This is a genomic window from Kitasatospora sp. NPDC056731, assembly GCF_040687675.1.
Taxonomy (GTDB): domain Bacteria; phylum Actinomycetota; class Actinomycetes; order Streptomycetales; family Streptomycetaceae; genus Kitasatospora.
Genome location: NZ_JBFBNR010000001.1, coordinates 227,693 through 453,321, shown reverse-complemented (window position 1 = coordinate 453,321; position 225,629 = coordinate 227,693). Strand labels below are relative to the sequence as shown.

Genomic DNA, 225,629 nt, shown 5'->3' with positions numbered 1-225,629 from the left:
GTCGGCGCTGAGGTCGGCGACGACGAGGGTCTGCCACTCGGCCGGACGGTGGCTCAGCTCGGCGGCGACGGCCTGCCAGGGCAGGCCGTCCTGCTTGGAGTCGCGCAGGGTGAGCTGGAGCTGTCCGCCGCGCTTGTCGGCGACCACGTGACCGCCCAAGTGGACGAGCAGCGGTCCCGGATGGCGGGACGCGGCACGCAGGTGGGCGAGGACGGTGTGCGGGTCGCTGGCGCCGGGGAGGTGGACGGCGTCCACCGCGTCCGCGGCGAGCAGCACCTGCGGTGAGACGGCCGCGAGCATCGCGGACAGCACCGACGCCTGGGCGGGACCGCCCCGCCCCCAGGTGCGGCGCCCGGAGTTGCCGTAACCGCCCTCGACGACCAGGATCCGTCCGCGCGGCGCCGCCCCCAGTCCGCCCGCACCGGGGGCGCTCACGCCCGGGGCCGGGAAGGGCGGCGGCGTGGCCGTGGACGGCGGCGCGCCCACGGCGGGCATGCCGGTGACGGTCCATCCGGTGGGCGCGGTCGGCGGTGGGCCCGGCACCGCGGCCGGAGCCGTCGGAGCGGACGGCGGGGCTGCCGGAGCGGACGGCGGGAGCGGGGGCACGGACGGCGGCTCGTAGAGCGCGGCGGGCCCGGGCGGGTGCTCCTCGGCCGGGGTGCGCGGCGGCGGTACGGCGTCCCAGGGGCCCGAGTCCGCTGCCGGTTCGGGGCCTCCGGGGACAGCTGTCGTCTCCGCCATCTTCTGGTCACCGCCCACCCCACCGCTTCGCGGCGTCTGATGCCCTTGCTGGGTGGCGCCTGCCACCACTCCCGTCGCGCCACCCTACGAGATCCCGGCACACCCGATCCAGGCCGGGTCTCCGATCGGCGTGCCACGCGGCCCGCTATCGTGCCGTCATGGCAGGCCCCGGTACACCTCTCCTGTTCCTCGACGTCGACGGACCGCTCATCCCCTTCGGCGCGCCGCCCCCGGGCGGCTACCCCGTCTTCCGCGGCGCCTGCGCCGCCGCACCCGGTCCGGGCGTCAATCCCCTGCTGGCCCGCGTCGATCCGGCACTCGGCGGGCGCCTGCTGAGCCTGCCGTGCGAACTGGTGTGGGCGACAACGTGGATGTCCGATGCGAACGACCGCCTCTCCCCCTGGCTCGGACTGCCGCAACTGCCCGTCGTGGACTGGCCGGTGGCGGACGGCGACGAACCGGCCGGCCTACACGGGAAGACCCGCGCGCTGGTCGCCCGGGCTGCCGGCCGTCCGTTCGTCTGGGTGGACGACGAGATCACCGCCACCGACCGCCGCTGGATCGCGGCCCACTCGCCCGCCCCCGCGCTCCTGCACCGCGTCGACCACCAACGCGGCCTCACCGCAACCGACTTCGCCGTCCTGGACGCCTGGTTGCGCACACACCGACACGACACGCCCTAGACTCCCCGACCATCTGGACTCCCCGACCATGGACTTCGCCGCCGGACCGCCCCTGCGCCGCCGTCTGGGACGTCCACACCTCCACCGAGCGCACCGTCGACGGCCTGTGCGTCTGCCCGACCTGACCGGCCCGGCCCGGCATGCCGCTGCCCGGTCACCCCGAGGGGCGGCCGGGCAGCGGCCTGCTGTAGGGTCCACGATTCCGTGAGCAATCTCGGCGTTGTGACCTGCGGGTATCTGCCCGGTGAGCACTCGCCGACGGTCGCCGTGTCGAGCGATCATGAGCAATCCGAGAGCAGGCCCTCGGGCAGCACCAATCCGTCGGCCTACGGGTGGTCGTGTGGGGGATACCGGTCCGGCTGGGCAACAGCGGCGAAACGGTCAAAGTCGCCGCCGTACATCCAGTGCGTATCGAGACCAGGCGTGTACAACCTCCCGGCCGGGCCTGGCTTCACGTACCCCTCTCCCCGCAGCAGTTGGAGGGCCTTTCGGATGACCGCACCCTTGGCTTCGAAGCGGACCGAAAGCTCACGCACCGTCGGGAGCGCCTCGCTGGCGCCGATCCGGCCATCGAGGATCTCACCACGCAGTGTCTCCGCGATCCGGCGGGCTGCCGAGGGCTCTTTGATGGCGGCACGCTCGGCCATTCGTCAACTCCCGCTCGAAGACCTGTGGGTGACCGCCGCCAGCCTGACACGAACCCACCGCATCGGATGAATCCATTCGAACAGCTCGGCCCCCTGATCATGATCACCCGGATTTGCTCGGACAGTGCTCATGATCGGCCTACAGTGCTCACGGATTCGCGGATTCTACAGGCATGCAGGGGACGTCAGGAACCGGCCAGCAGGTCGCGGAGCAGGGCGACGGTGTCGGCGTCGAGGTCACGGCCGGTGCGGCGGCTGAGCGCGTCGAGACGGTTGACGGCGCGCAGGAGTTGGTCGCGGGCGCCGGCCGAGGCGTAGGCGTAGAAGAGGTCCCGGTGCAGGAGTTCGACGTCCGGGGCGACGGCGAGGCCGCGGAAGACGGCGGCCTCGGCGCTGCGGTGGTCACCGTACTGCAGCCGGCGGGCGGCCAGTTCGTGGGCGGTGTCGACGATCGCCGCGATCATGTCCTGGCGCTCGGCCTCGGCCCAGCCGTAGGAGGCGGGCGGGGCCTCGGCGAACGGGGCGCCGCGCACCAGGGCCAGGGCGTGGGCGAGGGCGGCGTCGGCGGTGGCGCTGGTGCTGCGCATGCCGCGCCGGTAGAGGCTGCGGAACTCGTCCCAGTCGCAGGTGACGACCGGGGTGAAGGAGTAGCCGTCGGTGGTGTCGGTGGGCAGGAAGGCGCGGCCCTCGGGCGAGGTGCCGAACCAGGCTGCCAGGTCGGCGAGTTTGCCGGGGAGCGGGCTCTTGGCGTCGGCCGCGGTGGGGTGCGGGTCGAGGTGGGCGGCGCCGGGGTGGAGGTCGTGGTCGAGGGCGTGGTGGTCGGCGCCGGGCCGCAGCGAGAGGTAGACGGCGAGTTCGGTGAGCCGGGACAGCGCGCCGGGTTCGACGGTACCGAGGGCTCCGGCGACGTCGACCGGGCCGAGCAGGCGGATCCGGGGGGCGTTGCGGGCGGCGTGCGCCTCCGGGGAGCGCAGGATGGCGAGCAGGTCGTCGCTGTCGCTGCGCCCGGGGGTGGTCTGGGCGACCGGGGCGACGGCGGCGGGGCCGGGCTCGGCTCCGGGTTCGACTCCGGACTCGGTGTGGGAATCAGCGTGGGAATCGGCTTCGGCCGGGGCCTCGGCTTCGGTGCCGGGCAGGAGGTCGGGCGAGGGCTCCGGCCGGGACGGGACGCGCGGGTCGACGCCGGAGGGCGCGGGCGCGGGCTGGTGGACCGGGGCCGGCTCGACGGGCGACTGCGGCACGACCGGCTGGACGGACTGGACGGCAGGCACGGACGGCACGGGCTGGACGGCGAGGACGGCCGCGGGGGCTTGCTGCGGCGCCTCCGCCGCGTCCCCCGCCACCGCGTCCGGGCGGCGCAGGTCCCGGGTGGCCTCGTCCGCTGCCTCGTCCGTGGCCTCGTCAACGACCTGCCCGACCACGAGCTCTTCGTCGGTCCCGATCCCGCTCCCGATCCCGGTACCGACTCCGGTACCGACTCCGGTACCGACTCCGCTCCCGGTCTCGGTCTCGGTCTCGGCGGAGGCGGCCTGCCGCCCCTGCCCGTTGACCGCGTACCGCCCCGGCCCGGCCGGAGGGGCCGGTACCGGCGTCGCCGGGTCGGTGCCCGCGAACGGGCTGGCGCCGGTGCCGATGACCCGGGCGAGCAGCCGGGGCCCGGCGGCCGTGTCCGTACCGCCCTGCGCGCCGGTCGCGGCGGCGCCGACGGCGGCCAGCACGGGTACGGCGGCGGGCAGTTCGGCCGTGTCGGTGTCGTCGTCGTCGTCGTCCGCGTCGGGGTCGAGGCCGGGACCGTCCAGGGTCCAGGCGGGGGCCGGGTGCTGGGTGAGGTCGTCGGCGGCGCGGAGCAGTTCGGCGACCTGGTCGTACTGCTGGTCGCTGAGCCGCTGGAGTTCGACGGTGAGGTGCAGGCCGGGGATGGCCGCCTGGCCGGTGGCCGGGAGGGTCCAGCGGGCGACGGGGCCGGTGCCGCGTTCGGGGGCGCGGGTGATGACGGCGACGCAGGTGCGCGGCCGGGCGTCGAGCAGGCGGCCGAGTTCGGCGGGGACCTCGCCGCCGGGCTGCTGGGCGCAGAGCACGATCTCGGGGGTCCAGGACTCGTCGGCCTGGCCCCGGCTGCGGGCGTCGCGCGGGCTGGCGGCCTCGGCGGCGACCAGGGTGGCGCGGGCCTTGGCGGTGCGCGGGCCGAGGGCGGCGAGCGCGGCCTCCAGGGTGGGGTGGCGGTGGATGCGTTCGGCGGCCGGGCCGCTGATCGGCACCTCCTCGGCGAGGTCGACCAGGTGCAGGTGGAGCCGGTCGGCGAGCGGGCTGTGCGCGAGTTCGACGGCGAGGGTGCGCAGGATGTCGCGGGCGTCGTCGGGGTGGCCGGAGAGGTGGAGCAGCCGGACGGCCTCCAGGTCGGCGAGGACGACCGAGCCGTCGGGCGAGGTGCCGAGGGTGACCAGGGCGGGGTAGGGCGCGGCGGTCTTGCGGGCCTGGGCGGCGCTGAGCAGGTCGCCGGAGTCGAGGCTGCACCACCAGACGTTGGCGGCGTGCGCGGCGCGGAACGGCGCGATCGGGGTGGCCGGGCCGGAGAGGTGCAGTTCGATGGTGTGGCCGGGGGTGATCCGGGCGGCGACGATGGCGGGCAGGCGCTTGCCGCCGCGCACGGTGTTGCGGGCCATGGTGCGCAGGGCGCGGTCGAGCAGGTCGAGGCCGGCGTCGTCCTGACGGGCCCTGAGCTCGTTCTCGAAGGCGGCGGCCTCGGCGTCGGGCATGGTGATGCGGTGCCGGGGGCGGCGGGCGCGCAGTTGGGTGCCGCGCTTGTGGGCGACGGTGCCGACCATGACGGCGGCGAGCAGGACACCGACGGTGGAGGCGGTGAGGGCGATGGAGTAGTCGTCACCGGCGGCCGGTTCGGCGTGCGCGGCGGGGGCGGGCGCGTGGGTGGGTGCGTGAGTGGGCGCCGGGGTGACGGGCTGGGACGCGGCCGGAGTCGGCGCGGCCTGGGTCGGCGCGGGGGCGGGGGTGGCGGACGCCTGATCAGCCGGCGGCTGGCCGGTCGACGGCGCCGGAGCAGGCGCGGGCGCGGGTTCGGACGAAGGAGCAGGCGAAGGAGCAGGCGCGGGAGCGGCCGCCCCCGGCACCGTGAGCACCATCCCGGGCACCAGCACGTCCGGATCGGTCAGCCGTTCCCCGTCCGGCGCTTGGGCCCCCTTGTTCGCCTCGAAGAGCTTCGGCCACGCCTCGGCGTCCCCCAACTCCCGTTGGGCGATGACGGACAGGCTGTCCCCGCCCTGGACGGTCACCGTCGCGTGCCCGCCCGCACCCGGCTCCGTCCCGGCCTGCGGCACCTGGGCCGACCCGGCACCGGAAGCAGGGACGGGCGCAGGCTCGGACGAAGGAGCAGGCGTAGCAGCAGGCGCAGGCGCCGACCCGTCCGCCTTCGCGTCCCCCGGCATCAGCAGCGCCCACCCCGGCTGGATCGGCCGGTCGGCGTCGAAGCGGGTACCGGAATCGTCCATCACCCGGCCGTCGTTGAGCTTGGCGATCTCCACCCACCGTTCACCGGAGCTCAGTTGGCGTTCGGCGATGGACCACAGGCTGTCGGCGGGCCGGCTGTCCCGCACGGTGTACGTGGGGTTCTGCTCGGCGGCGGGCGCCAGGGCGGGCGCGGCCTGGGCGGCGGGCAGGGCGGCGCGCTGCACGCCGGCCGCCAACTGCGCCGGGGCGGTGGCGGTGTGAGCCGGGGTGGCGGCGAAGGCCGAGCCGGCGACCGGCATCAGCGCGAACACCGAGCCGACCAGACCGGCCGCCATCCGCTGGCTCCAGCCGAAGGCGGGGATGCGGCGGGCGATCCGGCCGCGCAGCTGCGCGGGGATCTCCAGCAGGACGGAGAACGCGAAGCAGGCCCAGGCGAGCCAGCCGACCACGACCAGCAGCCAGAGGAACAGCCGTCCGTCGTCCGGGCCGGTGAGCGCCTGGCCGACGCCGTCCGGCGCGACGTCGCCCATCGCGGCGACCGCACGGGTGCCGTAGAGCAGCAGCGCGGGGACGCCGAGCAGCAGGGCGAGCAGGGTGACCAGCGCGGCGAGCGCGGCGATCAGGGCTGCGCCGCGGCCGCGCCCGCGCGGTGGGCGGGGCGCCGGGGCGGCGGGGCGGCCGGCGGCCCGGTGTCCGGTGTGGGCCCGGCCGTTGGCGCTCCGGGCCTGGTCCTTGGCGCCCGGGCTCCGGCCCTTGGCGGTTCGAGCCCGGCCCGGGGCGGTTCGGGCCTGGTCCTTGGCACGTGGCGCGGCCATCAGTCGGTCTCCGCTTTCTCGACTCCGTGGACGAGGGTCGCACTGCCCTTGCCCGTTACCTTCCGCTCCCCGAGCGCGCCCAGCAGGACGGGCCGGTAGTCGGCCCGCACGGTGACGGTGACGACCTTGCCGTCGCCGGAGAACTCGACCTCGCCCGCCTGGAGGCCGTACAGGGCCAGGTAGGTGTCGGCGGCCTGCCGGACGTAGTCCTGCTGGATTTTGAAGCCCTTCCCCTGGAGGACGGCGGCCTGGTCGAGCTGCTGTCCGCCGACCCGCGCGGCCTCCTGGGCGTAGGCGTCGGTGCGTTCGGCGACCCGCAACCGGCCGCCGGCGTCGATCACCAGGGCGATGACGAGCACGACGTAGGCCGCGCAGATCGCCACGAAGAGGGCGACCGCGCCCCGGTCGGAGCGGCGCCGACGCCGCGCCCTGACAGGCACTCCCATCCCCCCTGCCCCTCCCGCCCCTCGTCCGCCCCACCGGCCCCCACCGGGCGCCGGCCGGTCCCGTCGCGTCATCCCCCGTGCGCTCTCCGCTTGCGTCTCCCCCGCGCGGGCCGTCCCCAATCCCCCGTCGTGGCCCGTGTCCCGCCGGGTGCCGCCCCGGGCCGTCATGTGCCCCGGTAGCGGTCCACCACGGAGGTGAACTCGCCGACGAGGTGCTTCGTCACGGGTACGCCGGACGGTCCGCCGAGCAGGTCCGCCAGTTCGACGTCGCACACCACGGTGACCTTGACGGTCGTGACGGCGCCGCCGGGCAGGTCCAGTCGGCCGGGCACGACCTGGACGTCCCCGTTGCGGCAGGAGACGCCCTGCTGGCGCAGCGTTGCGAGGGCCGAGTCCCGGCCCGGCTGCGTCATCCCGTCGACGCTGCGCTGCAGCGAGGCGGTGCGGGCGCCGGCCCGGGCGGCGGCCTCGACCGTACCGGCCGTGGTCTGCACCCGCCCGGCGGCGATGGCCACCAGGACCAGTCCGACCACCGGGGGCACGACGATCGCCGCCTCGATGGCGACGGCGCCGCCGTCGCTCCGCCGGACCGGCCACCACCGGGGCCGGCGCGCGGAACGGCGGTCGACGCGGGGCGCGGAACGGCGCTCGGAACCACGCTCGGCGCGCGGCGCCGGCCACCCGTCGGCCCGGGTCCGCCGTCTCACGGCGCCACCGCCACCGGCGGGACGAAGTGCTCGCGCGGCGCCTCGGCGAATTGCGTGAGGGCGGGCGCCGACAGCCCGGGTATCAGCAGCGGCGGGCGCACCGCCACCGTGACCCGGACCACTTCGGGCGTGCTGCCGTCGGTCGTCACCGTGTACGAGTGCACGCCCTGCCGGTCGAGGAAGTCCCTGGCCTGTCGGCGCGCCGCCTCGTTCTTCACCTCGTCCGTCGCGTTGCCCTGGATCCGGCCGGCGTCCACGCCCTCGCGGGCGGCGGTGAGCGCGAGCTGGCGGTCGTACCACAGCAGCGCGGCCTGGACGACGAGCATCAGGAGCACCAGGACGACCGGGAAGACGATGGCGAGGCTCACGCTCATCGACCCCCGGTCGCCGCGGCGGCGAGGTCGGTACGTCACTTGGTGGCGCCTCCCGCGGCCGCGCCCGCACCCGGCATGTTCGGGTCCTGCTGCACCTTCTGCACGACCTTGTCCTTCAGCAGGTACAGCGCGGTCGCGACGGCGCCCGCGACGAAGACCAACGCGATGATGGCGAGGGCGAGTTCGATGCTGATCGCGCCGCGGTCGCCGCGCGCGCGGGCGGCCCGCAGCCGGCCGAGCCGCAGGGTGAACAGCAGCAGGGCGAACTGCACGGGCAGCAGGACGGGCCGGATCAGCCGGCCTGCCAGGTGGACGAGTCGGACGGTCATTCGGGTCTCCCGGGGGTGGAGTGCGGTGTGGTGCCAGATGCCCTGTGAGGAGGGTCAGTTGAGCATCTGGTGGAGTGCGGGGAAGACGATCAGAACGGTCATCAGCAGAGTGAGGGCGGCTCCGGGTGCGACCATCCGCTCGCTGTCGGCGTTGGCGCGGGCGAGGTCCTCGGCGAGCAGTTCGCCGCGCAGGCCCTTGGCGCGCGCCCGCAGGGTGTCGTACACGGCGGCGCCGTCGGTGCCGGACAGCCGCATGATGTCCGCCACGTCCTGCAGCGGGCTGAGCCCCAACTCCTCGGCCAGCGCGTCGAGTCCGGCCCAGGGCGGGAGCCGGTCGGTGGCGGCGCGGTCGAGGGCGTCGCGGATGCGCCGGAACACGGTGCCGCGCCCGACCGCGGCGGCGCGGCGCAGCGCCTCGGCGGGCCCGCAGTCGGCGGCCCGTTCCAGGGCGACGAGTTCGAGGTAGGCGGCGATGCCGTGCAGGTACTCGCTGCGCGCCTCCTTGGCCTCGCCGCGCACGATGCCGTCGGGGACGAACCAGAGCAGGCCGGCCAGCAGCGGCCCGGCCAGCAGCGGCAGGGCGAAGGGCAGGCCGATGTCCATCAGCGCGGCCATCGCGCCCAGGTAGGCGGGCAGCAGCAGGCCGATCGCGGCGAACAGCAGCTTGTGCACCATGAACCGGGCCGGGGCGCGGCCGATCAGGGCGAGTTCGCGGTGCGGCAGGGACACTCCGCGCAGGCCGATCGAGCGCTCGCCGATCCGGTCGTACCAGCGCGGCCGCTCGTCCGGGTCCGCGGCCCGTTCGGCGGGGGTGCGGTGCAGCCGGTCCAGGGCCTGGCGCAGGTCGGGCGGCGCGGGCCGCAGTTCGGCGATCAGCAGGGCGACGCCGCCGGCGGCGACGGCCCCGGCCAGCACGGACCAGGGGGAGATCACCGGACCTCCCCGAGCTGCTGGAGCGTCTCGTCCTCGCGCACCGGGGCGCGGCGCCCGGCCTTGCCGCGCCGGTCGGGCGCCAGCAGCCGGGGCACCGGCGGGTGCGAGGCGAGGGCGCGCATCCAGGCGATGATCGCGACGAACAGGGCGGCGACGACGGCGAGCACGATCTGGCCGAGCAGCGTGCCGTACGGCCGGGTGTACTCGGTGTTGAAGGAGCCGACCGTGACGACCAGCACGATGATGCCGACCAGCCAGCGGATGGTGGTGCGGTGCTTGGCCCGGTCGGCCTCGATGGCGCGGCGCTGGCGGACCTCCTCGCGCACCGAGTCGGCCATGTCGGCCAGTGCCCGGGCCAGGCCGGGGCCACTGTCACCGGAGCGCAGCACGAGCGCGGCGAGCACCTTGTCGGCGGTGGCGTCGGCGACGCTGTCGGCGAAGGCCTGGAGCGCCTCCTCGGGCCGCCAGCGGGCCTGGAGCCGGGCGGCCAGTTCGCCGATCTCCTCCTCCAGGGCGGCGGGGGCGGTGCGGCGGCTGGTGACGATGGCCTGGTTGAGGCCGACGCCGAGCAGCAGCACGTCGGCGATGCGCTGGGTCCACTCGGACAGCGCCTCCAGGCGTTCGATCCGGCGGGTGTCCGGGCGGGTGGTGTCGAACAGCCAGGGCAGGCCGAACACGGCCAGCGGCACCAGCAGGGCGGCCAGCGGGATGCCGGTGAACAGCCAGGCGAGCGGGGCGCCGGCGAGCGCGAGCGGCAGCTGGATCCGGCGCAACCGGGCGACCCGGGCCGAGGCGGCGCCGGGGGCGCCGTACCAGAAGACGTGGGCGCGGCCGGCCAGCGGGTTGCTCCGCTCCGGGGTCTCGTCCTCGTCCGCCGGGTCGCTGCCGCGGGCCCAGGCCACCAGGGCGACCAGACCGCCCGCGACGGCCAGCCCGCACAGGGCGAACAGCAGCATCATCGCGCGCCACCGCCGATCCGCAGTTGCAGCGGGGTGGCCCAGCCGCCGTAGCGGGAGCCGAGCAGGGCGGCGTCGAAGCCGGCCCGGCGCAGGTCGTCCAGGCACTGCGGCGGGGTGTGCGGGACGGCCCGCGGCTCGCCGAGGTCCGCCCGGGGGCCGAACACGGTGTTCAGCGCGGGCCGGCCGCTCTCGCCGAGGCCGGCGACCTCCAGGACGTGGGAGACGAAGCGGTGCCGGCGGCCGCCGACGGCGGTCTCGTCGACCATGGCGACGTGCACGATGAGGTCCAGGGCGTTGGCGGTGAGCCGGTAGGCGAGCGAGTCGGTCATGTGCGAGCCGTACTCCAGGCAGAGTTCGGCGATGCGGTCGACGACCATGTGCGGGCCGCGGGCGTGCAGGGTGCACATCGAGCCGCCCTCGCCGTTGGTCATGACCCGTAGCATCGGGACGACCTCGCCGGATCGGACCTCGCCGACGATGATCCGGGACAGCGTCATCCGCAGCGCCGCCGGGATGAGGTCGCCGATCGTCAACTCGCCTGCCAGGCGGCCCTCGACGCGTTCGCCGTTGCCCTCGCGGGCCTCCATCGGGACGACCTGGCGCAGGTGGCCGAGGGTGTGCAGCCACAGCTCGAACTCCGACTCCAGGGTGCCGATCCGCTCGTCCGGCGGGATCTCGGCGGCCATCGCGCGCAGCAGACTGGTCTTGCCGACGCCCTGGGTGCCGGTGATCATCACGTTCTTCCGGGCCCGGATCGCGGCGGCCAGGAACGCGGCCAAGGTGCTGTCCAGGGTGCCGAGTTCGACCATCTCGGGCAGCGTCGCCGAGGCCACCCGGTGGCGCCGGATCGCCACGTACGGGCGGGGTGTCACCTCGGTGAGCGCCTGGAGGCGCATGCCGCCCTCCAGGCGCAGCGCGAGGGTCGGGCTGGCGGTGGACAGGCTGCGCTCGCCGCCGCCGTGCTGGCGGGCCAGGTCCTGGAGCAGTTCGACGAGTTCGGCGTCGCTCTCGGCCACCGGCGGTACCTGGCGCAGGGGTTGGTGCACCCGGGAGACCCAGACGTCGTCGCAGCCGTTGATCAGGATGTTCTCGATCTCCGGGTCGTCCAGGTAGGGCTGGAGCCGCCCGGCCCGGAACAGCAGGTCGAAGACGGCCTCGGCGAGCGCGCGGTCCTGCTCCCTGGTGGGCGGGATGCCGTGGGTCTGCGCGTAGGCGTCGGACCAGCGGGCGACCGCCTCCTCGATCAGCGCGCGGCCGCGTTGGCGGCGGGTGGCGCGGTCCGGTTCGGCGCCCGAGGTGGCGGTCAACCGGGTGATCTGCTGGTGCAGTTCGGCCGCGACCTGGCGCTTCAGCTCGCGGGCCACCTGCGGGTCGACGGCCGGCCGGGTGGCGGCGCCGCGCAGGTCGAGCGAGGGCAGCTGGGAGGGCACGGCGGTGGGCGTGGCCGCGCCGCCCGGCTGGACGTACGGCGGCGGCGCGGGCTGCGGGGCGACGGGGCCCGGCCGGTAGGCCTGGGGCGGGGCGGCCGCCGACGCCTCGGCCGCCGCCGGGTGCGGGGCCTGCGTCTGATTCTGTGTCGGGGCCTGGGCCTGGGCCGGGGTGGCCCAGGGCAGCGCGGCCGGGTCGGCCGCGGGGTGCTGGTGCAGGGGGCTACCGCGCACGGAGCACCTCCCCGGGGTTGTACGGCTGCGGACCGTTCAGGTGTGCCTGATCGGGTGTCACGGCGGGCTGCTGGAGCGGGTAGCGGCCGTCGTCCTCGGGCTCCGGGCGGACGTACGCGCCCTGCTGGTCGTACGGGCCCCCGCCCTGCTGGTCGTACGGGCCGAACCCGGCCTGCTGGTCGTACGGGCCGAACCCGGCCTGCTGGTCGTACGCGACGTAGCCGCCCTGCGGCCCGTACGGCGACTGCGGCTGAGACTGCTGCGGCTGCTGGACGTGCCCCGGGAACGGGGCCGGAGCGGCCGGTTGGGGGGCCAGCCCGGCCAGCGGCGCCACCGGGCCGGTGGTGATCACCGGCCCGACCGGCTGCGGCGGGGAGTACGAGGGCTGCTCCCCCTCCACCGGCCGGTACGCCGCCGGCGCGGCCGCCTGCGGGGTCGGCACCGGGGGCTGGGCGTGCACCGCGGTCGGGGGCGGGGGCTGGGGCTGGGTCCGGGCCGCGGCGGTGAGCTGGGCCGGGACGGGCGCGGCGGTCGGCGCGAGCCGCTGGCGACGGCGGCGGACCAGCAACTGCACCTCGTCCGCCGCCGAACGCGCCGTCCGCATCAGCTCCGAGCGGATGAACCGCCGGTCGGTGATGTCACCGCCGTCGGAGAGCACCCGGGCGGTGCGGGTGGCGTGCGGCAGCAGCCCCAGCACCGGCAGGCCGAACTCGCGCGACACCTCCGGCCCCGAGTACGGCCCCTCGGCGACCAGCAGCAGTCCGAGCGCGTCCACCCCGGTGCCGGCCGTGGCGAGGTCCTCGGCGAGCGCGGACAGCCGGGGCCGGGCCGAGCTCAGGCCGCGCAGCGTGGTGCGGACGGTCACCGCGACCACGTCCGCCCGGCGGGCCAGCACGGCGCTCACGCCGGTGGCGCCGGAGCGGCCGAGGTCCACGATGACGTCGTAGCCCTGCGGTTCGAGGCCGTGCAGCAGGTCGACGAGCGGCTCCCAGGTGTAGGCGAGGCCCGGGGCCTGGGTGGGGTCGGTCAGCCCGGGCAGCAGCAGCCGCTCGGCGGTGCCCTCGGGCGAGAGGTCGATCAGCTGCTCCCAGATGGTCGCGGCGAGCAGTCCGCGCCGGTCGGCGACGGCCAGGTTGCGCAGCCCGTACACCGCGTCGACCCGGCCCTCCAGGGCGCCCGCGAGCACCGCGCCGCCGTCCGGGTCGGCCTCCACCAGCAGGACCCGCCGTCCGGGTTCCAGCGGCCAGGCCAGCAGCAGGGCCAGGGCAGCCGTGGTCGCGCCGGGCGCGCCCGGGCCGCCGACCACCGCGATCACCGCCATCAGGCGCCACCCGCCCCGGTCGGGGGCACGGGGGCCGTGGCCGCGCCGGAGGCGGTTCCGGTCGCCGGGGCCGTCGGCGCGGCGCTGCCGCCGGTGCCCGCACCGGCGGTCCCGGTCGCGCCGCCCGCCGCGGCGGCGCGCGGGGCCAGCAGGACCTGGATCCGGCCGCCGGCCACCCACTGCGCCAGCCGGGGGCCGTCCGCCGCGCCGACGGCCACGTCGATCACCTGGCTGCCGTCGGTGTCCACCCGGCCGACCGTGATGACCGTCGCGGGCATCGAGTCGGCCTTGGTGTTGTCCGGGGTGTAGACCACGACGATCTGCAGCCCCGGCTGGAGCCGGGTGGCAGGCAGCTGGCTGTGCTTGGCCGAGACGCCGACCACGATCTGGCCGGGCTGCACCGCCAGGGTCTGCGCGACGTCGCCCCTGGTGAGCATCGCGCCGCGCTTGAGGTCGGTGGCGGCCCGCATGCCGACCGCCTTGTCCCGTTCGGTGGCGGCCAGCGGCCGCAGCGCCGGATCACCGGCGATCCGGGCCACCACCAGGTCGTCGTCGGTGATCACCTGCCCCCACGGGATGTCCCGGGCCAGCGCCAGCACGGCGACCCGCTGGCCGGTGCTGTTGTAGAGCACCGCACCGCCCAGGCCACCGGCGGCGATCAGCGCGACGGCCATCGCCAGCACCGCCGGGCGCCGCCGCCGGGCCCGCAGCGTCCGGCCGGGGACGTGCGGGGCGGCGCGCCCCTTGCCCTTGCCCGCACCGCTGCCCGGGGCCTCGCCCGGCCCCTGCCCCTGGTCCGGGACAGCCACGGACACTGCGGCCCCTGCGGGTGTGCCGGATCCCGGCGTCGCGAACGTACGGTTCTCCACCGGGTTCCGCCCTTCCCTCGTGCTCGTTCCGGATCGTCGGTACTGGGTTCTCGGTGCTCGGGTCGTCATCGCTCGGGCCGCCGGTGCCCGGGCTTCGGTGCCGTGGTCGCGTGCGGCCGGGTCGCCGGCGCCCCGCAGCCGGGCCGCGGGGCATCGGACGTCCGCCGCCGCCGGGTCAGTTGAGGACCTGCACCTCGGCGACCTTGAGCGTGAAGTTCGAGGACTGCGGCATCTTGACGTCGAAGGTCTTCGCGTTCGGCCCCGTGACCACGACCTCGCCCACCCAGTTCGCCGTCACCGTGCCGTCGAAGACGCCGCTCTTCCTGGTGCCCGAGCCCACGGCGAACTCGTAGCCGCAGTCCGGGGACTTGGCGGCGCCGTACTTGGGGTCGTACGGCGTCCCGGCCTTGTCGCAGGTCACGGAGACACCAGTGTCGAAGGTCCAGGTCACGCCCCTCAGCACCGGTGTGACGGTGACCGAGGCGCCCGGGACGGACAGCGTCTTGGGCGCGGGCGCCGCCACGCCGTCCAGCCAGAGCCAGACCGGCGCCTTCACCACCGCCGTGCCCTTGGGCGCGACACCCGCCGTCGGCTTCGGGAAGCGCATCTCGTGGGCGAAGCCGAAGCCGACGTCCACCAGGTTCAGCGCCGGCGGCCCGGCCGGCGAGGTGGCCTCGAAGACGATCTCGGCGCCGTCCTGGCCGCCGCCCGTCTGCGGGCAGACCTTCGAGTAGAGCGCGCCCTCGGACGGCTTGTGGCCCTGCCATGCCGGGTCACCCTCGGGGGGCGGGTTGTCCAGTGGGCGGAAGTAGCACCCGACGCCGCTGTTGAACCAGCCGCGCTCCGGGTCGTGGCAGGGCCACTGCTGGTCGTGGTAGCTGCACAGCAGCGGCCCGCCGCTCGTACCGCCCCCGCCGCCACCGCCGGGCTGCGACGGTCCGGGTTTCGGTTTCGTGCCACCGGTGTTGACCCCGGAGCAGATCACATCCGGGTAACACTGTTCGGCACCTCCGCCCGGCGGTTCGTCCGCCGCCGCCGACACCGCCGAGGCCAACAGCAACCCGGCGGACAACGGCGCGAGGATCGCGAATCGCCGGGCCGGTTTACGCGTGTTCAGCATGCCCGGTCCACCTCCCGCTTGAAGTCGTAGATCAGCCAACGTGCTTGGAACCAGCGCAGGGACGCGGTCGCGACGTAGCGGTTCAGTCGGTCGCCCGGATCCTTTGCCACCTGGGTGACGGCGTCGACGCGGTGCCATCCCGACACGTCGACGCAGTCCTCGATCACGGCGGTCTGCGGATCGGCTTTCAGGTCAATGGCCTTGACCACCGCCGAATTGCGCGGCGTCCCGGTCATCACCAGTTTGGCGTCGCGAAGTTGGCGGAGACTGACCAGGGTGTCGGTAAGAGCCCGCCCGGAAGAGTACGTCTCCAGAGCGAATCCGTCCGAATCCGACCGCCCGAATGCCTCGGTCTGGGCCTGCCACCAGTCCTGATACGTCTTCAGGGCCAGCCGCCCCATGGCACCTTCCGGCCCGTCCGTCGGCGCGATCGAGGTGTTTACCGAACCACCCGAAGGAGGTACCGGATCCACTCCCGCGACACTGGGCGCAGCCGTTCCGAGCCGATCGACGGAACCACCGGCACCGCCGCTCGCACAGGCTCCGAGGAGCAACACCAGAACCACCCCACCGACCCCAACCGCCCCAGGGCGCAACACATTTCCGCGCTGCCGCATCGCCCCACCTCGTCGCGACCGACCGATTCATGATCCGTGGCCGCCGGAAGAATTCCGTCGTCCCGCAGGTGTTTCCGCTGGGGATCGATTCTTCGCCAACCCACCCCATCACGGCAACACCTCAGGCCACCTGACCTTACGCGGAAGGCGGTTCCGTCGGGGCACTTTCCCGCCACAGAACGGCCAACAGTTCTTCGGAAAGCGACAATCCGGCCAATGCGCCCCGAACCGCGGCCCGATTGCGCATCAACAGGCGCCCGCCCTGCGGCGGAACGAGCAGGCGCGCGCCCGGCGCACCCGAACCACCCGGCGCTTCGCCCCCGTCGAGCAGCGCGGCGACGGACGGCTGGAGATCCAGCGGGGCGACGGCCGCCGGGGCGCCCGGGACGCCCTGCCGCAGCACGGTGGTCAGGGCATGGCTGAACGAACCCTCACCACCCGGCAGTACGGCGTCCCGGCCGCGTCTGCCCGGGGTGTACCGGCCGACCCGGCCCCACAGCGGGACACGCGGGTAGGCCAGCAGTTCGCCCGCGCCGTCCTCGCCGCCGCCTCGCTCCAACGCCGCCCAGGTGTCCCGGTCGGCCACCGCGTCGACCAGCAGCAGGGCCTCCTCGTGGTCACCGTGCACCATCGCGCTGACCACCCAGTCCCAGGCCAGGCCGCGCCGGTAGGCGTTGTCGGCGGTGCTGCCGCCGGTCACCAGGGCGAGCCGCCGCCCGCGCGGATCGACCGCCAACTGGCCTACCAGGCAGACCACCAGCCACCGGCCCGGGTGCTGGGCGGCCTCCCGGACGGCGGTGAGCATCGCGTTGGCGTCCGCGTCCGGCGCCACCTCGGTGACCCGGCAGCCGGCCGCGCCGACGTCGAAGCACATCCCGGGCAGCACCCGCGCGAGCAGCCGGGCGCCGTCCGGCGCCAGCGCCGAGCCCCCGAAGCCCCGATCGGGCCCGCCGTTCGCCCCGATCACCACCAGGTCGACCCCGCCCGCCATCCGCACGCCCCCTCCCATGCCGGCCCCGGCGCACCCGGGGCCGCCCGCCACGCCCGCCGCTGCCGTGGTGCGCAGGGGCGCGTACCGTACCGCCGCCGGGCAGGCTACCGCCCCGGGCGGCCGCCGACGGGGCTCCCGGCCCGTCCGCTCAGGGACCATGGGCCCTATCGGCGCGCGCGCCGACCGGAGGACGATCGGACGCATGGAGCGTGAGGACCGTGTGGAGACCCTGAGCGAGGCCGAATGCCTGCGGCTGCTCAGCACCGTGCCCGTCGGGCGCGTGGTGTACACCGAGCACGCGCTGCCGGCCGTGCTACCGGTCTCCTTCGAGGTCCTGGACGGGCGGTTGGTGCTCGCCGTGCGCCGGGGAAGTGCCACCGCGCGCGGGCTTGACGGCACGGTGGTGGCCTTCCAGGCAGACCTGCTGGACCCGGTCACCCGGACGGGCTGGAGCGTGCTGGTCCACGGCCGGGCGGACGTGGTGCGCGAGCCCGAGCAGGTGCGGCGGGTGCTGCGGTCCGGCCTGCGGCCGTGGGTGGGGGACCCGGAGCCGCTGTTCGTCGCGCTGGTGCCGGAACTGGTCAGCGGCCGACGACTGTTCCCGACCGGGCAGGACGCGCTGGGGCGCGGGGCGCTGCGGTCCTGAAACACCCACAGGGCCGCCGCGCCCTCGGGTTCCCACGCTCCCACGTTCCCGGGTTCCCGCGTTCCCGGGTTCCTGTGTTCCCGGTTCCGCACCGCTGACAGATACCGGCGGGTACGCATACGCTTCCGGCGTCCTGACCCCTCCCCCAGGAGCGCACCGTGACGAGCTTCGCCTCCCTCGCCGATCTGACCGCCGCCGTCGGCACCGAACTGGGCACCAGCGAGTGGCACACCATCGGGCAGCGGCAGATCGACCTGTTCGCCGAGGCGACCGGCGACCACCAGTGGATCCACGTGGACCCGGAGCGGGCCAAGGAGAGCCAGTTCGGCTCGACCATCGCGCACGGCTACCTGACCCAGTCGATGATCCCGGTGCTGGCGAAGGAGTGCTACGGCGTCGAGGGTGTGCGCATGGCGCTGAACTACGGCTCGGAGAAGGTGCGCTTCCCGGCACCGGTGCCGGTGGGCACCGCGATCCGGGCCACCGCCGAACTGGTCTCGGCCACCGAGGTGCCGGGCGGGGTCCAGGCGGTGGTGCGGTTCACGATTACCAGCGCGGAGAGCGCCAAGCCGCACTGCGTCGCGGAGACGATCACCCGCTTCTACGCGTAGCGGCACCGGGCGGTGGCCCCGGGCGCGCGGCCGGGGCGGGGTACGCCGATTGGCCCGCGCGGGGCCGCTCACCAGGTCCGGACGGCCCATGACGAGTAATCTCCGACGAGATGGTTGTCGTATCGCAGCGGCCCCACCAGTCGCCCGGATACCCGCCCCGGCATGCCCGGTAGCCGTGACCGTCCTTGGAGGAGCCTTGCCCCGCCCCGCCCCCTGGTTCTCCCGCCTCGCCGGTCTGTCCTCACAGCTCATCACCCCGCCGACCACCAGCCCGACCACCAGCCCGGCCCTCGGCCCCACAGCGAACCGCACCGGCTCAGGCCTGGCCCGACTGCCCCGCGCGGCCTGGCACCTGGTCCGGGCCGAGGCCTTCGGCGCCGAACCCCGGGGCGAACGGCTGGCCCGGATCCACCGCTCCCCGCAGTTCGCCGACGGCGCCTTCCGCAACCCGCTGCCCACCCGCCGTCTGGTCTACGAGCGCAGCCCGCTGGAGATCACCCGCGCCCAGCTGACCGGGGACAAGACCCGCCGGGCACCGACCGCCGCCGTACCCGTGCACCGGCTGCTCCCGGTCGACCTCGCCCTGGCGCCGGACTCCGGACTGCGGCTCACCTGGCTCGGCCACGCCACCGTGCTCGCCGAGATCGGCGGGCGGCGGGTCCTGATCGACCCGGTGTGGGGCGAGCGCTGCTCGCCGTTCGCCTGGACGGGGCCCAAACGGCTGCACCCGATGCCGCTGCCGCTGTCCGAACTCGGGCCGGTGGACGTGGTGGTGATCTCCCACGACCACTACGACCACCTCGACATGGCCACCATCCGCGCGCTGATCGGGACGGACGCGGTGTTCGCCGTCCCGCTCGGCGTCGGCGCGCACCTGGAGCGCTGGGGAGTACCGACCCGGCGGATCACCGAACTCGACTGGTGGGAGTCGGCCGAGGTCGCCGGGCTCACCCTCACCGCCACCCCGGCCCGGCACTACTGCAGCCGCGGCCCGCGCACCAGCGCGCTGTTCCTCTGGGCGTCCTGGGTGGTGGCCGGCGGCGGGCACCGGATCTTCCACAGCGGGGACACCGGCTACTTCCCGGGCTTCGCCGAGATCGGCCGCCGGCTCGGGCCGTTCGACGCGACGCTGATGCAGGTCGGCGCGTACAGCGACTTCTGGCCCGAGGTGCACATGACGCCCGAGGAGGGCGTCCGGGCCCACCTGGACCTCGGCGGCGATCTGCTGCTGCCGATCCACTGGTGCACCTTCAACCTGGCGACGCACCCCTGGGAGGAGCCCGCCGAACGGGTGGTCGCGGCTGCCCAGGCGCTCGGCGCCCGGCTGGCGGTGCCCCGGCCCGGCAAGCCCTTCGAACCGGTCGACCCGCCCGCGCTGCGGCTGTGGTGGCGCGCGGTCGCGGCCACGCCTCGCGGCATCGAGCCGTTGGTCCGGGACCGCAGCGCGGTGCCGGTCCGGGAGCGGGTGACGGATTTCAGCGAACAGATTTCAAAATCTGTTCGCTGAAATCTGTTATCTGTTATCTGTCTGCTGTTATCTGTTTGCTGTTACCTGTTCGCCCACTTGTCAGCAGCCACCTGTTCGCTGTCACCTGCGGGACGGGGCAGGCGGACGGAAGTCCCGCCCGCCCCCTGGGCCCAGGACCAACCGCGGCGTCACCCCGCCAGGACGTCCCGCAGTGCGCGGGCCTCCTTGACCAGCCGGCTCGATCCGCCCTGCTCCGCCGCCGCCGTCACCTCGGCCACCGGCCCCCGGGCGCCGGTGCGCCGGGCGCAGTCCGCCGCGAGGGCGAGCAGGTCGCCGAGGCCCCGGGCGGGCGTGCCCTCGCCGCCCAGCAGGGCCGGCAGCGCAGGCCCGAGCACCGACCAGACCGTGCCGTAGGCGCCCGTCCCGGCGGCCAGGGTGAGCGCCGCCGCGAGCCGGTTGGGCTTCACCGCGCCGCAGTCGACCAGCGCGGCGAGTTCGCGGCCGAGCTGCGCGCCGTCCAGGTCGCCGCGGGCGGCGAGCACCAGCAGGGCGTCGACGGCCGCCGTCCGGTCCTCGGTGTGCCGGGCGCCCAGGCCGTAGGCCAGCGCCAGGTGCAGGGCGAGCCCGGCCGGGCCGCCGGCCTCGGCGAGAGCCGGCAGCAGCCGGCCCGCGCCGCGCTCGTCCCGGTCGGCGCCGGCGGCGAAGTGGTCGAGCCATCGGGCCGCCAGTTCCTCCCGGTGCCAGGGGAGCATCGCGGCCCAGTGCGCCGTGGGCCGCCACGTCCAGTCGCCCACCTTGCGGGCCCGGGCCACGCTCGGCTCGGTGCCCTCCAGCAGCGCCCGGAACTCGGGGGCGAGCCGCTCGCCGTCCGGGCCCTTCGGGCCGGCTCCGATACCGGGCTGGGCGACGGCCACCCGCCGGACGTCCTCCCACCAGCGGTCCGCGTACTGGTGGCCGTGCTTCGAGCCCCGGCCGGGGGCGAACAGCACCCGCTCGGACGGCTGGTCGGGCAGGCCGCCGGTGCGCAGCCACTGGGCGGCCCACCGCCCGGACGGCGAGGTGAGCGCCTCGGCGGCGCGCAGCACCCCGTCGTCCGCGCGGGGGCCGACCCTCAGCAGGGCCGCGCACAGGTCGGCCCGGCCGGGGGTGATGCCCGCCGTCTGGTACCCGGCGAGGCGTTCGACCAGCGTGCCGGGGTCGATCGCGCCGGTGGTGTCGGTCGGGATGGCCAGCAGGTAGGGCGGCCGGTTCGCGGTCACCTGCCAGGCGGCCTCCTCCAGCCGGGCGGCGAGGGCGGTGCCCTGCGCGGTGTTGTTCTGGCCGCGCAGCGGGGAGCGCTTCTTCTTGCCACCGAGGAAGTCCCAGGCCCGGTGCGGCGGCGTCTCGCCCGCCACCGCGGCCACGACGTAGAGGACGTCCCGGGGCGAGCAGTCGCGCCAGCGGTCGACGCCGCTCCACGGGTGGACCCGCCGCACCGGCTCCAGCGCCTCGGCGAGCGCCGCCCGGTCCTGGTGGGCCTGGCGGACCAGACCGTCCAGCACACGCTCGAAGACCGCCGGCTCCGGCTCGTCGGCGGCGAGCAGGGCGGACAGCTCCTGCGCGAGTTCGGCCGCCGAGGCGATCGGCGGGCCGAGCGGGAGGGGCTGGGGGGCGGGCGGGAGGAGTTCGTTCCACCCGGTGTCCGGGTCGTCGTCGCCGTCGCCACCGACCGGCGCGCCGAACAGTTCGCCGGCGCGCTGGTGGTGGGCGGGGTTCAGCACCTCGGCGGCGAGCCGCAGTTCGGGCAGGACGGCCTCCCCGGCCGCGCGCAGGTGCCGGGCCACCACGTTCAGCGCCCGCTCCTGGACGGCCTGGTCCGGGTGCCCGAACGCCTCGGCGGCCGCGAGCACCACCGGCCCGGACCGCCCGGGCTCGCGCCGGGCCGCCCGCTCCAGCCAGCCGAGTTGGGCGCGGACGAGCTTCTTCTCGGCCCGGAACAGCACCACCGCGGAGGACTCGACCAGCACCTCGGGTTCGACCAGCCCGGCCTCGTCCAGCCCGGCGAGCACCTCCTGGGCGTGCCCGGCGACCACCGACAGCCCGTCCAGCAGCGGCAGCACGTCCCGTACCCGGGCGGCGTACTCCTGCGGGGTCGGGGCGAGGGCCCGCAGCACGTCGAGGAAGAAGCGCTGGTCGGCCGGCTTGCCGCCGCGCAGCAGCCGGGCCAGGCAGCGGTCGATCAGGTCGGCCCGGTCCAGGTCGCCGGCGGCGGCGAGTTCGGCGATCGCCTCCGTAAAGGCATCCCCGGGGCGGGGACTGAACCGCAAGGACACCGCGCCACCGATGTCGGCGAGTTCGAACACCCGGGGCAGCAGCAGCGGGGTGAACGCGTCGGCCCGCAGCAGCTCGACCAGGGTGGGCCGTGCGCCGCTGCCCCGGCGCTGGCGTTCCATCCACTCGCGGACGAAGGGCTCGCTCTGCGGCACCGCGCAGCCGGTGCGGCGCACCACGGCCTCGATCACCGGGTACAGCGCCCAGCCCCAGCTCGGCGCCGGCCGGGCGGCGAGCCGGGTGGCCACCTCGATCTGCCACTCCACCGGCTGCGCCGCGACGAGTTGGCCCACCGCCGGGTGGCGGGCCCAGCCGAGCGAGGTGAAGTCGCGGGCGCCGAGCCAGGTGGCGGCCCCGGCCGGGCCGGCGTGGCAGCCGGCGCCGGCCAGCAGCAGGGCGCCCTTGGTGGCGAGCGCCTCCTTCGACCACTCGTCGCGCAGTTCCTTGCGCAGCGCCTTCAACGCGAGCAGGCAGTCCCGGCGCTGCGTCTGGTCCAGCGCGGCGACCAGCGCCGGTATCTGCGGCATCCGCCCGCCCCGGACGGCGGCGAGCAGGTCCTCGACCGCCGCCTCGCCCCGCACCGCCTCCGGCATCGGCGCCACCGCCGTCGCGCCCCGCACCGCTTCCGACCCCCCTGCCACCGCGCTCATGCCTGGACCCCCTTCTCCGCCGTCGGAACCGTCGGCACCGCCGGAACCGTCAGAACCTGTTCCCCGGCCGCCCGCCGGGCCGCCTCCCGCACCATCGCGACCGCCAGCGCGTGCTTGCACGGACCGCGCCCGCCACGGTACTTGGCCCACCAGAGGCAGGTGCAGCCGAGGCGCCCCGCCTCGTCCGTACGCACCCGCTGGATGTGGTCGTCCACCGTGACGACGGCCGTCGTGCCGCCCGGCTCCAGCCGCACCGCGCCCGCCGCGACCAGGGCCTGGGCGGCACGCAGCCGCGGGTTGGCGGCCTCGGCCCGCCCGGCGTCGTACGGGAGCTGGCGGTGGAAGTAGGCGGCCTCGGCGGTGTCGTAGCCGATCTGCCCGGCGGTGCCGAGCCGGGTGAGCGCGGCGCGGACCCGCTCGTGGCTGAGCCCGGACTGCTCGGCGAGGTCGGCGACCTCGATCCGCGGCTCCCAGGCGAGCAGCACCGCGACGAGGTCGGCGTCCTGCTCGGCGGTGCCGGTGGCGAGCGCGCCGAGCACCCCGCCCTCGCCGGAGAAGCCCCGGGAGGCGTCGGGCGAGAGGGTCAGGGTGAGCCGCATGCCGGGCAGGACCACCTCCCAGGCCGAGGCGGCCGGGCCGGCGGCGGCGACCGGGCCGTACACCCGCAGGGCGAGCGCGTGCCGCAGCACCCGCTGGAGCGCCACCAGCCGGTCGGGCCCGGGCAGGCAGACGGCGCCGGGCACCGGCCGGGTGGTGGGCCGCAGCGTCCGCCCGGCCGGGACGACCCAGGCGGTGCTGGAGCGGCCGCCGCGCGGCAGCGAGCGCAGGAAGCGGACCGCCTCGGCGGCGGGCAGTTCGGCGCGCAGGTCGAAGCCGGCGGCGACGACCTGGGTCTCGGCGAAGCCGCGCAGCCAGCGCTGCGGCAGCGGCACCTTCTTCTCGACCAGCGGCCCGTCGAAGCTGGTGACCTCCAGCGCGTCCGGCCCGACCGCGAGGTGCAGCGGGTCGCTCGGGCCGATCCTGGTCAGGGCCTCCCGCAGCGGGTTGTTGACGTCCACGTTGGTGGTGCCGTGGCCGATCTCGTCGCCGTCGAGGCCGGCCTGGAGCACGTCGAGCCGGGCGTAGACGCCGCAGCAGCCGGAGAACGACTCGAAGCGCAGCCGGTCCCCGTTGGCGGTGACCACCGGGTCGAGCGAGGAACGCAGCTGCGGCTGGTAGTACCGCGCGGCGGCGACGTCCGCGACGGCGAGCAGCGCGGCGGCGGCCGGCGCCGGGTCGGCCAGGAAGCCCGCGAAGAAGCGCGGGTTGGCCGTTTCCCCGAGCGGGGTGGCGCCGCCGGAGGTGGCCAGGTCGAGGTGCCGGCCGTCGGCGCCGTCGAGGACGGCGGACGGGCGCAGATAGGCGTACGCGTGTGCGGATTGCGTCATGCCGAACACGCTAGGTGAGGGCACTGACAATCCGTCGGGCCGCGACCGCACTGGAACAGGTTCTACCGGACGCCGGAGCCCGGGGGCGTTACCCAGGTCACACCGCGGCGCGGCGGGATTCTGCCACTATGGGCCCGTGACCGACCTGACAGAACAGGAAATCCGGGCCGACCGCCCGGCCGGCTCGTTCGCCGGACTGCTGGAGCTGGAACGACTGGACGAGAACACGTTCCGGGGCCACTGCCACGCCGGGGCGCCGATGCGCGCCTTCGGCGGGCAGGTCGCCGCGCAGGCCCTCACCGCCGCCGGCCGCACCTGCGAGGGCCCGCGCGCGGTGCACTCGCTGCACGGCTACTTCCTGCTGCCCGGCGACCCGTCCCAGCCGATCCGCTACGAGGTCGAACGGGTCCGCGAGGGCGTCTCCTACACCACCCGCCGGGTGACGGCGGTGCAGAACCAGAACGCGATCTTCACCCTCTCCGCCTCCTTCAAGCGCCCCGAGACCGCCACCGACCGCCACCGCACGATGCCGCCGCTGCCCGAGCCGGAGACCCTGCCGGACGCCTTCTCGCTCTGGGATCCGGCCCTGCGCGCGGCGATCACCGGCACCGGCGGCTTCCGCGACCTCGAACTGCGCTTCGTCCCGCCGGACGCGCCGGGCGTGCCGGCGTCCGTGCCGGGGATGCCGCAGCAGTTCGTCTGGCTGCGCATCGCCTCCCCGCTGCCCGAGGGCGACCCGCTCCTGCACGTCTGCGCGCTCACCTACCTGTCCGACCTCACGCTGGCCTCCACCGCCGGCCTGCACGAGCAGCCGAACTTCTTCCAGCGCACCGAGCCGCCCCGGCTGCTGATCGCCTCGCTCGACCACGCGATGTGGTTCCACCGCCCGTTCCGGGCCGACGAGTGGCTGCTGTTCGCCCAGCGCAGCCCGTCCTCCTCGGACGGCCGGGGGCTGTCGCTCGGCGAGTTCTACGACCGGGACGGGCGGCTGGTCGCCTCCGCCGTGCAGGAGTCGCTGATCCGCCGGCTGCGCTGATCCGCCGACTGCGCCGACCCGGGACAGAACGGGACGGCGCGGGACGGGCCCGGCGACGGTGACCGCACGGCGAACGCAAGGGGGCCGGTCGGCGTCATACTCCTGAGCGGCCCCGGCCCGTATCATGGTGCGGGTGACCAAGGTTGACCTGTCACCACGGCCGGTGGAGGCGATGTCTCCGCGTCAGCTCGAACGCCGCGGAAGCCTGATCGCGGCCGCGCTCGCCCTGGTGAACGAGATCGGCGTCGAACGGCTGCAGATGAAACAGGTCTGCGAGCGGTCCGGAGTCGCCCTGGGGACGGCGTACCGCTACTTCTCCTCCAAGGACCATCTCCTGGCGGCGGCGATCGCCGAGTGGCACCGCCTGCTGCTGGCCGACCTGGTGGCGGAACTGCGCGGTCCGCGCGCCGGGCTGGGGGCCACCGACCGGGCGGTCCGCTTCGTCCGCGGCGGGATGCGGGCCTACCAGCGCCAGCCCGAGCTGGCCCGGCTGCGCGTGTCCGTCGCCGCCTCCACCGATCCGTTCGCCAGCGAGACCCTGCAGGGCATGGCCCGGGCCGACAGCACCGCCCTCCAGGCGGTGACGACCGAGGTGCCGGCCGCCGCCAGCGACCTGGTGCGGCACATCGTCGCCCACGCCTGGCAGGGCGAGCTGACCGCCTGGGTGACCGGCCGCACCACCCTCGGCGACGCCCGGCGGCGACTGGAGGACGTGGTGCGGCTGGTGCTGAACCCGTACGAGACGCCGTACCCGGCGCCGTACGAGGTCCCGTCCGGCACCCACCGGCCCTGAACCCGTCCGACGCGGCAGCCGGCCCAACTCCCCGGCGCCGGACGGCTTCCGCCCGTGGTTCCGGCTCGCCGCGCACGCCCCGGCCCATGAGCACCCGGCCTGACGGGACGTAAGTCCCCACCCGCCGCCTCCCCGGCGCGCCCTCCCGCCCCTCGCGGCACGAACTGGACATAGTGCGACATGCAGCTTTAATCCGCCGATGTCGCCGAAGCCCACGTCCGCCCCCGAGGTAGGAGAGTCCACCCGATGAGCAGCCAGCCACCGCAGCCCGACCAACGCGCGGAGGAGCCCGACGAACCCGCCGCGACCCTGCCCGCCGACCGGGCGGTGTTCGGGATCAGCGCCGCCCTGGTGCTGGCCGTGGTCGCCTGGGGCGTGTTCGCCGAGGACTCGCTCGGCCGGACCTCCAGCAGCGCGCTCGGCTGGGTCCTGCACAACTTCGGCTGGCTGTTCGTGGTGGCCGCCGACGTCTTCCTCGTCCTCACCGTGCTGCTCGCCTTCAGCCGCTTCGGTCGCATCCGGCTCGGCCGCGACGACGACGAACCCGAGTTCTCCACCCTCGCCTGGGTCGCCATGATGTTCAGCGCCGGCATGGGCATCGGCCTGATGTTCTACGGCGTCGGCGAGCCGCTCCAACTGTTCGCCACCCCGCAACCCGGCTCCGGCCTGGAACCGCAGAGCGCGGCCGCGGCCCAGCAGGCCCTGGAGTTCTCGCTGTTCCACTGGACCCTGCACCCGTGGGCGATCTACGCCGTCGGCGGCCTCGCCCTCGCCTACACCACCTTCCGCAAGGGCCGCGGCAACCGCATCTCCGCCGCCTTCGTCCCGCTCATCGGCCAGCGCGGCGCCGACGGCTGGCCCGGGCGCGCGATCGACCTGCTGGCCGTCTTCGCCACCGTCTTCGGCTCCGCCACCAGCCTGGGCCTCGGCGCGCTCCAGGTCGCCGACGGCCTCGGCTACATCACCTCCGTGCGCAACACCCAGAACGCCCAGCTGATCATCATCGGCTCGCTGACCGCCGCCTTCGTGCTCTCCGCCTTCTCCGGCGTCCACAAGGGCGTCAAGTGGCTCTCCACCGCGAACGTCGTCCTGGCCTCGCTGATCATGCTCTTCGTCTTCGTGTTCGGCCCGACGGTGTTCACGCTGGACGCGATCCCCTCCACCGTCGGCGGCTACCTCTCCGACCTGCTCGGCATGTCCACCCAGACCGGGGCCTTCACCGACGAGAGCTGGCTCGGCTCCTGGACGATCTTCTACTGGGCCTGGTGGCTCTCCTGGGCCCCCTTCGTCGGCACCTTCATCGCCCGCATCTCCCGCGGCCGCACCATCCGGCAGTTCCTGATCGGCGTCCTGCTGGTCCCCAGCGGGGCCACCGTGATCTGGTTCTGCGTGATGGGCGGCACCGCGATCCGGCTGGTCTCCACCGGCGCGGCCGACCTGGTCGCGACCATCCCGAAGGGCGCGGAGGCCTCGCTGTTCGAGATGCTGCGCGCGCTGCCGCTCGGCTCCGCCACCAGCGTCGTCGCCGTGCTGCTGGTGATGACCTTCTTCATCACCAGCGCCGACTCCGCCTCCCTCGTCCTCGGCTCGCTCTCCAGCCGCGGCTCGCTGCACCCGCGCACCTGGCTCGTGGTCGTCTGGGGCGTGCTGATGGGCGGGGTCGCCGCCGCCCTGCTGCTGGCCGGCGGGCTCACCGCGCTGCAGAACGCGACGATCCTGGTCGCGCTGCCCTTCGTGGTCGTGATGCTGCTGCTCTGCGTGTCCCTGGTGAAGGAGCTCCGCGAGGACCCGGCGGCCGGCCCGTCCCGCCTGCACCCCGTGCACGGCCTGCGCGACGCCGTCCGGGTCGCCGTCGGCGAGGCCCTCGCCGAACGCACACCACGCCGCTGACCAGCGCGTACGCCCCACCCGCGCAGGTGGGCCGTACGCGGCCAACCGACGCCCAACCCCCGCCCGGACTTCACCCGCGCGTACCGACCGTTCACACCACCCTGGGACCCTCCCTGTCATGAACGCCAGCCCTCAGGCGCCCTACCAGGAACCGCGCTTCCCGCTCCCCCGGCGCCACCGCCGACTCCTCGCCGCCACCGCCGTCCTCGCCTCCATCGCCCTCGGCACCTTCGGCGTCGGCGCCACCGTCGAGACCGTCCAGCACGACACCATCGCCGCCACCACGGCCACCGCGAGAAAGTGACCCGCGAGAAAGCGACCGGCGAGAAAGAGACCGACAGACCGTCCGAGCCACCCCCTCAGCACCGCCGTCCGCCCCCGGACGCGGTGCTTCCGCCTTTCCGGCGACGGCGGGCCAGGGCGGCGGGCCAGGGCGGCGGAGCGGGGCGGCGGAGCGGGGCGGCGGACCGGCCTCAGGCGCGCCGCTGCTCCCGGGCCCCGGCCGGCGCGGGGCGGGAGTGGCGGCCGGTGCCGGGGACGGGGTGGAGGTCCGGGGCGGGGGCGTAGCGGGCGGCGGGCGGGCGCAGGAGCCAGCCCGGGGGGCGGCTGCCGCGGGGGGTGGGGGTGATCAGGCCGAGGTTGTGGAGCAGGTCGAGGGCGTCGCGGCGCAGCGCGGTGCGGTCGGCGAGGTAGTCGCGGCGCCAGCGGGCCGGAAGGCCGTACTCGTCGGCGATGTCGCCGAGGACGCCGTCTATCAGCGCGTCGGGGATCGGGACGTCGCCGCCGGTGGTGGTCTCGCCGGGCAGCGGGCGGACTTCCTCGACCAGGCGTTCGAGCAGCAGCAGGGCGGCCTGCGGCAGGGGGCCGGCGCCGGGGAAGACGAGGTCGGTGAGCTCGTCGGCCGGGTCGAGCAGGGCGACGCCCTCGGTCCGCAGCTCGGTCTCCAGGCCGAGGAAGTCGGCGAGCGCGGCCGGGCCGCTCAGCCGGTGCTCGTGCAGCCAGGCGCGCCGGTCCTCGGGGAGGTCGGCGTCGAGGACGGCGGGGGTCTCGGCGAGCAGGCGGCGCACGGCGGTGGCGGGTTCGGCGTCCGCGGCGCGGCGGATCAGGTCGGCGGCGTCGTCGGCGAGGGCGGGCGGGCCGGCCGGGACGGCACGGGCGAGCTCGCGGTCGACGGTCAGTACGGCGGCCCGGGCGGCCGGGTCTGCCGGGTCGGCCCCGTCGGCCGGCAGGTCGCCGAGGACCTGCCAGTCGGCGAGCGCGGCGAGGGCCATCGCGCGGTCGGCCGGGCCGGCGGCGAGGCCCGGCGCCGCGGCGCGCATGGCGTCGAGCAGCCGCCCGTACGGCAGTTGCTCGGGGGCGTCGACCAACAGGGCGAGGGCGAGGGCGAGTTGGGCGTAACCGGCGGGGGTGAACGGGGCGCCGGTCGCGGGGTGTTCGAGGCGGCGGGCGGCGCCGGGGCCGAGGCCGGCCTTGCAGAGCCGGGCGTGCCAGGGGCCGACGACGAGCCGGTAGCCGAGCAGGGCGTCGAAGCGTTCGACGAGCCAGTCGCGGTGACGGCGGATCAGCGGGAAGCCGTCGGCGTGCGGGCCGGAGGCGGTGACCAGCGGGTGGGCGAGCAGCAGCCGGGCGGCGATCCGGCGCTCGGCGGCGGGCAGGTCGACGGCGGGCAGGTCGACGGCGGGCAGGGCCGGGGCCGAGACGTCCGCGGTGGGAAGGGCCGGGGCGGGGGCCGGTATCGGAAGGTCCTGGCCGGAGCGATCCTGCGCGCCCGGCACCGGGCGGGTGCGCTCGGGCTTGCGGTGCCTGCCGGGCCTGCCCGGCTTGGCGCCTGACCGGACGACGGGCAGCGCGGAGGCGTCCCGCCGGGCACGGCGCAGACCGCCGACGGGGCGGGGCTCCCGGGAGCGTGGGGTGGCGGTGGCGTGCGCGGTGGGGCCGTGCCACCAGCTGACGTCGGCGTCGGGCGCCGCTTCGGCGGGGGCGCCGAGATGGCGGGCCGGGTAGAGGCCGAAGGAGGCGGCGCACAGGTCGTCGGCGGTGCCGGGGGTGGCGGCGGCGAACCAGTGGGCGAGCCGGAGCAGACCCGGGTCGGACGAGAGCGCGGAAGCGGCGCCCGGCTCGGGGGCGGGCCTGGTCGGCGCGGCGTCAGCACGGGGGCCGGACACGGCTTCGGGCGCCGCCCCAGCTGCGGGTTCGCGTACGGCGAGGAGGGCGTCGGTGGCCCTCCGCCCCGTCCCGCCCGTGCGCCCGTCCGGCCTGCCGGTGGCCACCCGGGTGGCGCCGACCGCGTACTCCTGCTGCTCCATGTCGGGGACCAGACTAGACGGTGGCCGGGTCACCCGGTGGCAGCAACCGGCCGCGCGCCGAAGTGACCCCCGGCCCTCCGCTACGCCACCCACCGGCCCGCACCCGGCGCCGCGCCGTCACCCGCCTCGCACCGCCCGGGTTACGCACCGGTAACCCGCTCTTCCGCCGCACCGACGGGTCGCCTAGGGTTCGTCCCACTCCCCCACCGCCCGACCCCGGAGGTCAGCAGCCGCATGAGCATCCGTACGACCACCCGTGCCGTCCTCGGCGGCCGCCTGCGCTCGGCCGCCGGCCTGCTCGGCGGCTTCGCGGCCGCCTCGGCGACCCACCTGGGCGCGATCGCCTCCGGCGCGTCCGTGCTGCAGAACGCCACCAAGCCGGCCCTGATGCCGCTGCTGGCCGCGCACAGCGTCGCCGCGGCCGCCGGCGCCGGGCGGCGGGCACCGAAGCCGCTGGCCCCGGCGCTGCTGCTGAGCGCGGGCGGGGACGTGCTGCTCCAGCTGAAGAACGACACCGCGTTCCTGGCCGGGATGGGCTCGTTCGCGGCGGCGCACATCTGCTACGTGACGATGTTCGTCCGGCGCGGGGCGCTGACCGACCGTCGGCGGGCCCTGGTGGTGGCGGCCGCGTACGCAACCGCCTGGGTGGCCATGGTCGGGCAGCTCTGGCCGGACCTCGGGGACCTGCGGATCCCGGTGGCCGGCTACAGCCTGCTGCTCGCCTCCACGGCCGTCACCTCGGCCGGGCTGGGCTGGCGGACCGGGCTGGGCGGGGCGCTGTTCCTGCTGTCCGACACGCTGATCGCCACCCAGCTGGCGAAGTGGCGGGAGCTGCCGGGACATCAGTTCTGGATCATGGCGACGTACGTCCTGGCCCAGTACCTGCTGGCCAGCGGCACCCTCCGGCACGAGCACGAGCACGAGCACGAACTCGGGCACGAGCACGAACTCGGGCACGAGCACAAGCACGGGCACGGGCACGAGCACAAGCACGGGCACGGGCCTCAGCAGCAGCGCAAGCCCGCGCCGCAGGCCGGCTGACACGCCTGTGCGCCGCCGGCCCGGTCAGGGTCCGACGGCGCGCGGGAAAGACAAAAAGGCGCGGTGCCCATCAGGCACCGCGCCGCCGCAGCAGCCAGAAGCCTCCGACGCCGCCCGCCACCAGGGCCAGGCCCCCGGCCAGCTCCGCCGGATCGGCCGCGACCGAACCGCCGAGGCCGGTGTTGACGGCACCGTGCGGGGCGACCTGCTGGCCGCCGGCGCCGGACTGGCCGAGCGAACCCGCCCACTCGCCGGCCGCCTTGCCCCAGTCGCCGAGGCCTTTCTCGGGACCCTTCTCAGGGCCCTTCTCGGGGCCCTTCTCAGGGCCCTTGTCGGAGCCCTTGTCGGAGCCCTTGTCGGAGCCGGCGACCGGGACGCCGGCGACCGCGACCTTGGTGGAGAACGCCCCGCCGTCCGGGCAGGTGCCGTCGATCCTGCTGTCCCCGGAGTGCTGGCCGGCCAGCCGGGCCGAGCCGCTGTGCTTGCCGTCGGAGCCCAGGGTGAGAGTGGCCGGACCGCCCTCGAACGCGGCGGAGTGGGCGGTGATGGTCTTGGCGTCGGGCTTGTCCGACTTCTCACAGGAGACCGTGAGCTTCACGGTCTGGCCCGGTGCGGCCTGGGGCGGGCTGACCGAGGCCGAGCCGTCCCTGGCGGATGCGAGGGGGGCCGTCAGGCCGGTCAGCACCGTCGCGCCGATCAGGGCGGCGGCGGCCGTACGCATGGGGCGCATGCCGGAACCTCCGGGATTCTCGGGCGCAGCCGGGGGGACTCCGATGTCCACGTGGTCGAACAACTGCACCCGGTTATGCCCGACAGTAGGCAGCCCGCCCGGACCCGGCCACCGGTCGGGACCGTTCGGGTTACCGCCCCTCACCCAGGGTGATTCACAGGTCGAGGTCCACCACGACCGGCGCGTGATCCGAGGTGCCCTTGCCCTTGCGGGCCTCGCGGTCCACATAGCTGTCGGTGACGGCGTCCACGAAGGGCTTGTTGGCGTAGGTGAGGTCGATCCGCATACCCCGGTTCTTGGGGAAGGCCAGCTGGCGGTAGTCCCAGTAGGTGTAGGGGCGGTCGTACTTGAGCGGGCGCGGCACCACGTCGTGCAGGCCCACCTCGCCGAGGGCCTCCAGCGCCGCCCGCTCGGCGGGGGTGACGTGGGTGAGGCCCTCGAAGGCGGCGACGTCGTAGACGTCCTCGTCGGCGGGAGCGATGTTGAAGTCCCCGAGGACGGCGAACGGGCGGGGCCCGGCGGCGTCCTCGGTGGCGGCCGTGCGCAGCGCCTGCAGCCACTCCAGCTTGTAGCGGTAGTGGGCGTGGTCGACCTCGCGGCCGTTGGGCACGTAGACCGACCAGACCCGGACCGGGCCGCAGGTGGCGGCGACGGCGCGCGGCTCGACATCGGGCAGCAGGGCGCCGTCGGCGAGGTAGCCGGGCTGGCCGGGCAGGTCGCGCACGACGTCGTCCAGGCCGAGCCGGGACACGATCGCAACGCCGTTCCACCGGCCGGTGCCGTGGGCCGCCGTCTCGTACCCGAGGGCACGCACCTCCTCGTACGGGAAGGCGTCGGCCGCGCACTTGAGCTCCTGGAGGCAGAGCACGTCGGGCTTGGCGCTCTCCAGCCACTCCAGGAGCTTGGGCAGCCGCGCGGCGACGGAGTTGATGTTCCAGGTGGCGATGCGGACGGTCACGGCGGGCGGCCTTCCCGGTGGTTCGGTACGGACGGGCGGTTCGGTACGGACGGGTGGTCCGGTCAAGACGAGGGGTGGGCACCCCCCCCGAGGGGACGCCCACCCCGAACATACCGCCCGGCACCGACAGCGCGGCCCGGCCGGCCTGCGGCCCGGTCAGCCCGTGGGCCGGACCACCGCCGCGGAGCCGCCCCCGCGCCGGACCGGTTCGGCCGCGGCCACCCACCGCCCGTCCGGCAGCCGTTCGACGCCGGTCGCGGCGCCGATCTCGGCGACGGACGTGAAGCTGTGCCCGAGCGCCTCCAGGGCGGCCCGTTCGGGCAGCGCCAGGAAGCCGGGCTCGGCCTGGGTGGCGACGGTGTTGCGCTGGCTGGCGCGCGGTGCGGCGATGGCCTGTTCCAGGCTCAGGCCCCGGTCGAGCCGCCCGAGCAGCACCTGGAGGGTGGTGGTGATGATGGTCGCGCCGCCGGGGCTGCCGGTGGCCAGCAGCGGTTCGCCGTCGCGCAGCACGATGGTCGGGGAGACCGAGGAGCGCGGCCGCTTGCCCGGCCCGGGCAGGTTGGGGTCGGGGACGCCCGGGGTGAGCGGGGTGAAGTCGAAGTCGGTGAGCTCGTTGTTGAGCAGGAAGCCGCGGCCGGGGACGGTGATGCCGCTGCCGCCGGTCTGCTCGATGGTGAGGGTGTAGGAGACGACGTTGCCCCAGCGGTCGGCCACGCTGAGGTGGGTGGTGTTGGGGCCCTCGTAGGGCTCGGCGACGGCGGGGCCGGCCTCGGCGCAGTCGGCGGGGTGGCGCGGGTCACCGGGGGCGAGCGGGCTGGTGAGGGCGCGGTCGGGGCTGATCAGGCAGGCCCGGGAGGCGGCGTAGCGCGCGGAGAGCAGTTCCTTGGTGGGGACGTCGCCGAAGGCCGGGTCGCCGACCCAGCGGTTGCGGTCGGCGAAGGCGATCCGGGAGGCGTCCAGGAAGTGGTGGTAGTACTGCGTGTCGCTGTACGCGCCGAGGTCGCCGTCCTCCAGGATGCCGAGCGCCTCGCCGACGGTGGTGCCGCCGGAGCTGGAGGGGGCGATGGAGTAGACGTCGTAGTCCCGGTACGGGACGTGGGTGGGCGCCTGGCGGCGGACCTGGTAGGCGGCGAGGTCGGCGGTGTCGATCTTGCCGGGGCGGGCCTTGCGGCCGGAGGCCGGGTCGACCGGCGGGTGCTGGACGGTGTCGGCCACGTCCTTGCCGAGGTCGCCCTGGTAGAAGGCCTTGACGCCGTCCTCGGCGAGCAGCCGGTAGGTGGCGGCGAGGTCGGGGTTGCGCAGGACGGTGCCGACCTCGGGGGGCTTGCCGCCGGGCAGGTAGAGCTTGGCGGTGTCCGGGAAGTCCTTGAACCGGTCGTAGTTGTCGGCGGTCTGGCCGTGGAAGGTCTGGTCGACGACGAAGCCGTTGTCGGCGATCCGCTCGGCGGGCTTGAGGGCGTCGGCGAGCGTGCGGGTGCCCCACTGGCGCAGGGCGGTGTCCCAGGTGGCGGCGGTGCCGGGGACGCCGACGGACAGGCCGCTGGTGACGGCGTCGGCGAAGGCCAGCGGCTTGCCGTCCTCCAGGAACAGCCCGCTGTCGGCGGTGCGGCCGGCCACCTCGCGGCCGTCGATGGTGTGCACCCGGCCGGTGGCGTGGTCGTAGTAGACGAAGTACCCGCCGCCGCCGATGCCGGAGGAGTAGGGCTCGGTGACGCCGAGGGCGGCGGCGGTCGCGACCGCCGCGTCGACCGCGTTGCCGCCCTTGCGCAGCACCTCGATGCCGGCCGCGGTGGCGTCGGCGTCGACGCTGGCCACAGCTCCGCCCCGGCCCACCGCCTCGGGGGCCTTCGGCGGCGGGGCCGCCCCCGCCGCCCCGGCCGGCCCGGCGCAGGACCAGACCAGGGCGGTGGCGAGCAGCAGCGGCGGTGCGATCCGGGCCAGAGCCCTCATCCGAGTCCTCCTGAGTCGACGTCAACTCCGTTGTCTCACAGGAGGTATGGTCCCGACAATCACACCGCACCGCTACCAACCGGTAGTTGACGCGGCCGACGCGATCGGGGAGAGGACGGTCAGACGCCGCTGCGCTCGACCCGGCGCCGCTTGATGGTGCGGAACCGGCGGGCGACCTGCCGGGCGAGGTCGGCGGCGCCGACCAGGCCGGCCTCGTTGCCGAGTGCGGCGTGCACGATGCTGGCCTCGGGCCGGAAGCCGCGCCCGGTGAGGGTGCGGCGGAAGGTGTCCCGGGCCGGGCCGAGCAGCAGGTCGCCGGCCTCGGAGACGCCGCCGCCGATGACGAAGCGGCCCGGGTCGAGCGCGGCGGCCAGGTTGGCGATGCCGACGCCGAGCCAGGTGCCGACCTCGTAGAGCAGTTCGGTGGCGGTCGGGTCGCCGGCCCGGGCGGCCTCGGTGACCAGCGGTCCGGTGATGCCCTCGACGGTGCCGCCGGCCCGGGCGAGCAGCGGCTGCACCACCGGGGACTCCTCGGCGACGAGTTCGCGGGCGTCGCGCACCAGCGCGTTGCCGGAGGAGTACTGCTCCCAGCAGCCGCGGTTGCCGCACGGGCAGCGGTGGCCGCCGGGCAGCACCTGCATGTGGCCGAACTCGCCCGCCAGGCCGTACTTGCCGCGGTCGACGTAGCCGTCGCGGACGACGGCGCCGCCGATGCCGGTGCCCAGGGTGAGCATCACCATGTGGTCCTCGCCGCGCCCGGCGCCGAAGCGCCATTCGGCCCAGGCGGCGGCGTTGGCGTCGTTCTCGACGATCACCGGGAAGCGCAGCCGCTCGCTGAGCGCCTGCTGGAGCGGCTCGCCCCGCCAGTTCAGGTGCGGGGCGAACAGCACCGTGGAGCGGTCGGCGTCGACCCAGCCGGCCGCGCCGATGCCGACGGCGTGGACGTCGTGCCGGTCGGCGAGCTCCAGCACCAGGTCGACGATGACGTTCTCGACGACCTTGGCGCTCTTGCTCTTGTCGGGGGTGTCGGTGCGCAGCTTCTCCAGCACCGTGCCCTCGCCGTCGACCACTCCGGCGACCACCTTGGTGCCGCCGATGTCGACGCCGATGGTGGGCAGTCGCAGTATCCCGGCGGGCAGGGCGCGGCGGCGGCGCTCGGCGCGGGGGCCGAGGCCGAGCAGGGTGGGCAGGACGGCCGGCCGGGTGCTGCCTTGGGGGCTGGTCACGGCTACGGACGCTCCTCACGGGGCTCGGGGTCAGGACGGGGCTCGGGGTCGGTACGGGGCCGGGGTTCGGTGCGGGGCTCGGGTTCGGTGCGGGCCTGGGGCTCGGTGGGCCGGGCCAGCTCGTGCGAGAGTTCGGCGAGGTCGGAGCCGCCGGCCATCTCGGTGGTGAGCTGTTCGAGGCCGATCTCGGTGCGCGGGTGGCTGCCGGCCATCCGGCCCCGCTTGAGCAGGGTGAAGTGGTCGCCGACCAGGTACGCGTGGTGCGGGTTGTGGGTGATCAGGACGACCCCGAGCCCGGCGTCGCGGGCGGCGGTGACGTACTTGAGCACCACTCCGGACTGCTTGACGCCGAGCGCCGCGGTCGGCTCGTCCAGGATGAGCACCTTGGCGCCGAAGTGCACGGCCCGGGCGATCGCGACGCACTGGCGCTGGCCGCCGGAGAGGGTGCCGATCGGGCGGTCCACGTCGTGCAGGTCGATGCCCATCCGGGCGAGCGCCTCGCGGGTGGTGGCGCGCATCGCCTCGGCGTCCAGGCGCAGGCCGCCCCAGCGGCGGTGGCCCTGCTCGGAGCCGAGGAAGAAGTTGCGCCAGACCGGCATCAGCGGGACGACGGCGAGATCCTGGTAGACGGTGGCGATGCCGCGGTCCAGGGCCTGGCGCGGGGAGTCGAGCCGGACCTCCTCGCCGCCGACGGTGTAGGTGCCCTCGTCGTGCCGGTGCAGCCCGGAGATGATCTTGATCAGGGTGGACTTGCCGGCGCCGTTGTCGCCGAGCACGCAGCTGATCTCGCCGGCGTGCAGGGTGAGCGAGACGTCCTGGAGGGCGCGGACGGTGCCGTAGCTCTTGCCGACGCCCTCCAGGGCGAGCAGTTCGGTCCTCATCGGGGCCCCCGTTCGGCCTGGCGCTTGACGTACGCGTTCAGCAGGGCGGCGAGCAGCAGCATCGCGCCGAGGAAGAACTTGAACCAGTCCGGGTTCCACTGGGCGTAGATGATCCCCTTGCTGGCCATGCCGAAGATCAGCGCGCCGAGCGCGGAGCCGACCACCGAGCCGTAGCCGCCGGTGATCAGGCAGCCGCCGATGACGGCCGCGACGATGTAGATCAGCTCGTTGCCGACGCCCTCGCCGGACTGCACGGTGTCGAAGGAGAACAGCAGGTGCTGGCCGAGCACCCAGGCGCCGAAGCCGACGCCGAGGTAGAGCAGGGTCTTGGTGCGGGCGACCGGCACACCGACCGCGCGGGCGGCGTCCGCGTCGCCGCCGACGGCGAAGATCCAGTTGCCGAAGCGGGTGCGCAGCAGCACCCAGCTGCCGACCGCGAGCAGGCCGAGCCACCACCAGACGGTGGCCTTGATCGTCAGTCCGCCGACGGTGACCTCGGAGGCGAACAGCCAGCGGCAGGCGGCGAAGCCCTCCATGTCGGAGATCGGCTTGGTGGAGACGGTGCCGGAGACCAGCTTGGTGACGCCGAGGTTGGCACCGGTCAGCATCAGGAAGGTGCCGAGGGTGACGATGAAGCTGGGCAGCCGGGTGCGGCCGAGCATCCAGCCGTTGAAGGCGCCGACGGCCAGGGTGACGGCGAGCGAGACCAGCACGCCGACCCAGGTCACCGCGGTGAACTGGTAGGAGACCATCGAGGAGGTCAGCGCGGCGGTGGTGACCAGCACGCCCGCCGACAGGTCGAACTCGCCGCCGATCATCAGCAGCGAGACCGGGACGGCCATGATCCCGATGGTGGACGCCGCGTAGAGCACGGTGCCCAGCGAGGAGACCCGCAGGAAGGGTTCGGCGGCCACCGCGAAGACGGTGAACACCGCGACGGCGGCGATCAGCGAGCCGAGCTCGGGGCGGGCGAGCAGGCGGCGCAGCGCGGCCGGGCGGTCCTGGGCGAGGACGTCGGTGGTGCTCACCTGGTCCCCCTCGCGACGTACTCGGCGAGCGCGTCGGCGTCGTCCTTGGTCAGGATCTGCGGGCCGGTCGCGACGGGCTTGCCGCCGCCGAGCATGTCCAGGTTGGACTTGTACAGCCAGAGCAGGTCGACGCCCTCGTAGCCCTGGAGGTAGGGCTGCTGGTCGACGGCGAAGCCGACGGAGCCGGACTTGAGGCCGGCCACCACCTGCGGTCCCAGGTCGAAGGTGTCGAGCTCGACGGCGCGGTGGACGTCCTGGACGGCCTGGAGGCCGGTGGCGGCCATCGGGCCGGAGAGGGTGAGCACGGTGTCGATGGCCGGGTCGGCCTGGAGCTTGGCGGAGATCGCGGCGCGGGCGTCGGGCATGTTGACGCCGTCCACGTACAGCACCTGGAAGGCGCCGCCGGCCTTGGACTGGGCGCCGGAGCAGCGCTGTTCCTGGCCGATGTTGCCCTGCTCGTGGATGACGCAGAGCACGTTCTTGCGGCCGCGGCCGGCCAGCTCGGTGCCGGCCGCCTGGCCGGCGGTGGACTCGTCCTGGCCGATGTGGGTGAGCGCGCCGAACTTGGCGGAGTACTCCTGGCCGGAGTTGACGGTGATCACGGGGATGCCGGCGGCCTTGGCCTTGCCGAGGACGTCGGCCATGGCGTCGCCCTTGGCGAGGGTGACCAGCAGGCCGTCGACCTTCTGGTCGATGGCGGCCTGGACGAGCTGGACCTGGTTCTGGGTCTGCGCGTCGTTGGAGTACAGGAAGGTGATGTTGTCCTTGGCGGCGGCCTGCTCGGCACCCTTGCGCACGCTGTCCCAGAAGGCGTCGCCGGCCCCGGCGTGGGTCACCATGGCGACCTTCCAGCGCGGGGTGGTGACGGCGCTGCCGCCGGCGGCCGACGCCTTGGCGCGGGCCTCCTCGGCGCGGCGGCCTCCGGTACTGCTGCAACCGGCCGCTGTGACCGCGAGTGCCAGGAGGGCGCAGACGGGCCAGAAGCGGCGGGACGGGCGAAAGCGGGTTGTGCTCATCCCCCTAGTCTCTCTGGCCGGGCGGCACGTGGATGACACCGCCTCGCCCGGCGGCGCCCGCGACGCGGGAGGTAAGGTGCCCCGGGGGACCTTCCTGGAAGTTCGCTGGACATCTCGTCCGGACGACGGCCGTCCGGGTGGCAGACTTAGCGCCGACCCGAAACAGGAACATCACAGGAAACGTGATGTTCCTCTCAGGTTCCGCACAGATTCGGATGGCAACCGATCATCGGTTCAGCGCCGTCCAATGCCATTGGAGTGCGTTCGGGCGAGTGGGGCTCGGGCGGCCAGCAACCCGGATACGAGAACTTGATGCAACTGACAGGTACGCCATTCTTCATCCTCACCGTCATCCTGGTGCCGGTGTCCATCGCGGTGGCGCTCCTGTACTGGGGCAAGGTCCGCGGGCCGAACCCGGTGCGGATCCTGTCCAGGCTCGTCATGATCATGTTCTGCCAGATCACGGCCGTGCTGATGGTCTTCGTGATGGTCAACAACGCCAACCTGATCTACGGCAACTGGGACGACCTGCTCGGCACCGGCGACCACGTCCGGGCCGTGCCGCAGGTGGCGCCGGCCGACCAGGGCGGCGCCGCGGGCAAGGACGGCGCCGGCCAGGGCGCTGGCGACGCGGCCAAGCAGCCGCCGAAGGCGCTCCAGAAGTTCGCCGGCGTGGGCGACCCGGCGGTGCCCGGCGACGTCCAGAAGACCGAGCTCAAGGGCCAGGTGTCCGGGGTCGACGGCGAGGTCCTGGTCTGGCTGCCGCCGCAGTACAACGACCCGGCGTTCAAGGACAAGAAGTTCCCGGTGGTCGAGCTGATCCCGGGCTACCCGGGCTCCTCCTCCACCTGGTACGGCACCCTCAAGGTCTCCGAGCAGCTCAAGCCGCTGATGCAGCAGGGCAAGGTCTCCCCGTTCATCCTGGTCTCGCCGCGCACCCTGCTCCTCGGCAACCACCAGGACGCCGGCTGCACCGACATCCCCGGCAAGATCAACGCCGACGCCTGGCTCACCCGGGACGTCCCGCAGATGATCATGGACAACTTCCGCGCCGACCCGTCCCCGGACCGCTGGGGCATCGCCGGCTACTCGGCCGGCGCCCACTGCGCGGCCAAGCTGTCCCTGGCGCACCCCAACCGGTACCGGGCCGCGATCTCGATGTCCGGCTACAACGACCCGGCGTCCGAGAGCGACTCCCTGGTCGGCAAGGACCCGAAGCTGCGCGAGGCCAACAACCCGGTCAACATCCTCAAGAGCGCCCAGCAGCCGCCGAAGGTCAGCCTCTACATCAGCGGCAAGAAGGGCGACGGCCTGGAGGACGGCCAGGCGATCGCGGCGGCGGCCAAGGAGCCGACCAAGGTGCAGGTCCAGGAGAGCACCGGCCCGCACGCCACCGAGCTGTGGAAGACCATGGTGCCGAGCGTCTTCGAGTGGATGACCTCGGTCATCCCGCCGCAGTAGTCCCACGCAGTAACGATCATGCAGGAGGGCCCGCCGCGAGTGCTCGCGGCGGGCCCTCCTGCATGAGGCACGGCTCTCAGGCCCGGCCGTCAGGACCAGCCCCCGGGCCCAGCCGTCCCGACCCGTCAGGCCAGTTCGAGCGCCAGGTAGAAGTCCACCCGGTCCTCCAGCCGGGAGAGGTCACGGCCGGTCAGCTCCTCGATCCGGCCGATCCGGTAGCGCAGGGTGTTGACGTGGACGTGCAGCTGCGCGGCGCAGCGCGTCCAGGAGCCGTCCGAGCGCAGGAACGCCTCCAGGGTGCGGACCAGGTCCGCCTGGTGCTCGATGTCGTACGCGATCACCTTGTCCAGCAGCCGGCTGCGGAAGGCGCGGCGGACCTCGTCCGGGACGGCCGCCAGCAGCAGCACGTGCGAGGCCAGCTCCTCGGGGCCCGCCACGCAGACCCGGCCGACCCGGGCGGCGGCGATCCGGCGGGCGTGCCGGGCCTCCTCCAGGGCGCCGCGCAGGCCGCCGGCCTCGGAGGCGGGGGCGGAGACGCCGAGGGTGATCCGGCCCTCCGAGCCGAGGCCCGCCTCCAGCGGGGCGAGCAGGTCGCGCAGGGTCTCGGCGGGCACCGGGCCGTCCAGGACGGGCAGCACCACGACGGCGCCGGCGCCGGCCCCGGCGACCAGCGCGCGGTCGGTGGTGCCGCCCAGCGCCTCCTCCAGGACGGCGCGCACCACGCCCTCGGGCAGGCCGGTGCCCTCGGCACTGAGCACCAGCCAGGAGCCGTCCTGGGCCTGGGATTTGGGCTCGATGCTCTCGTAGCGGGCGGCCATCGCCGTGGAGGCGTACAGGGTGCGGCTGATCTCGGCCGGGTCGGCGTCGCGCTGGAGCAGGGCCAGCACCTCGTCGGCGAGGCGGCGGCGCAGCCGGCGGCCCTCGTCGCGGCGGTGGCGCTCGGCGGCGACCAGCCGGGCCAGGTTCTCGGCGAGCTGCTGGCGCTTGGTGGTCCACTCGGTGACGTCGCCGGCCACCGCGAGCACCCAGTCGGCGAGCGGCGCCTGGTGGTCGGCCGAGGCCGGGGCGGGCAGCAGCGAGTAGGAGCCGCCGGCCAGGCGGGCCCGGTGCGGGGGGCGGCGGCGCTGGCGCTGGGCGCCGAGGTGGGCGCGGACCAGCTGGTCGCGGTCCTCGGCCGGGAGGCGGTCGGCGGGGCCGGCGATCACCGCACCGGTGGGGGTGAGCACCCAGCAGTCGAGGTCGAGGTCGCCGCCGAGCAGGTCCAGCACCGCGTCCAGCCCGCCGCCGCCGGCCGCCGAGACCAGCAGGCGGTGCCGGTCGACGAGGGCGGCGAGGTCGGCGGCGCGGTCGGCGGAGACCTGGCGGCCGATGAACTCGGTGACGGTGCCGAAGGCGATGTCGTCGGGGACGGCCAGCAGCGGCATCCGGTGCCGCCGGCAGGCCTCCACCAGGTCCTCGGGCACCGGGCCGACCTCGGCCTCGCCGGCCGCCAGGGCGACCGCGCCGCCGGCCACGATGGTCCGCACGAACCGCTCGGAGTCGGCCGGGGCGGTGCGCCACAGCATGCCGGTGAGCACCAGCTCGCCACCGTGCAGGTAGCGGCCGGGGTCGTGCAGGTCCGTGGTCATGACGCCGCTGACCTGCCGGTCCAGCTCTTCCTCGGCCGCGAGCAGGCGCAGTCGCGGGGCGCCGGGGGCGAGCAGGTCACGGACACGCATCCGCGGACTCCTAACGGGGCTGAGGGTGGGATGGGGCTGAGGGGGTGGGCCGAACGGGGGAGGCCCGAGCGTTCGGTCGGGGGTCACAGTGTGCCCGAACATCCGTACTTGTCGTCACGTCCGGGCGGGCGACCGGATCACGGGCCCGTCGCTTGCGAATCACGGCCGGATTACGGTCGTAGGTAGCACCTGGTGAACACCCGGGCTGCGCATTCCTCTCCTTAGAGGAACGTACAGGATGCCGGGCGGGAGCACAGCCGGGGCTTCATGCCATCGGTGACTGCCAGTGGGCCCCGTCCCGGCGGTTCACTGGGCGACACGCCGCCGGACGCAGCCCGGTGACCGGGGCCCGACGCGGAGGCGACGAAGCGGTTGGTTGAGAGGTCCGAACACCGAGTTCCGGGCACTGTGCCCACCCGTCCGGCAGGCGACGACTTGAGGAGACACCCGCATGGAGTTCCTTCGGCCCGCTACCTGGGACGAGGCACTCGCGGCGAAGGCCGAGTACCCGACCGCACTGCCCATCGCGGGCGGTACGGACGTCATGGTCGAGCTGAACTTCGACGTGCACCGGCCATCCGCGATTCTCGATCTGAACCGCATCACCGAGCTCACCCAGTGGTCGAACGACGGCGGCGTCGTCAGGCTCGGCGCCTCCGTCCCCTACTCCCGGATCATCGACGAGCTGTCCGGGCCGCTGCCCGGGCTGGCGCTGGCGGCCCACACCGTCGGCTCGCCGCAGATCCGCAACCGCGGCGGCGTCGGCGGCAACCTCGGCGCGGCCTCCCCGGCCGGCGACTCCCACCCGGCGCTGCTGGCGGCCGGCCGGGACGTCCTGGTCGAGGCCGCCTCCGTGCGCGGCACCCGGCTGATCCCGATCGACGACTTCTACGTCGGCGTGAAGCGCAACAGCCTGGAGGCCGACGAGCTGATCCGGGCCGTGCACATCCCGGTGGCGGACGGCCCGCAGCAGTTCTCGAAGATCGGCACCCGCAACGCCATGGTGATCGCGGTCTGCGCCTTCGGTTTCGCCCTCCACCCGAAGAACGGCACCGTCGGCACCGGCATCGGCTCGGCCGCCCCCACGCCGCGCCGCGCCGTCGAGGCCGAGGAGTACCTGGGGGGCGTGCTCGCCGAGCGCGGCCTCTGGGAGTCCGGCGACCTGCTGGGCGCCGAGGTGGTCCAGCGCTTCGGCGAGCTGGTCAAGGCCGCCGCCTCGCCGATCGACGACGTCCGGGGCACCGCCGACTACCGCCGGCACGCGCTGGCCGTGATGGCCCGCCGCACCCTCACCTGGACCTGGAACGACTACAGCAAGCAGATCAGGAGCGCGGCATGAGGGTGACTTTCACCGCCAACGGCAAGCCGGTCGAGGCGGACGACGTCTGGGAGGGCGAGAGCCTCCTGTACGTGCTGCGCGAGCGGGTCGGCCTGCCGGGCTCCAAGAACGCCTGCGAGCAGGGCGAGTGCGGCTCCTGCACGGTCTACCTGGACGGCGTGCCGGTCTGCAGCTGCCTGGTCGCGGCCGGCCAGGTGCAGGACCGCGAGGTGCGCACGGTCGAGGGCCTGACCGACGAGAACGGCGAACTCGGCCTCGTCCAGCAGGCGTTCATCGATGCCGGCGCCGTCCAGTGCGGCTTCTGCACCCCCGGCCTGCTGGTGCAGACCGACGCGCTGCTGGAGCGGGACGCCCAGCCGAGCGACAACGACATCCGCGAGGCGCTGTCGGGCAACCTCTGCCGCTGCACCGGCTACGAGAAGATCATGGACGCGGTGCGGCTGGCGTCCGCCCGCACGTGCGCCGGAAAGGCCGTGTCGCAATGACCACCCGCACCATCCAGGGGCAGAAGAACCTCCAGGACATCCGGCAGGCCAGCAAGGACGGCATCGGCGGCTCGCCGCTGCGCCCGGACGGCCACCTCAAGGTCAAGGGCGAGTTCGCGTACTCCTCCGACATGTGGCACGAGGACATGCTCTGGGGCACGGCGCTGCGCTCGCCGCACCCGCGCGCCACCATCCTGTCGGTGGACATCTCCGAGGCGCTCAAGGTGCCCGGCGTCTACGCCGTCCTCACCCACCAGGACATCCCCGGCGCGAAGTACTACGGCCTGGAGATCCAGGACCAGCCGGCCCTGGCCATCGACAAGGTCCGCTACCACGGCGAGGCGATCGCCCTGGTCGCGGCCGACCACCCGGAGACCGCCCGCCGCGCGGTGAAGAAGATCAAGGTCGAGTACGAGGTGCTCACCCCGATCGTCACCGAGGAGCAGTGCCTCGACCCCGCCACCCACGGCTACGTGCACGAGCCGCACGAGTACAAGTCGCACGGGTACGGCAACATCTGCCACGAGCAGCGGCTGGTCTCCGGCCTCGGCGTCACCGACGAGGTCCGCGCGCTCGCGGACGTCGTCGTCAGCGGCGACTACGAGGTCGGCATGCAGGACCAGGCCTTCCTCGGCCCCGAGTCCGGCCTCGCGGTGCCCGCCGAGGACGGCGGCATCGACCTCTACATCGCCACCCAGTGGCTGCACGTCGACCGCCAGCAGATGGCCCCGGTGCTCGACCTGCCCGAGGAGAAGGTCCGGCTCACCCTGGCCGGCGTCGGCGGCGCCTTCGGCGGCCGCGAGGACCTGTCGATGCAGATCCACGCCTGCCTGCTGGCCCAGCACACCGGCAAGCCCGTCAAGATCGTCTACGCCCGCGACGAGTCCTTCTTCGGCCACGTGCACCGCCACCCCGCCAGGATGCACTACGAGCACGGCGCCACCCGCGACGGCAAGCTGGTCTTCGCCGACTGCCGGATCGTGCTGGACGGCGGCGCGTACGCCTCCGCCTCGCCCGCCGTGGTCGGCAACGCGGCCTCGCTCGGGCACGGCCCGTACGTGATCCCGAACGTGCGAATGCACGCCATCGCGCTCTACAGCAACAACCCGTCCTGCGGCGCCATGCGCGGCTTCGGCGCCGTCCAGGCCGCGTTCGGCTACGAGTCGCAGATGGACAAGCTGGCCGTCGAACTCGGCATGGACCCGGTCGAGTTGAGGCAGCTCAACGCCATGTCGGAGGGCGACCGCATGCCCACCGGCCAGCAGATCGACTCGCCCGCCCCGGTCGCCGAACTGCTGCGGCGCGCCAAGGAGATGCCGCTGCCGCCGCCGCTGGACACCGAGCACCCGGACGTGCGCCAGCTCCCCGGGGCGCTGTCCAACACCTCGCACGGCGAGGGCATCGTGCGCGGCGTCGGCTACTCGGTCGGCATCAAGAACGTCGGCTTCTCCGAAGGCTTCGACGACTACTCCACCGCCCGGGTGCGCCTGGAGGTGATCGGCGGCGAGCCCGTCGCCATGGTGCACACCGCGATGGCGGAGGTCGGCCAGGGCGGCGTCACCGTGCACGCCCAGATCGCCCGCACCGAACTGGGCGTCGAACTGGTCACCATCCACCCGGCCAACACCGAGGTCGGATCGGCCGGATCGACCTCCGCCTCACGCCAGACGTACATGACCGGCGGCGCCGTGAAGCTCGCCGCCGAGGCGGTCAGGCGGGCCCTGATCGAGAAGGGCCGCCGCCGCTACGGCTGGACCCACGGCGACATCACGCTGATCGCCGGGAAGGTCGTCTCGGAGAGCGCCGGCGTGCTGGTCCCCATGGTCGACCTGCTCGGCGAGGAGGCCATCGACCTCACCCGCGAACACCACCACCGCCCGACCGTCCCCTTCGACAAGGAGACCGGGCAGGGCTTCGGCCACGTCCAGTACACCTTCTGCGCCAACCGCGCGGTGGTCGACGTGGACGTCGAACTGGGCCTGGTCAAGGTCGTCGAGCTCACCGCCGTCCAGGACGTCGGCAAGGCGCTCAACCCGCTCTCCGTCGTCGGCCAGATCCAGGGCGGCTGCACCCAGGCGCTCGGCCTCGCCGTGATGGAGGAGATCATCGTGCGGGACGGGAAGGTGCGCAACGCCTCCTTCACCGACTACCTGATCCCCACCATCCTCGACACCCCGCCGATCCCGGTGGAGATCCTCGAACTGCCCGACCCGCACGCCCCGTACGGGCTGCGCGGCGTCGGCGAGGCCCCGACCGTGTCGGCGACGCCGTCGATCGTGGCAGCCATCCGCAACGCCACCGGCCTGGCCCTCAACCGGATCCCGGTCCGGCCCGAGCACCTGACCACGGAGGCCCCCGGAGCCTGACGCCCCCGGAGCCCGCAAGCTCCCCCGGGCTCCGGGCCCCGGGGAGCACGGCCGGGGTGCAGGAGAACCTCCCCGGGGCGGCGACCGTCTTCCCCGCCGCCCCGGGGCCGCTCCACCGCGCCACCCCCACTCGCGTGCACCACCCACCGGCACGCGAGCGCACCATCCCGCTGCCTCTCCCACGCCGGGGTTCTGCAGCGGTGCGCACCACCCACGCACCGCAGGCACCGCCACAGTGCGCCCAGTGAGTCGAGCAGTCCCCCTGCGCCAACCTCGTTGACTGGCAGTCAGGTCGGCTCGCCCACCCCAACCCCCTTTGACACTTGGGAGTGGACATGACCCAGATCCCCACGGAACACAGCCCTACGGAAGAAAGACCCGCCGAGGACGACACCGCCCCGCCCGCCCCGGCCACCGCCCCCGCTCCGAAGAACGCACTGGACGCGTACTTCAAGATCACGGCCCGGGGATCGACCTTCGGCAACGAGATCCGCGGCGGCCTCACCACCTTCATGGCGATGGCCTACATCGTGCTGCTCAACCCGATCATCCTGAGCGGCGCCGACGTCAACGGCCTCAAGCTGGACCACGCGCAGCTCACCACCGCGACCGCGCTCGCCGCCGCCGTCACCACGATCCTGATGGGCGTGGTCGGCAACGTCCCCCTGGCGGTCGCCGCCGGGCTCTCGGTCTCCGGCGTGATATCCGCGCTGGTGGTGCCGCACACCACCTGGCCCCAGGCCATGGGCCTGTGCGTGATCTACGGCCTGCTGATCGTCCTGCTGGTCGTGTCCGGGCTCCGCGAGAAGATCATGAACGGCATCCCGCTGCCGCTCAAGCACGCCATCACCATCGGCATCGGCCTCTTCGTCTCGCTGATCGGCCTGGTCAAGGCCGGCTTCGTACACACCGGCGGCCCCACGCCGCTCGCGCTCGGCCCCTTCGGCGAACTCGCCGGCTGGCCCGTCCTGGTCTTCTGCCTCACCGTGCTGACGATCTTCGTCCTGCTGGCCCGCAACGTCCGCGGCGCGATCCTGATCGGCATCGCCGGCGGCACCGTGGCGGCCTTCGTCATCAACGCGGTCGCCGACCTCCCCGCGAAGACCTGGGTCAGCTCCGCCCCGGTGTGGCCGGGCAGCCCGGTCTCCGCGCCCGACTTCGGCCTCTTCGGCCACGTCGACCTCTTCGGTGCCTTCGGCAGCCACGGCCTGGGCGCCATCAGCGCCTCGGTCGCCGTCTTCACCCTGGTGCTGGCCGGCTTCTTCGACGCGATGGCCACCATCATCGGCGTCGGCACCGAGGCCGGGCTGGCCGACAAGCAGGGCCGGATGCCCGGCCTCTCCAAGGCCCTGTTCATCGACGGGGCCGGCGGCGCCATCGGAGGCCTGTCCGGCGCCTCCGGCCAGACCGTGTTCGTCGAGTCCGCCACCGGTGTCGGCGACGGCGCCCGCACCGGCCTCGCCTCGACCGTCACCGGCGGCGTGTTCGCGCTGATGCTGTTCTTCTCGCCGCTCGCCGCGATCGTCCCGACCGAAGTGGCCTCCGCCGCCCTCGTCGTGATCGGCTCGATGATGATGAGCCAGGCCCGGCACATCGACTGGTCCGACCGCGAGGTCGCCATCCCGGCCTTCCTCACCTGCACCCTGATGCCGTTCACCTACAGCATCACCGCCGGTGTCGCCGCGGGCGTCATCTCGTACACGGTCATCAAGGCGGGCACCGGCAAGTGGCGCGAGCCCGGCCCGCTGATGTGGATCCTCACCGGGGTCTTCGTGGTCTACTTCGCGCTCACCCCGATCAAGTCCTGGCTGGGCGTGCACTAGGGGCTCTCTTTCGGATCACGTCGGATCAGCGCGCGGCGTCGGAGTGCGTGCATCGCAAGGCGGAGGAGGGAGTCCATGCGGAGCATCGGCGACCGACGACAACGCGGCGAGGTGCGTGCTCCGGCGTCGTGCGCCCGGCGTGATCCGAAAGAGAGCCCCTAGACCCTTCCGGCCGGAGAGGACCTGGCCGCACCGCCGCCGTGCGGGAATCGTTTCCCGTACGGCGGCACCTCCCGTCTACCCTCGCTTGTGTAAGGAGCTCCCCGACATGCAGGACATCGCCGAGCAGTTGCAGGCCTGGCACGCGGCCGGGCGCTCCTTCGCCGTGGCCACCGTCGTCGGCGTCTCCGGCAGCGCGCCCCGCGACCCAGGGGCGGCCCTGGCCGTCGACGCGGCCGGCGAGGCGATCGGCAGCGTCTCCGGGGGCTGCGTCGAGGGCGCCGTCTACGAGCTGTGCCAGGCCGCCATCGAGTCCGGCGAACCCGTGCTGGAGCGCTTCGGCTACAGCGACGAGGACGCCTTCGCCGTCGGCCTGACCTGCGGCGGCGTCCTCGACGTGTTCGTCCAGCCGATCCGGCCCGGGGCCGACGACGGACTCGACGCCGGCATCGCCTACATCGCCTCCGGCACCCCGGTCGCGCTCGCCCGGGTGATCGCCGGGCCCGGCGGACTCGTCGGCGCCACCGTCGCCGTCACCGCCGACACCCACCACGGCGCCCTCTCCCCCGCCCTCCCCCCCACCCCCTCGACGGCCCCGCCGTCGCCCGCCGCCGCCCCTGCGGCGACGCGCCCCGCACGACACCTCCTGACCGCGCTGGAACAGGCGGTCGTCACCGAGGCCCGGGCCATGCTCGACGCCGGACGCACCGGCCGGATCGTGCTCGGCCTCGACGGACGCCCCTGCGACGACCGCGACCAGGGCACCGTCACCTGCTTCGTCGAGTCCTACGTGCCCGCACCGCGGATGCTCGTCTTCGGCGCCATCGACTTCGCCGCCGCCGTCGTCCGGATCGGCCGCTTCCTCGACTACCGCGTCACCGTCTGCGACGCCCGGCCCGTCTTCGCCACGAAGCAGCGCTTCCCCGAGGCCGACGAGGTCGTCGTCGACTGGCCGCACCGCTACCTCGACTCCCAGCTCGACCGGATCGACGGGCGCACCGTGCTCTGCGTGCTCACCCACGACGCCAAGTTCGACATCCCGCTGCTGGAACGCGCCCTGCGCCTGCCGGTCGGCTACGTCGGCGCGATGGGCTCGCGCCGCACCCACCGCGACCGCGAGGCGCGGCTGCGCGAGGTCGGGCTCACCGAGGCCGAGATCGGCCGACTGCGCTCCCCCATCGGCCTCGACCTCGGCGCCCGCACCCCCGAGGAGACGGCCGTGTCCGTCGCCGCCGAGATCATCGCCCACCGGCGCGGCGGCAGCTGCCTTCCGCTCAACGCCGGGGACGGTCCGATCCACCACGAGGCACCGGCCACCCCCGAGGAGCCCCGGGCGGCGCAACAGACGCAACAGACGCAACGGACGCGACGGACGCACGCCGCCTGAGGCCGGCGGTCAGTCGCTCAGCGCCAGCTTCACGCCGAAGCCCACCACCACCGCGCCCGTCACCCGGTCCATCAGCCTCCGGGTAGCCGGGCGGCGCAGCCAGCCGCGCAGCGCCCGGGCGAAGCCGACCAGGACGGTCGACCACAGCACGCCCTCCACCACGTGGACGCAGGTGAGCGCCACCCCGGCGGCGAAGTGCGGGGCCCCGGCGGGGATGAACTGCGGCAGCACGGCCACGTAGAATACCCCGACCTTCGGGTTCAGCAGATTGGTCAGCGTGCCGCGCCGCCAGCCGTACCCGAAGCCGCCCTCGGCCGGCTCCTCCTCGGCCGCCGCCTCCCCGCCCCGGCTGCGCAGCATGCCGACGCCCATCCACACCAGGTACGCGGCCCCACCCCAGCGCAGCACCTCGTACGCCACCTGCGAGGCGGTCAGCAGCGCCGTCACCCCGGCCGACGTCAGCGTCCCCCAGACCAGCGTCCCGGTCTGGATCCCCAGCACCACCCCCCACGCCTGACGCCGCCGCCCGAGCGCGGACGTGCGCAGCACCAGCGCGGTGTCGAGCCCGGGTGTGAGCGTGAGCAGCCCCACGACGAGGGCGAAGGACCACAGAGCCGTTGTCATCTCCATGGGCCTCGATGCTCTCACAGGCCCGATGGGGCCCTCGGGTCAACCTCCCGGAGTGAAGCGGGCCTGCGATATACGGGAGCAAGTGTTGCCGATACCGCAGGCCCGCAGGGGCCGCTCAGGTGACGTTGAGGCGGGCTGCCAGGCGCAGGAGGCCGGGGCTGAGGCGGGAGAGGAAGCGGGCGGCCTTGGCCTCGGGGGTGACGGGGACGACCGGCTTGCCGGTGCGGACGGCGGTGAGGATGGCGGTGGCGACCTTCTCCGGGGGGAAGCCGCGGCGGGCGTAGAGCCTGGCGGCGCGGGCCTGCTTGGCGGCCTGCTGGTCGGCGGTGGTCGCGGAGAAGGTGGAGGTGCGGGTGATGTTGGTGTTGACGATGCCCGGGCAGATGGTGGAGACGCCGATGCCGTGCCCGGCGAGTTCGGCGCGCAGGCAGTCCGAGAGCATGAACACCGCGGCCTTGCTGGTCGCGTACGCGGTGAGCGCCTTGGACGGCAGGTAGGCGGCGGCCGAGGAGACGTTGACCAGGTGACCGCCGCGGCCGCGGTCGGCCATCAGCGTGCCGAAGGCGCGACAGCCGTGGATGACGCCCCAGAGGTTGACGTCCAGGACGCGCTGCCACTCCTTCTCGGTGGTCTGCAGGAACGTCCCGGAGTGGCCGATGCCGGCGTTGTTGACCACCACGTCGGGCACCCCGTGCTCCTCCGCGACCGTCTGGGCGAAGGCGTCCACCGCCGCGCCGTCGGCGACGTCCACCCGGTAGGCGTGTGCCTGCGGGCCGAGCAGCGAGGCGAGTTCGGCGGTGCGCTCGGCGGCGGCGAGGTCGAGGTCGCAGACCACGACGCGGGCGCCGTCCTCGGCGAAGGCGAGCGCGGTGGCCCGGCCGATGCCGCTGCCGCCGCCGGTGACGACGACCAGCCGGCCGTCGCCCTGCTCCCGGCCCGGCTCGGCGGCCCCGGTCTCGATGCGGGCGGTGAACTCGCGGACCATCTCGGCCACGGTGGCTCCCTTCTCCAGCAGCGCCGACCAGTGGCCGGCGTGCAGCGTCCGTCGGGTCAGCTCGGGCACCCAGCGTTCCAGCCCCTCGGAGAGGAACGGGGCGACGTAGCGGTCCCGGGTGAGGGTGATCAGCTGGACCGGCACCTGCGTCGGCCGCTCGCGCGGACTGCGCAGCGTGGGGCGGAAGTTGGCCCGGTACAGCTCGATGCCGCGGACGGCGTCGCGGCGCAGGCCGGGCTGCGGGTGGTCGGGCCGCGGGGTGACCTGCTCCAGGTCGCGCAGCACCCGCGGCCAGGCCCGGGCCAGGCCCAGGCGCCACACGCCGGGGGCGAGGAAGGGCAGGTGGAAGGCCGTGATGTACCAGGAGTGCAGGCCCTGGTGGAGGAGTTGGCGCAGGTGGCGCGGGGTGGGCCGGCGCATCCGGTGGCGCAGCCAGTAGCCCATGTGGTCCAGGCAGGGGCCGGACATGGTGGTGTACGAGGCGATCCGCCGCTCGGAGCCGGGCTCGGTGACGGCCTCCCAGGACTGCAGCGAGCCCCAGTCGTGGGCGACCACGTGCACCGGGCGGTCGGGGCTGACGGCGTCGGCGACCGCGAACAGGTCGGCGGCCAGGTGCTCCAGCCGGTAGCCGTCCCGAGTGGCGGGCACTCCGGACTCGCCGGCGCCGCGCACGTCGTAGCGGACCACGTGGTGGTCGCGGGCGAGGTCGGCGGCGACGTCGTCCCAGACCGCGTGGGTGTCCGGGTAGCCGTGCACCAGGAGGACGGTGGGGGCGGCCGGGTCGCCCTGTTCGAAGACGGCGAGCGGGAGGCCGTCGGAGCGCACGGTGCGGCGGCGCACGGGCGGGGCGTCCGGCGCCTTCGGGGCGTCTGCGGCCTTCGGGGCGTCTGCGGCGGGGGTGGTCATCGGGCGGCCTCCAGGGCAACGTCGTGGGCGGCGCCCGCCGTCCAGCGGCGGACGTGCGGCAGGTCGTCGTCGAGCCAGTGGGCGTCGTCCTCGGTGACCACCAGCAGTTCCTCGAACTTGATGCCCACGCCGCGGAAGCCGATGTGCAGCTCGACCGCCCACAGGCCCGGGGTGGGCGCGTGCCGGGACGACCGGCCGTCCGCCCAGAGCGGTGAACGGCCTTGCAGGCGCTCGGAGATCAGCTCGCGCCCGAGGGTCTGCAGGGTGCGCACGCCGAAGCCGAAGACGTTGACCCCGGCCGGGCCGCGCACGGTGGTGCGGGTGACCTGATGGCCGATCACCCGGCCCGGGTAGACCTGGTGGCGGTTGTCGTAGCCGTGCGCGGCGATCTGCGCGTCCACGGCCGCGTACACCTCGTTGAGCGGACGGCGGGCGCGCACCTCGGCGAGGATCAGCTCGCGGTACACCTGAAGGTCGGCGGCCAGGCGGTCCCAGACCCGGTTCTCACCGACCTTGCCGCCGTAGCCGATGTCGGCGGTGTAGCCGTCGACGATGGGCGCGCAGTCCAGGACGTACGGCATGCCCTCCTCCAGGCGGCGGTTGCCGGCGAAGAACTGGAGCGGGGTGTGGAAGTGCCGGAAGGCCGTGCGGTCGCCGAACCAGGCGAACGGGACGTGGAAGAAGTCCTGCACCCCGGCGGCGACCAGGCGGCGGCGCAGTTCGGCGGTGGCCTGGCGCTCGGTGACGCCCGGTTCGATCCAGGCGGCGACCTGTTCGGCGCAGTCGTAGGCGAGTTGCTGGGTCTCGCGGAAGCGGGCGAGGTCGCGCTCGTCGTAGGGGAAGGTCGGGGGGTTCGCCATCGGGGCTCCTTCTACAGGTCGAGCACGCTACAGGTCGAGCACCAGGGTCTCGCCCTCGGCGGCCCGGGAGACGCAGGGCAGCACGGCGCCGGCGGCACGCTGCTCGGGGGTGAGCCTGCGGTCCCGGTGCTCGGGCGTACCGGCCAGCAGGCGGACCTCGCAGGTGCCGCAGAAGCCCTGGTGGCAGGAGTACGGGAGGTCGGGGCGGGCTTCGCGCAGCACGTCCAGGGCGGAGCGGTCGGCGGGGACGTCCAGCACTGGGCCGTCGACGCCCAGGCGCAGGGCGAAGGGCTCGCCGCCGATGATCGGGGCGGCGCCGAAGCGCTCGAAGTGCAGGGCGGTGGACGGGGATTCGTCCAGGGCGCGCTGCACGGCGGTGAGCATCGGGGCCGGGCCGCAGCAGTAGACGGCGGCGCCGCGCGGGGCGTGGGCGAGCAGGTCGGCGCCGGTCGGCACGCCGTGCTCGTCGTCGGCGCGCAGCACCACCCGGCGCGGGTCGAGGGCGCGCAGCTCGTCCGCGTACGGGAGGGTGTCGGCGCTGCGGCCGACGTGCACCAGGCGCCAGTCCAGGCCGTGCCGCTGCGCCTCGCGGGCCATCGGGAGCAGCGGGGTGATGCCGATGCCGCCGGCGAGCAGCAGGACGGCGGGCTCGGCGCAGAAGGCGAAGCCGTTGCGCGGGCGGCGGGCGGTGAGGCGGCTGCCGGGGTGCAGGGTGTCGTGGATCTCGACGGAGCCGCCGCCGCCCTCGGGCAGTCGCCGTATGGCGATCCGGTAGGCGGCGCGGTCGGCGGGGTCTCCGCAGAGCGAGTAGTGGCGTTCGCGGCCGGAGGGCAGGGCGAGGCGCAGGTGGGCGCCGGGCTGCCAGCCGGGGAGCGGGCCGCCGGAGGGGTCGGTGAGCCGCAATTCGACGACGTCGGAGGCGAGTTGGCGGCGGGCGGCGACGACCAGCTGGAGCGGCGGGGTGGGGCGGCTGAGCGGGCGGCGGGGGTTGCGGCGCAGCAGGGGGCTGCCGAGGGCTGGGGTGTAGCGGTCGCCGAAGGCGGTGAGCCGGCGCATGAACGCGTCGGCGCGGGGGCGGCCGTAGAGGTCGGGGGGCGGGTTGAGCAGGTCCATCCGGCGGTCCTTGGCGTCTGGGAGGGGGCGCGGGCGACGGGCGACAGGTTTCAGAGTTCAGATTTCAGATAACAGATAACGTTTTCTGTTATCTGTTATCTGAAATCTGTCGTCTGAACTCTGTCAGTGGCCCCCTGCCGCCGCGCGGGCGGCCGGGGAGGCGGCGAGGTAGCCGAGGGCCTGACTGGAGGAGCCCTCCTGGGTGGGGTGGTAGCCGGGCCGCAGGTAGCGCAGGCCGGAGCGGATCGACCGGAGCGGGTCGGGCAGCAGGCCGCGCTTGGCGATCTTGCCGGCCTCGCGCCAGGTGGGCTTGAGCCGTCCGCCGAGGGTGGGGTCGGCGGCGAGCAGGAAGCGGGCGCCGCGCACCCAGAGGTGGACGAGCAGCGGCCCGGAGACCGCCATGCCGCGGACCCGGCGCAGGTAGCCGGGGTCGAGGTGGACCATCAGGTCGAAGGCGACACTGCGGTGTTCGACCTCCTCGGCGCCGTGCCAGCGCAGCAGGTCGAGCATCGTCGGGTCGGCCTTGGCGCGGTCCAGGCCAGGGGAGTTGAGCGCCCAGTTGCCGAGGAAGGCGGTGAAGTGCTCGATCGCCGCCACGAAGGCGACCCGCTCGATGAGGTTCTCGCGTCGCCGCGCGGGGCTGAGCCCGGGCTTGTCGCCGAGGACGCGCTGGAACAGCCAGGCGATCTGCCGGACGTACGGACGCGGGTCGAGCCCCTGGCCGAGCAGGTGGTCGAGGACCTCCTGGTGCGCCTCGGCGTGGATGGCCTCCTGGCCGATGAACCCGAGGACCTCCTCGCGCAGTTGCTCGTCGTGGATGAGCGGCAGCGCCTCCTTGAAGACCTTGACGAACCAGCGCTCGCCCTCGGGCAGCAGCAGGTGCAGCACGTTGATGACGTGGGTGGCCATCGGCTCGTCGGGGATCCAGTGCAGCGGCAGCCGGTCCCAGTCGAAGCGGACGTCCCGGGGTTCGAGGACGAGGCTGTCGTGGACGCGCGCGGCGGGGACGGCAAGGGCGGGTACGGGGGTGGAGCGGGGCACGGCAGGCCCTCCTGACCTCGGGGCGGCGGCTCGACTCAGGGAAACGTACTCGCGGGTAGCGGCCGGGACAAGGGGTTCGGCGACTCTTATCGACATCGAGTCTAATAAGTGACGCACTCCGGGGCCGTCACCGGAAACGCTTGCGAACGGACGCACCCGTGAACGAACACGCCTGCGAACCAGCGCGCCTGTGAACCAGCGCGCCTGTGAACCAACACGCCCGCGGACAAACGCGCGAGCCCCGCCGGATCACTCGGATCCGGCGGGGCCCACGGGAGCGACCGGCCGTCAGACCGCCATCGCCAGCATCAGCGGCGCCGCCCGGGCCGCCAGCAGTTCGGCGGCGGCCTTCAGCTTGTGCACGTTGTCCACCGGCATCGACGTGGCCAGGCAGCCGACCGTGCTGCCCGCCGTGATCGGGACGGCCGCGCACACCGTGCCGAGCGCGTACTCCTGGATGTCCAGCACCGGCACGGTGGCCGGCTGCCGCTCCAGCCGGTGCATCAGCTGGTCGGCGTCGGTGACGGTCCGGGAGGTGAGCCGGGCCACCGGGTGGCGGGAGAGGTGGTCCCAGCGGGCGTCCGCGTCGAGCTGGCCGAGCAGGCACTTGCCGATCGCGCTGGCGTGCGCGGTGGCCCGGAAGTCCACCCACTCCTGCACGGCCGGCGCGTACTCGGCCGCGGACACCGCCTCCACCGACAACTCGCCGTCGTGGTAGCGGGTGAAGTACACGGCCGCACCCAACTCGTCCCGCAGCTCGGCGAGTTTGCGGTTCAGCCGGGCCTTCACCAGCTGCTCCCGGTTGTGCTGGCCGAGCAGGGCGAAGGTGCCGCCGAGCACCCAACCGCCGTCCTGGCACTGGAGGTAGCCCTCGATCTCCAGAATCTCCGCGAGCTGCCGGACGGTCGGCAGGCCGAGCGAGGTCTCCCGCGCGAGGGCGACCAGGGTGGCACCGTCAGGGTGCCGGTCGACGGCCTCCAGCAGTCTGAGGGCGTGCTGCAGGGAGGTGAACGGGCCGGCGAGGCCCTGGTCCAGCGCGGCGTGGCGACCCGGGGCTGGTGTCGACATGTCGTCCCCTTCCGATGTCCCCCCACGGAGCGACCGCGGGCGCCCTCCAGCCTATCGACCCGGCGGGCCCGGCGACTGCCGTCCGTGAATATCCGTGAACATTCCGTGGAGCACCCACCGATCGCCTGGAGGAACGGTAGTGGCGGACAGCACGACGGACCCCTCCCCCACTGCCCGGGGAGAGGAGCCCGTCCCGCGGCCGCCGGGTTGCGGGGCCCCGGCGGCCGGTGGGGGCGGGTCAGTCGGTCAGCGGGGCGTCACGCGTGGCGCGCCACGGCAGGGTGGCCCAGCCCTCGTTGCGCGAGGCGCGCCATAGCGGGGCGGCTCAGCCCTCGTCGCCCGCCCGCAGCTTGGCGACGGCCGCCTCCAGGCGGGCGCCGTACTCCTCGTCCGCGGCGTGGAAGTGGGCGAGGTTCTTCTCGACCACGTCGTCGCGGCTCACCTGGGCGAGGAAGCCCGCGATGTTGTCGATCAGCCGGGTCCTCTCGCCCGCGGACATCAGCCGGTACAGTTCGCCGGCCTGGAAGAAGTCGTCGTCCTTGGTGTGGGCCGGCGTGGTGTAGGTGCCCGTGTAGCCGTCCAGCCGGACCGGCGCGGCGAGCGCGGTGTCGGTCTGGGCGGGGCCGTCGTACGAGTTGGGCTCGTAGTTCTTGCCGCGGCCGGACTTGTTGACGGCGTGGAGGCCGTCGCGGCCGTAGTTGTCCGCCTCGGTGGCGCGCGGGGCGTTCACCGGCAGCTGGGTGTGGTTGACGCCGAGGCGGTAGCGCTGGGCGTCGGCGTAGGCGAACAGGCGGCCCTGGAGCATCTTGTCCGGGGAGGGGCCGATGCCGGGCACGAAGTTGTTCGGCGAGAACGCGGACTGCTCGACGTCGGCGAAGACGTTCTCCGGGTTCCTGTTGAGCACCAGGCGGCCGACCTTGACCAGCGGGTAGTCGGCGTGCGGCCACACCTTGGTGAGGTCGAACGGGTTGAAGCGGTAGTCCGCGGCCTCGGCCACCGGCATCAGCTGGACGTAGAGGGTCCAGGACGGGAACACCCCGCGCTCGATGGCCTGGTGCAGGTCGCGCTGGTGCGAGTCGGCGTCGGCGCCGAGCACCTCGGCGGACTGGTCGCCGTCCAGCGAGCGGATGCCCTGGTTGGTCTTGAAGTGGTACTTGACCCAGTAGGCGTCGCCCTCGGCGCTGACCCACTGGTAGGTGTGCGAGCCGTAGCCGTTCATGTGGCGGTAGGAGGCCGGGATGCCGCGGTCGCCGAACAGCCAGGTGATCTGGTGGGTCGAGGCGGGCGAGTGGGCCCAGAAGTCCCAGACGTTGTCCGCCTCCTGCACACCGGTGTACGGGTCGCGCTTCTGCGAGTGGATGAAGTCGGGGAACTTGAGCGGGTCCTTGATGAAGAACACCGGGGTGTTGTTGCCGACCAGGTCGTAATTGCCCTGCGCGGTGTAGAACTTCAGCGCGAAGCCGCGCGGGTCGCGCACCGCGTCGCTGGAGCCCAGGTTGCCGGCCACGGTGGAGAACCGCAGGAAGACCTCGGTGCGCTTGCCGACCTCGGCGAGGAAGTCCGCGCGGGTGTACTGCGACACCTCGTCGGTGACCTCGAAGTAGCCGTACGCACCGGAGCCGCGGGCGTGCACGACGCGCTCCGGGATGCGCTCGCGGTTGAAGCGGGCCAGCTTCTCCAGCAGCTGCTGGTCCTGGATCAGCAGCGGGCCGTACTCGCCGGCCGAGGCCGAGTTCTGGTTGTCGGCGACCGGGGCGCCGGACTCCGTGGTCAGGATCTTGGACATGGAGGGGTCCTTCAGGTGTCGATAAAAGCGGTGCGTGGAGAGTGATGTGACGTGACGTCAGTTCTCGGCGCGCGCAGGGCTCCGCCTGATCGCCGAACGGGCGCCGGATCGCCGAACGGGCGTCAGGCGCCCAGCAGGCGCCACACCGCCGAGCGGCGGCGGGAGGAGTGCTCGCCGTCGGGTCCGTCGGCGGGCCGGAGCGCGGCGACGGCGCCGGCGGCCGCGGCCTGGTCCGCCAGCGGGCGGGCGGCGGTCAGCGCGGCGGCCTCGTCGGCGGTCAGGCCGGCCTCGGTGAGGGCCGCGGCGGCCTCGGCCGCCGGGACGGCGTTGAACCAGCGCAGCGCGAGGGCCGCGCGGCCGGCCTCGGTGAGGCGGCCGGTGAGCCGGAGGCGGGCGAGGCCGCCGTCCGGGTGGACGTTGATGCGCACGTGGGTCACCGGGCGGCCGGCGTCGAGCCGGAAGCGGTGCCGGGTGTCGGGCTGCAGGCGGGTGCGGGGCAGGATCTCGAACCATTCGCCGTCGGCCGGGTCCGCCCCGGTCGAGGCGTCGAAGCCGACGAGGTCGGCCCAGCCGGGGGCATTGGCGACGAAGTGGGTGGTGTCCACCTCGGCGGCCAGGGCCTCACCGCCCCCGGCCAGGGCGATCTGCACCCAGTCGTTGGCCTTGTCGCGCCGACGCCGGGTCTCCCAGCCCTCGCCCATGACGGAGGCGCGACCGGGAGCGTTCAGGTTGTGCGGGGAGGAGAAGTAGCGGTCGGACGCCGCCTCGGCCACGCCGCCGTACTCCTGGGCGGCCAGGTCGAAGGTGAGGCCGTCCAGTTCGCGCGGGTCGGGCAGCACCTCGCCGTGGACGCGCAGCCGGGCGACGCCGCCGTCCGGGAAGATGTTGAGGCGGATGTGGGTATAGCGGTTGGCGTCCTCGACGGCGAACTCGTGGGCGGTGTCGCCCTGGAGCGGGGTGCGCGGCACCAGCGTGGTCCACTCGGCGTCCGCGACTTCCTCGGGCGAGGGGTGGCCGGGCACGGAGGCGGCCTCGACGGAGGCGCTCTCCGGGTAGTTGCCGGTGAAGTGGGCGGTGTCCACGACCAGGCCGCGGACCACACCGCCGGCGCCGAGCCGGACGATCGCCCAGTCGTGGTCCTGGTCGGTGGGGTGGGGCTGGTCGGCGGAGACGCCGCGGCGGCGCTTGGACTCCCAGCCGTCCATGATCTGGCCCTTGTGGCCGAAGGTGTGCGGGCGGAACTCGGCGGGCTTGGCGACCAGGAGGTTCTCGGCGTCGGCGAAGGTGTCCTCGTTGGTGGCGACGACGCCCGCGCCGAGCAGCCGCGAGGCCAGGTTGACCAGCTCGGTGAAGGGAGCGCTCGGGGTGTCGGCAGTGGTCACGAAGTCTCCTCAGGACGGGCGATCGGACGGGGTGGTGGGGGCGGCGGCGGGCCGGGTGAGCGGGCGGCCGAAGGGCTCGGCCGAGACGTCCACCGCGCGGCCGCGCAGCCAGGTGGTGCGGACCGCGCCGGTCAGCGTCCGGCCCGCGTACGGGGTCACGGGGTTGCGGTGGTGCAACTCGCGGGGGTGGACGGCGAATTCGCCGTCGGGGTCGAAGGCGACCAGGTCGGCGTCGCAGCCCGCCGCGATGGCGCCCTTGACCCCGGTGAGGCCGGCGAGTTCGGCCGGGCCGGCGGACATCCAGCGGACCACGTCGGCGAGGCCGTGGCCGCGGCGGCGGGCCTCGGTCCAGATCGCCGGCAGGCCCAGTTGCAGGGAGGCGATACCGCCCCAGGCGGCCGCGAAGTCACCGCTGCCGCCGTACTCGGGCAGCAGCTTGAGGTCGGGGGTGGAGGGCGAGTGGTCGGAGACGACGGCGATGAACTCGCCGTCCGCCAGGGCCTGCCAGAGCAGGTCGCGGTTGGTCTCGTCGCGGATCGGCGGGCAGCACTTGAAGGCGGTGTCGCCGTCCGGCACCTGCTCGGCCGCCAGGGTCAGGTAGTGCGGGCAGGTCTCGGCGGTGACCTGGACGCCGTCCTCGCGGGCCTGGCGCAGCAGCGGCAGCACGGCGGCGGAGGAGACGTGCAGGATGTGGACGCGGGCGCCGGTGCGCCGGGCGGTGTCGAGCAGGACGGCGACGGCGGCGGTCTCCGCGTCGGCGGGGCGGGAGGCGAGGAAGTCGCGGTAGTGGACGCCGGGTTGCTGCGGGGCGGCGGCCAGCACGGCCGGGTCCTCGGCGTGGATGATCGCCAGCGCCCCGAGCCGGGCCTGCTCGGCCAGCGCGGCCTCCAGGTCCGCGGCCTCGACGTGCGGGAACTCGTCGACGCCGGAGGGGGCGAGGAAGCTCTTGAAGCCGAACACGCCGGCCTCGTGCAGCGGCGCGAGGTCCGGGACGTTGCCGGGGACGGCGCCGCCCCAGAAACCGAGGTCGACCCAGGCCTGGCCGTCCGCGGCCTTCCGCTTGGCGGCCAGGCCGTCCAGCGTGGTGGTGGGCGGGACGGAGTTGAGCGGCATGTCGATGATCGTGGTGACGCCGCCGGCCGCGGCGGCCCGGGTGGCGGTGGCGAAGCCCTCCCACTCGGTGCGGCCGGGCTCGTTGACGTGCACGTGGGTGTCGACCAGGCCGGGCAGCAGGGCGGTGTCGCCGAGGTCGGCGAGGCCGCCGTCGCCGTCGGGTCGGTCGCCCGCGAGGAGCGAGCCGTACGCGGCGACCTGCTCGATCTTCCCGTCCCGGATCAGCACGTCGGCGGGGCGCTCACCGTCGGGCAGGACCACCCGTCGGGAGCGGATCACCGCTGGCTGGCTGAAAGGCATGGGAGACCTCCGAAACCTGGAAGTTGGGGGTGGGCGCCGGGCAGGAACCGGGCGGGAACCGGAAGGGGAAGCGAAGGATTGCCGGGAGCCTAGGCCCGCCTTCAACAAAACGTCAATGGAGGAACGTACGAGGGAAACGCACGGGGGATCCGCACGCCGCATCGGCATGAGGGACCCGCCCGACCGATCGGCATGCGGGACCGGGACCGGGTACGGCGGATCGGCATGCGGGACCGGGTACGGCGGATCGGCCCGGGGGGTCAGCCGGACAGCAGCTCGCCCGCCAGCCGCTCCCCCGCGACCTCGGCCAGCTCACCGGCCTTGGTCATGCTGTCCCCCGGCCGCTCGGCGAGGTCGGTGAGGGCGATCGCGGCGGTGAACCCGGCGGCCCGCCACTCGGGCTCGGACAGCTCCAGCCGCCCCGCCACGGCAGCTACCCGAACCCCCGCCCGGGCGGCCGCCGCGGCAACGCCGGCGGGGGCCTTGCCGTGGAGCGTCTGCGCGTCCAGACAGCCCTCGCCGGTCACGACGAGGCGTGCCCCACGCACGGCCTCGTCGAAACCCAGCAGTTCGAGCAGCAGCTCGATACCGGGTCGCATGGTGGCGCCGAGCAGCGCGAGGGCGGCGAAGCCCACCCCGCCGGCGGCCCCGGCGCCGGGGGCGTCGCGCACGTCCCGTCCGGTGGCCAGGGCGACCTGGTCGGCGAAGCGGGTCAGGCCCTCCTCCAGGATCACCAGGTCGTCGCCGTCGGCGCCCTTCTGCGGGCCGTAGACGGCGGTGGCGCCGCGCGGGCCGAGCAGCGGGTTGTCCACGTCGCAGGCCACGACGATCTCGACGCCGGCCAGCACGTCGGCCAGCGGGCCGGGCTCGATCCGGTCGAGCCTGCGCAACGCGGCTCCGCCGGGGGGCAGTTCGGCGCCATCGGCGTCGAGCAGGCGGGCCCCGAGGGCCTGGACCATGCCCGCGCCGCCGTCGGTGCAGGCGCTGCCGCCGAGGCCGAGCACGATCCGCTTGGCGCCGAGCGCCACGGCCCGGCCGATCAGCTGGCCGACGCCGTAGGAGCCGGCCGCGAGCGGGGCGGTGCGGCCGCCGGGGAGCCGGGCGAGACCGGAGGACTGCGCCAGCTCGACCACGGCGGTGTCCTCCCGCACGGCCAGCGCGGCGTCCACCGGCAGGCCGGTCGGGCCGGCCACCTTGGCCGGGACGCGGGTGAATCCGGCCGCGAGCGCGGCGGCCAGGGTGCCCTCGCCGCCGTCGGCGACGGGCAGTTCGCGCACCTCGACGCCGGGCGCGGCGCGCCGGACGCCGGCGGCGATCCGGGCGGCGACCTCGGCGCCCTCCAGGGTGCCCTTGAACTTGTCGGGAGCTACGACCACATGGCCCTGGTGGGGGGTGACGGGCATGGTGCGGTCCTCACTTCCGTACGGGGTCTGGCGATGTTTCGACAGCCTGTGCCAAGCATGGGCCCGGGTGCACCTGGGGTGCGACCCCCCGTCAGGAGAAACGTCCCCGCTCGGGAGATACGCCCCCGGTCAGGAGATACGCCTCCCGCCGGGAGGGTGCGACTCCCGTCGGGAGGTGCGACCCCCTCCCCGCCGTTCCCCTCGTCCCGCTTCCGACGTACGAGAGGCTCCCCTCGGCGGGGAGGGGGCCAGGCGAGGCGTACCGGCACGACCGAAGTGCCCCCGACAGGGGAGGTACGCATCACCGGCTGGATCGACCGGCGGGCGGGCGGATGAGCCCCGGTCCCGGCCGCCGGTCGGGTCTGGCCTCCTGGTGGCGCGGGCACGACCGGATGAGGTACACGCCACCAGGAGGAGTTCACGGGGGCCCGAGGAGCCCCGGGGCCTACTTGACCTCGCGGCCCGAGAGGCGCTCGACGCCGCGCAGCAGCGCCGAGTGGTCGAGCGAGCCGTCGCCGTTGGCGCGGGCGGAGGCGACCAGCTGGGCCACCACGGCGCCGACCGGCAGCGCGGCGCCCACGGCGCGGGCGGCGTCGGTGACGATGCCCATGTCCTTGTGGTGCAGGTCGATCCGGAAGCCGGGGGCGAACTCGCGGCCGACCATGTTCGCCTTCTTGCGGTTCAGCACGGTCGAACCGGCCAGGCCGCCGCCGAGCACGTCCAGCGCGGCGGGCAGGTCGACGCCGGCGTTCTCCAGGAACACCACGGCCTCGGCGAGCACCTGGATGTTGACGGCGACGATCAGCTGGTTGGCGGCCTTGACGGTCTGGCCGGCGCCGGACGGCCCGACGTGGATGACCGTGGTGCCCAGGACGTCGAACAACGGCTTGGCCTCGGCGAAGTCCTCGGCGGCACCGCCGACCATGATCGACAGCACCGCCTCGACGGCACCGGCCTCGCCACCGGAGACCGGGGCGTCCAGGGTGCGCACGCCCTTCTCCTTGGCGGCCGCCTCGACCTTCTGGGAGGTCTGCGGGGTGATCGAGGACATGTCGATCACGAGGGTGCCGGGCCTGGCGTTCTCCAGCACGCCGCCCTCGCCCAGGACGGCCTGCTCGACGTGCGGGTCCGCCGGAACCATGGTGATGACGACCTCGGCGTCCTTCACCGCGTCCGCGATGCTGGTGGCGCCGTGGCCGCCGGCCGCGACCAGGGCGTCGATCTGCGGCTGGGTGAGGTTGTAGCCGGTGACGTGGTGGCCGGCCTTGACCAGGTTGGCGGCCATCGGGCTGCCCATGATGCCGAGGCCGATGAAGGCGATCTTGCGGCTCATCGCGTCGTTCCTTACGTCGTTCGTGGGGTGGGGAGGGTGGTGGGCCGGGCTTGCTCGGCGGCGTATGGCCCGCCTACGCAGCGGTGCCGTGCCCGCTCACGCGGCGGCGGTGCTCGCCTACTCGGCGGCTGCTCGGCAACTACTCGGCGGCTACTTGCGGCTACTCGGCGGCGCGGTGCTCGCGCGGCAGCCACCCGAAGCTGTCGGCGCTGACGCCGGTGGAGGGCCGGTACTCCAGGCCGATCGGGCCGGTGTAGCCGGCGGCGGTGAGCCGGGCGAAGAGGTCCTCGAAGTCCAGCCCGCCGGTGCCGGGCTCGTTGCGGCCCGGGTTGTCGGCGATCTGCACGTGGCCGAACCGGTCGGCGTAGGCGTCGATGACGGCCGGCAGGTCCTCGCCGTTCCTGGCCAGGTGGTACAGGTCGCAGAGGAACTTCGCGTTGCCCAGGCCGGTGGCGGCGTTGACCTTGTCGACCACCTCGACCGCGGCGGCCGCGGAGACCAGCGGGTAGTCCGGGGACTCCGCCGTGTTGAGGGCCTCGATCAGCAGGATCGCACCGATCTCGTGCGCGGCCCCGGCGGCGAGCACCAGGTTCTCCAGCGCGAGGGCGTCCTGCTCGGCGGCCTCGACGCCTTCGATCCGGTTGCCGTACAGCGCGTTGAGCGCCTTGGCGCCGAGCGAGGCGGCAAGCCCCGCGGCGACCAGGACGTTGGCCCGGAAGCGGTCCTTCTCGGAGGGCACCGAGACGGTACCGCGGGCCCCGAGGGTGAGGTCGTCCAGGAAGTTGAGGCCGGTGAGCCGCACGCCCGCGTCGCCGAAGGCCTTGCGGAGGGTGTCCAGCTCGGCTTCGGACGGGGTGGGCTCGGCGCCGAAGGGCCACCACAGCTCGGCGGCGGTGAAACCGGCGGCGGCGGCCGCGGCGGGACGCTCCAGCAGCGGCAGTTCGCCGAACAGGATCGACAGGTTGACCGTGAAGCTGTGCCGGGAAGCGGCCGTCACGTCACTCACCTCTCACTCTCTTCCGAGATCCGCAACTTCCACGATCCGGAAGAGGGATTCTGCTTGGTGGAAGCATCTCCGGCTCGGCGAGCAGGTGTCAAGACCGCCGCAACATTTTGTTGAAGAAGCCCGGACGCGAACCCGAAGACCCCCTTCCGCCGGTACCGCGGCCGTCGGATCGACCGGCCCCTGCCCGCCCGCACCGGCGCTCGCTACAGTGAGCACGTGCGATTGATGGTGGAGTTCACGACAGAACCGTTCGAACTGGACACGTTCCCCGAGCACGCCGCGGCGGCCCGCCAGGTCGTCGACGAGGCCGGCCTGGCCGTCTCGGTCGGCCCCTTCGGGACCGGCGCCGAGGGCGAGGCCGACCAGGTGCTCGCCGCGGTGACCAAGCTGCTCCGGGAAACCCTGACCGCGGGCGCGACCCGGATCTCGGTCCAGGTCAGTGTGCTCGGCGAGGAGGGCGGTACGCCGTGACCGAGCACGTGGAGCACCCGCTCGCCCTGGCGATCAAGCCGCTGCTCGACGCCGTCGGCGCGACGCCCGTCCGACTGGACGAGGCGAAGTCCGAGGACGTCGTCCTGGAGTGGGAGGGCGCCCCGGCGATCGCCGTCCGGCTGCCGCACCTGAGCAGTGCCCTGGACCGGCTGCTGGCCGAGATGGCCCGCCAGTTCGACGGCCGCCCGCTGGCCGAGCTGGACCGCGGGGAGAAGCAGCGGGTCGTCGCCCTCCTGGAGGAACGCGGCGCCTTCACCGTCCGCCACGGGGTCGAGACGGTCGCCTCGGCACTCGGCGTCAGCCGGTTCACGGTGTACAACTACCTCAACCGCCAGGACGGCTCGAAGCCCTCCTGACCCCGGTCGATTCCCCGGCCGATCCCCCGGTCGATTCCTCCAGCACTTCCGCCAGGACTTCCTCCTGACGGAAACCTTCCGAACGGACGGACCCCGCCGGCGCGGCCAGTCTGAACCAGCCCCCGGCGGGGCGCACTTGGCGAATCGCACACGAATCGCGCCGGCAACGGCGGCCGGTTCAAAACGTAACCACCAACCGTTCAACAAAGTGTTGACGGCCGGGTGGGGTGGATCTAGCTTGTGCGGGTGGCACCACTCTTCAGGAGGTCCACCCGTGACCAACCACCCCCACACCCTTGACGCCCTGGCCGCGGCCGACGCCGCGGACCTGGAAGCCGTTCTGCTGGAGGTCTGCTCCAGCCCCCACTGGGCCGCCGACGTCGCGCGGGCCAGGCCCTGGCCCGACCGGGAGTCCCTGCTCGCCGCCAACGCGGCGGCCATGGCCGGACTGACGGTCGCCGACCTGCACGACGCGATGGCCGGCCACGCCCGGATCGGCAAGCCCAAGACCGACGACGCCACCTCGCAGCGGGAGCAGGCCGGCATCCAGGGCGCGGACCGAGCCCTCCTCGACGAACTGCACGAGGCCAACGCCGCCTACGAGGCCAAGTTCGGCCACGTGTTCCTGATCTGCGCGACCGGCCGCACCGCGGCCACCATGCTCGCCGCCCTGCGCGAGCGCCACCCCAACGACGCCGCCACCGAGGCGGAGATCGTCCGAGGCGAACTGCGCAAGATCAACGACATTCGGCTCAATCACCTGCTCGACGCATCCTGACGGGCCCCGGCGAACCCTGACAGATCCTGACGGATCGTTAGAATTTGCTGACGAACGATCACCTCTGCCATCAGTAAGGTCACTTCACCCATGACTGGCATCTCCACCCACGTGCTCGACACCAGCCTCGGCCGCCCGGCCGAGGGCGTCCCGGTCGAGCTCGCACTGCACACCGAGGGTGGCTGGCAGGTGCTCGGCACCTCCGCCACGGACTCCGACGGCCGGGCCAAGGACCTGCCGGCCGTGGAGGCGGGCTCGGTCGTCCGGCTGCTCTTCGACACCCGCGCCTACCACGCGCTCAAGTCCGCGGAGCCGCCGTTCTTCCCCGAGGTCTCGATCGTCTTCACGGTCGCGCCCGCGCAGCACCACTACCACGTGCCGCTGCTGCTCAACCCGTTCGGATACTCGGTCTACCGCGGAAGCTAGTAGACCGACCTGGAAGCTCTAGGAGCCACGTCATGGCCCACGTGCTCGGTCAGAACCAGTACGGCAAGGCGGAGAACCGCATCGTGCGGGTCTACCGCGACTCCACCCGGCACGAGATCAAGGACCTGAACGTCTCGGTCTCCCTCCGGGGCGAGTTCGAGGACGTCCACCTCACCGGGTCGAACGCCAACTGCCTCCCCACCGACACCACCAAGAACACCGTGTACGCCTTCGCCAAGGAGCACGGGATCGAGTCGGCCGAGGCCTTCGGCATCATCCTGGCCCGCCACTTCGTCGACGACACCGAGCGCGGCGTCGTGCACAGCGCCCGGATCCGGATCGAGGAGTACGCCTGGGACCGGATCAAGACGCCGGACAACTCGGCCCGCTTCATCGGCTCGGAGGAGGTCGGCCACTCGTTCGTCCGCAACGGCCAGGAGACCCGCACCACCGAGATCGTCTACGACGGCGAGACCGTCCAGGTCGTCTCCGGCCTCAAGGACCTCATCGTCATGAACTCCACCAACTCGGAGTTCTGGGGCTACATCAAGGACAAGTACACCACCCTGCAAGAGGCGTACGACCGCATCCTCGCCACCCAGGTCACTGCTCGCTGGAAGTACGGCTACGACGGCCGGGACGGCGAGGCCCAGCCCAACTGGAACCGCTCCTACACCCACGTGCGGCGGCACCTGCTGGAGGCCTTCGCCGAGACCTACTCCTACTCGCTGCAGCAGACCCTGCACTCGATGGGCACCCGGGTCCTCAACAACCGCGCCGAGGTCGACGAAGTCCGCCTGGAGCTGCCCAACAAGCACCACTTCCTCGTCGACCTGGAGCCCTTCGGCCTCAAGAACGACAACGAGGTCTACTACGCCGCCGACCGGATGTACGGCCTCATCGAGGGCACCGTGCACCGCGAGGGCGTCGTCCCGGTCATCCCCGTCGCCTGACCGCCCCACCCCCATGGACACCGCCCGGAATCGCCGCACCCGCCGGCCCCCGAACGCCGGCCGCGTCCGGGCGGGCCGCAGTACCCGCACCACCAGCCCCACCAGCGCCACCCGTTCCACCAGTTTCTCCACCCCCACCCACCGGAGTTCGTGTCTGCCTCGCGGCGGCCGGCCCGGGGCACTGGAGAAGCACCCCGAGGGACTCCTGCACCGCCGTCCCGCCCTCGGGGCAGCTCCAGCGCCGCGGGCGCGCCGGGAGTCACGGGCACAAGAGGGGCTCGACATGGCACCCAGCGACACCAGCAGTAAAGACGGCGGTTCCACCCCGGAAAGAACCCCTGGCCCGGACGGCACGTCGGCACACCTCCCCGGTGAGCCGTCCGGGCCCGGGACCCACCCCGTGGACGAGTTGCTGCCCCCGGTGAAGCTCTTCTCCACCGGACTCCAGCACGTCGCCGCGATGTACGCGGGAGTCGTCGCACCCCCGCTCATCGTCGGCGCCGGCGTCGGGCTCTCCCCCGCCGAACTCGCCCTGCTCATATCGGCCAGCCTGTTCACCGCCGGACTGGCCACCCTGCTCCAGACCCTCGGCATCTGGAAGATCGGCGCGCGACTGCCGTTCGTCAACGGCGTCTCCTTCGCGGGAGTCGCGCCCATGATCGCCATAGCCAAGGGCTCCATCGAGAGAACGGGGGGCCCGAAGGACGCCCTCCCGGTGATCTTCGGAGCGGTGATCGTCGCGGGGATCCTGTGCTTCCTCGCGGCACCGTACTTCTGCAAGCTCATCCGGTTCTTCCCCCCGGTCGTCCAGGGCACCGTGATCACCCTCATCGGGGTGTCCCTGCTTCCGGTGGCGGTCAACTGGGCACGCGGCGGCTCGCCGGGCGCCCCCGGATACGGCTCCATGCGGGCCGTCGGGCTCGCCGCGATCACCCTCGTCGCGGTGGTGCTCTGCAACCGGCTGCTGCGCGGCTTCTGGCAGCAGCTCTCGTTGCTCATCGGCCTGGCGCTCGGCACCCTGATCGCCTTCCCGCTGGGCCTGGCCGACTTCGGCGCGGTCAAGGACGCGAAGGTCTTCGCGCTCCCCTCCCCGTTCCACTTCGGCGCGCCCGTCTTCGACGCCGCCGCGATCGTCTCGATGTGCATCGTCATGGTGGTCGCCATGACCGAGTCCACCGCCGACATGCTCGCCCTGGGCAAGATCGTCGAGCGCGAGGCCGACGAACCCACGCTCGCCGCCGGCCTGCGGGCCGACGGACTGGCCACCGCGCTCAGCCCCGTCTTCAACGGCTTCGCCGCCAGCGCCTTCGCCCAGAACATCGGGCTGGTGGCACTGACCAAGATCCGCAGCCGCTTCGTGGTCGCGGCCGGCGGCGGCATCCTGATCCTGCTCGGGCTCTTCCCGGTGCTCGGATCGCTCGTCTCCCTGGTACCGCAGCCCGTCCTGGGCGGCGCCGGGATCGTGCTCTTCGGCACCGTCGCGGCGAGTGGCATCCGCACCCTCGCGGAGGCCGGGATGGAATCCAGCTCGAACACCATCCTGGTGTCCGTGTCACTCGGCGTCGGCATCATCCCCATCGCGGTCCCGACCTTCTACGACTCCTTCCCGGAGGCCGTCCGGACCCTGACGCACTCCGGAATCTCGGCCGGCTGCGTGATGGCCGTCCTGCTCAACCTGCTCTTCCACCACGTCGGAGCCGCCCGCCGGACCAGAACCGGCCAGGCCTCCGGCGCGACGGTGCCGACGGCGACACCGTCCTGACCGACCCGGGAGGGGTACACGCCGCGCGGCGCACGCCCCTCCCGGCCCTCCCCCATAGGAGTGACACCATGGCAGTCCAGCCCCCACCCGCCGACCAGCGGATCGTCATCGAGAACGTCGCGATCGCCACCGTCGACGCCCACGACACCGAGTACGCCCGCGGCCACGTGGTCATCCTCGGCAACACGATCGAGTCGGTCGGCGACGGACCCGCCCCGCAGTGGCTGGACAACGTGGTGCGCCGGATCAACGGCGAGGGCCACCTGATCACCCCCGGCCTGGTCAACACCCACCACCACTTCTACCAGTGGATCACCCGCGGCCTCGCCCAGGACGACATCCTCTTCGACTGGCTCGTCGCCCTCTACCCGACCTGGGCCCGGATCGACGAGAAGCTCGTCCACGCCGCCAGCCAGGGCTCCGCCGCCGCCCTCCTCAAGTCCGGCTGCACCACCGCCTCCGACCACCACTACGTCTTCCCCAAGGACGGCGGCGACGTCCTCGGCGCCTCCATCGAGGCCGTCCAGGAGCTCGGCCTGCGGTTCACCGCGCTGCGCGGCTCCATGGACCGCAGCAAGAAGGACGGCGGCCTCCCGCCGGACCACGCGGTCGAGGAGCTCGACGACATCCTCACCGCCTCCGAGGCCGCCGTGGACACCTACCACGACTCCTCCTTCGGCTCGATGCTGCACATTGCCATCGCGCCCTGCTCGCCGTTCTCGGTCTCCACCGACCTGCTCCGTCAGTCCGCCGAACTCGCCCGCCGCAAGGGCGTCCGGCTGCACACCCACGGCTCGGAGACCGCCGAGGAGGAACAGTTCTGCAAGGAACTGTTCGGCATGGGCCCGACCGACTACTTCGAGTCCGTCGGCTGGCTCGGCGAGGACGTCTGGATGGCGCACTGCGTCCACATGAACGACTCCGACATCGCCAAGTTCGCCGAGACCGGCACCGGCGTGGCCCACTGCCCCTCCTCCAACGCCCGACTGGCCGCCGGGATCGCCCGCGTCCCCGACATGCTCAGGGCCGGCGTCCCGGTCGGCCTCGGTGTCGACGGCACCGCCTCCAACGAGTCCGGCGAACTCGGCACCGAGCTGCGCAACGCCCTGCTGATCAACCGTCTGCACGGCTCCCCGACCGCCCTCACCGGCCGCCAGGCACTGCGGCTGGGCACCATGGGCGGCGCCCGGGTGCTCGGCCGCCAGGACGAGATCGGCTCGGTCGAGGTCGGCAAGCTCGCCGACCTGGCGCTATGGAAGATCGACGGCGTCCTGCACTCCTCCATCGCCGACCCGGTCGCCGCCCTCACCTTCGGCGCCCTGCCGCCGCTGGCCGTGCTGTTCGTCAACGGCAACGCCGTCGTCGAGAAGGGCCAGCTGACCACCGTCAACGAGGACCGGATCGCCCGCGCCTGCGCCCGCGCCGCCAAGGAGCTCGCCGCCCGGCCGCTCTGACGCCCCGCCGCTGCTCCTCCACCCCTGAACTCCGGGCCGCCCAGGGACGGTGCGTGACCCGGACTCCGCGACCCGGCCTTCCCGGCCGGCGCGCGGACCGCAGCCCCGGACCCACGGCGAGGGTCCGGGGCTGCGGCGTGCCCGGGGGTGGGTGACAAGTGACGGATAACAGCGAACAGATAACAGATGACGAAAGTTGTCATCTGTTATCTGTTCGCTGAAATCTGTTCGCCGTGATTCGCTTGCTGTGATCCGTCCGCTGTGGTGCGTCCGCTGCTACGCGCCCGGTCTCAGGCGGTGCGCCCGAGCGAGCCGAGGTAGGCGCGCCAGCCGCCGTGGTGGGTGATCTCGCGGTGCACCCCCCGCTCCACCTCACCCCGGGCGAGCAGCATCGACAGGCAGGCGGAGCCGTCGTCGAGCTCGATGACGCCGAGCTCCAACTCCCGCGGCTCGCCGGGGAGGACGACGTCGCGCAGGTGCTCCAGGGTGATCTCGTAGAGCTCGCCCTCGATGGCCGTGTCGACCGCCGGATCGGCGAGCAGGCCCGGACAGACGTCGTCGATCGAGAAGAAGCGGTAGCCGGGGGCCGTCCGGGCCGGGCCGATCAGCGAGTCGGCGACCTTGGCGTGGAACGGTCCGCCGACCATGGCCTGGCCGTTGAAGAAGATGCGGGGCACGGTTGAACTCCTTACCGGGTACCGGGAAAAGGCCGTTCCGCACGGCGACGAGAGGCCAGCTGGAATCGTCGCCGTACGGAACGGAGCAATGGGCCGGCGGGACTGCTACAGCCTGGCAGGCGGCAGCGGCGGCGCCGGCGGATAGATTGGGGCTCAGCCCAGCAGGGGAAGCGCGGGGAGGGTCAGGAAGTCCGCGAACTCCTCGGCCAGGGCGACCTGTTCGAAGAGCTGGGCGGCCTCTCGCCAGCGGCCGCCGGCGTAGGCATCCGCACCCAGCTCGGCCAGGAGTTCGGCCAACTCCGCGGCGACCAGGGCGCGGACGAGGTCCGCGGTGGCCTTCTCGCCGGTGTCGGACAGGACGACGCCGTTGTGGATCCACTGCCAGATCTGCGAGCGGGAGATCTCGGCGGTGGCGGCGTCCTCCATCATGTTGAAAATGCCGACCGCGCCGAGGCCGCGCAGCCAGGCCTCGATGTAGCGGATGCCGACCTGGACGGCGTTGTGCAGCCCCGCGCGGGTGCAGGTGCCGCCGGCGCCGGCGATGTCGAGCAGCTGGGTCGCGGTGACCGGCTCGGAGGGCCCGGGGTCGTCCTTCTGGTGGGGGCGCTCGCCGAGCACCGCGTCGAAGGAGGCACGGGCGACCGGCACCAGGTCCGGGTGGGCGACCCAGGAGCCGTCGAAGCCGTTGCCGGCCTCGCGGTCCTTGTCCGCCTTGACCTTCTCCAGGGCGGCGGCGTTGACCTCCGGGTCCCTGCGGCTGGGGATGAACGCGGCCATGCCGCCGATCGCGTGGGCACCGCGCTTGTGGCAGGTCTGCACCAGCAGGCGGGTGTAGGCGGCCATGAACGGCGAGGCCATGGTGACGCTGTTGCGGTCCGGCAGGATGTACTGCTCGCCGGCGTCGCGGAAGTTCTTGACGATCGAGAACAGGTAGTCCCAGCGCCCGGCGTTGAGGCCGGCCGCGTGGTCGCGCAGCTCGTACAGGATCTCGTCCATCTCGAACGCGGCGGTGATGGTCTCGATCAGCACGGTGGCGCGGACGGTGCCGTACGGGATGCCGAGCGCGGCCTGGGCGTGGGTGAACACGTCGTTCCAGAGCCGGGCTTCGAGGTGGCTCTCGGTCTTCGGCAGGTAGAAGTACGGGCCGGAGTTGGGGTCCTCGGCGCCCTTGGCGAGCAGCCGGGCGGCGTTGTGGAAGAAGTACAGGCCGAAGTCGAGGAAGGCTCCGGCGACCGGGGTGCCGTCGACGAGCAGGTGGTTCTCGTCCAGGTGCCAGCCGCGCGGGCGGACCACGACGGTGGCGAGTTCGGCGGCGGGCTTGAGGGCGTACGCCTTTCCGGCGGGGGTGGTGAAGTCGATCCGGCCCTCGAAGGCGTCGATCAGGTTGATCTGGCCGCTGACCACGTTCTCCCAGGTCGGGGAGGTGGCGTCCTCGAAGTCGGCGAGCCAGATCCGCGCGCCGGAGTTGAGGGCGTTGATGACCATCTTGCGGTCGGTGGGGCCGGTGATCTCGACCCGGCGGTCCTGGAGGGCGCGGGGCGCCTCGGCGACCTTCCAGTCGCCGGCCCGGACGTCGGCGGTGTCGGGGAGGAAGTCCAGCGTGCCGGCCCTGGCGATCTCCGCCCGGCGGGCCTTCCGCCCGGCCAGGAGCTCCTGTCGGCGCCCTTCGAAAGCGCGATGGAGGCCGACGACGAAGGCGACCGCCTCCGGAGTGAGCACCTCCTCCGCCCGGTGAACGCGCGGACCGGCGACAGTGACGACCGGAGCAGCGGGGGAGGCGCCGACGGGTCCCTGTTCTGTAGCCATGGGCAGGACACTCCTAAGCGGTTGAGCCTGGCGGAGGGAGCTCCGGTGGGAACTTCCTTGATCGGAACCCGCCTGTCGGCGAGTTCGATTCTGTAAGGTGGAGACTAGTTTCCGCGATACAGAATTTCAACGGTTTGTTGATGTGATCGCCGGGACTCTACTCCTCCCCGACAGCGAAGGGAACGCCGGTGGTTTCGACCCCCGACACAGCACCGACGACCAGCACGGACCGCGCGACCGGCGGTGTGCAGTCCGTCGAGCGCGCCTTCCAACTCCTGGAGGCGCTGGCCGACTCCGGCGGCGTGGCCACCCTCAGCGAGCTCTCCGCCAGCTCCGGCCTGCCGATGCCGACCATCCACCGCCTGGTTCGTACCCTCGTCCAGCAGGGCTATGTACGCCAGGACACCGCGCGTCGCTACACCCTCGGCCCGCGGCTGATCCGCCTCGGCGAGACGGCCGGCCGGCTGCTCGGCAGCTGGGCCCGCCCCTACCTGGCCGAACTCATGGAGGCCACCGGCGAGACCGCCAACCTGGCGGTGCTGGAGGGCGGCGAGGTGGTGTACGTCGGGCAGGTGCAGTCGCGGCGCTCGATGCGGATGTTCACCGAGGTCGGCCGACGGGTGCAACCGCACTGCACGGGCGTCGGCAAGGCGCTGCTCGCCCAGCTCCCCGAGGACGAGGCGCGCGCCATCCTGGGCCCCAACCCGCTGCCCGCGCACACCGAGTACACCGTCACCGATCCGCAGGAACTGCTGCACCAGCTCGCCGAGGCGCGCGAGCGCGGCTACGTGGTCGACGACCAGGAGCAGGAGATCGGCGTCCGCTGCATCGCGCTCGCCGTACCGGGCGCACCGACGCCCACCGCCCTGTCGGTGTCCGGCCCGGAGGCCCGCATCCGGGCCCTGGAGGAGCAGACCGGCGCGTCCTCGCTGGTGCCGGTGATGCACCACATCGCGACCCGGCTGGGGCAGGTCCTCGCCCCCTGACCTGCCGTCAGCACCCGTTTCACGCATGGGAAGTCGGTCCCGCCGACTTCCCATGCGCACGTTCCCTCGTTCGAGCGGACGCCGAGCGGGTTGCACCGGGCCCCGGCGCAGGCTCCGCCACCCTGGTGCGGACGCGGCCCGCAACGGCGCGGGCGGCCGGAGCACAGGAACAAGGTGGACGACGATGACGTACAGGCGTTCGGCAGCGCGGGGCGGGTCCAACCAGGGCGGGCCCGGGCAGGCCGAGTCCGGGCAGGCCAGCAGGCTCTGCGGATTCCGCGCGGCCTCGCTGGTCGCGGCCGTGGCGGCCGGCTGTTCGGTGGCGACGCTGGCCGCCGGCCCGTCCTGGGCGCTGCGGCGGCCCGAGCCCCGGCCGGCGGTGGATACGGCAGCCCCCGCGGCGTCCCGCTCCGATCTGGAGGTGGTCCGGCTCGACCCGGACGCCGCCCCGCCCGGCGGCACCACCACCATCCACGCCTTCATCGCCAACCGCGGCCCGGACACCACCGCCGCACCGTTCACCGTGCTGGTGACACTGCCACCCGGGGTCACCCCCGAGGGCCCGTACTTCCCCGAGGACTGCGAGGTGCGGCTCAACGGCCGGCAGGTGCGCTGCGTCTTCCCGGCCGGACTGCCCCCGCTGCGCAGCGCGACCGCGCTGGTGCCGGTGCGACTGTCCCCGGACCTGCCGATCGGCAAGCTCACCGGCGGCTCGGTCGCGGTGCGCGACGTGGACGACCCGGACAAGGGGAACAACCGGCAGCCGTTCGACATCACGGTGGTCGAGACGGCTCCCGGTTCCTGACCCGAAAGACCCGACGGCCCTACCGGTACACGCGGACGTAGTCGGCGGCGAAGGTGATCGGGGCGGTGCCCTGCGGCGCCGGGTGGCATTTCCCCGCACCGACCGACAGGTTGAGGATCAGGTACGCCGACCAGTTGGCGCCGACGCCCTTGCCGTCCGAGAACACCTTGGCGCTCGCGTCGGTGTAGTACCTGGGGTTGCCGGGGCTGACGTGGTTGGTCGGCTCCAGCAGGTTCGGGTTGTCGGGGTGGTATTCGAAGGAGTCGACCTCCCCGTTGTCCACGGCCCACGGGCCCACGGGCCCACGGGTCAAGCGAGCCAGTTGTCGACCTGGCTCTCGGCCTCCGGTGCCCAGGCGAGTTCCAGGTGGTTGAGGCCGGTGAGCAGCCGGGTGCCGCCGATCGTCGCGATGCCGGTGGTGTCCAGCGCGCTCGCGGTGAACACGATGCCGTCGCTGGGCCCCCGGTTCTCGTTGAGCACGCCCGGGATGTCGGCGGACCCGCCCGCGAGCAGGTAGGTACGCACCGACGCCGGGACGCCCGCCTGTTGCAGCGGCGCGATCAGCGAACCGGCGTCGATCGCCGCCTGGATGCCCTGGCCGGAGGTGTAGAAGCCCTGGCCGCCGTAGTAGGTGGTCCACCAGTCCTGGGCGGTGCCGTCCACCCCGTACCGGCCGTCCCAGCGGGCGAGCAGCTGGCGCTGGCCCGGGTAGCAGTCGTAGCCGCCGGTGGGCAGCACGCCGAGGCAGGGCTGCGCGGTGTACGTGCCGTAGCAGGTCATGTACAGGTGCGGGGACGGCGCGTTGGCGGTGCCGCCGCAGGCCGGCCAGCTCGCGAGGTCGAACGACCAGCCGTGCGCGTACACGTAGTCGAGCCCGCCGTTCGGGCCGCCGAGGGTGATCAGGCGGCGCACGTCGCCCGCGTAGGCCCGCCCCCAGGACGGGCGCACCGAGGACACGTACGCCCGGGCGGCGACCTCGCCCTTGCTCCACGCCACCACGTCCACCTGGGGGACGCCGAGGCGGGCCCGGATCAGCGCGACGGCGTCGCCGACGGCCTGCGCCTGGAGCAGGTTGTCGCCCTGCTTGTGGGCGAAACCGATGGCGAACACCCGGTGGCCGGTGCCGGCGAGGTACTGGGCGAGGCCGGTGGACGGGCAGGCCGAGGCGCCGCAGGTGCCGCTCTCCCCCGGGTTCGCCCAGGCGCGGTCGGCGTTGTCGTTGGCGCCGTGGACCAGCAGCACGGGAGTCGGGCGGCTGCCGGTGTCCCAGCCCGTCGCCGAGTACAGCAGGAAGCGGCTGGAGGAGGGCTGGCCGGTGCCGCCGAAGTACGTCCGGCGGGCGCCGTCCTGGTCGCCACGGCCGTCGGCCGGGTACTGCTCGGCGCGGAAGCCGGGGGTGGTGTCGAGGTAGCGCTCGACCTTGGCCCAGCCGTTGCCGGGGGCGGGGAAGGCGGCTTCGAGGGTGAGCGGGGCGGTGGCCGCCTGGACGGCGGTCTGGGCACTGGCGGTCCGGGCGGGGGCGGCCTGGGCGGCGTCGGCCTCGGCGGGGGTGGGGGTGCCGAGGAGCAGCGCGGCGAGGGTGAGCAGGAGGGCGGACAGCGCGGCAGGGGTGCGTCTGATGCCGGCGGGGGTGTGCCGCACGGGAGTGGGGGTGCGTCTCATAGGGGTGGACGGTAGGACCGGCCGTCGGCGGGCGCCCAGGTGCCGGTCGCACACCCCGCAGGCCTGCGCGGTGGCAGCCGGTGCCGTGGCGCACCGCCCACGGGTGCGCCCACCCGGCTCACCGGGTCGGATAAATTGGAGCTCCGACATCTTCCGCAGTGCACAAGACCGCCGTGCACGGCCTCACAGGAACGAGGTACCGCCCCACCATGACCGCGCCCCTGCCCGCCTTCGCCGGCCGCACCTACCTCTTCCGGGCCGACAACGGAGCGGCCTTCCGCAACACCTACTCGGCCGACGGCAGGCGGCTGCGCTGGGAGGGCCTCGGCGAGTCGGCGGGCCAGTGGGAGGACGTACGGCTGCACGTCGCCGAGGTGGCGCCGGAGATCTACTTCATCAGCTGGACCGAGGAGAGCGGGATCACCGTCAGCCACGTGATGGACCTCGGCCGGCTGACGGTGCGCGCCTTCTGGACGTACGAGGGCGAGGGCGGCCGCGTCGGCGAGCTGCACACCGGGACGCTGGAGCGGGTGGCCTGAGCCTCGCCGCTCCTGCGCCCCTCGCTGTCCGTCGGCTCGCTCAAGCCGTCTGAGCAGACCGCCTGCTCAGGCGGTCCGCTCAGGCGGTCTGGTTCGGGACCTTGAGGTGCTGGGACAGCCACTCCAGCGAGGACGGCAGCAGCGCGCTCCAGGTCTCGAAGTTGTGGCCGCCGTTCTCCAGCATGCTGTAGGAGACCTTCATCGGGGACTGCGCGGCGTCGACGAAGGCCTCGGTGTCGTGCCGGTAGTCGCCGTCGCCCTTCTTGGTGCCGGCCAGCAGCACGGACACCTTGGGCTGCGGCAGGTTCTTCAACCGCCACATCAGGTTGGCCTCGTCACGACGCTGCTTGCTGCCGCCGAACAGGTCGCCCGTGGTCGGGTCGTCGGCGGCGTCGTAGTAGGCGGAGAGCGCGACGGCGGTCGGAAAGACGTCCGGGTGGCGCATGGCCAGCTTGAGGGCGCAGTAGCCGCCGGTCGAGTTGCCCATGAAGGCCCAGGCCTGCGGGTCGGAGGAGACCCGGAAGCTCGCCTGGATCGCTGAGGGGACGTCCTTGGTGAAGTACGTGTCGGACTGCGCGCCGCCCGGGATGTCCTCGCACTCGGTGTCCTGCGGCAGGGCCGGCGAGGGGCGCATCAGCACCATGACGGTCGGCTGCATCTTGCCGTCCTGGAGCAACTTGAGCGCTGCGCCAGGGTAGTTGAACCGGGTGATCAGGTTCTCGGCGATCCCGGGGAAGCCGGTGCTGACGATCACCGCCGGGAACTGCCGCTGTGCGTACTCCGGTTGGAAGTACTGCGGCGGCAGGAAGACGTACCCCTCGGTGGACAGCCGGCTGGCCGAGCCGTCGATCCGCACCTTGCGGATCTCGCCGGACTGGCTGGGCTCGCGACCCATCGCGCCGCCGCCCTTGACGGAGGCGTGGCCGATCGTCTCCACGAGCAGCCGGCCGGACGCGTCCGCCTTGTTGTGGATCACCACCGGGCCGGTGTCACCGGTGCCCAGCAGGTCGCCCCAACTGCTGTAGAAGGCGAAGTAGTTGTTCGCCACCAGGCCGAGCGCGGCCAGCACCGCGAGCTGGGTGGCGAGCAGTGCGCCGATCCGGCCGAGCACCGCCTGCCAGGTCTGCTTGGCGAGTCTTGGCCACAGCCAGACCGTGCCGGCCGTCATCACGACGGCGATCAATACGGCCAGCGCCAACACCTTGTGGCTCGTCAGACCCATGTCCTACTTGCTCCCACGCCTCGAACTCCCCGCCCCCTCCGTCCAGGACATCCGAGGTGGTCACCCCGGTTCCCCCGCCGGGGTGCGCGATCACCCACCCTAACGGGGCCGGGGAGGAGGAACGGGTGACAGATGACAGCCGACAGATAACAGATAACAGATAACGAAATCTGTCAGCTGTTATCTGTTATCTGTTATCTGTTATCTGTTCGCGGCCTGACGGGCTCAACCCTCCCGCCCGTAGAGCCGCAGCCCCGCCGTGAGTTCGCGCATGCAGCGCGCGCCGAGCTCCTGCGGGGAGCCCGGGCCGACCGTGGGGGCGTCCGAGGCGGCCCACTCCTCCAGCGCGACCCGGATCGCGGCCGTCGCCGCAGCGGCGGCCAGTCGGATCTCCAGCGGGTCGGTGTCGCCCGGACAGCGGGCCGCGAGGACCGTCCGCAGCCGCTCCTCGGAGTCGGCGTGGACGCGCTGCCACGTGCCGTCGAGGCGCGGGTCGCGCAGCAGGCTTCGAGTCCACTCCATCGCCTCGGCCGCCTCGCCGTCGGGCGGGGTCAGCGAGGCGACCGCCGAGCGCTCCAGCGCCTCGCGCAGCGGCAGATCGGCCGGGGCCTCGGCGAGCTGGTCGACCCAGCGGCGCCCGCCGGCCGCCAGCAGTGGCGCGACGGCGTCCTCCTTGACGGAGAAGTACCGGTAGAAGGTGCGCAGCGAGATGCCCGCCGCGAGGGCGATCTCCTCGGCGGTGGTCGCCTCGGCCCCGCGCTCGGCGAAGAGCGCGGCGGCGGTGCGGGCGATGTCCAGCCGGGTGGCGTCGCGGCGGCGCTGGTTCAGGGTGGGGCGTCCGGTCACAGGGTCAGCGTACGCGGGCCGGTGCCACTGTGGCGTGGTGCGCCGAAGTGACACTCAGAAGACTTATTGGCACGTCATGCCATAAAGGCGTACCGTGCCTCTTGAGGTCGAGAGGCCACGAACGAACGGAGTACCACCATGGAGCGCTTCAGCGGACGAAACGTCCTGATCACCGGCGGCGGCTCTGGCATCGGCCAGGCGACCGTGCACCGGATCCTCGCCGAGGGAGGGAGGGTCGTCGCCGTCGACGTCGACGAGGACGGCCTGAAGAGGACCCTGGACCGCGCGACCGTCGACGGCACCGCGGACCGCCTGGCCATCCAGGTCCTGGACATCTCGGACGAGGCGGCCGTCGTCACCGGCGTCGCGGCGGCGATCACGGACCTCGGCGGGCTGGACGCCCTGGTCAACGCGGCCGGCATCCTCCGCTCCTCGCACACCCACGAGACCAGCCTGGAGTTCTGGAACAAGCTCCTCGCGGTCAACCTGACCGGCACCTTCCTGATGACCCGCGAGGCGCTCCCCGCGCTGCTCGCGGGGGGCAGGGGCGTGGTAGTCAACTTCAGCTCCACCTCGGCGAGCTTCGCCCACCCCTACATGGCCGCGTACGCCGCGACCAAGGGCGGCATCCAGTCCTTCACCCACGCCATCGCCTCCGAGTACGCGAAGCAGGGCCTGCGTGCGGTCTGCGTCGCGCCGGGCAGCATCGACAGCGGCATGACCCACAACCCGGGACTGCCCGCCGACGCCGACTTCAGCCTGCTCGCCAAGCTCGCCCCGGCCCTCGGCCAGGGCTTCGCGGGTCCGGAGACGGTGGCCGGGGTGATCGCGATGCTGGCCTCCGACGACGGCGCGTTCGTCACCGGCACCGAGCTGCGCATCGACGGCGGCACCCACATGTGAGCCACCGGACGGCAGCACGACGGCGGGCCCCCGACCACTCCCCCCGGTGACACGGGCCCGCCGTCGCGTCGCGGACGGCGGGGCCGGGCTCATGACGAGCGCCGAGCTCGTGAAGGCCGCTCGGGTCAGCCGAGGCCGCCGTTGCGGGCCGCGGCGAGGACGGCGGCGACCCCGTCGGCCCGCACCTGGCCGGGCTCGCCGCACCCGAGCGTCCGGCCGCCCGGCTCGCCCTGCTCACCGCCCTCGCGCCGTACCGGCTCACGGAGGCCGACGTGGCCGCCTGGCGCGCCGTTCGGCCTGCGGCCGGCGACGGGGAGCTGACGCGGCTGCTCGCCTTCGGTGCGTTCGCGGCCGTCGAGCGGGTGGCGGGGTGGATCGGCGGGTGTCCGGCCCGCCCGGCCCGCCCGGCCCGCCCGGCCCGTCCGGCCGTCAGCTGCAACTGTCAGCGCAGCGGCTTCGCCATCACGAGCTCCCGGGTGGCCCCGCCGGCGAGCGGCCCGCCGGGCTCGGCGGGCGCGGTGAAGCCGTGCCGGCGGTAGAGCGTGATCGCGGGTTCGTTGCCGGGGAGCACCGCGAGGCGCAGCGTGCTGCCACCGGATGCGCGGGCCCAGCGCTCGACCTCCTCCAGCAGGCGGTCGGCGACGCCCCTGCCGCGCGCCTTCGGTCCGACCCACACCGAGCGCAACTCCCGTACGCCGTCGGCTCCGGGGAGGCCGTCCGCCAGGCCGACGGGAGTGGTGTCCGGACCGTCCGGGTCGGCCGGTCCGTCCAGCAGCGCCGCGACGTGGTGGGCTCCCGGAAGGTGCAACCGGGCGCGCCACCGTTCCTCGCCGCCGTGGTGCCAGTCCGCCAGGCGGGCCTTGAAGGCGTGCGGCGCGTCGGAGAGGGCGGCGAGGCGCAGGTCGCGCCAGAGCGGCCAGTCGTCGGTCGCGAGGATGCGCAGGGTCACCATGGCCGTCACGGTAGGGCGTGGGCGGCGGGCCTTCGCCGAAGGCCCGGGGTCGGCCTGCCGGCCGGGGTCGAGACCGGGGCGGGCCGAGCAGGGACGGTTCAGGGCGTGCGCCAGTCGGTGGCGAAGGCGGCGGCCGGGTTGGCGGCGAGGAGGAGGCCGGGCAGTTCGGGGCCGAAGGTGCGGGCGAGCCGTGGGACGAGGTCGTTGAGCAGCTCGGTCGGGCCGCCGGCCCGACGGGCGGTGCGGGTGGTGGTGTCGGCGCCGAGGAGGAGTCGGGAGGCGTGGCCGGCCTCGACGAGGTCGGCGATGACGTCGAAGGCCTGGTGGTCGGCCGGGTGGCCGGGCCGGGAGGGGCTGTCCAGCGCGAAGTAGACGCCTTCCGCCGCGAGTTCGCGGTGCACCCGCACACCTGGCAGCCGGGTGAGGTGGCCGAGGATGATCCGGTGGGGCGGGACGCCGTGTCGAACGTGCAGCCGGTTCAGTACGAGGTGCGGGTGGGCTCGGGGTTCGAGGTGAACGGCGATCGGGGCACCGGTGGCGTGGTGCGCGTCGGCGGCCGCGGCCATCACCTGGCGGGTGTGCGCCGTGGTGGTCCCGGGGTCGCAGGCGACCTTGATCAGGCCCGCCCGGACGGCCGCGGGCGACGCGGGTGCTTCGGGGGCCTCGGGGGCTGCGGGCGGTTCAGGCGGTCCAGGCGGTTCGGTGGCCGGTTCGGCCGTCAGCCCGGTGGTGAGTTCGGCGGTGAAGCGTTCGGCCAGCCCGTCGTACAGGGCGGGGAGGGTGTCCGGGTCGTAGTGGGCCGCCTGGTGCAGGCCGGTGGCGGCGACGACGTGGACTCCGGTCACGCGGGAGAGCTTCGCGAGGGAGTCCGCTCCGCGGCCCATGCCGTACGGGGTCCACTGGACGAACGACCGTCCGCCGGACGCCGCGAAGGCGCGCAGGACGCCCTCGGCGGCGGCCGGGTCGTCCAGTTCCTCACCGGGGAGCAGGGGGCTGCGGATGAAGAGGTGGTCGTGGGAGTCGGTGGCACCGAGTTCCGCGGGGTCGAGGTCGCCGAGGACGGTACGGATCGTGGGGGTCATGCCCGGTCCGCCTCGGTCGGGGATGCCGGGGTCGGGTCTGCGGCGGCCGGGGGCGCCTCGGTCGGGGGCACCTCGGCGAAGGTGGCGGTGGCGACGCGCAGGCCGGCCAGGGCCTTGGGGACGCCGACGTAGGGGGCGAGGTGGACGATGACCTCGGTGATCTCCTCCCTGGTCAGGCCGATCCGCAGACTGTTGCGGACGTGGTCGGCGAGCTGCGGCTCCACGCCGCCGAGGGCGGTGAGCGCGGCCAGGTTGGCCACCTGCCGGTCGCGCAGGGCGAGGCCGGGGCGCTGGTAGGTGCCGCCGAAGAGACTGGTGACGATCCAGTCGGGGAAGCCGGGCGCGAGGCCGTCCAGGCCGCCGAGGGTCGCGGCGGCGACCGGGCCGGCGAGGTCGGCGAGCAGGGCGTAGCCGGCTTCGCGGTCGAGCGGCGCGGGGGTCAGGTCGGCCGGTGTCATCGGGGCGGGGGCCGGGACGGCGGTCGCGGTCGCGGGGGTGACGGGGGCGGTCGCGGGGGTGACGGTCGCGGTCGCGGTCATGGGGCTGGTCATGGGAGTGGCGAAACCTTTCACCAGTGTCGGCCGCCGGGCAGCCGGTCGAGTTCGGGACGGGACAGGTGCAGCACCTGGTAGCGGATGCCCGGTACGTCGTCCGGGGCCGGGCCGTACCAGAGGGCGAAGCGGACCAGCTCCCAGCGGCTCGGATCCACCGCGACGGCGGCGGTGTGCAGAGCGGGGTGCGCGGGGGACTCGGCGAGGGCCCGCTCGACCGCCTCGGCGGGATCGTCGGACTCGGGGAGCCTGACGATGTGCCGGGTAGCCGTGATCGCGGTCGCGGTTGTGGTCGCAGTCGAGGTCGAGGTCGCCGGAGCGTCCGGCACGGCGCCGTGGGCCAGACCGGCGCCGAGCCAGTGACGGACGGCCGGGCGGCCGAAGTCGGCGCTCAGGCCGCGAAAGCCCGGTCCCCAGAGGAAGCTGTTCATGCCCTCGGCGGTGCGCCAGAGGTAGAACGGCGCGTACTGGTTGACGGGCGACCCGTCGCGGCCCCGCTCGCGGACCAGGTACGCCTTGAGCCCGAGGCCCGGGTGCGCATCGAGCAGATGGCCCTTGTCGGCGACGCGCTTGCGGATGATCCCCAGGTCGTAGTCGGCGGGGAGGGTGATCTCGTACTGCATGGCGTGCACGGCGGGTCTCCTCGGTCGGATCGTCGAGCGGGGATCGCTCGGCCAGTCGGTCACGCGGCCGGTCTCGCGGTCACGCGGCCAGTCGGTCACGCGGCCAGTCGGTCGCGCGGCCGCTCAGCCGTGCGCGGCGCGGGTCAGGCGGTGCGCTGAGCGGCGAGCAGGCCGAGGGCGCCGCGTACGGCCTGATCGAAGGGCTCGGCCCGGCCGGCCGCGCGGGCCAGGACGTAGCCGCCCTGGACGACGGCGACCACGGCGGCGGCGGTGTCGGCCGGGTCGACACCGGGGACGAGCTCGCCCGCGGCCTGGCCCTCGGCCACCAACTCGGCGATCCGGGCGCGCAGCCAGTCGAAGGTCTCCTCGACGGGGGCGCGCAGTTCGGGGTCGGCGATGACGTCCGGGTCCTGGGCCATCCGGCCGATCCGGCAGCCGCGCAGCACGTCACGGTCGCGGTGCAGGTAGGCGGCGATGCGGTCGTACGCGCTGCCGGGGGCGGACAGGTCGGCGGCGGCGACTCCCCGCAGTTGCTCGGCGCTGCGGCGCAGGGCGGCCGCGGCGAGGTCGGGCTTGCCGGCGAAGTGGTGGTACATGCTGCCCTGGCCGACACCGGCGTGCTGCTGGATGGCCTTGGGGCTGGTGCCGACGTAGCCGCGCTCCCAGAGGAGTTCCTGGGTGCTCTCGATGAGGCGGTCCTGGGTGGTCATGTGAATCACTGTACATACCAGTAGGTACAGAAGGCCAGGAATTTCCCAGCTCGACGCGGACGCGGGGCGGGCGGACGAGTTCGCACCGAGGACGAGGCGGGCCGACGGGTTCGCGCCGGGGACGGCTGAGGGCCGTGCGCCGCCCCCCGGCGGCCACGGCCCCTCGCCCGCTCGTCTCCCCCGCCCCGACCGGCGGCACTCCACCGCGGCCGGTGGCGCGCGTCACGTCTGGCGGGCGCTCACGGGAGCTCGCGCCTGACCACCGGGGCGACCTCGGCCGCGAACAGCTCCAACTGCTCCCGCTGCGCCCCTTCCGTCAGGGCGTCGACTCCGATCCCGACCACCTCGTTGCCGAAGGCCTCGTGATAGCGGTGGATCTTCTCGATCACCTGCTGCGGGCTTCCGACCAGGGCCGAACCGTGTTCCAACGCGTCCTCCAGCGAGGTGAACGGCGACTTGTTGTGCCGGCCGGCCGCCGAACTGAACATCGCGTCCCAGTAGGGACGGAAGCCCTCGACCGCGTCCTGCGAGCGCTTGGCGACGTACAGCCCGCCGAAGCTCGCGCCCACCCTGGCCTCCCTCGGATCGCGCCCGTAGTGCGCCCAGCGCTCGCGGTAGTGCTCCACCAGGGAGCGGTACTTGGCCAGCGGGTGGAAGGAGTTGGCGGAGAAGAGCGGGTCACCGTAACGGGCGGCCAGGTCGGTGGACTGGGTGCTGGTCGCGCTGCCGTGCCACACCGGGATCGGGTCCTGCAACGGGCGCGGCGACACGGCCGCGTCCTTGAGCGGCGGGCGGGTCGAGCCCTCCCAGGTCACCTTCTCCTCACGCCAGAGTCGGCGCAACAGGCCGTAGTTCTCGGCGAGCGCGTCCCACTGGCGATCCTCGGGCAGGCCGAACAGGTCGAAGTGCCGCGGGTCGTTGCCCTTGCCGATGATCAACTCGATCCTGCCTCCGGAGAGCTGGTCGAGCAGGGCGTAGTCCTCGGCGACCCGGACCGGATCCAGGATGCTCAGCACCGTCACCGTGGTGAACAGCCGGATGGTGGAGGTGCGGGCCGCTATCGCGCTGAGCAGCACCGGCGGCGCCGGAGAGAGGAACGGTTCACCGTGCCGCTCCCCCACGCCGTAGCCGTCGTAACCGAGTTGCTCGGCCACGACCGCCTGGTCGATGACGTTCCACAGCTTCTCCTGCGGGGTGCGCTGGACGCCGGTCACGGGATCGGGTCCGTTGGCGACGAGGGACGAGACGGTGAACCGCACGGCGGTCTCCTTGGGGGCGCTCGATGGGGCCTCGGCGCGACGCCCTGACCCGAGGCGCGGGCACGACTGCCGAGGAGGGGCGGCGGCGGCCCGCGCGGAACGCCCAGGTACGGGCTGCGCTCACGCGGGCGGCACCGGGAGGGGATCGCGGCGGAGCGGCTCTGGGGCGGCGTCAGCGCGAGGTGCAGCGGCGGCGACGACGACAGCGGGGCACGGCGGTCGCGATCGCGGGTGCGGTCATGGCCGTGGTCGTGGTCGTGGCCGTGGTCATGGCCGCGAACACGGTTGCGGTCTCGGGTGCGGTCGCGGGTGGGGCCACAGCCTGGACGGTCATCACGACTCCCCCTTCGCCTCGCACGCGTACGATCCCCCGCGAGCATAAGCACCGGTCAGAAACGGGGCAAGGGCTTGATCCGCCCGCGACGACTGGCAAGATGTCCGGCATGAGCTACCTCGCCGCGGATGACCGCTATGCCTCGATGACCTACCGCAAGGCCGGCCGCAGCGGCGTTCAGCTGCCGGCCGTATCGCTCGGCCTCTGGCACAACTTCGGTGACGCCCAGCCGCTGGAGGTCCAGCGCGCGGTGCTGCGCCGCGCCTTCGACCGGGGGATCACCCACTTCGACCTCGCGAACAACTACGGTCCGCCGTACGGCAGCGCCGAACGCAACTTCGGCTACCTGTTCGCCCAGGACTTCCGCCCGTACCGCGACGAGCTGTTCATCGCCAGCAAGGCCGGCTGGGACATGTGGCCGGGCCCGTACGGCAACGGCGGCAGCCGCAAGTACCTGCTGGCCAGCCTGGACCAGTCGCTGGACCGGATGGGGCTGGACTACGTCGACGTCTTCTACTCCCACCGCTACGACCCGGACACCCCGCTCGAGGAAACGATGGGCGCGCTGGACAGCGCGGTGCGCTCGGGCAAGGCGCTGTACGCGGCGATCTCCAACTACCCGGCGGAGCAGCACCGGGAGGCGGTGGCGATCCTGCGCGAGCTGGGCACGCCGGTGCTGCTGAACCAGTCGGCGTACTCGATCCTCAACCGGTACGTGGAGGAGGGCGTGCTGGACGCGGTGGGCGAGACCCGGACCAGCCTCATCGCCTACTCGCCGCTCGCCCAGGGCCTGCTGACGGATCGCTACCTGTCGGGTGAGGTGCCGGCCGGTTCGCGGATGTCGGTCGGGCGGTTCCTGACCGAGGAGGCGCTCAGCGAGCCGAAGCTGGAGCAGCTGCGGGCACTCAACAAGGTCGCCGAGCGGCGCGGGCAGACGCTGGCGCAGCTCGCGCTGTGCTGGGTCCTGCGGGACCCGCGGGTGGTCTCGGTGATCATCGGGGCGAGCAGCGTCGCCCAGCTGGACCAGAACATCGACGCGCTCGCGGGCGGCCCGCTGACCGCGGAGGAGCTCGCGGAGATCGACCGCCTCAGCCTCTGAGCGGGGAGGGGGCTTGCCGCCGGAACGGGCGAACAACTAACAGCTGACAGATTTCATCATCTGTCAGCTGTTAGTTGTCATCTGTCAGCCGTCAGCCGTCAGCCGTCAGCGGCGGATGCCCAGGGCGGGCAGTACCGTTTCTGCAACCCGGTGGGCCTCCTCCAGCAGGGGGTTACCGGAGAGGATGAAGGTGTCGACGCCCAGCGACTCGAACTCCTGCAACCGCTCGACCACCTGGGCCGTCGAGCCGACCACCGCCGTACCGGGGCCGGGGCGGAACAGGCTCATTCCCGGCCAGAGGTTCGGGTAGGCCTCCAGCTCCCGGGCCCGCGCGGGCACCTTGCCGCCGTGCTGGCGGAACTGTCGCTGCCAGCCGACCCCGTCCTCACCCTTCGCGCCGCCCAGTTGGCGGGCGTACGTGGCCTCGCTGGTGACGTCGAGCAGGCGGTCGGCGGCCGCCCAGGCCTCGTCCTCGGTGTCGCGGACGATCAGGTGCAGCCGCAGCCCGATCCGCAGGGTCCGGCCGTGGGCGGCGGCCCGCGCCCGGACCAGGTCCAGCTTCTCCTTGAGCAGGTGCGGCGGCTCGCCCCAGGTCAGGTAGACGTCCACGTGCTCGGCCGCCATCTCGATGCCGGCCGCCGAACTGCCGCCGAACCAGAGTGGGACGCCACCGGGCTGGACCGGCGCCAGCTCCCGCAGGCTCGCGCCCGCGTTCTTCAGTTCGTAGAACTCGCCCTTGTGGTCGAAGACTTCGCCGGCGGTCAGGCGCTTGACGATCGACCAGTACTCGGCGCTGAGCCGGTAGCGGTCGTCGTGCTCGACGTCCAGTCCGTACTCGCGCAGTTGCGCGGTCGAGCCGTTGACCACGTTGAACCGCAGTCGGCCGCCGTGCATCCGGTCGAAGCTGAGCGCCATCTTTGCCAGCAGGGTGGGCGAGACCAGCCCCGGGTGGACGGCCAGCAGCGGCTTGAACGCCGGGGTGGTGGTGGCCGCGAGCGCACTGCCGAGCGTCCACACGTCGTAGAGGTCGGTCGCGAGCAGGGCGCCGGTGTAGCCCAACCGCTCGACGCTTCCCGCCAGTTGCTGCAGGTAGCGGAGATCCACCGGGCGGCGGCCGGCCGGCTCCCACGGGTAGTGGCCCTCGCGCGGGATGATGTACCAGAGGACTTCGGAGGCCACGGTTCAGACCGCCTTGGCGAGCGCGGCGGCCACCGGGGCCTCCAGCGCGGGCAGATGGGCGTCGGCGACGGTCAGCGCCCGGTCGATGAACCCGACCCCGTGGAAGATGTCCGCGGCCTCCTGCTGCTCGGCGATGAACCCGGCGGTGGCGGGCTCCAGTTGCCACGGCAGTGCGGCCAGCGCCGTCTGCCAGTCGACGGCCGAGCCGCCCAGCTGCTCCGCCGCGATCGCGGCCGCCTCGGCCGGGTGGGCGGCCACCCAGGTGTCCGCCCGGCGCAGCGCGGCGGCGATCGCGGCGACCACCTCGGGGCGCCCGGTCGCGAAGTCCCGGCGGGTGAAGAACACCGAGCGGTCGGTGATGACGTCGCCGGTGCGGATCAGCTCCCGAAAGCCCCCGCTCCGGCGGGCGGCGGCCAGTTCGGCGCCCTGGGCGATCCACCCCGCGATCTCGCCGTCGCGCAGCCGCTGGGCCTGGTCCTCGCCGGCCGCCGGGCGCGCCGGGGTGACGTCCTCGGCGTACGAAAGCCCCTGCGCGTGCAGGGCCTTGGCGAGCAGATGGGTCTGCCAGGATCCGATGCCCAGCACGACGGTGCCGCCCTTGAGGTCCGCCACCGCCTGGACCGGGCCGCCGTCCAGCACCAGCAGGGCGCCGTGGTCCGGCCGGGGTGCGGAGACCGCCGCGTACACCAGGTCATGGCCGGCCGCCTGGGCGGTGACCGGCGGGGTCGAACCCGTCCCGCCGAAGTCGATGGTGCCGTCGGCGAGCAGCGCGCCGGTGCGGGTGCCGTCGGCGTAGTGGTGGAAGGCGCCGGTCTCGCCGAGCGGGGCCAGTTCCTCGTCCAGGTAGGGCAGTCGGGCGAGGTAGTAGAGCGAGGGGTTGCTGGCGTGGACGCCGAGGGTCACGGTCATCTGTTCAACTCCGGTGGTGCGGGCGGGCGGTCTTGAGGACGGTTCGGTGGGGCCGCTTACGGGTCAGTGGACGCCGAGGTCGGCCAGCAGTCGGCGGCGCAGGTCGGCGAAGGCCGGGTCGGCGGGGTCGCGGGGGTGGTCGACGGCGACCGGTTCGTCGCGCACGAGCAGGCCGTCACGCAGGACGGCGACGCGGTCGGCGAGCCGGACGGCCTCCTCCACGTCGTGGGTGACCAGCAGCACGGCGGGGCGGTGACGGCGGACGAGGTCGCCGACCAGGTCCTGCATGCGCAGTCGGGTGAGCGCGTCCAGTGCGGCGAACGGCTCGTCGAGCAACAGCAGTTGGGGTTCGCGGACGAGGGCCCTGGCGAGGGCGACGCGCTGCGCCTCGCCGCCCGAGAGGGTGGCCGGCCAGGCGTCGGCGTGCTTGTCCAGGCCGACCTCGGCGAGCGCCTTGAGTCCGGTCTCCCGGGTGGCGGCGCCGCGCGGCAGACCGACCGTGACGTTGGCCAACACCCGCTTGGACGGGACGAGTCGGGGCTCCTGGAAGACCACCGTACGCACCGGCGGGACGAGCACGGTGCCCTCGTCGGCCCGGTCGAGCGCCCCGAGGATGCGCAGCAGGGTGGTCTTGCCGGTGCCGCTGGCGCCCAGCAGGGCGACGAACTCACCCCGGGCGATGGAGAGATCGACACCGTCGAGGACGGCCCGGGTGCCGAACACCCGGCGCAGGCCCCGCAGATGGACGGCCGGAGCGGCGGTCGCAGGCACGGCGGTCGCAGGCACGGAAGTGGCGGAAGTGGCGGAGGTGGCGGTGCTCATCGGGCTGCTCCCTGGACGGCCTGGCGCCACGGCATCAGGAGGCGTTCCAGGACCCGGACGACCGCGTCGGCGGTGAGGCCGAGCAGCCCGTAGATCAGGATGCAGACGGCGAGGATGTCGGTGCGCGAGTAGTTCTGGGCCTGGGCCATCAAGTACCCGATCCCCTCGGTGGAGTTGATCTCCTCGGCGGCGATCAGGGCGATCACGCTGAGCGTCATCGACAGCCGCAGACCGGACAGCAGGGCGGGCAGCGCGCCGGGCAGGACGACGGTGCGCACGATGGCCCAGCGGCCGAGCCCGAAGCTGCGCATCGCCTCGACCAGCTTGCGGTCGGTGTTGCGGACGCCGCCGGAGGCGGACACGTACATCGGGAAGCTGGTGGCGACGCCGATCAGGGCGACCTTCGCGGTCTCGGTGATGCCGAACCACACCATGAACAGCGGGACCAGCGCCAGGAACGGGACGGTGCGCAGCACCTGGATCGCGGAGTCGAGCAGTTCCTCGCCGAGCCGGGTGAAGCCGGTGACCACGCCGAGCACCAGACCGGTGGTCGCGCCGAAGAGCAGGCCGAGGCCGGCCCGGGTGAGGGAGACCCCGAGGGCATCGGTGAGCTGGCCGTTGCCCCACAACTCGCCGACGGCTTCGGCGACCTGGGCGGGTGAGGCGAGGACGTCCTGGGTGAGGGCGCCGGTGGCGGAGGCGAGCGCCCAGCCGCCGAGCAGGGCGAGCGGGCCCAGGGTGCGCAGGATCACGGCGAGGGCGCGCGGGCGGGGCCGCTGCCGCCTGGTGTGCGGGGTGACGAGTCCGGCGTCGAGGGCGAGACGGGTCTCGTCGGTGGTGCGTTCAGGGGCGGCGGTGGTCACTTGGCACCGTCCCCGAGCTTGTTGATGTCGATCAGGTACGGCTTGACGTCCACGAGTTGCTTGGTGACCTTCTGGTCGGCGAAGAACCGGGCGACGGTGCCGAAGCGGGCGGTGTCGGCGTCGGAGATGGCCTCCGCGGCGGCGCCCTGCCCGCTGACGTTCACCGCGATGTCCTTCTCGGCGGGGGTGACGGCGGTCGGGCCGGAGTCGGTGAAGACGTTGAGGTAGGCGGCCGGGTCCGCCTTCTCCTTGAGGCCGTTCTCGCGTAGGTAGGTGTAGAAGGCCTTGACCACCTCGGGGTGCTTGTCGGCGAAGCCGTTGCGGACGGCCCAGACGGCGTAGTTGTCGGAGCCGACCTCCTTGCCGTTGGCCAGGAAGTGCGCCCCGGCGTTGGCGATGGTGGGCGTGGAGAAGGTGTTCCAGGTCGCCCAGGCGTCCACCTGGCCGGAGTTGAAGACGCCGGCCGTCTGGTCGGCGCGCAGGTAGACCCGTTCAACCTTGTCGGCCGGGACGCCGTTCTTCTCCAGCGCCTTGAGCAGCAGGTACTCGCTGGTGCCGCCCTGGGAGACGGCGACCTTGCGGCCGACCAGGTCCTGGACGGACTTGATGGGCGAGTCGTTCTTCACCAGGATCCCTTCGCCGACGCCGTCGGGCGCGGTCTGGGCGAACAGCTTGAAGCCGGGCTTCTGGGCGAGCGCGGCGACGGCCGAGGTGATCGAGCCCAGGGCGACGTCCAGTTGGTCGGCGGACAGGGCCTGCGCGGCCGGGGCGAACGGGCCCGCGCTGCCGGTCCAGGCGACCTTGGCGTGGACGGCGGCCAGCGCCTTGTCCAGCGAGCCGTCCTTCTTGCCGCGGGCGAGGAACCCGTTGTTTCCGGGGTCGGGCAGGCGGAGCACCACGTCGGCCTTGCCGCCGGCCCCGCCGTCGGCGGAGGCCTTGGCCCCGTCGGCGGACGAGCCGCAGGCGGCCAGTGCGGTGGAGGCGAGCAGCGCGGTGGCGGCGAGGACGAGGCGGGGGGTCTTCACGGGGTCTCCAAACGAAGGACAGCTGACAAGTGACAACTTTCGAAATCTGTTATCTGAAATCTGTCTGCTGAAATCTGTTAGTTGTGATCTGTCAGCCGGCGGCCGGGCGGCGCTCAGCCACCCACCGCGGCGCGGCGCCGTTCGCGCAGCAGCTCGTGGGCGGCACGCAGGGGTTCCGGGTCGGCCCAGCCGGGGATGTCGACCGGGGAGGCGAAGAATCCCCGGTCCCCGAGGAAACGTTCCTGCTGCGCCAGCAGCTCCAGGCGCTCCGCCGAGAGGTCCAGGTGCAGGGTGCGGTGGCTGCCCGGCGCGTACGCCCCGGCCACGCCCTCGGCGCCCGCGCCGGTCTCGGCCCGCAGGATCCGCACCACCTCCGCCGGGTGCTCGGCCGCCCAGTCGGCGGCCTCCAGCAGAACGGCGAGGAAGCGGGCGACCAGCTCCGGCTGCTCGTCCAGCAGTTGCTGGTGGACGGTGACCGGCCGAGGCGTCCCGTTGTTGACCCGGGCCCGGCGGTCCGGCGCCGCGTCCAGCTCCACGGCCACCTCCGCCCCGACCCGGCGGGCCGCCTCGACGGCGAGCGCCCCCTTCACGTACACGGCGTCCACCACACCGTCCCGCAGCGCGGCCAGCTCGCCGGCCCACTGCCCGCCGCCGGGCAGGCCCGGGACGTCGACCAGCTCGGCGTCGTCCAGCGTGAGCCCGGCGAGGCCGAGGGCGCCACGGAAGCCGGCCAGGGCCATCGCCCGCCAGAAGTCGATGCCGATGTCATGATGTGGGACCGCCAGCCGCAACCCGCGCAGGTCGCCGGGGCCGGTGATGCCGCTGCCGGCCCGGACCAGGACCACCTGGCGCTCCTCGATCCACGTGAGGCCGACCAGCCGGGTCCGCTCGCCGCGCGAACGGGCCCACAGCGCCGGGACGTTGCCGCCCTCGCGGAACAGTCCGGTGAGCGCGTGGGTGTAGTGGTGGTCGGCGGCCACCTCCGGCGGGGCGTCCTGGAGCGAGCGGACGGCGATCCCGTCGGCGGCGAACTCGCGGGCGAGCCACCCCTGGTCGGCGGCGATCCCAGTGGCGGTGGGCACCGGGCAGCGGGTGAACCAGAGGGTGTCGGGGGCACTGGGGGAAGGGCTGGGCACGGGGTGTGGTCCTCTGCGGAGGGGGCGGGTTCGGCGGGCGCCGGAAGGCTGCGGGTCTGGGCACGCCGCGCGGGTCACGGGGCCCGGGGCGTCGGGGAGTTGCACGAGGTGGCGAGTCGGGCTGGGCAGTGGGTCGCGCGAGGCGGGGAACGCCGGACGGTACGGCGCGAGGGGAGCGTCAGCGACAACACGCGCAGGAGACGAGGCACCGGTGGATCGTCACGGCGTCGCTCCTTCCTGCGGGTCGGGGTTGCGGGTGGTGCGCCGGGCGGCGGGCGTCCGGCGCGATGTGAGGAGCGTTCCACGACGATCGAGCCGGAGGCAAGGTTTTGCCACATGGTGGGATCACTTGTTCATCAACGCCATTCCATTGCAACGTCGTCGACACAATCCCGCAGCACTCGCTGCCCTACGCTGAGACTCCTCCCGGTGATCCAGCCGGATTCCCGAACCGAAACGCGAGGTGCCATGGCCGAGGCCGCCACCGCCGTCCAGGGCCCGCCGGCCGGTGCGCAGGCCGTCCAGCGTGCGCTGGGGCTGCTGCACTGCTTCCACGACAACGGCCCCGACCTGAGCGCCTCCGACCTGGCCCGCCGGATGGACCTCTCGGTCTCCACCGCGCACCGGCTGGCCCGGACGCTGGTCAGCGCCGGCTTCCTGGAGCAGGACGAGCAGACCGCGCGCTACCGGCTCGGCCCGGCGGTCGCCGAACTCGGTCAACTCACCTTCCACCAGCGCGGACTGCACCTGGCCGCACCCGAGTTGGACCGGCTGTCCCGACGCACCGGTGCGACCGCGGACCTCGCGATCCGCAGCGGTCCGCACGCGGTCATCCTGGTGGGGGCCTCCGTCCGCCCGGACACCGGCCTCGGGCTGCGCCGGCCGCTGCACTCCACGGCGCTCGGCAAGGTACTGCTGGCCTGGCCGCGCCCGGGGGAGCCGGCGGTGTCGACACTCGGCCCGCTGCCGTCGTTCACCGACCGGACGATCACCGAACCGGCTCGGCTCGCCGAGGAGTTGGCGAAGGTCCGGAGCTCCGGGTACGCGCTCAACGACGGCGAGTCGGCCGCCGGGGTGCGGACGGCGGCCGTGCCCGTCCTGGACGGCACCGACCAGGCCCGGTTCGCGCTGGCCGTCCGCTCGACCCCGGCGCACCTGACCGACGATCGCCTGGACTGGTTCCTGGGCCACGCCCGCACCTGCGCCGACGCGCTCGCCGTCCTGCTGCTGCCGCCCGATCAGCGCGCCTGACGTCACGTCACAATGCCGCAGCGGGCTGCCCGTTGCGCGAGGGCACGGGCAACCCGCCGCGGCAGGAGGTTCGGTGGCCGATCAGCTGGCCGGGGTGTACTTGTAACCGACCCGACGGACCGTCACGATCGTGTCGCGGTAGCCCGGTCCGAGCTTGCGGCGCAGCCGGGCGACGTGCACGTCGACCGTGCGGCCGTCGCCGACGTGGCCGTAACCCCAGACAGCCGAGACCAGGTGGTCCCGGGTGTGCACCCGCTGCGGGTGCTCGGTGAGGTGGGCGAGCAGCTCGAACTCCAGGTAGGTGAGGTCGAGCAGCCGCCCGTCGACGTAGGCGTTGCGCCGCTCGGCGTCGACGGCGATGCCGCGCCCGGCCGGTCGGACCGGGCGAACACCGGCCTGTGCGGGCACACTCACGTGCGCACCGGCGTGCGCACCGACGTGCTGTACACCCGAGGGCCCGCCGAGGGGCGCGCCGGCGGGCACCGCCGCCACCGGGCTGTCGGCCGGCACGAGCACCAGGTACCCGACCATCGGGTTCCCGGTACCGGCGCCGAACTGCGTGCCGTACTGGGCGAGCAGACCCTGCGGCAGCGCGCCCTGCGGCAGGGCGGCGACGACGGTCGCCCCCTCGGGCAGCGCGGCGAGCAGGGCCGCCGGCGCGGCCGGGAGGACCGCGCCCGGCTGGGGCACGACGCCCGCGCCCGCCGGACGGGACGGGATCGCGTGAGAGGACCGGACCGCTCCCCCGGGCCATCGCTCGGCGGCTGGCGAGCCGTGCGAGAGCGGGGAGGCGGAGGAGCCCGGCGCGCCGGAGACGCCGGAGCCGACCGGGGCAACGCCCGGGACGGAGCGGACCGCGCGCAGATGCGGGGTCGCGGAGGGCAGGGGCAGGGTGGCCGTGGATGAAGAAGACATGGTGTGCCGCTCATTTCGCGCGTGACGGACGGGGTGGAGTCGTCTGCGCGTCGACCGGGCGTACTGCCGGGCTGATCCGGAATCAGCCTGCGGAGGGCCGGGACGCGCTGGGCGAGCCCGGACACGTCTGATCGAACAGGTGCGGCTGCCGGGACGGCCAGAACGGCTCAAGGTCGAGGCGACCCTGGTGGCTGCCCCCGGCGCGGTTCGCGCGCCCGTTCCACCGCCTGGCCGGTCCACCGGCGCACATCGCGGAGGCCGCCCCGGTCGAGCGAGGACGGCCGGCGATGCCGGGGGCGGGGCTGGTGCAGGCGATGTTCACTGGTGGTCTCTCCGCGAGGCGGGGCCGGATCGGCGGTCGCGGGCACGCCGGATGAGGCGGGTCCGCTACGGCCTGGTCGACGGGATTGGCGGTGCGTCAGACGGCGGCCGGGTGGGCCGGGAGCGTCAGGGACGTACCGGGAAGGGGCCGGCCGGTCACCGACAACAGGCGCTGCAGATCAGCGCCTGGTCGATGTAGCGGCGGACGGTGAGCACCGGCGTGACGGGGGCGGGATCGGTCGTGGCGCGTCGCTGGCCGACGGTCATCCTGCTGCCCTCCCCCTTGCTCTGCACGACGGCGCGTCGTCGTCGATGCGCGCCTTCGTGAACGGAACGTTTCCGGCCCTCCCGACGGCATGGCCGGGCGGCTTTCGTGCCCAGAGCCTTCCACGCCGGGCCGGTCTAGGCAACCTTCGGCACACCGGACGTCCGGGATGCGGACAACCGAATGAGACGTCGGGAGGCTCGGAGGCTCTGTGAAGCCTCTGTGCGGGTGCAGTGCCGGACCGATAGCGCGGAGGCATCAGACCCGGACGCGGTGTCGTCAGACCGGGTCCCAGCAGCGCTCTGCCCGGGGTGTGGCGGCGTCAGGTCCGGGCCGGGGCGCCGCGGTGGCGACGGGTGGCGGCGTGCTCGACGAGCGCGACCAGGAGTTCCTTCCCGTCCTCCCGCAGGCGCGCGTCACACAGCAGCACGGGAATGTCCGGGTCGAGGTCGAGCGCGTCACGGACCTCGTCCGGGGAGAACCGCTCGGTGCCGTCGAAGCAGTTCACCGCGACGACGAACGGGATGCCGCGCTGCTCGAAGAAGTCGACCGACGGGAAGCAGTCGGCCAGCCGCCGGGTGTCCGCGAGCACCAGTGCGCCGAGCGCGCCGCGGGCCAACTCGTCCCAGACGAACCAGAACCGGTCCTGCCCGGGCGTGCCGAACAGGTACAGCGCGAGTCCGGGCCGCAGGTCGATCCGGCCGAAGTCCATCGCCACGGTGGTGGTGCGCTTCGCCTCCACGCCCGAGGTGTCGTCCACCGGGCGGCCCAGTTCGCTGAGCTCCTCCTCGGTGCGCAGCGGCCGGATCTCGCTCACCGAGCCGACCAGCGTGGTCTTGCCCGCACCGAAGCCGCCCGCGACGAGGATCTTCACCGCGACGGCCGGGCCGCCGCGCCAGCGCGGGTCGTTGGCGCGACCGCCGGAGCCGTGGCCGCCGGGGGTGCCGCCACCAGGGGTACCGGCGGCAGAGGTACCGCCGGCAGCGGCGCGGCCGTCGTGGTCAGAGCGCACGGAGTCCATTGATCACGTCTCGCAGCAGGCGCTCGTCCGGCAGCTCGGCGAGCGGAACGGGTCGGGTGACGCTGATCAGCTCGGCGTCGTAGAGGTCGCCGAGCAGCACCCGGACGACGCTGACCGGCAGGTCGGTGTAGGAGCCGAGTTCGGCGACGGACAGCGGCTCGCGGCGGCACCAGGCGAGGAGGGTCTGGTGCTCCGGGTCGAGGACGTGCGCGGGCACGGCCCCCGCGTTCGGCCCGGGCTCGGCGGCGGTGATCAGCGAAATCAGGTCGAACAGGCCGTCCTCGACCGGCCGGGTGCGGCCGCGGGTCATCGAGTAGAGCCGCACGACCGGGCCGGCCTCGTCGTCGAACCAGCGGTCGTCGGCAGGGGCACGCGGGTGGAGCAGGTCGGACTCGGCCCCGTCCTGGCCCGCCTGCTCCACCACCGCCCCGGCCGACACGTCCGAGCCGCCCGAGCCAGACGACTCGGGCGGCCCCGCCGCCTCAGCCTTCGGATCCGCCATCGGACCGCTCATCTCCCCGGCGGCGCGGCTTCGGTGCGCGGCTCGGCGGCCAGGTGCTCGCCGACCCGCTTGACCAGCAGCGCCATCTCGTAGGCGATCTGGCCGATGTCGGCCTCGGCCTCGCTCAGCACGGCCAGGCAGCTGCCGTCACCGGCCGCCGTGATGAACAGGAACGCCTCGTCCAGTTCCACCATGGTCTGGCGGACTCCGCCGACCTTGAAGTGCCCGCCGGCGCCCTTGGCCAGGCTGTGGAATCCGGCCGCGACGGCCGCCAGGTGCTCGGCGTCCTCGCGGTCGAGGTCGCGGGAGGCGCCGGTGGCCAGGCCGTCGCTGGAGAGGATCACGGCGTGCCGCAGGGCCGCGACGCGCCCCACCAGGTCGTCCAGGAGCCAGTTGAGGTCCCCGGACGGCTGCGTCGAAGTGGTCATGAATCAGTTCCTTCCGATGGAGCGGGTGGTGCAGGTGGTGCTGTTGGTACGGGTGTTGCCGATGGGGCAGGTGTTGCCGATGGTGCCTGGTTTGCCGGGTTCCGTCGGACGGGCGAGCCGGCCGGCACCCGACGGGCGAGCGGTGCCCGGGCACCGTCCGGCGGCGCGGACAGCGCCGCCGGGGCGGGTGCCGGACTGATCGCCCGCCGGGCGGGGTCCGGCGGCTGCCAGGCGGGTACGGCGGCGGGCCGGGCACTCGACGGGGCCGACCCGGGCGTGGCGGCGCCGCGCCCTCGGGTGAAGCCGCGCTGGAACGAGGCGAAGGTGGCCCGCGCCTCCTCGGGCGAGCGCTCGCGCGCCCGCTCGGCCTCCTGGGCCTCCCGGGCCCGTCGGGCGGCGAGGGCGGCCTCGTCCTCGGGCCCGTGGTCGGCCCGCTCCCGGAGGCGCTCCTTCAGCTGCTCCTTGAGCTGCGGCGCGAGGTTCGCCTGCCGGACCCGCCGGGGCAGCCCACCCTCGGTCCGCGGGCCTGCGACCAACGGCGGGTCCGCGGGCCCGTCGACGACGGGAGCGGCCGTGGTCGGCTCGTCCCGGCGGTGGCGCCCCGTCCCCGCACCGTCCTCGGCCTCCCTGGGCGGCGCGGGCACCAGCACCGGCCCGCCCTTGGTCCGCGAGGCCCGTCGCGGCAGCCCGCCCGGTGTCCGGGCCGGCTCGGGCGTGGACGGCCGGGGACCGCCGCTGCCCCGGTGCCGCTCGTCCTCCCCCGCAACGGAACCGGCCACAGACCCGGCACCGGCGCCGGCGCCGACACCGACGGCAGAGCCGGCAGCGGCCCGAACCGCGCCCTCCGCCGTACCGCCACCGCCACCGCCGAGCGCAGGCACGGCGACCAGGTCGCGCTGTCCACGCCGGACCGGGGCGGAGCGCTGTCCGGTGGGCGGCGGTTCGGGCAGGCCGTCCGGCGCCTCGGCGAGCAGTTCGCGCGGGATCAGCACGACCGCCGTCGTCCCGCCGTACGGGGACGGGCGCAGGTGGACCCGGATGCCGTGCCGCCGGGCCAGCCGGCTGACCACGAACAGGCCCAGCCGGTCGGTGTCGGCGAGGTCGAACTCCTGCTCCACGGCGAGGCGTTCGTTGGTTTCGGCGAGGAGTTGATCGCTCAGCCCGAGCCCGCGGTCGTCGATCTCCAGCGCGAATCCGTGCGCCACCACCTCACCCTGGACGGTGACTTGGGTGGTCGGCGGGGAGAACACCGCGGCGTTCTCGACGAGTTCGGCGATCAGGTGGGTGACGTCCGCGACGGCGCTGCCGAGCAGGCCGGTGCCGGGGAACGGCCGGACGATCACCCGGGCGTAGTCCTCGACCTCGCCGACCGCCGCGCGGACCACGTCCACCATCCGGACGGGCTTGCGCCAGGCGCGCCCGGGCGAGCCGCCGGCGAGGATGATCAGGCCCTCGGCGTGCCGCCGCATGCGCGTGGTGAGGTGGTCGACCTTGAAGAGGTCGGCCAGCTCGGTCGGGTTCTCGGTGCGGCGCTCCATGGTGTCGAGCAGGGTGAGCTGGCGGTGCAGCAGCACCTGGCTGCGCCGGGCGAGGTTGACGAACACCGCCGAGACGCCGCGCCGCAGTTCGGCCTGTTCGACGGCGGCCTCGACGGCGGCCCGCTGGACGGCGTTGAAGGCCTGGCCGACCTGGCCTATCTCGGCCGCCCCGAAGCGCAGTTCGGGTGCCTCGGCCGCGACGTCCACCGCCTCGCCGCGGCGCAGCCGCAGCATGACGGAGGGCAGCCGGGCGCCGGCCAGTTCGTTGGCCGCGTTGCGCAGTCCGATCAGTTCGCGGGCGAGGCCGCGCCCGATCCGGAAGGAGATCAGCACCGACAGGACGACCGCGACCAGACCGATCGCACCGGCGATGCCGCCGCGCCAGAGCAGCCCGATCGCGGCGGACCGTTCGCGCTCGCCGATCCCGTTGGCGATCCGGGCGTTGATCGAGGTGAGGTCGCCGAGCGCCCGGTCGGCGGTCTCCCGCCAGGAGTCGCCGTTGATCGCCTGGGCGACCCGCTCGGGGCCGCCGGCGCCGACGAAGTCCGCTTCGGCGCGGGCCAGCGCGGCCCAGGCCTCGCCGCCGCGCAGGGCGATGTAGTCAGACTGGTCGGCGGGTTCGAGTTCGGCGATGTAGACGGTGAACAGGGCCTGCTGGTTGTGCAGGGCGTCCAGGGCGACCTGGTACTGCTCGGCGGTGGGCTTGGCCGCGCCGCCGCGCAGGCCCTCCATCGCCGCGTCCTCCTGCGCGAGGTACTCGCGGGCGCGCACCAGCTCGATCAGGATGGTCCCCTGCCGCGGGAGTTGGCCGCTCTGCCGGGCGACGTAGGCGGACCGGAAGCCGAACACCGGCTTGACCAAGTCGCTGTACTGCCCCAGCGCGAACTCCCAGTTGAGCGCGGAGCGGCCGACCTGCGCGCGCAGCGGTCCGATCTGGTCGGCGGCGGCGATGATCTGCAGGAAGCGGCCGCGCTGGGAGCTGGAGAGCTTGCCGCCCGCGTGGTCCTTCTTCTGCCGCAGGACGTCGAGGCTGCGGTCGGTGGCGGCCTTGGCGTGTTCGTAGGCGTCCGCGGCGACCTGCGAGTTCGGGACGGCCAGTCGCTGGACGGCCGCGCGGCGCTCGTTCTGCAGATCGTCGGCGTACCGGTCGACCGGGGTCCCGAACTCCTTGTACGTACGGCTGATCTCCAGCTGGCCCCAGACGTCTCCGGTGGTGGCGAAGGTCGCGTACACCCACAGCGCGGTGAGTGCGACGATGGGCACCAGGAGCAGCGCGATGATCTTCGCGCGGATCGAGCTGCTGCGCAGACGCATGGAGTCCTCGGTCGGGAAGTGCCAGGCGCGGACGGGGAGCGGTTCGGAGGAGCCGCGGGGCTCGGCCGGAAAAGGCTTGGGAAAGGGCTTCGGAAAGAGTTCGGGTGCGGGCTTCGGGAATCGGCTTCGGGGCTGGTCGGCGTGGATGGTGCGTCGTCGGATCGGGCCTGGCCGGGAGGCCCCCGGTCGCAGGTCTGCGAGAGCCTACTACGCCCTGACCACTCGTTCGAGGGTCGTACCAGTCCACTTCCCCGGCTTGCCCCGCACACGTCAGGATCGAATCCCGGTCACTGCGGGCTCGCGTCCGAATCATCCACCTCCGCCTGGTTTGCCCGGTCACCGAACGCACGCGGTTCCTCCTCGGCGGCGACACCTTCCGCAGGGACCGGTGCCGATCTCGTCGCGTCACGGTCACAACCCTGGGCAGTGACAGGCCGATCCGATAGTTTCGCTCCACCTGCGCGGCCCGGCACCGCCGCCACGGCCTCCGGCGCCGACACCGGTTCCGGCACCGGCGCGGGCAGTGCCGCCGCGAGACGCCAACGGGGGGAATGTGCGCGAGTTCACCACCCCCGCCGTGGCCGGGCCCGAGGCCACCGGAGGACTCGCCGACTCGCTGTACGACACCGCCGAACGCACACCGGACCTGGTGCAGCTGGCCCGCCGCGTCGGCCCGCCGGGCCCCGCCGACTCCGCCGAGCATTGGGCCGAGCACCGCGACGGGCACCGGTTCGGGCACCGGGACGAGTGGCGGGGCGTCACCGCGCGGGAGTTCCGCGACGAGGTGCTCGCCCTCGCCAAGGGCCTGCTCACCCGGGGCGTGCGCTACGGCGACCGGGTCGCCCTGATGTCCCGCACCCGCTACGAGTGGACGCTGTTCGACTACGCGCTCTGGTCGATCGGCGCGATCACCGTCCCGGTCTACCCCACGGCGGCGGCCGAGCAGGTGCGCTGGATCCTCGCCGAGACCCAGGCGGTGGCCTGCCTGGTCGAGGACGAGGACGCCGCGATGACGGTCGGCGCGGTCTGCGACGCGCTGCCCGACCTCACCGGCATCTGGCAGCTGGACCGCGACTGCGTCGCCGCGATCACCGAGGACGGCCGTGACGTGCCCGACTCGCTCGTCCACCGCCAGCGGCTCGGCGTCACGGCCGGGAACGTCGCCACGGTCGTCTACACCTCGGGCACCACCGGCCGCCCCAAGGGCTGCCTGATCACCCACGCCAACCTGGCCGCCGAGGCCGACGCGCTGCTCGGCGGCTGGCGGGAGGCCTTCCACGACACCGGCGGCGGACAGCCGTCTACCCTGCTGTTCCTGCCGCTGGCACACGTCTACGGACGGGCCGTGCAGGTCGCGGCGATCCGCGGCGGCTTCCGGATCGGGCACGTCCCCGAGGTCTCCACCGACGCCCTGCTGCCCGCGATGGAGTCCTTCCGGCCGACCTTCCTGCACGTCGTCCCGTACGTCTTCGAGAAGATCTTCCAGCAGGCCCGGCGGGCCGCCGTGGACGCCGGGCGCGGCGAACTCTTCGAACAGGCCCGGCAGGTGGCCGTCGACTGGGCCGCCGCCCGGGAGCAGAAGGCGTTCGGGCGCGGGCCCGGGCCCAGCCCCAAGCTGCGGCTGCGCCACCTCGCCTACGAGCGGACCGTCTACCAGCGGCTGCGGGCCGTACTCGGCGGCCGGGTGCGCAGCGTGATGTGCGGCGGCTCCGCGCTACGCCGCGAACTCGGCCTCTTCTTCACCGGCGCCGGCCTGCACCTGTACGAGGGCTACGGGCTGACCGAGACGTCCGCCGCGATCACCGCCAACCCGATCGGGCGGCAGAAGCTGGGCACGGTCGGGCACCCGCTGCCGGGCTCGTCGGTGGCCCTCGCCGACGACGGCGAGGTCTGGGTGCGCGGCGGCTCGGTCTTCGGCGGCTACCTCAACCACCCGCAGTGCACGGCGGAGTCCCTGATCGACGGCTGGTTCGGGACGGGCGACCTGGGCCGGCTGGACGAGGACGGCTACCTGACCATCACCGGCCGCAAGAAGGACCTGATCGTCACCAGCAGCGGCAAGAACCTGGCCCCGTCGGCGCTGGAGGAGCGGGTGGCCGCGCATCCGCTGGTCTCCCAGTGCCTGGTGGTGGGCGACGACCGCCCGTACGTGGCCGCGCTGATCACGCTCGACCCGGCGGCGCTGGCGCACTGGTTGAAGACGCACGGGCTGGAGCAGCTGGACCCGTGGGCGGTGCTCGCGGACGAGCAGCTGCACACCGAGGTCCAGCGCGCGGTGGCGGCGGCGAACACGGCGGTGTCGCGGGCCGAGTCGATCCGCGCGTTCCGGCTGCTGCCCCGCGAGTTCAGCCAGGACCAGGGGCTGCTGACACCCTCCCTGAAGCTGCGTCGGGCGGCGATCGCCGAGTACTACGCCGATGACATCGCGGAGTTGTACGTCCCCTGACGGATCGTCTCGTCCCTTTTGTGGCAGGTGCGGTGGGCTTCGGTTCACCGGCCGTTCCCTTGACGGGCTGATTGGTCCAGTCCATTGTTTCTCCTCGGTCCGAGTGCGGCGCACCATCCGCTCCCGCCCCTCCGGGAGCACCCAGGTCCCGCGAGCCCGGTTCCAGAGGCCCGCCCCACGGGCCCGGTTCCAGGGTTCCGGTTCCAGGGTTCCGATTCCGCCACGCCCTCCCCACGGGCGTGTCCCCCACATGCAGGAGTCCTCTCGTGTCGATGTCCACGCGCCCGTCTGCGCGCCTGTCCGCGCTGGCCGCCTCCGTCGCGCTGCTCACCGCCTTCGCCGCCCCGGCGGCCTCCGCCACCCCCGGGCCCGCCCCGGCCGGCCCGAGCACCCCGAGCGGCCCGACCGTCAACCTGGCCACCAACCCCGGCTTCGAACTGCCCGCCCCCGACCTCTCCGCCTGGGGCGCCGTCCCCGGTTGGAACTGCACCGGCGGCCCGGCCGAAGCCGCCGTCACCACCACCACCGCACACTCCGGCGCCTCCGCGCTCACCGTCACGCCGGCCACCGCCGACTCCACCGGCGAGTGCGCGCAGACCGTGGCCGTCCAGCCCAACACCGCCTACACCGCCTCGGCCTGGGTCCGCGGCGCCTTCGTCTACCTGGGCGCCACCGGCACCGGCAGGGACGTCGCCCCGGCCTGGACCGAGACCACCGGCGGCGGCTGGCAGCAGCTCACCACCCGGTTCACCACCGGCCCGAACGCGCACAGCGTCCGGCTCTACGTCCACGGCTGGTACCAGCAGGGCCCGTTCTCGGTCGACGACGTCCGGGTGGACGGCCCCGCACCCGCCCCGGCCGTGGCCGCCGGATCCGTGCCCACCAGCGACAAGGTCGTCTTCTTCACCGTCGACGACGGCTGGCAGCGCACCCCCGAGGCGGAGAAAGTCATCGCCGACCACCGGCTGCCGATCACCGCCTTCCCGCTGCCGATGCCGGCCGGCACCGACCCCGACTTCTTCCGGCGCGTCACGGCCGTACCCGGCTCCTCCATCCAGGACCACAGCGTCTCCCACTCCGACCTCAGCAAACTGCCGCTGGAGCAGCAGCAGATCGAGATCTGCGACGCCCGCGACGCCCTGACCCGCCAGTTCGGCACCACACCGGTGGCCTTCCGCCCGCCGTACTTCGCCTGGAACGCCGACACCCTTCAGGCCGCCGCCAACTGCGGCATCCGCACCGTGCTCACCGCCGACGCGGACTTCAGCTGGGGCGCGTCCAACATCTGGCACCCGGGCCTGCTGCAGCCGGGCGACGTCGTCCTGATGCACTGGACCGACACCCTCGCCGCCGATCTCCAGCGCGCCCTCGCCGCTGCCGACGCGGCCGGGCTCAAGCCGGCCGGCCTGGTCGACTACCTGCGCTGACGCGTCGCCGTCGGCGGGCTCCCCAGGGAGCCCGCCGACGGGGGCACCCACTCGCGGGGCTCCCGTCCACCGGCGGCCGGGCTCAGCCGAAGACGTGCGCCATCCAGCCGCGCAGGCGCTCGTCGAAATCGGCGGCGCCGGTGAAATCGTTGGCCGGGATCACGCCGCCCTCGGCGTCGTCCTGCTCCTCCCAGCCGGCGGCGAGGTACTCGACGTCGGCCCAGCCGCCACGGAACAGCACCACGTGCAGTTCGCCACCGGACAGCGGGTCCACGACCTGGACGCCGACAGAGTCCGGGTCCGTGACGCGGGCGCGGTCCGTCTCCAGCGGCTGCGGCCACGGGGCCAGGGCGTCGCGCCAGGTGAGCGCGCCGACCGTCAGACCGGCGGCCCGCCAGCGTACGGCCCGGGCGGCGATCCGCTCGGCGGCGTGGTCGAGGTCGACGATGCGCTCCACGACGGCGTTCACTTCCCTTCATCGGCGATCCCGTGTCGGCGAATCCGCGTCGGCGGCCCCGCGTCGGGGATCTTTCGGCGGCGATCTTGCTCGTTGACAGGGCGTCCGCGCGTGGCTCTAATGGGGGCGTGCAGCGCGGCGCCGGCCACAGAGTAGTGGGCCGGCCGGCAGCCGAGCGAGCACCTTTATCCGAGGGACGATGCGCGATGAGTACTTTCTCCGCTGCCCTGATCTGACGTAGGCGGTCACCGTGGTGTCCGCGTGCGCGCCCATGCACCGCGTGTGGCCGTGACTCCCAACCCCTGTAGGAGACTTCACCCACACCTATGTCCATGTCCACGAACCATGTCAACCAGTTCAACCAGAGCGTCGTCGAGGAGTTCCGGGCCAACGGCGGGCGGGTCGGCGGCCCGTTCGAGGGCGGCGACCTGCTGCTGCTCACCACCGCCGGGGCCAGGTCGGGCAAGCCGCACACCGTGCCGCTCGGGTACGTCCGGGCCGAGGGACTGCTCCTGGTCGTCGCCTCCGCCGCCGGGGCGCCGGACCATCCGCAGTGGTACCGCAACCTGCTCGCCCGACCGGTGGTCCGGGTCGAACTCGGCTCCGAGGCGTTCGACGTGATCGCCGTACCCGCCGAAGGCGCCCGCCGGGAGCGGCTGTTCGCGGCCGTCGTCCGGCAGGCGCCCGGGTACGGCGACTACCAGGCGAACACCGACCGGGAACTGCCGGTGGTCGTCCTGGAACGGCCCGAGACACCCGTGCGCGAGGTGCGCAGCCTCGCCGACAAGCTGTTGGAGGCGCACACCTGGCTGCGTGTGCAGCTGCGCCACGTCCGGGAGGAGGCGCACTCGCACGTCGCGGGCCGCCCGGCCGGCCTCGGACTCCAACTGCGCCAGCACTGCCTCGCCTTCTGCGAGGGGCTGACGCACCACCACAGCGGCGAGGACGCCGCGATCTTCCCCGCGCTCGCGCGCAACCACCCGGAGCTGGCCGGGGTGCTGGAACAGCTGGGCGAACAGCACCTGGTGATCGGGCGGATCAAGGAGGAGCTGGTGGCACTGCCGGCCGGGATCGAGGTCACCGAACCGGACCGGCTCCGGGCCGAGTTGGACCGGATGTCGGCCGAGCTGGAGGCGCACCTCGACTACGAGGAAGCGGAACTGCTCCCGACGCTCGCCGGGATCCCGTTCCCGCCGCTCCGGCCCGGTCCGGCCCGGGACTGAGACGCACGAATGCCGTCGGCCCCTCTCCCCGCGCTCGGGGAGAGGGGCCGACGGCCCGCGTGCCGGGTTCGGCGGGCGCCCTGGAGCGACGGCCTACCGATGCGACGGTCCCACCTATGTGACAGGCCTGCCGATGTGACGGGCCTGCCGATGCGGTGGCCTACCGGCGCGAAGCCGTTACGACTGGGTGAAGACCGGGAGGTAGCCACCGGACTGGCCGGCGGCCTTCGGGTGGTAGCTCTCGTCGACCGGCAGGGTGGCGCTGTTGAGCCAGGTGGTCAGCGAGCCGCAGATCTCGTGCTCGGTGAAGATGCTGCGCACGTCGCCGAAGCTGAAGCCGGCGTTGGCGACCCGCTTGGCGATGACCTCGTCCAGCGCGTCGGCGGCGCCGTTGATCGCGGCGCGCTTGGTGTCACTGATGCCGAGGATGCAGCTGCCGCCGATCTTGTAGAGGTGCGGGTAACCCAGCACCACCACGTGGGCGTTCGGCGCCTTCGTGTGGATCGTCGAGTACACCTTGTCCAGCTGGGCGGGCAGGGTGTTGCGGGCGTAGTTCTGGGCCGCGCTGACGGCGCTGAGGCAGGTGCTGTCCGACTCCAGCACGCAGGTCTTCATGGTGTCGGCGAAGCCGGCGTCGTTGCCGCCGACCGACAGGCTGACCAGCGTGGTGCTGGAGCTCAGCGCGGAGATCTGGTTGCTGAGGACGTCTCCGGTTCTGGCGCCGGAACACGCGACGAACGAGAAGGACGACGGCGAGTGCGCGTTCTTCCACAGGTACGGGTAGGCGTTGGTGCTTCGCTTGCAGTTGCCGCTGTCGCTCAGGTAGCTGCCAGCACCGACACCGGCGGAGTAGGAGTCCCCGAGGGCGACGTAGTTGACGCTCGCCGCATTCGCGGATGAAGCGGTGAACAACGTGGTCAGAGTGAGCAGAGCCGCTATCGCGGCAACGGACATGGCGCGCGCTGGACGGAGCATGGCACCTCCTGGTGTGGTATGGGTCACAGAAGTGATACCAGGCAGTAGGTGAACCGGGAAGCGGTCATGCCAAGGACATTGACGGGCAGTCCGACAACGCAGAAGTGAACCATCGGCCACAGGGCGTGAGTTGGCGCTGGTCAGCGCCGGTGTACGCCGACCGGCGTCGGTCATCGCGCGTAGACGGTGGTCGGTGAAAAAGTCAGCGAGTGGTCAGTTGGTAGTCAGGGCACGGCCAGGACACCGTTACGACACGGCCATCGCCGGGCCACCCCGCCGTACGACGCGTCGCGTCGCGCCGGGGCTCGCCACGGCACAGCACGGCGCGAACCGGCACGACACGACCCGACTCCGCGCGAACCGACTTCTCACGCAAGGGCGTCAGCGCACGCGGGCTCCGGCACACGCGGACTCCGGCGCACGCGGACTCCAGCTCGAAGCCCTGACCGTGGATCAGGCGGACGGCGCCGTCACCCGGCAGCCCCTCCTCCGGCTACGCGAGGCCCGGGTGAGGCTCGCTCGGGCACACCGCATCCGGGTGGACGGCCTCCGGGTAACCGGCATCCGGGTAGACGGCGCCGGGGAAGACCACGCAGCCCTCCACCGGCAGCTCCTCGATCGCCTCGTTCGCGGCGACCGGCACGCCGAGCCGGCGGGCGGCGGTGGCGACCGCCACCCGGGCCTGGCGCAGCCCGGGCGCGCCCCAGCCGAGCAGTTCGACGGCGAGTCCGGGCGCGACCAGCAGCCGCCGGTAGTGCCGGCCGGAGGCCGGGTCGGCCGCGCTCGGGCCGACCGCGCGCAGCGCCGCCGCCATCCGGACCCGCGCGCACTCGTGCCCGCCGTTGGCCGAGCCGACCCGGTCGTAGAGGTAACCGAGGTAGTACGGTCGGCCGATCACGGCCTGGGCCTCCTCGGCCGCCTCCCGGGCCAGCGCGGAGGCCGGATCCCCGGCGTCCTCCGGCTCCAGCGAGCCGCCGGGGAGCGAGCAGATCCCGTCCCTGGGGTTGACCAGGGTCAGCACCCGCCCGTCCGGAGCGAACAGCCACCCCCAGGACTGCTTCACCGGTAGCCCCTCGGGCACCTGCTCACCCGGCCGCCACGGCCACCCCGCCGTGGGACGCCGGCGCACCCTGCCGAGCAGCTCGGCGATCTCCGCGCTGTACTCGATCCGGCTCATGCGTCCCCCTCTCGCTGTCGGGCTCGCCGGACCGGCAGTGCGCGGGACGGACCTGCGGAGCACGGTACGGAGCGGAGCGGCCGGAGCGGCGGCGTGGGGCACCGCGCGCTCCTGCTGTTGATCTTCTCCGAATCTTCCCCGAACAGGCGGTCGATGAACAGTCCCCAGCGCCGCATGGTGGATGGCAGGGGTGGAAACCCCCTGATCACCCCAGCGGCCCACCCCCTTCCTCCGACGGGGAAGCGGGCTCCGAAAAGCCCGGCAGCGGGAAGCCCGGCCGCGGGACCACCCCGGGCGGGAACGGCAGCCCGCGCGCGGCGTCGTCGGCCAGCTCGTCGAACACCTCGTGCACCGTCATCGGCCGCAACCGCCCGCCGGCCAGCGCCCAACCGCGCACCCACGGCCCGTCCGAGGCCGAGGCCCCGGGCGCCGGGACGCCCGGATCGCCGTGTAGCAGCAGCGCCCCCGCCCCGCCGCCGGCGACCCCCGCCGCCAGCGTCACGCAGAACGCCTCGGTGTCCCGCCCGGCGGGGTAGAGGCCGCCCGCCTCCACGCAGACCTCCACCGCCGAGCTGAGTTGCTCACCGTCCTCCGGGCCGTGGCAGCGCAGCGTCAGCAGGTGGCAGCCCTCCCCCGCGCCCTCGGCCAGCGCAAGGTAGGCCGACGTCACGTACCCCATCACCGCCGCCAGCCGCCGCTGCCCGTCCGGGTCGTCGCCGACCGCCTCCAGCAGGGCCACGCCCGCGACGGACATCCGCACCCGCGCCCGGTGGTCGTCCAGCAGGACCGGGAGCAGTTCGGCCAGCCGCTCCCCCGCGTAGACGAAGGGCTCCCCGGCCAGCTCCGGATCGCCCGCGTACGCGACCCGGGCGGCGGGCGTCCGGGGGTCGAGGCCGAGCGCCGTACAGTAGTCCTCGTAGTCACCCGCCTCCAGGACCCGCAGGTGCACCTCCAGGCCCTGCGCGTGCAGGGCCCTCAGCTGCTCCTCCGAGCGCCGCAGGTACTCCTGGTGGGCGAGCCGGCCGAACAGCCCGTACCGCGCGAGGCCGGCGAAGTCGGACGCAGCCGCCGCCACCGCGACCGCCACCGGCTGCGGCGGCGGAGCACCCCGGGCCCGCCCGCCGCGGCGCCCCCGCACCCCGGCCCCACCCGCACGCCCTCCCGGCGGCCGGTCACCACCGGACGGCCGGGCCCCGCCGGGAGCACCCGGCCCGCCATCCGCCCCGGCCCGCCGCCCGGCGCGCAGCAGCACCCGCCGGCGGACCCGCGACCGCCCGAAGACCCCGAAGACATCGACGGCCCCGGAACCCCGGCAGCCCCCACAACGCCCCGCACAACGCTCCGCAACCCCGGAGCCCTCACGACCCAACGACCACACCCGCATGGTTCCTCCCACCGACTAGCCCAGCACCGGACACCGCCGACCGCTCCGACCCCGGAACCGCCGACGTCGAGGAACATACACAGAGCCACTGACAATCCACCCCAAGTAATCGAACACGCGCGTCCCGGGACCCCCGGGTCTCCCGATCCGGACGGGATTGTCAGTACCGGACGTTAAGGTCGGGAACCATGCGACTGCCGCATGGAGACACAGCCCAATAGGCGGCAGCTTTGGGCGCACCAGTAGGTCTGGCCGCAAAAGCAGCGAGTTGGATGGACCACTTCTGGACGACGATCCAGCTGTGAACGGGTGCGCCGTACTACGGCAAATGCCCGCCGGTGCAGGGGCACCAGCGGGCAATCCCGAAATATCATTCCTCGAAGCGCTTGCCGCTCCAGCCCGCCGGAGTCACAACGGTGTTGCGTGCTCCGCCGTTGACCCAGTGCCAGTTGGCGGTGCTGGTCTCGCCGGTCCGTCCGGGCACGGAGGCCTGAGCGTGGGCCTCCTCGGTGCCGACCGGAACGGCCGCACCCGTCGCAGGGAAAGCCGTGACGACTGCCGTGCTTTCCGCACCCGTCTGGGCAAGCGCCACACCGGTACCGAGGCTGAACAGCGCAGTTGCCGCTACGCCAACTACTACACGCTTGATCACTATGGTTGTCCAAGGACTCGAAGGGGTCAGTTCTCACAGTGGACCAGCGGCCAGTAGACATTCGATCAACGCCAGTTGTGCGGCGAATCTCGGGGGCCTCGTGAAACAAGGAAAGCGGGCCCCACCCGAGAAGGCGGGGCCCGACCCATTTTCCTTGGGATCCACGATCCGGATCACCGCCGACGTCTGCGGCCGCCTGTCCCCTGATGCGGGTGAGAGGCTGAGGGCTGTGATGGACGGGGCTCTGTCGGTGGGTCCTGTGATACTCGGTACTGACCAGGCGCCGGCCGCGTGACCGGTGCTGACTCGGTGCTGACTCGGAGGACATGGAAGTGGCAAACATGCAGGTAGGGGCGCTGTAGTGCGACTGCTGCATACCTCCGACTGGCATCTGGGCCGTTCCTTCCACCGGGAGAGCCTGCACGACGCCCAGCGCGCCTTCCTGGACCACCTGGTGGACGTGGTCCGGGCCGAGCGCGTGGACGCCGTGCTCGTCGCCGGGGACGTGTACGACCGCGCGCTGCCGGGCCTGGACGCGGTCGCCCTGTTCGACGACGTGCTGCACCGGCTGGCCGGGCTGGGCGTGCCGACGGTGTTCATCAGCGGCAACCACGACTCGGCCCGCCGCCTCGGCGTCGGCGCCGGGCTGATCGGCCGGGCCGGCATTCACCTGCGCACCGACCCGGGCGAGTGCGCCGCCCCGGTGCTGCTGGCGGACGAGCACGGGCCGGTGGCGGTCTACGGGCTGCCGTACCTGGAGCCGACGCTGGTGCGCGAGCGGTTCGGGCTGGAGCGCGGCGGGCACGCGGCGGTGCTCGGCGCGGCGATGGACCTGGTCCGGGCCGATCTCGCGGCCCACCCGGCCGGCACCCGCGCGGTGGTGCTGGCGCACGCCTTCGTCACCGGCGGCACGGCGAGCGACAGCGAGCGCGACATCGCGGTCGGCGGCGTCGCCTCGGTGCCCGCCTCCGTCTTCGACGGCGTGCACTACGCCGCGCTCGGCCACCTGCACGGCTGCCAGACCCTGGCCCCGCACCTGCGCTACAGCGGCTCGCCGCTCGCCTACTCCTTCTCCGAGGTGGACCAGCGCAAGACCATGTGGCTGGTCGACCTCGCGGCCGACGGCTCGGTCGCCGCCGAGCGCGTCGACTGCCCGCGCCCGCGCCCGCTCGCCACCCTGCGCGACAGCCTCGACGCGCTGCTCACCAAGGACGAGTACGCGCCGTACGAGCAGGCCTGGGTACAGGCGACGCTCACCGACGCGGCCCGCCCGAGCGAGCCGATGGAGAAGCTGCGCCGCCGCTTCCCGCACACCCTCCAACTGCTCTTCGACCCCGAGGAGAGCGAGGCCGAGCCCTCCCGGTCGTACGCGGCCCGGGTCAGCGGCCGGGCCGACCTGGAGATCGCCGAGGGCTTCCTGCGGCACGTGCGCCCGGGTGCCGAGCCGGAGCCGGACGAGCTGGGCTGGCTGCGCGCCGGGTTCGAGAGCGTCCGGGAGACCACCGACCGGAAGGCGGACCTGCCCCGATGAGGCTGCACCGGCTCACCGTCAGCGCGTTCGGCCCGTTCGCGGGCAGCGAGAGCGTCGACTTCGACGCGCTCGCCGCCGGCGGCCTGTTCCTGCTGCGCGGCGCCACCGGCGCGGGCAAGAGCAGCGTGCTGGACGCGGTCTGCTTCGCCCTCTACGGCGACGTCCCCGGCACCCGGCGGGCCAACCGGCTGCGCAGCGACCACGCCGAGGCGCGCAGGCTGACCGAGGTCCGGCTGGAGCTGACGCTCGGCGGGCGGCGGCTGCAGATCACCCGGCTGCCGGAGCAGCGGCGGCCGAAGAAGGTCGGCACCGGCACCACCGTCGAGCGGCCGCAGACCCTGCTGCGCGAGTGGGCCGCCGACGCGGGGGACGGCACGCCCGGCTGGCGGGCGGTGAGCAAGTCGCACCAGGAGGCCGGGGAGGAGATCCACCGGCTGATCGGCATGAACCGGGAGCAGTTCTGCCAGGTGGTGCTGCTGCCGCAGGGCGACTTCGCCCGCTTCCTCAAGGGCGACTCGGAGGAGCGCGGCAAGCTGCTGCGGCGGCTGTTCGACACCGAGCGGTTCCAGCACGTCGAGGGGTGGCTCGCGGAGCAGCGGCGCGTCCAGGAGGCCGCCGTCCAGGCCGGCCGTCGCCGTCTGCGGGATCTCGCCAGCAAGGCCGAGCAGGCGGCCGGCCCGGGCGCCGAGCCCGCCGAGGGCTGGGTGCCGGCCGAGGAGGACGCCGCCGACCTGACCGCCGGGGTGCTCGGCTGGGCGGCGATCCTGCGCAGCGGCGCAGCCGAGCAGCGCACCGTCGCCGGGGCCGCGCTGGCAGGCGCCGAGGAGGCGCAACGCGCCGCCCAGGGCGAGCGTGCGGCCGCCGAGGAGCTGGCCGGGCGGCAGCACCGCCACCGGCAGGCGCTGCTCCAGGCCGACCGACTGGCCGCGTTCGAGCCCGAGGCGGCCCGGGACGGCCGGCGGCTGGCGGCGGCGCAGGCGGCCGTCGGGGTGGAGTCCGCGCTGCGGCTGCACGAGGGCGCGACCGAGGCGCACCGGCGGGCCCGGGAGGCCGAGCGACGGCACCGCGAGGTGCTGGCCGGCGACGGCGGCGCGGGCAGCGCTGCCGCCGGGGGCCCGGCACTCGCCGAAGCGGGGGCCGCCGAGCTGGCCGAGGCCGAACGCGCACTGCGGGCCGGGCTGGTCCGGCTGGAGGCCGCCGGGGCGGAGGAGCGGCGCTGCGCCGAACTCGCCCGCGAGCAGCGGAGCCTGGACGAGGAGCGCCGGCGGGCCGACGAGCTCGCCGAGGAGGCCGAGGACTGGCTGGCCGAGTACGACGCGCGGCTCGGCGGCCTCCAGGAGCAGCAGGACCGGGCCCGGGCGGCGGGCGCGCTGGTCGAGCAACTCGACGGCCGCCGGTCCGAGTTGAGCACTCGCCTGGACGCCGCCCGGGAGCGCGACGGCCTGCGGGCCGAGATCGCCGCCGCCGAGCCGCGCGCCGCCGCCCTGCGCACCGCCGCGCTGGACGCCCGCGAGTACGGCCTCGGCCTGCGCGAGCGGCGGCTGGCTGGCATGGCCGCCGAGCTGGCCGAGCAACTGCGCACGGGCGAAGCGTGCCGGGTCTGCGGCTCACCCGAACACCCGGCACCCGCCGAGACCGCCGACGGCCGGGTCGGCGCCGACGACGAGGAGCGTGCCCGCCGGGCCCAGGCCGCCGCCGAACAGGCCTGGACGGCAGCGGACCAGACCCTCACCGCGCTGCGGGTCCGCGAGGCCACCGCCACCGGCGCAGCCGGGCCGGAGGGCTCCGACGCGCTCGCGCAGGCCCTCGCCGAGCTGGACCGCGAGCACCGCGAGGCACTGCACTCGGCGGAGGTGCTCGGCCGGGTCGAGCAGGAGATCGCCCGTTTGTCGGCCGACCGGGACCGCCGGCTCGCCGAGCTGCGCGAGGCCCGGGAGCGCGCCGCCGTCCGCACCGACCGGCTCCAGGCGCTCCAGCACGAACAGCGCGAGCTCGCCGCACGGGTGGCCGCGGCCCGGGGCGAGGCGGCCTCCGTCGCCGCGCGGGCGGCCGCGCTGGAGCGGCTGGTCGAGCGGGTCGCCGCCGTGGCCGAGGCCGCGCGGGCCTGCGCGCAGGCGCTGGCCCGGCTCGGGGACGCCGAGGGCGAGCTCGCCGAGGCCGCCGCCGCAGCGGGCTTCCCGAGCCCCGAGGAGGCCCTGGCCGTGCTGCTCCCCCGCGCGGAGCGCGAGCGGCTGGCAGCCCGACTGGAGCGGCACCGGACGGAGTCCGCCGCCGTCCGGCACGAACTCGCGCTGCCCGATCTGGCCGCGGCCGCGGCCCGTCCGCCGGTCGACCTGCCCGCCGCCGCGGCCGCGCTCGGCGCCGCCACCGACCGGCTGGGCCGGGCCCACGCCGCCCGCTCGGCGGCCGACGAACGGTGCGCGGCACTGGCCTCGATCGGTCGGCAACTGGCCGACCTCGCAGCCGAGTTGGCCCCGGCGCTGGCCCGGTACGGGCGGATCAACCGGCTCGCGGCGCTGGCCGCCGGCACCTCCACCGAGAACCGGCTCCGGATGCGTCTGGAGTCCTACGTCCTGGCGGCCCGGCTGGAGCAGGTCGCGGCGGCGGCCAGCGACCGGCTGGTCCGGATGTCCGGCGGCCGCTACACCCTGGTGCACAGCGACGACCGGGGCACCGGCAACAAGCGCTCGGGCCTGGCCCTGCGGGTGGTCGACGCCTGGACGGGCACCGAGCGGGACACCGCGACGCTCTCCGGGGGCGAGAGCTTCTTCGCCTCCCTCGCCCTGGCCCTGGGCCTGGCCGACGTGGTCACCGACGAGGCCGGCGGCATGCCGCTGGACACCCTGTTCATCGACGAGGGCTTCGGCACGCTCGACGAGCAGTCCCTGGAGGAGGTGATGGACGTCCTCGACGGCCTGCGCGAACGCGACCGGGCGGTCGGCATCGTCAGTCACGTCGCCGACCTGCGCACCCGCATCCCCGCCCAGCTCCTGGTCCGCAAGGGGCGACGCGGCTCGACCCTGGCCCTGGCCGGGAGGGAGGACGCCTAGGGACCGCTCAGGGACACTGCCAGCGGCTTTGAGGCGGCCTTCCCGGGCCTTCTCGCCCCAACATCACCGCAGGTCAGCGACTTGCGGGCGCTGTCAAGCCGGTGGCATCGCGGCTAGGTCGCGCTGCTTCGCATCAGCCCGAACAGGCCACCCGCTGGGCCTGCTGCCAGGCGCAGACCGGGCAGAGTGTGCTGCCCGGGTGGTCGGCGGGCAGTTCGGTCGGCTCCCCGCACAGGACGCAGTCGGCCCGCGGCCCGGTCGACGCCGGATCGCGTACCAGCGCCGCCTGCGCCCCGCCGTCGGGGGCGAACTCGCAGACCGCCGTGTCCTCGTTCCTCGCGCTGTCGCTCATGCCGCCTTCCTACTCCGCCCCCGGCCCCCGCCGCAAGGCGCCGCCGACCCGAGCCCGACCCGATCGCCGACCCGCCCTGCCCCAGCCTGACCCGGTCCCCGCACTCCTCGATCAGGGCGGCGGCGCCGTCCAGGAGCGGGCGCAGCCCGAAACGGGCCGACCGCCCCCGCCCCGCGTGCACCCCGCCCCCGGGCGACCCGCCGACGGCGGGCCCGCAACGCCCGGCTACGGTGACCGCATGGCCACCGACCTCCAGCGGCGCCTGCTCGCCGCCCGCGCCAGCGCGCCCTCCTACCCCGAGGTCGGCTCCACCCGCGGCGGCCCGCTGCCGGACGGCTACGCGCACCTGCGACGGCGGGTGCACCTGGGCCGCGGGCCGCAGGTGCTGGCCCGGGCCGGGCGGTACGTACTCGGCTGGGGCAGCCAGCTGGGCACCGGTTTCGCCGTGTACCCGCACGCGCCGGCCGAGCCGGGGTCGACGGTGCTGCTGCGGCTGAGCCTGCCGGGCAGCCGGTGGCCCCGGCTGGTGATCCCGTGCCGGGTGGTGTGGACGGTCGAGGAGCCGGACCGGATCGGCTTCGCGTACGGCACGCTCCCCGGGCACCCGGAGTGCGGCGAGGAGGCGTTCCTGGTGTCCATGGACGCCGCCGGCGAGGTGTGGTTCGAGGTGTCGGCGTTCTCCCGGCTGACCGCCTGGTACGCGAGGCTGGGCCGGCCGGTCGCGCTGCTCTGCCAGTACCTGGCGATCGAGCGCTACCTGGCCGCAGTGGCCGCCGCCGTGGCCGAGCCGGCCGGGCCCGCGGGCCCGGCCGATCCCACCGTCGAGTAGGGCGTCGAGTCGGCCTAAGGAGTGTCGGCCGAAGAAGTCCCGGCCGAAGGAGCCCCGCCCGAGGGAGTCCCGCCCTAGGAGTCCCGGCCGAAGGAGTCGGATCAGCCGAAGAAGGAGAGCCGCACCGTCCGGCGCGGATTGTCGCCGTTGGTGTCGATCAGCACCACGGACTGCCAGATGCCGAGCGCCAGCTGGCCGCCGATCACCGGCAAGGTCGCGTGCGGGGCGACCAGGCCGGGCACCACGTGGTCCCGCCCGTGGCCGGGGCTGCCGTGCCGGTGACGCCAGCGGTCGTCGGCGGGGAGCAGTTCGCGCAGGGTGGCGAGGAAGTCGTCGTCGCTGCCGGAGCCGGTCTCCAGGACTGCGATTCCGGCGGTGGCGTGCGGGACGAAGACGTTGAGCAGGCCGTCGCGGCCGGCGGCCCGCTCGGTGAGGAACGCGGCACAGCGGTCGGTGATGTCGAGCGCGACCTCTCGGCTGCCGGTGGTGATCTCGATGGTGGTGGTCTGGAAGAGGCCCTGGTGGGTGGAGTGGATGTTGTCCGCCATGGCGCCATCCTGACCCACCTCGACGGGCCTCGCGCAGCACCTCGCCGACTCCGCCTGTGGGGGCGGTGAGGTGCACTAGGCTGAAAGGTTTAGACCACATCGGCCCGGCCGGGGCGGGCCCGGATCCGGGTACGCCGAAGACCCGACGGTCCATGTGGTCCGCCGGGTCGGGGTCCCGATCCGCACCGGGTGGCCCGGGAGGCCCGGGCCGCGGAGCCGTAGGCCCCGGGCCGACGGGCGCTAGCCGCGCCCGCCGAAGAGGCTTCGCCGCAGCCGGCGCAGTGGCGTCAGCAGCGAGATCCGCGCGTGACGACGCTTGGCCGTCGGGGCGTCCGCGCCGCGCGGCGTCAGCTCCCTTATCAACCCGAGCGCCTCGGCGGTGTCCACCGCCGGGAGCGCGGGCGCGCCGAGCACGGCCAGGTGTCGGTCGATCCGACGGCCGGTCGTGCCGACACCGCACTGGATCGCCGGCACGCGGGGCCGAGTCCGCACTTGCATGTGTTCCATCAGTTTTCCCACCCCTACGAGGCGCCAGGGCCGTGAGGCGAAGACTATCCGCGATGGACGGCCTTCGCGCAACCGTCCTTGGTGTTGTGCCACCGTACCGTGCGGCGTCAACTGACGATGCACCAGGGGCCACCAGGGCGATCACGACTAGGCATCAATGATGGTGCACGACCGGCCATCTGTCAGCAGTACCCGGGGCACAGGTCCGGCGCCCGGCCGCACGGCGCACGCCGGGCGCACGCGACCCCGCACGCGTCCCTGCGGGCGGCCCGGCGGCCATGAGGGATGCCGCGGCGGATGCGGCGGTGGACACGACGCGGATACCGCGGTGGATATAGGGGACAGCCGGGGCCGTCGACAAAGCGACCGGTCGACACCTCCAGGCTTCATGAAGTGAACACATTCGAGGGATTGACTCCGGGGAATCCTCCAAGCAATATCTGTGAGAACGCGTCCGCGCCCGCATCGCACCCGGGTGCGTGTTCGAGTGATGAAGAACTCCGGCTCCCGCGAGCCACTGCCCGGCCGCCTCGACGCTGCGGTGGCCAGGCTCGCGAGGTGCCCGGAAAGGCGGTCGGCCGTAGAGGGTCGGCCGGGCCGCCGCCAGGCTGCCGGTGCCGCCCCGTTCAGGGCCCGGCACCGGCGGTTCCGGGCCCAGCGGCGATCGTGGCCACGGTTCCACCGCAGCCGGTCAGCCCGGCCAGTCACCTCGGCCGATCACCCCGGTCGGACGTCCCCGCAGGTCGCACCCGGTCGATCGGTAGACTCGGCCAGCGTGCCCCTCCTCCTCAGCATCGTGCTCCCGGTCCACGGCGTGGAGCGGTTCCTGCCGCGCTGCCTCGACTCGATCCTCGGCGACACCCCCGCCACGGAGTCCCGTTTCGAAGTGATCGCGGTCGACGACCTCTCCCCCGACGGCTCCGGCGCGATCCTGGACGCCTACGCAGCCCGCGACCCCCGACTGCGGGTCCTGCACCTCACCGAGAACCAGGGCCTCGGCGGCGCCCGCACCGCCGCCCTGGCGCAGGTGCGCGGCGAGTACGTCTGGTTCGTAGACAGCGACGACTGGCTGCCCGAGCGGACGGTGGGCGCGATCCTGGACGAACTGGAGCTGGAGCAGGAGCGGGAGCGCGGGCCCGGGGCGCCCGCCGACGTCCTGCTCACCGGCTTCACCCACGTCTACCCGGACGGCGAGACCGAGCCGAACCCCTGGCGCCACGTGCTGGCCGACTCCCCGCTGGTCGAGGGGTGCACGCTGGCCGAACACCCGGCGCTGTTCCAGACCGTGATGTCGGTCTGGAACAAGGTGTTCCGCCGCGCCTTCCTGGAGGGCCTCGGCGTCTCCTTCGGCCGCGGCTACTACGAGGACATCTCGGTCACCTACCCCGCACTGCTGGCCGCCGAGCGGCTGCGCTACCTCGACCGCCCCTGCTACTTCTACCGGCGCGGCCGGGACGGCGCGATCACCGCCACCGCCTCCCCCAAGCACGCCGACGTGTTCGCCCAGTACGACGCGATCTTCGCCTTCCTGGACCGCCCGGACCGCCCCGGCCGGCCCGTCCCCGACGCACTGCGCACCCTGGTCTTCGACCGGACCGTCCGGCAGGCACTGAACGTCTACGACACCCCCGGGCTGGTCCCCGCCGACCGGCGCAAGGACTTCTTCCGCCAGATCGCCCGGCACTTCGCCCGGCACCGCCCGACCGGCTACCGCTACCCCGGCGGCGTGCGCGGCGTGCAGTACCGGCTGGCCGCGCGCGGCGCCCGGATCGCGTACGCGGAGCTGCGCCGCACCGGGCAGCTGCCGCGCGAACTCAAGCGCGGGGCAAGGGCGGTGGCCCCGGCCGTGAAGAAGGGCGTGCGCAGCGGCGCCCGGTTCACCGCGTACAACGCCTTCCGTCGGCTGCCGTTGGACGAGCACCTGGCGGTCTACGCGGCGTACTGGCACCGGGGTTACGCGTGCAGCCCGGCGGCGATCTACGAGAAGGCCAGGGAACTGGCGCCGCAGATCCGGGGCGTGTGGGTGGTGGAGAACCGCAAGCAGGCCGCGGCCATGCCGCCCGGCGTGCCGTACGTGGTCGTCAACACCCCCGCCTACCTCAAGGCGATGGCGACCGCCAAGTACTTCGTCAACAACGTCAACTTCCCGCGCACGATGGCGAAGCGGGCGGGCACCGTGCACGTGCAGACCCAACACGGCACCCCGCTCAAGGCGATGGGCATGGACCTGCGCGAACGCCCCGAGGCCGCCGAGGGGATGGACTTCGACCGGCTCCAGGAGGCCGTCGACCGCTGGGACTTTCTGGTCTCCTCCAACCCGCACACCAGCGAGCACTTCACCCGCGCCTTCCCCGGCCGGTACGAGATGCTGGACACCGGCTACCCGCGCAACGACCGGCTGGCCAACACCACACCGGACGAAGTGCGGGCCATGCGCGAGCGGTTCGGGCTGCGGCCGGACACCACGGCCGTGCTGTACGCCCCGACCCACCGCGGCGACCAGGGCGGCTACGTGCCGCTGCTGGACGTCCGGGAGCTGGCCCGGCGGCTGGGCCCCGACTTCACCCTGCTGGTGCGCACGCACTACTTCCACACCGGCGGCCCGGGCGACCTGGCGGCGGGCGAGGGTTCGGCCGCGATCGTCGACGTCTCGGCCCACCCGACCGTGGAGGACCTCTACCTCGCGGCGGACGCGCTGGTGACGGACTACTCGTCGATGATGTTCGACTACGCGGTGCTGGACCGGCCGGTCGTGATCTTCGCGCCGGACTGGGAGGAGTACCAGCGGGTGCGTGGCGTCTACTTCGACCTGTTCGAGCAGCCGCCGGGGGCCGTCACGGTGGACCCGGACGGGCTGGCGAAGGCGCTGCTGGCGGGCGATCCGGAGCCGGCCGCACGGGCGCGCTTCCGGGCGCGGTTCTGCCCGTGGGACGACGGCGGTGCGGCGGAGCGGGTGGTGCGCCGGGTGTTCCCGGTGGAGTCCTGAGGCGCCCCGCGGCGCTCCCGGAGCCCTGAGGAGCCGTGAGGAGCCTTAAGGAACCGTGCGGAGCCGTGAGGAGCCGTGCGGCACCGGGCCCGGCGCCGCCGGTACGGCGACCGGGCCCGTCGGCACGCTCAGCGCTGGCGGGCGGCCAGGAACTCGTCGAAGGTCAGGAAGCCCTGGTGACGGGTGTCCATGGCGTGGATCAGGGCCTCGGCCATCGACAGCGTCACGGCGTGGTCGCCCATCTCATTCGCGACCAGCGCGTATTCGGCCGGAGTGATCTTGCCATCGCCGTTCTTGTCGAAACGGTCGAACATGGCCTTGATCGCCTCGGTGGTCTCCATCGTGCCCTCCTGGTACTGCGGGGTTGTGCTCTGTTCGGACGGGCGTACCCTACCCGGCCGTGGTGCGCGCCACGGTCGCCGGGAGTGGACGGCCGCGGGGGTGGTTGTCGTAGTCTGCGGATCTGATTGCAGGCCCGGGCTCCTCCCGGGCGATCGTTCGTCCAGGGAGGGACCATGCTCGATCTCGCCACCAGGCTGGTGCTGAAACCCGTCTCACGCGGCATCTGGCGGCCGACCATCGAGGGCATCGAGAACGTGCCGCGCAAGGGCGGGGTCATCCTGGCCAGCAACCACCTGTCCTTCATCGACAGCGTGGTGATCCCGCTCACCGCCCCGCGCCGGGTCCACTTCCTCGCCAAGGCCGAGTACTTCACCGGGACGGGGCTCAAGGGCCGGCTGTCCAAGGACTTCTTCGAGGCGATCGGCGCGGTGCCGGTCGAGCGCGGCACCTACCGTTCCGCTCAGGCCTCGCTGGAGTCGGCGCTGGAGATCCTGGAGGACGGCAAGGCCTTCGGCATCTACCCCGAGGGCACCCGGTCGCTGGACGGCCGGCTCTACCGGGGCAAGACGGGCGTCGCCTGGCTGGCGCTGACCGCGGGCGTGCCGGTGGTGCCGGTGGCGCTGGAGGGACCGGAGCAGATCCTGCCGGTGGGCAAGCGGGTGCCGCGGATCAAGAAGGTGACCGTCCGGTTCGGCGAGCCGCTGCACTTCGACGAGCTGCACGGGCAGGCCCGCTCGCTGAAGGCCCGTCGACAGGTGACCGACGAGGTGATGGCGGCGATCCAGCGGCTCTCCGGCCAGGAGGTCGCGGAGCGCTACAACGAGGCGCCGAAGGCCGCGTAGGCCCCGGCCGCGCACCGCGCCACATCACCCCACGCCACATCACACCCGCCGCATCACGCCTCGCCGCGCCGCACCGGGGCGAGCGCTCACACGTGTCCGAGCGCGGCCGCCTCCGGTACGACGGCGGCCGGCTCCGGCGCCTCCCGGCGCAGCAGTGCCGCGTAGCGCCCGTCCAGCTCCACCAGTTCCTCGTGGGTGCCGAGTTCGACCACCTCACCACGGTCGAGGACGGCGATCTGGTCGGCGGCCCGGACGGTGGAGAGCCGGTGCGCGATGGTGATGGTGGTGCGGCCGGCGGCCAGGGTGTCCACGGCCTGCTGGACGGCCTGTTCGGTGCGGTTGTCGAGCGCGCTGGTGGCCTCGTCGAGGATCAGCACCGGCGGGTTGCGCAGGATCGTCCGGGCGAGCGCGAGGCGCTGCTTCTCGCCGCCGGAGAAGCGGTAGCCGCGCTCGCCGACCAGGGTGTCGTAGCCGTCCGGCAGGGCGGCGATGGTCTCGTGGACCTGCGCGGCCCGGGCGGCTTCGACCAGTTCGGCGTCGGTGGCCTCCGGCTTGGCGAAGCGCAGGTTCTCGGCGACCGAGGCGTGGAAGAGGTAGGTCTCCTGGGAGACCACGCCGACCGCGCGGGCCAGCGTGTCGAAGGACAGCTCGCGCACGTCCACGCCGTCGATGGTGACCCGGCCGCCGGTGACGTCGTACAGCCGCGGGACGAGGTAGCTGAGCGTGGTCTTGCCGGAGCCCGTCTCACCGACCACGGCCAGTGAGCTCCCGGCCGGGACCTTGAGTTCGATCCCGGAGAGCGTCGGCCGTTCCTGCGCGGGGTCGTAGCGGAAGTCGACGTCCTCGAAGCGGACCTCGCCGCGGATGTCGGTCAGGTTCCGCGGCTTCGGCGGCTCGGCGATCTCCACCGGCAGATCGAGGTACTCGAAGATGCGCTGGAAGAGCGCGAGCGAGGTCTGCACGTCCACGCCGGTGGAGAGCAGGCTGACGGTCGGGCGGAACAGGCCCTGCTGGAGGGTGACGAAGGCGACCAGGGTGCCGACCGAGACGATCGGTGCGCCGCCCGCCGCGGACAGCCCCGCCGCCCAGTAGATGACCGCGGGCATCGCGGCCATGACGATCTGGATGGTGTTCATCCGCCAGCGCCCGGCCATGCTGGCCCGCACTTCGAGGTCGGCCAGCTGGTCGGACTGCCCGGTGAACTCACGGGCGAGCGAGTCGGAGCGGCCCATCGTGCGGCCGAGCAGGATGCCGCTGACCGACAGCGACTCCTGGACCGCCGAGCTCATCGCGGCCAGCTGCTTCTGCCGCTCGGTGGTGATCTTCTTGCGCTCGTTGCCGACCCGCCGGCTGATCCAGACGAACAGCGGGAGCAGCAGCAGCGAGACGACGGTGAGCCGCCAGTCGAGCGCGACCATGGCGACCACGGAGGCGATCACCGCGGTGAAGTTGGAGACCAGGCTGGTCGCGGTGGACGTCACGGTGGACTGCATGCCGCCGATGTCGTTGGCGATCCGGGACTGCACCTCGCCGGTGCGGGTGCGGGTGAAGAAGGCCAGCGACTGCCGTTGCAGGTGGCTGTAGACGGCGGTGCGCAGGTCGTGCATGACGCGCTGGCCGACGGTGGTGGAGATCAGCGTCTGCAGGACGTTGAAGATGCTGTTCACCACGGCCGCGAGAACCATGCCGAGCGCGAGCAGGCTGAGCAGCCCGGTGCGGCCCTGCGGGATCGCGGTGTCCAGGACGGCCTTGAGCAGGAACGGCGAGGCCACCGACACCACGGCGGAGGCGGCCACCAGCAGCCCGACGACCGTGAGGCGGCCCGTGTACGGGCGGAAGAGGGCGAGGATACGCCGCCACTGGGCCGGCGGGCGGGGCTCGCCCTGGGCGCGTTCGGGCGGGGTCCAGTTGATGGTGGTGGGTCTCAAGGGCAAACCTCCGTGGGTGGGGCGGTCGGACGGCCGCCAGCATAGCGAGAATAGCTCATAGTTAGACTAGCTAATAGTGAGGCTGGATCTATTCCCATGGCGACCGCCCCTCCGGCCGCCCGACCGACCGCCCCGACCGCCCCGACCGCGTCAGTTCGTCCGGTAGCTGCGCGCCGCCTTCGAGGACAGGCCGCCCAGCCGACCGGAGGGCAACAGGCGGGCGAGGGCCACCACCGCCTTGTAGCGCTTGCCCGGCACGGACACCGACCGACCCCGGGCCAGGTCGCGCATCGCCTCCGCCACCACCCGCTCGGCCGAGAGCCAGGACCAGGCCGGGATGTTGCCGGTGCCCATGCCCGCCCGCTGGTGGAACTCGGTACGGGTGAAGCCCGGACAGAGCGCCATCATCCGCACCCCGGTGCCGCCGAGGTCGCGCAGCACGCCCTGGGTGAAGCTCACCACCCACGCCTTGCTCGCCCCGTACGTGCCGCGCGGCAGGAACGCCGCCACCGAGGCGACGTTCACGACCGCGCCGCGACCGCGCTCGCGCATCCCCGGCAGGGCCGCCGTGGTCAGCCGCAGGATCGCCTCGATGTGCACCTTCAGCATGTCCAGCTCGTCCTGGAGCGGGACGGTCCCGAACGCGCCCTTGTTGCCGAAACCGGCGTTGTTGACGAGCAGGTCCACCGGGCGGGCGGAGTCGGCGAGCCGGGCCTCGACGGCCGCGATCCCCTCGTCGGTGGCGAGGTCGGCGGTCAGCACCTCCACCTCGACTCCGTACTCGGCGTGCAGGTCGGCGCTCGCGCGCTCCAGGCGTTCGGTGTCCCGGGCCACCAGGACGAGCCGGTAGCCGCTGCGGGCGAGCCGGCGGGCGAACGCGGCTCCGATGCCGGCGGTCGCGCCGGTGATCAAGGCTGTGGTCATGCCCCCGACGGTACCGACTCACCGCGGCCGCGCCCACTCCGAATGGACTATCCCGGCCCGGCCATCTGCGGATGCAGGTACCGGACCGCGCCCTTACCGTTCGGACGGGGGCATCGCCCGACCGGGTGGTGACGCTCAACTGAGGAGGCACTTCTGATGCTTACTCACTGCCGGACCCACCGGACCACGACCACGCCGACCGCGACGCGCGTCGAGACGGACACACTCGCGAGCCTGATGGTGGAGGACGAGGCCGTCGTGTCCGACGCGCCCACGTACTCGCCCGAAGCCCTCGGAATCCTGCTGCTGGCGCTGTTGCTGTCGCCGAAGCCGCCGAAGGAGAAGTCGACTCGCTAGCAGCCGGGCGACCCGATCACCGACCCGGTAGCCGGGCGGCCCGATCGCGGGGCCGGTCCACCGGTGTGGACCGGCCCACCCCTTCCCCGGCTCCTCGGCGGGCCTGCGCGAGCCGGCGCCCGCGAACCCACGGCCCGCGAGACCGCCCGCCGGGGGCTCCCCGACCAGGAGGAACACCACCGATGCCCTTCGCCGAGACGCCACTGCGCGACGAGTACGCCGCAGCCGTCGAACGGGTGGCGCGCCGGACCCTCGACGCCCTCCGCGGTGACGGGGGCGCAGCCGCGCTCGCGGACCCGGACGGCGCCGTACCGCGCCCGACCCTGGCCGCGCTGCGGGTGCTCGGCGCGGACCTCTTCGCCCCGCAACTGCTCACCGGGGCCGCACCCGACGGGCCCACCGCCGTACTGCTGGCCGAGGCCCGGCAGGCCTTTCCGGCACCGGACTCGGCACTGGAATCGGCAGCGGCCTCGGCCGACGCCGCGTTGGTGATCGCATGGCAGGACTGGGCGGCCGGGCAGGTGCTCGCCCGCACGCCGTACGGAACCGGTGCCCCACCGCCCGTGCCGCCTCCGGGCCCGGAGGCCGTCGGCTGGCAGACCTGGTCGGTACGGATGGCGCAGCTGTCCGTCCTGGCGCTGCCCGGGCTCGACGGCCCGGTGCACGACACCGCCCGCGCGCACACCCTGGCCCTCGCCCGCGGCGCCGTCCGCTCCATGCTGCGCCGCGACCTCCCCACCGCCGCCCGGCTCGCCCGCTGGCTCGCCTGGGCCGGTGCCGAAGGCCGGCCGCTGCGGCTGGAGGTCGAGCCCGTCCTGGAACGCATCCGGCTGGCCGGTAACGGCAGCGCCCGCACCGGACTTGAGCTGGCCGTCGCCCGTCGGCTGCTCGACCGCTCCTCCCGTCCGCCGACCGACCGACGGAGCCGGGTCCGATGACCGACACCCACGTCCTCGCCACCGCGCAGCGGCTCGCCTCCCGCGCGCTGGCCTGGCTGCACGCCTCCCACGCCGACGGCCTCGGCCGGATCCCGGACAACACCGTGGTCGACCTCTCCGACCCCGACGACGCCTACAAGCCGCTCGGCGAGATCGCGCTGGCCGCTTCGCTGATCCTGCGCGACGGCGTCACCGGGCCCACCGAGGCCCGCACCGCACGCGCGCTGCTCGACCACACCTGGGGGCAGCTGCGCGAGGGCGACCTGCTGTACGAGCGGCAGCTGCGCCACTTCACCATGACCGACCCGCTGGAGACCTACGCCCACTTCGCCCGGGCCGGCTACCGCCACCCCGCGTTGGAGGAACTGCTCGATTCGCTCAGCCGGCTGCGGGCCGCGCACGCCGAGGAGATCCACCCCAACCGACGCCTGGGGGTCGCCAACGCCCGACGGGTCGTCGGGCTCGCCCACCAGCCGGACTGGGCCGCACTCGCCGCCGGCACCTGGCTGGGCGCCACGCCCGAACCGTGGGCCGTCAACTGGATGACCGGCTACGACATCACCCACACCGTCTTCCACCTCACGGACTGGGGCGCCCGCCCGGACGGCCTGCCGGAGCCGATGCGCGACCACGTGCGCGACTGGCTGCCGGCCTGGCTCGACGTCTGGCTGGAGATCGGCCAGTGGGACCTCGCCGCCGAACTCCTCGTGGTCGACGCCTGCATCGGCGAACCGGCCACCGGACGGCAGGGCTGGGACGCGCTGACCGCCGCCCAGCACGAGGACGGCCTGCTGCCGCGCGACACCGACCCGGTCGACGAGGACCGCGAGCGGGCGTTCCAGGACCACCAGCACACCGCCGTCGTCGCGGTGGTGGCCGGTGGCATCACGCTCGCCCGGGCACTCGGGGCCACCGCGGCGGTCGCGTGAACGGGCTGGGTCCGGCGGTCGCGGAGGCGGTGCGCGCGGCCGGACCGTACGCCACCGCCGTCACCGTGGCCGTCACGCGCGGGGACGCGGAGGAGGTTCGCTGCCACGGGCGGCTCGGGCACGGGCGGACGGCCGCGTGCTCGCCGGACACCGTCTTCGAACTCGGTTCGGTCAGCAAGACCTTCACCGCGCTGCTGCTGGCACAGATGGCCGCGCGCGGAGACGTCTCCCTGCACGACACGGTCGAACACCGCCTGCCGGACTGCTGGCACCCGGTGACCGTCCGCTCCCCCGAGCCGATCCGGCTGCTGCACCTGGCCACCCACACCTCGGGCCTGCCCCGGCTTCCGCCCGGACTGGCCGCGCGCGCCGTGCCGACCTGGTTCAGCAATCCTTACGCCGCGTTCGGGGACGAGCAGTTGAGGGCCGGAGTGGCCCGAACCACCGTACGGTGCAGGCCCGGCATCCGGTACCGGTACTCCAACTACGGCGTCGCGCTGCTCGGGCGGGCACTCGCCGAGACGGGCGGGTTGCCCTACGGGGAACTGCTCGCCGAACGGGTCCTCCGACCGCTGGGCCTCGGTGCCACCACCTGTACGGCGGACCCGCCGGAGCGGGCGGTCGGGTACCGGCGCGGACAGGAACTTCCGCCCTGGCGCATCCCCGGGCTGCCGGGGGCCGGCGCGCTCCGGGCGAGCGGGGCCGACCTGCTGCGCTACCTGAGGGCGCATCTCGACGGCGGCCACGGCGAGTTGGCGGCCGCGCTGCGCGAGGTCCAGCGGCCGCGGCTGCGGCTGCCGCGCTCGACGGACGAGCTGTGCCTGGTGTGGAACCACCGCCGCCCGGGCGGGCGCGACCTGTACTTCCACGCCGGGGCGACCCGGGGGTTCACCGCCTTCGTCGGGTTCTCGCCCCAGGCGTCGGCCGCGGTGGCGGCCCTGGCCAACACCGGGCCGTCGCTGGACGGGCGGTTCCTACAGGCGGCGTACGAGGTGCTGCGGGCGGCTTAAGGACCCGGCCTGGGGGGTGCGGCGCTGCGGCCCAGGCGGCGGCGGGCGGCGGGCGGCGGGCGGGCCTAGGCTGCCACGGCTTTGGCGCGGTCGGCGGCGATGTGGACGGCGAGGCCGCCGAGGACCGTCCCCATCGCATAGCGCTGGAACCGCAGCCAGGCGGGACGGCGGTTGAGGAAGGACGCGATGCCGCCCGCGCTCACCGCGATCAGCCCGTTGACGGTGACCGCCACCACGATCTGGGTCAGCCCCAGCACCAGGCTCTGCACCGCGACGTGACCGCGCTCGGGCGCCACGAACTGGGGCAGCAGCGAGATGTACATGATGGCGATCTTGGGGTTGAGCAGGCAGGTCAGGAAGCCCATGGCGAACAGCCGGCGCGGCGGGTCCGGCGGCAGCTGCTGCGGGGCGAACACCGCCGTACCGCCCGGCCGGACGGCCTTCCAGGCCAGCCACAGCAGGTAGCCGGCGCCGGCCAGCTTGATCGCGGTGTAGAGGGCGGGCACCACCGAGAACACGGCGGCCACGCCCGCCGTCACCGCGGCCAGGTAGACCAGGAAGCCGGCCGCGACCCCGATCAGCGACAGCAGCCCGGCGCGACGGCCCTGGGCGATCGACCGGGAGACCAGGTAGATCATGTTGGGCCCCGGTGTCAGCACCATCCCGAGCGCCACGGCGGCGATCCCGAGCACGGCATGCCCACCCACGGCGGACAGGGCGGATGCGGCGGGCAGGTCGAACGAGGCGGATGCGACGGGAGCGGCGGGGGTCAGTGCTTCCATGCGAGGAGGCTAGGCCCGGCGTCGATCTCAATGCAATGATGACTTTGCTCTCGGTGCAATGCCGATGCGATGCCGTGCAATGCCATCACCTTGCGTGGAGGGGTCCCGCCGATGGACGACTACCGCCTGATCGCCGACGAGATCGCCGACGCCATCACCGGCGGGCGGCTGCGACCCGGCCAGCAACTGCCCACCCAGCGCGCCTTCGCCCGCAGCCGGGGCATCGCCAACTCCACGGCGGGGCGCGTCTACCGGGAACTGACCCGGCGCGGACTGACCACCGGGGAGGTCGGGCGCGGCACCTTCGTCCGGGCCGGGCAGGGGGCCGGCGGCGGGGCAACCGGCGGGCAGGTGGCACTCGCCGAACCGGCCGGCGCGCCGGTGGACCTGGAGCTCAACTACCCCGCCGTCCCCGAGCAGGCCGCACTCCTGACCGCCGGGCTGGCGCCGCTGCTCCGGGCGGACGCGCTGGGTGCCGCACTCGCACCGGTGGGCGCGGCCGGGACGGGCGCGGCCCGGCAGGCGTTCGCGGCACTGCTGTCGGACGAACGCCGGACGGGCGGGGACTGGGCGGGTGGGGACCGGACGGGCGGGGACCCGTCTGGCGGGGATCGATCGGACGAGGATCGGTCGGGCGGGCCCCGGGAGGTCACCCCGGAGATCGCCGGGGAGGAACTGCTGTTCGCGGGCAACGGACGGCAGGCCATCGCCGCGGCACTGTCCGCGCTGGTGCCGCCCGGCCACCGGCTGGGGGTGGAGGCGCTGACCTATCCGGTGGTCAAGGCCGTCGCCCAGCGACTGGGCATCACGCTCGTGCCACTGGCCGTCGACGAGCACGGACTGCTGCCCGACGCCGTGGCCGCCGCCCACCGGGCCGCGCCGCTGCGCGCCGTCTACGTCCAGCCGAGGCTGCAGAACCCGCTCGGCGGGAGCCTGCCGTACGAACGGACGGCCGCCCTCGCCGAGGAACTGCGCCGCCTCGACCTGCCGGCCGTCGAGGACGCGATCTGGTCCTTCCTCCGCCCGGAGCTGACCGCCCTCGCCAGCCTCGCACCGGAACGCACCGTCCTCGTCGACAGCCTCTCCAAGCGGCTCGCGCCCGGGCTGACCACCGGATTCGCGGTCGTCCCCGCCGCGCTGCGCGAACGGATCGCGGGCGCACTGCGCTCGGGCGGCTGGACGCCCAGCGGGTTCGCCCTGGAGGCAGCCGTGCGCTGGATCGGGGACGGCACCGTGGCCGAGGTCGCGGCGGCCAAGCGCGCCGACGCCGTCGCGCGTCAGCTGCTGGCGCGCGAGGCGCTGGCGGGGCAGCGCGTCCGGGCCGACCCCTGCTCGTACTACCTGTGGTGGGAGCTGCCGGCGGCCTGGCGGGCGGAGACCTTCGTCGCGGTGGCGGCGCGGGCGAGCATCGCCGTCACACCCGCGGCGGCGTTCGCCGCCGACCCCCGGCGTTCCCCGTCCGCCGTCCGGGTCGCCCTGGCCTCGCCGCCGCTGCCCGTGCTGGCGGGAGCGCTGGAGACGCTGGCGCGGATCGCGCGGGGGACGGCGGAGGAGTGGATGGAGTGACGGGCGGGCGGACGGACGGCCAGGCGGACGAACAACTGACAGATAACAGATAACAGCTGTTGAAATCTGTTATCTGTTATCTGTCAGTTGAAATCTGTCAGCTGTCAGCTGACGGCCGTCAGTCGCCGGCGCCGCTCCGGCCGCCTCGCACCGCCGTGTCCGCAGCTCCGCCGGCACCGACGGCGCGCAACCGGGAGGCGGCGGTGGCGGCGAGCTGGGGCGCGATCCGGGCGACGTCGCGGGAGCCGACCGCCGCGATCAGGCTCGGCAGCAGCCAGCGGACCGGCTGCATGCCGCGCAGCCAGGCCTGGGCGTAGACGTGGGCGGACCGCCGGGCAATGCCGGCGACGATCCGCTCCACCGCGGGCTCCAGCGGGTAGGTCTTGTTGGCCGGCCACGGCAGCCTGGTCCGCATCTGCTTGAGCACGGCGTCCTCGTCGGCGCCGCGCACCATGTCGGTGTCGGTCCAACTCAGGTATCCCACACCGACCTTGACCCCCTGGTAGGCGACCTCGGCGCGGAGCGAGTGGGCGAAGGCCTCCACCCCGGACTTGCTGGCGCAGTACGCGCTCATCAGCGGCGCGGGAGTGAGCGCGGCGAGCGAGGCGATCTGCAGCAGGTAGCCCCGGCTCTCGACGAGGGCGGGCAGGAAGGCCCTGGCCGTGGCGACGCTGCCGAGCAGGTTGACCTCGATCACCCGGCTGAACGCCCGGTGATCGCTGTCCGCCACCGGCCCGCCGATGGCGATGCCGGCATTGGCGGCCACGGTGTCGATCCGGCCGTAGTGCTCCTTGATCCGGCGGGCGGCGTCGCCGAGCGCGTCGAGGTCGGTGACGTCCACCTCCCAACTGGTCGCGGCCGCGCCGCACTGCGCCGCGACGGCCTTGAGCTCGTCCGGCTCCAGCCCCAGGAGGGCGACCTTGGCCCCGCGCCGGGCGAGCGTGCGAGCGAGCGAAGCCCCGACCCCGCGGGCGGCCCCGGTGACGACGACGACCTGTGCGGACAACGGCGGGATGGCGTTCATGCGGCGGCGGTCCTCTCGGAAACGGGCGCAGAGGCGGAGGAGGCAGAGGCGGAGGAGGCAGGAACGGAGACGGAAGCGGGCGCGGCGGACAGGTACGCGGCGGCCAAGCGGTGGATCTCGGCCGCGACCTCCACCGGCCGCTCCAGCGGCGCCATGTGCCCGACCCCAGGAAGCAGCAACAGCCCCTGCGGGTAGGAGAGTTCGGCAACGATCCGGTGTGCGTGCACCGGCGGGGTCAGCCGGTCCGCGGTGCCGACCACGACGGCGGTCGGTACGGCGAGCCGGGCGAGCCCGGCATGGACGTCCAGACGGTCGAGGACGCCCGCCCAGTTGGCGCGGACGGCGGTCGGGCAGGCGTGCACGATCCGGGCCGTCGCCTCCACCTGCCCGGCGGACGAACCCGGGCCCATGGTCGCGTACTTGAGCGCGACACGGCTGACCGGCGAGACCGGTCCGAGCGGCAGCCGGGAGCGCAGCAGCTGGCGGTTCAGGAAGCGGCGCAGCCCCGGGGAACGCACCGCCTCGGGCAGCACGGTGAGTTCGGCCACCAGCTCCCCCGGCCCGGTGGAGACCAGGACGGCGGCGGCGGTCCGGTCGGCGATCTCCGGGCGGCCGCCGGCGGCCATGATGGTCATCCCGCCCATGCTGTGCCCGGCGAGCACGGCCTTCTCCCCCGCCGGGACGGTCCGGGCGAGGACGGCGGAGAGGTCCTCGGCCAGCGCCCGGGTGGAGTAGCGGACCCGGCTCGGCGGGATCTCGCTGTGCCCGTGGCCGCGCTGGTCGTACGCCACCACTCGGTAACGGTCGGAGAGTTGGCGAATCACCGGAGCCCAGAAGGCGGTTGAGCAGGTCCAGCCGTGGGCGAGCACGACGGTCGGCGCCCCGGGCTGGCCGTGCACCTCGGCGTGCAGCCGGATCCCGTCCGCCGATCGGATGCTCAACTCCTCGACAGGCGTCGGCGGGACGTACTCGGCGAGCAGCTCGGCGGCGCTCATGCGGACACCTCCTGCACGGCAGGGGCGGCGTCCTGGCCGGCGCGCATGATCAGTTCGTACTCGCCGAGGTCGACCTTGCGGGTGGCGCGGCGGAACGCGGTGGTGGAGCCGGGCCAGAGCACGGTGTTCTTGCCGTTCGGATCCAGGTACCAGCTGCGGCAGCCGCCGGTGGTCCAGACGGTGCGGTCCATCCGGTGCTGGAGTTCGAGGTTCCACTGCCGCTGGGCCCGGGCGGTGGGCTGCATCGCGGTGGCACCGATCGACCCGAGTGTGGTCAACGCGTCGATCAGGTAGTTCAGTTGGGACTCGATCATCAGGATCATCGAGCTGTTGCCGAGGCCGGTGTTGGGGCCGATCACGAAGAACAGGTTCGGGAAGCCGTGCACGGCCGAGCCGCGCAGCGCCTCCATGCCGTCCTTCCACTCCTCCGCCAGGCTGGTGCCGTTGGCGCCGAACACCCGGGCTCCGATGGGCATGTCGGTGACGTGGAAGCCGGTGCCGAAGACGATGGCGTCGACCTCGTGCTCGCTGCCGTCGGCGGCGAGCAGGGTGGAGCCGCGCAGCTCGCGCAGGCCGGAGGCGACGACCTCGGTGTTGGCCGCGGCGAGCGCCGGGTAGTAGGTGTTGCTGAGCAGGATGCGCTTGCAGCCGATCCGGTAGTCCGGGGTGAGCTTGGCGCGCAGGGCCGGGTCGGGAACGCCCTGGACGAGGTGGCGTTCGGCGAGTTGCTGGACCACGCGCAGCATTCCCGGGCGGCGCACGAAGGCGTCCACCTGGAGCTCCCGGAGGGCGAACAGGGTACCGCGGCGGATCTTCCCGGTGACCGGTACGCGGTCGTGCAGCCACTTCTCCAGCTGACTGATCTCGCGGTCCCGGCGCGGCAGGACCCAGGCGGGCGTGCGCTGGAAGACCGTCAACTTGCCGACCTTCGGCTGGATCGACGGGATGATCTGGGCGGCGGAGGCCCCGGTACCGACGATCGCGACCCGCTTGCCGGTCAGGTCGTAGTCGTGGTCCCAGCGGGAGGAGTGGAACACCTTGCCGGGGAAGGCGTCGAGCCCCGGCAGGTCGGGGATCTGCGGGTCGGCCAGCGGTCCGGCGGCGGAGACCACGGCGTCCGCGGTCCACTGGCCGGCCGAGGTGGTGATCCGCCAGCGGACCTGCTCGACCTCCCAACGCGCCTCCAGAACTTCGGTGTTGAACCGAAGATGCGGACGGAGGCCGAAGACGGTGGCGACCTTCTCCAGGTAGGCGCGGATGTCCGGCTGGCCGGAGAAGCTGCGCGGCCACGCGGGGTTGGGCGCGAAGGAGAAGGAGTAGAGGTGCGAGGGCACGTCGCAGGCGCAGCCGGGGTAGCTGTTGTCGCGCCAGGTGCCGCCGACCGAGTCCGCGCGTTCCAGGACGACGAAGTCGGTGATCCCGGCGCGGCGCAGCCGGACCGCGGCGCCGAGACCGCCGAAGCCGGAACCGATCACCGCCACCCGCACGTGCGGGACGGCCTCGTCCGCCGCGGGGGCACCGGACGTGCCGGAGCGGGGGCGCTTGCTGCTGGATGCCATGCGGCCTCCTCCTGAGGGTGGGGCGATGATCTTCGCGCTGCCGTACCGTGGCGCCCGCTCGTGCCGCGCCTCCTGGCGCGGACCCTGGCGCGCCGACGGCGCCGTGCTCGCACTGTGCTCGACTGCTCTCGTACCGCCCTGGCGCTGCCCTGATGTTGCCCTGACGCGCCCGGGTGACGCCGCGGTATCGCTCTGGTGCTGCTCTGCATGATGCTCTGCGCACTGCCCTGCGCGCCGCCTTGCCGCACTGCCTTGCGCACTTGCCCTGCCGTACTGCCTTGCCGTACTGCCGAGAGGGCTCCCCCGACGACTGGCATCGGAGCCTCGCCAATCGCGCCAGTAATCACTGGCATGATTGGCAGGGTAGCCCTTGCTGACACCGGATGGAAGAAGCGCGGCCACCCGGATTCCGGGAGCCTTCGGAGGTGACGGACCTATGCTGATCGCCGTGGACAAGGTCAGAGCTGCTGCGGGTGACGGAAAACGCGAGTACCGGGTGGAGGAACTGGCCGAGGCGGCCGGCATCACCAGCCGGACGCTGCGCTTCTACCGCGAGCGCAAACTGCTCCAGCCGCCGCGCAAGGAGGGCCGGATCGCCTGGTACGGCGAGGAGCACCTGGCCCGACTGCGGATGATCGGCGAACTGCTGGACCGCGGCCACACCCTGGGCGGCATCGCCGAACTGATCGGCGCCGGCGAGAGCGGGCGGGACGTCGCCGAGCTGATCGGGCTGGAGGCCGCGATCGTCGCCCCCTGGTCGGACGAGACCCCGGTGCGCCTGGACTGGGACGAACTCAAGACCGTCTTCAACGACCAGCTCACCGAGGAGAACACCGCCGAGTCGATCGCCCAGGGCTACATCACGATCGACGACGACGGGATCACCCACATCAGCCGCCGCCTGATGGACGCCACCACCGCACTCGTCGCCGAGGGCGTACCGCTCTCCGTGGTGCTGGACGCCAGCCGACGCACCCAGGAGCACGTGGAAGCCATCGCCGAGATCTTCATCGACGTGGTCGGCGAGCACCTGCTCGGCGCCCTCGCCGCCGACGCCCCGCTACCGCCCGGCGAGGCGGCCCGGCTCACCGAACGCATCCTGCGGGTGCGGCCGCTGGCCCGTACGGTCGTCGACGCTCAGTTCGCCCTCGCGATGGACCGGCGGGTGCCCGCCGAGTACGACGAACTGCTGCGCCAGCGACGGGAGAACGACACCGAGGCGTAACCCCTCCAACGAGAGGGCAGGGATTCCCGCGCCCTGCCCGCCCGTTGGAGGAACCGCCGATGCCCAGACCCCTCAGTCGCCGCGCCGCGCTCGGCCTCGCCGCCGGGCTCGCCCCGGGCCTCGCACTCGCCGCCTGCGGCCCGAACTCCCCAGCGCCGTCCGCCGGTTCGACCGGCGCGCCAGGCAGTTCCGGCGGATCCAGCGGGGCTGGCCCACGGACCGTCCGGCACGCTCGCGGCGAGAGCACCGTACCGGCCCGGGCCACCCGGGTGGTGGCGCTGGACACCGACGCGTTGGACTCGGTGGTCACCCTCGGACTCACGCCGGTCGGCGCGACCACCGTCACCGAGGGTGCGCCCTTCCCCGCCTACCTGCCCGCCGAACGGCTGGCCGCGACGAAGGCCGTCGGCGCCATCGGGCAGCCCAACCTGGAGGCGATCGCGGCGCTGCGGCCGGACCTCATCCTGAGCAACCAGGTGCGCGACGACAAGCGGTACGACGAACTGGCGAAGATCGCGCCGACCGTACTGTCCAAGACCACCGGGCCCACCTGGAAGGAGAACGTCCGGCTGCACGCCGAGGCGATGGGCCGGCAGGCCGAAGCCGAAGCGGCCGACGCGGCGTACCGGACGAAGGCGCGGGACCTCGTCACCGCACTCGGCGGCCCGGCCAAGGCCGCCGCCACCCGGGTCGAGATGGCTCGTTTCCTCGCGGGCGCGCCGACCAGGCTGTACCTCAACGACACCTTCGTCGGCTCACTGTTCAAGGACCTCGGGCTCGGCCGGCCCGCCAACCAGGACAAGCCCGGGTTCTCGGTCGAGATCAGCCCCGAGCAGGTGGACCAGGCGGCGGCCGATGTCATCTTCTACTCGGTCTACGGGGACGCGGCCAAGTCCGACCAGGGCAGGATCACCGATGGCGCACTGTGGAAGAACCTGGACGCCGTCCGCACCGGCCAGGTGTTCCGGGTCGACGACAACCTGTGGATGCTCGGGATCGGCTACACCGGGGCCGGCTTGATCCTGGACCAGATCCGGAAGGACCTCGCGCCCTGAGCGCGCTCGGCAGCGCACGGACCGATGGCGGCGGACACCCGACAGACGACGGCGGGCAGATGACGGCCGACAGATAACAGATGACAGATGTTGAAATCTGTTATCTGTTATCTGTTCGCCGTGGCCTCTCGCGCCTCGCCCGTTGTCCACTCCTCCAACCCCGCCCCGCCCCCGCCCCCGACGCCACTGGTCGATCGACCGATTACCCACCCCCCGGGCGCACCCCTACCGTCGAGACTCACCCGCAGGTCGCTGTCGCCTGGTCGGGCCGGTGACGGGAGGCGGGCGCCCGCACCGGCTCCGTGTGGGGGCCTACCGATGTCCGTGGTCGTGAAGTTCCGTACAGCAGCGCAACTGACCGGCGGCCGGGTGCTGCTGTGGTCGCTGCCCGGTCGGCTGCCGAACGCGATGAGCCCGATCGGCACCCTGCTGCTGGTGAGCCGGAACACCGACAGCGTGTGGCGCGGCTCCCTGGTCGCCGGTGCGCTGGCGGTCGGCCAAGCGGTCGGCGGTCCGCTGGTGGGTCGGCTGGCGGACCGCCGCGGGCAGCGGACGGTCGGGCTGGTCGCCGCGCTGGTCAACGCGACGGCACTGGTGGCGCTGGTGGCCGCCTCGCAACGCGGGTCGGCCCTCGGCTGGCAGCTCGCGCCTGCCGCCGTGGTCGGCCTCTCCGTCCCGCTGGTCGGCCCGCTGTCGCGCAGCCGGTGGGTCCGATTGGCCGCTGGTGAAACAGAGTTGACCTCCGTCATGCTGTCGCTGGACGGGATCGTCGACGAGGTCGGTTTCACCGCCGGGCCCGCACTGGTCGGGGTCCTCGCCACCGTCTCCTCCCCCGCCGTCGGCCTGCTCGTGGCGGCCGTGCTGTCCGGCGTCTGCGCGACCCTGTTCGCGCTGCACCCGACGGCCTCCCCCGGCATCCCGAAGTCCCCGGCCCGCTCCGCCGAGCGGCTGCTCACCGTGCCCTACGTCCTACTGCTGGCCGGGATGGCGCTGCTGGGCGCGTGTTTCGGCTCGGTGCAGGTCGGGGTGACCGCCACCACGGAGGCCCTGGGCCGGCCGGGCGCCGCCGGACTGCTGTACGGCTTCATCGGGTTCACCAGTTCCCTGGCCGGGATCGCCGCCGCGGGCCTGCCCGCCCGGTGGGAGTTGGCGTCCCGGCTGCGGGCGGGCACGGTGCTGCTGTTCGCCGCCGCCTGCGTCCTGCTCGTCTCCGCCGGGAGCCTGTGGAGCCTGACCGCCGCCGTGGGCCTCCTCGGGGTGGCGGTCGCACCGCAGATGATCACGATGTTCGGCCTGGTCGAGCGGACGGTGTCGGCCGTCCGGCTGGGCGAGGCGATGGCGGCGCTGGTCAGCGCGCTGATCCTGGCTCAGTCGGCTGGCACCTTCCTGGGCGGCTGGGCGACCACGCACTTCGCGGCCGCCGCGCCGTTCGCGATCACCGCGGCCGCGGCGGCGGCCGCCCTGCTGCTCGCCGCGTGCACCGCGACCGAACAGCGCTACCGCCGCCGTATTCCGACCGCTCCGACCGCTCCGACCGAAGGTCGGACTGACGGTCGGCCTGGCGGTTCCGGCGCCCAACCTCGCATCACCGCGCCGGTGCGCCGCGCCCCGCGCACATGACGGCGGGGGCGACGGTGGTCCGCACACCGTCGCCCCCGCCGTGCGGCCCTGCCGGCCGGCACCCACGATTCGGCAGGGCCCACTCAGGCGGTTGTCAGTTGACGTTGACCGCCGTCCAGGTGGCCGCGACCGCGTTGTACTCGGCGCTGCCGTTGCCGTACAGGTCCGCCGCCGCGCTGAGGGTGCCCGCCCGGGCGCCCGCGTAGTCGGTGGTGGAGGTGAAGTAGACGGTCAGCGCGCGGTACCAGATCTGCGCGGCCTTGTCCCGGCCGATGCCCGCGAGCGAGGAGCCGTCGGCCGTCGGGCTGTTGTAGTCGAACCCGTTGATGCTCTTCGCGCCGCTGCCCTCCGACAGCAGGTAGAAGAAGTGGTTCGCCACGCCCGACGAGTAGTGCACGTCGAGGTTGCCCACGTCGGCGGACCAGGAGTCGGCGGACTGGCCGTCCTTGCTGGGCTGGTCCATGTAGCGCAGCGGGGTGCCGTTGCCGTTCAGGTTGATCAGCTCGCCGATCCAGTAGTTCGGCGGGTTGGAGGGCAGGTTGGCGTACCACTCGACCATCGTGCCCATGATGTCGGAGGTGGCCTCGTTGAGGCCGCCGGACTCACCCGCGTAGTTGAGGTTCGCCGTGGCGGCGGTGACACCGTGGCTCATCTCGTGGCCGGCCACGTCGATCTCGGTGAGCGGGGCGGCGTCGCCGTTGCCGTCGCCGTAGGACATGCAGAAGCAGCTGTCGTCCCAGAAGGCGTTGACGTAGTTGGAGCCGTAGTGGACGCGGCTCGCAGCGCCGACACCGTCGTTGCGGATGCCGTTGCGGCCGAAGGTGTTCTTGTAGAAGTCCCACGTGGTGGCCGCGCCGAACTGGGCGTCCACGGCGGCGGATTCGCGGTTACTGGCAGTGCCGTCGCCGAAGTTGTTGGAGGTGTTGGCGAACAGCGAGCCGTTGCCGGCGGTTCCGTTGCTCATGTCGGTGGTGGACTGGCCGCCGCGGCTGTCGTCCTTCAGCGAGTAGCTGGAGCCGCTCTGCGCGGTGGTGAGCGGCACCTGGCCGACGAAGACGCCCTTGCCGGTGCCGGCGGCGGTCTGGATCTTCTCGTGGGTGGACAGCACCTTGCCGGTGGCGGCGTCGGTGACGAGCACCTGGTTGCTCGGGGTGCCGTCGGCGCGCACGCCCTCGACGGTGGTCCGGTAGGCCAGGCGCGGGTTGCCGTCGGTCGCCCAGACGATCAGTTCGGCCTTGCCGGTCTGGTGCACGTCGGCCAGCGGGGACTCGTCGGCGTCGAGGGTGACCCCGACGGTGGCCTTGACCGCGCCGGTGGCCTGCGTGGCGGCCTGGTCGGCCGGGATCTGCGGGGTCAGGCTCGGCAGCGCGAGCTTGGCGGAGACCGCCTTGTCGACCGACTTGACCGAGCCGTTGGCCTTCTGGTGGACGACCAGGTCGCCGCCGAGCACCGGCAGGCCGGCGTAGGTGCGCTCGAAGCGCAGGTGCCGGGTGCCGTCCTTGTCGACCACGGCGTCCTTGGCGACGAGCCGCTCCTTCTCGCCGAGGGCGAGGGCCTTGGCGAGCGGGCCGGACTGGCCGCCGGCCAGCGCGAGCACGGCCGCGTGCTGGTGGTCGGCCTGGGTCTGGAGGCCGGCGACGGGGCTGGCCTGGGCGGCGGTGCTCACCTGGATCACACCGGTCAGCAGGGCGGTGGCCGACAGTACGGCGACAGCTGCGAGCTTTCGCTTCACGTGCGAGTCCTTCCGGGAAACCGCGTGTGGACGCGGTCGCGCCGCGTTCCGGGGGCCGGGGTCGGCACCTGTGGGGCGGAATGGGCGCTGACGTGCTGAAACCCCGGGCGGTCGAGCGGCGAGCCACCAAGGGGTGGGGGTGGGGGCTACCGCCGGGGCTGTCCAAAAGCATGACAATCCAGCAGGTGAATTGACAGGTCTACTTCAGCGATTGGCCAGGTCCCGCCAGCTCGCCGGGGCTCTCAAGTGGTGGGCAAAACGGGGCAATTCACCGCGCCTTGCAGTGGGTTCCCACCCGAACCACGGCCGACCGCCTGCACCGATGTCCGATCGACCGTCGAACGTTGATTCGGCGCGCGGAGCCGAGCGGGCCGGAATCGACTTTTACATCCCTGTAGAACTTCCCATACGGAATCTTGACATCCGCTTGGCGAGGTCCCGCCACCTGCCACCCTTGCCCGCCGCCGGGCCATCTGCTAGTGCCGCCGAACCTCGTGTTCGCCCGACTCCTCAGCGCAGTCGGTGAGTTGAGCGCGACACCCTGGGGCGCACCGGAGCCGACAAGGCCCCGTGTCCCACAACTGCCCCTCCTCCACCGGCAGCTGCGATGGCGCCCGGCTCCCGCGGCGCCCCGCTCGCCCGCCCCGGCTCCCGGGCGGCCTGCCCGTACGGACACCCGGGCCGGGTCGGCACACGCGCTCAACCGCCGCCGGCGCCGGGCCCGTCCGGTCGCAGAAGCGGCAGCGGCAGCGGCAGCGTCGGGGTCGGGTTCGGGTTCGGGGTCGGGGTCGGGAGGGCGCAGGGGTGCCACTCCTCGCCCGGACCGGTCAGCGAGGCCTCCCCGGGAGCACGTCCGGCGCGTACTCCCGGACCGCCGCGAGCAGTTGGCGGATCGACGGGTTCACCATCGGTCGCCCGGCCACGGTGACGGTCGGCACGGTCTCGTTGCCGTCCGCGACCGAGCGGACGAAGGCGGCGGCGTCCGGGTCCTTCCAGATGTTCACCATGGTGAACCGCCGGCTGTAGCGCAGGCGGGTGAAGAGCAGCGCCAGGCGCAGGTTCATGCAGAACGTGCACAGCGGACGCCAGTAGAGGACCACGCCGTCGTCGGCTCCGTCGGTCGCTGTCACTGGAACCGCCATTCCTGGGCCGTGTTGCCGGGGGTGCAGGTCACCATGGTGACCGCGTTTCCCGGGCCGTTGTCGGTCATGCAGCTGTGGTTCTGGTAGTCGGCCAGCGTGTAGGAGCCCTGGGCGGACCCGCTGCGCACCGTCCAGTTGGTCAGGAAGCTGAAGCCTCCGCTCAGGGTGACCTTGCCGTCCATGGTCTGGACGAGCAGCGGCCCACCGCTGTTGCAGGCGTTGAAACTGATCCAGGAGCCGGGGTTGGTCGCCCGCACCCAGCCGTACTGGGACGCGCCGCCGACCACGATCGGGTTGTCGCCGCTCAGTTCGTCGCGGGCCATCCCGATCGGGCGGCCGTCCTTCACGTTGACGATGGTGGTCCAGGAGGTGCCGCCGCACGACGGCGGCCGGGTGGGGGTCTGCGGGGCCGGCGGGTTGCCGCCGCCCGAGGGAGAACCGCCGCCGGACGGGGAGCCGCCCCCGGCGGGGGAGCCACCGGCCGCGTTCTGGGCCGGGGGCTGCGGGTTGGGATTGGGGTTGGCGGGCTGGTTTGCTGCGCCGCCCCCGCCCCCGCCCCCGCCCCCGCCGGACTGGTTGGACTGGCCTCCCGAAGCCCCGCCGGCGGACCCGCCCGAGGCACCGCCCGCAGAACCGCTGGCGGAACCGCCCGAGGCACCGCCGCCACCAGCCGCGTTGCCGCCGCCTGCCGCGCCCGCGCCGGTGCCCCGGCCCGCCGCGCCTCCGTTGCCGCCCGGCGCGGGGGCCGGGACGGGTGCGCCCGGCTGGTTCTGGGTGCTCGGCTGCTGGTCGGCGGCCGGGGCCGCGACCGGGGTGTCGGAAGGTGTCGGTGTGGCGGGCGGCGTCGTGGCCGGGGCCGCCGGGGTGCCCGTGCCCGGCGTCACCGGGGCCGTCACGACGACGGTCGGCTGGGCGGCGGGCGGCTCGGCCGCGTCCGACCGGCCGGGGCCGCGGTCCACCAGCAGAACGGTCGCCGTGCCCATCGAGATGACCACGGGGACGATCACCGGCACCAGCAGTGCGCGCCGTGACCGGCGCTTGCCCGGCTCGGTCACCGGCTGCGGCCCCACCTTCGCGACCTCGTCCGGCACGGGGCCGTCGCCCGACGCCGGGCGCTCGCCCGACGCGGGCTGGTCGGCGCCGTCCGCGACCGGCACCACGGCACCGGCCTTCGCCCCGCCGGCACCCCCGGGCGCTCCGCCCCCGGCCTCTTCACCCGCGGCCGCTCCCCCGGCCGCCGCAGCTCTGAGGTCGACCGTCCCGGTGTCGGCCGGGGCGCCGGCCGCGCCCGCCGCAGCGCCCGCGTCCTTCGCGCCGATCGCCGCCCGGGCCGCGGCCGCCATCTCGGCGGCGTCGGCGAACCGGTCCTCCGGCTTCTTCTCCAGTGCCTTCGCGACCAGCTCTCGAACCGCCGCCGGGAAGGCCCCCGGCAGCTCCGGCGCCGGCTGGCGGACGTGCTTGAGCGCGACCTCCAACACGCTCTCGCCGACGAACGGCGGCTTCCCGGTGAGAAGTTCGAAGCAGACCACGCCGATCGAGTAGAGGTCGGAGGCCGGCCCGGTGCCCGTCCCCTCGGCCTGCTCGGGGGCCATGTAGAGGGCGGTGCCGACGATCGCGTGCGAGGCGGTGATCTTGGTGCTGGCGATCGCCCGGGCGATGCCGAAGTCGGTGATGGTCACCCGGCCGTCCGTACGCACCATCAGGTTGGACGGCTTGAGGTCCCGGTGCACGATCTCCCGGCGGTGGGCGGCGTGCAGGCCGTCCAGCGCGGCGGCGACCAGACCGAGGGCGCGCTCGGGAGGCATCGGGCCCTCCTCGGCGAGCACCCGGTCCAACGGCCGGCCGTCGACCAGTTCCATGACGATGTAGGCGCAGCGGTCCCCGGCGTCACCGCCCTCACCGCCCTCCCGGCCCTCGCCGCCGCCGCTCTCACCGTAGTCGTGGACGTCCACGACGGCCGGGTGGTCGATCGCGGCGACCAGTTGGGCCTCCCGGCGGAAGCGCTGGATGAAGGTGTCGTCCTCGAACAGCGCCGAGTGCAGGATCTTGACGGCCACCGGCCGCGCCAGCACCGTGTCGTCGGCCCACCAGACCGTACCCATCCCCCCGCCGCCGATCCGCTCGACCAGCGTGTACCGCCCGCCGAGCACGGCGCCCGGACCCCTCATACTCCCGCCCCCATGTGTGTCATGACCCTCCCCAGCGGGCCGTTCGGCCCCCCAGTGTGCCAGAGGGGGTCGAACAGTCAGCAGGCACTGTCCGGCCAGGGGTTGAGGGCCCCCGCCGTCAGCTGTCCCGGCCCTGCCGGGCGTGCTCGACCACCTCCAGGACGGCGGCGGCGACGGCCTGCGGGTGGTCGGCGTGGACGTGGTGGCCGGCGCCGCGCACGACGATGTGCGACCCCTTGGCGGCGCCGGCGACGACGTGTGACTGGAGGACGGTCCAGCGGGCGCGCATCGCCCCCGGCAGGCCGTCGGTCGCGCTCAGCACGGTCACCGGCACGTCGGGCAGCCGCGCGGCCGCGCGCCGCCGCCGAAGCTCGGAGACCGCGAGGGCCGTCAGCCGGTTCTCGTCGAGGACGGTCAGCCGCTGGTGGCGGTGCGCCTCGACGGCCGCCTCGGCCCTCGCGACAGTTCCCCCGGCACGGCGTGCGGCGGGCGTCAAGGCCGCCCGGAGTAGCCCCACCCGCAACAGGACGGCCTCGGCGGCGCGGATGGCCGGTGGCTGGAACTCCTCGTGCGCCGGGTCCACCAGGACCAGGCCTGCCACCAGTTCCGGGTGCCGCCAGGCGAGGAGTTGGGCCAGCTGGCCGCCCCAGCTGTGCCCGACCAGGACGGCCGGGCCGGCGCCGAGGTGCTCCACCAGGGCCGCCAGGTCCCCGGTCGGGGACTCCAGCGACGGGCCGGAGACGCGATCGGGGTCACTGGCACCGAGCCCGGCCCGGTCGTACGCCACGACCCGGCTGTGCGCGGCCAGTTCGGGCAGCACCGGCGCCCAGGTCAGCGACGAGGTGCCGCAGCCCGCGAGCAGGACCACCGGCGGACCGCCGCGCCCCGCCTCCACCCAGCGCAATGCCCGCCCGCCACGGTCGAGTTCGCCCTGCCGCACCCCGCCGGGGACGCGCTCGGCCAGCGCCTGCCCGATGGCGTCCTGCACGTCCCGCATGGCCCGCGTGTCCTGCGTGCCCTGCGTGCCCTGCGTGCCCTGCGTGCCCCACGGTTCCTGCGCGTTCTGCCTGTTCTCTGTCTTCTGCACGTTCGGCTCCCCCCTGGATCCGTCCGCCCGGTCCCGGCCGGTGGTGCCGGGTGACGCGGGTTCGTTACTCACCCCTGCCACGAGTCCCGGGCGCCTCCCCGACGCCCGGCGGCCCGGCCGTCGGCCAGGCCCGGACTCGCTGTCAGGCACCAGACCCTGACCGCCCGGCTCCACGCCGACCCGAACACCTCGCGTCCGTTGCGTGACCGGAGGACGAAGAGGAGGCGCTGTGGCGCGAGGCCGTCACCGGCCCGCCCACGCCGAGGCGGCCCAGGCCGGGGCGGACCGGGCCACGCCGCGCCCGCCGCCCCGGCCCGACGGTGGCTCAGGCCGACAGGGTCCGCTTGAACAGGTCGAGCACCGCCTCCCAGTGGCGCGCGTCGGCGACGGCGTCGTAGCGGGTGGTGTCGGCCTGGGTGTAGCCGTGCGGGGCGCCCGGGTAGACCTCCTCCCGGTGGCGGACGCCGGCGGCGGTGAGGGCCCCGGCGAGCCGTTCGATCTGCTCGGCGGGCATGGACGGATCCTCGTCGGCGTGGCCGAAGTACACCTCGGCGGTGATCCGGGGGGCGCCCAGGTGCGGACTGTCCGGCGCTTCGGTGGCGAGGCTGCCGCCATGGAACCCGGCGATGGCCGCGATCCGGACGGGGTGGCTGGCGGCCGTCCGCAGGGCGAGCACGGCGCCGCGGCAGTAGCCGGTGAGGCCGACCGGGCCGTCCTCGACGAGCGGGGACTCGGCGAGCCAGCGCAGGTAGGCATCCGCGTCGCGGGCGGTCACCTCGGGGGTGAGGGTGGCGAGCAGCGGGCCGATCCGTTCGAAGATCGTCGGGTCCTTCTCCAGGTCGATCAGCGGCGGCAGTTCGACGACCGGCGCGCGGCCGTTCCGGTAGTAGGCGTTGGGGACCAGCACGGCGTACCCGGCCTGGGCGAGCCGGTCGGCCATGTCCTTCAGCTGGGGTCGGAGCCCGAAGGCGTCCATGTAGAGGATGACGCCGGGGTGGGCCCGCCCGTCGTCGGGATGGGCGAGGTAGGCGTCGGCGGTGCCGTCCGCCGTCGGGATGTCCACGGTGGTTCCGCGCACGGTCATGGTGAGGGGTCTCCTTCGGTTCGCGCGGCAGGTTAGCGGGTGGACGCCGCCACCGGCGCGGCGCCTGCGGGGAACGCGGGTGCGACCGCCCGGCGTTGGGCGTACATGGGTGTGATCGTAGATGTGGCGTGCGTGGCGGCGGCGGTGATCGGGCTGATGCTCCTGATCGCGTGGCAGATCCGGGGCGAGTCGTCGGGGCGTTGGCGGCGGGGCGGCGGGAGCACCGGGGTGGGCCTGGGCGGCGGGTTGGAGGAGTTGCAGGCGCTGTTCAGTCCGGGCAAGCGGGTGCAGGTCGAACAGCGGCGGGAACAGCTGACGCTGCGGGACGACGCCCAGGTCGGAGCGCCGCCGCAGTTCGGCGTGGACCTGGACCGGGGCGTGGCGGTGCTGCACGGCAAGGGCGGGACGGGCGGTGAGACCGGACGGGGTCGGACCGGCGCTCAGGCCCCCCAGCCGCGGGAGCAGAGCACCAGCCGGTAGCCGTCCGGGTCGGATATCGTCACGCCGAACTCCTCCCAGTAGGGGTTGTGGGCCCGGACCGGGGTGCCGCCGGCGGCCTCCAGCCGGGCGACCAGGGCGTCGTCCACCGGCGCACCGAGGTAGACGACGAACAGGTCGTCGACCGTCGGGGCGGGCTCCAGCGGGTTCTCCGGGTCGCGGGTGAGTTCGAAGTGCCAGGCTCCGCCGGCCGGACCGACCATCAGCAGGTCGTGCTCGCCGGACACCCGCTCGGTGGTGCGCCACAGCACGTCCAGGCCGAGGCCGCCGACGTAGAAGCGCTCGGCCGCCGCGAGGTCGCGCGAGGGCCGGGCGATACGGACCCGCGTCGTCGAATCGATCATGGCCGCGACCCTAGCCGATACCACTGACAACGAACCGCCCCCGACGACCCCCTCAACGCCCCCCCGACGAGCCCCCCCCCAACGATCCCGCCGACGATCCCCCCGCCGACGATCCGCGGACGGACCTCTCAGAACCGGCGCAGCCGTTCCTCGTCGCTGGTGCGCGGGCAGGTCAGGCAGGCGGCGGCCTCGGGCTTGACGGCGTAGTAGAGGCAGCAGCCGAGCCGGGTACGGGTGTGGTGGCCGCGTCCGTCGGGGGTGTGCAGCCGGCGGAAGTCGGCGGCGCCGGGCAGCGGGAGGGTACCGCCGGGCAGCACCGCCTCGGCGGCGACGACCGCGGCGTCCTCCTCGCCGAGCATCCGGCCGAGGTACCAGACGGCGGAGGCGAGGTCATCCGTCACCATGCCCCAGAGCGCGCGGTCGCGGCGCCGGCTGGGGGCGGCGAAGGCGGTGAGCACCGGCTCGATGTGGGCGACCACGGCGGCCCGCAGTTCGGCGCGGAGTTCGTCGTCGCCGGGGAGGGTGACGTGGCCGCGCGGGCGCAGCGCGAGGCCCCCGGTGGGGGCGTGCAGCCAGAGGTCGGCGGGGTCGACGAGGGGGACTTTCCGGGCGAGGTGCCAGGGGCCCGCGATGAGCAGGCACGCGGACCAGACGTAGTGGTGCAGCAGTCTGGAGGCGGTGACGTGCGGGCGGGGGGCGCGGCCGTGTTCGGCGGCGATGCGCTCCTCCTCGCCGGCCAGGGCGGCGGCCAGGGCCCGTTCGTCGGCGGCGAGTTCGGCCCCCGAGTACCAGCCGTCGGCGGCACGGGGGTCGGGTTCGTCGGCGTCGAGCAGACGCAGTTCCAGCACCGGGCAGAGCTCGCGCAGGCGCCGGTAGTCGCCGGGCAGGGTGGACGTCGGTGCGACGGGCAGGGGTGTTCCGGGGATCATCGGCGCTCCGTGGATCGACTCCGCATGATCGAATAAGGTGAGGCTCACCTTACAATGTCTCAGGAAGTGCATCACCCGGGGCCGGGCCGGGCGGCGCGACACTCGCGACACCCGGACGGGTCGACGCCGTGACGGACGACCCGACATCGGACCAGGCAACCCGAGATTGACGAACTTAGGCAAACCTAACCTAAGATGTCGACTCGTGTTGAGAACCGACCCGCCGGCCACCACAGCCCCGGCGACGCCTCGATCCTCGGCGGTCCAGCGGCCCCTGCTGCTGGTCGCCGGTGTGGGCGCGCTCGTGCTGTGTGCCGCGCTGAGCCTCGCGCTCGGCTCCCGATCCATCCCGCTGTCCACCGTGGCCGACGCCCTCACCGGGGCCGCCCACGGCGGCGACGCCGATGTGGTGACGGGCCTTCGCCTGCCGCGAACGGTGATCGGGCTGGCCGTCGGGGCCGCGCTCGGCGTCGCCGGGGCGGTCGCCCAGGGCGTCACCCGCAACCCGCTCGCCTCCCCGGTCACCCTCGGCGTCAACGCCGGCGCGAGCCTCGCCGTGGTCGCCGCGATCTACGCGCTGGGCCTCACCCGGCCCGTCGAGTACGTCTGGTTCGCCTTCGCCGGGGCGGCCGTCGCCGCGGTCGCCGCGTACGCGATGTCCCGGCGCGGCGACGACCTCGACCCGGTCCGGCTCGCGCTCGGCGGCACCGTGCTCACCGTGGTGCTCACCTCCTGGACCTCCGCGCTGATGCTGGCCAGTCACCGCACCCTGGACGAGGCCCGGTTCTGGTTGGCCGGATCGATCGGCGGGCGACAGTTGGACACCCTCACCCCCGTGCTGCCGTTCCTGCTGCTCGGACTGCTGGGCGCGTTCGCGATCTCGCCCGCCCTCAACGCGCTCGCCCTCGGCGACGAGACCGCCCAGTCGCTCGGCGTGCCGGTGGCCCGGATCCGACTGGCCGGCGGGCTGGCCGTCGTCCTGCTCGCGGGCAGCGCGGTGGCCGTCGCCGGGCCGGTGGCGTTCATCGGACTGGCCGCGCCGCACCTGGTCCGCCCGCTGCTCGGCAACGACCACCGCTGGCTGCTGCCGGGCTGCCTGATCGCCGGTCCGCTGCTGCTGCTCGCCGCCGACGTGCTCGGACGGCTCGTGGTGCGCCCCTCCGAGATCGAGGTCGGCATCGTGACCGCCTTCCTCGGCGCGCCGCTGCTCGCCGTACTGGCCCGGAAGGTGGCCCGGTGACCGCGCTCGCCGTGCCCGTCGACACACTCGCCCGCCGCCGGGCCCGCACCGCCGCGTGGTCGGTGCTGGCCGCCGTCGTCCTGGTGGTGCTGACCGGCGTCGCGCTCGGCACCGGACAGGTGAGCCTGTCCGGATGGGACGCGCTGCGCGCCCTGGTCGGGCAGGGCGAACCCGGAAACGTCCTGGTGGTGCAGCAGTTCCGGGCGCCCCGGGTGGTGTCGGCCCTGATCGCCGGGGCCGGGCTGGCGATGGCCGGCTCAATGCTCCAGCGGCTCTTCCGCAACCCGCTGGCCTCCCCCGACACCATCGGTGTCACCGGCGGCGCGTCCTTCGGCGCGGTGCTGATGCTCGCCACCGGCGCCTCCCAGCACCTGATCCCGCTGGCCGCGCTCGGCGGCGGACTGCTGGCGGCGCTGCTGCTCGGCGGCCTCGCCTGGCGGTCGAAGATAGCCGTCACCCGGCTGGTGCTGGTCGGCCTGGCGGTGCAGCAGGGCCTCGCCGCCGCCGTGAACCTGATGATCGTACGGTTCCCGGCCGAGCTGGCCTCCTCCGCGATGCAGTGGACCACCGGCTCGCTCTACGGCCGCAACTGGACCGAGGTCTGGATCGGCGGCACCGCCATCGCGCTGACCGCCCTGGCCGTGCTGCTCTGCCAGCGGCGGATCGCGGTCCTCGACCTCGGCGACGACTCGGCCGGCGGCCTCGGCCTCAACCCCGGCCGGGACCGGCTCTGGCTGCTGCTGCTCGGCATCACCCTCGCCTCGCTGGCCGCCGCCCTCACCGGCCCGGTCGCGTTCGTCGCGCTCGCCGTGCCGCACCTGGTCCGGCTGCTCGCCGGGCCGCCCACCCTCGGCACGCTCGGACTCACCGCGCTCACCGGCGCCGTCCTGCTGCTGTCCGCCGACCTCCTCGTGCTCCACGTGATCCCCGTCCACGGCCTGCCGGTCGGTGCCGTCACCGCCACGCTCGGCGCGCCCTGGCTCCTGGCGCTGATGATCCGCCAGGGCCGGCCTCCCCAGAGGAGCAACTGATGACGCCCACGACGACCGTCGAGTCCGTCACCACCACCGCCAACCGGCTCGCCGCGCACGGCCTCGACCTGCGCTACGGCGACCGCACGATCGTCGACGGGCTCGACCTCGAACTGCCCGGCGGCGCCGTCACCGCCATCGTCGGGCCCAACGCCTGCGGCAAGTCCACCCTGCTGCGCGGACTGGTCCGGCTGCTCGACCCCGCCGCCGGCACCGTCACCCTGGACGGCTCCGACATCCACCGGATGTCCGCCCGGGCCCTCGCCAAGCGGATGGGCCTGCTGCCGCAGCAGCCGGTCACCCCCGAGGCGATCACCGTCGAGGCGCTGGTACGGCTCGGCCGGTACCCGCACCAGCGGATGCTCAGCCCGTGGTCCAAGACCGACCAGGCCGCCGTCGAGGACGCCCTCGCCCGGACCGGCACCGCCGAACTACGCGACCAGCAGGTCGACCGGCTCTCCGGCGGGCAGCGCCAACGCGCCTGGATCGCGCTCGCGCTGGCCCAGGACACCGAACTGCTGCTGCTCGACGAGCCGACCACCTTCCTCGACCTGCGCCACCAGCTCGACGTCCTCGACCTGGTCGCCGACCTGCACGCCGAGGCCGGACGCACCGTCGTCATGGTGCTGCACGACCTCGGGCAGGCCGCCCGGTACGCCGACCACCTGGTGGTGCTCAAGGACGGGCGGCTCGCCGCCGCCGGACCGCCCGCCGAGGTCCTCACCGCCGACCTGGTCGAGGCCGTGTTCCAGGTGCCGTGCCGGGTGGTGCCCGACCCGGAGACCGGCACGCCGCTGGTCGTCCCCCGGGCGCGGACCCGGCCGCGCGCCGCCGACCGCTGACCGCCCCCCTCCTCACCCCCGACGCTCCTCACCCCCGACACCCGCTCGACCCGATCCAAGGAACCCCATGAACCGCCGCCTCCCCGTCGCCGTCCTCGCCGTCGCCCTGTCCACCACGCTGCTCGCCGCCTGCGGCAGCGACGGCGGGACCAAGCAGAGCGGGGACGCCGCCTCCGCGAGCGCCGGCGCCTCCGCCGGCTTCCCGCGCACCGTCACCCACGCCGCCGGAACGGCCCAGGTCAAGGCCCAGCCCAAGCGCGTCGTGGTGCTGGACAGCGGCGAGCTGGACGACGTCACGCTGCTCGGCATCACGCCGGTCGGCGCGGTGTCGCCGCACATGAAGACCGAGGGCGGGTTCCCGAACTACCTCAAGGACAAGATCAAGGACACCAAGGACGTCGGCCCGATGAACGAGCCGAACCTGGAACTGATCGCCTCCCTCAAGCCCGACCTGATCCTCTCCTCCAAGGTCCGCCACGCCAAGGTCTACGACCAGCTGAACGCGATCGCGCCGACCGTGCTCGCCGAGACCACCGGGTTCCCGTGGAAGGAGAACCTCGCCCTCTACGCGCAGGCGCTCGGCAAGGAGGACGAGGCCAAGAAGGCGCTCGCCGACTACGAGGCGCGGGCCGCCAAGCTCGGCGAGGCGATCAAGGCGAAGAACGGCGGCGCCATGCCGACCGCCTCGGTGGTCCGCTTCGTGGCCGGACCGACCCGCCTCTACGCCAAGGCCTCCTACAGCGGCGTGGTGCTCAAGGACGTCGGCCTGGCCCGCCCGGCCGCCCAGGACGTCGACAAGAACATCGTCGAGGTGAGCGCCGAGCAGATCAACCAGGCCGACGCCGACCTGGTGTTCGTCACCACCGCCGACGACCCGTCCAAGACCAAGGAGAGCGAGGTCCAGCAGACCCCGGTCTGGCAGGGCCTGAACGCCGTCAAGAACAGCAAGGTCTTTAACGTCCCGGACGAGACCTGGATGTCCGGCATCGGCGTCCAGGCGGCCGACGCCATGCTCGGCGACATCGCCAAGGCCGCGGGCGTGGACGCACCCAAGTAACCGCCGACGGACGACGGCGGACGGACGAGGTAGCGGTGGCGGTGGCTGTGGCGGCCACAGCAGCAGCCGCCACCGAACAGCCGACAACGAACAGATGACAGATGACAGATGACAACAAACAGATAACAGATTTCGAAATCTGTTATCTGTCATCTGTCGCCTGTCATCTGTTCGCCGCCCTCCCGACGTGCCCCGTGATCCGCCCGCCGTCGCTCTCGTCCGTCACCACCCTCAAGGACCACCACCCCATGCGGCTCTACCTGCTCGCCCTGAACCCCACCGACTCGGTCACCGCCGGCTTCCTGCCCGCCGCCGCCCGGCTCGGGCTCGACGTCACCGTCCTGACCGACCACGCCGAACCCCACCGGAAGGCCTACGCCGGCCTCCCGTTCACCGCACCCGAGGTGCTGGAGTGCGACGTCCGGAACTTCCGCGCCGTGGTCAGCCTGGTCTCCCGCCATCACGCGCCCGACGCGGTGTTCAGCAACAGCGACCACCTGCAGACCCAGACCGCCCTGGCCGCCGAGTACTTCGGCCTCCCCGGAAAGGACTGGAAGGCCGCACTGCGGGCCAAGGACAAGGGCCAGCTGCGCCGCCACCTCGCCCTGACCGGCCAGGACGCCGTCTGGTCCGCCGAGTTGGCCCCCGGGCAGGACCCGGCCGAGCTGGAGCCGCCGTTCCCCTGCGTGGTCAAACCCCGTGAGGGAGTGGCCAGCGAGGACGTCACACTGGTCGCCGACGCCGCCGAACTCGCCCTCCGCTGCTGGGAGATCCAGCACCGCCGGGCCGGCGCGACGCTGGTCGTCGAGGAGTTTCTGGACGGCCGGCTGTGCACCCTGGAGACCCTCGGCGACGGCCGCCGCCGGCACGTCCTCGGCGGCTTCCGCACACAGCTCTCCCCGCCGCCGGACTTCATCGAGGAGGTGCTGGAGTTCGTTCCCGCGCACCCCGCCGAGGTGGTCGCGCAGGTGCTCGCCCAACTAGACGCGCTCGGCATCGGACTCGGCGCCTGCCACACCGAGTTCGTCGTGCAGCCGGACGGCCGCGCCCGGATCATCGAGGTCAACTACCGCGCCATCGGCGACCAGTGCGACCTGATGCTCGCCGAAATCCTCGGCGTCCCACTCTTCGAGCACATCCTCGCCACCCACCTCGGCCGGGAACTCCCCGCGGACCTCGGCGCGCAGTGCGCCGCGACCCCGCGCCGGGCCCGCAACGAGGTGGTCTGCGCCGACCGGGCCGGCCTCCTCACTGCCGCCCCCGGCCCGTACGACGAGGAGCGCGACGGCGTCCGGCTCGCCTACCGCCCGCTGCGCCCGCTCGGCGAGCGGCACGAGCACTACCGCACCAACCGCGACTACCTGGGCGTGATGTGGGCCATCGGCGCCGACCAGGAGGCCGTGGACGCGGCCGTCGCCCGGTTCCGCGCCGCCAACCGCTGGGAGATCACCCCGTGACCGCCGACGAGCAGCTCACCCTGCGGGTGCTCTCCGCCCTGCTGCGCGAGGACGTCCTCGGCCTGCGCTCCCGCGGCGCCGTGGAGGACCGCGCGGACGGCCCCTGGTTCACCGTCGCGGACGCCGAACTCGCCCTGCCCGTCGCCGCCGAGGGCTTCCAGTGCGAGTACGCCGCCCGGCTGCCCCTGCTGGAGCTGGCCGGGCGCCGGCTCACCGGCCTGGACGCCATCGTGGCGGCCCTGGCCGGTCTGGCCGAGGCCGAGGACCGGCCCGGCTGGGCCGCCTTCGCCGAGGAGTGCCGCCAGACCCTCGCCACCATGGAACTGCACGAGCGCGCACGGCCCGAGGTGCACGCCCGGCTCACCGACCTGTACGGCGAGGACCCGGCCGACTGGACCGGCCTGGCCGCCGCCCTCGGCCACGACACCCTGGCCGCCTACCTCGACCACCCCGTCTACCCGACCGCGCGCGGCCGGGCCGGTCTCACCGAACCCCAACTGAACTCCTATGCACCGGAGTTCCACCCCGCATTCGAGCTGCGCTGGCTGGCCGTCCCGACCGATGCCCTCACCACCCACGGCCGGCGTCCGCTCCCGAGCTGGTGGCCCACTCCGGCCTGGTTGGGCCTTGCGGACGCCTGCCCCGGCGACGGCTGGACCACCCTGCCGGTCCACCCCCTCACCGTCGGCGCCCCGCTGGACGAGGCGCTGGAGGCGGTCGGTCTGGCCGGCCGCGCGGTGCTCGCCGAACGGCCGTACCTGACCGTCGTGCCGACGCTCTCCATGCGCACCGTCGCCGTCGCCGAAGACCCCGCCTGCCACCTCAAACTCCCGCTCGCCACCGCCACGCTGGGCCGGCTCAACCGCCGCACCATCAAGCCCGGCACGCTGCTCGACGGCGCCGCCGGCCAGCGCCTGATCGAGGCCGTGCTGGCCCGCGAGCCGCGCTTCGCCGGCCGCGTCCTGCACGCCGACGAGCAGACCTGGGCGCACGCCGGCCACGAGCTGCTGGCCGTCCTGCTGCGCCGCTACCCCGCCGGGCTGGAGCGGGCCGTCACCGTCCCGCTGGCCGCCCTGCTGGCCCCCGCGCCCGGCGGTCGCCTGGTGCTCGACCACCTCGCCGACCGCTTCCATGACGGCGACCAACTCGCCTTCTACGACTCCTTGCTGGAACTCCTGCTGGACTGGCAGACCACGCTGTTCGACTACGGCATAGCGGTGGAGTCGCACCAGCAGAACACCTCCCTGGTGCTCGACGACGACGGACTGCGCCTGCTCTACAAGGACGACGACGGCCCGCGCGTGCACACCGCCCGGATGACCGCCCGCCTCGGCGAACTCGCCCCGGCCCGGGCCGACTTCGACGACGCCCGAATCTTCGGCGACGACGACCGGGCGCTCACCGACCTGTTCACCACCATCACCGGCCACCTGTGCACCGGCGCGCTCGCGTTCGGCCTCGCCGAGCACCGTCGCGCCGAACTCACTGACGTACTCACACTGTTGCGAAAGCGCCTGGCCGAGGCGGTGGACCGGATCGGGCCGGCCGGCGAGCCGCTGCGGACGGACCTGCTGGAGGCCGAACGCCTGCCGGTCAAGGCCATGGTCAGCGCCGGGACCTTGCTCAGCAAGCAGCGCTCGGGCGCCGCCGACATCAACAAGCACTACACCAGCGGACCCAACTACCTGCTGGCGAACGGGATCGCCCGGTGAGTGTGGAGACCGTCGCGCAGCGGTCCGGCCACGGGACCGACCACTCCGGCGGACTCGGCCGCCGGCAGGTGCACGCCGTCGCCGCCTGCTACTTCGTCGCCTCCTTCGCCGCACTGGGCCTGCCGCCGTACCTGACCGCGATCCTGCCCACGCTCGGCGATCCGCAGGCCCGGTGGGCCGGTGTGCTCTACATCGTCCCGACGGTCTTCAGCGCGCTCGGCGCACCGCTGTGGGGCCGGCTCGCCGACCGCTTCGGCCGCAAGCGGCTGCTGCTGCGCGCCCAACTCGGGCTCACCGTCTCCTTCCTGCTGGCCGGAGCCGCCGGAAGCCTGCCCGCGTTCACCCTCGCGCTGGTCCTCCAGGGCTTCCTCGGCGGCACCTTCGCCGCCACCAACGGCTACCTCGCCGCCGCCCTCGACGGACCGCGGCTGTCCCGCGCACTCACCCTGATGCAGGGCAGCGCCCGGGCAGCCCTGGTGGCCGCGCCGATCCTGGTCGGTGCGTTGTCCCCGTGGATCGACCCGCACCGCCAGTACCTGGTGATGGCCGTCCTCCCGCTCGCCGCCGCACTGCTGCTGTCCCTGCTGCCCGAGCCGGACCGTCCGGCGGCCGCCCCCGCGTCGGAGGGGCGCGCCGAGCGGGCACCCGCCGCCCCGCTCCTCCCGCTCTACGTCTTCGAGTTCGTCTTCGTCTTCGCCACCGTCATCTCCTTCCCCTATCTCATCTCGCTCGCCGAGCAACGGCTGCCCGGCGTCTCCGGCACTACCACCGGCGTGCTGTTCGCCCTGCCGCACCTGTGCTACCTGGTGTTCGCCGCGCGCATCCACACGCTGTTCCACGCCCGCCCGCACACCGGCATCGCGCTCGGCTTCGGCTTCGTCGCGCTCGGCCTGGCCGGGCACTCCGTCGCGTACTCGCTCCCGGTCTTCGTCGCCGTCCGACTGCTGCTCGGCGCCGGGCTCACGCTCGGCCTGGTCTGCCTCGCCGTACTCGCCGCCGGAGCGGCCCAAGGGCGCGCTCCCGGGCGGATGTTCGGCACGCTCGAACTCGTCTCCAAGGGCGGCGCCGTCGCCGCCGGCGCCGTCGCGGCGCTGGCCAACGGGCAGTTCGGCGCCGCCGCGCCCGTGGTGGCCGGCACCGCCGCCGCCCTGCTGGCCGCCGTCGCGGCCACCGCGTTCTCCCTCCCGTCCCTCCGCCAGCGCTGGAGTCGCCGATGACCCCCGAGCCGATCACCCCCGAGCCGATCACTCACGAGCCGATCAGCCACGAACTGCCCACCTCCGACGAAGCGGTGGCCCACACCCTGCTGAACTGCCTGCTGCGCGAAGTCTCCGCCCCCGAGCACCAGACCGCCGTGGCCGACGGCCGCCTGCTGCTGCGCCTGCCCCGGCGCGGCGCCCTGCTGCGGATCGCCCTGCGCCGCACCTCGCTGCTCGGCGCGCACCGCTTCACCGGCCCGGTCGAGATCGAACGAGGCGACAGCTGGGCGGAGTTGGACTGGCGCGAGCTGGCGGAACACGTACAGGACGAACTGGAGCTGCGCACCGGCACGGTGAACGAGGAGTTCCTGGGCCAGGTCACCTCCAGCCACGACGGCCTCCGGCAGAGCCTGGCCGGCCGCCCGGCCTCCGGACCGGACCGCTACCTGGAGTCCGAGCAGGCCCTGCTGTTCGGCCACCGCTTCCACCCGGCGCCCAAGTCCCGCTCCGCCGCCCGGGGGGACTGGCGCGGGTACGCCCCGGAGTCCCGTGCGGCGTTCCCGCTGCGCCACCTCGCCGTCCGCACCGAACTGCTCGCCGAGCAGTCCCTGGACGAGAGCGCGAGCGCCCTGCTGGACGGCCTCGGCGACGTCCCGGACGGCTACCGTCTGCTGCCCTCCCACCCCTGGCAGTACCAACTCATCGGCGATCACCCGCTGTTGCGCGACGCCCTGGACCGCGGCGACGTCCTCGACCTCGGGCCGCGCGGCGAGGAGTTCGCCGCCACCGCCTCGGTGCGCACCCTCCACGGCGCGGACGCCTTCCTCAAGTTCAGCCTCAACGTGCGCATCACCAACTGCCTGCGCAAGAACGCCGCTTACGAGCTCACCGGAGCCGTCGCGCTCACCCGGCTGCTCGCCCCCGCCCTCGCCGACCTCGCCCGGCGCTTCCCCGACGCGGCGATGCTGCGCGAGCCCGCGTTCCGCACCCTCGCCCTGCCCGGCGCCGACGGCCGACCCGACCAGGCGCTCTACGAGGGCTTCGGCCTGATCGTCCGCGAGGGCTTCGGCGGCGTGCTGCGGCCCGGCGTCACCCCGCTGCTGGCCGCCGCCGTCGCCGACGAGCACCCGACCAGCTCCGCCCACATCTCCCGTCTACTGGAGGGGAGTTCGGACGCCTCGCGGGCCCTGGACTGGTGGCGGGCCTATCTGGGGCTGCTCATCCCGCCCGTGCTCGCCGCCTACTTCGACCACGGCGTGGTGCTGGAGCCGCACCTGCAGAACGTGCTCATCGGCGTCGACGCCACCGGGCACCCCACCCAGGTGCTCTTCCGCGATCTGGAGGGCACCAAGCTCGTCCCCGAGCACAACGCCGACATCCTGGCCGCCCTCCCGCCCGAGGTCGCCGGGCCGATGACGTACGACGCCGAGCGCGGCTGGGACCGGGTGGTCTACTGCCTGCTGGTCAACCACGTCGCCGAACTGCTCGCCGCCCTCGCCGACCGCCACCCCGAGCTGGAGGGCGCCCTGTGGCAGGCGGTCCGGGACACCCTGGAGCAGTACGCGGCAGGCCACGGCCGCCCGCCCCGGCTGCGGGCACTGCTCGCGGGCGTGCCGCTGCCGGCCAAGGCCAACCTGCTCACCCGCTGGGAGCGCAAGGCCGACCGGCAGGCCGGCTACGTCCGTCTGCCCTCGCCGCTCGCCGGATCCGTCCTCGCCCAGGCCGCCCGCACCTCCGCCCCCCTCTCCCTCGGGAGCGCCGCCCGATGACCGAGATCGTCCGCCGGCACGTCGCCGCCCTCGCGCCCGACGCCCTGCCCGCCTACGTCTACGACCTGGCGGCGCTGCGCGCGCACGCCGCCGCCGTCCGGGCCGCACTGCCCGCGCGGGTCGAGCTGTACTACGCCGCCAAGGCCAACCCCGAGGCGCCGCTGCTGGCCGCGCTGCGCGACGCGGTCGACGGCTACGAGGTCTCCAGCGGAGGGGAGTTGGCGCACGTGCGGGCGGCCGTACCGGACGCGCCGCTGGCCTTCGGCGGCCCCGGCAAGACGCCCGCCGAGATCGCCGCCGCCGTGGACGCCGGGGTGCACCGCTGGCACATCGAGAGCGAGCAGGAACTGCACCGGCTCGACGCCGTCCTCGCGGACCGGCCGGGCACGGTGGTCGACGTGCTGCTACGGGTCAACCTGCCGGTCGCCACCGGTGCGCTCGATGCGGTGGCACTCGCGATGGGCGGGCGACCGACGCCGTTCGGGCTCGACCCGGACCGCGCCGAGGAGTGCGTACGCCAGCTCACCGGCGACGGCACCGGCACCGACCCTGGCCCGCTCGGGCGGCGGCTGCGCCTGCGTGGCGTGCACGCCCATCTGGCCAGCGGGCTCGCGGCGGCGGAGCAACTGGCCGTCGCCGAAAAGATCGTGGCCTGGTCGGCCGCGCTGGCCGAGCGGCACGGCTTCCCGCTGGCGGAGGTCAACGTCGGCGGCGGGATGGCCGTGGACTACGAGGACCCGGCGAACCACTTCGACTGGACGGCCTTCGGCGAAGGGCTGGCCAAGCTGCTGGACGCCCACCCCGGCCTGACCCTGCGGATCGAACCCGGCCGGGCCCTGACCGCCCACTGCGGCTGGTACGCGACCGAGGTGCTGGATGTGAAGCAGAGCCACGGCGAGGACTTCGCGGTGGTCCGTGGCGGCACCCACCACCTGCGCACCCCCGCCACCCGGGGGCACTCCCAGCCCTTCGAGGTGCTCCCGGTCGACGCCTGGCCGCATCCGTGGCCGCGCCCCGCCGTCGCCACCGGCCGCGCCACCCTGGCCGGCCAGCTCTGCACCCCGAAGGACGTCCTCGCCCGGGCCGCCTCCGACGCCGACGGCCTGCGGGCGGCCGACCGCGTGCTGTTCGCGATGGCGGGCGCGTACGCCTGGAACATCTCGCACCACGAGTTCCTGATGCACCCGCGCCCGGGGTTCCACTACCTGGGCGGCTGAGGGCACCCCCGGACGACGGTCGACAGGTAACAGATAACAGATTTCGAAATCTGTTATCTGTCAGCTGTTATCTGTTCGCCGCCCCCTGTTCTCGCCCCGCCGCCCGCCCGTCCGCGCGCCGGACCCCACCCGTGGGCCCCGCCCGCCCCAGGGGTCGCCGCAGGTCACCTCCGCACACTCGTGCGACAGTGGTAGGCAGCGAAGGGAGCGCGAACGTGCTGATGGACAAGGTGGCGGAGATACTCGCCGAGGCGTCGGCCGAGGTGGTGGAGCCGCGCTTCCGTGCGCTGGCCGCCGGCGAGGTGATGGAGAAGGCGCCCGGCGAGATCGTGACGGTCGCCGACCGCGAGGCCGAGGCGATCATCGCCCGCCGTCTGCGCGAGCTGCTGCCCATCCCCGTGGTCGGCGAGGAGGCCGTCTCCGCCGACCCCGAACTCGCCCAGGCCCTCCACGACGAGCCCGCCGCCTGGCTGGTCGACCCGGTCGACGGCACCTCCAACTTCGTCGCCGGCCGCCCCGAGTACGCCGTGATGTGCTCGCTCGTCCGCGGCGGAGAGACCGTCGCCTCCTGGATCTGGCAGCCCGCCACCGCCACCGCCTACCGTGCCGAACTGGGCTCCGGGGCCTGGCGCGACGGCGTACGCCTGACCCGGCCGCCGGCACCGCGCGACGCCGCGAAGCTGCGCGGATCCGTGAAGAGCCGCTACCTCGACCCGGAACACCGCCGGCGCCTACAGGCCAACGAGTCGGCCTTCGGCGAGGTCTCCCCCGGCCGGCACGCGGCCGGAATCGAGTACCCGGACGTCGTCGAGGGCCGCTTCGACTTCCTCCTCTACTGGCGCACCCTCCCCTGGGACCACGCCCCCGGCTCCCTGCTCGTCACCGAGGCCGGCGGCGTGTCCGCCCGGCTGGACGGCACCCCCTACCGCCCCGAGGCCCCCGGCTGCGAGAACGGCCTGCTGGTCGCCGCCGACCCGGAGACCTGGGAGCTCACCCGCACCCTCCTCCTGAGCGACTGACGGACCGCCACCGCCACCGCCACCGCCACCGCCACCGCCACCGCCACCGAAGCAACCGCGGTCATCTGGTCGCGGTCACGAATCGACGCCCTGGTCCTCGGTCTCGAACGAGGCCTGCCCGGGCGCCGGGCGGCCGACGACAACCGACTCCCCAGCGATGACCGACTCCCCGCAGCACGCGCCTAGCCGGCCCGGTCCCCCTCGGCCTTCCGTCCGGCGCCCACCACCTCGCGCAGCAGTGCACGGACCTCCCCCGCCGTGGCGTGCGGGTTGAGCAGGGTGAGCTTGAGCCGCACCCGGCCGGGCCCCTCGCCCGGGAGTTCGGTCCGCCCGACCACCGCCCGACCGGTGCGCAGCAGCAACCGGCGCAGGCTGCCGTTGAGTTCGTCGACGGCGGCCTCGTCGGTCAGGCCCGGCGGCCGGTAGCGGAACAGTACGACGGTCAGCGCGGGTTCGGCGTGGAGTTCGAGCGACGGTTCGGCGCGGACGGCCTCGGCAGCGGACCGGGCGAGTTCGTGGCAGGCGTCGACGAGTCGGCCGAGCCCGTCGCGACCGAGAGTGCGCAAGGTGACGGCGAGCTTGAAGGCGTCGGCCCGCCGGGTGGTGCGCAGCGAGCGGCCGAGCAGGCTGGGGTAGCCGGCCTGCTCGTCGTCGACGGGGTTGAGGTACTCGGCGCGGCGGGCGAGCGAGACGTAGGTCTCGGTGCGGCGGACCAGGAAGACGCCGGCGGCGGCGGGCTGCCAGCCGAGTTTGTGCCAGTCGAGGGAGACGGAGTCGGCGCGGTCGATGCCGTCGAGGAGCGGGGCGAGCCGGTCGGAGAGCAGCGCGCCGCCGCCGTACGCGGCGTCGACGTGCAGCCAGGCGCCGTAGCGGCCGGCCAGGTCGGCGGCGACGTGCAGCGGGTCGATGCCGCCGGTGTCGGTGGTGCCGGCGGTGGCGACGATGGCGATCGGGGTGCGTCCGGCCCAGCTGGCCTCGGCCAGGGTCCGCTCCAACTCCTTTGGTTCCATCCGAAGTTGCCGGTCGACGGGGACGGTGGTGACGGCGCGCTCGCCGAGCCCGAGCAGGGCGGCGGCGCGCTGGACGGAGAAGTGCGCGGCCTCGGAGGCGACGATGCACGGCCGGACTCCGGCCGGGATGCCGTCCAACTCGACGATGCCGTCCAGCTTCTGGTCCCGTGCCAGCATCAGGCCCATGAGGTTGGACTCGGTGCCGCCGGAGGTGAGGACGCCGGCAGCGCGGGCCGGGTCGTAGCCGACCAGGGTGGCGAGTTCGGCGAGGAGGGCGGTCTCCAGGGCGGTGGCGGCGGGGGCCTGGTCCCAGGAGTCCTGGGAGGGGTTGAGGGCACTGACCGCGAGGTCGGCGGCGGCGGCCACGGCGAGCGGCGGGCAGTGCAGGTGGGCGGCGCAGGCCGGGTCGGCGGGGTCGGCGGCGCCGTAGGCGAGGAGTTCGGTGAGGCGGGCGAGCGCGCCGGGCCCGTGGGCGCCGGCCAGGCCGTCGGCGACCAGCGCGCCGAGCTCGGCCGGACTGCCTGCGGGCAGTGGCCCGCCGCGCAGGGCGATGCCGTGGTCGAGCGCGTCGAGGACGGTGGCCAGCAGCGGTCCGAGCGCGCCGGGCCCGCCGACGCCGCCCGCGAGGGCGTCCAACGGAGCGGGCCCGCCGGGCAGTCCGGCGGCGGCGCCGGAACCACCCCCACCCCCGGCCCCGGCCCCGGAGTCACCACCGGCCCCGGATCGGGCGCCCGAACCTCCTCCCGAGCCTTCCCCTGAGCCGCCACCGCCCCCTCGCCCCGCGCTCATTCGGCGCCCCGGGCCGCGGGAGCCGCAGGGCTCGCCACAGGGCTCGCCGCTGCGGCCGAACCGACGGCCGCCGCGGCCGCGATCGCGTCGGCGAGCCGGTCGAGCACCGCGGCGACCTGCTCGTCGGTGATGGTGAGCGGCGGCAGCAGTCGCAGCACCGCGTCGTGGCGCCCGCCGAGTTCGACGATCAGCCCGCGCGCCAGGCAGGCCTCCCGGACCCGGCGGGCGAGCGCCGGGTCGGCCGGCCGAGCCCCGCAGGCGTCCGGTTCGGCGGCGGGGTCGACGAGTTCGACGCCGAGCATCAGGCCGCGCCCGCGCACGTCGCCGATCACCGGCAGTTCGGCGGCGAGCCCGCGCAGCCGGGCGGTCATCCGCTCGCCGACGACGGCGGCTCGCTCGACCAGCCCGTGGGCGGCGACGTGGCGCAGGGTGGCGGCGCCGGCGGCCATGGCGAGGGTGTTGCCGCGGAAGGTGCCGGTGTGGGCGCCGGGGCGCCAGCCGTCGTAGTCCTCCCGGTAGACGACGACGGCGAGCGGCAGGCTGCCGCCGATGGCCTTGGAGAGCACCATGGCGTCCGGGACGATGCCGCTGTGTTCGACGGCCCACATCGCCCCGGTGCGCCCGACGCCGGTCTGCACCTCGTCGACGATCAGCGGGATGCCGCGTTCGGCGGTGATCCGGCGCATCTCGCGCAGCCAGCCGTCGGGCGCGGGGACGACGCCGCCCTCGCCCTGGACGGCTTCCAGGATCATCGCGGCGGGCGGGACGACCCCGCCCGAGGGGTCGTCGAGCAGCCGTTCGACGTAGGTCGCGGCGAGGTCGGCGCCGGCCTCGCCGCCGACGCCGAACGGGCAGCGGTAGCCGTACGGGTAGGGCAGCCGGACGACCTCGCCGCCGCTCGGCAGCGGTTCCTTGACGGCGACGTTGCCGGTGAGCGCGAGGGCTCCGGCGGTCATGCCGTGGTAGGCACCGGTGAAGGCGAGCGCGCCGGACCGGCCGGTGGCGGTCTGCATCAGTTTGAGCGCGGCCTCGACGGCGTCGGTGCCGGCGGGCCCGCAGAAGTGGATCCGGGCGCCGGCGGCGAAGTCGGCGGGCAGGCTCTCGAAGAGGGCGCTGGTGAAGTCGTCCTTCTCGGCGGTGGCGAGGTCGAGCAGGTGCAGCGGGGCGCCGCTGTCGAGGGTGCGGCGGATCGCCTCCAGTACCACCGGGTGGTTGTGCCCGAGGGCGAGCGTCCCGGCGCCGGAGAGGCAGTCCAGGTAGCGCCGCCCGTCGGCGCCCTCGACGGTCATGCCGTGGGCCCGTACCGGGACGATCGGGAAGGACCGGGCGTACGTACGGGCGGCGGACTCGCGTACGCGCTGGCGGCGCAGGATGGCCTCGCCGGAGGCCGGGGCACCGGCGGCTCCAGCGACACCAGCGGCTTCGACACCTCCGACAGCTCCGGCGGATCCGAGAGCTCCGGAGGAGGAGGCCGGGGCCTGGGCGGGAACGGCGGCGAGCGACAAGGCAAACCCCCAGAAGAAGTTAGGTAAGCCTAACTTTACCGCCACTGACCTGGCGGGATACCCCAGGGGCCCCCAGAACCACCCGAGTGAGTGAACCGCCCCCGGTCCTGCCAACGAGCGACCGGCGAAAAGGTCACGGCCCTCACCCCCGCCGACCCGGAGCCGCCCCACCGCCCTTCCACCGGTAGCAGAGCTCCGGCCGCCCCACGCTCCCGTACTGCGGCTCCCGCACCGCCCGCCCGGTGTCGACGAGGTGTTCGAGGTAGCGGCGCGCGGTGATCCGCGAGACCCCGGCGGCGGCGCCCGCGGCGGCGGCGGACAGGCCCGTCGCCGTCTCGCGCAGCACGGAGGCGACGGTGTCCAGGGTGGGCGCACTCAGCCCCTTGGGGAGGCTGCTTCGCTCGGGCGTGCGGAGCAGGGCGAACGCCTGGTCGACCTCGTCCTGCCCGGTCGCCTCGCCGGTGCGCCCGAGGCTGTCGCGGTAGCGGGCGTAGCGCTCCAGGCGATCGTGCAGGGCGGCGGCGCTGAACGGTTTCAGCAGGTACTGGACCACGCCCGCCGACACGGCCTGCCGCACCATCGCCAGGTCGCGGGCCGAGGTCACCGCGATGACGTCGGTGGTGTGGCCGGCGGCGCGCAGCGAGCGGCAGAGCTGGAGGCCGTGGCCGTCCGGCAGGTAGAGGTCGAGCAGGGTCAGGTCGACGGGCCTCCCTGCAGCGCGGGCGCGGTCCAGGAAGCGCAGCGCGTCGGCGCAGCTGTGCACCGTCCCGGCGGCGTGGAAGCCGGGTTCGCGCTCGACGTAGAGGGTGTGCGCGGCGGCGGCCACGGGGTCGTCCTCGACGACCAGCACGGAGATCCCCGGCCCGGCGGTCACCTCGGTCATCGCGACGCCCCTTCCCGCCGACCCGGTTGCCCCGGTTGCCCTGCCTGGCCGAATTGCTCCGGCCGCCCCGGTTGCCCCGGCTGTCGCTCACCGGATCGCGTCGGCAGTCCGGCGAGCGGCAACCGGACGGTGAGCACCGCACCCCGGTCACGCCCGACCTCGACGCTGCCGCCGTTGCGCCGGGCGGCCTGGGCCACCAGCGCCAGCCCGAGACCATGCCCGCGCCCGTCCTGCTTGGTGCTCCAGCCGCGCCGGAACACGTCCTCGACGGCGGCCGGGTCGATCCCCGCCCCGGTGTCGGCGACGCGCAGCAGCAGGCAACCGCCCCCACCCGGAGCCACGTCACCGCCCGCCACACCACCGCCCGCCGAACCGCCGTCGCCCGAACCACCATCGTCCGAACCGCCGTCGTCCGCACCGCCACCACCCGCGTCGATTCGCACGGTGACGGTGACCTCCGGCGCCACCGCGCTCTGCGCGGCTCCGGCGATGGCGGCGTCCACGGCGTTGTCGATCAGGTTGCCGAGGACGGTGATCAGGTCCCGCGAGGAGAGCCCGGGCGGCAGCAGCCCGTCGTCGATCCGACTGTCGTCGGTGAGGGTCAACTCCACTCCCCGCTCGGCCGCTTGGGCCGCCTTGCCGAGCAGCAACGCGGCCAGCACCGGTTCCCCGACCGCCGCGACCACCCGGTCGGTGAGCTGCTGGGCGAGCGCGAGCTCGGCGGTGGCGAACTCCACCGCCTGTTCGTGGCGGCCGAGTTCGATCAGGGAGACGACGGCGTGCAGCCGGTTGGCCGCCTCGTGCGCCTGCGCCCCGAGGGCCTCGGTGAAGCCCCGGACGGAGTCCAACTCTCCGCTGAGCGACTGGAGTTCGGTGTGGTCGCGCAGGGTGACGACCAGGCCGAGGCCGGTGCCGATGGTGGAGGTGTTGAGCACCACCACCCGCTCGGCGGTCAGGTGCACCTCGTCCCGGACCGGCTCGTCGCCGAGCACGGCCGCGACCAGCGCCCGCGGCAGCCCCAGCTCCACGATCAGGCGACCCTCCAAATTTCCTGCCAGTCCGAGCAGTTCGCGGGCCGCGTCGTTGCAGAGCACCACCCGGTGCGCGCGGTCCAGCAGGACCAGCCCCTCGCGCACCGAGCGCAGGGTCGCCTGGTGGTATTCGTAGAGGTGGCTGAGTTCGGCCGGCCCCATGCCGTGGGTGTGCCGCCGCAGGCGGGAGTTGGCGAGGTAGGTGCCCACGCCGCCGACCCCGAGCGCGGCTACCGCCACCCCGACCAGGGCGAGCAGCGGGCCGCTCAACTGCGCGGAGATGGACTCCACCGTGAGGCCCGCGCTGACCAGCGCGATCACCTGGTGCCGGTCGTCCAGCACCGGCGTGACCACCCGCACGGACGGTCCGAGCGTGCCGGTGTAGGTCTCGCTGCGGGTCTCCCCCGCGAGTGCCCAGTCGATGTGCCCGAGGAAGCGCTTGCCGATCTGCTCGGGCAGCGGGTGGGTCCAGCGCACGCCCTCGGTGTCCATGACGGTGATGAAGGAGACGCCGGTGTCCACCCGCACCTGCTCGACGTACGGCTGGAGCACCGCGGTCGGGTCCGGCGCGGTGACGGCGGCCCGCACGGACGGCGAGTCGGCGACGGCGTGGGCGACGGCGGTGACCTGGCGGCGGGCCGCGTCCTCGGCCCGGTCGGCGGTGAAGAGGTACGCGAGCACCGCGCCGCCCGCCACCACGGCGGCGACGATGACCACCTGGACGACGAAGAGCTGCCCGGCCAGACTGCGGACCAGCCCACGGGGTGCCGGGAGCCGTCGGCGCGGGGGCGTGGGGGCGGTGCGCACGGACATGCCTGCCAGTGTGCACCACACCCCCGGGGTCCCCCAGGGGCCCGCGATCGGTCGGCGGCCTGTCAACGACCTGTCGGCGGCCTGTCGACGAACGTCCCGCAGTCCAGTCGCACCCCCACGGCCCGGCTGCGCCCGGTCGCGCCCGGCTGTGAACTCTATGAACGCAAACGTGACCTCCGTCACGCTCAGGCCCGATAGTCAGAGCGGCCCACCACCCGGGGCCGCCAGGACCGCACGGCGAAGGAGCCGCAGATGTCGATCGTTGGAGCCGCACCGGCGGGGGGATCCAGACGCAGGGACCGGACCCACTACCTCTACCTCTCCGTCATCGCCGCCGTGGTCGCGGGCATCGTGGTCGGGCTGGCCGCCCCCGGCTTCGCCGTGGAGTTGAAGCCGGTCGGCACCGGCTTCGTCAACCTGATCAAGATGATGATCAGCCCGGTGATCTTCTGCACCATCGTGCTGGGCATCGGCTCGGTGACCAAGGCCGCCAAGGTCGGCAAGGTCGGCGGCCTCGCCCTCGGCTACTTCCTCGTCATGTCGACCGTCGCGCTGGCCATCGGTCTGGCCGTCGGCAACCTGCTGGAGCCCGGCGGCGGCCTGCACCTGACCGCCGCGCTCGCGAAGTCCGGCCACGCCCAGGCCGTCGCCGGCGGCGCCCAGTCGACGACCGACTTCCTGCTCGGGATGATCCCCACCACCACGTTCTCGGCCCTCACCGAGGGCAAGGTGCTGCAGACCCTGCTGGTCGCACTGCTCGCCGGCTTCGCCCTCCAGGCGATGGGCCCGGCCGGTGCCCCGGTGCTGCGCGGGATCGAACACGTGCAGCGGCTGGTCTTCCGGGTCATGTCGATGATCATGTGGGTCGCGCCGATCGGCGCCTTCGGGGCGATGGCCGCCGTCGTCGGAGCGACCGGCACGGCCGCGCTGAAGAGCCTCGCAGTCATCATGGTCGGCTTCTACGCGACCTGCGTGCTGTTCGTCGTCGTCGTCCTGGGCGCGCTGCTGCGACTGGTCGCCGGGGTCAACGTGTTCGCGCTGCTGCGCTACCTGGGCCGCGAGTTCCTGCTGATCCTCTCCACCTCCTCCTCCGAGAGCGCGCTGCCCCGCCTGATCGCCAAGATGGAGCACCTCGGCGTGAGCCGCCCGGTCGTCGGCATCACCGTGCCGACCGGCTACAGCTTCAACCTCGACGGCACCGCGATCTACCTCACCATGTCGTCGATCTTCATCTCCGAGGCGATGGACAAGCCGATGTCGATCGGCGAGCAGCTCTCGCTGCTGGTGTTCATGGTGATCGCGAGCAAGGGCGCGGCCGGGGTCACCGGCGCCGGGCTGGCCACCCTGGCCGGCGGACTGCAGTCGCACAAGCCCGCCCTGGTGGACGGGGTCGGCCTGATCGTCGGCATCGACCGCTTCATGTCCGAGGCCCGCGCGCTCACCAACTTCGCGGGCAACGCCGTCGCCACCGTCCTGATCGGGCACTGGACCGGCGAACTCGACGCGGACCGCGCCCAGCGGGTGCTGGCCGGCGAGGAGCCGTTCGACGAGCGGACCCTGGTCGACGCGCACGGCGGGCCGATCGCGGCCCCCGAGGCCGTCCCGGCGGCTCCGGAAGCCGACCCCGTCCGGAGCGGCACGGCCGCGGCCGCCTGAGCGGCCCCCTCATACGCCCCCGGTCCGGCGCCACCACCTCCCCCGGAAACGGCGCCGGACCGGGGGTTCCGCATGTCCGGCGGGCCTTCGCCACAGGCCCTCACCGGTCCTCACGGGTCCTCTCAGGCCTCACCTCGCAGATCCTGACGGAGTCTCGCAGGCCCTCCCAGGTCCTCACAGGTCCTCGGAGCCGCTCACCGCCCAGGCCAGGCCACAGGCCGGGTCCTCCAGCGCGACGTGCAGATGGCGCAGCCCGGCGGCCGGCTCGTGCCAGATGAAGCAGCGCATCCGGGCCACCAGCGCGTCGACCTCCGCCCGGTCCGGCCCGTCCGTACCCTCCGCGCCGGCCATCGCGACCAGCGCCCGCCAGAGCGCCAGCCGTCCGTGCGCCGAGCCCCGCCCGCGGTCCACGACTGCGGCCTGCACCAGCGCCGGGTAGACCAGCGCGAACGGCAGGTACCCGCCGGTGACCCGGGAACTACGGGCCAGTTGGGCGGCCGCCTGCGGCGCCGGGCCCCGGACGCAGACCACCTCCGCCCAGTCCGCCAGCGCGGCCAGCGCCCGGGTCGCCCGCTGCCCGCCCAGCCGTACGCCCGGCGCGGGCAGCACCACCTCGCCCAGACCCTCCCGGCTGGCCGGCAGGGTCAGCAGCGCACTGCGCGCGCCCCCGCAGGGCAGGTACTGGCGCACCCGAGCCCCCTCGTCCCATCCGGCCGTCTCCCAGGGCGCCAGCAGCAGCGGCATGCCCTCCGGGTCGGGTTCGGCCCCGTACGAGAGGTCCTCGCCGAGCAGCACCCTGGTCTGCGCGACCAGTCGGCGCACCGGGGCCGGGACGAGCAGCGGAGCCAGCCGCAGCCAGGAATGCCGAGTCGCCAGCACCTCCCAGAGCGGACCGGCGTCATGGTCGGCGACCCCGGCGACCGTCCCCGGGCCGCCGTCCCGGTCGAACAGCCGGACGGACAGCTCCGGCGGCGCCGAGTAGGCGATCAGGTGGCCGAGCGGCGCGGTCAGCGCCGCCGCGGGCTCCTCCCCGGCGCGCTCCACGGCTGCCGCCCTGCCCTGCCGGTAGGCGGTCAGCAGTTCGGGCCAGCGGCCGTCGTCAGCCAGGGCACGGAGGCGGTGGTCCTCGTACGTGATCACGATTTTCAGCGTACGGGCCGGGGTGGCGCATCAGCTGACTTAGCGTCAGCTCGGTGCGTCGGGAGCCGCTTCGGGAGCCGCCCCAGGGCCTGCGCCGGGCCCCGCATCGGACCCCGCATCGAACCCCGCATCGAACCCCGCGCCGGGCGCCGCTGCGGGGGCAGGCCCCGGCCGATCGCCCCGCTCACCCTCCCGCTCATGTTCCCGCTCCCGCGCGAGGACGGCGCGCAGCTTCCCGTGAGCGCGGCGACGGGTGACGGCCAGCGTGCTGCGATGCAGGCCCAGCAGCTCGGCGGCCTCGTCGACGGTGTAACCGTCGAGATCCACCAGCACCACCACCCGGGCCTGCTTCGAGGTCAGGCAGCCCAGCAGCCGGAGCACCTCCCAGCGCGCCTGCAGCTCGACCATCCCGCCCGACGGCGACTCGACCGGCGGCTGGCCCCGCTCCCGCTCGGCCGTCTCGGACGGATCGGGCGACACGACCCTCCGCCGCTCCCGGCGCCACTGGTCGCGCAGGATGTTCGCCATCGTGGTGAACACGTAGGCGTAGGGCTGCGGATGGCTCAGGAACCGCTCCGGCCTGCGGGCGATCCGCAGATACGCGTCATGCACCACGTCCCCGGCGGCGAGCCCGCCGGTGAGCGACGCGGCCGCCCGGTGGAGCCTCGGCAGCATTTCCGTGAACACCCGGTTGAAATCGGCCGATTGACGATCGGCGGGCCTCGGACCGAAGTCCTTCCCGCCTCCGCTCCCGCGTCCGCCGCCACACCGACCGTCGCATTCCGCCATGCCGCCCTCCCCGGAAATCGGCACTCCGAAAGCCCAGTTGGGCAGGTCACGACCCATCGAAAAGGCCTGTGACACAGGTCACATCATAGGTCGTCGTCTCACTGTCCGCAGTCATTCGTGCGCAATACGTCATCAGCCGGACGGGAAGGCGGAATTCACCCACCCCGTGGATCCGGACGGCCGGGGACGCACCGCCCGATCTGTACCGTTGAGCGAGGAGAAACTGCCATGCGAGGTCGCTTCGCCAGGAAGATCGCCACGTTCGGGATGGCCGCCGCAGCCGCCCTCGGCGTGCTCGGCACCACCGCCCTGCCCGCCGCCGCCGCCGCGCCCACCGTCGCCGCCGCCGACCAGACCATCACCGCCGGCGCCATCGGGGCCTCGCCCGAGGTGGCCGCCGCCTCCTACCACTGCGTCATCACCGCAGACTACGGGTGGCGCTGGGTGGGCTACTGCAACGTCTACTCGGGCGAGCTGCGCACCATCACCTACTGCGCCAACGGCACGAGCACCACCGGCCTGTGGATCGGCGCCCGATCCCAGGCCTGGGACGTCTGGGGCAACTGCCCGGGCTCCAGCTGGACCAAGATCGTGTTCCAGAGCCGGGGCTGAGGCACCGGCAGGACCGATCGGGGGCGCCGTCCCGCCGGGGCGGCACCCCCGCTGCGCGCCCACACCCCGGTGGGTGCCGGCCGGTCGCACGCCCGGAGAAGCGGCGAACAGATGACAGATAACAGATAACAGATTTCATCTTCTGTTATCTGTCCGCTGAAATCTGAACGCTGCAGCCTGTCAGCCGTTACCCGGCGAGCCCCGCGGCTCCCCGCGCCGTCACCCGGATCCGCATCGGGCTCGCCGCGCGGAGCGTGATGCCCTGGGCGAGCGCCACCCGCTCGTCCACCGCCTCCATCTCGAAGTCCCGCAGCAGCACGCCCAGGCTCAGCACCGATTCCAGCATCGCGAAGTGCTGCCCGATGCACGCCCGCGGACCGCCGCCGAACGGGTACCAGGCGTAGCGGTGCCGCTCCTTCTCCTGTTCGGGCAGGAAGCGGTCGGGGTCGAAGCGTTCTGGGTCCGGCCAGTGCGCCGGGTGCCGGTGGGTGACCAGCGGCGAGACGACGATCTGGGCACCCGCCGGGATCACGTACCCGTCGATGACCGTCTCGGCGACCGCCCGCCGCCCGACCAGGGCCGCCGCCGGGTAGAGCCGCATCGACTCCTTCAGCACCCGGGTGATGTACGGCAGCGACTCCAGGTCCGCCGCGGTCGGCTCCCGGCCGGCCAGCACGGTCTCCGCCTCCTGCTGGGCGAGCTTGCGCTGCTCGGGGTGCGTGGCCAGCAGGTGCAGCGTGAAGGCCAGCGAGGTGGCCGTGGTCTCGTGCCCGGCGAGCAGGAACACCAGCACCTGGTCCCGGAGTTCGGCCGGGTCGAGTTGCTCCCCGTCCTCGCCGCGGGCCCGTCCGAGCAGTGTGAGCAGGTCGTCCGCGTCCTCGTCCAGGTCGCCGCGCGCGGCCCGCTCGGCGATGATCCGGTCGCAGACCGCGTACAGGGCGCGCTGGGCCTCGGCGCCGCGCCGGTTCGAGGGGGTCGGCCAGGTGCGCGGGATGCGAATCGCCGCGAAGCCCCGGTCCCAGACGTACTCACCGAGCACCGGGAAGCTGCGGTCCACCACCGCCACCGCCTCCTCGACGTCCGCACCGAACAGGATTCGGGCGACGGCGCGCAGCGCGAACCGGGACATCTCCTCCGCCGCGTCCACGACCCCGACCCCGACCGGGATCGGGGTCGCGTTCCACCGCTCGGTGAGTGCCCGCGCCTCCTGGGCGACGGCGCCCGCGTAGCCGTCCACCCGGCGGCGGGTGAACAGCGGCTGGACCAGCCGGCGCTGGCGCTGGTAGTCGCCGTCCTGGCTGGTCAGCAGTCCGTTGCCGACGCTGCTTCGCAGCTCGTCGTAGAAGGCGTTCTCCTTGCGGAAGTTGGCGGCCTCGCTGCCAAGCACCTGCTGGACGCCCTCCGGGGAGAACACCCCGTAGAACTCGACCCGCAGCCCGGGCGGCCCGACCCGGAACCGGACCACGTCCCCGTGGTCGCGGTGGGCGGCGAGGTAGGTGCGCAGCGGGCGGCGGGTGAGATCGAACAGCGACCCGACCAGGGGGTTTCCGGCCGGCCCGGGGATGAGGGCGGTGGCGGTGGTCATCGGCACTCCATTCTCCACAGGCGACCCATCAACGTAACTGACGAATCATCAGTAACGGAAGGCGCGAAGGCGCGCGCGAAGAAGCGAAAGAGCGCGGGAGCGCACGGGAGGGCGCGACGGGGCGGGGCGGGGATCACTCGTACTCGGTGCCGCCCTTGCGCGTCAGGTAGGCGTCACCGACCACCTTGGCGATCGCCCGTCCGCCGACCACCAGGCTCCAGCGCTCCGTCACCGGCCGGACCACCACGCCTTCGCGCAGGTGGAGTTCACGCCCCGAGACGGTCTCCTTGCCCTGGGCGAAGGCCAGCACCGTCTCCGGGTCGAACGGCCCGCGCCACAGTTCGGGCACCACCGGTAGTTCGCCGTCGAGCAGTTCGGCGGCGGAGTACCACCTCAGCTGCCCGTCCACCAAGGCCGACACGTCGAACACGGCATAGCCGGGCAGTTCGGCACGGCCGGAGGCGCCGTACGTCAGGTCCTGCACACCGGCCCCGAAGACCTCGCCGAAGACACCGACCCGCTCGGCGCCGAGCCGCTCGGCCAGTCGGGCCGCCACGGCGGGGAGGTCGTACGCGCGCACGGCCCGCCAGTACAGGTTGCGCTCGTCCTCGACCAGTGAGAGCCCCTGCGCCCCGATGCCCTTGGACGACACCTGGACCTCGCCGGCGGCGGCGGTGTACGTCATCAGGCAGCAACTGCCGTGCAGCTTCTCGGTCAACACCACGGGCTCGCCGGGCTCGAAGACGTCGGGGTAGCGCTTGAGGTTCTCGATGTCCACCCAGGGCAGCAGGTCGGGCGCGCTCAGCACGTCGCCGTTCATGGAGGTCGGCACCGGGGGCTGCCACTTGACGACTCCGAGCAGCTCGGCGAAGTCCTCGCCGCGCCCGGCGGCGTCCGCCAGGTCGGTGCCGGCGAGCGCGGTCGGCAGGCAGACGATGCCCTGGGACAGCTCACCGCGCAGCCGGACGGCCCTCACCCGGTCGGACTTGCTGCCGGCCAGCTTGCCCGTCAGGCCCAGCTCCTCGATCAACTCCGCCGGGAGGACCGACTGTTCGGGGATGTAGACGGCGTAGTCGCCGGTCCGGTACCTGCCCTTGGCGACCACCGCCCGATAGAGGCCGACCTGCGCGAGCTCCAGGGCGTCGGCGTTCGGGTGTTCCAGGACGACCAGCTTCTCGACGGTGACGCGCAACGTGGACATGGACGGACCCCTCCTCCCCTCCTGGGCCGTTCGACCCGGGCGGTGTGTACGGACTGCTGTGCGGACTGCTGTACGAATCGCCCCCACTCTGTCCGCCCGACCGCCCCCTGCGCGACGCAATTTCCCCGGCGCCATGCTCACGTCGACCCTCACTCGGCCCCTCGCGCGGCCCCTCACACCGGCCGTCACGCCGACCCCCGCAGCACTCCGCCCCGGCGCCGTCCCTGCACGTTTGAGCCTTCACACAGCCGGGCGGAGACCCCCGCCACACCCCGCCTGTGCGAAGCGACAGAGGACTTATCACTCGCATTTGCGGCACTATGATCACCGTAATGGCCGCACCTGCGGCCTCACCCCGCGCCCCTTCCGGCGCGAGCCCTGGAGGGGAAGCCCCGATGAGCACCCGTACGACCACCCGCAGACTCGCCGTCGCCGCCGCGGCGGCCCTCGTCCTCAGCCTCGGGGCCACCGCCTGCGGCAGCGACGGCGGTGGCAAGTCCGGCGGCTCCTCGCCCGCTTCGACGGCGGGTTCCTCGGCCTCGTCGGCGGCCGGTGGCGGCAGCGTCCCGAAGGCCACCGGCGACATCACCGTCTTCGCCGCCGCCTCGCTCAAGGAGACGTTCACCGACCTCGGTAAGAAGTTCGAGGCCGCGAACCCGGGCGCCAAGGTCAAGTTCAACTTCGGCGGCAGCTCCAGCCTCGCCACCAGCATCAACTCCGGCGCCCCGGCGGACGTGTTCGCCGCTGCCAGTCCGGCCACCATGAAGACCGTGACCGACGCGGGCGGCGCGAGCGGCGACCCGAAGACCTTCGTCAAGAACACGCTCACCATCGCCGTGCCCAAGGGCAACCCCAAGCACGTCGCGGGCCTGAACGACCTCACCGCCTCCGGCGTGAAGGTCGCGCTGTGCGCAAAGGAGGTGCCGTGCGGCGCCGCCGCCCTGACCGCGCTCAAGGCCGCCAACGTCAACCTCACCCCGGTCACCCTGGAGCAGGACGTCAAGGGCGCGCTGACCAAGGTCGAGCTCGGCGAGGTCGACGCCTCGCTCGTGTACAAGACCGACGTGAAGGCGGATGCCGGGAAGATCGACAGCGTGGACTTCCCCGAGGCCGACAAGGCCGTGAACGACTACCCGATCGCCGCCCTGGCCAAGGCCCCGAACAAGGACGGCGCCGCCGCCTTCGTCGCGTACATCCAGTCGCCCGAGGCCAAGCAGGTGCTCACCGCGGCGGGCTTCCAGGCGCCGTGAGCGACCGCACCACCAAGCGCACCAGCAACACCGGGCGCACCACCGAACGCACCACCGACACCGGGCCCGGCGTGGCAGGAACAGCGAAAGCCCTGCTACGCCGGCGCCGGCGCACCCACCGCGTCCCGGTCACGCTGCTGCTCCCGGCGCTGCTCGGACTGGCGTTCCTGATCCTGCCGCTGGTCGGCCTGCTCGTCCGGGCGCCCTGGAGCGGCCTGTCCGAGCAGCTCACCAGCGCCGCCGTCTGGGACGCCCTGCGCCTGTCGCTGATCTGCGCGACGGCGGCCACGGCGGTCTCGCTGGTCCTCGGCGTCCCGCTGGCCTGGCTGCTCGCCCGCACCGAACTGCCGGGCCGGCGGGTGATCCGGGCCCTGGTCACCCTGCCGCTGGTGCTGCCGCCGGTGGTCGGCGGCGTGGCACTGCTGCTGGTCCTCGGGCGGCGCGGCATCGTCGGTTCCTGGCTGGACTCGGCCTTCGGCATCACGCTGCCGTTCACCACGACCGGGGTGGTCATCGCCGAGGCGTTCGTGGCGATGCCGTTCCTGGTGATCAGCGTGGAGGGCGCGCTGCGCGCCGCCGACCCCCGCTACGAGGAGGCGGCCGCGACCCTGGGCGCCTCCCGGCTGACGGCGTTCCGCCGGGTGACCCTGCCGCTGATCGCCCCGGGGGTCGCCGCCGGGGCGGTCCTCGCCTGGGCCCGGGCGCTCGGCGAGTTCGGCGCCACGATCACCTTCGCGGGCAACTTCCCGGGCCGCACCCAGACCATGCCGCTGGCCGTCTACCTCGCCATGGAATCGGACCCCGAGGCGGCGATCGCGCTGTCGCTGGTCCTGCTGGTGGTCTCCGTCGCGGTCCTGGTCGGCCTGCGCGACCGCTGGATGTCGACCCCGTGACGGCCCTGCGAGCCCCGGGCCGGAACCCGGCCACCGCTGCCACGACCCCCTGGACGCCGCCCCGATGAGCACCTCCCCGACCGACCCCACCGACCCTGCTGCCCCTGCTGCCCCTGCTACTCCCACCGCCGCGGCTGCGCTTGCACCCGCCCTCGACGCCCGGCTGCGGGTGGAGCGCGCCGCGTTCACCCTCGACCTCGCCCTCACCGCCGCCCCCGGCGAGGTGGTCGCGCTGCTCGGCCCGAACGGCGCCGGCAAGTCCACCGCCCTGCGCGCCCTCGCCGGGCTGCTCCCGCTCACCGGCGGCCACCTGCGCCTGGACGGACGCCTGTTGGAGGAGCCCGGGCAGCGCGTGCACACCCCCGCCGAGGAACGTCCCGTCGGCGTGGTGTTCCAGGACTACCTGCTCTTCCCGCACCTCAGCGCGCTCGACAACGTCGCCTTCGGCCCGCGCTGCCAGGGCCGCCCCAAGCGTGCCGCCCGGGCCGAGGCGGCCGGCTGGCTGGAGCGGATGGGCCTGGCCGACCACGCCTCCGTACGCCCCGGCAGCCTCTCCGGCGGCCAGGCCCAGCGGGTGGCGCTGGCCCGGGCGCTGGCCGTCCGCCCCCGGCTGCTGCTGCTGGACGAGCCACTGGCCGCCCTGGACGCCCGCACCCGGCTCGACGTACGCGCCCAACTGCGGCGCCACCTGGCCGAGTTCGAGGCCGTTGCGGTGCTGGTGACGCACGACCCGCTGGACGCGATGGTGCTCGCCGACCGGCTGGTGGTGATCGAGGGCGGGCACGAGGTGCAGACCGGCAGCCCGGCGGAGGTCGCCCGGCGGCCGCGCACCGACTACATCGCGCGCCTGGTCGGACTGAACCTGTACCAGGGCGTGGCCGAGGGCCACCAGGTCACGCTCACGGCCGGCACGGTCCTGGCCACCACCGAGGAGCTGTCCGGCCCGGCCTTCGTCGCCTTCCCGCCGTCCGCCGTGACCCTGCACCGCGAACGGCCCCAGTCCAGCGCGCGCAACGTGTGGAAGGCCGAGGTCACCGGCCTGGACCTGCACGGCGACCAGGTGCGCGCCGACCTCGCGGGCGAACTGCCGATGGCCGCCGACCTCACCCCGGCCGCCGTCGCCGAGCTGGGGCTGGCGCCCGGATCCGAGGTCTGGGCCTCCGTCAAGGCCACCCAGACCCACGCCTACCCGGCCTGACCCCGCCACCGCGCCGGGCCGCCCGCGTCCCCGCCGAGCTCCTGCCCGCTGCGCCGCTCAGGCCGGCGCGCCGCTCCGGCCCGGTGCGCCACTCCTGCCCGCCGCGCTGTGCGCTACTCCGACGGCTCGACGAAGCCCGACTCGTACGCGGCGATCACCGCCTGGGTGCGGTCCCGCGCCCCGAGCTTCGCCAGCACACTGCTGACGTGGGTCTTCACCGTCTGCACGCCGAGGAACAGCAACTCGGCGATCTCCCCGTTGCTGAGGCCGCGCGCGACCAGCCGCAGCACCTGCGCCTCGCGCTCGGTCAGCGCCGCCCGGTCCATGGTCGCGCGGGCGGCGGGATTGCCGTGGCCAGCCGCGAGGCGGCGGATCGTGGCCGGGAACAGCAGTGACTCGCCCGCCGCCACCAGCCGTACCGCGTGCGCGATCTCGGCCGCCCGGGAGCGCTTCAGCAGGAAGCCGTCGGCGCCCGCGCGCAGCGCCTGGTAGACGTAGTCGTCGTTCTCGAAGGTGGTGACGACCAGGATCTTCGGCGGCTGCTCCCCCGGCGCGCCGGGGCGCAGGAGCTCGCGGGTCGCCGCCAGGCCGTCCAGCACCGGCATCCGGACGTCCATCAGGACGACGTGCGGGCGCAGCGCGCGGGCCAGCGCCACCGCGTCGGCGCCGTCGGCGGCCTCACCGACCACCCGCAGGTCCCCCTGCGCCTCCAGGACGGCCCGCATCCCGGCCCGGACCAGTTCCTCGTCGTCGGCGAGCAGGATGTCGATCATCCCGGCGGCGCCCCTCGCCGGTCCATCGCCCACAGGATCGTTCGTCACGAGCCCAAGCGTAGGGGCAGCCGGACGGCGAGCACCCACTCCCCGCCCCCGTCGCCCGACACCCCGGCGGTGGCCTCCCCGCCGAGCAGCGTGGCGCGTTCCCGGATGCCGCGCAGCCCCTTGCCGCCCTTGCCCGCCGCGCCGCCCGCCAGGCGCGCCGGGGCTCCGCCGACCGCCGGGCGATTGGCGCAGCGCAGCTCCAACTGCCCGCCCTGAACGGCGATCCGGACGCTGACCGGCTCGCCGGGCGCGTACTTGAGCGCGTTGGTGACACCCTCCTGGACGATCCGGTAGGACTCGCGGGAGAGCACCCCGGGCAACGCCCCCGCCGACACCTCGATCCGCGCCTCGACCGGGCTCCCGGCCGACCGGGCGGTGTCGAAGAGTACGGGCAGCTGGTCGACGCCGGGCTGTTCGGTGGCCGTTCCGCTGCCGGCCGCGCCCTCCGGCGTCTCGCGGAGCAGGACGAGGGTGCGTTCGAGGTCCTCCATGGCCCGGCGGCCGGTCTCCTCGATGACTTCGAGCGCCTTGGCGGTGAACACCTGGTCCCCGACCTCCCGCGCGGCACCCGCCTGAAGGACCGTCACCGTCAGTGCGTGGCCGATGGAATCGTGCAGCTCGCGGGCCAACCTGTTGCGTTCCAGCAGCCGTTCGGCCCGCAGCTCCGCCTCCGCCAGCCGCTCCGCCGTAGAAGGACCCAGCAGCCTTACAGCCATGGCGAGTTGGAGGCGCCCGGCGGACACCACCAGCCAGCCGTAGCCGAGCACCAGCACCGGAGCGAGCGGGAGGTACCAGAACGAGTCCGGTCCGGTTAGCAGGTCGTAGCCGCTGGTGAGGCCGAAGGCCGTCGCGAACCCGACCACCGAGCCGAGCACGACCCGCCCGATCAGCCAGCCGGCGGTGCGCCGCCGGTCCGCCCAGGTACGGGAGGACTCGGCGGCGATGTCCTCCTCGCGGTCGGGCAGCAGCAGCAACCGCGCCTGCACCCCCTCGGCGCGCCGCGTCGCGGGGACGAGGGCGACCAGGGCGACCAGGGCGACGTCCACCGCGGCGCTCGCGACCACGATCTCGCCCAGGCTCTTGTGGTACGTCCCCGGGTAGATCATCAGGATGACGCCCGCAAAGATCCACCCGACCAACAGGTGCAGCAGGCGCGCGTACGTGGCGCCGGCCAGCAGCGGCGCGAGGATCCTGGGCATTCCACCATCCTGCCAGCTCAGCGGCCGGCCCTGGCTCCCCCGCGAGCCTGCCGCCGTCTCCCTCCTGGGAGGGAGACGGCTCCCGACCCCGGCGGGATCCGCCGGTACGGCCCGCTCCGGTCGAATGTGACCACCAGCCGGACGACCCGGCACCGGAGCACCGAGAGGGGAGCGCGGCCGTGATCGAGATCCAGGGCCTCACCAAGGAGTACGACGGTCGGCGCGTCGTCGACGACCTGTCCTTCGCGGTCCGGCCCGGCCTGGTGACGGGCTTCCTCGGCCCGAACGGCGCCGGTAAGAGCACCACCATGCGCCTGATCCTCGGCCTGGACCGCCCCACCGCCGGAAGCGCCCTGGTCGGCGGCCGCCGGTACGCCGAACTCGCCCAGCCGCTACGGCAGGTGGGCGCCCTGCTGGACGCCCATGCCCTGCACGGCGGCCGCACCGCCGCCGGCCACCTGCGCTGGCTCGCGGCGAGCAACGGCCTGGCGCCGCGCCGGGTGGACGAGGTGCTCGCCCAGGTCGGTCTGACGGACGCCGCCGGACGGCGGATCCGCGGCTTCTCCCTCGGCATGCGCCAGCGCCTCGGGGTGGCCGCCGCGCTGCTCGGCGACCCGCCGGTGCTACTGCTGGACGAACCGGTCAACGGTCTCGACCCGGAGGGCATCCGCTGGATCCGCACCCTGTTGCGCGAACTGGCCGCCGAGGGCAGGTCGGTGCTGGTGTCGTCCCACCTGATGACCGAAATGGCGCTCACCGCCGACCACTTGGTGGTCATCGGCCGTGGCCGGCTGCTCGCGGACGCCGCCACCGCCGAGTTCATCGACCAGCACGGCCGGACCAGGATCCGCGTCCGGGCCGTCAACTCGGCCAAGCTCGCCGCCCTGTTCGGCGGCGACCTGCTCCAGCAGTCGGACGCCGCCGGCAACCTCACCGCGACCGAGGCCGACGACGGCGCCTGGGAGGTGACCGGCGCCGAACCCGAGCAGATCGCCGCGCTCGCCGCCGCACACGGCGTGGTCCTGTACGAGATCGCGGTCCAACAGGACTCGTTGGAGGAGGCGTTCATGCGGATGACCGCCGACAGCGTCGAGTACCGCGCCGAGGCCACCGCATGAACCCCGGCTCAACCCTCCGGCACCACCTGTGCGCCTTCAACGCCGAACGGATCAAGCTCACCACGCTCCACTCGCTCTGGATCACCCCGCTGCTCGCCTTCGCGCTCACCGTGGGCACCACCACGGCCATCGGTGCGGCCCTCGGCGGCTCGGAGCACAACCTCACCGACGACCCCGGCGCGGGCGTCTTCTACGGGCTCAACTTCGGCCAGGCCGCGCTGGTCTGCTTCGCGGTCCTGCTGATCGGCCAGGAGTTCAACACCCGCATGATCGACGTCTCGCTCACCGCCGTCCCCCGGCGCGGACGGCTGTACGGCGCCAAGCTGACGCTCGGCGCACTGGTCGGCCTCGGCGTCGGCGCGGCAGGCACGGCGGGCGCCTTCGCCGGGTACGCGGCCACCGTCCCCGGCGACTGGGACGGCCCCGCCTTCGTCCGCAGCGCCACCGCCGGCGTGCTCTACCCGGTGCTGCTGGTGGTGTTCTGCCTCGGAGCGACCGCGCTGCTCGGCAACCTCACCGCCGCCATGGGACTGCTGGTACCGGTCGTCTTCCTGCTCTCGCCGCTGCTCGGCGGCGTGGCCGGGGTGCGGCAGGTGGCCCAGTTCCTGCCCGACCGGGCCGGCCAGTACGCACTGCACTACGCCGACGACCCGCAGGTCTCGTACGGGCACTGGACCGGACTGCTGATCATGGCCCTGTGGGCCTGCGCCGCGGCCTACGGCGGCCTGCTCGCCCTGCGGCGCGCCAAGTGACCACGAACGAAGGGAAGATGACAATGAGCGCGGCCCATGCCCTGCGCGCCGAACGGATCAAGTTCACCACCCTGCCCTCCCAGTGGGCCGCCCCGCTGGTCGCCCTGCTCCTGACCGTCGGGGTCACCGCGGCCGTCAGCGCCGCCTCCGACCCCAAGACCGTGGCCCCCGGCACGGACCCGGCCAACGGGATCTACTACGGGCTGCTCTTCGGGCACGTGGCCGTGGCCTGCCTCGGGATCCTGCTGATCGGGCAGGAGTTCAACACCCGCATGATCAGCACCTCGTTCATCGCCGTCCCCCGGCGCGCGCGGCTGTACGGCGCCAAGCTCACGCTCGGCGCCGGGCTGGGCCTGCTGCTCGGGCTGGCGTCGACGGCGGGCTCGTTCCTGGCCGTCGACGCCACCGTCGGCCTGGACTGGTCAACCCCCGGCCTGGCCCGCAGCTTCGTGGCCGGCGCGCTCTACCACCCGCTGCTGGTACTGCTCTGCCTCGGACTGACCACGATGCTGGGCAACTTCAGCGCCGCGCTCGGCCTGCTCGGCCCGATGGTGTTCCTCGGCACCACCTGGCTGGCGGCCATCCCCGGCGTCCGCGAGGCCGGCCAGTTCCTGCCCGACCGGGCCGGCCTGTACGCGATGCACACCCGGACCGAGGCCGGCATCCACTACGGCCACTGGACCGGACTGCTGATCATGGCCCTCTGGACGGCTGCTGCCGCCTACGGCGGGCTGCGGGCGATCCGACGACACCAGGCTTCCGGCGAGTAGCGCCCGACGGCGGGCGGCGGGCCGGTAACCGATGACAACAAACAGATGACAGATAACAGCGAACAGATAACAGATTTCGAAATCTGTTATCTGTTCGCTGTTATCTGTTCGCTGTTATCTGTCACTCGTCACCCGAGCCAGCCGGGGCGGACCAGGCCGGATTCGTAGGCGAGGACGACCAGTTGGGCGCGGTCGCGGGCGCCGAGCTTGACCATGGCGCGGCTGACATGCGTCTTGGCGGTCAGCGGGCTGACCACCAGGCGGCGGGCGATGTCCTCGTTGGAGAGCCCGAGCCCGACCAGGGCAAGCACCTCGCGTTCACGTTCGGTGAGCATCTCAAGACCGACCGCCCGCGGCTCCTTCGAGCGGGCGGCGAACTCTCCGATCAGGCGCCGGGTGACGCCCGGCGAGAGCAACGCGTCGCCTGCGGCAGCGACCCGGACCGCCCGGAGCAGTTCGGCCGGCTCGGCGTCCTTGACGAGGAACCCTGCCGCGCCGGACCGCAACGCCTCGAAGACGTACTCGTCGAGCTCGAAGGTGGTCAGTACGACCACCCGCACCCCGCCGAGCTCCGGGTCGGCCCCGATCCGCCGGGTGGCCTCCAGACCGTCGAGGCGGGGCATCCGGATGTCCATCAGCACCACGTCGGGGCGCAGCTCGACGGCGAGGCACAGGGCTTGCTCGCCGTCGCCGGCCTCGCCGACCACCTCGACGTCGGGCTGGGCGTCGAGCAACGCCCGGAACCCGGCCCGGACCAGCATCTGGTCATCCACCAGCAGCACCCTGATCACCAGTCACCTCTCGTCAAGCGGGCCCGGACTCGGAAGCCCGCGTCGTACGGGCCCGCCTCCAGGGTGCCCCCGAAGGTGGCGACCCGCTCCCGCATCCCGATCAGTCCGGCTCCCGAGCCGCCCGCGTCGCCGCCGCCCACCGGGCCCGGGTCGTCGATCTGCACGGTGAGGCCGTCGGCCGTCCGGGAGAGCAGCACGGTGGCCGTCCGGGCCGCGGAGTGGCGGATCACATTGGTCAGGGCTTCCTGGACGATCCGGAAGGCGGCCCGCTGGACGGCGGCCAGCGCCTCCCCGGGGATGCCCTCGGAACGGACGCTGACGGTCAGGCCTGCCCGGCCGGCCTGGTCGACCAGTTCGTCCAGCCGGTCCAGGCCGGGGGCGGGAGTGCGCGGCGCGGCGGCCCCCGGTCCGCGCAGCGTGCCGAGGACCTGCCGGACCTCGCCCAGGGCCTCCTTGCTGGCGGCCTTGATCGTCGCCAGGGCGCTTCTGGCCTGTTCCGGGCGGGTGTCGATGAGTTCGAGCGCGACCCCGGCCTGGACGTGGATCAACGAGATGCTGTGCGCCAGGATGTCGTGCAGCTCGCGGGCCATCCGCAGCCGCTCCTCGTCGACGCGGCGCCGCTGTGCCTCCTCCGCGGCGGCTCCGGCGGCGGCGAACTGCTCGCGGCGGACCCGGGCCAGTTCCGCACCGGTCGCGATGAGCAGCAGCACCGCCGCGACGCCCAACTCCTGCCAGGCGTTGGCCTGCCAGCTCTTGGCCCGCAGCCAGTCGTACGGAATCGCGTAGCTCATCAGCAGCTGACCGACGTAGAAGGCGCCGCCGCAGGCCCAGGCCGCCCGCCGCTGCCCGCACTGGACCGCGACGAAGAACGCCACACCAAGGCTGACGAAGACCGGGCCGTACGGGTACCCGGCGAACAGGTAGCCGATGGTGACCGCTGTGGTGCCGACCATGACCGCCGCCGGGTGGCGGCGGCGCAGCAGCAGCGCGGCGGGGCCGAGCAGGAGCAGCACGTAGCCGAGGGCGTCGAGCTGGACGCGGTCGGGCTGCCGCTGTCCTGCACCGACCGTGCCCGCCACTTGGAAGCAGGCGACGGCCAGCGACGAGAGCACGGGCAGGCTCGCCCGGCCGGATCGGTTCCACGGCGGCTTCCACGACGGGCGTAACTCGTTCATGCCGGAAGGCTAGTTCGGCGCGCCACACCCGGGCATCAGCTCGCGGGTGCGGGTGCAGCTACTCCCACCGTAGTACCCGACCGGCCCGTGGAGGGGGTGCCGCCGTCCCGACGCCACAGCGTCAGGCTCACCGCGACGAACCAGAGGAAGCCGACGTAACGTCCGACCGGGATCAGCAGCGTGGCCGGCTCGGCGACCAACGAGAGCAGAGACAACATGCTCGCGGCGGACAGGACCAGTCCGGACCAGGCCACCCAGGCGGGCAGCGCCCGGCTCACCAGCGCGGTGCGCGACACCTGCCACAGGACCACGCCGAGCGTGCCGATCGCGGGCGCAGCACCGGTGATGAAGGCGAGGTCCATGAGGGCGCGGGACACCGGCAGGTCCGCGGCGTTGCCCAGCAGCGACAGGACCCAACCCGCGCTCGCGGACAGCACCAGCAGGACCCCGGACGCACTGCCCGCCGCCCGGACCACACCCGCCCGCACCGGGGTGCCGTGGCGGCCCACGAACTCTGTGAGCCAGGGGACGAACGCCAGCAGCGCCAGCGCCGAGAGCAGTTGGAACAGGGCTCCCACCTGAAGCGAGCGGTGCAGCGCCGCCGGATCGGCGAGCAGGTACTTGCGCACCACGTCGTCGCTGGAGTACGGGGTGGCGAACGGCCCGGAGGGCGCGGTGATGCCGCTGATGACGAGGCCGGCCACGAAGAGGAGCACGTACAGGATGCCGCTGAGCGCTCCCGCGGACGACCGACGGGGCGAGGTGAAGGACGACAAGGTCGACAGCCTCCAGGCAAGGGACGGGCGCCGGTTGGAAGGCCCACGTCCGGCGCGGTTCAGTTCACCGCACCGGCCGCGCCGAGGCGTCCTCCGGAGGAAGGCTTCGGCCGTACGCCCGCGCAGGTACCGGATCACCGGCCGCCCTCACACGGGCCTGGCGCTTCAGCCGTGGGTCGCGCCAAGGGCTCGGCCACCAGGAGAGCACTGTCCTTGTTCTGTGTCAGCAACTGGTCTGAGCCTGGCACTTCGGTCTCCGCCCAGCGTCGTACTGCCGGGACGCGATGCTACGTCAGCAGGAGTATCCCGACGGTCGCCGCTCGGGCGACGACGGCGTGCGGGCGCGGCGACGAGGATTCCTGGGGTCGGCACGGGCGGCAGGTGCCCGCATCGGCGGATCAGTCCGGGGCGACGCGCCGACCACTGGGCCGGCGCCCTCAACCCGGCACGACGCCCGGCCGAAGCCGATGACGCCACCGTCCCCTCCCATGCCTGACGAGACCACGCCGCCCGCCGGCCAACTCACCGTCAACCGAGAATCCACGGAGCCACACTGATGACCACGCCACTGCCCACTTATCCCGATCTCGCGGGTAAGGCCGCCCTCGTCACCGGAGGTTCCCGGGGCATCGGAGCCGAGACGGCAAAAGCCCTGTCCGCCAGCGGTGTCAAGGCAGCCGTCGTCGGCCGCGACCGGAGCGCCGTCGACCGGACGGTCGGCGAGATCCGCGCGGCAGGCGGAACGGCGGTCGCGATGACGGCCGACTGCACCGATCCCGCCGACCTCGTACGGCTGCGTGCACAGGCCGAGCAGTCCGTCGGTCCGATCGAAGTGCTCTGCGCGTTCGTCGGCGGAGGCGGCGACCCGGTGCCGATCGAGCAGATGAGCCTGGAGCACTGGCACTCGGTGGTCGACCTGAACCTGACCACCACCTTCCTGGCCGTGCAGACCTTCCTGCCCGGCATGATCGAGCGCGGCGGCGGTTCGATCATCACCATGGCGTCCACCGCCGGGCGGCTTCCCGGCGGTGCCGCCGCCTCCTACGCGGCGGCCAAGGCAGGCGTGCTGATGTTCACCCGCCAGGTCGCACAGGAGGTGGGCCGGCACGGCGTGCGGGTCAACTGCCTCGCTCCGTCCCTCATCATGACGGAGAGCCAGCAGGAGCGCATACCCGCCGAAAAGCTCCCGCTGATCGTCAGGCAGTTCCCGCTGGGCCGCGCAGGAGTGCCCGCCGATGTCGCTCACGCCGCGCTCTTCCTCGCGTCCGAGTCGTCGTCCTGGCTGACCGGCCAGACGATCGACGTGGCCGGCGGGCGCATCATGCTCTGACGCCGGTGGCCGGCCGCAGCCGCAGGCCGGCGACCCCGGCGCTCGCCACGAGAGCCTGACACAGGCCCCCTCCCCCGTCGCCTCCCGAAGGACCCCGTATGACCACCCCCGCCGCGTCCTCCGTGGCAACGCCCCATCCGGGCACCCGGCAGCCCAAGAACTTCCGCCTCTCACCGACTGCCCGCAAGAGCGCGGTGGTCGTGCACATCATCAGCTCGATCAGCTGGCTGGGCCTGATGCTCTGCCTGCTCACACTCGGCGCGACAGGGCTGCTGACGGACAGCGCGGAGACCCTGCGCAGCGCCTACCGGACGATGCCGCTCCTCGGCGACGCGCTGGTCCTCCCGCTGAGCCTGCTCTCCCTGCTGACCGGCCTGCTCCTCGCGCTCGGCACCCCCTGGCGCCTGTTCAGGTACCGCTGGGTTGCCGTCAAGTTCTGGCTCACCCTGGCCGCCACCGCCGCCTCGATCTTCGAACTCACCGCCCGGCTGCACGAAGCGGCCCACCTGGTGGACCAACACCCCACCGGCACCATCGCGGACATGCACCTCGGATTCACCCGCTACAGCCTGGTGATCATCCCGATCGTCGCGCTGTCGGTGTACGTCGCCAACGTCGTACTCTCCGTCGTCAAACCGTCGGGACGCCGCCATGCCCGGTCACGACCCAGTGGCGGGTGAGCCAAGCCAGGGCCGAGCTCGCTGGATGCCGCGATAGAAAGCCATGCCGCGCGAACGTGTCGCTCCAAGCGAACAGCTGACAGATTTCGAAATCTGCCAGCTGTTCGCTGTTATCCGTCTGCCGTCAAACGCCAGACGCCAGACGCCAGACGCCAGACGCCAGACGCCAGCTGTCGACTCCCGGACGTCAGACCTCAGACCTCAGCAGTCCCCCGCAGCGCCGGGTGGTCCGCGATCACCGTGCAACTACCCGGCGCGATCTCGGTGAAGCCCGCGTCCCGGACCAGCGGCAGACCGCTGGCGACCAGCGCCTCCCACGTCTCCGCCGGGGCCGTCCGCACCGCGAGCGCGAATCCGGCCTCGGCCCACTCCTTGCGCTGCGCCTCGTCCAGCCGCCACCAGGCCAGCTGGGCGGCGTGGCCGGTCTGCGCCATCGTCTTGCCCGCGCTCATCTCCAGCTCCGGGTTGAGCCACAGCACCGGCAACCCGGGCTCAGGGGCGCCGACCTCGGCGGTCTCCTCCAGGTCCGTCCCGGAGACCTGGAGCTTGGCGAGGTCCTTCGGCCAGCCGTCCAACGGCACCGGCGGGAACACCCGCACCTCGGCCTCCCGTCCGCTCACCGTGATCCCCGGCAGTTCGCCCGCCCGGCGCCACTCCCCGCCCCGGGCCCGCCGGACCACCTTGCGGATCCGGGCGTCCTCCCAGGCCTCGACCCGCTCCGCCCACTCGCCGTCCGCGTCGGTCACCCGCGAGTCGGACAGCAGGGTGAGCACCGCCCGGGCCGAGGTCTCCAGCGCGTCGGTCCGCCCGGGCGGCGTGGCCTTCTCCAGCCGGACGAGCAGCGGCAGCACGTACTGCGGCCGCGCGTCACGGTCCGCCGGGGCCGGGGAGTCGTCGGCAGCGGAAACGGGCGCCGGAGCGGAATCGGAAGCTGAAGCGGAAGCGGGAGCAGGGGTGTCGAACGGAGAAGTCACCCGTCCAGCATGCCAGCCCCGCCACCCCGGTGATCACGCGGTGCCCGGGGCCCGTACGCCCCTGCCCCTGCCCCTGCCCCTGCCAACCCCCGCCCCCGGCACACCCCCGCTCAGCGCAGCCGCTGCCGCAGTTCGTCGACGGCCGACCGGATGCTCGCGCTGTAGGCGTCCTCGGGGAGCGCGTCCAGGCTGCGCACGGCGCGTTCCAGCTGCTCGCGCGCGAGGTCGGGCTCGCCGAGCTTGAGGTGGTCCGAGGCCAGGTTGAGGTGCAGTGAGGGGTAGAACGCGCGTACCTGGAGGGCGGACTCGTAAGTCTGGGCGCGCTCGGCGGTCAGCGAGTCTGCGGCGGCCAGCGCCCGCCGGTCCCACGCCAGCTCGTCCTGCGGATCGTCCTGCAGGTCGGCCAGGTAGTGGGCGAGGACGCAGCGGTGGAAGACGTCGCCCCGCTCGCCGAGCGCCGCCCAGAGCGCCTCGAAGCTGGCCCGCGCCTCGGCCGTCCGCCCGTGCTGGGCGGCCTGGACGCCGTCCAGTCCGAGCGCGATCCGGGTGAACACCTGCTCGTCCCAGCCTGCCGGACCCGCACGCACATCAGACGTATCGGACATGCCCGCAGCCTAGTCGCCCACCCGTCGCGGCGCCCGAAAAGCCTTTCGAACCACCCCAACCCGGCCCGAAAACCGGACCGGCCCAGCCCGGCGGCCGGTCAGCGCCGGTAGCCGCGCTGCGGGTCCCGCGCCTCCGCGTCCTCGTACGTCAGGAACCAGCCCTCCGGGTGCGTGGCCGCCAGCAGCACCTCGGTACGCTGCTCGGCGCCCAGCTCCGGGTCGCCGTCGTCCGGTCCGTAGACGCCGAACAGTTCGTCGTGGCAGCCGTCCCAGTCGTAGTCGTACAGGTCGGCCGGCAGGTCGCCCATCATGTCGGCCACCGACTCGGGCTGCGCGCCGAGCAGGGCCCGGGCGTCCACCAGGGCCATCCGCAGCCCGATGTCCTCGGCCAGACAGCGCGGCAGCGGCCATTCACCGAGCGCGAGGTCGTCGGCCAGGTCGTCGAAGGCCCGGGCCATGGCGCGGCGCCAGTTCCGGTGCAGCCGCCAGGTGCGCTGGGGCAGGCGGGCGTAGAGCGACCAGTCGGCGTCCTCGCCGTCGACGACCGGGTCGTCACCGTGCTCGTCGAAGTCGTCGTAGGCGGCGTCGGCCAGGCCGATCAGCTGGGCGTGCAGGAGGCAGGCGGTGCGCGGGGTGAGGGTCCAGTCCGCGCCGGCGCCGCCGTCCTCGTCCTCGTCGCCCTCCAGCGGGAACAGCTCGGCGAAGTCCGGCGCGAAGTCCTCGGTGACGCTGATCTCCAGCGTGCCGCCGATCGCCTCGACGCCGGGGATCGCGGCCACCAGCCGGTCCGGGTGCAGCAGTGCGCCGAGCGCCGCGTTGGCGTCCTCGGAGACCTCGCGCAGCAGCTCACGGCGCTGGCCGGCCGGGTCGATGCCCTCGAACACCAGCTCCTCGACGGCCCTGATCGCGGCGGCGCGCAGCGCCGGCCAGTCGGTGATCCGCAGGCCCAGCACCACCGTCGCCTCGATCTCCTGCGCGCCGGAGTCCTCCGCCGCGCCCGGCCCCTGTGGATGATCGCTTCGCTCGCCCATGGGGCTACGGTACGGCCTTTCGGCCGCCCGATCACCGGTCTGAACCAGCTTCTGGACCCCTTCTCGGCCATCGCCCGGCCCCGCCTCGATCACTCGGACGTACGACAGGGCAGGATGGGCCCATGGCTGACATCAACGAGTACGGCGGCGGGCAGGGCCCGAACGCCGACGTCCTGGTCGTAACCACCAACGACATCCCCGGCTTCCGGGTCGATCATGTGATCGGCGAGGTCTTCGGGCTGACCGTGCGCAGCCGCCACATCGGCAGCCAGATCGGCGCCGGACTGAAGTCGCTGATCGGAGGCGAGCTGCGGGGCCTGACGAAGACCCTGGTCGAGAGCCGCAACGAGGCGATGCAGCGGCTGATCGAGCAGACCAAGGCGCGCGGCGGAAACGCGGTGCTGATGATGCGCTTCGACGTGACGGAGGCGGCGGACGTCGGCACCGAGGTCTGTGCCTACGGCACGGCCGCGGTGATCTCCCCGGCCGCCTGACCCGGCGCCCGAGCTGACCCGTCGCCCGCGCGGGGCGCCACGCGGCGGGACGGCAAGCACCCCGGGACCGCAAGCACCCGCAGACGCGGGAACACCCGCCGCACGCCCGATGTTTCACCGGCGTGACTGTTTACGGTGCAACCAATGGCGGGCAGCGGCACGCGGACGCCCTGGTAGTGGACATCGAGGTGGTGGACGGCCTCGCGGTGGACGTCCTGGTGGTGGGCGCCGGACAGGCCGGACTGTCCGCCGCCTACCACCTCAGCCGCCGCGGCTTCGCCCCCTACCGGGCGGACGCCGACGGCGGCTTCGTCGTGCTCGACGCCAACCCCGCGCCGGGCGGCGCCTGGGCGCACCGCTCACCGTCCCTGCGGATGGCCACCGTGCACGGTTTCCACGACCTCCCGGACGCCGAACTCCCCGCGCCCGACCCCGAGGCCCCGGCGCGCGAGGTCGTGCCGGGGTACTTCGCGGCGTACGAGGCCCGGCACGCGCTCCCGGTCGTACGCCCCGTCGCGGTTCGCGCGGTGCGCGCCGAGTCGGACCGCCCGGACTCCCGGCTGCTGGTCGAGACCGACCACGGCACCTGGTCCACCCGCGCGCTGATCAACGCCACCGGCACCTGGACCCGCCCCTTCCTGCCCCACTACCCGGGCCACTTCGCCGGTCGCCAACTGCACTACGCCGACTACCGCGGCCCCGGGGAGTTCGCCGACCGGCGCGTCCTGGTGGTGGGCGGGGGCGCTTCGGCGATCCAGGTGCTGTCCGAGGTGGCGGCGGTCGGCGAGACGGTCTGGGTCACCCGGACCCCTCCCGTCTACCACGAGGGGCCGTTCACCCCCGAGTACGGGCGCGCGGTGGTCGCCAAGGTCGAGGAACGGGTCCGGCAGGGCCTGCCGGTGCGCAGCGTGGTGAGCGTCACCGGGCTCGGCCCGTCGGTCGCCTACCAGCGTGCCGAGGAACTGGGCGCGCTGCACCGCCGCCCGATGTTCGACCGGCTCACCGAGCACGGCGTCGCCTGGGGGGAGGAGGAGCTGACGGTGGACGCGATCGTGTGGGCCACCGGCTTCCGCCCGGAGGTCGGCCACCTGGCCCCGCTCGGGCTGCGCTCCCCCGGCGGCGGCATCGCGCTCACCGGCACCCGCGCCACCGCCGACCCGCGCGTCCACCTGGTCGGCTACGGCCCGTCCGCCAGCACCATCGGCGCCAACCGGGCCGGTCGCGCCGCTGTCAGCGACCTCGTCCACCTGCTCGGCGACCCGGCCAGGCTGCCCGCCCCGGCCGTGGTCTGAAGCAGTCAGGAGGGGAAGCAGGAGAGGAAGGGCGAGGCGGCCGGCCGCTCAGCGGTCGTAGTCGACCGTCACCCGGTCGGTGAGCGGGCGGGCCTGGCAGGTGAGGACGTAGCCGGCAGCCAGCTCCTTCTCCTCCAGCGCGAAGTTGCGGCGCATCTCGACCTCGCCCTCGGTGACCAGCGCGCGGCAGGTGCCGCAGACCCCGCCCTTGCAGGCGAACGGCAGGTCGGGGCGGGAGCGCTGGGCGCCGTCCAGGATCGAGCGGTCGCACGGCAGGGAGAGCGTGCTGCCGCGCCCGTCCAGGACGACGGTGACCTCGCTGTGCGGGCCGTCGGCCGCTCCCGCCGCGCCGTCCCGGTCCTCCGGTCGCTCGGACACCGGCTCGTCCTCGGCGTGGAACAGTTCCTGGTGCACGCGCTCGCCCGGCACGCCCAGCCCGGCGAGCAGTTCCTTCGCCCCGACGACCATCCCGAACGGGCCGCACAGCCACCAGTGCCCGACGCTCCCGACATCCACCAGCGCCGCCAGCAGCGCCCGCACCCGCTCCGGGTCCAGCCGCCCGCTGAGCAGTTCGGCGTCACGGGTCTCCCGGGACAGGACGTGGACCAGCTGGAAGCGGCCGAGGTAGCGGTCCTTCAGGTCGGCCAGCTCGTCCGCGAACATCACGGTGTCGCTGCGCCGGTTGCCGTACAGCAGGGTGACGGTGGAGCTGCGGTCGGCGGCCAGGACGGACGCGGCGATCGACAGCATCGGGGTGATGCCGGAACCGGCCGCGAGCAGCACGTGCTCGGCCGGAACGCCGAGGTCGGGGGTGAACAGGCCCGACGGCGTCAGCACGTCCACCTCCTCGCCCGGCCCCGCGTCCCGCACCAGCCACCGGGAGAACAGCCCGCCGGGCACCTCCCGGACGGCGATCCGCAGCGGCCCGCCGACGGGGGCGCAGATCGAGTACGAGCGGCGCTCGTCGACGCCGTCCACCACCTTGCGCAGCGTCAGGGTCTGCCCCGGCCGGAAGGCGAAGTCCGCCGCGAGCCCGTCCGGCACCGCGAAGGTCACCGCCACGGCGTCGTCGCAGAGCCGCTCGACCCGCTCGATCCGCAGCCGGTGGAAGGTCGGGCGGCGGGCGGGGCGCACCGTGGAGACCGCGGCCTCAGCGGGGGCGCCAGCGGGGGCGTCGGCGTCAGCGTGCGCGGCGGCGTCGGCCTGGGAGGCGGCGTGCGAAGCGGCGGGCATTCAGATCTCCTTGACGCGTTCGAACGGCTCCCGGCAGGCGCGGCAGCGCCAGAGCGCCTTGCAGGCGGTGGAACCGAAGCGGGACAGCTCCTCCGTGTCCACGCCGCCGCAGCGCGGGCAGGGCACGGGAGCGGCTGCGGCTGCGGCTGCGGCTGCGGCTGCGGCTGCGGCTGCGGCTGCGGCTGCGGCAGTGCCGGCCAGAGTGGCGGTGGGGGTGGCGGTGCGGGTGGGACCGAGCGCGAGCGGGACCGCGCCGGCCACGCCGACGGCGGAGGTCGGACGCGGCGGGGCGATGCCCGCCTCGGCGAGCTTGCGGCGGCCCTCGGCCGTGATCAGATCGGTCGACCACGGCGGATCCAGCCGCAGCCGGACCCGGACGTCCCGGTACCCGGCCGCGCGCAGCCGGCGGTCCACGTCGGCGGCCATCTCGGCCACGGCGGGGCAGCCCGAGTAGGTCGGGGTCAGCCAGGCGGTCACCGCGCCGTCGTCCACCTCCACCTCGGCCAGCACGCCCAGGTCCGCCAGGGTCAGCATGGGCAGCTCCGGGTCCGGCACGGCCGCCGCGACCTCCCAGGCCGTCCCGCGCTCCGTCACCGCCGCGCTCACCACGTCGCCCCCGGGTGCGCGCGGGCCAGCACCTGGAATTCGGCGAGCAGCGGGCCGAGCGCCTCGGTGTGCACGCCGTCCCGGCCGGCCCGGCCGAGCACGGTGGCCAGCGGCTGCCCGTCCGGTACGGTCAGCCCGGCCTCGGCGAGCACGGCGCCGAGCGAGCGCAGCACCGGTTCGCGCAGCGCCGCCGGATCGGCGCCCGTGCGCAGTTCCACCGGGTGGGCCGTGAACAGTTCCTCCAGCAGCGGCCAGAGCGCGTCCAGCCCGGCCTGCATCCGCGCCGAGGAGTACGGCGTGCCGTCACCGAGCCGAAGCGTCCAGGCGGTGGCGTACTCGCGGTGGTACGCCAGCTCCTTGACGCCCCGGGCGGCGACCGCCGCCAGCACCGGGTCCGGGTGCGCGCTCAACGCCTCGTACAGCGCGCAGCGCGCGGTGGCGAACAGCAGCAGCCGGGCGACCGAATGGGCGAAGTCGCCGTTCGGGGCCTCGACCAACCGGACGTTGCGGAACTCGTGGTCCTCCCGCCAGTACGCCAGGTCGTCCTCGGTGCGGCCGGAGCCGTCCGCCTGGCCGGCCCGGGTGAGCAGCAGGCGGGCCTGACCGAGCAGATCGAGGCCCAGGTTGGCGAGCGCGACCTCCTCCTCCAGCTCAGGCGCCCGGGTGCACCACTCGATCAGGCGCTGGGAGAGGATCAGGGCGTCGTCGCCGAGCATCAGGCAGTAGGCGGCGAGGTCCGCGCCGTCCACCCCGGCGGGCACGGCGGTGTCCACGCCGAGCAGCGGGTCGGCGAAGCCCGTCCCGTACGCCCAGCGGCCCTCGCCCTCGGGGCCGGGCGCGGCTTCGGCGAGGCCGAGGTAGACGTGGTCGTCGGGGTCGGCGCCGGCGCCGGCCTGCGTGCTGTGGTCCTGCATGGCGGTTCCCCCGTCAGATGTGCGGGACATCCTCGGGGATGTCGTAGAAGGTCGGGTGGCGGTAGACCTTGTCCCCGCTGGGCTCGAAGAACGGGTCACGCTCGTCCGGGGTGGAGGCGGTGATCGCGTCCGAGCGGACCACCCAGAGGCTGACGCCCTCGTTGCGGCGGGTGTAGAGGTCGCGGGCGGCGAGCAGGGCCATCCGGTCGTCGGACGCGTGCAGCGAACCGACGTGGACGTGGTTCAGCCCGCGTCGGGGGCGCACGAACACCTCGTACAGCGGCCAGCCAGCCTTGGACTCGGTCACTTTCCGTTCTCCTGTTCCGTGGGCTCGCCCGTACGCCCGGGCTGCCCGGGTCCAGCGGACTGTTCGGCTCCGGGCAGCGCGGGTTCGACGGACTGTTCGGCGCGGCGCTTGGCCGCGTAGGCGACGGCCGCCTCACGGACCCAGGCACCGTCCTCGTGCGCCGTCCGGCGGCGTTCGACCCGCTGGGTGTTGCACGGGCCCTGGCCGTGGATGACCCTGGTCAGCTCGGACCAGTCCGGCTCGCCGAAGTCCCAGCCGCCGCATTCCTCGTTCCAGCGCAGCTCGGGGTCCGGGAGCGTGACGCCCAGGTGCTCGGCCTGCGGGACGGTCATGTCGACGAAGCGCTGACGCAGCTCGTCGTTGGTGTGCCGCTTGATCCGCCAGGCCATCGAGCGGGCGGTGTTCGGCGAGTCGGCGTCCGGGGGCCCGAACATCATCAGAGACGGCCACCACCAGCGGTCCACCGCGTCCTGGACCATCCGGCGCTGCGCCTCGGTGCCGCGCATCAGTGTCATCAGCAGCTCATAACCCTGACGCTGGTGGAACGACTCCTCCTTGCAGATCCGCACCATGGCGCGGGCGTACGGGCCGTAGCTGCAGCGGCAGAGCGGGACCTGGTTGCAGATCGCGGCGCCGTCGACCAGCCAGCCGATCACGCCGACGTCGGCGAAGGTGAGGGTCGGGTAGTTGAAGATCGAGGAGTACTTCTGCCGGCCGGAGATCAGCTTCTCGGTGAGCTCGGCGCGGTCGACACCCAGGGTCTCGGCGGCGGCGTAGAGGTAGAGGCCGTGGCCGGCCTCGTCCTGGGCCTTGGCGAGCAGGATCGCCTTGCGGCGCAGCGAGGGGGCGCGGGTGAGCCAGTTCCCCTCGGGCTGCATGCCGATGATCTCGGAGTGGGCGTGCTGGGCGATCTGGCGGACCAACGTGGCCCGGTAGGCGTCGGGCATCCAGTCCCTGGGCTCGATCCGCTGCTCGGCGGCGACGACCGCCTCGAACCGGTCCTCCTGCGCCTGCGCGGGGACCGCCTCGGCCACCTCTGCTGTCACCACGATCACCTCTCGTGTCCCGCGCCGGCGCCCACGGCGCCAACCGACTGACCGTTCGGTCGGTACCATTCTGCGCGGCGAGACGGAGGGATGGCAAGGGACGCGGGTAAGGGGCGGGGTTTCGGGCGGTGGCCAGTGGGCGCGGGCGGCAGGCGGCAGGTGGGCGACAAACAGATAACAGCTAACAGATTTCATTATCTGTTAGCTGTTATCTGTTAGCTGTTACTTGTCATTCGTCTTCTGTTCTCTGTTTTCTGCTCCCTGCTCCCTGTTCTCCGATAGCCCCCGGCCGTCGACGGCCCGCTCAACCCTCCGTGCGGTCGCGCAGCCTCGGCAGCGGTACGGCGAGGAGCGCGGCCAGCAGGGCGATCCGGGGTGCCAGCTGGTCGAGCCGGATGTGCTCGTGCCGGGCGTGAGCGCCGGCACCGACCGCGCCGAAGCCGTCCAGCGTCGGCAGCCCGCGCGAGCCCGGCAGGTTGGTGTCCCCCGCGCCGCCCGCCGGCCCGCCGTCCAGCTGCTGCCCGAGCACCGCCGCGAGTGAACGAACGTGCCGCAGCAGCGGGTTGCCGGTTCGCTCGGGCCACGCCGGACGACTGGACAGCACCTCGGTCCGGACCCTGGCCCCCGGGCGCAGCGCGGTGAGCCGAGCCAGGTTGTCGAGCGTACGGCGCTGCGCCTCGACGGTGGAGAACCGCAGGCCGAGCTCGGCCTCGGCCCGGCCCGCGACCACGTTGGCCCGCGAACCCCCGCTGATCCGACCGGCGTTGAGCTCCGTCCCCGGCTGTCCCGCGAGGCCGCGGACGACGACGAGCTGGTCGACGAGTTCGTCGACCGCCGACACCCCGTCGTGGGCGTCGTTGCCCGCGTGGGCCTCACGCCCGGTGACGGTGAGCCGGACCCGGGTGCTGCCGCGCCGGGCCGTCTTCAACCGGCCGTCGGGGTGCGGAGGTTCGAGCCCCAGGACCGCGGCCGCGCCGCGCAACTGACGCTCGACCAGGCGCCGTCCGTCCGGACTGCCGACCTCCTCGTCGGAGACGACGACCAGCCGGACGGCGCGGTGCGGCCGCTGCCCGAGGTCGGCGAGCAGGGCGAACGCACCTTCCAGGATGGCGAGTCCGCCCTTCATATCGACGACGCCGGGGCCGCTGAGCAGACCGTCCTGCTCGGTGACCGGCCAGTCGGCGAGGGTGCCGACCGGCCAGACGGTGTCGTGGTGGCCGACGATCAACAGGTGCGGCAGGGTCTCGTCCTGCCCCTCCCACTCCAGGACGAGGTGGTCGCCGGCCGGCCCGGGCTCGCGTCGCGCGGTGGCACCGGTGGCGCTGAACCCGGCGCTCAACTCCTCGGCGAGAGCGTCGAGTCTGGGTACGTCTCCGCTGGGTGACTCGATCCGGGCCAGGTCCGTGCACCGGCGCCGGACGGCCCCGGCCAGCGTACGGGCGCGGGTACTGAGGGCCAGCGGCAGGCCGGGGAGCGCGGCGGTCGCGGCAGCGGTGGCCGAGGCTGTGACGGTGGCCGAGGCTGTGACAGTGGCCGAGGCTGTGACAGTGGCCGTGGCATGAGCGGTGGTGGTAGCGGTAGCGGTAGCGGTGAGGGCCTCACCGTCAGCAGCGGCCGGGAGGTCGACGGGGGCGCGGTCCGAGGCAGGAGCGGGCGCGGGGGCGGAGTCACCGTCGGGGGCTGCGGCGGCACTCGGCGCGGCGGGCGACCCGACGATCTGGGGACTCAACGTTCGCCTCCGCGGCCGCTGCCGGTATTCAGCGGCCGGACCGGCCGGCCACCCCAACCCGGCTGCCAGGCCCGGCTGGACCGCGTCGATCGACCGGGATGGTGTCCGGCCCTTCGGAACGGACCGTCTGGCCCAAGTGCGGTGGAACGGCTGGGCGGCGTGCTTGGCATTGCGTCCTCCTCGCTCGATCCGGTGGCCCCGGTCCGCCCGGGGCCCCGTGGACGGCGGCTTCCTGACGGCGGGCGCAACGGGCCGGACCGCCGCAGGGAAGCCGAGATGTGAGCCTAGAAGAACCGTTCGGCTTCCTGCGAGGTGGCCCTGCTCCCAGCGTGCCGGGACCGGGCCCTCAACCTCGGACACCCGTCGGGGAACAGCGGCGGGCGCGCGGCGCGCGGGCCTGGATCGGCGCGCGGGCGCGGTCGCCGGATCGCGCCCATCTCCACCATGGACCCGCCGCCCGGGTTCGGCAGCGCAAACCGCCAAGGCGCGGGATTTCCACGCCGGATGGGTGACAACGGCTCAGCGCGCGGTACGAACCGGGAGCACGCGACCGGCTCAGGGGGAGCCCGGTCCGACGCCCCGGGAACACTCACGTGAACACTGGACGACATGACGCCCCACCCGCCACCGTGCGCACCACCGGGCGTCGGGCATCGGCAGGACCAGCGCCCACACGAGCCACGACGGCACCGCCCTGCACTGCCCCGCACCGCCCGGCACCAACTCAGGGCGCCGACTCAGGGCACCGCTGGCAGGCTCCGACTCAGGCGCCGTCCTCGACCAGCCCGGCATCGCGCGCGAGCAGCGCGGCCTGGACCCGGTTACCGACGCCCAGCCCGGTCAGGATCCGGCTGACGTGCGCCTTCACGGTGCTCTCGCGCATCCCGAGGACGCCCGCGATCTCCGCGTTGGAGAGCCCGTCGGCGAGTTCGCGCAGCACGTCCGTCTCGCGCGGCGTCAGCCCGGCGACCCGGTTGCGGGCGGCGACCGACCGGGGCGCACCGGTGCGGTGGTAGCGGTCGATCAGGCGCCGCGCGGCCGCCGGGTGCAGCATCCCCTGGCCGCCGGCGACGACGTGGACGGCCCGGGCGATCTCGGCGGGCGGGGTGTCCTTGAGCAGGAAGCCGTCGGCCCCGGCGGCGAGCGCCTGGTACACGTACTCGTCGAGGTCGAAGGTGGTGAGCGCGATCACGCGCGGGGCGTCGGGCAGTTCGCGCAGGCGCCTGGTGGCGGCGATGCCGTCGAGCCGGGGCATCCGGATGTCCATGAGCGCCACGTCGATCCGCTGGCTGCGGGCGAGTTCGACGGCCTGCAGTCCGTCGGTGGCCTCGGCGACCACGGTGAGGGCCGGGTCCTGGGCGAGCAGGTCGACGAGACCGAGCCGCACCAGCGCGTCGTCGTCGACCACCATCGTGCGGATCATGCGTCGTCCTTCGGGGTCGGGGTCGGGGAGGGGGCAAGGTTCGGGGAAGGCCCGGATCCGGGGTCGCGTCCCGGTCCTGGGCCCGGTCCTGGCGCGGGTCCTGGCGCGGTCTGCGGCGGGCGCTCCGGTGCGGGCAGGCGGGCCGCGAGCCGGAAGCCGCCACCGCCGTCCGGTCCCGCGTCGAGGTGGCCGCCGAGCGCGTCGACCCGTTCGGTGAGCCCCACCAGACCGTACCCGCCGCCGGTGCCCGGCCCGTTCGGCGACGCCTCCCCCGGGCCGTTGCGGACCTCGACGGTGGTGGCCGGGGCGCCGTAGCGGACCCGGACGGTGACGGGCGCAGCGTGCGCGTACTTGCGGGCGTTGGTCAGCGCCTCCTGGACCAGGCGGTGCACGGCCAGCCGGTGGGTGGTGGGGACGGTCTCCGGGTCGCCGGAGAGGGCCAGTTCGACCTGCTGCCCGGCCGAAGTGGCCTCGCCGACGAGTTCGGTGAGATCGCGCAGCGCGGGCGCCGGGACGCGCTCCGCCCGGAGCGGTACGGCCGGCACCTCCTCGGCGGCCGGTGCTGTCGGCGGGTCGGCCCGCAGGGCGCCGAGGACGTCGCGCAGGTCGTCGAGCGAGTGGGCGGCGGTGGTGCGCAGCAGTTCGAGGCGGTGGGTGAGCCGGTCCGGGTCGGCGGCGACGGTGCCGGCGAGGGCCTGGTCGCGCAGCACCCCGGCGTGCAGCACCAGCAGGCTGAGACGGTGGGCGAGCACGTCGTGCATCTCCCGGGCGATCCGGGCCCGTTCGGCGGCCCGGGCCCGTTCGGCGCGCAACTCGCGCTCCCGGCGCAGCATGTCCACCTGCTCGTGCAGGGTGCGGATCAGCACCCGGCGACCGTGCAGCCACAGGCCGACGGACAAGGTCGCCGCCTGGACGAGGAGTTGGGATCCGGTGGTGCCCGCCCAGCCGACCAGCGAGTCGGCTCGGGTCGCGCTCACCACTGCGATGAGGGCGCCGCCGGCCACCGCCGGGCCGGTCCGACCGAGGGAGGCGAGGTAGTAGACGCTGAACAGTCCGGGAAAGGCGCGGTTGAACAGGCCGCCGGTGAGCACCGGCAGGACGGCGGACGCCATCGGGTAGCGACGGGCGAACAGCAGGGAGAGCGGGGCGAGGGCGGCCACGACCGTCCGGGGCAGCCGCAACGGCTCGTCGGCGTGGATCCACTGGGAGAGGCCCTCCTCGGCGGTGAGCGCGAGGATGCCGAGCAGCAGCAGGGTGTCGCTCCACAACCGGCGGTCCGGGCCGTACCAGCCCAGCAGGCCTGTGCGCATCGGGCCGCTCCCGTCCTCTCGCATCGGGCTCCCTCCGCGCTCTCTCCGTCCGTCCGTCGCCCGTCCCTCCGTCCGTCCGGCTCGATTCGATGCTACGGGCGGGCGGCGGGCGGGTGCCCCCTTCTCCCAGGTACCCGCACCCTCGACTTTCGTCGGGGGTGCGCGTCGCTCGTCGGCCGATTCGGGGTGCGGCGGGGCTGCCTAGCGTCGACGGCATGACCACCGAGCAGCTCCGCCCTCGCCCCCGCCCCCGCCCCTACCTCGACTCCCTTGCCCCGAAGCGCAGTTCACGTTCCGCCGGGGACCACCTGCTGTTCCTCGCCGAGGCCCTGCGCACCTTCCACGACACCGGCGCGCTGGCACCGAGCGGCGAGGACCTGGTGAACGCTCTGGTGGTTCCGGCCACCAGCCGCCCGAATCGGCCGATCTCGGTGCTGGAAGTCGGTGCCGGGACCGGCGTGGTGACCCGCCGGCTGGCCCAAGTACTGCTCCCGGGCGACCGGTTGCACGTCGTCGAGGCGAACCCGCGCTTCGCCGACCGGCTGCGGGAGGACCCGGTGCTGGCCGCACGACGCCCGGGCGTCGCCCTGCGGCTGTCGGCCTGCCGGGTGGAGGAACTACCCCAGGACAAGACCAGCGAGACCAGCGAGACCAACGAGACGAACCAGACGGGCCGAGCGGGCGGGGCCGGCGAGACGGACGACCGGTACGACGTGATCGTGTCGGGCCTGCCGTTCACCAACTTCGAGCCGGCCCAGGTGCGCCACCTCCTCGACCTCTACCTGCGGCTGCTGCTGCCCGGGGGCGAGCTGACGTACTTCGGCTACCTCGGCACGACGACGGCTCGCACCCTGTCCTCGGGGCCCCGGCAGAGCGCCCACCACCGGGCAGTGGTGCGACTGCTGCGGCGGTTCGAGGCGGCGTACGGGCTGGGCGAGCGAACGGTGTGGCGCAACCTGCCGCCGGCCCGCGCCCACCTGCTCCGGGCACCGGGCGGACGGGAGGACTGGGGTCTGGCCTCGCCCCCAGAGTCCCCAGAGCCCCCGGCAGGCGAGGCCACAGCCGACGAGGCGCCCTCGCGTACGAGAACCGCAGCCGGGCGACCGATCGGGCCGGCGGGTGACAGATAACAGGTGACAGCTTTCAGATAACAGATAACAGACGACAGCGAACAGATTTTGAAATCTGTTCGCTGTCGTGCCATAGTGGACTCCGGGTCACCCCACCCATCGCCACACCCACCCCTGGAGTCCCCGTGGCCACGACCTCCCGCCCCACACAGCGCACCCTCGGCACCTCCGGACCGGTCACCTCCACCCTCGGCCTCGGCTGCATGGGCATGTCCGACCTGTACGGCCCGGCCGACGAGGCCGAGAGCATCGCCACCATCCACGCCGCGATCGACGCCGGGGTCACCCTGCTCGACACCGGCGACTTCTACGGCATGGGCCACAACGAGCTGCTGATCCACGAGGCCCTGCGCGGCCGCGCCCGCGAGAGCGTGCAGATCAGCGTGAAGTTCGGCGCCCAGCGCGGCCCCGACGGCCAGTGGCTCGGTTACAACGCGAGCCCCGCCGCCACCAAGACCGCCCTCGCCTACACGCTGCGCCGCCTGCGCACCGACCACATCGACGTCTACCGCCCCGCCCGCCTGGACCCGAACGTCCCGATCGAGGAGACCGTCGGTGCCATCGCGGACCTGGTGAAGGCCGGCTACGTCCGCCACATCGGCCTGTCGGAGGTCGGCGCCGACACCCTGCGCCGTGCCGCCGCCGTCCACCCGATCAGCGACCTGCAGATCGAGTACTCGCTGATCTCCCGCTCGATCGAGGACGCCATCCTCCCCACCGCCCGCGAGCTCGGCATCGGCATCACCGCCTACGGCGTGCTCTCGCGCGGCCTGCTCAGCGGCCACTGGGACCAGGGCCGCGCCCTGGCCGGCACCGACTTCCGCGGCCACAGCCCGCGCTTCCAGGGCGACAACCTGGCCCACAACCTCGCGCTCGTCGAGGCGCTGCGCGCGGTGGCCGCCGCGAAGGGGGCGAGCGTCGCCCAGGTCGCCATCGCCTGGGTCGCCTCGCGCGGGGAGGACGTCGTTCCGCTGGTCGGCGCCCGCCGCCGCGACCGCCTCACCGAAGCGCTGGGCGCGCTGGACGTCAACCTCACCGCGGCCGACCTCGCGGCCATCGAGGCGGCCGTCCCCGCCGGCTCCGCAGCGGGCGACCGCTACGCTGCCGCCCAGATGGCACACCTGGACAGCGAGCACTGACCAACCGGAACCGGCCCGACGGCCGGGGACGGCAGCACCACCCTCGACCGCACGACCCTAAGGACGGACCTCCCCGTGACCACGGACACCACACTCACCGCCGAGCAGATCCTGATCGCGGCGGAGGACGTCCTCCGGCGGTTCGGCCCGGCCAAGGCCACCGTCGTGGACGTCGCCCGGATCCTCGGCGTCAGCCACAGCAGCGTCTACCGCCACTTCCCGAGCAAGGCCGCGCTGCGCGAGGCGGTCACCCAGCGCTGGCTCGACCAGGCGCACCACCAGCTCGCCTTCATCTCGACCGAGCCCGGCTCGGCCGTCGAGCAGCTGCACCGCTGGCTGGTGACACTGTTCGCGGCCAAGCGGAAGAAGGCGCTGGACGACCCGGAGCTGTTCGCCACCTACATGGTGCTGGTCGAGGAGAACAGCGGCATCGTCGAGGCGCACATCGACACCCTGGTCACCCAGATCGCCCAGATCGTCCAGGACGGCATGGAGAGGAAGGAGTTCAAGCTCGCCCACATCCTCTCCACGGCCCGCGCCGTCTTCGACGCCACCAGCCCCTTCCACGACCCGGCGTACGCGTCCTCGTGGTCCGAGCCGACCATCGAGGACCGTTTCGAGGCCCTCTGGAAGCTCATCCTCGGCGGCCTGCTCGCCAAGTGACGGACCTCCGACGCCCCGGGCGCCCCTGACCCGGGCACCGACGGCCGGGCCCACCGGCACCGGAGCGAAACCCGGTCGCCGGCGGGCCCGGCCGTCCGGCAGACTGCCACGCACGGTTGATCTCACCTGGAGGACGACATGCGTCCGGCCCGTCCAACCCCTCCGCCCCGCCCGGCCCGTCCGCCCCGTCCGGCCCTGGACAGTCTGCAGGGGCTCGCCCTCGGCGACGCCTTCGGCGACCGCTGGTTCTCGGCCCCGGTCGACGAGGCGCCCGCCGCGCTGGCCGCCCGCCAGCTCCGCCCGGCGCCCTGGCACTGGACCGACGACACCGCGATGGCGCTGGTCCTCGTCCGCCACCTGGCCTCCTGGGGCGAGGTCCGGCAGGATGCGCTGGCCGGCGAGTTCGCCGAGGAGTACGCCCGTGAGTACGGGCGCAAGTACGGCCCGTCGATGCACCGGGTGCTGCGTGAGATCGGCGCCGGCGGGGACTGGCGCGCCATCACCTCGCGCCAGTTCGAGGGCCAGGGCTCGTACGGGAACGGCGCCGCGATGCGGGTCGCCCCACTGGGCGCCTGGTTCGCGGACGACCTGGACGCCGTCGCCCGGCAGGCCGAGCTCCAGGCGCTCGCCACGCACTTCCACCCGGAGGCGGTCGCGGGCGCGGTGGCGGTCGCCCTCGCCACGGCACTCGCCGTCCGCAGCCGGGGCCAAACCCCGCCCGGCCGTGCCGAGTTGTTGACGGAGGTGGCCGGTCGCCTGCCGGACAGCGAAGTGCGCTCCGGTCTGCGGATCGCCGCCCGGCTGCCCGGACACACGAGCGTCCGGCAGGCCGCCAACGTACTCGGCTCCGGGTTCATGATCTCCGCCCCGGACACCGTCCCGTTCGCCCTCTGGTCCGCCGCCGGGCACCTGGACTCACTGCCCGAGGTGATCTGGCACGCCCTGGAGGGCTGGGGCGACATGGACACCACCTGCGCGATCGCCGCCGGGGTGGTCGCCGCCCGCACCGGCCTCGCTGAGGTGCCGACCGGCTGGCTAGCCGCCCGCGAGGACCTGCCGGAGTGGGTCACGGAGGCGTCGGCACCGACGCGCTGAGCCGAGCCGGCCGCCCCTCGGGCCTGGCCGGCTCGGCTGCGCGACGCCGTGTCCGCGTCGGCGCGGGGCCGGCTCCCGGCGCCCGGGCTAGCGTCGGGAGCTGCCGAACACCAGCCGGTAGATGATCAGCAGCACCAGGGCGCCGCCGATCGCCGACACCCAGGTCGCCATGTCGAAGAAGTGCGCCGTCACCGACCTGTGCAGGAAGTGCGAGGCGATCCAACCGCCGACGAAGGAGCCGGCGATACCGATCAGGGTTGTCACGATCATGCCGCCCGGGTCCTTTCCCGGCAGCAGCAGCTTGGCCAGTGCCCCCGCCAGCAGGCCAAGCACGATCCACGCGACGATGCTCATCTGTCCCTCCCGTCCACGGCGCGACGGCCCCGTTCCGCCGCTCTGCCAGGAAGGACGCCGCCCACCACCGCCCGGTTCCGGCGCCGCGGGAGCACCGGCCCGAACCGGCCACCCCGGACCGGGCCGCTCCGGGCGAGGCACCCTCCCGGCGGGGCGCCCGAGCCGGGATACTGCGGCCATGCGCATCCTGATCGCCACCGCCGGATCCCGGGGCGACGTGGCCCCGTTCACCGGGCTCGGCGCCCGCCTTCAGGCGGCCGGCCATCAGGTGGCCGTCGCACCCGCCCGCCGGGCGCCCGAGGCCGCGCCCAGCGCGAGGTGCAGCACCGAGGCCGACCCGGAGCGCCGGGAAGTTGCAGGTGGTCCAGGTTGCGCCGCGCCACCGGGACCGGCCGCAGGTCGTCTTCGGTGTAGCCGTTGGACGGCAACTCTCCTGCGGCCGGGTAGAGTTCGACCCGGCTATGGGCAACTCCCCTCTGCACGAATGGCGTTACGTCTGAGGTGGGCGGGACAGGTGCGGGATGACGTCGGTCCCGTAGGCGTCGATGGTGGCCTCGACGGCGTCGTGCATGGCGTAGACGGCGAACTGGTCGACGCCGAGGGAGCGGAGGTGCTCCAGGCGGGCGAGTTGGGCCTGCGGCGGGCCGATGAGGCAGAAGCGGTCGACGATCTCGTCCGGCACGAAGGCGGTGTCGGGGTTCCCGGCCCGGCCGTGGTGGCTGTAGTCGTAGCCCTGGCGGCCCTTGATGTAGTCGGTGAGGGCCTCCGGGACGAGGTCGGAGTGCGCCCCGTAGTGGCTGACCAGGTCGGCCACGTGGTTGCCGACCATCCCGCCGAACCAGCGGCACTGCTCCCGGGCGTGGGCGAGCGCGGCGGGCGAGTCGTCGGCGGTCACGTAGGCGGGGGCGGCGACGCAGATGGTGACGGCGTCCGGGTCCCGGCCGGCCTCGGCCGAGGCGGACCGCACCGCCTTGATCATGTACTCGGTGAGGTACGGGTCGGCCAACTGGAGGATGAATCCGTCGGCCTGACGACCGGTCAGCGCGAGTGCCTTCGGCCCGTACGCGCCCATCCAGATGGGGAGTTCGGCGCCGGGGCCGACCCACGGCAGGTGCATCTCGGTGCCGTCCACCTCGACCGTCCGTCCCTCGGCCAGTTCCTTGATGGCCTGCATGGCCTGGGAGAGCCGGGCGAGGGTGGCGGGGCGGCGTCCGGCGACCCGCATGGCGGAGTCGCCGCGGCCGATGCCGCAGACGGTGCGGTTGCCGTACATGTCGTTGAGCGTGGCGAACAGGGAGGCGGTGACCTCCCAGGTGCGGGTGGAGGGGTTGGTGACCATCGGTCCGACGGTCAACTGCCGTGTCTCGGCGAGGATCCGGCTGTAGATGACGAACGGTTCCTGCCACAGGACGCAGGAGTCGAAGGTCCAGCCGTGGCTGAACCCGGCCTGTTCGGCGCGGATCATCCGGTCGATGAGCAGGCGGGCGGGTGGGTCGGTCTGCAGGACGAGGCCGATGTCCATGGGTGGCTCCGGGAGGGTGGTTCCGCCGCCCGGGCCATCGTGCGCACGGGCCCGGGCGGCGGTGCGGGAGAGTGGTCAGGTCAGGTACTGACAGGTGTCGCGGCGCAGGAACGTGCCGTGGCCGGCCCGGCCGAGCCAGGTTTCGCCGTCCAGCACGACGGTGCCGCGCGAGAGCACGGTGCGGGCGCGGCCGGTGAGTTGGCGGCCCTCGTACGCCGAGTAGTCGACGTTCATGTGGTGCGTGGCGGCGGAGACGGTCTGCACGGCGGTGGGGTCGTAGACGACGAGGTCGGCGTCGGCGCCGGGCGCGATGGTGCCCTTGCGCGGGTGCAGCCCGAACATCCGGGCGGGCGTGGTGCAGGCGATCTCGATCCAGCGCCGACGGGTGATGTGCCCGTCCACGACGGCCTGGTGGAGCAGGTCCATCCGGTTCTCCACGCCGGGCAGGCCGTTGGGGATCTTCGAGAAGTCGCCGCGGCCGAGTTCCTTCTGCCCGGTGAAGCAGAACGGGCAGTGGTCGGTGGAGACCACCTGGAGGTCGTTGGCGCGCAGTCCGCGCCAGAGCGCCTCCTGGTGCTCGCGCGGCCGAAGCGGCGTGCTGCACACGTACTTGGCGCCCTCGAAGCCGTCGGCACCGGTCTCGGCGAGGTTGTCGGTGGAGAGGAACAGGTACTGCGGGCAGGTCTCGCCGAAGACGTTGAGCCCGGCGTCGCGGGCCTGGACGAGCTCGGCGAGGGCGGCCGCCGCGGAGACGTGGACGACGTAGAGCGGGCTGCCGGCGACCTGGGCGAGCTTGATGGCCCGGTGGGTGGCCTCGGCCTCCAGGAGTTCGCGGCGGACCTCGCCGTGGTAGCGGGGTGCGGTGTGCCCGGCGGCGAGGGCCTGTTCGACCAGGACGTCGATGGCGATGCCGTTCTCGGCGTGCATCATGGTCAGCCCGCCGTTGACCGCGCCGCGCTGCATGGCGCGCAGGATGCGGCCGTCGTCGCTGTAGAAGACGCCGGGGTAGGCCATGAAGAGCTTGAAGGAGGTGGACTCGCCGGAGTCGACGAGGGCGTCCATCTCCTTGAGGACGCCCTCGTTGACGTCGGAGACGATGGTGTGGAAGGCGTAGTCGACGGCGCAGTTGCCGTCGGCCTTGGCGTGCCAGGTGTCCAGGCCCTCGCGCAGCGAGCCGCCGACGGACTGCACGGCGAAGTCGACGATGGTGGTGGTGCCGCCCCAGGCGGCGGCCCGGGTGCCGGTCTCGAAGGTGTCGGAGGCCGAGGTGCCGCCGAAGGGCAGTTCCATGTGGGTGTGGGCGTCGACGCCGCCCGGGATGACGTAGTGGCCGGTGGCGTCGATGACGGTGTCGGCGCTCCAGGCCTCGGCGGCGGAGCTGCCGGTGGCGGCGAGGGCGGCGATGCGTTCGCCCTCGATGAGGACGTCGGCGTGGAGTTCGTCGGCGGCGGTGATGACGAGGCCGCCGCGGATGATGGTGCGCTGGTGCGGGTCGCGGGTGGTCATCGCGCTGCTCCTCAGGCCTCGGCGAGCGGTCCGTAGGCGTCGGGGCGGCGGTCGCGGTAGAACGCCCACTGCTGGCGGACCTGTTCGATCAGGCCGAGGTCGAGGTCGCGGACGACGAGCTCCTCCTCCTTGTCGGAGGCGACGTCGCCGACGAACTGGCCGCGCGGGTCGACGAAGTAGGAGGTGCCGTAGAAGTCGTTGTCGCCGTACTCCTCGGTGCCGACGCGGTTGATGGCGGCGACGAAGTACTCGTTGGCGACCGCGGCGGCGGGCTGTTCCAGCTGCCAGAGGTAGGCGGAGAGGCCTCGGCTGGTGGCGGAGGGGTTGTAGACGATCTGCGCTCCGGCCAGGCCCAGGGCGCGCCAGCCCTCGGGGAAGTGGCGGTCGTAGCAGATGTAGACGCCGACCTTGCCGACGGCGGTGTCGAAGACGGGCCAGCCGAGGTTGCCGGGCTTGAAGTAGTACTTCTCCCAGAAGCCCTTGACCTGCGGGATGTGGTGCTTGCGGTACTTGCCGAGGTAGCTGCCGTCGGCGTCGATGACGGCGGCGGTGTTGTAGTAGACCCCGGCCTGTTCCTCCTCGTAGACCGGGACGACGATCACCAGGCCGAGTTCACGGGCGAGGTCCTGCATCCGGCGGACGGTGGGGCCGTCGGGGACGGCTTCGGCCCAGCGGTAGTGCTCGGCTTCCTGGACCTGACAGAAGTACGGGGCGTTGAAGACCTCCTGGAAGCCGATGATCTTCGCGTCCTGGGCGGCGGCCTCGCGGGCGTACCGCTCGTGAAGGGCGATCATGCTCTCCTGGTCGCCGGTCCAGCGGGTCTGGACGAGCGCGGCACGGACGATCTGCGACATGGATACCTCCGCAACTCCGCTGCCCGGCCATGGGGTCGGGCCTGCGGTCTGAGGGTTGACGGGGCGGGCGGGTCTCGTCTGCGGACCGCCGGGGATCCGCAGGGGTCTACGTGCGTAGAAAGCGGTCTGTAGACCGTAGGCCGGGCCTCGGTGGCCTGACAATACGTTGGCGGTAACGCATCTGGGGCGATCTCGTGACGCGGACACGCGGAGGGTCCTGGATGGGATGAAACGATCATTTACCCCGCAAGTGGGGTCCTTACGCATGCGAGTGCCGTTCGGCGGTTCCGGTCCAGAACGGCTCGACGGCCGGTCGGCCGGGGGTGGGGTAGCGCGGCGCAGCCGGCGGCGGCCGGCCCCATCCGGCTTGACTTCGTCCGGTTGGCTCGGGAAGGATCCGGCGCATGGACACCGGCACCACTCTGGTCTGCCGCCTGCACGTCGATCTGCGACGCCAGGCGAGTTCCATCTGTGCCTGTTGACCCTGACTCTCCCCGCCGCCCCCGCCCTGTGACGTCTGCCAGGGCCCGCGCCGCGCACCCGCACCCCGAGTTCTGATTCCCGCCCCGCCCGGCGCACCCGCGCGTGCCGTGCCGCTCCGTCGGCCCGTGCCCCGCCCGCCGCCGGACCAGGGCGCACCCCGCCGACGTTCCCGCTGCACCCGAGGACGCCCCCATGAGCCTGAACCTCGCCCCCGACGAACCCGCTGCCGCCCAAGCCCCGACCCCGACCCCGGCAGCGGCACCAGCACCAGCACTGGCACTGGCCAGAACAGCCAGGGCCACCGCCACCGCCACCGCCACCGAGGAGGCCCGCACGCCGCTCACCCCGAGCGCCCTGCGCGCCGTCGTCCGAGAACTGGCCGAACAGCCCGACCAGTGGATCCACCTCGTCCGGCTCTCCACCGAGGAGCGCTGGTACCAGCGGCTGGTCGCCGACGACGACCACGAGGTGTGGCTGATCAGCTGGCTGCCCGGCCAGTCCACCGGCTTCCACGACCACGGCGGCTCGCGCGGCGCGTTCGCCGTCGCCCTCGGCGAGCTGGAGGAGCTGTCCCTCGGCGGGCCGGAGCAGGGCCTGCTGATCCGCCGGGTCCCGGCCGGCACCGCCCGCGCCTTCGGCCCCGAGTACGTGCACGACGTGCGCAACACCGCGTCCGGCCCGGCCGTGACCCTGCACGCCTACTCGCCCCCGCTGGGCTCGATGGCGCACTACGACCTGCGGGCCGGCGGGCTCGTCCGCACCTCTGAGGAAGGACCGGAGCAATGGTGACCACGATCGACGACCTGGTGGAGCGGGCCCGCGAGGGCGTCCACCGTCCGCGCGCCCGGGAGGCGTACCAGTCGCAGCTGGACGGCGCGCTGCTGGTGGACATCCGTCCGGCGGCGCAGCGGGCGGCGGAGGGGGAGATCCCCGGCTCGCTGATCATCGAGCGCAACGTCCTGGAGTGGCGGCTGGACCCGACGGGCAGTCACCGGATCCCCGAGGCGTCGGGTTACGACGTCGAGGTGATCGTGGTCTGCTCGGAGGGGTACGCCTCCAGCCTGGCGGCCGCCTCGCTGCGCGAGCTGGGGCTGCACCGGGCGACCGATCTGGACGGCGGCTTCGTCGGCTGGGCGGCCTCCGGGCTGCCGACGCGCCGGGACGGCTGAGAGCCTGGAGGACTGGGGCGCTCGGCGGCTGACGGGCTGATCGTCCGGGGCGCGAGCCCTCGACCCGCCGTCAGGGTGTCCGCGTCCCGCCCCTCTGACCTGCCGAAACGTCGGGCGCCCGGTCGGCCCCGGCCGTCCGGCGGCGGGGTCTGGGCCCCGTGCCGGGTGGTAAGTGAGAGACAGGAGATGATGCAGGTCATAGTCTGATCAGAGTTTCCGCCGGTCCGAAGCTGGGCAGCCACGCGGGCGGAAGAACGCCCGGGCGGTCGATCCGACAGACGCCGTCACGGCAGCGGCCGGTACGGCCCACGCCGTCGCCGCTTGTCGACAAACCGCCATCAACCGTACGACCGAAACAGGCGCCGCCTCCCCGGGGCGCCCTGACGAGGAAACTCCCCGTGATCAGATTCGAGGGCGCCGGCAAGCGCCACCCCGACGGCACCATCGCCGTCGAGGGCCTGGACCTGGACGTCCCGACCGGTCGGATAACCGTCCTGGTCGGACCGTCCGGGTGTGGCAAGACCACCCTGCTGCGCATGGTCAACCGGATGGTCGAGCCGACCTCGGGCCGGGTGCTGCTGGACGACACGGACGTCGCCGAACTGGAGCCCGCCAAGCTGCGCCGTGGCATCGGCTACGTGATCCAGCAGGCCGGCCTCTTCCCTCACCGCAAGGTGATCGACAACGTCGCCACCGTGCCCTACCTGCTCGGCTGGGACCGCAAGAAGGCCCGTGCCCGGGCCGCCGAACTGCTCGAACTGGTCGGGCTCGCGCCCGAGACCGGCAAGCGGTACCCGTTCCAGCTGTCCGGCGGCCAGCAGCAGCGGGTGGGCGTGGCCCGCGCCCTCGCGGCCGACCCGCCGGTGCTGCTGATGGACGAGCCGTTCAGCGCCGTCGACCCGGTGGTGCGCGCCGGGCTCCAGGAGGAACTGCTGCGGCTCCAGTCCGAGCTGCACAAGACGGTGCTGTTCGTCACCCACGACATCGAGGAGGCCGTCCGGCTCGGCGACCAGGTGGTGGTCCTGCGCGAACACGGCCGGATCGCCCAGCTCGCCGACCCGCACACCCTGCTCACCACCCCCGCGGACGACGGCGTGGCCGCCTTCCTCGGCCGCGACCGGGGCCTGCGCGGCCTCGCCCTGCGCCCCGCGACCACCGTCGCCGTCCGCCCGGTGGCCGACGGGCTGCGCTACGGCGGCTGGGAGCTGGCGCTGGACGACGAGCGCCGCCCGATCGGCTGGATCGACCGAGACGCCGCCACCGCCGAGCTGCACCCGGTCTCCGGCTACCGGCCGGACACCGACACCCTGCGCACCGCGCTGGACGCCGCCGTCCTCTCCCCCGCCGGGGCCGCCGTGGCCCTGGACGCCGACGGGCGGGCCACCGGCACCGCGAGCCGCGAGGCCGTCCTCGCCGCGCTGTCCACCCCCGTGGCCATCCCGGTGGCGGACGCGGCGGCCGGCTCGGCGGCCCGCGGCGCCGTGGACGCGGCGGGCGGTGCGGCAGCCGGCGCGGCGGCCGGTGACCTCACGGACGGGGCGGCCGGTGGACGGTGAACCGATCGTCCGCTGGTACTGGATCGGCGACCACCTCGGCTACCTCGGCGACCTGCTCGCCGACCACGCCGTGATCGCCCTGCTCCCCGTGCTCATCGGCCTGCTGCTGGCCGTCCCGCTGGGCCTGGCCTGCACCCGCTTCCCCCGGCTGTACCAACCGCTGTCCGCCGTCTTCAACGTCGTCTACGCGCTGCCCTCGCTGGCCGTGTTCGTGGTGCTCATCCCCTACACCGGCCTCGCCACCCAGGCCACGGTGATGATCCCGCTCACCTTCTACGCGCTCGCCGTGCTGCTGCCGACCACCGTGGACGGCCTGCGCGCCGTCCCGGACCCGGTCCGGCAGGCCGCCACCGCGATGGGGTACGGGCCGTGGCACCGGCTGACCTCCGTCGAGCTGCCCGCCGCCGTGCCGTACCTGATCGCCGGGCTGCGGGTCGCGGCGGTGTCCAGCATCTCGCTGGCCAGCGTCGGCGCGCTGATCGGGCGCGGCGGGCTCGGCTACCTGTTCATCGACGGCTTCCAGCGCACCTTCCCGACCCCGATCGTGGCCGGCATCGCGCTGATCGCCGTCCTCGCGCTGGCCGTCGACCTGCTGCTGGTGGGCGCCCGCCGGCTGCTCGCGCCCTGGGCCGTCCGGGAGAAGGGAGCCGGTTCGTGAACTGGCTGAACTGGCTGGGCGACTTCTTCTCCGCCCCCGACCACCGCAGCGGCCCGGACTCGATCGTGCACCGGATCACCGAGCACCTGGTGCTCTCCGGCGAGGCCCTGCTGTTCGCGGCGCTGCTCGCCGTGCCGCTCGGGCTGCTGATCGGCTACACCGGGCGCGGCGTCACGCTCGTGACGGCCTTCGCCGGTGCCACCCGCGCCCTGCCGACGCTCGGCCTGGTGACGCTGGCGGTGCTGCTCGCCGGGGTCGGCGACACGGCCGTGCTGATCCCGCTGGTCGCGCTCGCCGCGCCGCCGCTGCTGGTGGCCGCCGTCGAGGGGGTGCGCGGCACCGACCCGGACGTCCGGGACGCGGCGCGCGGCATCGGGCTGACCCACCCGCAGGTGCTGTGGCAGGTCTGCCTGCCGTCCGGCGCGCCGACCCTGCTGGCGGGCTTTCGCACCGCGACCGTCCAGGTGATCGCGACCGCCACCGTGGCCGCTTACGTCGGACTGGGCGGCCTCGGCCGCTACGTCATCGACGGGCTGGCCACCCGCAAGTACGCCGTCACCGTCGGCGGCGCGCTGCTGGTGGTGCTGCTCGCGGTCGGCGCCCAGCTGTTCTTCGCCCTGCTCGCCCGGTACGCGCTCCCGCCCGGGATGCGCGCCCAGCGCCGGGCCCGCTGAACCTCGTTCCCCATCCTCTCCGGAAGGACATCTGTCACCATGTCGACAAACCACGGAAGCAGGCGCGCCGTCGTCCTCGGCACGCTCGCCGCGCTCGCCCTCGGCGCCACCGCCTGCGGCTCCTCCGGCGGCGGCGACCCGCTCGGCGGCGGCTCCGCGACGGGCTCCCCCGCCGCCTCGGGCGCGGGCGCCGGCTCGACGGTGGTCGTCGGCTCGGCGAACTTCCCGGAGAACGTGCTGCTCGGCTCGATCTACTCGCAGGCCCTCAAGGCCAAGGGCGTCAAGGTCGAGGAGAAGTTCAACATCGGCAGCCGCGAGGTGCTCTACGGGCAGCTCCAGAGCGGCAGCCTGAGCGTCCTGCCCGAGTACAACGGCTCGCTGCTCGCCTACCTGGACGCCAAGTCCACCGCCGCCACCACCGAGGAGGTGAACGCGGCGCTGACCAAGACGCTGCCCGCCGCGCTGGGGATCCTCGACTCCTCCCCCGCCGAGGACAAGGACTCGCTCAGCGTCACCCAGGAGAACGCCGACAAGTACGGCCTCAAGAGCATCGCCGACCTGACCGCCAAGGCGGGCGAGTTCACGATAGGCGGTCCGCCGGAGTTCAAGTCCCGCCGCGAGCAGCAGCTCAAGGACGTCTACGGGCTGAACTTCAAGGAGTGGAAGCCCACCGGCGACGCCACCGCGAACGCGCTCAAGGACGGCACCATCCAGGTCGGCAACGTGTTCACCACCGACCCGAAGATCCCCCAGCTGAAGCTCGTCCCGCTGACCGACCCGAAGAACCTCTTCGGCGCGCAGAACGTCACCCCGCTGGTCAACAAGGCAGGCGTGAACCCCACCGCGACGGCGGCCCTCAACGCGGTGTCGGCCAAGCTCGACACGGCGGGGCTGACGGCGCTGATGAAGCGCGTCGCGATCGACAAGGACGACCCGTCGGCGGTGGCCAAGGACTGGCTGAAGGCCAACGGCCTCGGCTGATGACGCCTCGGCGGGCGCCTTGCGCGCCCTGCGGACGCGGCGGGCCGGCGGCCCGGGAGGTCCCCCTCCCGGGCCGTCCGCCCTCGCGGGAGGATCTTCCCTTTGACGCCGCGGACATGACAGTGTGACGCCATGCGCACTCGTCTCCTCGCCGCCACCCTCACGGCATTCGCCGCGGTGAGCCTCGCTGCCTGCTCCAGCTCCGGACCAGGCCCCCACCCGGCCACCGCCGCGGCCGGCTCCCCCACCACCCCGGCCGCCTCGACCTCCACCCCCGGCACCGCCTCGACGCCGCCGACGCCCGAGTCGCCCTCGGCCTCCGCGCCCGACCCGGCCGCCTCCCCTTCGACACCCGCGGCCCCCTCGGCGCCCGCACCCGACAGCCCCTCGGCCCCCGCCCCTGACGCAGGCTCCCCCGGAGCCCCCGCCCCGGCCAAGCCCACGCCCCCCAGCGACGCCGGCCTGCCCGGCAAGCCGGGCACCGACCTGACCGGCAAACTGGTCGCCGCGCTGAACGCGATCGACCCGGCAATCGTCGGCGGCAAGCCGGACCAGGCCGTGGACCGGGCCCGCAACCAGTGCCAGGCGCTGTCCCAGTTCCCCAAGGACAAGTCGAAGCTGGTCGAACTGGCCAACCAGCGCTTCACCTCGCCCGACCACCCGCAGGGCTTCGGACCGGACACCGCCGCGAAGATCAACGACGCGCTGCGGACCACCCTCTGCCCGCCGCCGGCGTGACCCGGAACGGCCACCCGAACCGCCCGGTGTCCTGAGCGCCGGGCCGCCGTGGCCGCGCTCCCGCCGACGGGCGCGCGGCCACGGCACCTTCATTCCTCGGCGGCGCCACTTTTCGGTGCATCCGCCCTTCGGCAGCGCGGCCACCCCGCACCACCGGCCACCTCCGCCGCACCGCCCACCTCCACAGCCCCGGCCGCACCGCGCACACCCGGCCGATCGGACGGCCCTTCGGCCACGGGGGCGGTGTGTTGACGAACTGTTAGGTCTCTTGACAGACCAGTGGTCTAGTCCAACCATAAGCATGTCGATCCGACCGGGATGCACTGTGGGGGTGTGACCACCGGCGGCTGAGGCACTGCCCTGCCCTGCCCTGTCCCGCACCACCCCCGCTCCGTACGGCGTGCGCACACGCGTACCCGCCACCCGCCTCCGCGCGAGTCGGTGGGCTTCCGCGCGCCCGCACACTCGGACACCCAGCAGTCCCGCACGTCAGCACACCCGCACACCCACACGTCCGCACGTCCGGGCCCGCGCGGCCGACCCCACACGGCCGTCGCGCCCCGATCATGCGCGTATCCCCAACGTCCTGCCCCACCACGTATGTTGGAGAATCCATGCGTCTACGCAGAACCATCCAGGCGGCCCTGACGGCCTGTGCCACGCTGGCCGCGTCGGCCGGCCTGGTCGCCGCCGGGACGGGCTCCGCCCAGGCCGCGACCCCGCTCCCCAGCCGGGTCTTCGCCCCCTACTTCGAGTCCTGGACCGGGCAGAGCCCCGCCGCCCTGGCCGCCCAGTCCGGGGCCAAGCACCTGACGATGGCGTTCCTCCAGGCCGCCACCAAGGGCTCCTGCACCCCGTACTGGAACGGCGACACCTCAAAGCCGGTCTCCTCCTCGACCTTCGGCGCCGACATCGCCACCATCCGGGCCAACGGCGGGGACGTGATCCCCTCCTTCGGCGGCTACACCGCCGACAACACCGGCACCGAACTGGCCGACAGCTGCACCGACGTCAACCAGATCGCGGCAGCCTTCGAGAACCTCGTCACCACCTACGACGTCAGCCGGATCGACCTCGACATCGAGGACAACTCGCTGACCAACACGGCCGGAATCGACCGCCGCAACAAGGCGATCAAGATCGTGCAGGACTGGGCCGCCGCCAACGGGCGCAACGTCCAGTTCTCCTACACGCTGCCGACCACCACCACCGGGCTGGCCTCCAGCGGCCTCGCCGTGCTGAAGAACGCGGTCAGCAACAACGCCCGGATCGACGTCGTCAACATGATGACCTTCGACTACTACGACGGCGCCACCCACGACATGGCGGCCGACACCCAGACCTCCGCGCAGGGCCTCTACAACCAGCTTGCCAAGCTCTACCCGACCAAGACCCCCGCCCAGCTGTGGGGTTCGATCGGGATCACCGAGATGCCCGGCATCGACGACTACGGCGCGGCCGAGACCTTCACCGTGGCCAACGCCACCACCGTCTACAACTGGGCGGTGTCGAAGGGCATCAACACGCTGTCCTTCTGGGCGCTCCAGCGCGACAACGGCGGCTGCCCGGGCAAGGCGGGAGACGACTCCTGCTCCGGCATCAGCCAGAACACCTGGGACTTCACCCACATCTTCGCGCCGTTCACCAGCGGATCGACGGTGACCAACGACTTCTCCGTGGCCGTCAACCCCAACTCCGCGACGGTCACCGCCGGTTCGTCCACGTCCGCGGCCATCGCCACGGCGGTGACGGCGGGTTCGGCGCAGAGCCTCAACCTGTCGGTCAGCGGCGCCCCGGCCGGCGTCACCGCCACCGTCACCCCCGGCAGCGTCACCGCCGGCACCGGCGCCACCCTCAACGTCACCACCACCTCGGCGGTGGCGCCCGGGAGTTACCAGCTGACGGTCACCGGCAGCGCGGCCTCCGGCAGTCACACCGGCGTTTTCACCCTGAACGTCACGGGCACCCAGCCCGGCAACGACTTCTCGGTCGCAGTGAACCCGAACTCCGGTACTGTGGCCGCCGGTTCGTCCACGTCTGCGGCCATCGCCACGGCGGTGACGGCGGGTTCGGCACAGAGCCTCAACCTGTCGGTCGGCGGCGCCCCGGCCGGCGTCACCGCCACCGTCACCCCCGGCAGCGTCACCGCCGGCACCGGCGCCACCCTCAACGTCACCACCACCTCGGCCGCCACGGCGGGCAGCTACCCGCTCACCGTGACCGCCACCGGGCCGTCCGGCACCCACACCGCCACGTACGCGCTGACCGTCACCGGGACGACCCCGCCGCCCACCGGCCTGGTCAACGGCGGCCTGGAGACCGGCAGCCTCGCCCCGTGGACCTGCCAGAGCGGCGGCGCCGTGGTCTCCACCCCGGTCCACTCCGGGTCCTACGCGCTCCAGGCGGCGGCGACCGCCGGCCAGACCGGCGAGTGCTCGCAGACCGTCACGCTGAAGGCCAACACCAGCTACACGCTGAGTGGTTGGGTGCAGGGCAACTACGCGTACCTCGGCGTCAGCGGTGACGCCACCGCCAGCTCCTGGACCAACGCCTCCGGCTGGACCAAGCTGACCGTCCCCTTCACCACCGGCGCCTCCGGCACCGTCACCGTGTACCTGCACGGCTGGTACGGCCAGGGCAACGTCTTCGGCGACGACTTCTCGATCGCCTGAACTGCGCTTGACGGCTGATGGCTAATGGCTGACGGCGACGGCTGACGGTCAACAGGGAACGGATAACAGATAACAGCTGACAGATTTCATTATCTGTCAGCTGTTATCTGTTTGTTGTTCGTTGTCCGCTGTTCGCTGTTCGTCGCCGGCTGGCAGCCGTCCGCCGTCAGCTCCCCGCCACCACCTCCGCCTCCGCCGCCTTCGTCCGCCCGGGCCGGCACAGCGTCACGTACGCCGCCATCGCCAGCACTCCGCTCGCCAGGACGACCACCGCCAGCAGCACCGCCGACGGTCGGCCACCGAGACTGCTCAGCGGTGCGACCACCGCCCCGCACAGGAAGTTGCCCGTGCCGAGCAGCGCCGACGCCGTCCCGGCCGCCCGCGGCTCGACCAGGCTGAGCGCCTGCGCGGCCGTGTTCGGAAGGACCACACCCATGCTGCCCATCATCACGAACAACGGCGGGCAGAACCCGACCAGCCCGAAGTCCCAGACCGCCGTCAGCAACACCAGCGCCACCCCGGCGACCACCGCCGTCGCCAGCCCGGCCAGCATCAGCCCCCGCGGAGCGAAGCGGCGCGCGAGTACCCGTCCGTTCAACTGCGTCATGACGACGATGGCCAGCGAGTTCGCCCCGAAGAGCAGGCTGTAGGTCTGCGGCGAGACCTGGTACACGTGCTGAAGCACCGTGGACGACCCGCTGATGTAGCCGAACAGCGCGCCGAAGGCGAAGGCGCTGGTCAGCGCCAGCCCGAGGAACGGCAGGTTGCGCAGCAACCGCCCCATCGTGCGCAGCGCCGCGCCCACCCCGCCGGTGCCCCGGGCCTGCGTCGGCAGCGTCTCGCGCAGCGCCCCGAAGGCGGCCAGGGTCAGGAGCAGCCCGAGCGCGGTCAGCGCGCCGAAGGTGCCGCGCCACGAGGTGAACCGCATCAGTTGCGCGCCGACGATCGGGGCGAGGATCGGCGCCAGCCCGGATATCAGCGCGATGGAGGCCAGGAACCGCAGCATCGCGACGCCCTGGAAGCGGTCCCGGGCGACGGCCCGGCCGATGACCAGCCCCGCGGATCCGGCCGCGCCCTGGATGAAGCGGGCGATGATCAGCACCGTCAGGCTCGGCGCGATCACGCACACCACGCTGGCCAGGGTGTAGAGGACGAGCCCCGCGAGCAGCGGCGGGCGGCGGCCGTAGCGGTCGCTGAGCGGTCCGAAGAGCAACTGCCCGGCCGCGACCCCGAACATGGAGAAGGTGAGGGTGAGCTGGACGGCGGCCGGTTCGGCGACCAGGTCGTCGGCGATCTCGGGCAGCCCGGGCAGGTAGAGGTCGGTGGTGAGCGGGCCGAGCGCCACGAGGCCGCCCAGGACGGCGATGGTGGCCCGGCCGGGGCGGGACTGGCCGGTGGTGGGGGCGGCGGAGGGAGCGGTCGACGTGTCGCCGGCAGGGCCGACGGTCGGGCCGGGCATGGGGCTCCTCACGGAACGGGGGACGGGACGGGGGCGGGACGGGTTTGTCCACGCCCCGTCCTATCGCAGCCCAGGCCGTTTCCGACAGCGGGGGTCCTCCCTCTGGTCCACCGTCGGCCACCCCGGCGGCACCCGCGCACGACGACGGCCCGCCCGCACCTGTCGGTGCCCGGCGGGCCGATCGGAGCCTGGCGGCGTACTCGGAGCCTCACGGCGTGCACAGTGCACGGCACCCGGCTCAGTGCACGGTGCTCGGCTCAGTGCACGACACCCGGCTCAGTGCTTGGTGGGCCGCTCCGAGCGCAGGGCCGCCTGCACCGCCGCGCCGTCCTGCCACGCGTAGAGCTGGTTGCCGGTGAGCGTCACGTTGTAGTGCCCGCAGGTGCCACTGGCCTTGGCCGCGACGCCCTCGGGGAACCAGCCGGCCTTGAGCGACAGCGGCACCGAGTGCGCGGACTTGCCGGGCAGGCCGGTGCTGCAGCCGACGGGCAGCCGTCCTTCCGGAAGGGTGGCACGCAGCAGGCGGTCGTCGCCGGTGGTGGACATCAGGTACTTCACCGAGGAGGCGTTGTCGGGCAGCCAGGTCGGCATCGAACGGCGCTCGGCCTTGGCCTGGCTGCCGGTGTCGTAGGTGGCCTGCTCCTGGTGGCGTCCGTCGTACCAATCGGACACCCTCGGGCCGATTGCCACGGCGGCCACGGCGACGGCCATGCCGGTGCCCGCGACTCCCAGTGCGACCTTGCTCACGATGCCCTTCATGCCCGCCTGTCCTCTCCGTCTCCGGTTCCGGTCCGATCGGCGAGGTCTGCCGTCCGGGTGTATCCATCGTGGCCCGTGCCGCGCCTCCGGAGCGTCACCACGAGGTCGCGATCTTGTCTCCATCCCACGGGGTACCGTCTCCACCTTCAGAGGTATGTCCAGCGACCCGGTCTCGGGGTTACACGGTGGGGCGCCCAGGCTGGCACACCGTCTTCAAGTGCCGCCCGGGCTTCGATCGAGCGTCACTCAAGCCGGTCTCCGGCGCAGCCCGGCCTGCTGCACCCGGATGCATCAGCGTGCCCCTGATGCGCCGTCGGGCCCCGTGCCGGCAACGGTGCCGGCCGCTGGTCGGAGCACTGGTCAGAGCACTGGTCAGAGCACCGGCCGGACCGCCGATCAGAGCACCGGTCAGATCGGTACCGACACCGCCTCCGGCACCGGCCGGGCGACCGGGAAGGGCCGGCCGTCGAGGGTCCAGTGCGGGTCGATGGGGCGCAGCAGCGAGGCGTACACCTGGGCGGCAACGTCCGGGTGGCGGATCTCCCCGGTGGGCGGGCCGGCCGGGATGCCGTGCCCGGCGCAGGCGACCCAGGCCGTGCGCTCCTCGACGGTGCGGCCGCCGTGGCCGCCGGCGTCGACGTGGCCGTGGTCGGTGACGACGATGACGGTCCACTGCTCGTCGGCGTGGTCGGCGCGGCCGCGGACGGCGTCGAGCAGTCGGCCGAGGCGTTCGTCGGCGGTGCGCATGGCCGCCCGGTACTCGTCGCCGCAGCCGAGGAAGTGGGCGGTCTCGTCGACGGCGCCGAGGTAGACGAAGGAGGCCTCCGGGTCGGCGGTGCCCAGGACGTGGACGGCCTCGCGGGTGACCTCCTCGTCGACGGCCTCCCAGGCTTCGGGGGTGTCCTCGGCCGGGGCGATGTACGAGAGCCGGCCGGGGGCGCGGAACAGCGGGCCGCCGGACTCGTTGATCATCAGCGGGTCCCAGCCGGCCGCGACGAAGGTGCGGCGGCGGTCGCCGCGGGCGAGCCGGGTGGCGAAGTCGGGGAACACGTCGAGCCGGTTGCCGCCGAGGTGGTTGCCCCAGACACCGTGCTTGGCGGGCTCGACGCCGGTGACGATGGTGGCCCAGCACGGCCCGGACATGGTGGGCGTGGTGTCCGCCACGGTCACCGGCACCAGGAACCCGGCCTCGGCGAGTTCCTGGAGCCGCGGCATCGGCACGTGCTCCAGGTAGTCGTGGCGGACGCCGTCGATCCCGACGACGAGCACCCGGGGGCGGGGCCACTGGGCAGCGGACATGGCGGGGTTCCTTTCGGTCGTACACATCCGGCCGCGCCCGCCGAGGGCGCCGCCGACCGCGCCATGCTCCACCTCCCGCCGTACCGCCCGGCGTCCACCCGCCGAACGCGGGGTGTCCGCCGGGTGTCAGGCGGCCGTACGGACGAACCGGCGGTCGGCCTGGGCGAGTTGGGAGACCGGTCCGGCGGCGCGCAGTACGACGTCCAGGACGCGGTCCGGGTCGGCGGCGTAGCAGTGCGCGAACCACGGCAGGTTCGCCTCGACGACGGCCCAGTGCTCGGCCGGGTCGTACGGGTCCGCGATCGGGCCGACGTCCAGGGCGACGGCGCTGGGCAGGGTGTCGCCGACTGCCGCGAGCAGGCGCCGGGCGAAGGCGCCGGCCTCGGCGGTCAGCGGTGCCGGGTCGAGCCGGCCGAAGCGGGCGTAGCGGCTGCCGGTGAGCACCTCGCCGTCGCGGACGAACAGCCGGTACTCGGCGGCGAAGGTCACCGGCTCGCTGACCAGGACGGGCGTGTCGGGGCCGATCCGGTCGCCGGTGCGCGGCAGGCGGGTGCCGTCCGGGTAGACCGCGGGCGGGAGCGACTTGTCTGCGGGTGGCTTGACGAACGCCGGGCGGCGCAGCGTCCACGCCTCGGCGAGGGTGGTGAGCTCGATCCGGCGCCGGGTGAACTCCTCGGGCAGGCGGGTGAGCCAGTCGTCGTCGGGTTCGAGCAGGGCGAGGCCGAGCGGTCCGGCGATCCGGGCCGCGGAGAGCGGGCCGCCGTACCAGTGGACGGGCCGCCCCGCGAGCCGCTCGACCGTGGCCGGGCCGTCCAGGACGGCGGTGTCGAGGCCGCGCCGGGCGGCGGCCTGGGTGAGCAGCGCGGTGGTGCTGGTCCGCTGGGCGGAGCTGAGCAGCACGTGGTCCGTGCGCACCTCGCGCGCCGTCGCTGCCGGGTGGGGCACGGTTGCGGGCGCCCCACCCGGACCTTCCTCACCCGGGCGCGCACCAACCGGGCCCGGCGCGGCGGCGCGCGTCACGGCTGGGCGCGTCACGGCTGGGGGCGGAACTCGTGGACGACCTCGATGCGGCCGACGATGTTCCGGTTGAGCTCCGGCAACTCCTCGGCCGGGATCCAGAGTTCGAGGATCGTACGACCGCCCGCCTGCCGCACCGGATAGCGGGCGAGGAAGGCGGTGTCGACCTCGAAGCGGGTGACGTAGCCGACGCCGGAGGCGGGGACGTTCCAGTCGCGGGCGATGCGGATCGCGTAGTCCTCGTTGAGGACGGGGTAGAAGATCGGCTGCTCGGGCAGCCGGGGCGGCCAGGCGCGCCGGCCGGACGCCTCGACCAGGGCCAGTTCCTCGGGGCCGGTGGGGCGCCAGAGGGTGGTGGTCGGGGCGGTGCCGGGCGTGGTGGGCTTGCTGTTCACGGTGGGCACGGTAGCCGGGCCGCGACGGTCCCGGCCACCGGAATTCCCGAGGTGGACGGCCCGTCAGTGGTAGGCGGACTCGCCGGTGATGGCCTCGCCCAGGATCAGGGTGTGGATCTCGCTGGTGCCCTCGTAGGTGAGCACCGACTCCAGGTTGTTGGCGTGCCGCAGCACCGGGTACTCGGTGGTGATGCCGTTGGCCCCGAGGACGGTCCGGGCGCTGCGGGCGATCTCCAGCGCCGTGCGGACGTTGTTGAGCTTGCCGAAGCTGATGTGCGGCGGGCGGGCCGCGCCCTCCTCCTTGAGCCGGCCGATCCGCAGGGCGACCAGGTAGGCCTTCTCCACCTCCAGCATCATCTCGACGAGCTTGTGCTGGGTGAGCTGGAATCCGGCGATCGGGCGGTCGAACTGGATCCGGCTCTTCGCGTAGTCGAGGGCGGCGGTGTAGCAGTCGCGGGCGGCGCCGACGGTGCCCCAGAGGATGCCGTAGCGGGCCTCGTTGAGGGAGGAGAGCGGTCCGCGCAGGCCGGTGACGCCCGGCAGGACGGCGTCGGCGGGCAGCACCACCTCGTCGAAGGCGAGTTCGCTCGTGACGGAGGCGCGCAGGGAGAGCTTGCCGTGCACGTCGGTGGCGGTCAGGCCGCGCGCTCCGCGCTCGACCAGGAAGCCGCGCACACCCTCCTCGGTCTGCGCCCAGACGACGGCGACGTCGGCGATGCTGCCGTTGGTGATCCACATCTTGCTGCCGGAGAGCACCCAGTCGCCGCCCTTGCGCACCGCGCGGGTCCGCATGTTCGCCGGGTCGGAACCGAAGTCCGGCTCGGTGAGGGCGAAGCAGCCGATCAGCTCACCCGCGGCCATGCCGGGCAGCCAGCGCTGCTTCTGCTCCTCGGAACCGAAGGCGTGGATCGAACGCATCGCGAGCGAGCCCTGCACCGAGACGAAGCTGCGCAGCCCGGAGTCGGCCGCCTCCAGCTCCATGCAGGCGACCCCGTACGCCACCGCGCCGGCGCCCGCGCAGCCGTAGCCGTCGAGGTGCATGCCGAGCACGCCGAGGGCGCCGAGTTCGGGGGCGAGTTCGCGGGCCGGGAAGACGCCGCGTTCGAACCAGTCGCCGATGTGCGGGCGGATCCGCTCCTCGGTGAACCTCCGGACGGTGTCGCGGATCAGCCGCTCCTCGTCGGAGAGCAGGTCGCCGACGGCGAGCAGGTCGGACGGGTCGATCCGGGTCGGCTTCGTCATCGAAGCTCCTTGTAGTGTCGGCGGGATATCGACGGGATCCCGGTCTCGGCGCAGTACCGGCGAGTATGGCGCAACCGCCCGGGCGGCGGGCGGGCGCGAGCGAGTGAGGAAGACGACATGGCGGGCGAGGCGTACGCGGTCGGTCAGGTGGCGGCGGAGGAGCTGGACGGCGCGGCGGAGGAACTGGCCGGGCTGCTGGTGGACACCGTCCACGGTGGCGGGTCGATCGGCTTCCTCGCGCCGCTGGGGCGGTCCGAGGCCGTCGCGTGGTGGCGGGCGCTGGCCCCGGAGGTCGCGGCGGAGCGGCTGCTGCTGTGGACGGTCCGGGCGCAGGCCGACGGGCGGCTCGCCGGGACGATCCAGCTGCGCCGGGCGGTGCCCGCGAACGGGCGGCACCGGGGCGAGGTCGCCAAGTTGATGGTGCATCCGGCGGACCGGGGGCAGCGGCTGGCCGGGCGACTGCTGGCGGTGCTGGAGGAGCGGGCGGCCGAACTGGGGCTGCGGCTGCTGGTGCTGGACACCGAGACGGGCAGCCCGGCCGAGCGGCTGTACGAGGCGGCCGGGTGGACCCGGGTCGGTTCGGTGCCGGACTACGCGACCGACCCCGCGGGGGTCGCGCACCCGACGACGATCTTCTTCAAGGCGCTGGGCGGCTGACGGGCGCGCCGCTCACCCCACCCCGCTCACCCCACCCCGCACAGCCGCAGCAGCGCCGTCGTCGCCGCACCCGCGACCACCACCGCCGGAAACGGCGCCCGCCGCAGCGCGAGCACACCGGCGACCAGGACGCCGGCCGGGCGAGCCCAACCGGCGAAGCCCTGGCCCTGGGTGAGGGCACCGGTGGCGACCAGGGCGACCAGCAGGACGGCCGCGGCGACGGCGAGCAGGTGCCGCACGCGCTCCGAGAGGGCGAGCCGGTGGCCGAGGAGCGGCCCGGCGAGGCGGAAGGCGTACGTCCCGACGGCCAGCAGCAGCACGGCGTACAACGGCATCATCGGGCTTCCTCCCGCTCGATCACCGGGACGCCCGGCTCCTCGACCGACGCCCCCTTCCGCGACGTCCGTGACGCCCGCGAGTTCTGCGGCTCCCGCACCTCGCGCCCCTCTCGCACCTCACACACCTCACGCCCCTCGCGCGTTCCGGGCCGCCCGGCGAACAACAGCCCGACGAGGGCGAGCAGGACGGGCAGCCCCGCCGGGACGAACGGCGTGGCCGCGACCGCGACGACGGCGCCGGCCACGGCGGCGGTACGGACCCGGCGGTCCGCGAGCGAGGGCAGCACGAGCGCGAGCAGCACGGCGGGGAAGGCCGCGTCGAGGCCCAGCGCGTCCGTGTCCCCGATCAGCCCTCCGGCCAGGGCCCCGAGCACCACCGAGACGTTCCACACCACGAACAGCGCCAGCCCGCAGAGCCAGAACGCGGCCCGTCGCCGTCGCCCGTCGTCCTGCCGCAGGACGAACGCGGCGGTCTCGTCGGTGATCAGCTGCGCGCCGAACAGCCGCCGCCACCACGGACCGTCGAGCACGTCGGCCACGGCGAAGCCGAAGGGCAGCAGCCGGGCGTTGAGCACCAGTCCGGTGGCGACGGCGGCGAGCGCACCGCCACCGGACAGCACCACGCCGACCGCCGCGAACTGGGAGCCGCCCGCGAAGACCAGGACGGAGAGCGCGACCGGCACCCACAGGGGCAGGCCGCCGGAGGCGCTGATCGCGCCGAAGGAGGCGCCGACGAGTGCGTCGGCGAGGCAGACGAGAGCGATGTCCCGAAGGGTGGCACGCTCCAGTGTTCGGAGTAGCGAACGCATGTCCACCAGCGTGAACCCATCGCCCGCCGTTCGTCAAGGCGAACGATTGGACCGACAGGGCGAACGACGGGCAGGTGCGGACAGTCGCCCTCACGAGTGGCAGCATGAACGGCACCAGCCGCACGGGGGCCGGAGAAGGAACCAGGAGAGAGCGTGAGTGGCAAGCATGAGTGACCGGACCACCCCGAGCGCGGGTTCCGGCGCGGATCTGATCGGCCTGATCTCCGTCTCCATCCGGCGCGAGCGCGAACGCGGCGGGCTGTCGATGGCGGAGCTGGCCCGGCGCGCGGGCATCGCCAAGTCGACGCTCTCCCAGCTGGAGTCGGGCGCGGGCAACCCGAGCGTGGAGACGCTCTGGGCCCTCGCCGTCGCACTGAACGTGCCGTTCAGCCGCCTGGTCGACCCTCCGCGCCCGGCGGTCAAGGTGATCCGGGCCGGCGAGGGCCCGGTGACCCACTCCGAGCGCGCCGACTACGCGGCGACCGTGCTGTCCTCCTGTCCGCCGAACGCCCGGCGCGACATCTACCGGATCGAGGCGCAGCCGGGCGAGACCCGGGCCTCCGACCCGCACATGCCCGGCACCGTCGAGCACGTGCTGGTCGGCTCGGGCCGGGCGCTGGCCGGGCCGACGGAGGCCCCGGTCGAGCTGGGCCCGGGCGACTACGTGAGCTACCCGGGCGACGCCCCGCACGTCTTCCGCGCACTGGCTCCGGACACCCTCGCGGTGATCGTCATGGAGCACATCTGACTGTCCATCAGATGTGCTCTACTACTTCAACAACCCGTCCAGGAAGGGGTTTCCGAACACCCGGTGCGGGTCGTGCCGGTCCAGGACGGCGACCGCCTCGTCCCAGCCCGGCCCGCCGCCGTCGCGCAGGCTCGCGGGGATGACCCGGCCGAGCAGGTCCGGGTCGGACCAGGCCGCGTCGGCGGTGTACGCCCAGCCCTTGGACCACTCGACCCGCAGGCCCGCCCGGGTGCCGTCGAAGGTGCGCAGCAGCCACTGCTCCAGGTCGCGGGCGAAGCGTTCCAGCCCTGGGGTGCCGGGGAAGGCCAGGACGTCGAGCCAGATCGCGGTGTCCCACTCCGGGCGGTCCGCCCGAGGACGCAGCGCGGACAGCAGCGGCGGCCGCGCGCCGGGGACGCCGGAGGAGGTCGGGTCGTCCACGCCGGTGACCCGGATCTCCACCGCGCCGTTCACCGGGAACTCCCCCCGGGCCTGGTAGTCGGCCAGCAACTTCCGGTAGTAGGCGGCGAATTCGCTGACCACCCACTGGAGGTCGGAACGCTTGGCGAGGACCGCGTAACCGTTGGCGGTCACCCGCAGGGTGGTGGGCCGGACGTACTGCAGCAGGCTGCGCGACGGGCCCCAGAGGTCGGAGCGCAGGCCACCGGCGAGCAGGTGGGTGATCAGGTCGCCGCTGAGCAGGTCGCGCAGCAGTCCGCCGGAGAGGAGGACGTCCGTGAGGTCGCCGGTGAGCGCCACCTTGGCGATCAGGTACTGGAGTTGGCCGAACAGCGGGGCCGATCCCCAGGCGCCGGCGAGGATCTGGCCGGCGAGCCGGGCGACCGGTTCCGGAATGCTGTCCGAGAAGGGGTAGTTGTAGGGCTGGTCGACGGGCAGGGAGCCCAGCGGCTTGGCCGGGGCGACGCTCCAGGTCTTCAGCCAGGGGTACTCGGTGTAGGCGAACCAGATCGCCTCGACCCGGCCGTCGCGCTCGACGAAGTCGGCGAGGGTGCGCGGGCCGCCACTGCCGAGCAGGCCACCCAGGAGCCCGCCGCCCAGGATCCCACCGCCGCCTCCGGTGCCGGGGCGGGCGAACAGTTCACTGGCCGGGATGTCGAGACGGCTGACGCAGCGCAGCGGCCGGTCCGCGCCGGCCCGCAGCACGACCTCGGTGAGGAAGGCGCGGCCCAGGTGCACCAGGAAGGCGGCGCTGTCGGCCTCCGCGCGCTCGAAGGTGCGCAGCGTGTAGCGGCCGGTGGCCGGGTCGAGGACGACGGCGGTGAGCCGGACGACCTGGTTGCTGACCGAGCCGTAGCCGTGCCCCTCCGGCCGGAGTTCGTGGGCGGCGGGTACGGCGGTGCCGTGGCCGCCGATGGCGAGCACCCCGCCGACGGTGAGTTCGCCGGGTGCCGGGCACGCGGTCAGGCCGAGGCCCCGGCCGGCCAGGTGGGCGAGCAGGTCCTCCATGGTGGCGCCGGTCTGGACCCGGACGGTGGTCGGCGAGTCGGCGGTCATCGCGGTGAGGTGGCGGCTGGTGTCCACGAGCAGGACGCGGGCGCTGTCCAGGGTCCCGTTGGCGACGGTGAGCGGCGCCCAGGTGTGCCGGTAGCCGGTGGCGCGCAGGCGCCAGCCGTTGGCGTGCGCCCAGTCGGCGAGCGCCGGCACCTCCTCGGGCGTGCGGGGCGCGCAGGTCCACAGCTGGTCGGTGCGGATCTCGCCGGACCAGTTCTGGAAGACCCGCTGGTACAACTCGGTGCCGGCGGGCAGGCCGGGCGGCACCGGGGTGGCCGCCTCGGCGCTGTCCGGGCCGATGGTGCCGCGCAGCAGCCAGGCCGCGCCGCCCAGGGCGGCCGAGGCGCCGAGCATCTGCCGCCTGGTGAGGCCGCCGCCCCTGGCGTTTCCACGGCCCTTCCCGCGTCCGTTCCCCGCGTCCGCGTCCGCGTCCGGGGCCGTCCTCGGCTCCGTCCCCGGGTCCGTCCCCCTGCGGTCTTCCGTGCCCCCGGTCATGCCCCGCCCTGTCGTCGTCATGAGTCCGCCCCCACTAGCCGGTCACCCGCGCCGAGCGGCGGTGATGCCGCGCAGCGATGATGCCGAGCAGCAGCAGTGATGCCGAGCAGCGGCGATCCGGGTGGGGCCGGTGTGAATCCGGCCCGGGCAGGAGCGTACGAAGTGGCGTACGGCAGTTTGAAGCACTCCACGCAGCTATTCATCCATTCGGGTGATCATGTTCCGGGCCGCGGCCGCTCCGGGCGCAGCGCGGAGCGGTGCGTGCGTCCGCCCCGGGCGGCTCCGTCCCGGCTGCCACGCGAAACTCTTGTCCACCGCCCGGACCTGCGCATACGTTGATCTTTTCCACCTCGTGCCCGGAGGCACCGCCATGCCCGCGCCCCTGATCGCCGCCACCGCCGCCCCCACTGCCACCGTCACCGTGGCCGTCGCCCAGCCCGCCTGCGCCGACGCCGGCCGTCCGGACACCGTGGCCGTGAACGTCGAACGGCACGCGCAGGCCGTACGGGAGGCCGCCGCGCGCCTGGTGGTGTTCCCCGAGCTGTCCCTGACCGGTTACGACCTGGCCGCACCCGCGCTCGGCCCGGCCGATCCGCGCCTCGCCGCGCTGGTCGCCGCCTGCGCCGCGACCGGTACGACCGCCCTGGTCGGCGCGCCGGTCACCGAGCCCGACGGGGGCGAGTCCATCGCCACCCTGGCCGTCACCGGTGAAGGCGCCGTCGTCGTGTGCCGGAAGACGCGGCTGCA

Annotated in this window: 204 protein-coding genes and 2 pseudogenes (2 of these 206 running past the window's edge); 85 read left to right on the top strand and 121 right to left on the bottom strand. The window is 73.7% G+C overall.

Annotated elements, in window-relative coordinates; all coding sequences use genetic code 11:
* Nucleotides 1–741, bottom strand: partial view of a hypothetical protein gene (locus AB0R04_RS01965; RefSeq protein WP_363367220.1) — the beginning only. Its footprint begins 1,461 nt before the window's first position; the window shows 741 of its 2,202 coding nt (coding positions 1–741); the start codon lies at nt 739–741; its stop codon lies beyond the left edge, outside the window.
* Between the two features lie 158 nt (nt 742–899).
* Between AB0R04_RS01965 and AB0R04_RS01960 the strand changes: the two genes are divergently transcribed.
* Nucleotides 900–1,424: an HAD domain-containing protein gene (locus AB0R04_RS01960; RefSeq protein WP_363367218.1), complete on the top strand. Its 525-nt coding sequence runs from the start codon at nt 900–902 to the stop codon at nt 1,422–1,424.
* Between the two features lie 326 nt (nt 1,425–1,750).
* Here AB0R04_RS01960 and AB0R04_RS01955 read toward each other — a convergent pair whose 3' ends face one another.
* The 14 genes from AB0R04_RS01955 to AB0R04_RS01890 form a co-directional block, all read right to left on the bottom strand.
* Nucleotides 1,751–2,071 carry a GntR family transcriptional regulator gene (locus AB0R04_RS01955; RefSeq protein WP_363367217.1) on the bottom strand — a complete coding sequence of 107 codons (321 nt, stop codon included), beginning with the start codon at nt 2,069–2,071 and terminating at the stop codon, nt 1,751–1,753.
* A 185-nt stretch (nt 2,072–2,256) separates the two neighbouring features.
* Complete coding sequence (locus tag AB0R04_RS01950; protein WP_363367215.1) at nt 2,257–6,348, bottom strand: BTAD domain-containing putative transcriptional regulator; 4,092 nt, start codon at nt 6,346–6,348, stop codon at nt 2,257–2,259.
* Complete coding sequence (locus tag AB0R04_RS01945; RefSeq protein ID WP_363367213.1) at nt 6,348–6,794, bottom strand: hypothetical protein; 447 nt, start codon at nt 6,792–6,794, stop codon at nt 6,348–6,350. The genes AB0R04_RS01950 and AB0R04_RS01945 overlap by 1 nt, the downstream gene beginning before the upstream one ends.
* 164 nt (nt 6,795–6,958) lie before the next feature.
* On the bottom strand, nt 6,959–7,501 hold the full coding sequence (locus AB0R04_RS01940) for a TadE/TadG family type IV pilus assembly protein (protein WP_363367211.1): 543 nt from the start codon (nt 7,499–7,501) through the stop codon (nt 6,959–6,961).
* Nucleotides 7,498–7,914, bottom strand: a complete 417-nt coding sequence (locus AB0R04_RS01935; protein ID WP_159398548.1) for a TadE/TadG family type IV pilus assembly protein — start codon at nt 7,912–7,914, stop codon at nt 7,498–7,500. Before AB0R04_RS01935 ends, AB0R04_RS01940 begins: the two co-directional genes overlap by 4 nt.
* Entirely contained in the window at nt 7,911–8,204 is a 294-nt protein-coding gene (locus AB0R04_RS01930; protein WP_363367209.1) for a hypothetical protein, read from the bottom strand. Before AB0R04_RS01930 ends, AB0R04_RS01935 begins: the two co-directional genes overlap by 4 nt.
* A 54-nt stretch (nt 8,205–8,258) precedes the next feature.
* Complete coding sequence (locus AB0R04_RS01925; RefSeq protein WP_363367207.1) at nt 8,259–9,137, bottom strand: hypothetical protein; 879 nt, start codon at nt 9,135–9,137, stop codon at nt 8,259–8,261.
* A complete protein-coding gene (locus tag AB0R04_RS01920; RefSeq protein WP_363367205.1) occupies nt 9,134–10,096 on the bottom strand; it encodes a type II secretion system F family protein in 963 nt (320 codons plus the stop codon). Before AB0R04_RS01920 ends, AB0R04_RS01925 begins: the two co-directional genes overlap by 4 nt.
* The gene (locus tag AB0R04_RS01915) at nt 10,093–11,757 is read right to left on the bottom strand and encodes a CpaF/VirB11 family protein (RefSeq protein ID WP_363367203.1); all 1,665 of its coding nucleotides are present in this window, start codon (nt 11,755–11,757) and stop codon (nt 10,093–10,095) included. Before AB0R04_RS01915 ends, AB0R04_RS01920 begins: the two co-directional genes overlap by 4 nt.
* Nucleotides 11,747–13,078, bottom strand: a complete 1,332-nt coding sequence (locus AB0R04_RS01910; protein WP_363367202.1) for a hypothetical protein — start codon at nt 13,076–13,078, stop codon at nt 11,747–11,749. Before AB0R04_RS01910 ends, AB0R04_RS01915 begins: the two co-directional genes overlap by 11 nt.
* Nucleotides 13,078–13,893 carry an SAF domain-containing protein gene (locus AB0R04_RS01905; RefSeq protein WP_363367200.1) on the bottom strand — a complete coding sequence of 272 codons (816 nt, stop codon included), beginning with the start codon at nt 13,891–13,893 and terminating at the stop codon, nt 13,078–13,080. Before AB0R04_RS01905 ends, AB0R04_RS01910 begins: the two co-directional genes overlap by 1 nt.
* Before the next feature lie 229 nt (nt 13,894–14,122).
* Nucleotides 14,123–15,067 carry a hypothetical protein gene (locus AB0R04_RS01900; RefSeq protein WP_363367198.1) on the bottom strand — a complete coding sequence of 315 codons (945 nt, stop codon included), beginning with the start codon at nt 15,065–15,067 and terminating at the stop codon, nt 14,123–14,125.
* Nucleotides 15,061–15,540 (bottom strand): hypothetical protein, encoded by a 480-nt coding sequence (locus tag AB0R04_RS01895; protein ID WP_159398547.1) that lies wholly within the window; start codon nt 15,538–15,540, stop codon nt 15,061–15,063. Before AB0R04_RS01895 ends, AB0R04_RS01900 begins: the two co-directional genes overlap by 7 nt.
* 280 nt (nt 15,541–15,820) lie before the next feature.
* On the bottom strand, nt 15,821–16,675 hold the full coding sequence (locus AB0R04_RS01890) for a hypothetical protein (RefSeq protein WP_363367195.1): 855 nt from the start codon (nt 16,673–16,675) through the stop codon (nt 15,821–15,823).
* Nucleotides 16,676–16,877: 202 nt separating this feature from the next.
* Between AB0R04_RS01890 and AB0R04_RS01885 the strand changes: the two genes are divergently transcribed.
* The 3 genes from AB0R04_RS01885 (at nt 16,878) to AB0R04_RS01875 (ending at nt 19,439) form a co-directional block, all read left to right on the top strand.
* Nucleotides 16,878–17,321 carry a pyridoxamine 5'-phosphate oxidase family protein gene (locus AB0R04_RS01885; RefSeq protein WP_063350036.1) on the top strand — a complete coding sequence of 148 codons (444 nt, stop codon included), beginning with the start codon at nt 16,878–16,880 and terminating at the stop codon, nt 17,319–17,321.
* A gap of 158 nt (nt 17,322–17,479) precedes the next feature.
* Entirely contained in the window at nt 17,480–17,932 is a 453-nt protein-coding gene (locus tag AB0R04_RS01880; protein WP_063350035.1) for a MaoC family dehydratase, read from the top strand.
* A 322-nt stretch (nt 17,933–18,254) separates the two neighbouring features.
* Nucleotides 18,255–19,439, top strand: a complete 1,185-nt coding sequence (locus AB0R04_RS01875; protein WP_363367360.1) for an MBL fold metallo-hydrolase — start codon at nt 18,255–18,257, stop codon at nt 19,437–19,439.
* 149 nt (nt 19,440–19,588) lie between these two features.
* Here the strand turns inward: AB0R04_RS01875 and AB0R04_RS01870 are convergent, their stop codons facing one another.
* Together AB0R04_RS01870 and AB0R04_RS01865 are read right to left on the bottom strand one after the other, a co-directional pair.
* The gene (locus tag AB0R04_RS01870; protein WP_363367193.1) at nt 19,589–22,360 is read right to left on the bottom strand and encodes a DUF6493 family protein; all 2,772 of its coding nucleotides are present in this window, start codon (nt 22,358–22,360) and stop codon (nt 19,589–19,591) included.
* Complete coding sequence (locus AB0R04_RS01865; RefSeq protein WP_363367192.1) at nt 22,357–23,787, bottom strand: SWIM zinc finger family protein; 1,431 nt, start codon at nt 23,785–23,787, stop codon at nt 22,357–22,359. The genes AB0R04_RS01870 and AB0R04_RS01865 overlap by 4 nt, the downstream gene beginning before the upstream one ends.
* 136 nt (nt 23,788–23,923) lie before the next feature.
* Between AB0R04_RS01865 and AB0R04_RS01860 the strand changes: the two genes are divergently transcribed.
* From AB0R04_RS01860 to AB0R04_RS01845, 4 genes are all read left to right on the top strand, one after another.
* Entirely contained in the window at nt 23,924–24,823 is a 900-nt protein-coding gene (locus AB0R04_RS01860; RefSeq protein ID WP_363367190.1) for an acyl-CoA thioesterase domain-containing protein, read from the top strand.
* 133 nt (nt 24,824–24,956) lie between these two features.
* Nucleotides 24,957–25,616 carry a TetR/AcrR family transcriptional regulator gene (locus tag AB0R04_RS01855; protein WP_363367188.1) on the top strand — a complete coding sequence of 220 codons (660 nt, stop codon included), beginning with the start codon at nt 24,957–24,959 and terminating at the stop codon, nt 25,614–25,616.
* Between the two features lie 246 nt (nt 25,617–25,862).
* A complete protein-coding gene (locus AB0R04_RS01850; RefSeq protein WP_363367186.1) occupies nt 25,863–27,506 on the top strand; it encodes a BCCT family transporter in 1,644 nt (547 codons plus the stop codon).
* A gap of 118 nt (nt 27,507–27,624) precedes the next feature.
* Entirely contained in the window at nt 27,625–27,810 is a 186-nt protein-coding gene (locus AB0R04_RS01845) for a hypothetical protein (RefSeq protein WP_063350032.1), read from the top strand.
* A 169-nt stretch (nt 27,811–27,979) separates the two neighbouring features.
* On the opposite strand, the gene AB0R04_RS01840 is transcribed toward AB0R04_RS01845, so the two are convergent.
* On the bottom strand, nt 27,980–29,812 hold the full coding sequence (locus AB0R04_RS01840) for a DUF2398 family protein (protein WP_363367184.1): 1,833 nt from the start codon (nt 29,810–29,812) through the stop codon (nt 27,980–27,982).
* A 234-nt stretch (nt 29,813–30,046) separates the two neighbouring features.
* Between AB0R04_RS01840 and AB0R04_RS01835 the strand changes: the two genes are divergently transcribed.
* Nucleotides 30,047–30,853, top strand: coding sequence for a lysoplasmalogenase (locus tag AB0R04_RS01835; protein WP_363367182.1), 807 nt, complete (start codon nt 30,047–30,049; stop codon nt 30,851–30,853).
* 70 nt (nt 30,854–30,923) lie between these two features.
* Here the strand turns inward: AB0R04_RS01835 and AB0R04_RS01830 are convergent, their stop codons facing one another.
* The 7 genes from AB0R04_RS01830 to AB0R04_RS01800 all read right to left on the bottom strand — a co-directional run bounded on the left by AB0R04_RS01830 (nt 30,924) and on the right by AB0R04_RS01800 (nt 38,642).
* Nucleotides 30,924–31,583 (bottom strand): hypothetical protein, encoded by a 660-nt coding sequence (locus tag AB0R04_RS01830; protein ID WP_363367180.1) that lies wholly within the window; start codon nt 31,581–31,583, stop codon nt 30,924–30,926.
* Between the two features lie 154 nt (nt 31,584–31,737).
* Nucleotides 31,738–32,541: an exodeoxyribonuclease III gene (locus AB0R04_RS01825; RefSeq protein ID WP_363367178.1), complete on the bottom strand. Its 804-nt coding sequence runs from the start codon at nt 32,539–32,541 to the stop codon at nt 31,738–31,740.
* A gap of 156 nt (nt 32,542–32,697) precedes the next feature.
* On the bottom strand, nt 32,698–34,491 hold the full coding sequence (gene ggt, locus AB0R04_RS01820; protein ID WP_363367176.1) for a gamma-glutamyltransferase: 1,794 nt from the start codon (nt 34,489–34,491) through the stop codon (nt 32,698–32,700).
* Nucleotides 34,492–34,610: 119 nt separating this feature from the next.
* Nucleotides 34,611–35,672 (bottom strand): ROK family glucokinase, encoded by a 1,062-nt coding sequence (locus AB0R04_RS01815; protein ID WP_244293708.1) that lies wholly within the window; start codon nt 35,670–35,672, stop codon nt 34,611–34,613.
* A gap of 47 nt (nt 35,673–35,719) precedes the next feature.
* Nucleotides 35,720–36,598: an ATP-binding cassette domain-containing protein gene (locus AB0R04_RS01810; RefSeq protein ID WP_363367174.1), complete on the bottom strand. Its 879-nt coding sequence runs from the start codon at nt 36,596–36,598 to the stop codon at nt 35,720–35,722.
* Nucleotides 36,595–37,626, bottom strand: coding sequence for an ABC transporter permease (locus tag AB0R04_RS01805; protein WP_063350025.1), 1,032 nt, complete (start codon nt 37,624–37,626; stop codon nt 36,595–36,597). The genes AB0R04_RS01810 and AB0R04_RS01805 overlap by 4 nt, the downstream gene beginning before the upstream one ends.
* Complete coding sequence (locus AB0R04_RS01800; RefSeq protein WP_063350024.1) at nt 37,623–38,642, bottom strand: sugar ABC transporter substrate-binding protein; 1,020 nt, start codon at nt 38,640–38,642, stop codon at nt 37,623–37,625. The genes AB0R04_RS01805 and AB0R04_RS01800 overlap by 4 nt, the downstream gene beginning before the upstream one ends.
* A 312-nt stretch (nt 38,643–38,954) precedes the next feature.
* On the opposite strand from AB0R04_RS01800, the gene AB0R04_RS01795 reads away from it, so the two are divergent.
* Nucleotides 38,955–40,103, top strand: a complete 1,149-nt coding sequence (locus AB0R04_RS01795; protein ID WP_363367172.1) for an alpha/beta hydrolase-fold protein — start codon at nt 38,955–38,957, stop codon at nt 40,101–40,103.
* A 125-nt stretch (nt 40,104–40,228) separates the two neighbouring features.
* Here AB0R04_RS01795 and AB0R04_RS01790 read toward each other — a convergent pair whose 3' ends face one another.
* Nucleotides 40,229–41,821, bottom strand: coding sequence for a helix-turn-helix domain-containing protein (locus AB0R04_RS01790; protein ID WP_363367170.1), 1,593 nt, complete (start codon nt 41,819–41,821; stop codon nt 40,229–40,231).
* Nucleotides 41,822–42,272: 451 nt separating this feature from the next.
* Here AB0R04_RS01790 and AB0R04_RS01785 point away from each other — a divergent pair, with 451 nt between their 5' ends.
* The 5 genes from AB0R04_RS01785 (at nt 42,273) to AB0R04_RS01765 (ending at nt 49,380) form a co-directional block, all read left to right on the top strand.
* Nucleotides 42,273–43,160, top strand: coding sequence for an FAD binding domain-containing protein (locus AB0R04_RS01785; protein ID WP_363367168.1), 888 nt, complete (start codon nt 42,273–42,275; stop codon nt 43,158–43,160).
* Nucleotides 43,157–43,645: a (2Fe-2S)-binding protein gene (locus AB0R04_RS01780; RefSeq protein ID WP_063350020.1), complete on the top strand. Its 489-nt coding sequence runs from the start codon at nt 43,157–43,159 to the stop codon at nt 43,643–43,645. The genes AB0R04_RS01785 and AB0R04_RS01780 overlap by 4 nt, the downstream gene beginning before the upstream one ends.
* Nucleotides 43,642–46,011, top strand: a complete 2,370-nt coding sequence (pucD, locus tag AB0R04_RS01775; RefSeq protein WP_363367166.1) for a xanthine dehydrogenase subunit D — start codon at nt 43,642–43,644, stop codon at nt 46,009–46,011. Before AB0R04_RS01780 ends, pucD begins: the two co-directional genes overlap by 4 nt.
* A gap of 329 nt (nt 46,012–46,340) precedes the next feature.
* Entirely contained in the window at nt 46,341–47,834 is a 1,494-nt protein-coding gene (locus AB0R04_RS01770; protein ID WP_363367164.1) for an NCS2 family permease, read from the top strand.
* A gap of 268 nt (nt 47,835–48,102) precedes the next feature.
* A complete protein-coding gene (locus tag AB0R04_RS01765; protein ID WP_363367162.1) occupies nt 48,103–49,380 on the top strand; it encodes an XdhC/CoxI family protein in 1,278 nt (425 codons plus the stop codon).
* Between the two features lie 9 nt (nt 49,381–49,389).
* Here the strand turns inward: AB0R04_RS01765 and AB0R04_RS01760 are convergent, their stop codons facing one another.
* The 12 genes from AB0R04_RS01760 to AB0R04_RS01705 all read right to left on the bottom strand — a co-directional run bounded on the left by AB0R04_RS01760 (nt 49,390) and on the right by AB0R04_RS01705 (nt 64,306).
* Nucleotides 49,390–50,010, bottom strand: coding sequence for a LysE family translocator (locus tag AB0R04_RS01760; RefSeq protein ID WP_363367161.1), 621 nt, complete (start codon nt 50,008–50,010; stop codon nt 49,390–49,392).
* 115 nt (nt 50,011–50,125) lie between these two features.
* Nucleotides 50,126–51,910, bottom strand: a complete 1,785-nt coding sequence (locus AB0R04_RS01755; protein ID WP_363367159.1) for an SDR family oxidoreductase — start codon at nt 51,908–51,910, stop codon at nt 50,126–50,128.
* Complete coding sequence (locus AB0R04_RS01750) at nt 51,907–52,770, bottom strand: M24 family metallopeptidase (protein ID WP_363367157.1); 864 nt, start codon at nt 52,768–52,770, stop codon at nt 51,907–51,909. Before AB0R04_RS01750 ends, AB0R04_RS01755 begins: the two co-directional genes overlap by 4 nt.
* 27 nt (nt 52,771–52,797) lie before the next feature.
* Complete coding sequence (locus tag AB0R04_RS01745; RefSeq protein ID WP_363367155.1) at nt 52,798–53,883, bottom strand: PDR/VanB family oxidoreductase; 1,086 nt, start codon at nt 53,881–53,883, stop codon at nt 52,798–52,800.
* Between the two features lie 123 nt (nt 53,884–54,006).
* Nucleotides 54,007–54,924: a metal-dependent hydrolase gene (locus AB0R04_RS01740; protein ID WP_363367153.1), complete on the bottom strand. Its 918-nt coding sequence runs from the start codon at nt 54,922–54,924 to the stop codon at nt 54,007–54,009.
* A gap of 288 nt (nt 54,925–55,212) precedes the next feature.
* Nucleotides 55,213–55,992 (bottom strand): IclR family transcriptional regulator C-terminal domain-containing protein, encoded by a 780-nt coding sequence (locus AB0R04_RS01735; protein WP_063350013.1) that lies wholly within the window; start codon nt 55,990–55,992, stop codon nt 55,213–55,215.
* 325 nt (nt 55,993–56,317) lie between these two features.
* The gene (locus tag AB0R04_RS01730) at nt 56,318–57,778 is read right to left on the bottom strand and encodes a catalase (protein ID WP_063350012.1); all 1,461 of its coding nucleotides are present in this window, start codon (nt 57,776–57,778) and stop codon (nt 56,318–56,320) included.
* Between the two features lie 122 nt (nt 57,779–57,900).
* Nucleotides 57,901–59,160, bottom strand: coding sequence for an allantoicase (alc, locus tag AB0R04_RS01725; RefSeq protein ID WP_363367151.1), 1,260 nt, complete (start codon nt 59,158–59,160; stop codon nt 57,901–57,903).
* Between the two features lie 9 nt (nt 59,161–59,169).
* The gene (gene allB, locus AB0R04_RS01720) at nt 59,170–60,573 is read right to left on the bottom strand and encodes an allantoinase AllB (RefSeq protein WP_063350011.1); all 1,404 of its coding nucleotides are present in this window, start codon (nt 60,571–60,573) and stop codon (nt 59,170–59,172) included.
* Nucleotides 60,574–60,833: 260 nt separating this feature from the next.
* Nucleotides 60,834–61,976, bottom strand: a complete 1,143-nt coding sequence (locus AB0R04_RS01715) for a glycerate kinase (RefSeq protein WP_363367149.1) — start codon at nt 61,974–61,976, stop codon at nt 60,834–60,836.
* A 445-nt stretch (nt 61,977–62,421) separates the two neighbouring features.
* On the bottom strand, nt 62,422–63,309 hold the full coding sequence (locus AB0R04_RS01710) for a 2-hydroxy-3-oxopropionate reductase (protein WP_363367147.1): 888 nt from the start codon (nt 63,307–63,309) through the stop codon (nt 62,422–62,424).
* A gap of 160 nt (nt 63,310–63,469) precedes the next feature.
* On the bottom strand, nt 63,470–64,306 hold the full coding sequence (locus tag AB0R04_RS01705) for a TIM barrel protein (RefSeq protein WP_363367145.1): 837 nt from the start codon (nt 64,304–64,306) through the stop codon (nt 63,470–63,472).
* 234 nt (nt 64,307–64,540) lie between these two features.
* On the opposite strand from AB0R04_RS01705, the gene AB0R04_RS01700 reads away from it, so the two are divergent.
* The 7 genes from AB0R04_RS01700 to AB0R04_RS01670 all read left to right on the top strand — a co-directional run bounded on the left by AB0R04_RS01700 (nt 64,541) and on the right by AB0R04_RS01670 (nt 70,536).
* Complete coding sequence (locus AB0R04_RS01700; RefSeq protein ID WP_079136014.1) at nt 64,541–64,786, top strand: thiamine-binding protein; 246 nt, start codon at nt 64,541–64,543, stop codon at nt 64,784–64,786.
* A complete protein-coding gene (locus AB0R04_RS01695) occupies nt 64,783–65,163 on the top strand; it encodes a helix-turn-helix domain-containing protein (RefSeq protein ID WP_363367143.1) in 381 nt (126 codons plus the stop codon). Before AB0R04_RS01700 ends, AB0R04_RS01695 begins: the two co-directional genes overlap by 4 nt.
* Nucleotides 65,164–65,437: 274 nt before the next feature.
* Nucleotides 65,438–65,941 carry a 2-oxo-4-hydroxy-4-carboxy-5-ureidoimidazoline decarboxylase gene (uraD, locus tag AB0R04_RS01690; RefSeq protein ID WP_363367141.1) on the top strand — a complete coding sequence of 168 codons (504 nt, stop codon included), beginning with the start codon at nt 65,438–65,440 and terminating at the stop codon, nt 65,939–65,941.
* 90 nt (nt 65,942–66,031) lie between these two features.
* On the top strand, nt 66,032–66,367 hold the full coding sequence (uraH, locus tag AB0R04_RS01685; RefSeq protein WP_063350005.1) for a hydroxyisourate hydrolase: 336 nt from the start codon (nt 66,032–66,034) through the stop codon (nt 66,365–66,367).
* A gap of 32 nt (nt 66,368–66,399) precedes the next feature.
* Nucleotides 66,400–67,320, top strand: a complete 921-nt coding sequence (gene pucL, locus AB0R04_RS01680; protein ID WP_363367139.1) for a factor-independent urate hydroxylase — start codon at nt 66,400–66,402, stop codon at nt 67,318–67,320.
* 283 nt (nt 67,321–67,603) lie between these two features.
* The gene (locus AB0R04_RS01675) at nt 67,604–69,082 is read left to right on the top strand and encodes a nucleobase:cation symporter-2 family protein (RefSeq protein WP_363367137.1); all 1,479 of its coding nucleotides are present in this window, start codon (nt 67,604–67,606) and stop codon (nt 69,080–69,082) included.
* Between the two features lie 68 nt (nt 69,083–69,150).
* Nucleotides 69,151–70,536, top strand: a complete 1,386-nt coding sequence (locus AB0R04_RS01670; RefSeq protein ID WP_363367135.1) for an 8-oxoguanine deaminase — start codon at nt 69,151–69,153, stop codon at nt 70,534–70,536.
* A 290-nt stretch (nt 70,537–70,826) separates the two neighbouring features.
* Here the strand turns inward: AB0R04_RS01670 and AB0R04_RS01665 are convergent, their stop codons facing one another.
* Nucleotides 70,827–71,213, bottom strand: coding sequence for a gamma-glutamylcyclotransferase (locus AB0R04_RS01665; protein WP_363367133.1), 387 nt, complete (start codon nt 71,211–71,213; stop codon nt 70,827–70,829).
* A 153-nt stretch (nt 71,214–71,366) separates the two neighbouring features.
* Complete coding sequence (gene aceB / locus AB0R04_RS01660) at nt 71,367–73,019, bottom strand: malate synthase A (protein ID WP_363367131.1); 1,653 nt, start codon at nt 73,017–73,019, stop codon at nt 71,367–71,369.
* 188 nt (nt 73,020–73,207) lie between these two features.
* Between aceB and AB0R04_RS01655 the strand changes: the two genes are divergently transcribed.
* Both AB0R04_RS01655 and AB0R04_RS01650 read left to right on the top strand, forming a co-directional pair.
* Nucleotides 73,208–74,005, top strand: a complete 798-nt coding sequence (locus AB0R04_RS01655) for an IclR family transcriptional regulator (protein WP_079136010.1) — start codon at nt 73,208–73,210, stop codon at nt 74,003–74,005.
* Between the two features lie 184 nt (nt 74,006–74,189).
* Nucleotides 74,190–74,810: a hypothetical protein gene (locus AB0R04_RS01650; RefSeq protein ID WP_363367129.1), complete on the top strand. Its 621-nt coding sequence runs from the start codon at nt 74,190–74,192 to the stop codon at nt 74,808–74,810.
* A gap of 19 nt (nt 74,811–74,829) precedes the next feature.
* On the opposite strand, the gene AB0R04_RS01645 is transcribed toward AB0R04_RS01650, so the two are convergent.
* Together AB0R04_RS01645 and AB0R04_RS01640 are read right to left on the bottom strand one after the other, a co-directional pair.
* Nucleotides 74,830–75,123, bottom strand: a complete 294-nt coding sequence (locus tag AB0R04_RS01645; protein ID WP_363367127.1) for a hypothetical protein — start codon at nt 75,121–75,123, stop codon at nt 74,830–74,832.
* A complete protein-coding gene (locus AB0R04_RS01640) occupies nt 75,120–76,472 on the bottom strand; it encodes a lipase (protein ID WP_363367126.1) in 1,353 nt (450 codons plus the stop codon). Before AB0R04_RS01640 ends, AB0R04_RS01645 begins: the two co-directional genes overlap by 4 nt.
* A 209-nt stretch (nt 76,473–76,681) precedes the next feature.
* On the opposite strand from AB0R04_RS01640, the gene AB0R04_RS01635 reads away from it, so the two are divergent.
* Nucleotides 76,682–77,011: a MoaF N-terminal domain-containing protein gene (locus AB0R04_RS01635; RefSeq protein WP_063349998.1), complete on the top strand. Its 330-nt coding sequence runs from the start codon at nt 76,682–76,684 to the stop codon at nt 77,009–77,011.
* A gap of 79 nt (nt 77,012–77,090) precedes the next feature.
* On the opposite strand, the gene AB0R04_RS01630 is transcribed toward AB0R04_RS01635, so the two are convergent.
* Both AB0R04_RS01630 and AB0R04_RS01625 read right to left on the bottom strand, forming a co-directional pair.
* Nucleotides 77,091–78,233, bottom strand: a complete 1,143-nt coding sequence (locus AB0R04_RS01630; RefSeq protein WP_363367123.1) for an alpha/beta hydrolase-fold protein — start codon at nt 78,231–78,233, stop codon at nt 77,091–77,093.
* 225 nt (nt 78,234–78,458) lie between these two features.
* Nucleotides 78,459–79,079: a TetR family transcriptional regulator gene (locus tag AB0R04_RS01625; RefSeq protein ID WP_363367122.1), complete on the bottom strand. Its 621-nt coding sequence runs from the start codon at nt 79,077–79,079 to the stop codon at nt 78,459–78,461.
* 138 nt (nt 79,080–79,217) lie between these two features.
* On the opposite strand from AB0R04_RS01625, the gene AB0R04_RS01620 reads away from it, so the two are divergent.
* A complete protein-coding gene (locus AB0R04_RS01620) occupies nt 79,218–79,982 on the top strand; it encodes an SDR family oxidoreductase (RefSeq protein ID WP_363367120.1) in 765 nt (254 codons plus the stop codon).
* Between the two features lie 206 nt (nt 79,983–80,188).
* Nucleotides 80,189–80,347, top strand: a pseudogene (locus tag AB0R04_RS01615) (DNA-binding protein); the annotation flags it as partial.
* A 77-nt stretch (nt 80,348–80,424) separates the two neighbouring features.
* On the opposite strand, the gene AB0R04_RS01610 reads toward AB0R04_RS01615, so the two are convergent.
* The 6 genes from AB0R04_RS01610 to AB0R04_RS01585 form a co-directional block, all read right to left on the bottom strand.
* Complete coding sequence (locus tag AB0R04_RS01610) at nt 80,425–80,934, bottom strand: GNAT family N-acetyltransferase (protein WP_363367118.1); 510 nt, start codon at nt 80,932–80,934, stop codon at nt 80,425–80,427.
* Between the two features lie 98 nt (nt 80,935–81,032).
* Nucleotides 81,033–82,016, bottom strand: a complete 984-nt coding sequence (locus AB0R04_RS01605) for a phosphotriesterase (RefSeq protein WP_363367116.1) — start codon at nt 82,014–82,016, stop codon at nt 81,033–81,035.
* The gene (locus AB0R04_RS01600; RefSeq protein WP_363367115.1) at nt 82,013–82,567 is read right to left on the bottom strand and encodes a carboxymuconolactone decarboxylase family protein; all 555 of its coding nucleotides are present in this window, start codon (nt 82,565–82,567) and stop codon (nt 82,013–82,015) included. Before AB0R04_RS01600 ends, AB0R04_RS01605 begins: the two co-directional genes overlap by 4 nt.
* A gap of 17 nt (nt 82,568–82,584) precedes the next feature.
* Nucleotides 82,585–83,199, bottom strand: a complete 615-nt coding sequence (locus tag AB0R04_RS01595; RefSeq protein ID WP_363367113.1) for a DUF4865 family protein — start codon at nt 83,197–83,199, stop codon at nt 82,585–82,587.
* A gap of 134 nt (nt 83,200–83,333) precedes the next feature.
* Entirely contained in the window at nt 83,334–83,900 is a 567-nt protein-coding gene (locus AB0R04_RS01590) for a TetR/AcrR family transcriptional regulator (protein WP_063349991.1), read from the bottom strand.
* Between the two features lie 239 nt (nt 83,901–84,139).
* Nucleotides 84,140–85,159 (bottom strand): LLM class flavin-dependent oxidoreductase, encoded by a 1,020-nt coding sequence (locus AB0R04_RS01585; protein ID WP_363367111.1) that lies wholly within the window; start codon nt 85,157–85,159, stop codon nt 84,140–84,142.
* Between the two features lie 443 nt (nt 85,160–85,602).
* Between AB0R04_RS01585 and AB0R04_RS01580 the strand changes: the two genes are divergently transcribed.
* The gene (locus tag AB0R04_RS01580; protein ID WP_363367109.1) at nt 85,603–86,592 is read left to right on the top strand and encodes an aldo/keto reductase; all 990 of its coding nucleotides are present in this window, start codon (nt 85,603–85,605) and stop codon (nt 86,590–86,592) included.
* A gap of 105 nt (nt 86,593–86,697) precedes the next feature.
* Here AB0R04_RS01580 and AB0R04_RS01575 read toward each other — a convergent pair whose 3' ends face one another.
* From AB0R04_RS01575 to AB0R04_RS01550, 6 genes are all read right to left on the bottom strand, one after another.
* Entirely contained in the window at nt 86,698–87,771 is a 1,074-nt protein-coding gene (locus AB0R04_RS01575) for an LLM class flavin-dependent oxidoreductase (RefSeq protein ID WP_363367107.1), read from the bottom strand.
* A 3-nt stretch (nt 87,772–87,774) separates the two neighbouring features.
* The gene (locus AB0R04_RS01570; protein ID WP_363367105.1) at nt 87,775–88,680 is read right to left on the bottom strand and encodes an ABC transporter substrate-binding protein; all 906 of its coding nucleotides are present in this window, start codon (nt 88,678–88,680) and stop codon (nt 87,775–87,777) included.
* A gap of 63 nt (nt 88,681–88,743) precedes the next feature.
* A complete protein-coding gene (locus AB0R04_RS01565; protein WP_363367103.1) occupies nt 88,744–89,502 on the bottom strand; it encodes an ABC transporter ATP-binding protein in 759 nt (252 codons plus the stop codon).
* Nucleotides 89,499–90,365: an ABC transporter permease gene (locus AB0R04_RS01560; RefSeq protein ID WP_363367102.1), complete on the bottom strand. Its 867-nt coding sequence runs from the start codon at nt 90,363–90,365 to the stop codon at nt 89,499–89,501. Before AB0R04_RS01560 ends, AB0R04_RS01565 begins: the two co-directional genes overlap by 4 nt.
* Nucleotides 90,362–91,390, bottom strand: coding sequence for an NrtA/SsuA/CpmA family ABC transporter substrate-binding protein (locus AB0R04_RS01555; protein WP_363367100.1), 1,029 nt, complete (start codon nt 91,388–91,390; stop codon nt 90,362–90,364). Before AB0R04_RS01555 ends, AB0R04_RS01560 begins: the two co-directional genes overlap by 4 nt.
* Nucleotides 91,391–91,503: 113 nt before the next feature.
* Nucleotides 91,504–92,526, bottom strand: coding sequence for an ABC transporter substrate-binding protein (locus AB0R04_RS01550; protein ID WP_363367098.1), 1,023 nt, complete (start codon nt 92,524–92,526; stop codon nt 91,504–91,506).
* 468 nt (nt 92,527–92,994) lie between these two features.
* On the opposite strand from AB0R04_RS01550, the gene AB0R04_RS01545 reads away from it, so the two are divergent.
* On the top strand, nt 92,995–93,777 hold the full coding sequence (locus AB0R04_RS01545) for an IclR family transcriptional regulator (RefSeq protein WP_363367096.1): 783 nt from the start codon (nt 92,995–92,997) through the stop codon (nt 93,775–93,777).
* 81 nt (nt 93,778–93,858) lie between these two features.
* Here the strand turns inward: AB0R04_RS01545 and AB0R04_RS01540 are convergent, their stop codons facing one another.
* The 6 genes from AB0R04_RS01540 to AB0R04_RS01515 all read right to left on the bottom strand — a co-directional run bounded on the left by AB0R04_RS01540 (nt 93,859) and on the right by AB0R04_RS01515 (nt 100,081).
* A complete protein-coding gene (locus AB0R04_RS01540; RefSeq protein ID WP_363367357.1) occupies nt 93,859–94,467 on the bottom strand; it encodes a winged helix-turn-helix domain-containing protein in 609 nt (202 codons plus the stop codon).
* Between the two features lie 702 nt (nt 94,468–95,169).
* Complete coding sequence (locus AB0R04_RS01535; protein WP_363367094.1) at nt 95,170–95,307, bottom strand: hypothetical protein; 138 nt, start codon at nt 95,305–95,307, stop codon at nt 95,170–95,172.
* Between the two features lie 293 nt (nt 95,308–95,600).
* Nucleotides 95,601–96,152, bottom strand: coding sequence for an ATP/GTP-binding protein (locus AB0R04_RS01530; RefSeq protein WP_363367356.1), 552 nt, complete (start codon nt 96,150–96,152; stop codon nt 95,601–95,603).
* Between the two features lie 127 nt (nt 96,153–96,279).
* On the bottom strand, nt 96,280–96,801 hold the full coding sequence (locus AB0R04_RS01525) for a DUF742 domain-containing protein (RefSeq protein ID WP_363367092.1): 522 nt from the start codon (nt 96,799–96,801) through the stop codon (nt 96,280–96,282).
* 8 nt (nt 96,802–96,809) lie between these two features.
* Complete coding sequence (locus AB0R04_RS01520) at nt 96,810–97,229, bottom strand: roadblock/LC7 domain-containing protein (protein WP_063349983.1); 420 nt, start codon at nt 97,227–97,229, stop codon at nt 96,810–96,812.
* Nucleotides 97,226–100,081, bottom strand: coding sequence for a nitrate- and nitrite sensing domain-containing protein (locus AB0R04_RS01515; protein WP_363367090.1), 2,856 nt, complete (start codon nt 100,079–100,081; stop codon nt 97,226–97,228). The genes AB0R04_RS01520 and AB0R04_RS01515 overlap by 4 nt, the downstream gene beginning before the upstream one ends.
* 553 nt (nt 100,082–100,634) lie before the next feature.
* Here AB0R04_RS01515 and AB0R04_RS01510 point away from each other — a divergent pair.
* Together AB0R04_RS01510 and AB0R04_RS01505 are read left to right on the top strand one after the other, a co-directional pair.
* Nucleotides 100,635–102,527 (top strand): AMP-dependent synthetase/ligase, encoded by a 1,893-nt coding sequence (locus tag AB0R04_RS01510; RefSeq protein WP_363367088.1) that lies wholly within the window; start codon nt 100,635–100,637, stop codon nt 102,525–102,527.
* 272 nt (nt 102,528–102,799) lie between these two features.
* Complete coding sequence (locus tag AB0R04_RS01505; RefSeq protein ID WP_363367354.1) at nt 102,800–103,954, top strand: polysaccharide deacetylase family protein; 1,155 nt, start codon at nt 102,800–102,802, stop codon at nt 103,952–103,954.
* An 82-nt stretch (nt 103,955–104,036) separates the two neighbouring features.
* Here AB0R04_RS01505 and AB0R04_RS01500 read toward each other — a convergent pair whose 3' ends face one another.
* A complete protein-coding gene (locus AB0R04_RS01500) occupies nt 104,037–104,423 on the bottom strand; it encodes a hypothetical protein (protein ID WP_244293498.1) in 387 nt (128 codons plus the stop codon).
* Between the two features lie 314 nt (nt 104,424–104,737).
* Between AB0R04_RS01500 and AB0R04_RS01495 the strand changes: the two genes are divergently transcribed.
* Nucleotides 104,738–105,634: a nitroreductase/quinone reductase family protein gene (locus tag AB0R04_RS01495; RefSeq protein WP_363367086.1), complete on the top strand. Its 897-nt coding sequence runs from the start codon at nt 104,738–104,740 to the stop codon at nt 105,632–105,634.
* 177 nt (nt 105,635–105,811) lie between these two features.
* Here the strand turns inward: AB0R04_RS01495 and AB0R04_RS01490 are convergent, their stop codons facing one another.
* The 4 genes from AB0R04_RS01490 to AB0R04_RS01475 all read right to left on the bottom strand — a co-directional run bounded on the left by AB0R04_RS01490 (nt 105,812) and on the right by AB0R04_RS01475 (nt 109,822).
* A complete protein-coding gene (locus AB0R04_RS01490) occupies nt 105,812–106,588 on the bottom strand; it encodes an SGNH/GDSL hydrolase family protein (protein ID WP_363367352.1) in 777 nt (258 codons plus the stop codon).
* A gap of 514 nt (nt 106,589–107,102) precedes the next feature.
* Nucleotides 107,103–107,786 (bottom strand): hypothetical protein, encoded by a 684-nt coding sequence (locus tag AB0R04_RS01485; RefSeq protein ID WP_363367084.1) that lies wholly within the window; start codon nt 107,784–107,786, stop codon nt 107,103–107,105.
* Nucleotides 107,787–107,991: 205 nt separating this feature from the next.
* The gene (locus AB0R04_RS01480; protein WP_363367082.1) at nt 107,992–108,861 is read right to left on the bottom strand and encodes a hypothetical protein; all 870 of its coding nucleotides are present in this window, start codon (nt 108,859–108,861) and stop codon (nt 107,992–107,994) included.
* A 679-nt stretch (nt 108,862–109,540) separates the two neighbouring features.
* A complete protein-coding gene (locus AB0R04_RS01475) occupies nt 109,541–109,822 on the bottom strand; it encodes a hypothetical protein (RefSeq protein ID WP_363367080.1) in 282 nt (93 codons plus the stop codon).
* A gap of 361 nt (nt 109,823–110,183) precedes the next feature.
* Between AB0R04_RS01475 and AB0R04_RS01470 the strand changes: the two genes are divergently transcribed.
* Both AB0R04_RS01470 and AB0R04_RS01465 read left to right on the top strand, forming a co-directional pair.
* Nucleotides 110,184–111,353 carry an exonuclease SbcCD subunit D gene (locus tag AB0R04_RS01470; protein ID WP_363367078.1) on the top strand — a complete coding sequence of 390 codons (1,170 nt, stop codon included), beginning with the start codon at nt 110,184–110,186 and terminating at the stop codon, nt 111,351–111,353.
* Nucleotides 111,350–114,403 (top strand): SMC family ATPase, encoded by a 3,054-nt coding sequence (locus tag AB0R04_RS01465; protein ID WP_363367076.1) that lies wholly within the window; start codon nt 111,350–111,352, stop codon nt 114,401–114,403. The genes AB0R04_RS01470 and AB0R04_RS01465 overlap by 4 nt, the downstream gene beginning before the upstream one ends.
* 133 nt (nt 114,404–114,536) lie before the next feature.
* Here AB0R04_RS01465 and AB0R04_RS01460 read toward each other — a convergent pair whose 3' ends face one another.
* Nucleotides 114,537–114,755, bottom strand: coding sequence for a hypothetical protein (locus AB0R04_RS01460; protein WP_363367075.1), 219 nt, complete (start codon nt 114,753–114,755; stop codon nt 114,537–114,539).
* Between the two features lie 238 nt (nt 114,756–114,993).
* Here AB0R04_RS01460 and AB0R04_RS01455 point away from each other — a divergent pair, with 238 nt between their 5' ends.
* A complete protein-coding gene (locus AB0R04_RS01455; protein ID WP_363367073.1) occupies nt 114,994–115,584 on the top strand; it encodes a DUF1990 domain-containing protein in 591 nt (196 codons plus the stop codon).
* 101 nt (nt 115,585–115,685) lie between these two features.
* Here the strand turns inward: AB0R04_RS01455 and AB0R04_RS01450 are convergent, their stop codons facing one another.
* Both AB0R04_RS01450 and AB0R04_RS01445 read right to left on the bottom strand, forming a co-directional pair.
* Nucleotides 115,686–116,132 carry a YjbQ family protein gene (locus AB0R04_RS01450; protein WP_363367071.1) on the bottom strand — a complete coding sequence of 149 codons (447 nt, stop codon included), beginning with the start codon at nt 116,130–116,132 and terminating at the stop codon, nt 115,686–115,688.
* 240 nt (nt 116,133–116,372) lie between these two features.
* Nucleotides 116,373–116,639, bottom strand: coding sequence for a hypothetical protein (locus AB0R04_RS01445; RefSeq protein ID WP_063349971.1), 267 nt, complete (start codon nt 116,637–116,639; stop codon nt 116,373–116,375).
* Nucleotides 116,640–117,414: 775 nt separating this feature from the next.
* Here AB0R04_RS01445 and AB0R04_RS01440 point away from each other — a divergent pair.
* On the top strand, nt 117,415–119,625 hold the full coding sequence (locus AB0R04_RS01440; protein WP_363367069.1) for a CDP-glycerol glycerophosphotransferase family protein: 2,211 nt from the start codon (nt 117,415–117,417) through the stop codon (nt 119,623–119,625).
* Between the two features lie 128 nt (nt 119,626–119,753).
* Here AB0R04_RS01440 and AB0R04_RS01435 read toward each other — a convergent pair whose 3' ends face one another.
* Nucleotides 119,754–119,966 (bottom strand): EF-hand domain-containing protein, encoded by a 213-nt coding sequence (locus AB0R04_RS01435; protein WP_063349969.1) that lies wholly within the window; start codon nt 119,964–119,966, stop codon nt 119,754–119,756.
* Between the two features lie 174 nt (nt 119,967–120,140).
* Between AB0R04_RS01435 and AB0R04_RS01430 the strand changes: the two genes are divergently transcribed.
* Nucleotides 120,141–120,809: a lysophospholipid acyltransferase family protein gene (locus AB0R04_RS01430; RefSeq protein WP_063349968.1), complete on the top strand. Its 669-nt coding sequence runs from the start codon at nt 120,141–120,143 to the stop codon at nt 120,807–120,809.
* Between the two features lie 86 nt (nt 120,810–120,895).
* Here AB0R04_RS01430 and AB0R04_RS01425 read toward each other — a convergent pair whose 3' ends face one another.
* Both AB0R04_RS01425 and AB0R04_RS01420 read right to left on the bottom strand, forming a co-directional pair.
* Nucleotides 120,896–122,737: an ABC transporter ATP-binding protein gene (locus tag AB0R04_RS01425; RefSeq protein ID WP_063349967.1), complete on the bottom strand. Its 1,842-nt coding sequence runs from the start codon at nt 122,735–122,737 to the stop codon at nt 120,896–120,898.
* A gap of 150 nt (nt 122,738–122,887) precedes the next feature.
* On the bottom strand, nt 122,888–123,661 hold the full coding sequence (locus tag AB0R04_RS01420; protein WP_363367066.1) for an SDR family oxidoreductase: 774 nt from the start codon (nt 123,659–123,661) through the stop codon (nt 122,888–122,890).
* Between the two features lie 156 nt (nt 123,662–123,817).
* On the opposite strand from AB0R04_RS01420, the gene AB0R04_RS01415 reads away from it, so the two are divergent.
* The 4 genes from AB0R04_RS01415 (at nt 123,818) to AB0R04_RS01400 (ending at nt 126,895) form a co-directional block, all read left to right on the top strand.
* Entirely contained in the window at nt 123,818–124,018 is a 201-nt protein-coding gene (locus tag AB0R04_RS01415; protein WP_363367064.1) for a hypothetical protein, read from the top strand.
* A 182-nt stretch (nt 124,019–124,200) separates the two neighbouring features.
* Nucleotides 124,201–124,956 (top strand): hypothetical protein, encoded by a 756-nt coding sequence (locus AB0R04_RS01410; protein ID WP_363367062.1) that lies wholly within the window; start codon nt 124,201–124,203, stop codon nt 124,954–124,956.
* Entirely contained in the window at nt 124,953–125,885 is a 933-nt protein-coding gene (locus AB0R04_RS01405) for a hypothetical protein (protein ID WP_363367060.1), read from the top strand. The genes AB0R04_RS01410 and AB0R04_RS01405 overlap by 4 nt, the downstream gene beginning before the upstream one ends.
* Nucleotides 125,882–126,895, top strand: a complete 1,014-nt coding sequence (locus tag AB0R04_RS01400; RefSeq protein ID WP_363367058.1) for a serine hydrolase domain-containing protein — start codon at nt 125,882–125,884, stop codon at nt 126,893–126,895. Before AB0R04_RS01405 ends, AB0R04_RS01400 begins: the two co-directional genes overlap by 4 nt.
* Before the next feature lie 65 nt (nt 126,896–126,960).
* Here AB0R04_RS01400 and AB0R04_RS01395 read toward each other — a convergent pair whose 3' ends face one another.
* Nucleotides 126,961–127,557 (bottom strand): LysE family translocator, encoded by a 597-nt coding sequence (locus AB0R04_RS01395; protein ID WP_363367350.1) that lies wholly within the window; start codon nt 127,555–127,557, stop codon nt 126,961–126,963.
* A 231-nt stretch (nt 127,558–127,788) separates the two neighbouring features.
* Here AB0R04_RS01395 and AB0R04_RS01390 point away from each other — a divergent pair, with 231 nt between their 5' ends.
* Nucleotides 127,789–129,243, top strand: coding sequence for a PLP-dependent aminotransferase family protein (locus AB0R04_RS01390; protein ID WP_363367056.1), 1,455 nt, complete (start codon nt 127,789–127,791; stop codon nt 129,241–129,243).
* A 118-nt stretch (nt 129,244–129,361) separates the two neighbouring features.
* Here the strand turns inward: AB0R04_RS01390 and AB0R04_RS01385 are convergent, their stop codons facing one another.
* Genes AB0R04_RS01385 through AB0R04_RS01375 form a run of 3 tightly spaced genes read right to left on the bottom strand, consistent with a single transcriptional unit; the run spans nt 129,362 to nt 132,821 of the window.
* Nucleotides 129,362–130,267, bottom strand: a complete 906-nt coding sequence (locus tag AB0R04_RS01385; protein WP_363367053.1) for an SDR family oxidoreductase — start codon at nt 130,265–130,267, stop codon at nt 129,362–129,364.
* A complete protein-coding gene (locus tag AB0R04_RS01380) occupies nt 130,264–131,262 on the bottom strand; it encodes an alpha/beta hydrolase (RefSeq protein ID WP_363367052.1) in 999 nt (332 codons plus the stop codon). Before AB0R04_RS01380 ends, AB0R04_RS01385 begins: the two co-directional genes overlap by 4 nt.
* Nucleotides 131,259–132,821: an NAD(P)/FAD-dependent oxidoreductase gene (locus tag AB0R04_RS01375; protein WP_363367050.1), complete on the bottom strand. Its 1,563-nt coding sequence runs from the start codon at nt 132,819–132,821 to the stop codon at nt 131,259–131,261. The genes AB0R04_RS01380 and AB0R04_RS01375 overlap by 4 nt, the downstream gene beginning before the upstream one ends.
* A gap of 436 nt (nt 132,822–133,257) precedes the next feature.
* Here AB0R04_RS01375 and AB0R04_RS01370 point away from each other — a divergent pair, with 436 nt between their 5' ends.
* From AB0R04_RS01370 to AB0R04_RS01360, 3 genes are all read left to right on the top strand, one after another.
* Nucleotides 133,258–134,046, top strand: coding sequence for a MerR family transcriptional regulator (locus tag AB0R04_RS01370; protein WP_363367048.1), 789 nt, complete (start codon nt 133,258–133,260; stop codon nt 134,044–134,046).
* Between the two features lie 59 nt (nt 134,047–134,105).
* On the top strand, nt 134,106–135,101 hold the full coding sequence (locus AB0R04_RS01365; protein ID WP_363367046.1) for an iron-siderophore ABC transporter substrate-binding protein: 996 nt from the start codon (nt 134,106–134,108) through the stop codon (nt 135,099–135,101).
* Nucleotides 135,102–135,419: 318 nt separating this feature from the next.
* The gene (locus AB0R04_RS01360) at nt 135,420–136,721 is read left to right on the top strand and encodes an MFS transporter (RefSeq protein WP_363367044.1); all 1,302 of its coding nucleotides are present in this window, start codon (nt 135,420–135,422) and stop codon (nt 136,719–136,721) included.
* 94 nt (nt 136,722–136,815) lie between these two features.
* On the opposite strand, the gene AB0R04_RS01355 is transcribed toward AB0R04_RS01360, so the two are convergent.
* The 5 genes from AB0R04_RS01355 to AB0R04_RS01335 form a co-directional block, all read right to left on the bottom strand.
* Nucleotides 136,816–138,453, bottom strand: coding sequence for a M4 family metallopeptidase (locus AB0R04_RS01355; protein WP_363367042.1), 1,638 nt, complete (start codon nt 138,451–138,453; stop codon nt 136,816–136,818).
* An 827-nt stretch (nt 138,454–139,280) separates the two neighbouring features.
* Nucleotides 139,281–139,583: a glutaredoxin domain-containing protein gene (locus tag AB0R04_RS01350; RefSeq protein WP_279634944.1), complete on the bottom strand. Its 303-nt coding sequence runs from the start codon at nt 139,581–139,583 to the stop codon at nt 139,281–139,283.
* On the bottom strand, nt 139,580–141,763 hold the full coding sequence (locus tag AB0R04_RS01345) for a serine/threonine-protein kinase (RefSeq protein WP_363367040.1): 2,184 nt from the start codon (nt 141,761–141,763) through the stop codon (nt 139,580–139,582). Before AB0R04_RS01345 ends, AB0R04_RS01350 begins: the two co-directional genes overlap by 4 nt.
* A gap of 118 nt (nt 141,764–141,881) precedes the next feature.
* The gene (locus AB0R04_RS01340) at nt 141,882–142,850 is read right to left on the bottom strand and encodes an alpha/beta hydrolase (protein ID WP_363367038.1); all 969 of its coding nucleotides are present in this window, start codon (nt 142,848–142,850) and stop codon (nt 141,882–141,884) included.
* A gap of 325 nt (nt 142,851–143,175) precedes the next feature.
* A complete protein-coding gene (locus AB0R04_RS01335) occupies nt 143,176–143,934 on the bottom strand; it encodes a dienelactone hydrolase family protein (protein ID WP_363367036.1) in 759 nt (252 codons plus the stop codon).
* A gap of 105 nt (nt 143,935–144,039) precedes the next feature.
* Here AB0R04_RS01335 and AB0R04_RS01330 point away from each other — a divergent pair, with 105 nt between their 5' ends.
* A complete protein-coding gene (locus AB0R04_RS01330) occupies nt 144,040–144,414 on the top strand; it encodes a DUF6191 domain-containing protein (protein WP_363367034.1) in 375 nt (124 codons plus the stop codon).
* On the opposite strand, the gene AB0R04_RS01325 is transcribed toward AB0R04_RS01330, so the two are convergent.
* Together AB0R04_RS01325 and AB0R04_RS01320 are read right to left on the bottom strand one after the other, a co-directional pair.
* Nucleotides 144,375–144,776 (bottom strand): VOC family protein, encoded by a 402-nt coding sequence (locus AB0R04_RS01325; RefSeq protein ID WP_363367032.1) that lies wholly within the window; start codon nt 144,774–144,776, stop codon nt 144,375–144,377. The two genes, AB0R04_RS01330 and AB0R04_RS01325, sit on opposite strands and share 40 nt — an antisense overlap.
* 128 nt (nt 144,777–144,904) lie before the next feature.
* Complete coding sequence (locus tag AB0R04_RS01320; RefSeq protein ID WP_363367030.1) at nt 144,905–145,705, bottom strand: (2Fe-2S)-binding protein; 801 nt, start codon at nt 145,703–145,705, stop codon at nt 144,905–144,907.
* A gap of 274 nt (nt 145,706–145,979) precedes the next feature.
* Here AB0R04_RS01320 and AB0R04_RS01315 point away from each other — a divergent pair, with 274 nt between their 5' ends.
* From AB0R04_RS01315 to AB0R04_RS01270, 10 genes are all read left to right on the top strand, one after another.
* The gene (locus tag AB0R04_RS01315) at nt 145,980–146,945 is read left to right on the top strand and encodes an iron ABC transporter permease (protein WP_363367348.1); all 966 of its coding nucleotides are present in this window, start codon (nt 145,980–145,982) and stop codon (nt 146,943–146,945) included.
* A 62-nt stretch (nt 146,946–147,007) separates the two neighbouring features.
* Nucleotides 147,008–147,976 carry an iron ABC transporter permease gene (locus tag AB0R04_RS01310; RefSeq protein WP_363367346.1) on the top strand — a complete coding sequence of 323 codons (969 nt, stop codon included), beginning with the start codon at nt 147,008–147,010 and terminating at the stop codon, nt 147,974–147,976.
* Nucleotides 147,976–148,818, top strand: a complete 843-nt coding sequence (locus tag AB0R04_RS01305) for an ABC transporter ATP-binding protein (protein ID WP_363367028.1) — start codon at nt 147,976–147,978, stop codon at nt 148,816–148,818. Before AB0R04_RS01310 ends, AB0R04_RS01305 begins: the two co-directional genes overlap by 1 nt.
* A gap of 67 nt (nt 148,819–148,885) precedes the next feature.
* Nucleotides 148,886–149,875 (top strand): iron-siderophore ABC transporter substrate-binding protein, encoded by a 990-nt coding sequence (locus tag AB0R04_RS01300; RefSeq protein WP_363367026.1) that lies wholly within the window; start codon nt 148,886–148,888, stop codon nt 149,873–149,875.
* Nucleotides 149,876–150,123: 248 nt separating this feature from the next.
* Entirely contained in the window at nt 150,124–151,332 is a 1,209-nt protein-coding gene (locus tag AB0R04_RS01295; protein WP_363367344.1) for an ATP-grasp domain-containing protein, read from the top strand.
* Nucleotides 151,329–153,044 carry an IucA/IucC family protein gene (locus tag AB0R04_RS01290; RefSeq protein WP_363367024.1) on the top strand — a complete coding sequence of 572 codons (1,716 nt, stop codon included), beginning with the start codon at nt 151,329–151,331 and terminating at the stop codon, nt 153,042–153,044. The genes AB0R04_RS01295 and AB0R04_RS01290 overlap by 4 nt, the downstream gene beginning before the upstream one ends.
* Nucleotides 153,045–153,046: 2 nt before the next feature.
* Complete coding sequence (locus AB0R04_RS01285; protein WP_363367342.1) at nt 153,047–154,261, top strand: MFS transporter; 1,215 nt, start codon at nt 153,047–153,049, stop codon at nt 154,259–154,261.
* On the top strand, nt 154,258–156,012 hold the full coding sequence (locus AB0R04_RS01280) for an IucA/IucC family protein (RefSeq protein WP_363367022.1): 1,755 nt from the start codon (nt 154,258–154,260) through the stop codon (nt 156,010–156,012). Before AB0R04_RS01285 ends, AB0R04_RS01280 begins: the two co-directional genes overlap by 4 nt.
* Complete coding sequence (locus AB0R04_RS01275; protein ID WP_363367020.1) at nt 156,009–157,229, top strand: type III PLP-dependent enzyme; 1,221 nt, start codon at nt 156,009–156,011, stop codon at nt 157,227–157,229. Before AB0R04_RS01280 ends, AB0R04_RS01275 begins: the two co-directional genes overlap by 4 nt.
* A gap of 221 nt (nt 157,230–157,450) precedes the next feature.
* Nucleotides 157,451–158,248 carry an inositol monophosphatase family protein gene (locus AB0R04_RS01270; RefSeq protein WP_363367340.1) on the top strand — a complete coding sequence of 266 codons (798 nt, stop codon included), beginning with the start codon at nt 157,451–157,453 and terminating at the stop codon, nt 158,246–158,248.
* Nucleotides 158,249–158,430: 182 nt separating this feature from the next.
* Here the strand turns inward: AB0R04_RS01270 and AB0R04_RS01265 are convergent, their stop codons facing one another.
* The 4 genes from AB0R04_RS01265 to AB0R04_RS01250 all read right to left on the bottom strand — a co-directional run bounded on the left by AB0R04_RS01265 (nt 158,431) and on the right by AB0R04_RS01250 (nt 164,279).
* On the bottom strand, nt 158,431–159,894 hold the full coding sequence (locus AB0R04_RS01265; RefSeq protein WP_363367018.1) for a pyridoxal-dependent decarboxylase: 1,464 nt from the start codon (nt 159,892–159,894) through the stop codon (nt 158,431–158,433).
* A gap of 149 nt (nt 159,895–160,043) precedes the next feature.
* Complete coding sequence (locus tag AB0R04_RS01260; RefSeq protein WP_363367016.1) at nt 160,044–161,552, bottom strand: diaminobutyrate--2-oxoglutarate transaminase; 1,509 nt, start codon at nt 161,550–161,552, stop codon at nt 160,044–160,046.
* Nucleotides 161,553–161,694: 142 nt separating this feature from the next.
* A complete protein-coding gene (locus tag AB0R04_RS01255; protein ID WP_363367014.1) occupies nt 161,695–162,435 on the bottom strand; it encodes a response regulator in 741 nt (246 codons plus the stop codon).
* Entirely contained in the window at nt 162,432–164,279 is a 1,848-nt protein-coding gene (locus AB0R04_RS01250) for a sensor histidine kinase (RefSeq protein WP_363367012.1), read from the bottom strand. The genes AB0R04_RS01255 and AB0R04_RS01250 overlap by 4 nt, the downstream gene beginning before the upstream one ends.
* Before the next feature lie 252 nt (nt 164,280–164,531).
* Here AB0R04_RS01250 and AB0R04_RS01245 point away from each other — a divergent pair, with 252 nt between their 5' ends.
* A complete protein-coding gene (locus AB0R04_RS01245; RefSeq protein WP_363367010.1) occupies nt 164,532–165,935 on the top strand; it encodes a cation:dicarboxylase symporter family transporter in 1,404 nt (467 codons plus the stop codon).
* 174 nt (nt 165,936–166,109) lie between these two features.
* Here the strand turns inward: AB0R04_RS01245 and AB0R04_RS01240 are convergent, their stop codons facing one another.
* Together AB0R04_RS01240 and AB0R04_RS01235 are read right to left on the bottom strand one after the other, a co-directional pair.
* Nucleotides 166,110–167,075: a hypothetical protein gene (locus tag AB0R04_RS01240; protein WP_063349937.1), complete on the bottom strand. Its 966-nt coding sequence runs from the start codon at nt 167,073–167,075 to the stop codon at nt 166,110–166,112.
* Between the two features lie 45 nt (nt 167,076–167,120).
* Entirely contained in the window at nt 167,121–167,939 is an 819-nt protein-coding gene (locus tag AB0R04_RS01235) for an RNA polymerase sigma factor (RefSeq protein ID WP_363367008.1), read from the bottom strand.
* A gap of 153 nt (nt 167,940–168,092) precedes the next feature.
* On the opposite strand from AB0R04_RS01235, the gene AB0R04_RS01230 reads away from it, so the two are divergent.
* Entirely contained in the window at nt 168,093–168,476 is a 384-nt protein-coding gene (locus tag AB0R04_RS01230; protein WP_363367006.1) for a hypothetical protein, read from the top strand.
* A gap of 187 nt (nt 168,477–168,663) precedes the next feature.
* Here the strand turns inward: AB0R04_RS01230 and AB0R04_RS01225 are convergent, their stop codons facing one another.
* Both AB0R04_RS01225 and AB0R04_RS01220 read right to left on the bottom strand, forming a co-directional pair.
* Nucleotides 168,664–170,061, bottom strand: a complete 1,398-nt coding sequence (locus AB0R04_RS01225; protein ID WP_363367004.1) for a cytochrome P450 — start codon at nt 170,059–170,061, stop codon at nt 168,664–168,666.
* Between the two features lie 133 nt (nt 170,062–170,194).
* Nucleotides 170,195–171,262, bottom strand: a complete 1,068-nt coding sequence (locus AB0R04_RS01220; protein ID WP_363367002.1) for an RNA ligase (ATP) — start codon at nt 171,260–171,262, stop codon at nt 170,195–170,197.
* A gap of 395 nt (nt 171,263–171,657) precedes the next feature.
* Here AB0R04_RS01220 and modA point away from each other — a divergent pair, with 395 nt between their 5' ends.
* The 3 genes from modA to AB0R04_RS01205 all read left to right on the top strand — a co-directional run bounded on the left by modA (nt 171,658) and on the right by AB0R04_RS01205 (nt 174,603).
* Nucleotides 171,658–172,512 carry a molybdate ABC transporter substrate-binding protein gene (gene modA / locus AB0R04_RS01215; protein WP_063349932.1) on the top strand — a complete coding sequence of 285 codons (855 nt, stop codon included), beginning with the start codon at nt 171,658–171,660 and terminating at the stop codon, nt 172,510–172,512.
* A 71-nt stretch (nt 172,513–172,583) separates the two neighbouring features.
* The gene (locus AB0R04_RS01210) at nt 172,584–173,405 is read left to right on the top strand and encodes an ABC transporter permease (RefSeq protein WP_363367338.1); all 822 of its coding nucleotides are present in this window, start codon (nt 172,584–172,586) and stop codon (nt 173,403–173,405) included.
* Between the two features lie 64 nt (nt 173,406–173,469).
* A complete protein-coding gene (locus AB0R04_RS01205; protein WP_363367000.1) occupies nt 173,470–174,603 on the top strand; it encodes an ABC transporter ATP-binding protein in 1,134 nt (377 codons plus the stop codon).
* 113 nt (nt 174,604–174,716) lie between these two features.
* On the opposite strand, the gene AB0R04_RS01200 is transcribed toward AB0R04_RS01205, so the two are convergent.
* Both AB0R04_RS01200 and AB0R04_RS01195 read right to left on the bottom strand, forming a co-directional pair.
* Complete coding sequence (locus AB0R04_RS01200; protein WP_063349931.1) at nt 174,717–175,376, bottom strand: response regulator transcription factor; 660 nt, start codon at nt 175,374–175,376, stop codon at nt 174,717–174,719.
* 44 nt (nt 175,377–175,420) lie between these two features.
* On the bottom strand, nt 175,421–176,623 hold the full coding sequence (locus AB0R04_RS01195; RefSeq protein ID WP_363366998.1) for a histidine kinase: 1,203 nt from the start codon (nt 176,621–176,623) through the stop codon (nt 175,421–175,423).
* A 179-nt stretch (nt 176,624–176,802) separates the two neighbouring features.
* Between AB0R04_RS01195 and AB0R04_RS01190 the strand changes: the two genes are divergently transcribed.
* Genes AB0R04_RS01190 through AB0R04_RS01180 form a run of 3 tightly spaced genes read left to right on the top strand, consistent with a single transcriptional unit; the run spans nt 176,803 to nt 179,263 of the window.
* Nucleotides 176,803–177,741: an ATP-binding cassette domain-containing protein gene (locus tag AB0R04_RS01190; protein WP_363366996.1), complete on the top strand. Its 939-nt coding sequence runs from the start codon at nt 176,803–176,805 to the stop codon at nt 177,739–177,741.
* Entirely contained in the window at nt 177,738–178,493 is a 756-nt protein-coding gene (locus AB0R04_RS01185; RefSeq protein WP_363366994.1) for a hypothetical protein, read from the top strand. Before AB0R04_RS01190 ends, AB0R04_RS01185 begins: the two co-directional genes overlap by 4 nt.
* Before the next feature lie 23 nt (nt 178,494–178,516).
* Nucleotides 178,517–179,263 carry a hypothetical protein gene (locus AB0R04_RS01180; RefSeq protein WP_363366992.1) on the top strand — a complete coding sequence of 249 codons (747 nt, stop codon included), beginning with the start codon at nt 178,517–178,519 and terminating at the stop codon, nt 179,261–179,263.
* 128 nt (nt 179,264–179,391) lie between these two features.
* On the opposite strand, the gene AB0R04_RS01175 is transcribed toward AB0R04_RS01180, so the two are convergent.
* Genes AB0R04_RS01175 through AB0R04_RS01165 form a run of 3 tightly spaced genes read right to left on the bottom strand, consistent with a single transcriptional unit; the run spans nt 179,392 to nt 182,005 of the window.
* Nucleotides 179,392–180,054 (bottom strand): response regulator transcription factor, encoded by a 663-nt coding sequence (locus AB0R04_RS01175; RefSeq protein WP_363366990.1) that lies wholly within the window; start codon nt 180,052–180,054, stop codon nt 179,392–179,394.
* The gene (locus tag AB0R04_RS01170; RefSeq protein WP_363366988.1) at nt 180,051–181,229 is read right to left on the bottom strand and encodes a sensor histidine kinase; all 1,179 of its coding nucleotides are present in this window, start codon (nt 181,227–181,229) and stop codon (nt 180,051–180,053) included. Before AB0R04_RS01170 ends, AB0R04_RS01175 begins: the two co-directional genes overlap by 4 nt.
* Before the next feature lie 35 nt (nt 181,230–181,264).
* Complete coding sequence (locus AB0R04_RS01165) at nt 181,265–182,005, bottom strand: hypothetical protein (RefSeq protein WP_363366986.1); 741 nt, start codon at nt 182,003–182,005, stop codon at nt 181,265–181,267.
* 556 nt (nt 182,006–182,561) lie between these two features.
* Between AB0R04_RS01165 and AB0R04_RS01160 the strand changes: the two genes are divergently transcribed.
* Both AB0R04_RS01160 and AB0R04_RS01155 read left to right on the top strand, forming a co-directional pair.
* Complete coding sequence (locus tag AB0R04_RS01160) at nt 182,562–183,335, top strand: SDR family NAD(P)-dependent oxidoreductase (RefSeq protein WP_363366985.1); 774 nt, start codon at nt 182,562–182,564, stop codon at nt 183,333–183,335.
* A 98-nt stretch (nt 183,336–183,433) separates the two neighbouring features.
* Nucleotides 183,434–184,015, top strand: a complete 582-nt coding sequence (locus AB0R04_RS01155) for a DUF2269 domain-containing protein (protein ID WP_363366984.1) — start codon at nt 183,434–183,436, stop codon at nt 184,013–184,015.
* Between the two features lie 194 nt (nt 184,016–184,209).
* Here AB0R04_RS01155 and AB0R04_RS01150 read toward each other — a convergent pair whose 3' ends face one another.
* The 3 genes from AB0R04_RS01150 to AB0R04_RS01140 form a co-directional block, all read right to left on the bottom strand.
* Nucleotides 184,210–184,866 (bottom strand): aminoacyl-tRNA hydrolase, encoded by a 657-nt coding sequence (locus AB0R04_RS01150; RefSeq protein ID WP_363367335.1) that lies wholly within the window; start codon nt 184,864–184,866, stop codon nt 184,210–184,212.
* A 233-nt stretch (nt 184,867–185,099) separates the two neighbouring features.
* Entirely contained in the window at nt 185,100–185,594 is a 495-nt protein-coding gene (locus AB0R04_RS01145; RefSeq protein ID WP_363366982.1) for a hypothetical protein, read from the bottom strand.
* Nucleotides 185,595–185,692: 98 nt separating this feature from the next.
* Nucleotides 185,693–186,625, bottom strand: coding sequence for a hypothetical protein (locus tag AB0R04_RS01140; RefSeq protein ID WP_363366980.1), 933 nt, complete (start codon nt 186,623–186,625; stop codon nt 185,693–185,695).
* A 122-nt stretch (nt 186,626–186,747) separates the two neighbouring features.
* On the opposite strand from AB0R04_RS01140, the gene AB0R04_RS01135 reads away from it, so the two are divergent.
* Complete coding sequence (locus tag AB0R04_RS01135) at nt 186,748–187,119, top strand: YbjQ family protein (RefSeq protein WP_063349920.1); 372 nt, start codon at nt 186,748–186,750, stop codon at nt 187,117–187,119.
* A 188-nt stretch (nt 187,120–187,307) separates the two neighbouring features.
* The gene (locus AB0R04_RS01130) at nt 187,308–188,411 is read left to right on the top strand and encodes an NAD(P)-binding domain-containing protein (RefSeq protein ID WP_363367333.1); all 1,104 of its coding nucleotides are present in this window, start codon (nt 187,308–187,310) and stop codon (nt 188,409–188,411) included.
* A 48-nt stretch (nt 188,412–188,459) separates the two neighbouring features.
* Here the strand turns inward: AB0R04_RS01130 and paaE are convergent, their stop codons facing one another.
* The 8 genes from paaE to AB0R04_RS01090 all read right to left on the bottom strand — a co-directional run bounded on the left by paaE (nt 188,460) and on the right by AB0R04_RS01090 (nt 196,979).
* On the bottom strand, nt 188,460–189,644 hold the full coding sequence (gene paaE, locus AB0R04_RS01125; RefSeq protein ID WP_363366978.1) for a 1,2-phenylacetyl-CoA epoxidase subunit PaaE: 1,185 nt from the start codon (nt 189,642–189,644) through the stop codon (nt 188,460–188,462).
* A complete protein-coding gene (gene paaD / locus AB0R04_RS01120; RefSeq protein WP_363366976.1) occupies nt 189,645–190,238 on the bottom strand; it encodes a 1,2-phenylacetyl-CoA epoxidase subunit PaaD in 594 nt (197 codons plus the stop codon).
* A gap of 8 nt (nt 190,239–190,246) precedes the next feature.
* Nucleotides 190,247–191,164, bottom strand: a complete 918-nt coding sequence (gene paaC / locus AB0R04_RS01115; protein WP_363366974.1) for a 1,2-phenylacetyl-CoA epoxidase subunit PaaC — start codon at nt 191,162–191,164, stop codon at nt 190,247–190,249.
* Between the two features lie 13 nt (nt 191,165–191,177).
* Complete coding sequence (gene paaB / locus AB0R04_RS01110) at nt 191,178–191,471, bottom strand: 1,2-phenylacetyl-CoA epoxidase subunit PaaB (protein WP_030234269.1); 294 nt, start codon at nt 191,469–191,471, stop codon at nt 191,178–191,180.
* Nucleotides 191,468–192,526, bottom strand: coding sequence for a 1,2-phenylacetyl-CoA epoxidase subunit PaaA (gene paaA / locus AB0R04_RS01105; protein ID WP_363366971.1), 1,059 nt, complete (start codon nt 192,524–192,526; stop codon nt 191,468–191,470). The genes paaB and paaA overlap by 4 nt, the downstream gene beginning before the upstream one ends.
* 295 nt (nt 192,527–192,821) lie before the next feature.
* Nucleotides 192,822–193,856: a M20/M25/M40 family metallo-hydrolase gene (locus tag AB0R04_RS01100; RefSeq protein ID WP_363366969.1), complete on the bottom strand. Its 1,035-nt coding sequence runs from the start codon at nt 193,854–193,856 to the stop codon at nt 192,822–192,824.
* A gap of 1,153 nt (nt 193,857–195,009) precedes the next feature.
* Complete coding sequence (locus AB0R04_RS01095) at nt 195,010–195,669, bottom strand: response regulator transcription factor (RefSeq protein ID WP_363366967.1); 660 nt, start codon at nt 195,667–195,669, stop codon at nt 195,010–195,012.
* Nucleotides 195,666–196,979, bottom strand: a complete 1,314-nt coding sequence (locus tag AB0R04_RS01090) for a histidine kinase (RefSeq protein ID WP_363366965.1) — start codon at nt 196,977–196,979, stop codon at nt 195,666–195,668. Before AB0R04_RS01090 ends, AB0R04_RS01095 begins: the two co-directional genes overlap by 4 nt.
* Nucleotides 196,980–197,194: 215 nt before the next feature.
* Between AB0R04_RS01090 and AB0R04_RS01085 the strand changes: the two genes are divergently transcribed.
* From AB0R04_RS01085 to AB0R04_RS01070, 4 genes are all read left to right on the top strand, one after another.
* Nucleotides 197,195–198,109, top strand: a complete 915-nt coding sequence (locus tag AB0R04_RS01085; protein WP_363366964.1) for a translation initiation factor IF-2 — start codon at nt 197,195–197,197, stop codon at nt 198,107–198,109.
* A gap of 125 nt (nt 198,110–198,234) precedes the next feature.
* Nucleotides 198,235–199,248, top strand: coding sequence for an aldo/keto reductase (locus tag AB0R04_RS01080; protein WP_363366962.1), 1,014 nt, complete (start codon nt 198,235–198,237; stop codon nt 199,246–199,248).
* A gap of 75 nt (nt 199,249–199,323) precedes the next feature.
* Nucleotides 199,324–199,911 carry a TetR family transcriptional regulator gene (locus AB0R04_RS01075; protein WP_063349913.1) on the top strand — a complete coding sequence of 196 codons (588 nt, stop codon included), beginning with the start codon at nt 199,324–199,326 and terminating at the stop codon, nt 199,909–199,911.
* A 138-nt stretch (nt 199,912–200,049) separates the two neighbouring features.
* Nucleotides 200,050–201,006, top strand: a complete 957-nt coding sequence (locus tag AB0R04_RS01070; protein ID WP_363366960.1) for an ADP-ribosylglycohydrolase family protein — start codon at nt 200,050–200,052, stop codon at nt 201,004–201,006.
* Nucleotides 201,007–201,093: 87 nt separating this feature from the next.
* Here the strand turns inward: AB0R04_RS01070 and AB0R04_RS01065 are convergent, their stop codons facing one another.
* On the bottom strand, nt 201,094–201,360 hold the full coding sequence (locus AB0R04_RS01065; protein ID WP_063349911.1) for a GlsB/YeaQ/YmgE family stress response membrane protein: 267 nt from the start codon (nt 201,358–201,360) through the stop codon (nt 201,094–201,096).
* A 178-nt stretch (nt 201,361–201,538) separates the two neighbouring features.
* Here AB0R04_RS01065 and AB0R04_RS01060 point away from each other — a divergent pair.
* Nucleotides 201,539–201,640: pseudogene (locus AB0R04_RS01060) on the top strand (glycosyltransferase); the annotation flags it as partial.
* Between the two features lie 210 nt (nt 201,641–201,850).
* Here AB0R04_RS01060 and AB0R04_RS01055 read toward each other — a convergent pair.
* The 3 genes from AB0R04_RS01055 to AB0R04_RS01045 form a co-directional block, all read right to left on the bottom strand.
* Entirely contained in the window at nt 201,851–202,882 is a 1,032-nt protein-coding gene (locus AB0R04_RS01055) for a TIGR03842 family LLM class F420-dependent oxidoreductase (protein ID WP_363366958.1), read from the bottom strand.
* 75 nt (nt 202,883–202,957) lie between these two features.
* On the bottom strand, nt 202,958–204,388 hold the full coding sequence (gene hydA / locus AB0R04_RS01050; RefSeq protein WP_363366956.1) for a dihydropyrimidinase: 1,431 nt from the start codon (nt 204,386–204,388) through the stop codon (nt 202,958–202,960).
* 11 nt (nt 204,389–204,399) lie between these two features.
* A complete protein-coding gene (locus tag AB0R04_RS01045) occupies nt 204,400–205,242 on the bottom strand; it encodes a nitrilase-related carbon-nitrogen hydrolase (protein ID WP_363366954.1) in 843 nt (280 codons plus the stop codon).
* A gap of 404 nt (nt 205,243–205,646) precedes the next feature.
* On the opposite strand from AB0R04_RS01045, the gene AB0R04_RS01040 reads away from it, so the two are divergent.
* The 9 genes from AB0R04_RS01040 to AB0R04_RS01000 all read left to right on the top strand — a co-directional run bounded on the left by AB0R04_RS01040 (nt 205,647) and on the right by AB0R04_RS01000 (nt 214,173).
* Complete coding sequence (locus AB0R04_RS01040; protein WP_106981192.1) at nt 205,647–205,724, top strand: putative leader peptide; 78 nt, start codon at nt 205,647–205,649, stop codon at nt 205,722–205,724.
* 193 nt (nt 205,725–205,917) lie between these two features.
* Nucleotides 205,918–206,514 (top strand): cysteine dioxygenase family protein, encoded by a 597-nt coding sequence (locus tag AB0R04_RS01035; protein ID WP_363366952.1) that lies wholly within the window; start codon nt 205,918–205,920, stop codon nt 206,512–206,514.
* Entirely contained in the window at nt 206,508–206,894 is a 387-nt protein-coding gene (locus AB0R04_RS01030; protein ID WP_363366950.1) for a rhodanese-like domain-containing protein, read from the top strand. The genes AB0R04_RS01035 and AB0R04_RS01030 overlap by 7 nt, the downstream gene beginning before the upstream one ends.
* 398 nt (nt 206,895–207,292) lie before the next feature.
* Nucleotides 207,293–208,450 carry an ATP-binding cassette domain-containing protein gene (locus AB0R04_RS01025; protein ID WP_363366948.1) on the top strand — a complete coding sequence of 386 codons (1,158 nt, stop codon included), beginning with the start codon at nt 207,293–207,295 and terminating at the stop codon, nt 208,448–208,450.
* Nucleotides 208,440–209,108 carry an ABC transporter permease gene (locus tag AB0R04_RS01020; RefSeq protein WP_363366946.1) on the top strand — a complete coding sequence of 223 codons (669 nt, stop codon included), beginning with the start codon at nt 208,440–208,442 and terminating at the stop codon, nt 209,106–209,108. The genes AB0R04_RS01025 and AB0R04_RS01020 overlap by 11 nt, the downstream gene beginning before the upstream one ends.
* Nucleotides 209,105–209,782 carry an ABC transporter permease gene (locus AB0R04_RS01015; RefSeq protein WP_063349905.1) on the top strand — a complete coding sequence of 226 codons (678 nt, stop codon included), beginning with the start codon at nt 209,105–209,107 and terminating at the stop codon, nt 209,780–209,782. Before AB0R04_RS01020 ends, AB0R04_RS01015 begins: the two co-directional genes overlap by 4 nt.
* A 39-nt stretch (nt 209,783–209,821) precedes the next feature.
* Complete coding sequence (locus AB0R04_RS01010) at nt 209,822–210,763, top strand: ABC transporter substrate-binding protein (RefSeq protein WP_363366944.1); 942 nt, start codon at nt 209,822–209,824, stop codon at nt 210,761–210,763.
* Between the two features lie 132 nt (nt 210,764–210,895).
* Entirely contained in the window at nt 210,896–211,501 is a 606-nt protein-coding gene (locus AB0R04_RS01005) for a hypothetical protein (protein WP_363366942.1), read from the top strand.
* A gap of 614 nt (nt 211,502–212,115) precedes the next feature.
* Nucleotides 212,116–214,173: a glycosyl hydrolase family 18 protein gene (locus AB0R04_RS01000; protein WP_363366940.1), complete on the top strand. Its 2,058-nt coding sequence runs from the start codon at nt 212,116–212,118 to the stop codon at nt 214,171–214,173.
* A 166-nt stretch (nt 214,174–214,339) separates the two neighbouring features.
* Here the strand turns inward: AB0R04_RS01000 and AB0R04_RS00995 are convergent, their stop codons facing one another.
* From AB0R04_RS00995 to AB0R04_RS00970, 6 genes are all read right to left on the bottom strand, one after another.
* Entirely contained in the window at nt 214,340–215,632 is a 1,293-nt protein-coding gene (locus AB0R04_RS00995; RefSeq protein WP_363366938.1) for a multidrug effflux MFS transporter, read from the bottom strand.
* Between the two features lie 276 nt (nt 215,633–215,908).
* Nucleotides 215,909–216,391, bottom strand: coding sequence for a hypothetical protein (locus tag AB0R04_RS00990; protein WP_063349900.1), 483 nt, complete (start codon nt 216,389–216,391; stop codon nt 215,909–215,911).
* Nucleotides 216,392–216,799: 408 nt separating this feature from the next.
* Entirely contained in the window at nt 216,800–217,690 is an 891-nt protein-coding gene (locus AB0R04_RS00985) for an alkaline phosphatase family protein (protein ID WP_363366936.1), read from the bottom strand.
* Between the two features lie 126 nt (nt 217,691–217,816).
* On the bottom strand, nt 217,817–218,605 hold the full coding sequence (locus AB0R04_RS00980) for an ATP-grasp domain-containing protein (protein ID WP_363366934.1): 789 nt from the start codon (nt 218,603–218,605) through the stop codon (nt 217,817–217,819).
* Nucleotides 218,606–218,721: 116 nt separating this feature from the next.
* Nucleotides 218,722–219,102 carry a hypothetical protein gene (locus tag AB0R04_RS00975; protein WP_063351514.1) on the bottom strand — a complete coding sequence of 127 codons (381 nt, stop codon included), beginning with the start codon at nt 219,100–219,102 and terminating at the stop codon, nt 218,722–218,724.
* A gap of 63 nt (nt 219,103–219,165) precedes the next feature.
* A complete protein-coding gene (locus AB0R04_RS00970; RefSeq protein WP_063349898.1) occupies nt 219,166–220,344 on the bottom strand; it encodes an acyl-CoA dehydrogenase family protein in 1,179 nt (392 codons plus the stop codon).
* A 117-nt stretch (nt 220,345–220,461) separates the two neighbouring features.
* Here AB0R04_RS00970 and AB0R04_RS00965 point away from each other — a divergent pair, with 117 nt between their 5' ends.
* Complete coding sequence (locus AB0R04_RS00965; protein ID WP_363366931.1) at nt 220,462–221,001, top strand: GNAT family N-acetyltransferase; 540 nt, start codon at nt 220,462–220,464, stop codon at nt 220,999–221,001.
* 26 nt (nt 221,002–221,027) lie between these two features.
* Here AB0R04_RS00965 and AB0R04_RS00960 read toward each other — a convergent pair whose 3' ends face one another.
* Entirely contained in the window at nt 221,028–221,339 is a 312-nt protein-coding gene (locus AB0R04_RS00960) for an AzlD domain-containing protein (protein ID WP_208869116.1), read from the bottom strand.
* Nucleotides 221,336–222,148 carry an AzlC family ABC transporter permease gene (locus AB0R04_RS00955; protein WP_363366929.1) on the bottom strand — a complete coding sequence of 271 codons (813 nt, stop codon included), beginning with the start codon at nt 222,146–222,148 and terminating at the stop codon, nt 221,336–221,338. The genes AB0R04_RS00960 and AB0R04_RS00955 overlap by 4 nt, the downstream gene beginning before the upstream one ends.
* Nucleotides 222,149–222,314: 166 nt before the next feature.
* On the opposite strand from AB0R04_RS00955, the gene AB0R04_RS00950 reads away from it, so the two are divergent.
* The gene (locus tag AB0R04_RS00950) at nt 222,315–222,896 is read left to right on the top strand and encodes a helix-turn-helix domain-containing protein (RefSeq protein WP_363367331.1); all 582 of its coding nucleotides are present in this window, start codon (nt 222,315–222,317) and stop codon (nt 222,894–222,896) included.
* A 21-nt stretch (nt 222,897–222,917) separates the two neighbouring features.
* Here the strand turns inward: AB0R04_RS00950 and AB0R04_RS00945 are convergent, their stop codons facing one another.
* Nucleotides 222,918–224,741: a cholesterol oxidase substrate-binding domain-containing protein gene (locus tag AB0R04_RS00945; RefSeq protein WP_363366927.1), complete on the bottom strand. Its 1,824-nt coding sequence runs from the start codon at nt 224,739–224,741 to the stop codon at nt 222,918–222,920.
* Nucleotides 224,742–225,252: 511 nt separating this feature from the next.
* Here AB0R04_RS00945 and AB0R04_RS00940 point away from each other — a divergent pair.
* Nucleotides 225,253–225,629, top strand: the beginning of a protein-coding gene (locus tag AB0R04_RS00940) for a carbon-nitrogen hydrolase family protein (protein WP_363366925.1). It continues 382 nt past the right edge of the window; the window shows 377 of its 759 coding nt (coding positions 1–377); the start codon lies at nt 225,253–225,255; the stop codon falls past the right edge of the window.

What these genes read in the sequence shown, in the direction of transcription:
- AB0R04_RS01960 (WP_363367218.1), top strand. Translation starts at nt 900, where the DNA reads ATGGCAGGCCCCGGTACACCTCTCCTGTTCCTCGACGTCGACGGACCG.
- AB0R04_RS01955 (WP_363367217.1), bottom strand. Translation starts at nt 2,071, where the DNA reads ATGGCCGAGCGTGCCGCCATCAAAGAGCCCTCGGCAGCCCGCCGGATC.
- AB0R04_RS01950 (WP_363367215.1), bottom strand. Translation starts at nt 6,348, where the DNA reads ATGGCCGCGCCACGTGCCAAGGACCAGGCCCGAACCGCCCCGGGCCGG.
- AB0R04_RS01945 (WP_363367213.1), bottom strand. Translation starts at nt 6,794, where the DNA reads ATGGGAGTGCCTGTCAGGGCGCGGCGTCGGCGCCGCTCCGACCGGGGC.
- AB0R04_RS01930 (WP_363367209.1), bottom strand. Translation starts at nt 8,204, where the DNA reads ATGACCGTCCGACTCGTCCACCTGGCAGGCCGGCTGATCCGGCCCGTC.
- AB0R04_RS01920 (WP_363367205.1), bottom strand. Translation starts at nt 10,096, where the DNA reads ATGATGCTGCTGTTCGCCCTGTGCGGGCTGGCCGTCGCGGGCGGTCTG.
- AB0R04_RS01910 (WP_363367202.1), bottom strand. Translation starts at nt 13,078, where the DNA reads ATGGCGGTGATCGCGGTGGTCGGCGGCCCGGGCGCGCCCGGCGCGACC.
- AB0R04_RS01900 (WP_363367198.1), bottom strand. Translation starts at nt 15,067, where the DNA reads ATGCTGAACACGCGTAAACCGGCCCGGCGATTCGCGATCCTCGCGCCG.
- AB0R04_RS01890 (WP_363367195.1), bottom strand. Translation starts at nt 16,675, where the DNA reads ATGGCGGGCGGGGTCGACCTGGTGGTGATCGGGGCGAACGGCGGGCCC.
- AB0R04_RS01885 (WP_063350036.1), top strand. Translation starts at nt 16,878, where the DNA reads ATGGAGCGTGAGGACCGTGTGGAGACCCTGAGCGAGGCCGAATGCCTG.
- AB0R04_RS01870 (WP_363367193.1), bottom strand. Translation starts at nt 22,360, where the DNA reads ATGAGCGCGGTGGCAGGGGGGTCGGAAGCGGTGCGGGGCGCGACGGCG.
- AB0R04_RS01865 (WP_363367192.1), bottom strand. Translation starts at nt 23,787, where the DNA reads ATGACGCAATCCGCACACGCGTACGCCTATCTGCGCCCGTCCGCCGTC.
- AB0R04_RS01850 (WP_363367186.1), top strand. Translation starts at nt 25,863, where the DNA reads ATGAGCAGCCAGCCACCGCAGCCCGACCAACGCGCGGAGGAGCCCGAC.
- AB0R04_RS01845 (WP_063350032.1), top strand. Translation starts at nt 27,625, where the DNA reads ATGAACGCCAGCCCTCAGGCGCCCTACCAGGAACCGCGCTTCCCGCTC.
- AB0R04_RS01840 (WP_363367184.1), bottom strand. Translation starts at nt 29,812, where the DNA reads ATGGAGCAGCAGGAGTACGCGGTCGGCGCCACCCGGGTGGCCACCGGC.
- AB0R04_RS01835 (WP_363367182.1), top strand. Translation starts at nt 30,047, where the DNA reads ATGAGCATCCGTACGACCACCCGTGCCGTCCTCGGCGGCCGCCTGCGC.
- AB0R04_RS01830 (WP_363367180.1), bottom strand. Translation starts at nt 31,583, where the DNA reads ATGCGCCCCATGCGTACGGCCGCCGCCGCCCTGATCGGCGCGACGGTG.
- ggt (WP_363367176.1), bottom strand. Translation starts at nt 34,491, where the DNA reads ATGAGGGCTCTGGCCCGGATCGCACCGCCGCTGCTGCTCGCCACCGCC.
- AB0R04_RS01810 (WP_363367174.1), bottom strand. Translation starts at nt 36,598, where the DNA reads ATGAGGACCGAACTGCTCGCCCTGGAGGGCGTCGGCAAGAGCTACGGC.
- AB0R04_RS01800 (WP_063350024.1), bottom strand. Translation starts at nt 38,642, where the DNA reads ATGAGCACAACCCGCTTTCGCCCGTCCCGCCGCTTCTGGCCCGTCTGC.
- AB0R04_RS01795 (WP_363367172.1), top strand. Translation starts at nt 38,955, where the DNA reads ATGCAACTGACAGGTACGCCATTCTTCATCCTCACCGTCATCCTGGTG.
- AB0R04_RS01790 (WP_363367170.1), bottom strand. Translation starts at nt 41,821, where the DNA reads ATGCGTGTCCGTGACCTGCTCGCCCCCGGCGCCCCGCGACTGCGCCTG.
- AB0R04_RS01785 (WP_363367168.1), top strand. Translation starts at nt 42,273, where the DNA reads ATGGAGTTCCTTCGGCCCGCTACCTGGGACGAGGCACTCGCGGCGAAG.
- AB0R04_RS01780 (WP_063350020.1), top strand. Translation starts at nt 43,157, where the DNA reads ATGAGGGTGACTTTCACCGCCAACGGCAAGCCGGTCGAGGCGGACGAC.
- pucD (WP_363367166.1), top strand. Translation starts at nt 43,642, where the DNA reads ATGACCACCCGCACCATCCAGGGGCAGAAGAACCTCCAGGACATCCGG.
- AB0R04_RS01765 (WP_363367162.1), top strand. Translation starts at nt 48,103, where the DNA reads ATGCAGGACATCGCCGAGCAGTTGCAGGCCTGGCACGCGGCCGGGCGC.
- AB0R04_RS01760 (WP_363367161.1), bottom strand. Translation starts at nt 50,010, where the DNA reads ATGGAGATGACAACGGCTCTGTGGTCCTTCGCCCTCGTCGTGGGGCTG.
- AB0R04_RS01755 (WP_363367159.1), bottom strand. Translation starts at nt 51,910, where the DNA reads ATGACCACCCCCGCCGCAGACGCCCCGAAGGCCGCAGACGCCCCGAAG.
- AB0R04_RS01750 (WP_363367157.1), bottom strand. Translation starts at nt 52,770, where the DNA reads ATGGCGAACCCCCCGACCTTCCCCTACGACGAGCGCGACCTCGCCCGC.
- AB0R04_RS01745 (WP_363367155.1), bottom strand. Translation starts at nt 53,883, where the DNA reads ATGGACCTGCTCAACCCGCCCCCCGACCTCTACGGCCGCCCCCGCGCC.
- AB0R04_RS01735 (WP_063350013.1), bottom strand. Translation starts at nt 55,992, where the DNA reads ATGTCGACACCAGCCCCGGGTCGCCACGCCGCGCTGGACCAGGGCCTC.
- AB0R04_RS01730 (WP_063350012.1), bottom strand. Translation starts at nt 57,778, where the DNA reads ATGTCCAAGATCCTGACCACGGAGTCCGGCGCCCCGGTCGCCGACAAC.
- allB (WP_063350011.1), bottom strand. Translation starts at nt 60,573, where the DNA reads ATGCCTTTCAGCCAGCCAGCGGTGATCCGCTCCCGACGGGTGGTCCTG.
- AB0R04_RS01715 (WP_363367149.1), bottom strand. Translation starts at nt 61,976, where the DNA reads ATGCCCGTCACCCCCCACCAGGGCCATGTGGTCGTAGCTCCCGACAAG.
- AB0R04_RS01710 (WP_363367147.1), bottom strand. Translation starts at nt 63,309, where the DNA reads ATGAGCCGCAAGATCGCCTTCATCGGCCTCGGCATCATGGGCAGCCCG.
- AB0R04_RS01700 (WP_079136014.1), top strand. Translation starts at nt 64,541, where the DNA reads ATGGTGGAGTTCACGACAGAACCGTTCGAACTGGACACGTTCCCCGAG.
- uraH (WP_063350005.1), top strand. Translation starts at nt 66,032, where the DNA reads ATGACTGGCATCTCCACCCACGTGCTCGACACCAGCCTCGGCCGCCCG.
- pucL (WP_363367139.1), top strand. Translation starts at nt 66,400, where the DNA reads ATGGCCCACGTGCTCGGTCAGAACCAGTACGGCAAGGCGGAGAACCGC.
- AB0R04_RS01675 (WP_363367137.1), top strand. Translation starts at nt 67,604, where the DNA reads ATGGCACCCAGCGACACCAGCAGTAAAGACGGCGGTTCCACCCCGGAA.
- AB0R04_RS01670 (WP_363367135.1), top strand. Translation starts at nt 69,151, where the DNA reads ATGGCAGTCCAGCCCCCACCCGCCGACCAGCGGATCGTCATCGAGAAC.
- aceB (WP_363367131.1), bottom strand. Translation starts at nt 73,019, where the DNA reads ATGGCTACAGAACAGGGACCCGTCGGCGCCTCCCCCGCTGCTCCGGTC.
- AB0R04_RS01650 (WP_363367129.1), top strand. Translation starts at nt 74,190, where the DNA reads ATGACGTACAGGCGTTCGGCAGCGCGGGGCGGGTCCAACCAGGGCGGG.
- AB0R04_RS01640 (WP_363367126.1), bottom strand. Translation starts at nt 76,472, where the DNA reads ATGAGACGCACCCCCACTCCCGTGCGGCACACCCCCGCCGGCATCAGA.
- AB0R04_RS01635 (WP_063349998.1), top strand. Translation starts at nt 76,682, where the DNA reads ATGACCGCGCCCCTGCCCGCCTTCGCCGGCCGCACCTACCTCTTCCGG.
- AB0R04_RS01630 (WP_363367123.1), bottom strand. Translation starts at nt 78,233, where the DNA reads ATGGGTCTGACGAGCCACAAGGTGTTGGCGCTGGCCGTATTGATCGCC.
- AB0R04_RS01620 (WP_363367120.1), top strand. Translation starts at nt 79,218, where the DNA reads ATGGAGCGCTTCAGCGGACGAAACGTCCTGATCACCGGCGGCGGCTCT.
- AB0R04_RS01610 (WP_363367118.1), bottom strand. Translation starts at nt 80,934, where the DNA reads ATGGTGACCCTGCGCATCCTCGCGACCGACGACTGGCCGCTCTGGCGC.
- AB0R04_RS01605 (WP_363367116.1), bottom strand. Translation starts at nt 82,016, where the DNA reads ATGACCCCCACGATCCGTACCGTCCTCGGCGACCTCGACCCCGCGGAA.
- AB0R04_RS01600 (WP_363367115.1), bottom strand. Translation starts at nt 82,567, where the DNA reads ATGACCAGCCCCATGACCGCGACCGCGACCGTCACCCCCGCGACCGCC.
- AB0R04_RS01590 (WP_063349991.1), bottom strand. Translation starts at nt 83,900, where the DNA reads ATGACCACCCAGGACCGCCTCATCGAGAGCACCCAGGAACTCCTCTGG.
- AB0R04_RS01580 (WP_363367109.1), top strand. Translation starts at nt 85,603, where the DNA reads ATGAGCTACCTCGCCGCGGATGACCGCTATGCCTCGATGACCTACCGC.
- AB0R04_RS01570 (WP_363367105.1), bottom strand. Translation starts at nt 88,680, where the DNA reads ATGACCGTGACCCTCGGCGTCCACGCCAGCAACCCCTCGCTCTACTAC.
- AB0R04_RS01565 (WP_363367103.1), bottom strand. Translation starts at nt 89,502, where the DNA reads ATGAGCACCGCCACCTCCGCCACTTCCGCCACTTCCGTGCCTGCGACC.
- AB0R04_RS01545 (WP_363367096.1), top strand. Translation starts at nt 92,995, where the DNA reads ATGGCCGAGGCCGCCACCGCCGTCCAGGGCCCGCCGGCCGGTGCGCAG.
- AB0R04_RS01525 (WP_363367092.1), bottom strand. Translation starts at nt 96,801, where the DNA reads ATGGCGGATCCGAAGGCTGAGGCGGCGGGGCCGCCCGAGTCGTCTGGC.
- AB0R04_RS01520 (WP_063349983.1), bottom strand. Translation starts at nt 97,229, where the DNA reads ATGACCACTTCGACGCAGCCGTCCGGGGACCTCAACTGGCTCCTGGAC.
- AB0R04_RS01515 (WP_363367090.1), bottom strand. Translation starts at nt 100,081, where the DNA reads ATGCGTCTGCGCAGCAGCTCGATCCGCGCGAAGATCATCGCGCTGCTC.
- AB0R04_RS01505 (WP_363367354.1), top strand. Translation starts at nt 102,800, where the DNA reads ATGTCCACGCGCCCGTCTGCGCGCCTGTCCGCGCTGGCCGCCTCCGTC.
- AB0R04_RS01495 (WP_363367086.1), top strand. Translation starts at nt 104,738, where the DNA reads ATGTCCATGTCCACGAACCATGTCAACCAGTTCAACCAGAGCGTCGTC.
- AB0R04_RS01490 (WP_363367352.1), bottom strand. Translation starts at nt 106,588, where the DNA reads ATGTCCGTTGCCGCGATAGCGGCTCTGCTCACTCTGACCACGTTGTTC.
- AB0R04_RS01485 (WP_363367084.1), bottom strand. Translation starts at nt 107,786, where the DNA reads ATGAGCCGGATCGAGTACAGCGCGGAGATCGCCGAGCTGCTCGGCAGG.
- AB0R04_RS01465 (WP_363367076.1), top strand. Translation starts at nt 111,350, where the DNA reads ATGAGGCTGCACCGGCTCACCGTCAGCGCGTTCGGCCCGTTCGCGGGC.
- AB0R04_RS01460 (WP_363367075.1), bottom strand. Translation starts at nt 114,755, where the DNA reads ATGAGCGACAGCGCGAGGAACGAGGACACGGCGGTCTGCGAGTTCGCC.
- AB0R04_RS01455 (WP_363367073.1), top strand. Translation starts at nt 114,994, where the DNA reads ATGGCCACCGACCTCCAGCGGCGCCTGCTCGCCGCCCGCGCCAGCGCG.
- AB0R04_RS01450 (WP_363367071.1), bottom strand. Translation starts at nt 116,132, where the DNA reads ATGGCGGACAACATCCACTCCACCCACCAGGGCCTCTTCCAGACCACC.
- AB0R04_RS01445 (WP_063349971.1), bottom strand. Translation starts at nt 116,639, where the DNA reads ATGGAACACATGCAAGTGCGGACTCGGCCCCGCGTGCCGGCGATCCAG.
- AB0R04_RS01435 (WP_063349969.1), bottom strand. Translation starts at nt 119,966, where the DNA reads ATGGAGACCACCGAGGCGATCAAGGCCATGTTCGACCGTTTCGACAAG.
- AB0R04_RS01430 (WP_063349968.1), top strand. Translation starts at nt 120,141, where the DNA reads ATGCTCGATCTCGCCACCAGGCTGGTGCTGAAACCCGTCTCACGCGGC.
- AB0R04_RS01420 (WP_363367066.1), bottom strand. Translation starts at nt 123,661, where the DNA reads ATGACCACAGCCTTGATCACCGGCGCGACCGCCGGCATCGGAGCCGCG.
- AB0R04_RS01415 (WP_363367064.1), top strand. Translation starts at nt 123,818, where the DNA reads ATGCTTACTCACTGCCGGACCCACCGGACCACGACCACGCCGACCGCG.
- AB0R04_RS01410 (WP_363367062.1), top strand. Translation starts at nt 124,201, where the DNA reads ATGCCCTTCGCCGAGACGCCACTGCGCGACGAGTACGCCGCAGCCGTC.
- AB0R04_RS01405 (WP_363367060.1), top strand. Translation starts at nt 124,953, where the DNA reads ATGACCGACACCCACGTCCTCGCCACCGCGCAGCGGCTCGCCTCCCGC.
- AB0R04_RS01395 (WP_363367350.1), bottom strand. Translation starts at nt 127,557, where the DNA reads ATGGTGCTGACACCGGGGCCCAACATGATCTACCTGGTCTCCCGGTCG.
- AB0R04_RS01390 (WP_363367056.1), top strand. Translation starts at nt 127,789, where the DNA reads ATGGACGACTACCGCCTGATCGCCGACGAGATCGCCGACGCCATCACC.
- AB0R04_RS01385 (WP_363367053.1), bottom strand. Translation starts at nt 130,267, where the DNA reads ATGAACGCCATCCCGCCGTTGTCCGCACAGGTCGTCGTCGTCACCGGG.
- AB0R04_RS01380 (WP_363367052.1), bottom strand. Translation starts at nt 131,262, where the DNA reads ATGAGCGCCGCCGAGCTGCTCGCCGAGTACGTCCCGCCGACGCCTGTC.
- AB0R04_RS01375 (WP_363367050.1), bottom strand. Translation starts at nt 132,821, where the DNA reads ATGGCATCCAGCAGCAAGCGCCCCCGCTCCGGCACGTCCGGTGCCCCC.
- AB0R04_RS01370 (WP_363367048.1), top strand. Translation starts at nt 133,258, where the DNA reads ATGCTGATCGCCGTGGACAAGGTCAGAGCTGCTGCGGGTGACGGAAAA.
- AB0R04_RS01365 (WP_363367046.1), top strand. Translation starts at nt 134,106, where the DNA reads ATGCCCAGACCCCTCAGTCGCCGCGCCGCGCTCGGCCTCGCCGCCGGG.
- AB0R04_RS01360 (WP_363367044.1), top strand. Translation starts at nt 135,420, where the DNA reads ATGTCCGTGGTCGTGAAGTTCCGTACAGCAGCGCAACTGACCGGCGGC.
- AB0R04_RS01345 (WP_363367040.1), bottom strand. Translation starts at nt 141,763, where the DNA reads ATGAGGGGTCCGGGCGCCGTGCTCGGCGGGCGGTACACGCTGGTCGAG.
- AB0R04_RS01335 (WP_363367036.1), bottom strand. Translation starts at nt 143,934, where the DNA reads ATGACCGTGCGCGGAACCACCGTGGACATCCCGACGGCGGACGGCACC.
- AB0R04_RS01330 (WP_363367034.1), top strand. Translation starts at nt 144,040, where the DNA reads ATGGGTGTGATCGTAGATGTGGCGTGCGTGGCGGCGGCGGTGATCGGG.
- AB0R04_RS01325 (WP_363367032.1), bottom strand. Translation starts at nt 144,776, where the DNA reads ATGATCGATTCGACGACGCGGGTCCGTATCGCCCGGCCCTCGCGCGAC.
- AB0R04_RS01320 (WP_363367030.1), bottom strand. Translation starts at nt 145,705, where the DNA reads ATGATCCCCGGAACACCCCTGCCCGTCGCACCGACGTCCACCCTGCCC.
- AB0R04_RS01305 (WP_363367028.1), top strand. Translation starts at nt 147,976, where the DNA reads ATGACGCCCACGACGACCGTCGAGTCCGTCACCACCACCGCCAACCGG.
- AB0R04_RS01300 (WP_363367026.1), top strand. Translation starts at nt 148,886, where the DNA reads ATGAACCGCCGCCTCCCCGTCGCCGTCCTCGCCGTCGCCCTGTCCACC.
- AB0R04_RS01295 (WP_363367344.1), top strand. Translation starts at nt 150,124, where the DNA reads ATGCGGCTCTACCTGCTCGCCCTGAACCCCACCGACTCGGTCACCGCC.
- AB0R04_RS01280 (WP_363367022.1), top strand. Translation starts at nt 154,258, where the DNA reads ATGACCCCCGAGCCGATCACCCCCGAGCCGATCACTCACGAGCCGATC.
- AB0R04_RS01275 (WP_363367020.1), top strand. Translation starts at nt 156,009, where the DNA reads ATGACCGAGATCGTCCGCCGGCACGTCGCCGCCCTCGCGCCCGACGCC.
- AB0R04_RS01270 (WP_363367340.1), top strand. Translation starts at nt 157,451, where the DNA reads ATGGACAAGGTGGCGGAGATACTCGCCGAGGCGTCGGCCGAGGTGGTG.
- AB0R04_RS01255 (WP_363367014.1), bottom strand. Translation starts at nt 162,435, where the DNA reads ATGACCGAGGTGACCGCCGGGCCGGGGATCTCCGTGCTGGTCGTCGAG.
- AB0R04_RS01250 (WP_363367012.1), bottom strand. Translation starts at nt 164,279, where the DNA reads ATGTCCGTGCGCACCGCCCCCACGCCCCCGCGCCGACGGCTCCCGGCA.
- AB0R04_RS01245 (WP_363367010.1), top strand. Translation starts at nt 164,532, where the DNA reads ATGTCGATCGTTGGAGCCGCACCGGCGGGGGGATCCAGACGCAGGGAC.
- AB0R04_RS01230 (WP_363367006.1), top strand. Translation starts at nt 168,093, where the DNA reads ATGCGAGGTCGCTTCGCCAGGAAGATCGCCACGTTCGGGATGGCCGCC.
- AB0R04_RS01225 (WP_363367004.1), bottom strand. Translation starts at nt 170,061, where the DNA reads ATGACCACCGCCACCGCCCTCATCCCCGGGCCGGCCGGAAACCCCCTG.
- AB0R04_RS01220 (WP_363367002.1), bottom strand. Translation starts at nt 171,262, where the DNA reads ATGTCCACGTTGCGCGTCACCGTCGAGAAGCTGGTCGTCCTGGAACAC.
- modA (WP_063349932.1), top strand. Translation starts at nt 171,658, where the DNA reads ATGAGCACCCGTACGACCACCCGCAGACTCGCCGTCGCCGCCGCGGCG.
- AB0R04_RS01205 (WP_363367000.1), top strand. Translation starts at nt 173,470, where the DNA reads ATGAGCACCTCCCCGACCGACCCCACCGACCCTGCTGCCCCTGCTGCC.
- AB0R04_RS01200 (WP_063349931.1), bottom strand. Translation starts at nt 175,376, where the DNA reads ATGATCGACATCCTGCTCGCCGACGACGAGGAACTGGTCCGGGCCGGG.
- AB0R04_RS01195 (WP_363366998.1), bottom strand. Translation starts at nt 176,623, where the DNA reads ATGCCCAGGATCCTCGCGCCGCTGCTGGCCGGCGCCACGTACGCGCGC.
- AB0R04_RS01185 (WP_363366994.1), top strand. Translation starts at nt 177,738, where the DNA reads ATGAACCCCGGCTCAACCCTCCGGCACCACCTGTGCGCCTTCAACGCC.
- AB0R04_RS01180 (WP_363366992.1), top strand. Translation starts at nt 178,517, where the DNA reads ATGAGCGCGGCCCATGCCCTGCGCGCCGAACGGATCAAGTTCACCACC.
- AB0R04_RS01170 (WP_363366988.1), bottom strand. Translation starts at nt 181,229, where the DNA reads ATGAACGAGTTACGCCCGTCGTGGAAGCCGCCGTGGAACCGATCCGGC.
- AB0R04_RS01160 (WP_363366985.1), top strand. Translation starts at nt 182,562, where the DNA reads ATGACCACGCCACTGCCCACTTATCCCGATCTCGCGGGTAAGGCCGCC.
- AB0R04_RS01155 (WP_363366984.1), top strand. Translation starts at nt 183,434, where the DNA reads ATGACCACCCCCGCCGCGTCCTCCGTGGCAACGCCCCATCCGGGCACC.
- AB0R04_RS01145 (WP_363366982.1), bottom strand. Translation starts at nt 185,594, where the DNA reads ATGTCCGATACGTCTGATGTGCGTGCGGGTCCGGCAGGCTGGGACGAG.
- AB0R04_RS01140 (WP_363366980.1), bottom strand. Translation starts at nt 186,625, where the DNA reads ATGGGCGAGCGAAGCGATCATCCACAGGGGCCGGGCGCGGCGGAGGAC.
- AB0R04_RS01135 (WP_063349920.1), top strand. Translation starts at nt 186,748, where the DNA reads ATGGCTGACATCAACGAGTACGGCGGCGGGCAGGGCCCGAACGCCGAC.
- paaE (WP_363366978.1), bottom strand. Translation starts at nt 189,644, where the DNA reads ATGCCCGCCGCTTCGCACGCCGCCTCCCAGGCCGACGCCGCCGCGCAC.
- paaC (WP_363366974.1), bottom strand. Translation starts at nt 191,164, where the DNA reads ATGCAGGACCACAGCACGCAGGCCGGCGCCGGCGCCGACCCCGACGAC.
- AB0R04_RS01095 (WP_363366967.1), bottom strand. Translation starts at nt 195,669, where the DNA reads ATGATCCGCACGATGGTGGTCGACGACGACGCGCTGGTGCGGCTCGGT.
- AB0R04_RS01090 (WP_363366965.1), bottom strand. Translation starts at nt 196,979, where the DNA reads ATGCGCACAGGCCTGCTGGGCTGGTACGGCCCGGACCGCCGGTTGTGG.
- AB0R04_RS01085 (WP_363366964.1), top strand. Translation starts at nt 197,195, where the DNA reads ATGACCACCGAGCAGCTCCGCCCTCGCCCCCGCCCCCGCCCCTACCTC.
- AB0R04_RS01070 (WP_363366960.1), top strand. Translation starts at nt 200,050, where the DNA reads ATGCGTCCGGCCCGTCCAACCCCTCCGCCCCGCCCGGCCCGTCCGCCC.
- AB0R04_RS01065 (WP_063349911.1), bottom strand. Translation starts at nt 201,360, where the DNA reads ATGAGCATCGTCGCGTGGATCGTGCTTGGCCTGCTGGCGGGGGCACTG.
- AB0R04_RS01055 (WP_363366958.1), bottom strand. Translation starts at nt 202,882, where the DNA reads ATGGACATCGGCCTCGTCCTGCAGACCGACCCACCCGCCCGCCTGCTC.
- hydA (WP_363366956.1), bottom strand. Translation starts at nt 204,388, where the DNA reads ATGACCACCCGCGACCCGCACCAGCGCACCATCATCCGCGGCGGCCTC.
- AB0R04_RS01045 (WP_363366954.1), bottom strand. Translation starts at nt 205,242, where the DNA reads ATGTCGCAGATCGTCCGTGCCGCGCTCGTCCAGACCCGCTGGACCGGC.
- AB0R04_RS01040 (WP_106981192.1), top strand. Translation starts at nt 205,647, where the DNA reads ATGGACACCGGCACCACTCTGGTCTGCCGCCTGCACGTCGATCTGCGA.
- AB0R04_RS01035 (WP_363366952.1), top strand. Translation starts at nt 205,918, where the DNA reads ATGAGCCTGAACCTCGCCCCCGACGAACCCGCTGCCGCCCAAGCCCCG.
- AB0R04_RS01030 (WP_363366950.1), top strand. Translation starts at nt 206,508, where the DNA reads ATGGTGACCACGATCGACGACCTGGTGGAGCGGGCCCGCGAGGGCGTC.
- AB0R04_RS01010 (WP_363366944.1), top strand. Translation starts at nt 209,822, where the DNA reads ATGTCGACAAACCACGGAAGCAGGCGCGCCGTCGTCCTCGGCACGCTC.
- AB0R04_RS01005 (WP_363366942.1), top strand. Translation starts at nt 210,896, where the DNA reads ATGCGCACTCGTCTCCTCGCCGCCACCCTCACGGCATTCGCCGCGGTG.
- AB0R04_RS01000 (WP_363366940.1), top strand. Translation starts at nt 212,116, where the DNA reads ATGCGTCTACGCAGAACCATCCAGGCGGCCCTGACGGCCTGTGCCACG.
- AB0R04_RS00995 (WP_363366938.1), bottom strand. Translation starts at nt 215,632, where the DNA reads ATGCCCGGCCCGACCGTCGGCCCTGCCGGCGACACGTCGACCGCTCCC.
- AB0R04_RS00990 (WP_063349900.1), bottom strand. Translation starts at nt 216,391, where the DNA reads ATGAAGGGCATCGTGAGCAAGGTCGCACTGGGAGTCGCGGGCACCGGC.
- AB0R04_RS00985 (WP_363366936.1), bottom strand. Translation starts at nt 217,690, where the DNA reads ATGTCCGCTGCCCAGTGGCCCCGCCCCCGGGTGCTCGTCGTCGGGATC.
- AB0R04_RS00970 (WP_063349898.1), bottom strand. Translation starts at nt 220,344, where the DNA reads ATGACGAAGCCGACCCGGATCGACCCGTCCGACCTGCTCGCCGTCGGC.
- AB0R04_RS00965 (WP_363366931.1), top strand. Translation starts at nt 220,462, where the DNA reads ATGGCGGGCGAGGCGTACGCGGTCGGTCAGGTGGCGGCGGAGGAGCTG.
- AB0R04_RS00960 (WP_208869116.1), bottom strand. Translation starts at nt 221,339, where the DNA reads ATGATGCCGTTGTACGCCGTGCTGCTGCTGGCCGTCGGGACGTACGCC.
- AB0R04_RS00955 (WP_363366929.1), bottom strand. Translation starts at nt 222,148, where the DNA reads ATGCGTTCGCTACTCCGAACACTGGAGCGTGCCACCCTTCGGGACATC.
- AB0R04_RS00950 (WP_363367331.1), top strand. Translation starts at nt 222,315, where the DNA reads ATGAGTGACCGGACCACCCCGAGCGCGGGTTCCGGCGCGGATCTGATC.
- AB0R04_RS00945 (WP_363366927.1), bottom strand. Translation starts at nt 224,741, where the DNA reads ATGCTCGGCGCCTCGGCCGCCCTGGGCGGCGCGGCCTGGCTGCTGCGC.